The sequence below is a fragment of the Bacillus sp. S2(2024) genome (genome assembly GCF_050474045.1).
GTDB lineage: Bacteria > Bacillota > Bacilli > Bacillales > Bacillaceae_G > Bacillus_A > Bacillus_A yunxiaonensis.
The window spans coordinates 4032844-4263529 of sequence record NZ_JBFLUS010000003.1 but is presented as its reverse complement, the minus strand read 5'-3'; the positions used below and the strand labels follow the sequence as shown (position 1 = coordinate 4263529).

Below are 230686 nucleotides of genomic sequence, written 5' to 3'. Positions count from 1 at the left end.
CACAGTGCGCGTAGAGGGCGCAAAAAACGCTGTATTACCTATAATCGCTGCAGCCCTATTAGCGAGTGATGGAAAGAATGTACTATCTGAAGTACCAGAACTTTCAGATGTATACACAATTAATGAAGTATTACGTCATTTGAATGCAGAAGTATCTTTTGCAAACAATGAGGTAACAATTGATGCATCCAAAGAACTAAACATCGAGGCACCATTTGAATATGTACGTAAGATGCGCGCGTCCGTTCTTGTAATGGGACCGCTTTTAGCACGTAATGGTCGTGCACGCATTGCGCTTCCTGGTGGTTGTGCAATCGGTTCACGTCCAATTGACCAACATTTAAAAGGCTTTGAAGCTATGGGAGCAAAAGTAAAAGTTGGTAACGGGTTTGTTGAAGCGTATGTAGACGGTAGATTAACAGGTGCGAAAATTTACTTAGATTTCCCGAGCGTAGGGGCAACAGAAAACATTATGTCTGCTGCTGTATTAGCAGAAGGGACAACAGTGCTTGAAAACGCAGCAAAAGAGCCAGAAATCGTAGACTTAGCGAACTTCTTAAACGCAATGGGCGCAAAAGTACGCGGCGCTGGAACTGGCACAATTCGTATTGAAGGTGTCGATAAATTATATGGTGCAAACCATTCAATTATTCCTGACCGCGTTGAAGCAGGAACATTTATGGTGGCAGCAGCAATTACAGGTGGAAACGTGTTAATTGAAAATGCTGTACCAGAACATTTACGCTCTATTACAGCGAAAATGGAAGAAATGGGCGTTACAATTATTGAGGAAAACGAAGGTGTACGCGTTATTGGCCCAGAGGAGTTAAAAGCGGCTGATATTAAAACGATGCCACACCCAGGATTCCCGACAGATATGCAATCACAAATGATGGCACTATTATTAAAAGCGAACGGCACAAGCATGATTACGGAAACAGTATTCGAAAACCGCTTCATGCATGTGGAAGAATTCCGCCGTATGAATGCAGATATTAAAATCGAAGGCCGTTCTGTAATTATGAATGGACCAGGTAACCTGCAAGGTGCTGAAGTAGCAGCAACAGATTTACGTGCTGCAGCAGCATTAATCTTAGCTGGTTTAGTATCTGAAGGTCATACGCGCGTAACAGAATTAAAACATCTTGACCGCGGATATGTAAATTTCCATGGCAAGTTAGCTGCATTAGGTGCAGATATTGAACGTGTAACTGAACAAGTGCAAGAAGTAGCAGAACAACAAGTATCTGATCTTCACGCTTAATAGGGATAGCTTCTATGCTTTGGCATGGAAGCTATTTTTTTATGTATTGTTACTGTTATAGTCAGAAAACAGAATATTTATGCCTGTTTCATTGCAAATATTCTAAAAATTTAATTTTGCGTCATGTTAGGAAGAAGAAAAAGAACTTGTTCTAAATGCTTGTCTTACTCCATAAGAATGAAATGAGTCTAATTTCATAGTGGAGGAAAGCAATGAAAACTACGAAACCAATTATGGTCATCGTAACGCTATTAGTAGCGTTAGTGATTATCGTACCAAGCATGCTTGTTTTTCCGTTTGCAAAAGCGAAAGAGGAAAAGCATAATACGCCTTCTGCTCCTCCAGCAGCGCAAAGTGCGCAAGCTCCTTCTCCTACAAAAACAAATGTGCAAGTATCTGTGTATCGCAGCAAACAAAAGAAGGTTGAAACTGTTGGAATTGAAGACTATGTTGCCGGAGTTGTCGCTGCAGAAATGCCAGCAAGTTTTGAAATAGAAGCATTAAAAGCACAGGCATTAGCGGCACGTACATTCGTTGTGAAGCGGATGTTAAGCGGGCAAAAGCTTCAAAATAAAGCAGACGTAACAGATACAGTAGACAATCAAGTGTACAGAAATAAAGAAGAGCTAAAAGAACAATGGGGAAAAGAGTATGAAGGCAAAATGCAGCGTATTGAAGAAGCGGTATCGAAAACAGCCGGACAAGTTTTAACGTATGAAGGGAGTCCTATTACAGCGTCATTCTTCTCGACAAGTAATGGCTATACAGAAAATGCCGTAGATTATTGGGGCAGCGACTATCCATACTTAAAAAGTGTAAGTAGTCCGTGGGATCAACAAGCACCAAAAGAACAAACCTTTACTGTTGCTGACTTTCAAAAGCGCCTTGGCGTGAAAGTATTAGCAAATGGTAATGTTGGCAACATTAAAGAACGTACAGAAGGAAAGCGCGTAAAGGAAGTTGAATTTCAAGGGAAAATGTTAACGGGAAGAGACGTGCGAGATAAGTTAGGTTTACGTTCTTCTGACTTTACGTGGAAGCAGCAAGGAGACCAAGTTATTGTCACAACGAAAGGCTATGGTCACGGCGTTGGGATGAGTCAATATGGTGCCAATGGAATGGCAAAGGAAGGTAAGACATATACAGATATTGTCGAACATTATTATAAAGGCGTGGCAATTTCAGCATTGAATCAGTATGAGGGAAAATTAACGGCGAAGAAGTAAAAGCATAGCGCAGAAGCGTTATGCTTTTTTCGTGCGTGACTGAGGAGTTCTAATTTTGTTGAACGGTCTTTAGATGGTATCGAAGCGCCGATAAGTGATGTAAAATCCGCATAAAAGAATCATAATTTTCCAAATGATGTTTGATATAATGGAATAAAAAACCAAAGTAGAGGTGAGAGGATGGCGTTATTAGAACTGAACCAATTGGCAAAGACAAATGTTTTGCCATCTATTCAGTTAGAAATTGAGAATGGGCAGTGTGTTGTGCTGCAATGCAATAATCATATTGGTAAAACGCTGCACCGCATTATTATGGGAGAAGAAGAAGCGTCGACGGGGACAGTATTATTTGATGGACAGCCGCTTGGGAAACATTCTTTTTCTCGAATCGGTTTTTGTTTTTTAGATGATGAGGCGTACGAACGACTCACGGTAAAAGATTACTTTACTTTTTTGCGAGGATTGTATGGTAATGGCTTATCGGTAGATGAAGTTGTCCAGTTTGTGGGCCTTTTGGATAAAAAAGAGGTAAGAATAAGGGAGTTAACCTTTTCTGAAAAACGCCGCCTTCATATTGGGAGAAGTATGGTACATAATCCGGAGCTTGTTATTTTGGAAGAACCGGAACAAAACGTAGATATTGAAAGTACAATTATTATTCGAAATGTCATTACGAAGTTAAAAGAACAGGGAAAAGCTGTTTTTATTACTTCTGCCTTTCTTTCAGATGCTTTATCTTTAACGGAGGACGTGTACGTATTACATCCAGATGGCGTGAAAAAAGTGGAAATTGAACAAGAAGAACAGATAGAGGCTGAAGACGAAAGGGTAATCGAAATGATTCCGCAAATGAAATTAGAACGCGTCCCGGCAAAAGTAAACGATAAAATTATTTTATTAGATCCAATGGAAATGCAATTTATTGAAACACAAAATGGAATTACACATATTCATGTGCGTGATGGTGATTTTACTTGTGCACTTACGTTAAGTGAATTAGAGGAGCGACTAAAAGGCTTCGGATTCTTCAGGTGTCATCGCTCTTACCTTGTGAACTTACAACGTGTACGAGAAGTGATTACATGGACGCGAAACAGCTACAGTTTAATCCTTGATGATGAACGAAAAACATCAATTCCGCTGTCGAAAGGAAGAATGGATGAATTGAAAGATGTAATTGGATTGTAAATGTATGTTGCGTTAACCCCCGATATTACTTCACTCGCCTCTTATGGTGTTTCAATGAGCCGAAATTATGCGCCATTCGCCGGTAAAAATACTCCTTTTACCGGTATTTTACTGCAAGGCCCTTTTGTTTTTCATATGATTGACTCAAGAAAGGCGTAAACAAACAAGCGGAGGCGGCTAGCCAGTCGCCAAAGCGCATTTTATCTATAAATGAAAAGCAAAGGGGATGACGAAATGACGTTGGCAATTGAAATGAAAGATGTGATGAAAAACTTCGATAGCAAAACAGCGCTTCGGAATGTAAATATTGAAGTAAAGAAAGGAGAAATCTTCGGGTTTCTTGGTCCGAGTGGATCTGGAAAAACAACAACTGTAAAAATATTAACTGCACAGTTACTTCATAGTGTAGGGACGGTAAAAGTGCTAGGACAAGATATTACAGGGCCAGGCAGCATTGATTATAAACGAATTGGTATTTTAACAGATAACAGCGGTTTATATGAAAGACTTAGCATTTATGATAACTTACTATTATTTTGTGACTTATACGATTGTAAAAAAGAACGAATCGATGAAGTATTAGCACAAGTGAACTTATTAGATGATAAAAAGACGCAAGTGAAAAAGCTCTCAAAAGGAATGAAGCAGCGCGTGACGCTAGCGAGGGCCATTTTGCATAAACCGGATATTCTTTTCTTAGATGAACCAACATCAGCGCTTGATCCGGTGAATGTTCAAAACATTCATAATGTCTTAAGGGATTTAAATAAAGAAGGAACGACAATCTTCTTAACGACTCACAATATGGATGAAGCAGAAACACTTTGCGGCCGCATCGCGTTCTTATGCGGCGGGGAAATTGTCGCACTGGATACGCCAGAAAACTTACGACTGCAATATGCGAAAGATAAAATTGAAGTTGTGTTAAAAGATAAGAAAAAAGAAACAGTGCAAAAAGATGAATTAGGCGCAAAACGTATTTCAGAATGGATGAAAAAAGGTGAATTATTATCAATTCATTCTTATGAGCCGACGTTAGGGGACATTTTTATTGAAGTAACTGGGAGGGGATTATGATGACATTTTCCATGAAGAGGTTTTCGGCGATTGTTCGGAAGGAAATATATGATGCAGGGAAGAATTCACAAGTTTTAATTATGGCGCTGCTGCCAATTCTACTCTCTCTTTTCTATAGCAATATGGGTTCACAGAAAGAGTTTTTAGCTAGTTTTACGATTTCAATGACGCTTACAATGGTAGGGTGTTATGTGCAAGCTATTATTATTGCTGAAGAAAAGGAAAAGCATACATTACGTGTCTTGATGTTATCACCAGCAAATCCATTGGAAGTTATTTTAGGGAAAAGTATATTAACGATAGTATTCGTCATAGCAGCAAGCTTTGTTAGTTTATTAATTTTAGGAACTTTAAAAGGAAACATTGGAATGTTAGTTCTAATTATTCTATTTGGTACATTGTTATGTATTGTATTAGGTACAATTGTTGGGCTATTATCACAAAATATTGCACAGACATCCATTATAGGTCTGCCGGTATTCTTATTGTTTATGATGGGACCGATGTTACAAGGGTTTGTAAAAAATGAAGTTGTAATAAAAACGGTTAGGCTTCTTCCGACAAATCATATTACAGAGGGTCTCGATAAAGCAATGCGTGGAAAGGAATTCTTCGCTATTCAAGAACATTTAATTAATAACGCTATTTGGATGGCAGCGCTGATGGTGATTTGCTTCTTCGTCTACAAAAAGAAACAACTAGACTAAAAAACTGAGCATTTTGGCTCAGTTTTTTCTTTTTTTTATCATTTCCTCGGAAATTTTGTAATTCGGATGCATATTTTTACAAATTTTGTCGAAAAGTAATCAGTTATAGATTGTATAGGATGGATGAATCTTGTTCAGAATGATTGCTGAGGTGATGATAGAATGAGAGAGAGGGAAAACAATAAGTCTTCTCGAAAAGTAGTACATTTATTTCAAAAGCGTTGGGTATTCCCGACACTATACATTGTCTGTGCAGCGGTAATTTTAACAGTTGCATTATGGTATCAGGCAACGAATACGAAAAAGACGCCTGATAAAAATCAAGCAACGCCGCAAAACGTAAGCGAAATTCCTACAATGCCAGTTACAAAATCTTCAGAAGTCGTGAAAATGCCAGCTGCAAATGCAGCAGACGTTGTTGTAAAGAAGAAGTTTTACGAAGATAAAGCAGCAGCCGAAGAGCAAGAACAAGCACTTGTCTTTTATAACAACACATACTCTGCGAATAAAGGAATTGATATCGCAGCAAAAAATGGGAAAGAATTTGATGTCACAGCGGCATTAAGCGGTACGGTTACAAAAGCGGAAAAAGATCCACTTCTTGGCTATGTTGTAACAGTTGACAGCGGCAATGGCGTTACAACGTTTTATCAAAGCTTAGGCAGTGCAAAAGTGGAAAAAGGCGCGAAAATCAATCAAGGTGAAGTGTTAGGAAAAGCAGGGCAAAGTGAAATGAACAAAGAAGCAGGCTATCACGTTCATTTCGAAGTTCGTAAAGACAACATTGCAGTAAACCCAGAGAATTACTTCGACAAGTCTATTGCGGATATTAAAGTTGAAAAGCAAGAAAAGAAAAAAGAAGAAAAATCAACAAACGGCGCAACTGATGATAAGCAAAAAGAAGAGAAATCAACAAACGGCGCAACGAATGATAAGCAAAAAGACGAGAAGTCAACAAACGGCTCAGCTGATGACAAGCAAAAAGAAGAAAAATCAACAAACGGCTCAGCTAATGACAAGCAAAAAGAAGATAAGTCTACAAATAGCTCATCAAGTCAAGATGATAGCTCTTCTGCTGACCAAGGAGAGTAATATACGAAACCATCAGCCCTCTATACGAGGATTGATGGTTTTATTTTTATATAAAAATAATTAATATCTTTAAAAAACCTGTAACAGCAAGGAAATTGGACAGAATTCTCGAATATATATTACTAAAAGGAGGGGATTACTGTGTCATTGCTATTTGTTCTGTCGATTGCACTTATTTTATTGTTTGTTTTATTTTCATTATATTATTTAATTACGAGCAAAAGAGAAGTCCCCCGTCAAAGCCTTTGGGAAGAAAATATAGATCAAGAAGAATGATGCTTTCATAAGGCGTCATTTTTTTTGCCCCTTAAAGGGCCTATATAGGAAGAAAAACTTTCATTTTCACAGATTTCTCATGAAAAAATGTAATTTTTGTCAATGTAGTCCGCAAAAATACAGAACTTGTAGCATATAAATACAATGCGGGCAATAGAATGGTATAAACCAAAGCAAAGAGAGTGTTTGAGGTGAGAAATCGTGAATCATTTTATTATAAATCCCAGGAAGTATAACGCTTACAAACAGCATTCGAACGTACAGCCTAGTCATATGCAGCGAGTCTCATTTCACCCTTCTCACATCCAATTTAGGGAGGCGAGTGGTGTGCACGATTACATCAAAGAGAGAACAATCAAGATTGGGAAGTATATCGTGGAGACAAGAAAAACAGTTCGTGTGATTGCAAAGGAATTTGGTGTATCAAAAAGTACTGTGCATAAAGATTTAACAGAACGCTTACCAGAAATTAATCCAGAGCTCGCAAATGAAGTGAAGGAAATTCTTGATTATCATAAGTCAATTCGCCACCTCCGCGGCGGCGAAGCAACGAAGCAAAAGTATCAAAAAGAGGATACAGAAAAAATCGTGCGTCAATAATCTGACAATCAGCAAACATTCCTAATAAAAGGTGAAAAAATTCGGTAGAATTCATTTCTTCAATATTACGTTTCTACAAAGAGTATGCTAAAATTAGAAATTAGGTGTAAAGTATTCGGGTTTAGCCTGATTTATATATTGAGGAGGAAAACACAGGAATGTTTGCGAGAGATATCGGAATTGACCTTGGCACGGCCAACGTATTGATTCATGTAAAAGGTAAAGGGATTGTATTAAATGAACCGTCTGTTGTGGCAATTGACCGCAATACGGGAAAAGTATTAGCGGTAGGTGAAGAAGCAAGACGCATGGTAGGGCGTACACCTGGAAACATTGTAGCGATTCGTCCGCTAAAAGATGGTGTAATTGCTGATTTCGAAATTACAGAAGCGATGTTAAAACATTTCATTAACAAACTAGACGTAAAAGGCTTCTTGTCAAAACCTCGCATTTTAATTTGTTGTCCAACAAACATCACATCTGTAGAACAAAAAGCGATTCGTGAAGCTGCTGAGAGATCGGGCGGTAAGAAAGTATACTTAGAAGAAGAACCAAAAGTAGCTGCTGTTGGTGCTGGTATGGAAATCTTCCAACCAAGCGGAAATATGGTTGTGGATATTGGCGGAGGTACAACTGATATTGCAGTACTTTCTATGGGCGATATCGTTACCTCCTCTTCCATTAAAATGGCGGGCGATAAGTTTGATATGGAGATCCTAAACTATATTAAACGTAAGTATAAGCTATTAATTGGAGAACGTACAGCAGAAGATATTAAAATTAAAGTAGGTACAGTGTTCCCAGGTGCACGCAGTGAAGAACTTGAAATTCGCGGCCGTGACATGGTAACAGGTCTGCCTCGCACAATTACAGTATGCTCTGAAGAAATTACAGAGGCATTGAAAGAAAACGCAGCTGTTATTGTACAAGCTGCAAAAGGTGTATTAGAACGTACACCGCCTGAATTATCTGCTGATATTATCGACCGCGGCGTTATTTTAACGGGTGGCGGCGCACTACTGCACGGCATTGACATGCTTCTTGCAGAAGAATTAAAAGTACCTGTATTAATCGCGGAAAATCCAATGCACTGTGTAGCAGTTGGAACGGGTATCATGCTTGAGAACATCGACAAGTTACCACGCCGCGCTTTACTATAAGTAACAATGAACGTTAGGAAATACGCCTAACGTTTTTTATTTCGCCATTTACGGGAAGCAAGCCCTCCACCTCAAGATTCAAAGAGAAATGAAGAAGATAGGTGAAGAAAAAATCACTGATGAAGGTCCTACTGTATATTTATTTCTAAAAATATATAGTTTTTGCGAAAAATGTAGAAATATAAAGGAAATTGGAGAAAAATAAGGATTTACATATATATTTTGTCAAATTTGCCATTTTTCATATTGGAAGCGCTTATACTATAATGAAGCGGAATACGACACATGAGGTAATATGCCTCCCGGCATATTACCTTCCCCTAACTTGGGCATATGCTCTTTTCTGCCTCCATGTCAACCGTAGTTATTTCTGTTATACCAAAATTTGTAGGAAAGAAAGAGTATATGCATTTTTTTAAAACGACACGAAGCAGGAAAGACTGCTTCGTTTTTTTCATAATGACAAACAATAAATAAAGTGGGATAATAATATATAACCAAGTACTAAGACTAATTTCTAAAAAAGGAGCGATACATAATGTTGAACATAGAACAAATTAAAGAAATTATCCCGCATCGTTATCCATTTCTACTTGTTGATCAAGTTCTTGAAGTAGAAGAAGGAAAACGTGCGGTTGGTATTAAAAACGTATCTGCAAATGAAGAATACTTTAACGGCCATTTTCCTGACTATGCGGTAATGCCGGGGGTATTAATCGTTGAGGCACTAGCACAAGTCGGAGCAATTGCTGTTTTAAAGAAAGAAGAAAATCGCGGCCGCATTGCCTTCTTTGCTGGCATTGACAACTGCCGCTTCAAAAGACAAGTACGCCCAGGGGATCAGCTTCGCTTAGAAGTAGAAATGACGCGCGTACGCGGTCCGATTGGAAAAGGAAAAGCAGTCGCAACAGTAAATGGCGAGATTGCTTGTGAAGCGGAAATTACATTTGCGCTTGGAGATAAAAAGGAATAATTTGAAAAAGAACACTCGGCAGAGTGTTCTTTTTTATGAAAAAATTTCACTATGTGTATATTTTAAAGTGAGAATAGTTCGTGGAATAAAACCTGCTGTACATAACATCTTAATGCGTTTTCTTAAAAATATAAAGAATATACTGAAAATATAAAAACAAACGTGTTGATAAATAATTATATTTTATGTATGATTTGTATATCCGATTCATTATAAAGAACGATATTCTCATAAGAAAAAGAAAAACATGCTTTTTTAGTTATGAACGAGTAATGTGCAAGGACTTTTATAACACAATGTTCTTATATAAGAACATTAAGGGTGATAAATTTTAAAATGTAAATAATGTTCGAGAGGAAGAGAGGATGTTTATGTTCACGAAAAGAGGAAAAGCCGTTCGTCAGTTAATTACACATATAAAACCAAAATCGCAAATTGCTGAACAATATCGCAACATTCGAACTAATATTCATTTTTCTACAGTCGGAAGTGACATCCGTTCCATTCTTGTTACATCTCCAAGTGCAGGAGAGGGAAAAACAACGACAATTGCCAATTTAGCGGTTGTATTTGGACAACAAGGAAAAAAAGTACTCGTCATTGATGCAGATATGCGAAAACCAACGTTGCACGAGCTTTTTCAAGTAGATACTTATTATGGTTTAACAAGTGTCTTATCCGGACAAGCATCTTTAGAAAAATGTTTACAAGAGACGGATATGGAAAATGTCTCGTTTTTATCATCTGGTCCTCTTCCACCGAATCCAGCAGAGCTATTAGGATTTCGGATGATAGAAGATGTGCTGCAAAAGGCGTATCAACAATTTGATCTTATTTTAGTCGATACACCACCTGTTCTTGCTGTAACAGATGCACATATCCTTGCTAATCAATGTGATGGTATTATCCTTGTCGTGCGCAGCGAATCGACAGAGAAAGAGAAAGCTGTAAAAGCGAAACAAGTGCTTGAGCATGCATCTGGAAAGGTATTAGGCGTTATCTTAAATGCCAAAGAAGAATCGAAAAGTAAATATGGCTACTATTAATATCATATTTTCATAAAATGATTTCTTTTGTACGTAAAAAACTGAAAGATGGAGGAACTTATGGAGGAAACGATTAGTTTAAAAGAGTTATTTCAAATTTTACGAAAACGTTTAGTAATGATCCTTTCAATCACATTTAGTGCAGCCATCATTAGTGCAATTATAAGCTTTTTCTTTATGACGCCAATTTATCAATCTTCAACGCAAATTCTTGTGAACCAGAAGAAGCAAGAAGGAGCAACTCTGCAAATCAGTGACGTACAAACCAATGTTCAATTAACAAATACATATAAGGTAATCATTAAAAGTCCAGTTATTTTAGATCAAGTGAAAGACAAACTGAAGTTAAATACAGGAGCGCAAGATTTAACACAGAAGATTGACGTTGCAAATGAGAAAGATTCACAAGTCATTTCTGTTACAGCGCAAGATAAAGATCCGAAAGTAGCACGCGATATTGCGAACACAACAGCAGAAGTGTTTCAAACTGAAGTAGCAAAAATTATGAGTGTCGATAACATAACTGTATTATCGAAAGCAGAAGTAGTAGAGCATCAATCACCAATTAAGCCGCGCCCAACGTTAAACATTGCAATTGCCTTTGTTGTTGGATTCATGGCTTCTATCGGTCTTGCATTCTTACTAGAATACTTAGATAACACATTGAAAAAAGAAGAGGATATTGAGGATTTACTTGGCTTACCTGTATTAGGGATTGTAGCTCGTATGGATGAAGAAGAAAAAGAATCAAAAGCATATGGAGCAGCGAAGAAAGTGAGAGGACATTCCATTGGTTCTTAATGCTATCAACGCATCGCATATAGCCAGTCAGAGCAAAAAGAATGAAGGGGCTTCTTACTACAGTACAAACAAAAGAGGTGTGTGCTCTGTACACATCTCTTCCAAGCTGATTAAACATATTTACATATATGAATGTTAATATAATAATGTATAAATTTGGAAAGGAAGAAAAGCATGATTGATTTGCATTGTCACATTTTACCGGGTGTTGATGACGGACCACAGACCGTAACAGAAAGCATCGCAATGGCAAAGCAAGCTGTCGCAGAAGGAATTCATACCATCGTCGCCACTCCCCATCATCAAAATGGAGTATATGTCAACAAACGGACAGAGATTCTTAACCTAGTAAAACATTTTAATGTGATATTAAGAGAAAGTGATGTTAAATTGAAGGTTTTACCAGGCCAAGAAATTCGTTTATACGGTGATTTGCTAATAGACTACGAAACGCATCAAATTGTCACATTAAATGAAACGAATACATACATATTTATTGAATTTCCATCCAATCACGTACCACGCTATGCAGAACAAATGCTGTACGAATTACGAATGAAGGGATTAATCCCTATCATTGTTCACCCAGAGCGCAATGCACAGTTCATTGAGCGACCTGATCAGTTATACAATTTCGTCAGTAAGGGAGTACTCACTCAAGTAACGGCAGGAAGCTTACTTGGTAACTTCGGAAAGAAAATCAAAAAGTTTTCACTGCAACTCATCGAATATAACTTAACGCATATGATCGCATCTGATGCTCATAACACGACAACAAGGGCATTTCACCTCCAAGATGGCTATGATGTCATCGGAAAAGAATTTGGCACCAGTATACTCATGAACTTCAAAGAAAATCCATATTTGATTATCAGTGGTAATTCTATTTATAAAGAAAGTCCAGAACGCATTCGCCGAAAAAAACTATTCGGCATGTTTTAACGTATCGTTTGGTGATGTCTCCTAACCATTATCAACGGAGGCACTCAGTTGTGCTGTGAATAGAAATATCTTAATGATGACAGTAGAAGGTGAATTTCTAGTGAAAAAGGGTAATCATTTTATTTTTCTTGCTGAAAGGGGAGATTGCTATGGCAATACTTGTAACAGGCGGAGCGGGGTACATTGGTAGTCACACATGTGTAGAACTATTAAATGGTGGATATGAAATTGTAGTGGTGGACAATCTTTCTAATAGTTCAGTAGAGTCGTTAAAGCGGGTCAAAGAAATAACAGAACAACCATTTAAGGTTTATAATGAGAACCTGCTAAATCGTGAGGCCATTGATGAGATTTTTAAGGAGAATGATATTGAAGCAGTGATCCATTTTGCTGGTCTAAAAGCTGTAGGAGAGTCAGTCGCAATTCCGCTTACATATTATCATAACAACATAACAAGTACGTTAATTCTATGTGATGTGATGCAGAAGCATAATGTGAAAAACATGATTTTCAGTTCATCTGCAACGGTGTATGGTGTCCCGGAAACATCACCAATTACAGAAGATTTTCCTTTAAGCGCTACCAATCCATATGGTCAAACGAAAGTAATGATTGAACAAATATTGCGCGATGTTGCTGTATCTGATTCCGAGTGGAGCATTGCATTGCTTCGTTACTTTAATCCGTTTGGAGCACATGAAAGCGGCCGTATTGGAGAAAATCCAAATGGGATTCCAAACAATTTAATGCCGTATGTAACGCAAGTAGCTGTTGGGAAGTTAGAAGAGTTAAGTATATTTGGTAGTGACTATCCAACAAAAGATGGTACAGGTGTACGAGATTATATTCATGTTGTTGATCTTGCAAATGGACACGTAAAAGCTCTTGAAAAGGTTTTACGGACAACGGGAGTAGAGGCGTATAATCTTGGTACAGGTAATGGGTATAGTGTATTAGAAATGGTACAAGCATTTGAGAAAGTGTCAGGGAAAACAATTCCTTATAAGTTTACAGAGAGACGTCCTGGAGATGTTGCGGTATGTTTTGCGGATTCTTCAAAAGCAGAAAGAGAATTAGGCTGGAAAGCAAAGCGGGGGCTTGAAGAAATGTGTGCGGATTCATGGAGATGGCAGTCGAATAATGAGAACGGTTATAAAGAGGAGCTGTTTGTTAGGGGAAATATATGATCCAGCAAATTGTTCTTTTTTAATACGATCATTATTTATGGTGCTGCTATGTAAAAGACCAGACTCACCAAGTTTTATTTAATGAACTAAGAGAACACCTTAGACTATCTAAGAAGTAATATGAAAAGAAGCTGCTCAAAAGTTTTACTTTTAGGCAGCTTCTTTTTTGTATTACTATTTGTGATTTAGTTCATAAAATACTGTGAAACAACTTGGTTCAGTTGTCCTTTGTCTATTACCAATTCATCGTTATTATTCTTTAAAATATCATCATACATGGTCTTCCACTCTCCGCCAATTTGATGATATTGCAATTGTTTGGCTGGATCAAAGTCTTTTACAGCCAGTCCTAAGCTCAACATATCTGTTGTCGTCATGTTGGATGCGATTAAGAAGTTTGGAATTTGCTTTACAAGTGTTGGGATTTTTGTCACGTTTGATGGTTGCAGAACCTTCTTTGCGATTCCTACCAATGCTTCTTCTTGTAATCTTTGGCGGTCATATTCACCATTTTTAAGAGAGTAGCGTTCATGTACAAGCTCTGTTACCATTTTGCCATCCGCTGCTTGTGTGCCGGCATCTACCACTTTATTGAAATCTTCTGGGTACCAAGGGTGTGAGAGCTTTACATCAAACGGCACGTTCATTTCAATGCCACCAATAGCATCTACCATTCCTTGCAAGCCTTGGTAGTTTGTTTCTACGTAGTAATTAATGGGCACGTTTGTTAATTCGGTGATGGCTTTTATTGCAGCTTCTACCCCTTTTTGCGGACCTTCTGTTGCTTGCTTGATGTATTGAACGCTTGTTAATTTTGTATAGCCGTAGTTGTCAAGGTGCACGCGCGTATCACGCGGAATGCTCATTGCGTGGTATTCTTTTTTATTTAAATCAACATGGACGATCATCATGGAATCGGAATGACCGATAGTTTCACCTTCTCGTTCATCCGAACCCATTAATAAAATGTTAAAGGCAACGTTTTGTGCTTTTGTGTTTTGACTTGAATCTGCTTTTTTAGTAGGATTGGAATTTACTACAGGAACAGTTTTGAAATGGTTCTTAGGCTGCAATTGTTTGTAGGCATAAGCACCTGCTCCTACAGCAATGATGATTACTGCTAGTAAGCTGAATCCAATAATTTTGCCTAGTTTCTTTCCTGTTTTCATAGAATCCCCCATTATTTTTTCGTTATCTAGATATGTAAAAAAATTGCAGGATGTATATAAAATAATTTTACTATATAATGAAGGAATTTTTCTATATAATTTTCTGATTTTTTAAACTATTATCGATGTATGAGAGAATAGCCTGCCTTTTTATATAAAATCACGCATACATATTCTAGCAATAATAAATAGGTTGCGATGAGAATCTGAAACATTTTAGATGATTTTATGAAATTTAGAATTTGATACATGCTTGTTTACATATGCTGAATTACGGAGTCAAATAGCAGTATGCTTATGGTTATTTTAGTCAATTATACAAGAGAGGGAATAGCCTTGATACAGGGCACGTTGCTTGCTTGAAATAAATGAGTTGATTGTAAAGAACGTATTCATCAAACAACTCGTTAAGGAACATGATTGATAGGCTGAAGGCTTTATGTAGGAAATCAATAGTATTCAATTTATTGGTGCGAAAGTGGCGTAATAAAATACTAAAATGTGACATGTTATGACGAATGAGGATTTATAATAGCCTGTCAATTGAAAGGGGAGAAGGCACAAAAGATGAAAAAGAAAATTCTATTCTGGATTTTTGGTATCGTAGGTGTTCTAGTAGTTGCAGGCGGGGCATACGCTTATCATATTTATTCTTCTGTTTCTAGTACGTTAGAGCAAGTACATAAGCCACTAGATCGTGATAAGTCTGAAAAGCGTGAAGAAAAAGTAGATGTAGTAAATCACAAGCCTATTTCTATTCTATTACTGGGCAGTGACCAGCGAACAGATGAGGTTGGACGTTCAGATTCTTTAATGCTATTTACTTTAAACCCAAAGACAAAGTCGATGAAAATCGTAAGTATTCCACGTGACTCGTATACAGAAATCATTGGTAAGGGGAAGAAAGATAAGATTAACCATGCATATGCATTTGGCGGAGTTGACATGGCTTTGAAAACAGTAGAAAGTTTTCTTGATGTTCCGGTTGATTATTATATTGAAGTAAATATGGCTGGGTTTAAAGATATTGTTGATGCTGTTGATGGTGTAGATGTTTACAATGACCTAGAATTTACATCAGATGGTACACATTTTGCAAAAGGTGATATTCATCTAAATGGTGATATGGCTTTAAAATATACGCGTATGCGCTACGAAGACCCACGCGGTGATTTCGGTCGTCAAATGCGTCAACGTCAAGTCATTCAAGCTGTAATTAAAAAAGGTGCAAATGTTTCTTCCCTTGCAAACTATGGCAGTGTCTTACAAGCCATTCAAAAGAATATAAAGACAAGCTTAACGCAGGAGCAAATGTTTGATATTCAAAAGAATTATAAAGATGTTCGTCAAAATGTTGAAGAGGTCCAAATTCCTGGTGATGGCCATAAGGCTGAGGATGGAATCTGGTACTATTTTGTAACAGATCAAACACGCAAAGATATCTCTAATAAATTAAGAGAAAATCTTGAATTACCAAAGAAGTAATTTTTCAACCCAACTACTCACATAGTAGTTGGGCTTATTTTTGTACCAATATTATGTAGCATAAGATGAATAATGGGGTGAATACATGGATAAGAGAATTTGGTTTGTGTTTTTGATTTTTGTATTGTTTATTGCTTCTGTTGTGAGCGGTAAGATGTATTGGAATAAGAAGGTTGCAAAGGCGACGAAGCAAGAAACGAGTACAAAAGAGGAAGCTGCGAAGAAACCAGAGACAAAGGTGTCCTTTAATGAAGGGTATGCGAAGAATTTACCAACTGCGGTGAAAGAGAAGCTGAAGAAAGCAGTTAATGAGAAGAAAGTGGTGAATCTCGTGATTGTTGGAGATGAAGCGGCGTCTGCAAGCCCGGATGCTTGGCCAGAGAAGGTAAAGGCGAATTTAAATGCAAATTATGGTCAAGGCCTTTGGAATGTAATAGTTCAAGAGTATAAGGGAGAAAGTACAGAAGACCTCATTGCAAAGAGCAGAGCGAAAGAAATTGCTGATCTAAAGCCAGATATTGTATTATTTGAGCCGCCTTTTATCACAGATAATAAAAAGATTGGTAATGGTAATTCTGTCGCAAATGCACAAAATTTTATAGGGGCATTGCAAGCAAGTGCAAAGGATGCAACGATTATGATTCAACCGCCAAATCCAGTGTATAATGCGAAGGAGTATCCGACATTTGTTGCTGCTTTGAAACAGTTTGCGGAGCAAGGCGGTTATACATATATCAATCATTGGGAAGTATGGCCTGATCCAACGACAAAGGATATCTTACCATATTTACAAGATGAGTTTGGTTTCCCAAATGCGAAAGGTCAAGAGCTTTGGGCACAGTATGTGACGAATTATTTTGTAGCAAAATCATAGAAAGCAGGGAAAGTCATTTTAGTGTACCTAAAGTGACTTTTTTTGTTTCAAAAATCTAAAATTTAAGAGGGAATGCTAATTTATATTATAAATTTTAGGGAGAACCAATAGTGGATAGAGGGCTTTTCTGGAATTCCTCATTTTAATCAAACGTTTGTTTAAACTATATACCTTCTATATAATTTCCTCGCTATATTAAGTATTTTCAATGTTTTTACAATCCTAATATTTCCTTTACAAAAGATTTACATAGTAGCCCATCGGTGATAATATAATTAATGTATTCAAAAATTGAACGCATTTTTAATGTTGGAGGCTATCGGTATGCAACATGTGTTAAATATATTAGAGATTATTAATAAAGAGCCGCAGATGAGTCAGAAGAAGATCGCGGAGCGTTGTCATATTTCGGTTGGTAAAGTGAATTATATTATGAATGATTTAACGGAAAAAGAGATGATTTATAGCGAGAAGTCTGGTAAGCGTATGAGCTATTATTTGCATGAGAAAGGGATTGCGCTTTTACAGAAGGAGCTTGCAGCGTTTCAAGGAAAGAAGATTCGCATGCATCAGCAGCAAGGTCATAAGAAAGTGACGCAAGCGGTTATTTTGGCAGCTGGGAATCGAAAAGAAATCGGGAAACCATCTTGTTTGTTAGAGGTTGGGGAGCAAATCCTTCTTGATCGTCATTTAGATGTACTGCAAAATAACGGAATTGAAAAGGTTGTTATTGTGACAGGGTATCAGCCAGAAGCATTTGAGAACTGGGTGAATCATAGCGGTGTGCATTTCACAGAGAACCATAAGTATAAGTGGACGGGATCGATGGCATCGCTTGCTTGCGTGAGTGAATTGATTACAGATGATTTCTTATTAATTGAAGATGATATTGTTATTGAAGAGCGCGCGATTTCACAAGTGCTGCAATACCCAGAACGTGATTGCGTATTAATTACAAGTGAAAGCGGCTCTGGTGATGAGGCGTTCGTTGAGATTCAGAACGGACATTTGTATAAGATTTCAAAGGATATTCATCAGTTAAACCGTATTGATGGCGAGATGATTGGTGTTTCGAAAATTTCTTATGATGTGTTCGCGAAGATGTTAGAGACATTTCGTCATAATAAAAACTCGTATGTGAACTATGAGTATTTACTTCTTGATGTTGCGAGAACGTATGATATCGGATATGTGAAGCTGCAAAGTGTTGTGTGGGCAGAAATTGATACGAATGAGCAATATGAACATGTGCAAAATAAAGTGTACCATCAGTTGAAGCGAAAGGAAGCGGAGTTTAAGGAGAAACAAATTAAACGTCACGTTGCAGAAGCGCTTCAAATTTCACCAGAAGAGGTGTCGGATATTCAGCCGTTTGGCGGGATGACAAATACAAACTTTAAAGTGCGGGCATTGGAGAAGGAGTATGTACTTCGTATTCCAGGAAGCGGCACGGAAGAGATGATTAGTCGCCATGATGAGATGGTGAATTCGAATGTAGCAAGCGAACTTGGCATTGATGCGGCGCTTCTTTACTTTAATGAAGAAACAGGCGTAAAAGTAGCGGAGTTAATTCCGAATGCGGAAACGTTAAATCCGAAAACAGCGAAGCGCAGTGATAATATGCAGTTAACAGCGGCTGTGCTAAAACAGCTACATACATCTGGTGCTGTGATGCACAATACGTTTAATGTATTTGAGAAGATGGCACATTATGAAGGGTTATTACAGAAAGTAAATGGTCGTAATTTCGATGATTATGAAGAAGTAAAGCGCGCTGTGATGAAGCTAAAAGCGATGTATGAAGAGATGAATGTTACATTGACAGCTTGTCATAATGATACGGTTCCTGAGAACTTCGTGAAGAGCGGAGAAGAGAAGATTTATTTAATTGACTGGGAATACGGCGGTATGAACGATCCAATGTGGGATTTAGCAGCGCATAGCTTAGAGTGCGATTTCTCACCAGAAGAGGAAGAGTTATTTTTAGATTACTATTTTAATGGAAATGTAGAAGAAGAGCATAAGACGCGTATTTTAATGAATAAAATCTTCCAAGATTTCTTATGGAGCATTTGGACGAATATTAAAGAAGCGAAGGGCAGCGATTTCGGTACGTATGGTATCGACCGCTATAACCGTGCGAAGAAACATATACAAATCTTTTATGGAGCATAATGGAGGGGGAACATCATGGGGATAAAGCGAAGTAAAGGCGCATTTTATGGATTGTTTTCTGGGTTCGCTTGGGCTTTGGATACAGTTTTAATTGGAATTGTGTTATCATCACAATTGATGATGGCAACGGAGCAAGTGGTTTTTCTTGCACCGCTAGTAAGTACGTTTTTACATGATTTTATGTCCAGTCTTTGGATGATGCTGTATATGGCGATGAAAGGACAATTGAAGACAGCCCTTTCGAAGTTGAAAACGAGAAGCGGCCGCTTCGTTATACTTGGCGCACTTATGGGCGGACCGATTGGGATGACGTTTTATGTATTAGCTGTTAAATATATTGGTGCTTCCTATACGGCAGCGATTTCGGCTGTCTATCCAGCTATTGGTGCATTTTTAGCGTTTATTTTCTTGAAGGATCGCCTTCGTTTATCGAACTGGTTCGGATTGTTAATTAGTATCGTATTTATTATTATTCTTGGGTTTACTGGTGATGGCTTTACGTCAGACAATTATATGTTAGGATTTATCTTTGCATTAATTTGTACCGTTGGCTGGGGCCTTGAGTGTGTCATTTGTGCCTACGGTATGAAAGATGAAGAAGTATCACCGGAAGAAGCGCTGCAAATTCGTCAGCTTGTGTCAGCAACGACGTACGGTCTTGTGATTTTACCGGCATTTGGCGGTCATTTCTTAACAAAGGGAGTCATCATGAGTGCAGAGTTTATTTTAATTCTGTTCATTGCATTAGTCGGAACAGCATCATATGTGTTCTATTACAAAGCGATTCATGAAATTGGTCCAACAAGAGCGATGGCGCTGAATATTACGTATTCTGCCTGGGCAGTTGTCATTTCAATGGTAGCGCTTGGATCACCGTTTTCGTGGAAGCTTATTATTTGCTGCGTAGCGATTTTGATCGGATCAATCTTAACGGTAGCAAATCCAAATGAATTTATGAAATCAAAGAAATATCGAGGTGAAACAGCATGAGAGCCATTCTTTTAGCTGCTGGTATGGGGACGCGCCTGCGCCCATTAACATTAACAACGCCAAAGTCGCTAGTAGAGGTGAACGGAAAACCAATGCTAGAGAGACAAATTGAGTATTTACAAGAAAAAGGCGTAGAAGAAATTATTGTTGTAACAGGTTATTTAGCAGAGAAGTTCGATTATCTTGTGGAGAAATATAACGTCAAGCTTGTGCATAATGATAAGTACGATGTGTACAATAATATTTATACGATGTACTTAGTACGTGACTATTTAGCAGATGCATATGTGATGGATGCAGATGTGTATTTACATCGCAATATCTTTATTGAAAACCCAGAGTCATCCTTGTACTTTAGTGCGAAGAAGAGTGAATTCCATAATGAATGGATTATTAAGCACGATAAAGATCGCAAAGTATATGACATTGAAATTGGCGATGGTGATAATGACTACATCTTATGTGGTATTTCCTATTGGTCAGAAGAAGACGGCGCATATATTGTGAAGAAATTAGAAGAAGTAGTTGCGCACGGCGATTTCAGCGAGCTGTACTGGGATAATATCGTGAAAGATAATATTCAAAGCTTAAATGTTCATTTATACAAAATTGGCAGCAATGACAGCTTTGAAATTGATTCTGTGCAGGATTTAGAGAAAGTAGAAGAAGCGATTGCTTGTTTAGTATAGTATAGGAAAGAAAAGCCGGTTTCTCAGAAGGAGAAATCGGCTTATTTTGTATTTTCTTCTGTAAATTGCAGGTTCCCCATATGAATGCGGCGCTCGCTTTCTGCTGGCGGCTTCATATAATCACCATACAACAGTGTTAAGTATTGATGCGTATCGCTTGGCACTTGGAACCATTTTTCTTCAAAGATTCCTTTTTGAAGCGGGAAGATTTTATCAACCTCGAAATAGGCCCAGCCGAAGAATGGTGTCTCTACGCCGTATGTGACAATGTTGGATTTCTTGGTGAATTTCGCATATATTTTTTGAACCTGCATGTTGTTAATTGTGCGGCAAATGAAGTCTTTGACGCCGTTTATTTTCATTGGATATTCAAGTCGCGCTAAGCGATGAACAAACTTTTGAACTTTACTCGTTTCATGTACGTAATCAAACGGGAAAATATCAATGGAAAGTCCTTTTCGCTTCACGCCGTCCCAATCAATCCATTCAAATCCATCTAAATAAATAAGTTTCAGCCAGTTATGTTTTCCTTGCGTGTTTTCTTCTACGGTTTCTACTTTGAACGGCTCAGGTAAGTTTGCAGCAACAACGTTCATAAAGCGTTCATAGTCTTCGCGCAGCATAGCAATATCTGCATCATCGTCCCACGGGATAAATCCTTTATGTCTTGCTGATCCAAGCAGTGTGCCGTCTGTCAGCCAGTACGGAATTTGATGTGCTTCGCAAATATCGTGAAGCGCGACCATCATCTCGAGCATAAGACCTTGCGCTTGTTTCAGCGGATCTTTTTCAACTGTATACAACCTATGTCCCTCCATTATCCGAAAGCTCTCTATATATATGTTTCGACAAAAATCTAGTTTATATCTACAAGAAGTGTAACGCAAATGCAAATTCTTATGCAACAGAAAGAAGAAATTGCAGATTTTTGTGTTATTTTGTCATTAATCAAACGTTTGTTTAAGAAAATAAGAGAGGGAATGTAAGAAACTTTGGTGGGAGGCTTGTTTTATGTGAAAATATGGTAAAATAAAAATTTCAAAAAATAAAAGTATTTGTTACAATTATAATGGAAATGTCAAACTATGTAATAGAAATTTGCGAAATGTCAGATGTCTGTTGATAGTTTTTGGAAATATTTATATAATTTTATTATATAAATAAATTAAATAAAAGGAGAAAAAATATGTTACCAGATACCGTTCATACCCCGAACAAGAATAAGAAGAAAAAGTGGATTGTGATAGGAATTATTGCCCTTATTGTAATCGTTGCTGCTGCAAATATTTTCATTATACAGAATAAGAAAAAAGGCAGTGCAGCAGATATTAAGTTTGCAAAAGTAGCAGAACGTCAGCTGAATAATACAAAGTTAGTTTCCGGTCAAGTAAAACCAGGGAATATTGAAAGCTTCTATGCAGATATGACAAAAGGAAAAGTGAAAGATATTGCTGTAAAAGAAGGGCAAGAAGTGAAAAAAGGGGACAAGCTGTTCTCTTATGATAATGAAGAAATTAACCTGCAAATGAAACAAGCAGAAATTGATCAAAAAATGGCTTCTATGCGCTCTGATCAAGGAAAGAAAAAAATAGATTCATTGAAACAAGATATTAAAAAAGCGAAGGATAGCGGAGCAGGGAAAGCAGTACTTGAGCCGTTAGAATCGCAATTAAGTGAACTTGAAATGACGCAAAAAACAGCAGATCTTGAAAAGGAAAAAGGAAATCTTCACATGGACGAGCTGAAGAAAAAACAAGGTGAACTTACGATTTATAGTAATTTTGCTGGTGTTGTGCAAAAGCTTGATAAAGATGCAACGCAAGGTTCCGCGCAAGCAATGGGTGGCCAAGGAAAGCCATTTTTACAAATCGCCTCTAAAGATCCGTTCCAAGTCCAAGGAACATTAACTGAACTGCAAAAATCACAAATTCAAAAAGATCAAACTATTACAGTGACAGCAAAAGCAGCGCCAAAGAAAAAATGGACTGGAAAAATTACTGAAGTAAGCGAATATCCAACAAGTGCTGACGTCAATGCACAAGCTATGGCAGGCGGAGAAGCAGGACAAAATATGTCTTATTATACATATAAAGCAACGCTCGATACACAAGATGGATTATCACCAGGATATCATGTATCACTGCAAGTAAATTTAGAGAATAAGAAAATGGTTGCAGTTCCTAGTAAAAGTATCGTAGCGGAAAAAGAGGATGCATTTGTGTATGTAGAAGATAAAGGAAAGCTTCGCAAGCAAATGGTGAAGAAAGGTTCAAGTGACGGAGATTGGGTGGAAGTGCTTGAAGGCGTAACAGTAGGACAAAAGGTGGTTGAAAATCCTTCCGATAAAGTGTTTGACGGAATGGAAGTGAAGAAAAAATGATTACTTTAAACAATATTTCTAAAACGTATTATCAGGGGAGCTTAGCTGTACCTATTTTACATGATATTGGTTTGAAGATTGATAGCGGTGAGTTCGTTTCTATTATGGGTCCGTCTGGATCGGGGAAATCGACGCTTATGAATATTATCGGTTGTCTCGATCGTCCAACAGAAGGCGAATATATCCTGAATGACGTGAATATTTTAACAGCAGATGAGTCAAAGTTGGCACTCATTCGAAATGAATATATCGGCTTTGTGTTTCAGCATTTTAATTTATTGCCTCGTCTTTCGGCGGTGGAAAATGTGGAGTTGCCTCTTATATATGGTGGTGTGAAGAAAGCAGAGCGCCGCGAAAGAGCATTAGAGGCATTAGGAAAGGTTGGATTAGCAGATCGCGTGCATCACTTGCCAAATGAATTGTCAGGCGGACAAAAGCAGCGTGTGGCAATTGCACGTGCGATTGCCAATAGTCCAACATTTATTATGGCCGATGAACCAACAGGTGCGCTCGATACAAAATCGGGTGAACAAGTTATGAATATTTTCACCCAGCTAAACAAAGAAGGTACAACGATTGTAATGGTTACGCATGAAGAGGAAGTAGCAGCGTATTCATCCCGTCGCATTGTGCTTAGAGATGGAAGAATTACAGAAGATAGAAGGTGTGCCGTATGAGTTTACTAGATAGTATAAAAATTGCACTTTCTTCTATTCTAGCTCATAAGTTACGCTCGGCACTGACGATGCTTGGGATTATTATCGGTGTTGGTTCTATTATTACTGTCGTTGCCATCGGACAAGGCGGGGAAGCGATGCTGAAGTCGCAATTTGCCGGTATAGGTAATAATGTCATTCCGCTTCAATTTCATACGGATATCGATGATCCATTTGCAGCAGGAATGGGACAACGTCCTGAATTAACAGACGAAGATATTTTTGAACTGAAACAATTGCCAGAGATTGCTCATGTTGTTACGACAAATTCAGGTATGGAACCGCTTGATATTAATGATAAAAAGGATATGACAAATGTTATCGGACTTGATAGTGAATATTTTGCGGTGAATAAAATTAAGTTGATCGAAGGCCGCTCTTTAAATGAAGCAGATGTCGAGCATGGCAATAACGTTGCAATGATTAGTACGAAAGCAAAGGATACGTTTTATCCGAAAGAAAATCCTGTTGGGAAAATTATTGAAGTAAAGGGACAGCCGCTGCAAATTATCGGAGTGTATAAATCTGATAATGAATTTATGGGCATGGGAATGTCAGAAATGTTGATTCCGATTTCTCTTTGGCCAACGTTATATGGAAAAAGTGAAATTCAAAATATTGCGGTGCAAGCAAAAAATGTTGATCAATTAGAAGAAGCAGGGAAAAAAGCAATTGGCGTTTTAAACGACCGAAAACCAAATGATATTCCTGGTAAATATGAAGTAGTTGATCTTGAGAAAATGAAAGCAAGCATCTCGAAAGTAACAAGCATTATGACGATGATTATCGGCGGTATTGCGGGTATTTCCCTTGTCGTTGGCGGTATTGGCGTTATGAATATTATGCTCGTATCTGTTACAGAGCGTACGCGTGAAATTGGTGTTCGTAAAGCGCTCGGTGCAACGCGCGGGAAAATCTTGCTTCAATTCTTAATCGAGGCTGTGATGTTAACACTTCTTGGCGGTTTGATTGGAATTGGCCTTGGATACGGAGGCGCTTATATCGTTTCTACCTTTGCGAAATGGCCGCCGCTTGTGTCATGGGAAGTCGTGCTTGGCGGCGTTCTATTCTCGATGACGCTCGGTATTATTTTCGGATTAATTCCAGCAAACAAAGCAGCAAAACTCGATCCAATCGAAGCGCTGCGTTATGAATAACAGAAGACTCTTGGATATTTCTTTATAACCCCCAGTTCTGGTGGGTGGTTAATTCCTATTTATAAAGTGAAACTTCCGTCAGTGGGGGGGGCTTTATCTCCCACTGATGGTTAGTTGAACCAATCGGGCGCATGCCAGCAGTTATCCCCCGCCTATCTTCATTGCTGTTCTCAATCTTAGAGTGGGGGTCTTACTGCCCGTTAATGCGGGATAAAAGTAGGGATTACCCACCCGTTAGAACGGGTATGAAAATAAAGGAGGTTTTTTTATGGAACCAAATATAAATACGCAAAAGGTAAGCGGCGAGAAGCCATCATTATTTGGAATCATTACATCACCAGCACTGCAGTTTGAAAGAATGAAGAACAGCAATGCGGTTTGGGGTGTATTTTGGCTATTAGCTGTATTAGCTGGGATTGTTGCTGTACTTGGTGTGTATGCTTATTCTCAATCGCCAGAGGGAATTCAAGCGAATGCAAAGCTCGGTGCTGCAGCTCCGCCACTAGCTGTAAGTTTAGGTATAGGATTTGTTTTTGGCTTAATTGGTATGATAATTGGATTCTTTATTAGTGCAGCCGTGTATAAAGTATTGATGATGTTTATGGGCAATGATACATCTTATAAGAAATTATTAACAATTGTTGTGTATACAAGCTTTATTACATTGATTGGTTTACTTGTAAATTATATTTTAGCTATGGTGCTTGGCGGAACGGGTAAAGAAATGTATACAGGTTTAGGACCAATATTTTCTTCTACCGGTGGTATTGTGCATGGCATTGCAAAATCATTTGAAGTCTTCACAATTTGGGGATTGGTTGTAACAGGCTTAGGATTACAGGTTACAGCTGGTTTAAGCAAGAAACAAGCTACGATTCTTGTTATTATTTTCTTTATTCTATCATTGGGATTTGGAGCGCTTGGCGGTTTAGTTCCAACGATGAAGTAAATAAGTAATATTAGCGGAAACGGCTTGAGATATTAAATATATATAAGGGTAGTTAATTATCGAAAAATAAAGCTTGTATCTTTGATTACTAAGTAATCAAAGATACAAGCTATGTTTATTGTGTACTCCTTCTTAAAATAAAGTTCGATTATTTATAATAAAGATAGATAATTTGTAATGAAGATTGATAAAAGAACCTGTGTTGATATTATCTTAGGGCCATCCAAATTGCGTGACCTTATTGATAAAAATAAATGAGTTAATCATTAGATACTTTTATTGAAAGGAGAAAGAATTATGTTTCTAATAGCATATTTGCCTATTTTTCTGTACTTATTATTAGAATTTTATAGAAGTTCACCTGTTAAAGAAGAAAAACAAAATCGTGGTTCTAGTTTTTTTATCGGAGTAGTTTTAGCCTTGATGTTAACCATTCCAGAGATTATGTATTTCTTTACAATAAATAAGGTTAATTCATTTCTGTTTTTTGGTGTTATTGTCGAGCTAATTGGTGTATGGATTAGATTTTCTTCAATGAAAACATTCGGGCGATTTTACAGTAGGAACGTCGGAATGCAGGGGGAACATAAGTTAATTCAAGGCGGTCTGTATAAATATATTCGCCATCCTGGTTATTTAGGTTCTTTTCTGACCTTTTTAGGGTTTGCTATATCTTCATCTTCGTTCATTGCCATTATCATAAATATCTTTTTATTTTTCCTTGCGTATTCGTATCGTATAAAAATTGAAGAGAGAACTCTTGTTACACTATTTGGTGAAAAATATAAACAATATCAGTCCAAGGATTGGATAATCATTCCATTTATATACTAGAAATTATAGGAGAAAATTCAAGATTAGTTACTAAAGTCATTTTGCCTTATTCAGCTAACGGGTGCGTTAGTTCCAGAAAAAATAAGCTGATTCATATCTGTTGTTCTAATTTTCGTTATTCCACTAAGGGACCATTTAATTGAATCAATCTAACCATTTCTAGAGGAAACGGTTAGATTGATCAGAGAAAGTTTATTCACTCGTATTTCTTTAAAATAATAGCTGCATTATGACCTCCGAAACCAAATGAGTTAGATAGACCCGTATTTATTTTCACTTGGCGAGCAACAGATGGTACATAATCTAGATCACATAATGGATCAGGATTTTCTAAGTTAATTGTTGGAGGAACTATCCCTTCCTTTAAGCTCATTGCTAAAGCAATTGCTTCAACTCCACCAGCTGCTCCTAACATGTGACCAAGCATAGATTTATTAGCTGTTACTGGAATCTGATAAGCTTGTTTTCCAAACAGTTGCTTAATAGCCATCGTTTCAGAGATGTCCCCCACTTTTGTACTTGTTGCATGGGCACTAATAACATCAATTTCTTCAGGCGATATATTGGCATTTTTTACAGCTGATTTCATTGCAAGATAGGCACCTTTACCTTCCGGATGTGTAGCTACGATATGGTGTGCATCTGAACTTGCACCATATCCAATGACCTCTGCATAAATCTTTGCCTCTCTACGTAAAGCATGAGATAAAGATTCTAAGATTAGAATTCCAGCTCCTTCTGACATGACAAATCCATCTCGATTTTCATCAAATGGACGACTAGCTTTAGTGGGATCATCGTTTCTTGTTGATAATGCTGTAGCATTACCAAAGCTTGCTATTGATAAGTCTGTTATAGCTGCCTCTGTTCCACCCGCAAACACAACGTCAACTTCTCCAGAACGAATTAGTCTAAAGGCTTCTCCGATAGCTGTATTTCCAATTGCACAAGCAGAAACAGGCGACATAGAAGGTCCCATCGCGTTCCACTTGATACTAATTTGTGCTGCAGCAGCATTAGAAATCATGGCAGGTACTAGGGTCGGGCTGACTCTTCTTGGCCCCTTCTGCCTAAGCGCATCAATATTTTCAATTAAGGTTTCAATTCCCCCTATACCTGAACCTACGTATACGCCTAACCTTTCTACATCTATACGATCAAGGTCTAACTCAGAATCTGTCCAAGCTTGTTCAGCTGCAGCCAAAGCAAATTGAGAAAAGCGAGCTAAACGTCTTGCTTCGTTTTTTCCTAAAACTTTATCTGCATCAAAATCTTGGACGATACCTGCAATTTTTGTCTTATGATTAGTAATATCAAATGTATCAATAGTGGATATACCAGATTCCCCGTTAATCAGATTGTTCCAAAATGTTTTGATGTTGTTTCCTATAGGAGACACTACCCCCATACCGGTAATCACAACTCTTTCCATTTTTCATCCCTCCAAATCAATAATTTACTTGTATTTTACATTTCTTTTATCCTATTACAAGGGATAGTTTATCCTGGTATAATTACTACTAGGTTAAATGGATAAGATAAGGAGTTTAAAAATGAATAATAAAACTAGGCTTGAAGCTCTGTCGACATTCTTAAAAGCTAAGCGTGCCCAAATTAAGCCAGAGTCTATTGGTTTGCCTGCCGGAATCCGGAGAAGGACACCTGGGTTACGAAGAGAAGAAGTTGCACAATTAGCAGGTGTAAGTACCACTTGGTATACATGGCTAGAGCAAGGAAGAGATATAAAAGTTTCTTCAATCGTACTTGATTGTATTTCTACAGCTCTCCAATTAAATAATGATGAAAGAGACTACTTATATGACCTGGCATTAGAGGCAAAACCAGAAATTACCCATCAAAAAAAGGATCAATCAGAGCTTAGCCCTTCTTTAAAGCGAATACTAGCTGAATTAATATATTGTCCGACTATCATTACGGATCGACATTGCCATATTGTGGGCTGGAATGCTGCAGCTGCTCATGTTTTTTTAGATTTTGAACAAATACCGAATGATCAAAGAAATTTGATTCGTTTAGTGTTCACTAGAAAGGAATTAAAAGCATTGGCCGTCAATTGGGAACATTTTGCGAAAGGTTTTCTTGCTATTTTCCGTACCTATTATGGACACTATTTAGGCGATGAATGGTACAACCAATTTATTAAAGAAATGGGTCATTCACATTCAGAATTCCAAGATTTATGGCAAGAAAGTCAAGTGAGTAAGGCTCCAGAAGTGGTAATTGAATTTAGACATGCTAAAGCAGGCAAAATGTTGTTTAATTTAACTTCTCTTCAAGTTCAAGGTGATATGGATTTACGGTGCAGTATCTATACACCAGTAGAGGAAACAGATACAGAAAATAAGCTAAAGCGATTAATGAAGAAGGTTTCCGTTGGAAGTTAATAAAGTAATTTCATTACACTAGCGAAATGATACTGATTACTGAACGTAGTTAGTATTCCTTATGGGAAAAAGAGTTAACTTTACTGGTGCCCTCTTGTTCCACGGGCGGATGGCGTTAGTTGAAGAAAAATAAGCTAATTTGCATTCGTGTTTCTATTTTCGTTATTCCATTATAGGGCACGATTGTTGAACAACATAGGTAGAAATGATCAAACTTTTTTATAAAAACCAAACTTAAATCCGCTGGAGAAGAATCCATTTTGATCAATCTTTTTCAAAAAGGATAGTTTCCATCGATATATTGGTACCGAAGATAAAATTACTATGAATTTCAAATTTACCTAAGCAGAATTTCAAATACTGCTTAGGTAAATTTGAAATTCTATTTTTCTATCATGAAATGCAGTGCGGTGAAGGTTATACCATTTTCTTATAAGGTAAAGGTACCGCGGAATAACAAAGAGGCATGCCTTTTAGAAAAGGGCTGAACATGAAGCCAGTTACCTTTACAGAGGCAGTAGCATTGTATGAGAAGATGATTAGAAATCAAATGAAGAAGCTTTGTATTTACCGAGATTATGAAGAGTATTACCAATGCGGGCTTATTGCGCTTTGGCGGGCGTATGACAAATATGATGAAGAGAAGGGAAGTTTTCCAGCATATGCGCTTGTAACAGTGCGTGGTTATTTGCTAGAACGGTTAAAGAAGGAGCGCCGTTTTCAAGACCGGGAAACTTGCACGGAGCACAATATATTAGAAAATATAGGCGGTGAAGAGAAGCAAACGGAAGTGCTTGAATATATGAGTATGCTAGGGGCGAAAGAAAGATTTGTTTTGGTGGAACATTTCTACGGAGGAAAGAAGATGCATGAGATTGCAACTGAGCTGGGCATGACTTATCATCAAGCACGCTGGATATATCGGCAAGCGCTGAAAAAAATACGAGCGCATGCGGCAAAAGAATAAAATAAAAAGGAGGCAACATATGAGGTTGTCTCCTTTTTGTATATGTCCCGACTTTTGTCATCGTGTTTATCTCGCTACTCGTGGGCAGTAAGATATACTCATTACCATCAATGGAGAGGGGAGAAAGTTTCTACTGATGAAAATTTCATTTTATCTAGAAGGTTGAGCTTCGCTAAAATATGACCAGCTTTTATCCATTGAAGTTCCATTTGGCGGAAACTGATCGAGAACGTTTGTGTCGTGCCGTTACGGAAATAGACGTTTGTTTGCTGAAGCTCATGACGTTCAAGTTTTTCAATATGAGCGTAGAATAACCAGGAGCATGACCAAGATGAAGGTGATCTTGTAGGAATAGCGCAAATATAGTGCTGATGATCGATAGGGATTGGAATGTTCTGCTTAAATCGACAACAGTTTCGAATGGCTAATCGTTTTCCTTCATAAGTAGAGTAGTTTCTCATAAGACAACTTTCTTGAATGAGCTGTAGTGGTGTTTTTGCCGAGAAGAAGTTTCCTCGTGTGTCCAAAATTTTTGTCTGATAAAATGGATGAGCATATGGTTCCAGTGCCATTGTATGTGCTGAAATTTCATACCGATCAACTAATTCCAATGTGAATGCCTCCTCATATATCGTTATAATGGATTGTATTTCCAATTATAAAACTAAAATATAAAGATTAATTAAAATATTTGTAAATTTATGTTAAATATTGGATTGTAAATTTCTTTATCCCGCTATTTGTGGACAGTAAGCCTCTCGCTGATGGAAGTCTCACTTTCTAGCATTCAGGTTGTCTAATTTGCAATGAAATCTCATATAAATGAAAATAGAAGAGATAGGCGGTGAAGAAATATGAAATGGAAATATGTGTTTCTCGCTTTGGCTCTAGTGCTTCTCGTATATTTAGCTAATAGTAATCCGAATAAAGGAGAATATACGGACTGGGCAGCGAAGCAGCTTATGAGGCGCAATGATATTCATAAGAAATTGACGGAAGTAGAGAAAGAAAATGGAGAAGGGCTTTTTGGTGAGCTAGCTACACTTGGAAAGAAACTTGCGAAGAAATATGTAGAGCCGCAAGTTGGTTTACTCATCGATCATTATACGAAGCGTAATGACTATATTTTCTTTTCGACATATACAACAGAATTTACGCTAGGGAAAGAAAACTATAAATACGTTTCAGTTGGTATTTCCCATATCTTTATACCCATTGAAATGCCAAAAAAGAAAGAGGAGTCCGCAGTTCAGCGGTAACTCCTCTTTCTTTTTAACTATGCGTTGATCTTTACTTCAGAAATAGTCTTTTCGACAAGCCTTGCTCCTTTTTTACGAGCAGATTGGTCAAGCGTGAGGAAGATATTAGAGGATACAATTGTATCCATGATACTATTTACGGTTTGCTCGTTTACAGGTGTAAGTGGATTCTCAATAGAAAAGGTTACCGTTTTACCGTCTTCTTTTAAGAAAATGAGTTCTAGTACTTCCATCTGTTATAACCTCCTTTTGTTATCCGGCTATTTGCGGGCAATAAAAGCTGGAGATGAGCGGGGAAGCAAACTGCCCGTAAAAGCCTGATTGGTTTAACTAACAACCTTCCGGGGAAAAAACGCTCTCAGAAGGAAGTTTCACTTTATTGGTTGGATACGTCAGTTGTGCTGACAAGCTGAACTGCATCAAGCTTATGCTGCTGTAAAGATGCAATTGCAGCTGCGACTTCGTGCACCTTGTTTAAGTCTGCATTTGTTTTTACATTTTTAAATTGTTTGTTTTTCATGATGGCTTTACCGTTTTTGTCTGTGCCGCCGTTTAGGACAAGGCGTAAGCTCATATCAGATACAATTGTTTGAATCGCCATGTTTATCACCTCCTTTTCGTCTTATATATAGGAGGTAAGGTCACATTTTTGGCGTGAAATTTTTTCTATTTTTTGGTACGCTTAAAATAAAGTGAAACTTCCATCAGTGGAGGTCTTACTGTCCGCGAATAGCGGGACAAATAGGACAAGGAGTTTCAAATATGAATCGTAAGTGGTTATTCTGGATTCCCGTTTTATTATGGATGGGAGTTATTTTTTATTCTTCTTCTCAGCCGTATAAGAAGCAAGATATGCGTTCGGATATCACAAAACATGTGAATGTAGATTTTGTAAAAGAACATTTTTCATGGGTATCTATTGATTATGGAGGCGGTACACCTGTTAGCATTGTCAACAAAGGGGTAGGCGGTTTTATCGAATTTTTTATTCGTAAAGGTGCTCATTTTACTGTGTTTGGTATTCTTGGTGCGCTGTCGTATATTGCTTTATTGCAGTGTGGTTTCAAGCGAAAGCAAGCTTTCTTGTTGGCGCTGCTTCTCGTCGCTTCCTATGCGAGCATGGATGAAATTCATCAATACTTTACAGGTGACCGTACACCGATGTGGCAGGATTCTATATTAGATACGTGCGGTGGTTTCACGGGGATTGCAATAAGCAGTCTGTTCTTGAAAAGAAAAAGGAGCTGAAATAGCTCCTTTTTTTAATATATCGACCGCAACTTAGAATATGTCGGCGCTTCGACAACAGGCGAAACAACTCCTTATACTCCCAATAGTTCTTTCAGCTCGTCTGTTGATAGCTCTGTAATCCAATTTTCGCTTGTAATGATTGCATTATTAAGCGATTGTTTCCGCTCTAGCATTTCGTCAATTTTTTCCTCAAGTGTTCCTGTTGTAATGAGCTTATGCACATGAACAAACCGCTTTTGACCGATTCGATAAGCACGGTCTGTTGCTTGGTTTTCAACGGCAGGGTTCCACCAGCGGTCATAATGAATAACATGGTTGGCTGCGGTTAAGTTCAGACCCGTTCCTCCTGCTTTTAAAGAAAGAAGGAAAATGCCGTGTTGCCCGTTTTGGAACTGCTCAATCATTTTATCGCGTTCTTTCTTTGGTACACTGCCGTTTAAGAAGATGACGCGTTCTCCAAAATGTTCTTGTAACAATGTTTGTAGCATATTTCCCATTCGAATATATTGCGTGAAAATTAAACAGCTTTCATGCTGGTCGCGTATGTTTTCCACGAGTTGTAATAATGTTTCTGTTTTCATAGAACGCTCAATTAAGTTTGCTGGCGTGTCTTCTTTTAAATAGAGAGCCGGATGATTACAAATTTGTTTGAGTTTATTTAACATGAGCAAAATAAACCCGCGGCGCTCAATACCGGTTAATCCTTCTACGTTCTTTAATGTATCTTGAACGAGTTGTTCATAGAGTGATGCTTGCTCTGCCGTTAACGGGCAGTACGCTTTTTGCTCCTGTTTATCCGGTAAGTTCAAGGCAACTGCCTTATCTTGCTTCGTGCGGCGCAGTAAGAATGGCGCAATTAAACGCTGCACTTGCTGAATCTTCATCTCATCGCGATCTTTTTCAATTGGTGTCACGAAGCGGCGCTGAAACTGCGGCAAGCTGCCAAGATAGCCGTGGTTCAGAAAATCAAAAATAGACCATAGCTCTGATAAACGGTTTTCCATCGGTGTTCCTGTTAACGCGATTTTATGATTTGCTCGTAAATTCCGAACCGCACGCGATTGTTTTGTGTGCGGGTTTTTAATATTTTGCGCTTCGTCAAGAATAATCGCATCCCATAGCTGTGTGTTTAGTTCTTCTTCATCAAGCTGTGCAAGCGCATAGGATGTAAGAATCACATCGGCATCTTGCAGGAAAGCAGGCAAGTCTTCTCCTTTTGCTCGGTTGCCGCCGTAATGGAGCTTCACTTGTAAGCTCGGTGCAAAGCGCTCGAATTCTTTTTGCCAGTTACCAAGGACTGATGTAGGTGCCACAATAAGCGCAGGGCCTGTTTTTAGGTTGTTTTCTTTTGTGTATAGTAAGTAGGTAATGGTTTGGATACTTTTGCCGAGCCCCATATCATCGGCTAGCAGCGCACCGAATCCGAGTTCTCGTAAGTAGAGGAGCCACTCGACACCTTGCTGCTGGTATGGTCTTAATGTTGCTTGTAAGGAAGCCGGCACATTGGTAGAGGGAATCTCTCCGATGTGTAGCAATCTTTCAAACAGTTTGTCGTAATAATCATCGAATTCAAATTCCATATCTGCAAATGGGTTTTCTTCTTCGATTACTTCTGTGTCTGCACTTCGAAGTAGCCGCTGCTGCACGACATCTTTCATTTCAAGGCCGTACTTGTCTGCTTTCTTCATCAGCTTCTTCACTTCTTCGATAAATGCTGGATCAAGTCTCATCCATTGCCCGTTTATATGAATAAGACGTCTGTTTTGTTCAATGAGCGCAAGAAAATCGGCCTCTGATAGATTGATGCCATTTGTGGAAATGCGCCAGTCAAAATCTACGAGCGTATTCATTCCAAAGAATGCCTGACCTGTATTCGCATTATGTTTCACTTGGATACGCAGCTTTGGTTTATTTGCTTTTAAGTTTTGCCACCATGATGGCAGTAAAATATCAACGCCAGCTGCCAATAACTCATTGCTGGCTTCTGTTAAAAAGCGCCATGCTTCCGTTTCGTATAGCTCACTCCGAAATACATCTTCTTCCATTAGCCAAGGTACGAGTTTACCGAAACCTTCTTGCGTTTCGATAATACGTTCTTCATGGTTTATCCACCTTTTTGGCAGCGAATTGGTGCCTGTATATACGGATATTCGCTGCGTCCCGCGTTTTGGTGTTAGTATCGTTTCAAGCTTCCACATTTCAAAATCATTCTCTGGTTCTTGTAATCGGATCCCAATTGCAAATGGTAGATCATCCTCAATATAGCCAATTTTACGCAGCCAATCGTTTTCATGAATAGCCGTTTCAAGTTGTCGTTTCGTAAAGTCATAATGCTCATACAGGCGCTTGGCATCCTCCCATGCATCGCCAGAACGAGTATGGTGCCGAAGTGTTTCATTAATTGCTTCCGAAAACAGCTTTTGCACCATTTCATCCATTTCTTCTTCATGAGCGGTCTTCCAGGATGGATATTGCCCCCAATGTTTTATGTCTGGAAGGAAGTTTCCTGTTGTATAAGCCTCCCAAGCCTGCTGAGCAAATGGTGTGAGTTCGGTAACGCTTGCGCTAGTTTGCAGCTTCGTAAATGAATTTACCGGCCTTTTGGCGATATATTCAAATGCCTGGGCAGCGCTCAAAATGATACCGCTTCGCTGTTCATATGTTCCTTCTTGCAAAAATGTTCCGTAGAAAGAAGTGGAGTGCCATGTGAATGCATGTTGTTTCCAACTGCTTAGAGGCAAGCTGCTTCCTGTTTCATCTTCTGCCCAAAGAAACCAGTTTTCTTTCATTCGTTCGAGCCGAATGGTAATGTCAATTTGTGTCGTCATGGATCAACTTTCCTTTCCGCAGTTCTTCTTGCAATGCCCGTAGCCGTGAGTGAGAGGAGGCGATCATTATAATGAAGTAATCCCATTCGTCTGTTCTTTTGAGTCTTTTGTAAAGTGTTCTCAATTTTTTTAAGTAGCGAATCGCTTTGCGATATGATTTTCGATTCTTTTCTTCAATGGCTTGCATTGCAGCGTAATGATAGAGCGGAAGAGCAGCTTCTGGCGCTTCTTTTTCAATTTCTTTTAACGGTTCTTTTAACAATTCAATTGCTTCAAATCCATATAGTAAATGAAGCTCTGTCCATGTGTGATACTGTTTTTTAGCAAGCACATATTGCTCGTAGCTTACGAGACTATACGGCAATAATTCTTGAAGAATCATTTCATAGCCAGCTTGTTCGTTCGTATGCGTGGCATATGTTTCATACATCATCATAAATAAACGGACAACATCTTTCACAAAGTATGAATCGTGTTCGGTAGTTATCGTTTCTTTTACTCGCTTATAAGTGAATGATAGCCACTGTTCTGCCCGTTCCCATTGCATGGAACTTAATAAATCTTCAAGCCAGTCGAAGTAAAGTCCAACAACTTGCGGCGGCTGTGTTCTTAGTACATCCATTGCTTCTGCATCTTTTTGTTGTAGAAAGAGAAGGTGAGCGGATGCAAGTGTTTTTGATAAGGGATGAATTTTTGTATCAATCCGCTCTTGTTCCTCTTGTATTCTATCTTGTTCTGCGAACAGCTCTCCCCATATGTGACGATAAATAAAGAATCGCTCCTGTGTATAGGAAGGGGACGAAAAGAAAATGGTATGTAACATTTCCGCTGTGCTATGCAAAAGCGGCTTAAGCGCATCTGGGAGCGGTTCAGTTTTCAAATCCCGTACAATGCTTTCGATTTTATCAACAAAGAGCCTTACAATATTGATGGGTTGATGATAGGAATAGAGTTTATCCTCTTCAAATACTTGTATTTCCTCAAGCAGCTTTTGGAAAGAAAAGAGCGCTGCATTAAGTTTAAATAGTTCGTGAACCGCAACAATGCGCGGTGCTTTTCGTTCAATTTTCACATAAAACTCTGCAAAAATGTTCATCAGAAAATACATTTGTTTGTATGATAGGCGCTTATGTTCTTTTGCGAAAGTATCGTACTCGGATTCAAAATAAGCAAGCCAGCTTTGATCATCTGTATCTTTAAAATCTGTCGTTTGCAACATTTGCCGTGCTGTGCGAATAGGCGGGAGAGTAGGTTTACTTTTATTTTTAAATAAAGTTAGAATGTCCCCCACTTGCCCAAAGCTTGCGGCCGCATAGAGTAATACAGCGAGCATATGTTTACATTGTGTCGGTGAAAAGCAATCGCAATAACTGTCCGACACGTTTCGAATAGGAATGTTTACACTATAAATATCCCCATCGGTTTCGACTGTCCCCGATAATGTGTATCCATCAAAATCAACGTTATACACGAGGCCGCTACGGTAGAGCTGAAGCGCATTTGATACTTGTTCTTTATCAGATGCTTGCTGTGGGTCCAGTCCTTTCAAAAATTCATTGGCGATTTCCATGATCTCATCTTTCGTAATTGAATGTTGCAGCATAACGTTCCTCCGCGCAAAAGATTTCCTTCTTATACATTATAAACACAATGAGTATAAAAGTAGAAAAAATCAAGTTTTATATCAAATATATTTGAAAATTATGGTAAATTTATCGTTCTTCAAGCGCAAATAATACGCTAAAGAGTGAGCAAATATCAGGAACAACACAAAATTAACAGAAAAAGGACTACCTCTTTTACGAGGTAGTCCTTTGTTGTAGTACGCTTTGTACATAAGGATCTTGCAAAATTTTTTCGATTAAAGGGATGGTTTTATTTTTGAAGTGGTGGCCAGTATCAATTGGAAATGGCTTTTGTCCGCCAGGTTTGATGCCATATTGCATAATTTTATACTGCAAGTCCTCACCTTGTTGTAATACGATGAGTCTATAACGGTTATCGTCATGCTCTAATGAAAAATCAATTGCAGTCGCATCGTATGTGAAAGTGTCTTTATATATATACGGAGTTGGCGTGCCAATCCAGTCAACTTTTGCGTTTATATTCATACAAGTGCCTCCTTTTCTTCTATCCCGCTATTTACGGGCAATAATACCCCCGCTGATCTATTATAAGGAAAATAAAAGCCAGCTCTCAACTAATGAGAGCTGGCTTTGTCTTTTTTATAGCAATAGCAGTTAGTCTAAAATTTTCACTTTTACAGATTTGCGTCCCCATTTGTTTGCAGCTGAATCAGAGCCGACTAGGACGTCGATACGGTGTCCTTTAATTGCACCGCCAGTATCACCAGCAATTGCTTCTCCGTATCCTTCTACCCAGATCTTTGATCCAAGTGGAATTACTTTCGGGTCAACAGCAACCATTTTCATGTTTGGATTTGCTGTTAGGTCATGACCCATTGCAGTTAATACATGGCCGCCATGTGTGCCGCCATTTTCGCTTGGATCAGCTGTGTAAGCAGTTGCTTCAACTGTTAGTTCACGGCCGCTAGTAGGTGCAGCTTTTGTTTGTGTAGCAGTCTGCGTTGCTTGAGCTTGTGCTGCTTGTGCTTTTGCAGGAGCAGGTGCTTGTTCTTGTGCTGTCACAACAGGTGCAGTACCTGTTAAATAAGGAACATTCACATAAGCTGTTTTTCCGTTATATTCAAATTGTAACCAATCGTTTTGAACTTGATGTGTCGTTTCAATGACATCATCTTTCTTTAATGTCCCCAGAATTTCTGAGTTTGTGTTTGTATCAGAACGTACATTTAATACGTTTGCTGTTACATAATAGATGTTTTTCGTAAACTCGGAGCTTACGAATGCTTCCTTGCCATTTAGGTTCACTTTTAGCCAACCGTTTTCTGTATTTTTAACATCTAATGTATGACCATTTAATACTTTACCTACAACTTTTGATTCCATAGTTGGGTTCTCTCGTACGTTTAATACGTCAGCTGTAACAACTGTTTCTGCCTGTGCAGAAGAAGTGAAAATCCCAAGACCAAAAACTGCTGCTGTTGCTATACCAAGTAACTTTTTCATGAATAGCCTCCAATGCTTTTGTTTTCGTGTCCTCATTATAGCAACAGATTTTCAGAGGAAATGGGAAATCACACAATTACAAACCATTCGTAACACTTCATTAATACTTTGTAATATAAAAAACTACATGAAGAAACCGCTTTTTTATTGAGCTTTAAGGGATATTATTGCATGTTGCAGGATTTAGGAGAGGGGAGTAAATATGTTAAGAGAGTTAATCGTATTTCAGTATCATTACGATAGTGTTATGAAAGTATTACTTTCTTGGAGTATTTTATTAATTTATTTCCAAAATAGTTATTAAAACATAATAAATTTGAGATATTTTTCACAAATTATAGCTCTATTTTACGAAAAATCACCACATAATTGTTACAAACAGAAGAGGGTGTCATAGAACAAATTCGGTCTTTTGCATATCTGTAACATATCACAATGAATGAAATACGTATCCTATAGCCCCTATTTGTGGACAGTAAGACCTCTACCTCAAGATTCAGAGAAAGCATTGTCCAGTTCCAGTGGCTAGAATGTTCGGTGGCTTCACTTCTTCCTACGAGGTAAAAAACACCTCTACGTCAGAAGCTCCATCCCTCTCACATTTTGTACGAGCCACTTCCACGTTTCTTTGTTGTCCAGCTCTAGCGGAATCTCCGGTCGTTTCGTCCCCTCGGACGAGGCAAAAGGTGCCTCTCTATCAGGTGCGCGGGCGTCCTGCGATTCTGGGCAAGCCGCTTCCGCTTTTCTACAGAAGACAGGTGGGAGATAACTGTTGGCATGCGCCCGATTTGTTCAATTAACCTTCTGGGAAAAAAACGCTCCCAGAAGGAAGTTTTACTTTTAATGAAACAAGAGGGAAAAATGAACCCATCTAGTTAGGGGATTTTTTATTTTGTGTGATATTGACAAAAAATTGTCGAAAATGTGTTGTCACTTCTACTTGAATGTGTTATATTATTTCCTGTAAGCGATTTCAATTTAGGTTTTACGGCAACTAAGGGAGGACATCCAGAGTAATGAAACGTTACGAACGAAAGTGGAAGCATATTTGTTTAAAGCGTGCTACGCACAGAGCGGTACATGAGAACGAAGAGCGAAAGATAGAAAAAACTACAAAGGAACCAGAAAAGCAATTGGTTTCACAAAAGTAGAATCCACTTTTGTCGTATATATAGAAAGTGTTACGTTCGTTGGGGGATGGGCGTAAAGTAACTTTCAACTAAGGGGTATTAGTTCGATATATAAGTTTATGGCTAGAATAAGCGCAGAGCATACGGCAGCTCTGCGCTTATTTTTTTTCTTTATAATAGTAGAAATTCGTTTGAATCGTCGCTGGGCATGCTTCTCCGATTCTAAGCAAGCCGCTTCCGCTTTTTCATTTATCTTTTTTAAATCTCACTGTTTTGTCCCAGCCGATGATTTGTTTTTTGCTTTTTGCATGTAAATATAGGATGAGGCTTCGAATAAATAAGTATGTGAAGAGCTGGGCATATGTGAAATACATAATGACACTTATAAATATGTTTATGGGTGTGAATGTTTTTTCGACGCTTTGTGCACTGAATAGTTGAGATGTATATGTCACGTATGCGACATACCACATAAACAAGAGCGGAATCGTGTATTGGATATGAAAGATACCGAGTAAACCGATGATGAACCAAACGTTTGAAATGATGAGAAACAGCCAAAAGACGGCATAGACTAATACTTGCTGTAAGGAGTGGACAAGAAGTTTTCCTTTGAAGAAATCAAGGGAAGAGAGTATGTTCTCTAAAATATATAAATTCCCTTGTAGCCATCGTGTGCGCTGCTTGATCAGTACTTTCAAATGTTCTGGCTCTTGTTCCCATGTAATAGACTCAGGCACAATCGGTAAGAGATAACCTTTACGTGTAATTCGAAGTGTAAGTTCGGCATCTTCTGCAATTGCATAAGGATCATAGCCGCCGAGCTCTTCTAAAACAGAGCGCCGAAGAAGCATATTTGTCCCCGTTAAAGAACCTGTTCGGAATAAGAGCCAACGCCCGGATTGCATAAGCAGTTGGAAAACTTGAAACTCGAGTGAAATCATGCGGGTAAGCCAGTTACGTGTTTCATTCACTGTTCGTACATGCCCGACTGCTCCGACGGCATCTTCGACTGTTTCTGCATGTTCCACAAGCATGCGAAGGGCATGAGGTTCCGGCTGGTTATCTGCATCGTACACGCAGAAGTATTCACTATCTGAAATGCTTAATCCGTAGTTTAGAACGCGTGATTTCCCTTTCGGTTCTCCAGGCGGAACACGAATATGCCGAATATGTGTATAAGCTTGCTCAAAGCTATCGCCAATTTCTCCTGTTTCATCATGTGAGTTATCATTTAATAAGTAAATCGTTAGTTTACCTGGATATTCAATGTTTGCCATTGCTTCTAACGTATCTTTTATTACGACACCTTCATTATGGGCTGGAATTAAAATATCAACGCTAGGATAGTGTGAAAGTGTGCGGTCTTTTTTCTTCTGATTGCGATGAACTAATCCGGCAATGGTTAAGAAGGAATAATAAGCAAGTAAACCGGAAAATAAAAATGCTGTAAAAATAAGAACATATTTAATCGAAAAGACGATGCTAATCCAAAAAACAAGTATACAAAATAGAATAAATAAAATAAGGAGAATGAGCGCCATCATAGTGGAGGGAACTCCTGTTTTCCAATTTGTTCTTGTTTCATGTGAATTTGTTTGATTGCATCGTCGGTCAGCCACGCTTTCATCTTTTCTTGTAATCGGTTCATGACAATCTCTGCTCCTGCTGCATTTGTGTTTTGCAAGAGAATGACAAGTATTTCGCTATTATATTTCCCCACAAGATCAAAGTTATTGCGTACAGTTTCTAATAGAAGAGAGGCAACGCGATCCATCACGCTCCTGCGCGTATATTTACTGATAGATGAAAAGTCAAAGTAGATGATAACTCCTGTTTCATCTCGGCGCTTCATCGCAGCTTCAAGTAATATGCCGCGGTTTTCAAACTCTTGTCTTGTTAATAACTTTGTACCAGCTATATATTGTTCTAATTTTGTAAGTTGTTCTGTTAAGCGTTTATTTTCGTGAATAACTTGTTTGAATAAATAAGTTGAAATGTAAATAAAGAAGAAGTTAGAAGCTGCGAGAAAATGAAATACAATATAGCTGAGTTGTTCTGCTGTGGTCCATAAGTATAACCATGCTTCATTAAATAAATAGAAAACAGAAAGAATGGTTCCGATAATAAAGAGTACAAAAGCTTGTTTATCGGGAATAAATAGGAATAACAAATGAATAGCTACATACATAATTGTAAAGACAATGGCATATTTGTATTCGATTATCTGTACTGTAACGAAATAAAAAAGAACTTGTACAATCCATACGAATAATACTTTATGGGATGTACTTTTCATGGTAAACGCCCCCTAATGTAAATATCACAGGTTATTTGTAATATGTGTAATTAGAAGGAAGATGAGTCAAGCGATTTAATCACATTGTATGTCTGAAGTGTAAAGTTCGACTTTTCATTATGATGAAAAGTTTGTTATATGATGAGTGAGGGATAATGGGGAATTGTATATAAAAAAATCCCTCTTAAGTGAAAAACTTAAAAGGGATTTATATATATTAAAACATCATGCCTGCTACGGCAGCGTTTAAGAAGTTAGCTAATGTACCAGCAATTACTGCTTTAATTCCCAATTGTGCAATTTGTTGGCGGCGTGAAGGAGCAAGTGTACCTGTCACACCTAATTGAATTGCAATAGATGAGAAGTTTGCGAAGCCGCAAATTGCAAATGCTAAGATAATGTTTGTTTTTTCGGAAAGATCTCCCATATGCTTAGCTAAGTTTCCGTATGCAACGAATTCATTTACAGCAAGTTTTTGTCCGATATAACCAGCTGCTTGAATCGCTTCATGTGGTGGAACGCCAATTAATACAGCAAATGGAGAAAGAATGTAACCAAAAATTAAATCTAGACTTAGTTTGATGTGGAACCAAGAACCGACCCATCCTAGTAGGCCGTTTAATACAGCGATTAATGCGATAAATGCCATAAGCATTGCTGCAACGTTAATAACCAGCTGCATCCCTTCAGATGCACCGCGTGCTGCTGCATCAATAACGTTTGCATCTGTACGCTCTGTAGAAAGTTGTACATCGTTATTTACTTTTTCTGTTTCAGGCATCATTAATTTTGCAATTAATAAACTTGAAGGTGCAGCCATAATCGCAGCTGCAAGTAAGTGTTCAAGTGGAATTCCCATTGCCGCATAACCGACAAGAACGGAACCAGCAACAGACGTCATCCCACTTACCATAATAGCGAAGAATTCACTATTTGTTACGCGATCTAGATAAGGTTTAATTAAAATCGGTGCTTCCGATTGTCCTAAGAAAACAGTTGTAACAGCATTTAAGCTTTCTGTTTTTGAAGTTCCAAGAAGTTTGCTTAACCCGCCGCCAATAATCGTAATAAACCATTGCATGATACCAAAATAATATAATACGGCTACGAGTGCGCTAATAAATACAATTGGAAGTAATGCTTGAATAATAAAGACGAAGCCCCAAGGACCTTTCGGGTTTGCTAGATCGCCTACAACGAATTTAATTCCTTCGTATGAGAAATTAATAAGACTTTGTACGCCGTCGGCAGCATGTTTTAAACCAGCTTTTCCAGCATCCCATCTTAATACGATGAAGGAGAAAGTGATTTGAATAGCTAGCGCAATTAAAATTGTGCGCCATTTAATAGCTTTGCGGTTGGAAGACAGTAAAACTGCAATTACCAAAACTCCAAGCACGCCGCCAATTCCCCATAAAACATTCATGCTTGTAAAATCTCCTCTCTAAATTAACGAAACATTGCAAATAGTAGAATTGCTTGGTTTCTCTGAAAATATTATCTTATGTAACTTATCACACCAGACATCAGAGGTCAAACGTCTACGGAAAAGTCAGAATAGGAAAAAAATAAGTGTAGTAAACACATAAAAAGTGTAAAATGGATAATTTTGTCATGATGTTTCGTTCCATCCATAATGTGACATATGGAAGACGAATAAAGTTAGGATGATCACGAATGGAAGGCCTCATCAATCGGGCTTTTACGGGATAAGTTTACATAATAAAAAGAGCCTTCTAGTAATCTAGAAGGCTCTAAAACTATCAATTAATAAGGCTTAGAATATCCTAAGAAATGACTGCTCCAATATGAGTTGTTTAATGAAGCAACTTTAACACCATTGTCACCGGCTTGAATAAATGTGCCGCCGCCAAGGTAAATACCCATATGGGATGGACCAGATTTATATGTATTTTGGAAATAAATCAAGTCACCTGGTTGTGGGCTAGATGTATGTTGGAAGCTGCTCCAATATCCAGCTACACTTTGACGACCAATTGAATAACCGAATTTCTTATAAACGTGATAAATATAACCACTGCAGTCAACGCCGCTTGCAGAAGTACCGCCCCATACGTATGGAACACCTTCCATTGATTTTGCGTATGAAAGTAGTGAAGACATATCACCAGAGTTATTGCTTGTATTGTTGTTATTGCTATTGTTTCCATTATTCGGTTTTTCAGCTGGCTTATTTTCTTGTCCGCTGCTTACAGGTGTTTTAGATAAGTAGCGAGTGCCTACATATCCAGTACGACCATTATAGTTTATTTTGCTCCAGCCGTATTCGTCTGCAAGTACTTGTACTTTTTGCCCTTGTGGTAAGGCTCCGATTACACCGTAGTTTGTGCCAGCACCGCCGCGTACATTGAGTGCGCTTGCATTAACGTAATATTCTCCGCTTCCTTGTGATGGAGTTTCGTTACTTGTTGCTGGCGGATTGGATGTAGAAGGATTAGATGGAGTAGTACCACCTTTTACAAATTTCACAAATTCGCTGCTAACATAACCTGTTGTTCCATTATGTTTGACTTTGAACCAACCATTTTCAGCGCCAATTACGTTTAATGTTTGTCCATTTAATACGCCGCCAATTACACTGTGGTATGTAGCAGGGCCTGTACGAACGCGTAAAGATGTCGTGTTTACAACGTAAGTACCACCAGTTTGAACTGTAACATTATTGTTGTTGTTATTTTGCTGTTGGTTATCCTGCGGCGCATCTGCAATAGAGCCGCCTTTTGTTACATAGTCTTTGCTAATGTAAGCTGTTTGTCCGCTGTAGTTAATTTTGAACCAATCTTGTACTTCGCCAGTGACTTGAACAACTTGTCCTTTATGTAGAGAACCTAACTGCGTATGTGATGTGCTAGGGCCTGTACGAACACGAAGGGAAGATACATTTACTGTATAGTTTCCACTTGCTGCTTGAACAGTTGTGTTATTGTCTGGTTTAGAAGTAGTACTAGTAGAGCCCGCATTTACAAACTCACCGCTAACGTAGCCGACTTTTCCATGGTGGTTAATTTTGTACCAGCCATTTTCTTGTCCAATTACGTTTAGTGTGTCTCCTTCGTGTACGCGAGACATGATTTCATAAGAAGTGCCAGGACCTGTACGAACGCGTAATACGTCTGCGTTTACTGTGTACTTTGTTGTGTTTTGTGATGTTGTTTGAGCTGTTTGAGCTGCAGGTTGTTGTGCGGTTTGTTCAGTAGCTGCCTGAACCGTATCCATTGTTGGTGCTGCTGCACCTGCTACAGACACTGCCGCAAGACCGGCAAGATATTTTTTCATAGTTTGTCGATTCCTTTCTGTCTGTATTTTAATGTGATGAAAAATTTACCAACTATAAAAATTCTAAAATGGTTGTCGATTGATGTCAATGCTTATGAAGAAATCCGAATATCATAAAAAAGGTTAACAAAAAAAAGAAAGATGCAAATATGCATCTTATTTTGGAATTATATCCATATATTTGAAGTTTTTTGAGAGATAATTATCCGTTTTTAAGACCAAAAGACGCTAGAAGTAGAAAAACTTTGCATAAATGTTTTTTGTAACAATTTTGTGATAGGCCCGACTTGTCCATTTTGAATAGCGGTTCCATCGAGATGTGTCAGCGGCATTACTTCAAAGGTTGTTCCCGTAAAGAAGCATTCATCTGCTTTGTATACATCATGAACACGAAACGATTCTTCCTGCAGGGGAATATGTAATGTATGGGCAAGCGATATAATATATTGCCGGACAATACCGTTTAGAATGAGATGGTTGGCAGGGTGTGTATATAGTGTTCCATTTTTCACAAGAAAGAAGTTAGAGTGGCTTCCTTCAGTAACGATGCCGTTACGAACGAGAAGAGCCTCTTTGCAGCCTTTTCGCTCAGCTTTTGTACTAGCTAATACATTTGGTATTAAATTCAGTGACTTAATATCGCAGCGCAGCCAGCGGACATCAGGCTCTGTTATCGCGCGAATTCCATATTCAATCCATAAAGCAGGGCGTTCTTTTTTACGAATGTATGCATAAATAGTTGGAGTTGCATCAAAGGAAAAGGTATGAACACGTGGCTGAACACCTCGTGAAATTTGGAGATAAATGATGCCGTCTTCTTGGAATTGATTTTTTGCTAGCAGTTCATATAGAGATGCGATAAGCTCAGCTTTTGAGAGAAAAAGGGTGAGCTCCATTTCTTCCATTGAGCGATATAGTCTTGTTATATGCGGATCTAATAAGTGCAAGGTCCCTTTATAAACACGAATGACTTCATATACGCCATCACCAAACTGTAGACCGCGCTCTTCTAAATCGATATGAGGTTGTTCGTTTGTTGTATCAAGCATTTTCCCATTCCATAATATAAAGCGTTCATATTTCATGTTTTCTCCGTCCTTCCCCAAGTATTGTCTGCACATACAAATTCGAAGGCTAGAAGAAAGAATCCTGCTTTGCATAAAAAAAACAACGTTCGATTACAGAACGTTGCAAAAGGAGGGTAGCTTGTATAATAAATAGGGACAAAGCTTACATGTTTTATTATAGAGATGTTTCATGAATTTTATGTAAAAGTTTAGTGAAGGTTGTGTAATAATTAGTCGCCATGGTGTATTTTGTAGAATTGATGTTACAACTAGAAAAAAGCCGCTGATTACTCAGCGGCCTTTTCTTTATTGTTTTCTTTAATGATTGTTTTAATTGTACCTGTCTTTACTTTGTTACCTTCATAGAAACGAAGTAAGTCACCTTCAATGATTTTATCAGACATCCGCAGCTCATTTTGTGCGCGATCAACCATTGCTTGTGCTTCAGCTTTTGGTACTTCTACAACTTCACCTGTCGTGCGGTTATAGAATGTATTATTTGTGTGAATGTATTGATCTGTAACGAAGCTTCCATCACGTAATACAACAAATGGTTTTCGCTCTGGTGCGAATAAGTCGTGACCGAAATGAATGTCGTTCGTTGTATCAACGCCTAATAAATGAAGGATTGTTGGTTTTACATCAATTTCACCAGCAGGTGCTGTAATTGTTTTTCCTTCTTTTTGACCAGGAACGTGAATGAAGAACGGTGTACGTTGTAAGTTCATTTGATCAAATGTTGTAATTTCTTGTTTTCCTAAGAATTGTGCCATTGCACGGTTATGGTTTTCAGAAATGCCGTAATGGTCACCATAGAATACAATAATAGAGTTATCGTAAATTCCCTCTGCTTTTAAACGTTCAATAAAGTGTTTTAACGCTTCATCTAAATAACGAGCTGTTACTACGTAACGGTCAAATACACCATCACCTGAGTTATATGGCTCAATTAATTTCGTTGCTTCATCATAGTCAAATGGATAGTGGTTTGTTAACGTAAGGAAACGTGTATAGAACGGTTGCTTAATATTTTTTAACATATCCACTGATTGATCAAAGTACTCAATATCTTTTAAACCCCAACCTAGTTTTGTTTCAGGGGTAATCTTATAATCTAATTCATTAAAGTAACGATCGTAACCAAGTGCTGGATACACCATGTTACGGTTCCAGAATGTTGCGTTGTTTGCATGGAATACAGCCGTGTAATAGCCTTGTTCATGCAAGATTTCTGGTGTTGCAACAAATTCATTATTACCATGCGTAAAGAATACAGCGCCGCGATCTAATGGGTATAAAGAGTTATCTACAAGAAACTCTGCATCAGATGTTTTACCTTGACCTGTTTGGTGATAGAAGTTTTCAAAGTAATAGCTTTCTTTCGCGAACTGGTTTAAGAATGGTGTTACTTCTTGTCCGTTTACTTTTGCACCAATTAAGAATTGCTGCATAGATTCAAGAGATACAACAATTACGTTTTTCCCTTTTGCTGAGCCGAACATATTTGGATCTGGCTTTTCTTGCACTGTTTTCACATAGTTCTCTGCTTCTTGCAGCTTACTGCCATCTGCAAATGCTTTTTGTGAACTTGATTTTGCTTGTAAGCCAAGGTCGTACACTTGATGTACGTATAAACCTAAGTTTTTGACAAGCATTACACGGTCAAATGAGCGTGTTAATAATTCAGGACGCTCCGCTTCAGCAAGTCCTAAGTTTGCAAAGAAAATAGCAATTGTTGATATGAAATATAGTGATCGCATTGGACGTGAAATACGCTCTGTTTTTGCATAGTCTTTCTTTTTCTTTAAAAGGACTGCGAAGAAGATAATATCAGCAAAAGCTACAACAATTTTGTAGTTAAATAGCTCTTTCACACTAGAGCCAAGACTACCGAAGTTTGACGTTTGTCCAAGTACAGGTAATGTTACAAAGTCGTTATAGAAACCGTAGAACATTACGTTACCAACAAGAACAATGGTAAGGACAATGTCAATTCCAAGTGCAATATAGTTTCGTTTTTTCCCTTTTACAAATAATGCAAGGCCCACTAAAAGTAATGATGAGGCTAATGGGCTAATAAATAAAATGAATTCTTGCATGAAAGATTCTAGTTTTAAGTCAAAGCTAGTACGTGTAATAATGTACGTTTTTAGCCACAGTGTGATAGCAACAAATAATGTAAATCGCACGTTTTGAAATTGTGATTTCAAAGATTCCTTCATCCATTTTCACCCTTTCTCTATCAGGCTTGGTCGATTTTCGAGAGAAACATGCTAAAATAAAAAATACATAGTTTTCTTTGCCATGGATAGAGTTTTTCTTTATACATCTATTTATGACTTAAACTATGCATACCCTTTTGTTTTCCTGCCATTTTGTATTGTTCCATAAGAACAAAGCCATTTTGTATTATACAACAAAATTTGGTTATTAGGAACATGCTCATTTCTTACATTTTTTGTATTTTTTTATTATAGCTGACAGTGAAAACTTTAACATTGGTTTATATGCTCGTCAACTAAAAAATATGACAAATAGGGGAAAGCGGATGTAGAAAAGGGGACTTTTTATATTGAGAAAAATTTAAAAACCAACACCGAACACTTGTTCTTTTTAGGTTTGTTTGTTATAATGAAAGTACATGATAAGTAACGTGGCCAAGCCGGAACCTACATTATATTGTATGTATGTGAAGTTTGCTTATGTTGTAAATAAATTCGGCATAATAGAAATAAAGTGAAACTTCTAGCAGTAGGGGGTCTTACAGCCCGTGAATAAAGGGATAAAAGAATAACGAGGGGAGATTTCGTCATGATGAAGGAGAAATTTTCAGTCGAAGCGTTTTGGAATAAAGTAAAACATGCAGCGATTAAGGCGGGACATTCAGTTATTTATGCTAGTTTGTTGCTGTTTTATGTATTGCAGAAACCAGGTGTTCCAAAGCCAGTGAAGCTTACGATTATTGGTGCTCTTGCGTATTTTATTTCACCAATTGATGTTATTCCGGATTTTGTAGCTGGTCTTGGTTATACAGATGACTTAGGCGCATTAACAGCTGCGCTCGTACAAACTGCTATGTATGTAGATGAAGAAGTGAAAGAACAAGCGCGTACAAAGCTGGGAGAATGGTTTGGTTCTGATGTGGATACGTCACTTATCGATCAAAAATTAGATTAATGTAGTGCGACGTCTATTGGTGTTTCTTCATTAAATGGGCAGTCGAACAAGTTAGGATCGAACGGAAGGAATTAGATATGCCATCAGGAAAAACACATACGAAGATAAACTTAGTTTCTCTTCCCGTTGTATTATTTATGCTCGGCTCTTACGGGTTAACGAATTTTGATTTTCTTCTTACGTTTACCATTGGATTTATTATTGGGACGTACTTTTTAACACCGGATCTGGATATTCATAGCTCTGCCTACCGCAAATGGGGCTTACTTCGCATCTTTTGGTATCCATATCAAGTTGTGATGCCGCACCGGTCACCGCTTACGCATACGATTATTATTGGTGATTTGATTCGTATTCTTTATATGTTGCTTGTTTTCTCACCGTTTTTATATATTTTAAATAAGACGGTACTAGAGGGGAAACTCATAGAGATTGCAAAGGCACATGAAGTGGCAATTGTTATGTTTGTACTGGGCGTTATTGCTGCTAGTGCATTACATATTATCGCGGACGTTGTGAATACAAGGCGTAAAAAAATGATGCACCGCAAACGAAGAAAAAGAAGATGATAAAAAAGTACTCGCAGCGTGCGAGTACTTTTTTTAGGGGTACCGTCACACATCCATCAACTTAAGAAATTGGTTGTTTCCCAAAACGAAAAAAGTGAGCTGAATTCTTATAAATAACTGTAGAAATATAAATTTTTCGTTTTGGGGATATTTCAAAATCTTAGCTTGATGGATAGTGGCGGGACCCCTATATAAACAAAGGCGAAGTCTTCAAAGAGACTCCGCCTTTTCAACGTACAATGAACTTCAACAATTACTAGCTACTTCCTAAACATTGTTCTTCATTTACCAACCTGTTTATGCTTTTTTCAAACTTTGCAACAGAACCAGTTTAACCATCATCGTGTTCATGGAACTTTAGGTTATTTAAGTCCAGTTGAGTTCAGAAAACGAGCCCTTAAAAAAGCAGTCTGAATTTGTGTTGACAATCCACACCTCCATCAATACTACCAAAAGAACCTTTATACTGTTACAGCTTGAGAAATCCATTGAGCAGTTAGTTCAGGAGATTCAACAGGAAACTGATGACCGTACTGAATACGTGTAATATCCAAGTGTTCAAACTGCTTTGGGACATGATGATCTTTGTCCAAAGCTCCCCATAGTATCTTAATTTTCCTCTTATCCCATGTCTCGGGATTTAACTGAATGGATTTTGATATAGTTAAGCAAGACATGACCGTAGCGTTAGTTTTGCGTATACGGGGTGATTTTAAATCACGGACCACAGAATGAGCGTAATTACTCAATAACTGACTGGATGTTCTGAAGCTATTGGCTTGAAGTAGCTCTTTTTCCAAACGGGCGGGCTCCATATATTTTAGAACGAAACTTGTAATACGTCGAAATCTATATTTAGGTTGGATAGGATGCAGTACTGGCTGCAATAAAATGAGTTGTTTGATCAGTGAGGGCAGCCGTTCCATCACTTGAGCCGCAATCAATCCGCCAAATGAATGCCCCACTAATATAACGGGTCTGTTCAACTCAGTGATCATAGTGGAAATGCTCTCTACATAGCCTTCTAGCACAGAAGGATTATGGTGATAAGGGGTACGCCCAAATCCAGGTAAATCTACGAACCAAGTATTTAAACTGCTTAAAAATTGTGAGAGGGGCAAAAGGGCATCGGCATTGCTGAACGTCCCATGAAGAAAAATAATAGGCGTTTCATTCCTATCTTTCTCTAGCGAAACTAAGTTAGCCCTTCTTCGTTGACTAAAATCTTTCTGCTCATTTTGATTCAGACCTAAATGATTTAACCGATAATCCAAATCACTAATGATAAAAGGGAGCGTGGACGGAACTACGAATGAATTTCTGCCGCTCCTTTGTTCTATTTCTAATTTACTGTAAACAGGGAATTCCGACTTAACAAGAAAACTCATGGATTCTTTAGGAATACCAAGCATCTTACCAGCACCCATTCTAAGTACAGTTTTCAATAACGGAAGCGGTATAGTTCCTAACGGCTTTGTTGTCTGCAATTCGTGTGCCATGAGTTTGATGAAAGTTCGGATCGACGGACTCTCTTGCTTAGAATCTAAAAGATAGTAGGTATTGCTTGATAACCCTTCTGTATTAGCAAGTTTTGAAATAAACGAAGCCACATGATCAATATGAACCATTGGTAACCAATAATCGTCGCCGCCTGGAACAAGCGGCATAAGATTTCGCCTTACGGCATCGACTAAGATACTAAGGCCTCCAATCTGTTCTGTTTTCCCTGAGAAGGAGTCTCCGACGATTACACTAGGATTAACAGTAGATAAGGGAATGCTCATGTTATGAAGAGATTTTCGTATATAAGAATCGGCTAAAAACTTCATTTTTTCATAAGGCGGTTGATTGTCCAGCAAATGATCTAGATCCAACAATGCATTTTGTTCATGATAGGGACTCATAAAGCCTGCGACATGGATAAAATGCTTTAATTCTTTTGCAGCGTGGATATCCTGTGCTAGCCGAACAAGGGATTTTGCAGGGGTGAGGAAAGACTGCTCAGCTTCACTGAGGTTCAACTCAATATTCATTGGACCTCCTGCATGAATAATTAGATCAGTTGCAAGTAATTGCTTGTAGCTGTCATCACTTAAACCTAATCGAGGCTGCGTTAGATCACCGATAACAGGAACAATGTTGTTCTGTTGATCGGGTGCCAGTTGATTGATGATGGTAAGAAGACGATTTTTTTGACGTACAAGTGCATAAATCTGATGCTGAGAAGCTAACTCAGCGATTAAATGACGTCCAATATAACCAGTTCCGCCGGTCATGAAGATATTCATAATAAAAACACTCCTTTATTATTTTATAGTACTAACTAGTACTAATGCATCTAAAAATATTACTTTAGCATGGAAGCTAAAGCAGGAAATAAATTTTTGATCATATCTTGGTTGTTAGAAGCTTGAGCCAAGAAGAGAGCACCCTCAATAGAGGAGACAATCAACATAGCTGTTTGTTTAACGGGCAGCTCTTCCTTTAGTTCCTGTCGTGCAATCCCTTGGGCTAAAATCAATTCAACACCATGCAGCTGTTTTTCAAAAAAACTCTTGATTCTATCTCTAATTTCAACCGCGTCAATAGGCGTCTGTGTATACAGAGTCAGGAAAGGACAACCGCCAAGGTAGTTATTTTGTTCAATAGTATCGCTTAAAATGTGGAGTACCGCTTCTAATTTCTCCTGAACGGTGAGCTCAGTTTGAGACACAATATAATTAATTCGCTGCTCGTAATGTGCTATCAACTGATTAACAATAGCGAGCAGCAACTCCTCCTTGCTCTTAAAATAATAATAAATGTTCGTTTTTGAAACTTTGCTACGTGCGACTATGTCGTCCATGCTTGTTGCCAGAAAACCTTTAGTAAGAAACAATGTAAAAGCGGATTGCAGAGCAATATCTTTATTACTAAGTGTATTTTTTTTCATATTAGTACTATACAGTACTACAAATGGAGAGTCAAGTGAATAACGTTAATTCATTGACTTTGCGATTTCTAACATTTTTTCTTTCGGTAATCTTGAACTTTGCATTTCTACATATGTTCCAGCTTGTGTCCAACGAAGTAACCCACTCGTAATGAGTTCTCCGTTCTTATCCAATTTCCCACTATCCCCCCATTTTGAAAAATAACCCTTGTTTCCATTGATATCGACTTGTTCAGCATGAGGGAATTCTTCATCGGATAATAGAATTCTTCTGCTTATATGAATAGCAACCATCAGCTTTGTATCCTTGCTATCCATATAATGTAGCCTTATCCAAGGGGATGTTTTTGTATCTAATGTCCAATCATCTGGAATCTTTTTTGGAGATAAAATAGTGAAATCAACTTTTCTCTGTATTTCTGGAATAGTGGTGCTGTTGTGATTATACTTAATTTCTTTAGCTATGATTGTCATTGGATAACTAATTAAAAGTATAAAGGTAATGAATAAACGAAATGGAACTATCAATTTATTACCTCGATTCTAATTGGATTTTCTGACAGGTAGTATTTCCAAACTATCATTTTTCATTAAATAACCTGTCTCTTTTGTTTAACGAAGGATCATGTATGTTCCATACACATTCAGTTAACTTTTCTGTGTCTCACAATCATGTAGCATAATCTAAAAAATTGAAACCCGATAGGGTTTATTTGGTATGCAAATCTTTAAAGAACTTACACTGGATCTTTAGAAAGAAAAAATCTCACGTGAAATTAAACTTATATAATCTTAGCTTGATGGCGATGGGGTACCGTCAGGAAAGTGCGGATTTACAACGCTAAGACCATTTCCAAGACGATTCCCCAAATTTTAATAATGCTAAGGTCCTAAAAGGAGTAAATTTCGAGTGTTTTAAAATTAAAAATCTTATTCATCGAACAGTCGTACCTTTATGTATAAAATTCAATGAACAGTTATATTTGTATCCAAAAGGAAATAGATTAGATAGAGTAACAAAGGGCTTTTAAGCATGAATAGCAAAAGAGAATTTGTAGAACAAATAGAGTTGATAAAAAAGTAAAGGGAAGGAAACCAAATGAAAAAGATTACAACGGGACAAAGCAACAGCGGCTTCTCCGAAACAGGACTGCACAAAATGCGCGACGTGCTGGCACGACATGTCGATTCCGGGAAGATTCCTGGGGTCGTTGCTTTAGTCAGCCGGAACGGTGAGACGCACGTTGAAGCGATGGGCACGATGCGCCATGATGGTGGAGCGCCGATGCGCCGAGACACGATCTTTCGGATGGCCTCGACGTCCAAGCCGCTTGCGATTTCGGCGGCAATGATCCTGCTCGACGAGTGCAGGCTGCGGCTGGATGACCTGGTAGAGACGTGGTTACCGGAACTCGCCGACCGGCGGGTGCTGAAGCGGATCGACGGCCCGCTGGACGATACCGTGCCAGCGCGGCGTCCGATCACCGTACGGGATCTGCTGACTTCCACGTTCGGGCTCGGCATGGATATTACGTCGCTGGGCACTCCGATCATGAACGCGATTTTCGAGAAGGGGCTCACGCCCGATCTACCGGTGCCGATGCCCGAGCCGGATGAGTGGATGCGCCGTCTTGGCGAGCTTCCACTGATGCACCAGCCCGGAGAGCGATGGCAATACCACATCAGCAACGATTTACTCGGCGTGCTCGTCGCCAGGGTCACGGGCCAGTCGTTTGAGACGTTCCTGCGCGAACGCATCTTCGACCCCCTAGGCATGAAGGACACCGGTTTCCACGTGCCCGCCAACAAGATCGACCGGTTGCCGACCCTTTACGCCCCCGACCCGCAGACCGGAGAGTTCATCGTGTGGGACGAGGCCAAGGGGGGACGCTGGAGCCAGCCTCCAGCGTTCCAGGGCGGCGGTGGTGGGCTGGTCTCCACCGTCGACGACTACAACGCGTATTTACGGATGCTGCTGAATCACGGGATGCACGAAAGCGAACGGATCCTGTCCCGGCACGCCGTCCAGCTGATGACCACCAACCGCCTCACACCTGAGCAACAAGTAGCCCGAGACGCTTTGGCCAAAAACAATGTCCATGTGTCGTTCGGCCAAGGGCAGCACGGCGGCTGGGGCTTCGGGATGGCGGTGCGCACCTACCGCGGCGACTATGCGTCCATCGGCCAGTTCGGCTGGGACGGTGGAAGCGGCACAACGGCGTACGCCGACCCGGACAACCAGCTTACCGGAATCCTACTTACCCAGGTCGGGCTGTCAGTCCCGAATTCGGCACGGCTTATCCACGACTTCTGGACCATGGTCTACCAGGCAATCGAAGACTGAAATCGAGCTCGCGGTTCGTCGTTCGTTTAAAAAAGGGCCTGTGAATTTCATCAACCTTATTGGGGCGGAATCAGGACGTGGGTATGATAGGTTGGTTTGCCGACAGAAACAACTGCTTCAGCCTTTTAAGACCAATCATGCCCACGGAGGTTCCAAGTCAAGTCCTTAAACGCTTTTTTATGGTTACATGTAAACATAGATAAAAGGTGCACCATATCGGTGTTTTGAAACGGATACTACATATAAGAGCATGTTAGTTTAATAAGCCAAATTAAAAAATCGATTCCTAAACATAAGAGGAATCGATTTTTTTCTATGCTGTAATTTGTTTAATGTTGTAAATCCTCATTTTCCTGACGCTACCCTTTATATAAAAGATAGTGAGATTTTCCTATATCCCGTCAAAACAGTCGGTAAGAAGTTAGGTAAGGAAGAGAGACAAACCGTCTGTAAGGACTCGATTGGTTCAACTAGCCTTCTGGGAAAGAATGCTCTCAGAAGGAAGTTTCACTTTATTTTTCTTTGCTTAATGATTCCAACAAACACGCAAACAAATTATCTCGTATTAACGAGCTGTGACATCTTTAACTGCTTCAGAAATACGGTCAACTGTTGCTTTTCCAGCATCTTCAACAGCATCAACTGCATTTTGTACTGCATCGCTTGCTACTTTAATTCCGCGTTTTGTGTTATTACGCCCTGCATCAATGGCAGATTGAGTTCGATTTTGCTCAGTCAATTTTTATCCCTCCTAAATTTGTTTTTCGACCTTAGTATAAGAAAATGTCATTTTACTATTCGTATATTAGAGAAATTTCCAATAGTCCGAGTTATATGAGCAAAAAATTATGCTAGAATAAGTTCGTCATTTATCCGGCTATTCGCGGACGGTAATACCCCACCTCAAGATTCAGGGAAAAGTGTTGTCCAGCTCTAGCGGCTAGAATCTCCGGTCGTTTCGCTCCCTCGGACGAGACAAAAAGCACCTCTCTCTAGGGTGCGCGAGCGTCCTGCGATTCTGGGCGAGCCGCTTCCGCCTTTCTACAGAAGAGGGGGAGCCCGATTGGTTCAGCTAACCTTCTGGGGAAAAACGCTCCCAGAAGGAAGTTTCATGTTATTTAAAAAACTTATAATCATATCACATTTTGTGAAAGAATGAACAAATGAAATGTGAAAAAAATTCGAAAATAGGATTGTAAATATAGGGAAATATGATAAAGTAGAATTATCAAATATTTATGAAAACGTTTTCTTTGGACGTTTTATTTTTTAGACTTAAAGGTCTGATGACCCGATTGTCTATTTATAGGATTATAGGTTTATGAAAAAGGAAGATTAGAAGGGAAGGGAAACTATGAGCACATGGACACAAGTTTATGATCCGCTAGGTAATATTTGGCTTTCAGCAGCAGTTGCAATGATTCCAATTATATTTTTCTTTTTAGCGTTAACAGTTTTTCGTATGAAAGGCTATGTTGCAGGCTTTATTACAGTTGTATTAACAGTTATAATTGCACTTTTCGTTTATAAAATGCCATTTACGATGGCGATGGCAGCAACGGGTTATGGTTTTGCTTATGGATTATGGCCAATTGCGTGGATTATCATCATGTCAGTATTCTTATACAAAATCTCAGTGAAAACGGGACAGTTCGATATTATTCGTGCATCTGTTCTTTCTATTACAAATGATCATCGTTTACTTGTCATTTTAATTGGCTTCTCATTTGGTGCATTTTTAGAGGGAGCAGCAGGATTTGGAGCACCGGTAGCAATTACAGCAGCACTTCTTGCAGGACTTGGTTTAAACCCATTATACGCAGCGGGACTTTGCTTAATCGCAAATACAGCGCCGGTAGCATTTGGAGCTATGGGGATTCCAATTTTAGTAGCTGGTCAAGTAACAGGTATTGATCCTCATAAAGTAGGACAAATGGCTGGACATCAATTACCGCTTCTATCGTTATTTGTTCCATTCTTTATTGTATTCTTAATGGATGGATTAAAAGGTATCAAACAAACGTGGCCTGCATTATTTGTAGCAGGTGGTTCATTCGGGATTACGCAGTTTATTACAGCAACATATCTTGGACCTGAACTCCCAGATATTACATCGGCACTAGTGAGCTTAGTGAGTTTAGCACTATTCTTAAAAGTATGGCAGCCAAAAGAAATTTATCGTTCTGGAGAAGGACAAGTAGAGGCAGCGGCAACGGTAAATGCTGGTTCGACAATAGATTTAACAGCAGGAAAAGTTTTGAAAGCGTGGTCACCGTTTATTATCTTAACGATAATGGTTGTAATCTGGAGCCAAAAATTCTTTAAAGATCTATTTGCTCCAGGTGGTGCGCTTGCAAGCTTAGTGTTTAAATTTGAAGTTCCGGGTCTGCATAATTTAGTGATGAAGGCAGAGCCAATTGTTAATAAACCAACGCCATATGAAGCTATATTAAAGCTTGATATTTTATCGGCAACAGGAACAGCGATTTTGATTGCATGTATTATCACAATGTTTGTTTTGAAAATGAGTCCAAAACAAGCGGCTGTTACATTTAAAGAAACGTTACAAGAATTGAAAATGCCAATTCTGTCAATTGGATTAGTACTTGGCTTTGCGTTTATCGCAAATTACTCAGGGCTTTCATCAACATTGGCATTAGCATTAGCGGGAACTGGGAAGTTCTTCCCGTTCTTCTCACCATTCCTTGGATGGCTTGGGGTATTCTTAACAGGATCAGATACATCTGCAAACGCACTATTCTCAAATCTACAAGCAATTACAGCGTATCAAGTAGGCGTGAAGGAAGTATTGCTTGTTGCGGCGAATACAACGGGCGGTGTAACTGGTAAAATGATTTCACCGCAGTCCATTGCAATTGCATGTGCGGCAGTTGGACTTGCTGGAAAAGAATCTGACTTATTTCGTTTCACAGTGAAACATAGTTTATTCTTCGTAACAATCGTTGGTATTATCACATACATTCAAGCTTATTATTTAACTTGGATGATTCCTTAATGGAAAAAGGGGTGTCTCTTATGATGAGATACCCCTTTTTGTTATTTTTGAATTTAGGCTGGAAGATGTACGGTTTTAACGTGATGTAAATTGAAATGAAAACGCTGATTACGTGCTGTAATGAGTTCAATTTGATTGTCGGTTACTTCAGCTAATTTGCCAATTTTATAACTGTGTATGCCTAAATCAAGTAAAACGATACGTTGTTTTAGTTTTTTCATTTGTTCAGAAAATGTACGTGCAAGTGTAAGTTTTGAAGCTGGCGATAAAAGTTTTTCATTTTCGAGTCCGTAAGGCATTTCTGCTTCCTGATACGGAACGATATATTTTACGTGATGAAATGGGATGTATAACATTTGATAGACAGGTGAGAGGAAAACAAAATAGTCATTCATAATGTGGGTAACATATCCATGTAAGGCGTGTTCAGATGATAGCGCAAGTTCAATAAATTGTCCTTTTGCCACTTGCAATGTTTTACGCAGTGAAATAGTGGATTCACTTGATATGATGTCTTGCGGTAGTAAAGATTCTGGAATTACCAGGTTATCAAATAATGAAGGATTAATGCTTGGGGTTAAATGTTGAATGTGTAAACTAGAGATATACATGTATTTCTCTCCATCATACAATACAATAATATCTGAGCCTTTATCAATCATAATTCCTTCAAATGGAAGAAGCTCCCCAGATAGTGTCACTTGTATGGGTTGATTAATATATTTTTGTAAATGAAGCATGATAAATCACCTTTCTCGTAATCACCTCCTTCTAACGTAGTGAAGAAGAGAGATGTTTTAGGATGCGAAGATTAACTTAACCCAATAATATAGACAAAATAGTGTAAAAATGACGGTTGGCGGAATGACAAGAAATGTAGTTTTTATATAGGTATCCCAGCCGATATTTACTTTTCCTTTTCTCACAATATACATCCACATTAAACTTGCTAATGTACCGATTGGGAGTAATAGTGAGCCTATATCACTACCGATGATGTTTGCAAGATAAATGGTTTTCAATGTAATAGGATCTAGTCCCATCTGGGTGAGTTCCATTGTGCCAATCATTAAGGCAGGATGGTTATTCAAAAGATTTGAAAGGATAGAGATTAAGCCGCCCATAACAAAAGTGGCATGAAATAAACTATTAATGATGAGTGGATGAAATGTAGCTATGAGTAGTTTGGTTAAGCCGATGTTATTAAGTCCATATACAATCACGTACATAGAAAATGCGAAAATTAAGACGTACCAAGGGGTTTTTTTAATCATATCATGAGGTGGGATACGCAGTTTGTACCATCTCCACCCGAGTAAAATAACGGAGCCAATGACTGCTACAATGGCGATAGAAAACTGGAAGAAAGATGCGATAAATAAGCTGAGGCGAACGCAGAAAACAAATAATAGAATGCCAAGCATAAACCTTGTTCGCTTACGATTTTCATCAATTGCGGGACGTGGTTGCAGTGGGTGAAAGGGTTTTTTAACGAAATTTTCATCTAAGTATGTCGATAAGACCGGGAGTTTTTCAGGAATTTTTTTCCGAAAAACAAGGAGTAATAGAAACGACATAAAAAGGAGACCTAACGTAGCGGGAACAAACATCATGGCTGTATGCATGTATAAGTCCATATCAATAATTCTCAAGGCGATTAAATTCACAATATTGCTTACACCAATCGGCGCACTGGATGCAGTAGCGATGAGTGCACCACTTAGTAAGTAAGGTATTTTTTGATCATGTGTGAGTCGTAAATGATGTAACAAAAGCAGTAAAATGGGAGTTGTAATTAAGATGCCACCATCGTTATTGAAGAATAATGTCATGAGAAAACAAAGAAGATTTGTATACCAAAAGAGGCGAATACCAGAGCTTTTTGCTTTTTTAGCAAGTTGAACGGCGCACCAATAAAAAAAGCCGAAACTCTCTAATACGATTGCCATAACGATGGTAGCCATAATTGTTATGGCGGCGCCAATAATTTTTGAGCTAATATCACCCAAGTCGGTAAGAGAAACTGTACCGCTTAAAATGACAATCACTGCACCAACTGTTGCCGGAATTGCTTCATTCATCCCTTTTGGACGCCAAAAGATGATGAGCGTGGTTCCGAGAAAAACGAGTATGGTTATTGTAGATTGTAGGTTTATCAACTCTCTCACCCCTGTTCTTATAGTGAAAAGTTTGCATAAGACATACGTCCTGCACTGGCTTATATTCTATATGTATGTAGTGGGGAAGCAGCCTGTATTAAGTGAAATACCCATTTTTTGAATAAGGAAAAGAAATGATATAAATACCTTTGCATTTTTTAGACAATGATGTATGATAGGAGCGTAGTAAAAATTTAATCAGTGATAAACTGGGGGTGCCCAAGCGAGTTGGGCTGAGAGAGAAGTGCGTTGAAACTTTTTAACCCTTTGGACCTGATCTGGTTCGTACCAGCGGAGGGAAGTTAACGGCTTTACATAACAATGCCTTATGTTGCCAGGTCCTATTCTTTATTATGGACCTGGCTTTTTTATTTGAGCATACACTGGCCGCTAGTTCTCGTCCTGGTCAAAAGAAAAGCGGAGCCGACTGTTTAGACCCGTTGGCTAAGGTTCTTTCGCACAGAAAGCGCTTTTTGTTTTCTCGTGTGGAAGGTTCTTAGACGAGAGGGTTTAGGAGGCGAAGCTGGATCTAAGAAAAGCGGAGGTTACTTCGCTAAGACACAGGGGAGGAAACATATTATGAAACAATCTGTTTCAGCTGAACAAATTGAGTTGAAGTCAAGTTTACCGGGAAGTAAGAAGGTATATGTAGAAGGTACACGTGAAGATATGAAAGTACCGATGCGCGAGATTGCACAAAGCGATACAAACGGTGTACCGAATCCATCTATTCGTGTGTATGATACGAGTGGTCCTTATACGGATCCTGATTACAAAGTGGAATTAGAAAAGGGGATTCCAACGCCGCGCCGCTGCTGGATTGTGGAACGTGGAGATGTAGAAGAGTACGAGGGCCGTGAAGTGAAACCAGAAGATGATGGTGTGAAAACAGCAGCTAACCATACGCCTATATTCCCGCAAATGGGACGTAAGCCGCTTCGTGCAAAAGCTGGGGAAAATGTTACGCAAATGCATTATGCGCGTAAAGGCATCATCACATCAGAGATGGAATATGTGGCGATTCGTGAAGGTGTGGAAGCAGAATTTGTGCGTCAAGAAATTGCTGAAGGCCGTGCTATTTTACCAGCAAATATTAATCACCCGGAAGCAGAACCAATGATTATCGGACGTAACTTCCACGTGAAAGTAAATGCGAATATCGGGAACTCAGCTGTTTCATCGTCGATTGCGGAAGAAGTAGAGAAGATGACGTGGGCAACACGCTGGGGTGCAGATACAATTATGGACCTTTCTACTGGGAAAAACATTCATACGACACGTGAATGGATTATTCGTAATGCGCCTGTACCAGTTGGAACAGTGCCGATTTACCAAGCGCTTGAAAAAGTAAACGGAATCGCGGAAGATTTAACGTGGGAAGTATACCGTGATACGCTAATTGAGCAAGCGGAGCAAGGTGTAGATTACTTTACAATTCATGCTGGTGTGCTGCTTCGTTACATTCCGCTTACAGCAAAGCGTGTAACAGGAATTGTATCACGCGGCGGTTCGATTATGGCCCAGTGGTGTTTATATCATCATCAAGAAAACTTCTTATATACACATTTTGAAGAGATTTGTGAAATTATGAAAAAGTACGATGTTTCCTTCTCTCTTGGAGATGGATTACGCCCTGGTTCAATTGCGGATGCAAACGATGAAGCTCAATTTTCTGAGCTGGAAACATTAGGAGAACTTACGCAAATTGCTTGGAAGCATGACGTACAAGTGATGATCGAAGGCCCAGGACATGTACCGATGCATTTGATTAAAGAGAATATGGATAAAGAACTCGACATTTGTCATGGTGCACCGTTCTATACACTTGGACCGTTAACGACAGACATTGCGCCGGGTTATGACCATATTACCTCTGCGATCGGGGCAGCGATGATTGGTTGGTTCGGTACAGCAATGCTTTGCTACGTAACACCGAAAGAACATCTTGGCTTACCAAACAAAGATGATGTTCGAGAAGGTGTTATTACGTACAAAATTGCCGCGCATGCCGCTGACCTTGCAAAAGGTCATAAAACAGCACATCAGCGTGACGACGCTCTTTCTAAGGCGCGTTTTGAGTTCCGTTGGCGTGACCAATTTAATTTATCATTAGACCCTGAGCGTGCAATGGAATATCACGATGAAACATTACCAGCAGAAGGAGCAAAGACAGCGCATTTCTGCTCAATGTGTGGTCCGAAGTTTTGCAGTATGAGAATTTCACATGATATTCGTGAGTATGCAAAGGATAATGATTTAGAAACAACAGAAGCAATCTCAAAAGGTATGAAAGAAAAAGCAGAAGAGTTTAAAGAAACAGGCAGTCAATTATATCAATAATTAGAAAGTATCTTTTTGAACACCTCTTAATCTATGATCATGTGTACCCTAACCTAATATAGATAATGGTCCCCCTGCTGCGCGAGAGCAGGGGGATTTTGTTATTCTATCAAGAATACTCTACATGAAAAGTAAGACGAATCGGAAGGAGAAAAATGGAGCAGAAAATTGATCCTGCTACTGCATTTATATTACAGATTCTTTTTGTCGTTACATTTATTTTGTTATTGTCACCAAATTATGAGAAACAAATGGATATTATCATAACAGCTGTTGGCACGTTGTTTCTTGTGGTTGGTAGTTTTGGGCTTTCTGTATATTATTTTGCGAAGAAGTGGTATTCGAAATTACCGTTTTTCTTTATCGTTACATCATGTATGTTGCTGGTCTATTTTATATTGGCTTGTATTGAAATTCCGCATTACCTCTATCACCGATTTACGGAGCGTTAGTATGTATAGAAATAGGAACCTTCCGTATATATTTTGGAGGGTCCCTATCGGCTGTTGTATTTAATGGGCGAAGACGAGCTGTACCCAGTAGTATAGGAGGAAGAGTGTTAAGATTGTGGTGAGAGGAATGACAATTAAGGAGACGCTCAAGTAATCTTTCCATTTTACTTTGATTTTATTTTGTTTCAAGATATACATCCAAATAAGGGAAGCAAGTGTACCAATTGGTAGTAATAATGATCCCATATCGCTGCCAATGATGTTTGCGAGGTAGATTGTTTTGAGGGTAACAGGATCTAATCCCATTTCTGTTAAGGTAATGGTTCCGATCATTAAGGCAGGATGGTTGTTAAAGAAGTTTGATAGAATTGAAACGAGTCCACCCATCATAAAGCTTGCATGTAATAAGCTTTGATTTACGATTGGTTCACATACTTGCACAAGCCAAGCTGTTAGTCCAGCGTTATGAAGCCCATAAATAATAACATACATGGAAAAAGCAAAAATGAGGATGTGCCACGGTGTCTTCTTTAATATATCGACTGGATTTGTTCGTAAGTAATACCATCTCCAGATGAGTAGAACGAGAGAGCCAATTACGGCAACAATTTCAATCGGAATTGCAAAGAATGAGGCTACGAAAAGAAGACAGCGCATAAGGAAGACGAACAGTAACACTTTTAACATAAATTTTGTACGTTTGCTTTTTGTATCAACAGAATCTTTTCCTTTTAATGGATGAAAGTGTTTTGTGAAAAAGACTTCTTCAATGTCATAAGCGGATGTTGGTAGTTTTTTCGGTAATTTCTTTTTCACGACTATATACATGAGCCATGACATAAAGATAAGTCCTAACGTTGCAGGTACAAACATCATTGCAGTATGCATATAGAGTGTCATATGAACGATGTTTAATGCGATTAAATTTACGATATTACTAACACCAATTGGAGCGCTAGAAGCAGTTGCAATCAATGCACCGCTTAATAAATACGGAATTTGTTGCTGTGGTTTTAATTGAAGGTTTTTCAAAAGTAAAATTAAAATCGGAGTTGTAATTAAAATACTACCATCGTTATTAAACAGCAGTGTCATGAGAAAACAGAGTAATTGAATGTACCAATATAGGCGGTGCCCGGAGCCTTTTGCTAAGTTTGCAAGCCGAGCTGCTGCCCAGTGGAAGAAACCAAAACTTTCTAATATAACAGCCATAACAATTGTCGCGATGATGGTAATAGAGGCGCCGCCGATTTTACTAATGATATCGGCAATGTTACTGCGCGATACTAGTCCGGTAATAATGATAATCCCCGCTCCAATTGCAGCTGGCCATGCCTCGTTTATTCCTCTTGGCCGCCAAAATATAACAGTCATGGTAAGAAGAAAAACAACAACCGTAATCCAAATTTCAATACCCATAGCTAGCCTGCCCTTCTTAATTCTTTAGTTTGAACAAGTGTATTTCGACTTGTCCGAAGCTTATATTTAATCATATTCAAGCTCTTAAAAGAAGGTATGGGGATTACACTAGCTATTGTAAATATGTGCGTTTGGTACCTTGGGGAAAAGACATAGTATATAGGGGAAGTTGAATGGAAATAGGCACATATCCAGTATGTGCCTATTAGGTATTTATAATAGAAAAATTGCTACGTGCATATACCTAGTTTTATTTTGGTAGGTATATGTGGATGAAAATATGCTACTTATTTCATGATAGATGATATTTGACTAGAAATTTTATTACCCATACGGGTATTTGTAATGTTGTCTGTAAGAGCCCGATTGGTTCAACTAACCTATCGCGAGGAAAAGCGTCTCACGATAGGAAGTTTCACTTTACTTTAAAAAACTTCGATCTTTCAAGAATAAGTTCCAGAAGAAGATGAAGCCTGGTAATAGTATTGCGATACCGACTGCATAGAGAATGAGCAGTGCATAAAACGTTTCTTTCGTTGTAAAACTTGTAAACACAGTTACTTCTGGATAAATAATATATGGAAGGTGTGCAACGCCGTAAGCGTAGCTTGCAAATCCATATTGGGCAACGACAGAAAGAACAGCAATGCGCGGCCAGCCGAGTGTTTCGTATTTGTGATTCGTCCACCAAAGGGAGGAATAGCCAATGATAAAGAAGATAATCGAGACTGTAAACCATTTGAACTGTTTAATTAATCCTTCCATGAGCCAATGCGTTTCGGGATCCATTACGACAAGTGCAATGATGGCGGTAACAAGCGTTGCAGGACCGAGCACGATGGCGTTTCTCCGATAGACACGATATGTATCTTCGGAGCCTTGTTCTCTAGCGAAATCAGCGAGAAAGAGTGCTGATAAAAAGAGTTCGGATGTTAAACCGAAGAGCATGTACCAGTATACAACTGGACTTGATAATAACTTTCCATATAATAACGTTTCTTTGCCGCTAGCAGTGGTAATGAAGGCTCCCTCTGTTACAGGAAGTACTGTAATTAAGAGAGCTGGAATTAATAGACCAGTAATGCCTGAAATAACGCGCATGAGATGCTGGTATTTTGGCAAGGAATACGCAAACACCATAAAAGTACTACGAATTGCAACGAGTATGAGAATTAAGGTAACAGGTAAAAACATTGCAGTTGCGAGTGTAAATGCAGCTTTTGGAAAGAAGCCGAGAAACGCAACAACGACAAAGACTAGAAATGTATTTGTAACTTCCCATGTTGGTGATAAGTAGCGATTCGCGAGTTTTCCGGCAAGTGTCGGATGATTTGCATACACCATCCCCCAAAAGCCGGCACCGAAATCAATTGAGCCTAGAATACTGTATACAAAGACGACAGCCCAGAGAATGATAATAGCAATGCTTGCTTCAGGCATGTGAGTCCCCCCCGTTCGGTTGTAAGTCTTGCTTCAATGGATGGCGTCTAAAGAATGTTCGTAATACGAAGACAGTTAAGATGCCAAGTGCAATGTATAGTATGACAAATACGACAAATAATGGCCCAACAAAGTCAGCGCGCGTTGCAGCATCTGTTGTACGTTGAAAACCGTAAATCGTCCAAGGCTGTCTTCCACTACAGCTGAAAATCCAGCCAAATTCAATGCCAAGAAGCATAATCGGACCGCCTGCAGCGATTGCCCACAGCATCCATTTTGGCAATTTCCCGCCTTTTTTTCGGTAAATGAAGTACCAATATCCAAGTGAAATTGCAGCGACGGCGAATGAAAATGTAGCTGCTCCAACCATTAAGTCAAAGAATAAATGGGTGTAAAAAGGAGGCCACGTTTCTGATGGAAATTCATTTAATCCTTTTACAACCGTATTTGGAGAAAAACCAACTAACATACTTAACAGGTTTGGGAATTCAATGGCGTATTTTAATTCGTTTGTTTTTGGATCGAGAATGCCTCCAACGGCTAGCGGTGCATGTGATTGTGTATGAAATAATGCTTCGGCTGCTGCCAGTTTTTCTGGTGAGTGCTCATGAAGTCCAATCGCAGATTCATGTCCAGAAACCCACATAATCGCGCCTGTAATGAATGTGACCATAAGACCTAAGTATAATCCTTTTTTATGATAAGCAATCTCCCGTGCACTTTTATTTCGTTTTAATAATTTAAAGCCAGCGATAGAAGCAATGACAGCAGCTCCTGTTGCATAAGCGGTAATGACAACATGAACGGAGCTTGTGAAAAAGCTTGGATTAAAAAAGGCTTTCCAAGGATTGACGTTATAGACAGAGCCGTCCGGTGCCATTGAAAATCCGGCTGGTGTATTCATCCACGTATTTGCTGAGGTAATAAGTACAGCGGATGCAGTCGCGCCGAGCATAACAAAAAAGAGCGATACTAATCGCATGAATGGTGGTAATTTGTCTGCAGCATAGACGTAAATGGACATGAACAATGCTTCTAGGAAGAAGGCGAAAATTTCAATTTGAAATGGAACGGAGATGACTTGTCCAACAATTTTCGCAAAGCCAGGCCAAAGCAAGGAAATTTGGACGCCTACAATTGTTCCTGTTGGAATGGCAACACCAAGAAGAATCGCAAATGCTTTCGTCCATCTTTTTGCCATCACAGAGTAATCAGAGTCCTTTTTCCAGTGATATAACATTTCGCTTATAAAAATCATTAAGGAAAGTCCGATTCCAAGTGTTGCAAAAATAATATGGAAGGCTAACGATGATCCAAAGAAAGCGCGCGATAGTGTAACAGTATCCATGTTTCTACTCCTCTTCTTTTTTTTGCCATTATTTTCTTACTGATATGGAAATTTTATTCAAAAAAATGACAAAAAATATATATGTATTTTAGGAGAGATTATGATATTATAATGTTGAAATCTTCTGAAAATAAAAATTTCTATTTTAGAATTGTACTTTGAGGAAAAATATTTTATAATGCTTTATGCGAACGCAAGTTCTGTTTTTGCGGGATTCCTTTACAAACTGTAAGGAAAAAATGCGGATGTGCACTGGATTTAGTCGTATTCATGAAACGGAGGGGAAGTTTTCATGTATCCAGAAGTCATAAAAAAAATGGCATTTTCGAAAGAGCATAAAGATTTATTATTGAAGCTATACAATAAGGAAATTACAAGGCGTGAATATGATCGTCTTGTACAAGCACTATATCGACCAACAAAAGAAAGTGTGTAAATATCCATTCATGGTGAGTGGGTAACTGAATCTTATATTAGTGAAATAAAGTGAAACTTCCATCAGTGGGGGTCTTACTGCCAGCGAATAGTGGGATAAAAGAGGCAATCTGAAAAAGGTTGCCTTTTTTGTATGTTTTTTTCTTATAATGGTTAGCATCTTAACGAGGTGATATTGTGCGGAAACGTTTTTATCTATTTATTGCAATGGCCGTTTTGATTATTTTATGTGGAGCGGTGATGTGGAAGGTGTTACAAGGGAGCGGTACAGAGCAATTTATTATACGCCATATGACAAATGAAAATGGAACGTTGGCAACATATCGGCTTAAAAGTGACAAACAAGGAACAGATGTTGCAACTGGACGTGAAGCGTTGTCTGAGTCAGCAGGATTATGGCTCCGATATGCGCTAGATACTGATAATCAAGAGATATTTGATGCGCATATGAAAGTTATACAAAATTACTTTTTGGACTCATCTCATATTGTACTATGGAAAATTGCAGAATCGGGAAAAAGACAGGCAAGAACGAATGCACTTATTGATGATTTACGGATTGTACAGCAATTGTACCGGGCATATGAGAAATATGAAGAAGAGCGATATAAGCATCTTGCTGATCAAATTAGTGATGCCATATTACATTATAATAAGAAAGGGTCTTTTTACGTTGATTATTACGCTGCTGATGCACATGTATCAAATGATACGTTAACAATATCTTATGTGAATCCGAAAGCATTTTCTTATATGAAAAAGTATGGAAAAATTACGGATGCTGAGTATCAAAAAGTTGTTCAATTTCTAGCGGATTATCCGCGAAATGGATGGGCTTTTCCGAAAACGTATGAGAAAGATGGCACCTTTACATATGATAAAGAAGTAAATATTATTGACCAGTCATATGTTGCGTATTACCGAAGTTTAGTAGACCTTCCTTCCGCAGCATATTTAGATTTTCTTAAGAAAACATTTAAGAAAGACGGCAAGCTGTATGGAAGATATCATTTAGAAACAGGAGAACCTGCTGTTGCTTTTGAATCACCGGCTGCGTATGGTATAACGATTTTATATTTATTAGAAGCTGGAGAGAGGAAGTTAGCTGAAGCGATGTATGAGGAAGCAGCGACGTTCCGTAATAAAAATCCGTTTAGCCGCTATTACGGCGGCTATGTAACAGGAAAAGATAAGAATACACATATTTTTGATAATCTATTGCCGCTTTTAGCAGAAACCGCGTTAAAAAACAGCAAGTAATTATTACTTGCTGTTTTTTTCATAAATGTACTGTGTATATAACATTTGTTTTGTATATTGATTAATAAGGTGAAAGCCGACAATAAAAATAAATGCTGGAGCAGAAAATTTTGCTAGATTAAATAACATGCCGATAATAATAGATTGCTCAATTACTAAATTCCCTTGATTCATTGTATATAGTAATGAGCTTTGCAAAACAACAGCTAGAAAGGCAATGCTTTGCAATACTTTAAACTCAGGGGCATTTTGTGTCATTGTGAGCATCTCCTATTCCATACATGATTATAGTACAGGAGGGAGGTGTGTACTATAATCCCTTTGTGAAAAATATAACAATTTAGTAACAGCGCATACAACATAGATATGATAGGAAGAATCCTTCTAGTGAAAATCACGAGAATCGCTTCTATATGAAAGAAATTCGTGTTCAATTCCAGCCTTAAAGTTTAGTAGAAAGCAAGGGAATTTGAAGATCCTTCAATTGGTGGATTAGATTGACTCGCTCGTTGATAGAGAATAGTGTGAAGAGGGGATTTTTGTTGGCATGCTCGTCATACGAAAATTACCCTAGACATATACATAGGTTAACTTAGATTTATTCCGCTATTTGCGGACAGTAAGACCCCTCAGCCTAGGGTTGAGAGAGAAAATGTTGTCCATCTCTAGCGACTAGAATCTTCGGTCGTTTCGCCCCTCGGACGAGGCAAAAAGTGCCTCTCTGCCTTGGGTGCGGGCGTCCTGCGATTCTGCGCGAGCAACTTCCGCTTTTCTACAGAAGATAGGTAGGGGATAAATGTTCGTAAAAGCCCAAATGGGTAGTTGTAAAGAACATCTAAGAAAGGGGGCATTGTATGAATATTTTACTTTGCTGTGCTGCCGGAATGTCAACGAGCTTGCTTGTTACGAAGATGGAGAAAGCGGCACAGGTACAAGGTATAGAGGCGAAAATTTGGGCTGTTTCTGGAGCAGAAGTGCGTAATCATATCGATGAAGCTGATGTATTACTACTCGGTCCGCAAGTGCGCTATTTGCTGCCAAAAATGAAAGAACTATGTAAAGAGAAAGGAATACCTGTTGATGTCATTCAATCTGTACACTACGGACTTTGTAACGGGGAAGCGGTGTTACAAGCAGCATTGTCAATGAAGTCATAAGGAGAGTGGAGAAGATGACAGGGTTTTTAGAGAGATACGTTATGCCTGTAGCGGGAAGAATTGCAGAGCAGCGCCACTTACAAGCTATTCGAGACGGAATTATTTTAACGATGCCTTTTTTAATTATCGGATCATTCTTCTTAATTATTAGTGCTTTGCCGATCCCTGGATATAATGACTTTATGGCTAATCTGTTTGGTGATGGTTGGCAAAAAGCGTTAGGATATCCAGTTAGCGCAACATTTAGTATCATGTCTTTAATCGCTGCTTTTGGAATCGCTTACAGATTGGCGGAACGGTATAAAGTAGATGCATTAGCTGCAGGGGCGTTATCGCTTGTGTCTTTCTTGCTCGCAACGCCATTTCAAGTTTCTCATATTATAGAAGGAACAAAGGAAAGTATTATAGTAGAAGGGGTTATTCCAGTTGTGCTTATGGGGAGTCAAGGTTTGTTTGTAGCGATGATTTTAGCACTTATATCTACAGAAATATACCGCTTGATTATACAGAAGAATATTGTGGTTAAACTGCCAGAAACAGTACCGCCAGCTGTGTCCCGTTCGTTTACTGCACTTATTCCTGGGTTTATTGTCGTAACAGCTGTTTGGATTTTGCGATTAATGATGGAACATACTTCATTTGGGAGTATTCATAATATTGTTGGGCAATTATTACAAGCACCGCTTAGTAAGCTTGGTGCTAGTTTATTTGGAGCCGTGATTGCTATTCTTCTTGTTCAAGTATTATGGGCATGTGGGCTTCACGGAGCGGCAATTGTTGGCGGAGTGATGGATCCAATTTGGGTATCATTAATGGATCAAAACCGCGTCGCCTTTCAAGCTGGGCAGGATGTGCCAAATACAGTTACAAAGCAATTCTTTGATTTATGGATTTATATGGGGGGATCAGGTGCAACACTTGCACTTGTAGTAGCGATGTTATTATTCGCGCGAAGTCAGCAATTAAAAAGTTTAGGCAGGTTATCAATTGCACCAGGTATTTTTAATATTAATGAAATGGTGACATTTGGGATGCCGATTGTATTAAACCCGCTTCTTCTCATTCCGTTTATTCTAGTTCCTGTTGTCCTAACGATTGTGACGTACTTTGCGATGGAATGGGGCCTTGTCGCACGGCCAAGCGGAGCGTTTGTACCATGGACAACACCGATTATTTTTAGCGGCTATTTAGCAACAGGCGGCAAGATCTCAGGTGTTGTTATGCAATTAGTGAACTTCTGCTTAGCGTTTCTCATCTACTTCCCATTTTTAAAAATATGGGATAAGCAAAAGTTGGCAGAAGAAAAGGGGGAGTAATAAAGAAACATGGATACATTAGAGACAATAGCCTTTCATTTAATTTTACACGGGGGAAATGCCAGAAGCTCAGCGATGGAGGCAATTCAATTTGCGAAACAAGGGAAGATTTCCGAAGCGGACGAAAAGCTGCAAGAAGCAGGCAGCGAATTAAAGGAAGCACATCGCTTGCAAACAACATTAATTCAACAAGAAGCAGGCGGCGAAAAGGTCGAACTCAGCTTACTGTTCGTTCACGCCCAGGATCATCTGATGAATGCTATAACAATAAAGGATTTAGCGAGTGAGTTTGTTGATTTATATAGGAAGATGCTAGATGGGAAATAGGCCTTGCGTGTGTTAAATTTAGATAACAATTCATAGGATAGTTAGTCCATTATGAGGGCTGATTATCCTTTTTTATTTACAGGGTGTATTTATAGTGAAAAGGAAAAGAACATCTGGAATTGAAAGATCGGTTAAGGAACTGTTGAGTGACAATAAGTTGTTCCGTTAAAGGGCCATTTAATTGAGTAAGTCTTATTAAACGAACAGTGGCAGGATAATGAATTTCATGGAGTAAAATAAGAAATTAGAGTAGAGAATTATTTAGAAAACAAAAAGGGATATGCCTTTGTTAAAATAAAAGATTTATTTTTAGTAAAGAAAAATTAAGCTTGAAATAAAGGTTTGAAAAAACGGTATGGACATTGCCAACCGTTTTTTTTAGGGATTTATAAAACTTTTCAATGGAGTGCTTCGTCTAATAAATGGGAAGGAGGAACTGATGTGGATGAATTAACAGCAGAGGCGTTTGAAATGGAAGATAAGGAGGACCTTATAGATGAGATAATGAACAAGTATGGACAGGAAATTTTACAGCTTGTTTATTCATATGTGAATAATAAAGAGGTCGCTGAGGACTTAACGCAAGATATATTTGTTAAATGTTATAAATCTCTTCATACATACAAAGGGAAATCAAATGTAAAAACATGGTTATGGAGAATTGCCATTAATCATTGTAAGGACTATATAAAAAGTTGGTATAACAAAAAGGTAATTGTTACAGAGGATGAATCTACGTATATTGGGATTCAAAAAGAAAGTGTTGAACAAACTGTTATTCAAAATGCAGAGGAACGTAGGCTGGCTTCTGCAGTAATGAATTTACCGATAAAATATCGAGAAGTAATTTATCTCTTTTATTATGAAGAGTTGCCAATTAAAGATATTGCTATGGTAATAGAAGTGAAGGAAAATACGATAAAAACAAGACTGAAAAGAGCTAAGGAACTATTGAAGAAAGGTTTGGAGGAATAATCAAATGGAAGATCGATTAAAAGGCCTACGAAAATCAATGGAGAATACAACTTTTAAACATTTGAGTTTTTCTGATCAGCATCGAAAGCGGGTACACGAAAAAATTAATCAATCATACGAAAATGAAGAAGATATCCTTTTAGCAGTTTTGCAACTTCTCATGAATGAAAAAACAGGGTACGAATTGGCACAGCTATTGCGTGGGAGAGGGATTCAAAAATTCGAAGGAAATGAAGGTTTTTTATACACCTTATTACATCGTCTGGAACAGAATCGTTTTATCCAATCAAGTTGGGATCATTCAGGAGCTAAATATTATCAATTAAATGATAAGGGAAGAAAGATGCTACGAAAGGCAGAAAAAAATTCTACAAAGGCACGATTTATATTAAAAGGATTAGTACAGGGGTGAGACAAATTTGAATAAAAAAGGGGAGCGTTTTTTAAAAGAAGTTACCAATCATATTAAATCAAAAGAAGCAAAGAACCTTGTGGCAACTGAACTGGATTTTCACTTGAAACAGGCGAAGAATATGTGGATAGAGAAAGGGTTAAGTGAAGAAGTTGCTGAAGACAAGGCTGTTGAACAAATGGGAAGTCCAATCAAACTTGGTCAAGAACTTAACAAACTTCATAAACCAAAGGTCGATTGGTTCATTATTATTTTATTAGTGACTGCTATGGGGTTAGGCTTCTTGCCAGTTGTAGTTTTTGGACATACGAATGATTTACTAATAAATAAGGTGATATTTGTTATTCTCGGTGTTGCAACGGCTCTTGGGATGATGCTGATTGATTATCGGAAATTAGAGAGAATTGGAAGGCTGTTTTACACAATCGGAGTACTTATCCTGTTAATGATAAGCTATTTTCCAAACACTACAATCAATGGAGAACCTTTAATAAAAATTGGCCCCATTACAATTGAATGCTTAATGGCTGTGCCATTCTTTTTTCTAGCTTGGGCTTCTTTTTTCAATAACAGTAGGTTAAAGGTTTGGTATCTTGGGGTTTTATACCTATTTTCTTTGTATCTATTCTTAACTATACCAAATCTCTCCACAACCTTTATCTATATCATGATGGTATTCGTTATGCTTTGGTGGAGTAAGTTAGGTAAGAAAAAGGCACTGATAATTACAGTTGTACCAATTTGTTTATCTATCATCGGTGGATTATTTTTCTGGTCCTCAGTACAGAAACACCAGTTGGCTAGAATTTTAGGGTTTTTAAACCCAGGAAATTACGCAGATGGTCCGGGTTATATGTATTTACGTTTAAAAGAGTTAATGTCGTCAGCAGGATGGTTTGGTACATCTGGAAATATAGAGTTCATTCGGGCTGCACATACTGATTTTGTGTTTGCAAGTTTGACTTACTATTATGGGTATTTGTTTGCACTTATCCTTGTCTTGATTCTTTCCCTTTTTGTAGCAAGGATAATGGTCATATCTCATAAAATAAATGGTCATTATGGTAAATTGCTTCTTGTTGGTGGAATGACTCTTTTTGTAGTCCAGTTCATTTATAACGTTGGAATGATTCTAGGCTTATTACCGATCACTTCTATATCCTTGCCTTTTATTAGCTATGGATTGATGCCAACTCTGTTTAATGCATTTTTAATGGGTATCGTGTTAAGTGTGTATCGACGTAAAAATTTGATATCAAGTAGTTTCATTTAGAATTGAATCTAAAATTTTTTAAAATTAATTTCATAAAGAAGCTTTACACTGACATGGGTATTTAACTTATTCCAGAATAGGGCGCGATTGTGGAGCAACATAGTTAGGAAATGATCAAACTTTTTTATAAAAGAATGAACCAACTGAAAATATTAAGAGCGTGTTTTGATCAATCTTTTTTTCAAAACACGCTCTTTTCTATGATTGTTTATCAAGATTATTAGTATCAATTTGATCAAACTTTATTTTAAAGCAACACCACACATATTAGACATATCTAAAATGTGTGGTCCTTTTAATGTCAACTGTTTCACTTATCTAACCTAAATATAAATATGTCAAGGTCTTTTTTCATGCATAGAAAACGGCAAGTTAAACAAAGAACGAGACTACTTATGTACATATCCATTTCATTTTTCCACATTTATGTAAAAATGAAATAGAAAAGGGGGCATGGCATGAAGATTCAGATTGATTTGGACCCATCACATGAAGAATTAGAAATTATTATAAGAACGAAAGAAATGACAGAAGAGGTTCAGTACATTTTGAAAGTATTAGAAGGAGGACCGATAAAACAAATTGTTGGGATAGCAGATCAATAGTTTCATTTATTGGAGTTTAAGGAAATATATTGGTTTTATTCAGAAGGGAGAGCTGAAGGAGTCCGGGAAACGATGAATGAAGCGCATCATTTCCAACATGAGCTCATACAATCAGAAGCAAGAGAAGAAAAAACAGAAACTACAGTACTACACCCAATACATTCTATTACAGTAAAATTCACCAATTTGTATAAAAAAATTAATGCGAAAGGGGAACATGCAGCATGCGTGGAATAAAAATTACAACAATTGGCGGCGGCTCTAGTTATACGCCAGAATTAATTGAAGGTTTTATTAAGCGCTATCATGAACTTCCTGTTCGTGAAATTTGGTTAGTTGACGTGGAAGCAGGAAAAGAAAAGTTAGAGATCGTTGGCAATTTAGCGAAGCGTATGGTGAAAAAGGCAGGAGTACCAATTGATATTCAACTTACGCTTGATCGCCGCGAAGCGTTAAAAGATGCGGACTTTGTTACAACGCAATTTCGCGTTGGGTTATTAGCAGCGCGCGGAAAAGATGAAGCAATTCCATTGAAATATAATGTGATTGGTCAGGAAACAAATGGTCCGGGCGGTTTATTTAAAGCTTTAAGAACAATTCCTGTTATTTTAGATATTTGTAAAGACATAGAGGAGATTTGTCCAAATGCATGGTTAGTCAATTTTACAAATCCAGCAGGTATGGTAACAGAGGCTGTTCTTCGCTATACAAACATTCAAAAGGTTGTTGGGTTATGCAACGTTCCGATTGGGATTCGTATGGGATTAGCAAAGATTCTCGATGTAGATCCAAGCCGTGTACATGTTGATTTTGCGGGTTTAAACCACATGGTGTACGGATTGGATGTGTATGTAGATGGTGTGAGCGTCATGGACCGTATGCTGGAATTAGTGACAGACCCGGAAAAGCAAATTACGATGCAAAATATTGCAGGGCTTGATTGGGAGCCTGATTTTATTCGTGCGCTTCGTGCGATTCCATGTCCATATCATCGTTACTACTACAAAACACGCGAGATGTTAGAAGAGGAAAAACAAGCATCTATGGAAAACGGTACACGTGCAGAAGTCGTGAAAAAGTTAGAAAATGATTTATTTGAGCTTTATAAAGATCCAAACCTAGACATTAAACCACCGCAATTAGAAAAACGCGGCGGGGCATATTATAGCGATGCTGCATGTAGTTTAATTACTTCTATATATAACAATAAAGGTGACATTCAACCTGTAAATACAAGAAATAATGGCACAATTGCAAGTCTGCCGGCTGATTCTGCTGTTGAAGTAAACTGTGTTATTACAAAGGACGGTCCAAAACCGATTGCAGTTGGTGATTTACCAGTACCTGTTCGCGGTTTAGTACAGCAAATTAAATCGTTTGAACGCGTAACAATTGAAGCGGCAATAACAGGAGATTATCATAAGGCGCTGCTTGCGATGACGATTAACCCACTTGTACCATCCGATAAAGTGGCAAAACAAATTTTAGATGAAATGCTGGAAGCTCATAAAGAATATCTTCCGCAATTCTTCAAAAAGGTGGAGAACTAAAAGCGGCGCTATACGAGCCCGCTTTTTTCTTGTTAAGTAATGGGAGGGGACAGAATGATTCGATTAATCGTAAACGCAGATGATTTTGGCTTAACGCGAGGTGTAAACTACGGTATTGTTGACGCACATGTTAACGGACTTGTAAATTCTACAACGATGATGATGAATATGCCGGAAGTAGAACATGCAGTGCAATTAGCGAAGGAATATAAGACGTTAGGGGTTGGTGTGCATCTCGTATTAACCGCAGGAAAGCCACTTCTTCCTGACGTGCCTTCACTTGTAAAAGAAGATGGTTCATTTCATTCACAAAGTACCGTTTGGGAAGGGAATATAGATCCGCATGACGTTCAGCGAGAATGGACTGCACAAATTGAAAAGTTTCTATCATATGGGTTAACACCCACTCATTTTGATAGCCATCATCATGTACATGCACTGCCGATTTTACATGATGTATTAGAGAGATTAGCAGAGAAGTATCGTGTCCCAGTACGCCGCTGTAAGCAAGACTGTGCAGTCAGCCCATTTTCTGATGTGTTTTTCCACGATTTTTACGCAGATGGTATAATAGACGATTACTTTACAAATTTACAAGAGCGTGTAGAGGACGGGGTGACAGTTGAAATTATGGTGCATCCAGCTTATGTAGATGCGGAACTAGTGAAGCGTTCCTCGTATGTGATGAAGCGCGTTGAAGAACTACGGATTTTAACAGAGAGCAAGCTTCCGAGCGGGATAGAGCTTGTGAAGTTTTAATTGATAAGAAAAACGGCTATTTCTAGGAATAGCCGTCTTGCTTATAGTACTGATAAAATCATTCCGCCTATTGCACCCACTACAACAATTACCCACGGCGGCAGCTTCCAAAAGGCAAGCATTGCGAATAAGAGTAATGCAATAACGAAATCAGCAGGATTCCCAACTGAGCTTGTCCAAATTGGATGATAGAAAGCGGCAAGTAAAATACCGACAACAGCTGCATTTATACCAAACATAGCCCCTTGTACGTACGGCTTGCGGCGCAGCATATCCCAAAAAGGTAGTACGCCTACAACGAGTAAGAAGGCGGGAAGAAAAATGGCAATCGTCGCAATGGCTGCCCCAATAGTTCCGTTCATAATCGCACCGATATAAGCGGCAAACGTAAATAATGGTCCAGGAACTGCTTGCGTCATTCCATACCCAGCGAGAAACTGTTCTTTCGTTATACTGCCGTTTGACACAAACTCATTTTCTAAGAGCGGAAGAACGACATGACCACCGCCAAAGACGAGAGAGCCGGATCGATAGAAGCTATCAAACATGGCAATCCAGTGCGAGAGAGGGCGCAATATTGGTAATAGTACCAATAAGAGAAAGAACAGAGATAAGCATAACGCTGCGATTTTGCGTGAGACTGGAATGGGTATTTTTGATTCAGTTGCTACGACGTGCTCTTTGTATAAGAACCATCCCATTATACCAGCGAATAGAATAACGATGATTTGTATCCAAGCTGCTTGGAATAATAGAACGGCAGTCGCTGCAATCACTGCGATCGTTGCGCGGCTCCGGTCTGGTGTTAGCTTCTGCGCCATTCCCCATAATGCATGAGCGACTATCGCTACCGCTACTAGTTTTAAGCCATGAATCCATCCAGCATGGGGGATGTCTATTTGTTGTAATACTGAAGCGAACAATACGAGCGCAAGAACAGAAGGTAACGTAAAACCAAGCCAAGAAACAATCGCCCCAAGTATGCCGCCCCGAGATAATCCAATCCCCATGCCAACTTGGCTACTAGCAGGACCGGGAAGAAATTGACAAAGTGCTACTAAATCAGCATAGCTTCTTTCATCCATCCACTTTCGCTTTTGGACGTACTCGTAGTGAAAATAACCAAGGTGTGCAACAGGCCCCCCGAAGGAAGTGAGTCCAAGTTTCGTGGAAACGAGAAAGATTTCTATTAATACTCGTAAGTAATTTGGAATGATTCGTTTTTCTTTAGGCTTCACAATAATACGATTCTCCTTCTTCATAAATACAGGCTTTTCTTCTATCATATCGAATATATATTAATAAGAACATGGATAGAATGTAATGAATATGTAAAATTGCATACGCCAGGAGCATCTTTTCGTGTTACGGTGAGGAGGAAAGATAGCCTCCTAACTATCTTTTGTTTAACGGATAATTGTGTGTATTATTACTTGCTATCAGAAACAACAAAGGAACCTCGTAATTGAGGTTCCTATTGTCTTATTATCCATAAAAAACTGCTGTCTATTAGTGAAGCCCACTAATAGAAGTTTCAATTTATCGCCATTTCAAAGTTTACACAAAAATAGGAATTGAGGAAAGAGAAAACAGCTCTAGCAGAAGCTAAAGCTGTTACAATCTCGTATCCTTCCAAAAATTCACTTCTACATGAGAAGAAGGATTGTAAGGAAGGAGGGTATATCCTCTTGAACGAAGATAGTCAATTATTTTTGGTAAAACTTGCACGGTGACACTTGAGTCGTGCATTAAAATGACTTCAACTGGTTTATCACTTTGATTCATTACTCGTTCCAATACAGCAGAGGGATTGTGATAACTTTTCCAATCATATGTGTCGACTGTCCAATCCCACATTTTATAATGAGCTGCAACAAGAGCATCGCGATAATTTTTCTTTAAATAGGGCATACTGCCGTAAGGAACGCGAACGAGATGCGTGTCAAGTCCAGTGATGACTTGAACAATTGTCCGAGCTTGTTCCATTTCAGAAACTAAAATAGAGGGATCACCATTATAAAGGTGTTTTGCATTATGAGACATACTATGTAATCCTAGATAATGACCTTCTTGAATTAATCGCTTTGTTGTTTGGGGATAACGAGAGACACGTCCGCCAATAACGAAGAAGGTTGCTTTTTCATTTTTCTGCTTTAAGATATTTAAAATTTGTGATGTATATTTGTTTGGTCCATCATCGAATGTTAAATAAGCCACTTTTCTTTGCTGAGTAGCTGTAGGTTGCTGTGGCAGTTGTGTTTCAAGATGAGCGATAGAGCGATTCTCATGTGAAGATACAACTGCAGCCTGCTTAGGTGATAGAAAACATGAGATGATAGTATAAAACAAACAGATCAGTAGAAGCGTTCGCTTAATCATGATGCTCACCCTAATTTGAAGATTGTACATTTATCTTGCTCCAATAGTGGTATTCTCAAACGAACTATATTTTGGAAAACAAAAAACCGGATGATTTTTTTAAAAAAATCATCCGGTTTGTATATTTTTATATGGTATTGGTTATACTATTTGTTATTCTTCACGTTTTTTTACTTTTTTAAAGACTGAAATAATTGGTTTATAGCGATCGTGTACAAGACCGATAATCTCTGCGACAATTTCAGTAACTAAAATAAGAACAAATAGAAGAACAATGGATAACCATAATGTTGCGCTTGAGAAAATAATCGCGTTGACACTAAAGAAAATCCCGAACGCATAAATGATAAGCACCGTTGTTCGATGAGAGAATCCCAGTGCAAGTAAACGGTGATGTAAATGCGATTTATCTGGCGCTGAAATTGGTTTTTTATTTACAATCCGACGAATGATTGCAAATATTGTATCGAATATTGGTACCCCTAAAATAATGATTGGAACGATAAAGCTAAACAGTGTTACGCTTTTGTATAGTCCAAGTAGCGATAGTACAGAAATACAGTATCCTAAGAATAGTGCCCCTGTATCCCCCATAAAGATTTTCGCTGGATGGAAGTTATAGAACAGAAATCCAATTGTACTTGCCAGTGCGATTAGCGCAAGCGGTAAAATGAGAGCACTCCCAGCACCAGTAACGCTCGTAGCAGCCATGTAAGCTAACGTTGCAAGAACAATAGATGAAATCCCAGCTGATAATCCGTCAAGTCCATCAATTAAATTAATAGCATTTGTAATACCGACAATCCAAAATACTGTAATTGGATAAGAGAACCATCCGAGGTCGATATCCCCCAAAAATGGAATATAAAGAACCGGTATTTGTAAATTTTTCACGATTAACAATGCGACTACAAGTTGTCCACCAAATTTTACTTTTGCAGATAATTCATATACATCATCTAATATACCGATGATGATGATGATGACAGCACCTACACTAATTGATATGATACGCTGTTCATACAAGCCGCTAATCAAGCACCCTACAACAACTCCGATAAAAATTGCCAGTCCGCCAAGACGAGGCATAATTCGTTGGTGTACTTTACGAGCATTTGGCTTGTCTGTTGCCCCGATCTTAAAGGCTAATTTAATCACGAAAGGGGTAGCAATCAGTACGGTAATGAAAGATGCCAAAACTGCATAAATAATTCGTGAGTCCATTAATACCCCACCTTTTATATTTTAACGTAAACAAATCTTTCTTCTACTTAAAATTCCAATATGTGTTTTCTGACTCATAACATATGGTATCATAAAAAGAGTAGAATTCAATCTTTTTTTCTTTTTACTTTGGTTGGTGATAACTGAAATATGTGACAACTCTGCAACGAATTATAGATGCAAATTAGTTTTAATATGAGTGTTTTTCAATAAAATATGTATGCATTCTATTGCGAACTATGGTAAATGTTAGAGGAAAGCAATGGTAGAGTTCTGCCTTTTAAAAAACATTCGTTGAAGCATAGATTTTGATTATGTGTTGTCAAATAGAAGAGCTGAGAAAAATAACCATTCGTGTCACTAGTGGGAAGTTCTCATCAATCGGGCTGTTACGGACAGTTTGATTGTGCAGCGTAGAACTACTTTTATAAAGACTGAAATTATATGATGATAAATTTTTGTAGGGGGAGAAAGAATGATTTTAGTAGTTGGCGGAGCCGGATATATTGGAAGTCATACAGTAAAACAATTGTTAGACCAAAATTTTGAAGTGGTCGTATTAGATAATTTATCGACGGGTCATCGTGAGAGCGTTGATGAAAGAGCGCTTCTAGAAATAGGAGATTTAAGTAATGCAGCGGATTTAGATCGTGTATTTGGCAAATATTCTATTGATGCTGTTATGCATTTTGCGGCAAATAGCCTCGTTGGTGAATCTGTTTCGAATCCATTGAAATATTATAAAAATAACGTATCGGCAACGATTACGTTGCTTGAGAAAATGATGGAGCATGGTGTAACATCATTTATTTTCTCTTCAACAGCAGCAACGTATGGAATTCCAGATACAGATATCATTACAGAAGGCACTTTAACAAACCCAATCAATCCATACGGACGTTCTAAATTAATGATTGAACATATTTTACAAGATTTTCATGCAGCATATGGGATGAAATATGTTGTGCTTCGCTACTTTAATGCGGCAGGTGCTCACGTATCAGGAACTATTGGAGAAGATCATACACCAGAGACACATTTAATTCCGCTTGTGCTACAGCACTTATTGGGAAAACGTGAATCAATTTCTGTATTTGGTACAGATTATGATACAAATGATGGCACGTGTATTCGTGATTATATTCATGTAACAGACTTAGCGGAGGCGCACATTTTAGCACTGCAAAGTTTACAAAATGAACAAAAAACAAATGAAGTGTATAACTTAGGAAATGGAAAAGGTTTTTCTGTAAAAGAAGTGATTGAAACATGTGAGCGTGTAACTGGGAAGAAGGCGAATGTTATTCACACGGAACGCCGCGCTGGAGACCCAGCACAACTAATCGCTTCTTCTGAAAAGATTTATGAAGAATTAGGCTGGAAGGCAAAATATTCACTTGAGAAAATGATTCAAACAGCTTGGGAATGGCATACAGCTCATCCAAACGGATATAGTAAGTAAAAACAAGTCAGCTGCTGATAAAGCAGCTGACTTGTTTTTTACAAGATAAAAATGTATCCCGCATGAACGGACAGAAAAACCCCTACTGATGAAAGTTTCACTTTATAAAATTCGAAGATGTCTAGCTCCAGCGCTTTCTTTACAAAAGCTTAAAAAATGAAACGAAAGATGTCTCATATAATAAAGTTAGAGTGAAACGAACCATAAGTAGGGGGTGTGTTCATGAAAATTACAGTGGTAGGTACTGGGTATGTCGGATTGGTGACAGGTGTTGGTTTAGCGACACTCGGGCACTCTGTGACTTGTTTTGATATTGATGAACAAAAAATAAGGCTGTTAGAGAAAAATGAACTGCCGATTTATGAACCGGGCTTACAAGAATTATTGGAAAAGGCTGTTTTGGAACAGAGATTATCATTTACTTCGAAAAAAGAAGAAGCCTACGGAGCAGTTGATTTTATTTTTGTGGCGGTTGGTACACCTTCCTACTTAGATGGGTCTGCAAATTTAACACATATTGTAAATGTGTGCCGTGATATTGGCATGTATGCAAAACGAGATGTTATCGTTGTGACGAAAAGTACGGTTCCGGTTGGGACAAATGATGCTATGAAAGAATGGATTCGAGAATCATTGCAAACAGATATACGTATACATCTTGTATCAAATCCGGAGTTTTTACGAGAAGGCTGCGGTGTGCAAGATTTCTTTCATGGTGATCGTATTATCATTGGAGCAGAAACAGCAGCGAGTGCAAAGAGAGTTGCTGAGCTGTATGAATCGCTCCCAATTAAAATATTTACAACGGATGTGCGCAGTGCAGAAATGATTAAGTACGCATCGAATGCTTTTTTAGCGACGAAAATTAGCTTTATTAATGAAATTTCAAATATATGTGAAAAAGTACAAGCGGATGTGACAGAAGTGGCGGCTGGTATGGGAATCGATAAACGAATTGGTCCGCATTTTCTGCAAGCAGGTATTGGATACGGCGGTTCGTGTTTTCCGAAAGATACAAACGCACTTGTACAAATTGCGGGGAATGTGGCGCATGATTTTAGATTGTTAAAAGCAGTCATTGAAGTGAATAATAAGCAGCAAGCTTCACTTGTGGAGAAAGCAGAAAAGATGATGAGTTTGCGGGGAAAACGAGTCGCAGTTCTTGGCCTTTCGTTTAAGCCTAATACAGATGATATAAGGGAAGCGCCGTCTCTTATGATTATTGAACAGTTACTAGTTCTAGGAGCTAATATTATCGTGTATGATCCAAAGGCGATTTTACATGCGAAGCGTATATTGGCAAATCGAGTACAATATACGATAGATATAGATACAGCCCTTATGAAAGCAGATGCAGCATTTATTGTAACGGAGTGGGAAAGTATTCGAATGTATCCTATTGTGAAGTATGTACAGCTTATGAATAAACCGATTTTATTTGATGGAAGAAATTGTTATGGTTTAGAAGAGATGGATCAACAGGCCATTGATTACTATTCTATTGGCAGAAGAGCAGTTCGAAAGCGTGATGTTTCACATGTCCTTTAGGAAATATTTCCTTTTGCCATTTAGGATTCTCATATATAATAACAGGTGTTATCTCTTATGATGAATTGAAACACTGAAAGAAAAGAGGAACTGAATATGACAGAACGCATTAAAGTAATGACGATTTTTGGAACGCGTCCCGAAGCTATTAAAATGGCCCCTCTTGTGTTAGAACTGCAAAAACATTCAGAACAAATTGAGTCCATTGTGACAGTAACAGCACAACACCGTCAAATGCTGGATCAAGTGTTAGATATCTTTGGTATTACACCAAATTATGATTTAAATATCATGAAAGACCGTCAAACGTTAATTGATATTACAACGCGCGGCCTAGAAGGCTTAGATAAGGTCATGAAAGAAGCAAAGCCGGATATCGTTCTTGTACATGGTGATACAACGACAACATTTATCGCAAGCCTTGCAGCATTTTATAATCAAATTCCAATCGGTCATGTAGAAGCTGGTCTTCGTACGTGGGATAAATATTCTCCATACCCAGAAGAAATGAACCGACAATTAACAGGCGTGATGGCAGATCTTCATTTCGCACCGACAGCAAAATCAGCAACAAACTTACAACAAGAGAATAAAAAAGAAGCAAACATTTTTATTACAGGAAATACAGCAATTGACGCGTTAAAAACGACAGTAAAAGAATCATATACGCATCCTGTTTTAGAAAAGGTTGGAGATGACCGTCTGATCCTTATGACAGCACATCGCCGTGAAAACTTAGGTGAACCGATGCGCAATATGTTCCGTGCAATTAAGCGTCTTGTAGAAACACATGAAGATGTGCAAGTTGTATATCCAGTACATATGAATCCTGTTGTTCGTGAAATTGCAGGAGAAATTTTAGGAGATCATAATCGTATTCATTTAATTGAGCCGCTTGATGTAATTGATTTCCATAACTTTGCATCACGTTCATACTTAATGTTAACGGATTCTGGCGGGGTACAAGAAGAAGCGCCATCACTTGGTGTGCCAGTTCTTGTTCTTCGTGATACAACAGAGCGTCCAGAAGGTATCGAAGCGGGTACATTAAAGCTTGCTGGTACAGATGAAGAAACAATCTTCACTTTAGCGAATGAGTTATTATCAGATAAAGAAGCACACAGTACAATGGCAAAAGCATCGAATCCATATGGCGACGGGCATGCGTCAGAACGTATCGTGAAAGCAATTGTGGAGTATTTTAATAAGTAATGAAGTGAAACTTTCATCAGTGAATGATTTTTTCACTGATGGAAAGCTCTCACCAATCGGGTTCTTAAGGGCAGTTTGATTTTACAGCAATGAATGGCATCTTACTGCCCGTTAGAGCGGGATAAAGTGAAACTTCCATTTGGAGATGTTTTTTCTCCAAATGGTTAGTTGAACCAATCGGGTTCTTAAGGGCAGTTTGATTTTACAGCGATGAATAGCATCTTACTGCCCGTTAGAGCGGGATAAAAAAAACAGCTATCTCCATTAGGAGATAGCTGTTTTTAATGTGAAGACATTTGCCATTCTGTATCTGATTGATGATTGGTTGAACTTGTTTTGTGTTCATTCGATTTAGATGATGGTGTAGATTGTTCTTGTTTTTCAGTATGATTCTGTATATTTGAGTTATGAGATGGCTTAGCCGGCTCTTGCTTTTCAGGCTGATGCTGTATATTTGAGTTATGAGATGACTTAGCTGGCTCTTGCTTTTCAGGTTGATGTTCTATATTCGAGCTAGATGGTTTAGCCGGTTCTTGTGTTTCAGACTGCTGTTGTGTATCTGGTTCTTGTGTTCCAGATTGCTGCTCTGTATCCGACGCAGGAGCTGAATCTTCAAGTTGTAAGTTTTGCATAAAGGTATGGTGAACTTGTTGAACATTTGCTTCGTCTGGAATGAAATAGTAAATTCCGTCTATTTTTGCATCCTTGCCTTCCATTTTTACTGTTTGAATGCTAGATGTATCAAAGCCAGAGAATTCTTTATAGAGTGCAAGACCATCTGATACAGGTATATCTGTTTTGATATACGTTCCGATTGCTTTTGCAATGTCATTAATTTTAAATACAGTAGAAGGTGAGTTTAATTCCTTTAATACCGCCTCAAGTACTTGACGTTGACGCGTAGCACGGCCAAAGTCTCCATTCGGATCTTGCTTTCTCATCCGAACATAAGCTAAGGCTTCTTCCCCATTTAAATGCTGTGGTCCTTTTTTAAACTCAATCTTCTTGTAATAGTTAACATCAGAGCGTTCCCAGAAATCGAATGGAACATCGACTGTAACGCCGCCAACTGCATCGACTATGCCTTTAAATCCTTTAAAGTCTAACTTAATATAATGATCCACAGGTACTTTTAAAAAGTTTTCCACTGTATCTATTGTCATTTTTTCTCCGCCATAGGCATGAGCTGCATTTATCTTATCTTTTTTGTCACGCCCGACAATTGTTACGCGTGAATCACGTGGGATACTCATTAAAGATACCTTTTTGGATTTTGGATCAATAGTTGCAAACATTAAGGAATCCGTTCGCCCGTTTTTCCCGTCTGTGGCATAATCTTCAATTCCCATAATTAAAACACTAAATGGTTTTTTCGTAATTTCTACGTCCTCTGTGCGGAGTTTAGATTTATCATGCTTCAAGCCGCTGTAAACTCCCATTAAAGAAGAGTAAGAAGTATACGCATAAACTGCTCCGCCTCCGATAAGGAGAGCAAAAATAAGGAATATAAGCGATTTGCGTCTTCTTTTCTTTTTCGTTCTTCTATTTTGGAGATGATGATAACGATCTTCCATAAATAATCTCCTTTAAGTATAAATTAGTGTTGTACTATATCTTGCTCTAGATATAGCATCTCATCTTCATTAATTGTACATTTCCCATTTGTGATTTCAATCATCCATTCTATGAATGATTGTTTTTGATTTTCCTCTACATATGTGTCAAATGTGACATGCTCTAAGTAGTGTATATCTCTAATCGTATATATGGAATTGCGCAGTTCATTTTCAGCTTTTCCGAGCAATGTATAATCAATTTCAGTTTTCATGACGCGCATCAGCTTTCTTTCCACGATGCCGACATAATTTAGACCTTCACTTGTACATTTCCCGTATGCACGAATTAAACCGCCTGCTCCTAGTTTAATGCCGCCGAAATAACGTGTTACAACAACGACAGTATCCTTTAAGTGGCGCTTCTTTAATACTTCTAGGATCGGGACACCAGCTGTACCGCTAGGTTCTCCGTCGTCGTTTGCTTTTTGAATTTGGTCATGTTCGCCAATTAAGTAGGCAGAGCAGTTATGGGTTGCATTCCAATGTTGTTTTTTTATCTTTTGGATAAATTCCTGCGCTTCTTCTTCTGTTGTCGCGCGGCTTACATGACAAATAAAACGAGATTTTTGAATGACTATTTCATGTTCGCCGTCTTCTTTTACGGTGAAATATTGTAGTAGCAATGATATACGCCCCTATCTTTGTAAAGTGAAACTTCCATCAGTGAGTGATTTTTTCACTGATGGTTAGTTGAACTAATCGGGCTCTAACGTGCAGTTTGATTTGACATAGATGCACTACATGCTACTGCCCGTTAGAGCGGGGTAAAGTGAAACTTCCATCAGTGAGCAATTTTTTCGCGGATGGTTAGTTGAACCTATTGGGCTCTTTACAGGCAGTTTGATTTTACACCGATGTACTACATTCTACTGCCCGTTAGAGCGATAAATTATCAATACTTTTTATTCTAAAAGGGCTGGGGTGGAGTTTCAAATATTTTTTTGCAGAAATTTAGCTCTTTCTATTATAATTTGAAATTTTTTGTTGTAAATTGTTGAAATAGTGTTTATAATTTTAACCTCTCGTTTTTCCATCAGTTAATGCACCTTTTTCCATTTTCATGTACAATAAATAATAAATTTGTTTATAAGGTAGGTACGAAAATGAAAACAGCTATTGTAACCGATAGTACGGCATATTTACCAAAACATGTTCGTGAAGAGTTAAATATACATATAATCCCGTTGAATGTTATTTTTGGGAATGATTCTTATCAAGAAGAGATTGAGATTACAGCTGAAGATTTTTATGTGAAAGTTCGTGAACAGGAAGAGCTGCCAAAGACATCTCAACCAGCTATCGGAAAGTTTATTACGTTATTTGAAGAGCTGGGCAAAGAATATGATGCAGTGATTAGCGTTCACCTTTCTAGCGGTATTAGTGGTACATACCAGACAGCAACGACAGCTGGCCAAATGGTAGACGGAGTAAAGGTATATACATACGACTCAGAAATTAGCTGTGAAGTGCAAGGATTTTATGCACGTGAAGGCGCAAAAATGGCGAGTGAAGGGAAAACGCCGGAAGAGATTATCGCTCGTTTTGATGAAATGAAGAAAACAGTGGATGCGTATTTCGTTGTAGATGATTTACATCATTTGCAGCGTGGAGGTCGGTTAAATAGCGCTCAAGCATTCATTGGAAGTTTATTACAAGTAAAACCGGTACTATATTTCCGGGATAAAGTAATTATTCCATTTGAAAAAATTCGTACGCGTAAAAAAGCATTAAAGCGTATTGTTGAAATTTTTGATGAACAAGCAAGTAAAGGTATGCCAATGGAAGCAGTTATCATTCATGCCAATCGGGAAGAAGAAGCAAAAGAATGGCAGCAAGAATTGAAAGAAGCATACCCGCATGTAGAAATTCGAATCAGTTATTTCGGAGCAGTAATTGGTACACACTTAGGAGAAGGTGCTCTTGGATTTGGATGGTATACGAAATGAAGTGAAACTTCCATCAGTGAGCGATTTTTTCACTGATGGAAAGCTCTCACCAATCGGGCTCTAACGTGCAGTTTGATTTTACGACAATGAATAGCAACCTACTGCCTGTTAGAGCGGGATAATGAAAAAAAGCTCTCTTTCATGTAGAGAGCTTTTTTGGTAAAAATATAAATAATAAAATCAGCTTGATTACTTACTTTTTATAAGAAACTATTTTATAATAGAGGAGAGGTGAAACATATGGAACATAATCCGTGTTTATGTCCGAAGTTCGAGTCTGCTTTTACACTGCTTAGTAAAAAGTGGACAGGGTTAATTATTAAATCACTGTTAGAAGAACCGAAACGATTTCGAGAAATTGCTGATATTATTCCAAATATGAGCGATCGTATGCTATCAGAGCGCTTAAAGGAATTAGAAAGTGAAGGAATTGTTGTACGTGACGTGTATCCGGAAGTGCCAGTTCGTATTGAATATGGTTTGACAGATAAAGGAAAAGCGTTAGAAAGTGTAATGGATGAAGTACAAAAATGGGCAGAGAAGTGGGTTCACTAATTGGACTTTTACTGTCCGAGAATAGTGGGATAAAAAAGTACAGGGAGATATTACTGTACTTTTTTTATTTTATAAAAGAGGAAAAATATGATAAAAATATTTCTTTTATATAAAAAATATTACGTAATTGTTACAAAAAATATTGTGTGTGTATTCTGAATGTAATATAATTTCTCTTGTGGAAATAAAAACTAAAATTAATTATTATTTGGGAGAAATGTAAGATGAAGAAAGTTATTTTACCAGTTTTAATGTCTGCAATGTTCATAGTTCCTGCAATTTCTCACGCTGAAGAAACAGTCGTTTCAAAAAATGATACGAACAATGCAGAGCAAGTTATAAAACAAACAGGTTGGATAAAAGAAGGAAGTACATGGTATTACTATGACCAACATGGTGTAAAGAAGACAGGTTGGTTATGTGATGGTGGAAAATGGTATTACTTTGATGAAGAAGGGAAAATGCAAATAGATTGGGTTAGGATTTATGGGAAAGACCACTTTTTTGACTACTATTTTGGAAATGATGGTGTAATGCGAACAGGATGGGCGCAGGATACAGATGACAAAAGCCGTTGGTATTACTTAAATGCAGATGGAGCAACATATACAGGTTGGTTACAGTATAATAATAAATGGTATTACATCCATAGAGGATTAATGCTAACTTCCATGCAACACGGTGAGTATTACCTTGGCGCAGATGGAACGATGCAAGTAGGTTGGGTACAAGATGGAGGGAAATGGTATTATTTCAATCCAGATGGTAAAGCAAGAGTAGGTTGGCTGCAATATAACAATAAATGGTATTATCTTGCTGAAACGGGCTATATGGTAAAAGGCGATTATCAAATTAATGGTAAATGGAATAAGTTCAATGAAGATGGCGTTTGGTTAGGGGAAGTAAAAGCTTAATAGATTAGTAAACTCTCTTGTGTGATAGCAAGAGAGTTTTGTTATGTTATAACAGATGACGTAAATGGGTTTTGTTATGCATCACATAATTGTAAAGCAAATGAAAGCGTACGACAATAGAGAGAAAAATATCGTTTTCATCCCCTATTTCTCTACAAAAAAGCACAATATTAGAATATAAGTGCCAAGAAATTACAAGCGCAATATTACATTTATTTTACAAAAGCGTAACATTGCTAAAAAACATTGGTAATTATGGTATAAATTTTATTAGATAAATTCGGGAAACCAAGAAAAAGAAAGCGGTGTAAAACAGAATGAAAAAATTAAAAATCGCATCTTGCGCATTAGCAGCAGGATTTATGATGTTTTCAGTAGTAACACCAAATGCATTTGCTGAGAAAATTGACGATGTAAAAACACAAATTCAACAACAAAATGACACTTTACATAAACAACAACAAGAACGTGATGATCTTCAAAAACAAATGGACGAATTAAAGAATACAATCCAAGGATTGGATAAGTCTGTTCAAGAGAACGAAGCTAAACTTGCTGAAACGGTGAAGCAAGTAGATGATACGCAAAAATTAATTGACAAAAAAAACACAGAGATTGCAGACTTACAAACGAAAATTGCACAGCGTGAAGAACTGTTGAAGAAGCGTTTAGTTGCTCTTCAAGAGAAACCAAACACGAACGTTGTAACGGAAGTAGTTGTAAATTCTAAGAGCCTTGCTGATTTAATCGATCGTTTAACTTCTGTTTCACAAATTCTTAATTCTGACCAAGATATTATGAAAATGCAACAAGCGGACCAAGATAAAGTGAAAAAAGATGTGGAAACTGTAAAAGCAAAACAAAAAGAATTAAAAGATACACAAGCGAAAATTGAAACTGCGAAACAAGAACTTGATGCTGAAAAAGCGAAAAAGCAAGCGGCGGTAGATGAGTTAAGTGCGAAAATGCAAACAGTTGTAAATGGAATGACTAGCACACAAGATCAATTGAAAGATCTAGAAAAACAAGCTCTATACTTACAAAGCTTAGCTGAGCAAGAAGCAAAACAACCAGCGCAACCAGCTCAACAACCAGCTCAACAATCAACAAATAATGGCGGCGGACAAGCTAAAGCTTCTTCTAATTCGAAACCAGCTCCTGCAGCACCAGCACAAGAAGCGACAGGCAGCGCGGATTCAAGTGTAATTGCAAAGGCGCAAAAATACCTTGGTATGCCATATGTTTGGGGTAGTGATAATCCATCTAACGGCGGATTTGACTGCAGTGGTTTCATTTCTTACATTTACGGTGTAGGTCGTCAAGATGTAGCTGGATATTGGAATTCTGTTCAGCGTGTTAGCAGCCCACAACCTGGTGATTTAGTATTCTTCCAAGGTACGTATAAAGCAGGTCCATCTCATATCGGTATTTATGTTGGTAACGGACAAATGATTCATGCTGGTGATAAAGGAATCGGATATTCTAACCTTAGCAGCAGTTATAACCAAGCACATTTCTTAGGTTACGGTAGATTCTAAGATTTGTAATTATATAAAATACGTGAATAAAGTCGATAGCTTACTATTTTAAGAGTAGGTTATCGGCTTTTTTGATTTTTTACAAACTCTTTCAAAGTTTTTATAGTAAAAAATAGAAAGGGGAGAGCAGGATGCTAGAAGGCCGGCAATTACTATTAGAGGAAGTATTGGTTTCGGAGAAAGAGCTTCATCAGTTAGAGCGAGAAGGTAACATTCGTTATGAGTACGGAATTGTAAAGAAAAACGCTCGTTATATGTGCCAGCGTTGCGGGAATAAAAAGCAGCGACTATTCTTTTCGTTTTTTTGCTATCGGTGTAATCAGGTTTGTACGTATTGCCGCAAGTGTATCATGATGGGGAGAGTGAGTGAATGTACGCAGCTTGTTCGCTGGATTGGTCCGATACAAAATGAGATAATGACCGGTTGTCTAGAATGGGAAGGCCAGTTATCGCAAGGACAACAAATGGCGGCGAACGGAATTGTAGATGCGGTGCAAAGGAAAGAATCCTTTTTTATATGGGCGGTATGCGGTGCAGGGAAAACAGAAATGTTATTTCATGGTATACAAGAAGCTTTAAGTAAAGGAGAACGTGTTTGTATTGCGACGCCGCGAACGGATGTTGTTCTTGAACTTTATCCCCGTTTACGGAAAGTGTTCCCATCTGTTTCAATTTGCGCATTATATGGTGGAAGTGACGACTTATATAAAGAGGGACAGCTCGTTATTTCGACAACCCATCAACTACTTCGTTATTACAGAGCGTTTGATGTCATGATTGTTGATGAAATTGATGCTTTTCCTTATTCTATGGATGAAACGCTGCAGTACGCGGTCATCTCTGCTAGTAAAGAACATGCTGCGTTTATTTATTTAACAGCCACTCCGTCTAAGGATTGGCAGCGAAAGCTTCGTAATGGAAAACAAAAAGGCGTGATTATTCCTGCGCGCTACCATCGTTATCCCCTACCTGTTCCTATTTTTCGCTGGTGTGGGAATTGGCGAAAATCCATCCAAAAGAAAAACTTACCTCCAATTATTCTGCAGTGGCTTCATATATATCTTCAAAAACAATATCCTATGTTTTTATTTGTTCCTCATGTTTGTTATGTAGAAGAAATTGTTTCTATTTTAAAATGTATTGATAATCGTATAGAAGGTGTGCATGCGGAAGATCCAAAACGAAAAGAAAAGGTGGCCTCATTTCGAAAGGGAGAGATTCCGTTATTAGTAACGACGACAATTTTAGAAAGAGGTGTTACCGTTTCGAATTTACAGGTGGCAGTGTTAGGAGCAGAAGAGCATGTTTTTTCAGAAAGTGCACTCGTTCAAATTGCAGGACGAGCGGGACGTAGTAGTCATGCTCCTGATGGTGATGTAGTCTATTTTCATTATGGAAAGACAGAGGCGATGGTTGCGGCAAAAAAACAAATTCAATCAATGAATAAACGAGCAAAGCAAGAAGGGTTGGTGGACTAATGCATTGCCTTCTTTGTGATGACGTTATCTCCGTTTTGCCGAGCTGGTACTCTTTTTTTGTTGAACAAGAAAAGAGATACGTATGCACATACTGTGAACAAAAGTTTTCTTATATTATAGGAGATATTTGTGCAGATTGCGGAAGGTCTTTTCAGTATCTATCGGATGAATATAAACAAGATAAATATTGTAAGGATTGTTTACGCTGGAAGCAGGATCCGCGTTTTCAGTATGTATATGTAAAAAATCGATCTGTCTATGTATATAATGATTGGATGAAAGAAGTGCTAACGCGCTTTAAATTTCGCGGTGACACAGCTCTTGTTCAAGTGTTTGCTTCTTCTTTTGCGAATGCTTTTCGGCAGTATTTTTCCCATTGTGATTGCATTGTCCCAATTCCGCTTAGCTTACAGCGAAAACACGAACGAGGGTTTAATCAAGCGGAATTGTTAGCGGCATGCTTATCTATTCCAATTGTGAAAACATCACTTATGCGAAGTGGTGCAGAAAAGCAAAGTAAGAAAACAAGAACAGAGCGTTTGCAGCGCCCTCGGCCCTTTTATTTTACAGAGGAAGAATCTTTTCAAGGAAAGGATATTCTTATAATTGATGACGTATATACAACTGGGATTACGGTGCGTCAAGCAGCGCAATGTTTTTATGAAAGGGGCGCAAAGAACGTTTCATCTTTGACACTTTGCCGCTAATTTTTTTAATGTCCGCCTTGTTAATATAGTTCAGCTCAAGTATCCTTTCGCGGTGTTTCAGAGTTTTTTCAATTTTTGTCGCCTCTAACTACAATAGATTTTAAATGCATAGTAGAGAAAATGAATATAGAAACTATGAATTTCGTGATAAAGTGAAACTTCCATCAGTGGGGGGCTTCATCCCCCACTGATGGAAAGCTCTCACCAATCGGGCGCATGCCAGCAGTTATCCCCCGCCTATCTTCTGTAGAAAAGCGGAAGCGGATCGCCCAGAATCGCAGGACGTTTGAGCGCCCGACAGATGCCTCGTCCGAGGGAGCGAAACGAACGAAGATTCTAGCCGCTAGAGCTGGACAATGACTTTCTCTGAATCTTGAGGTGGGGGTCTTACTGCCCGCGCATAGCGCGATAAATTGTTTTTGTATATTTTCTCAACGTGGATTGTTCACTTTTAAGAAGGTTTTTAAGAAATTGAGAAAGAATAGGTCCATCACCATTAAGTGCAGTTGCCAAACTGATGGTCATGCAGTTAGATAAAACACTCTAAAGTCTGAAAATTCAGTTAAATAAAAGTGGATTTTCTAACACATGTTCATCATTCACTCAACTACAAATTATGGGATGCACTGTAGAATAATATATTTGCATGAAGATGGTAAATGAAAAATAAACAAGGGGGCTGCTGTGTTGCGTAAGTTCAAACGTTCTCTCGCGTTACTGACAGTTTTTATTTTTGCTTTTTGTTCTTTTCATATTTCATCCGTTTTCGCTAGTTCTGTGCAAATATCTGGAGGGATTTTTCCGCCATCAGAATCGTTTACCCCTGGGAGTTGGTTTTTAGGGGCAACTCCTGAGCATGCTGAGAATAAACCACCTATCGTTTTCGTTCAAGGTAAGAATGGAACTGCTAAGGACTGGTACGGTGAAACCGTTTATCACGGTATGAATGATATGTATAACTACGCTTACAATGCAGGGTATCAAACGGTTTTCATTCAGTTGTATGATGCGGCTGGGAAGGGTTCGGCAAGTGAGTGGGATAATGGGCGTTTGTTAGCTTCTATGTTAGAGCAAATCTATAATCGTGTTGGTAAGAAGGTCAATATTGTCGCACACAGCAAAGGCGGACCTGACACGCAAGCAGCGCTCATTCACTATGGTGCAAGTCGCTTTGTTGGAAACGTAGTGACGCTCGCTTCCCCGCATTATGGCTCTAACTTAGCAGATTTGGCGTACAGTTGGTGGGCGGGATGGCTTGCTTCCCTGTTAGGGCAACGGGATGACGGCACGTACTCTTTGCAGACAGGAGAAATGGCGCAGTTTCGTAATATAACGGATAGCAATCCAAATGCTAAGTTGAACCATTATTATACGGTTGCTGGAACAAGTTGGGGACCTGCTTTCTCCGCGCTATCTATGGGCGGATTTTACCTCTCTTGGTATGGACCTAACGATGGGCTAGTCAATGAATGGAGCTCGAAGCTTCCGTATGGAACACATCTGTTCACGGATTCAAGCTTGGATCACGACAGCGTTCGAAAAGGATCAGCTGTATTTTCGCGGATTGAGCCCTATTTACGTAATACTTCTGCGATTGCTTCTATTGCAAACGAAAATATATTTGAAGAGTCACAAAAAAATCTGGCTGTTAATGCGAATCAAACGGTGTTAGGAGGACCGCTCACACCAAACAATTGGGTGGAACAAACCTTTGCGGTGGATACTGTAACAGATGGAAATATTTCTGTGTTGACCGCCTCTCCAGATGTACAGCTACAGCTTATCGCTCCCTCTGGTAAGGTGTACACAAATCAAAGCAGCAAAGCAGCGACGGGAGAAGAATATGCGTATTTTAGCGGAGCGACAATTCGAACATTCCAGGTTGATCAAATGGAAGTAGGAGAGTGGCGCTTAAAAATGATGTCACAAGCACAAAAAGATGCATATCTCATGCTGGTTAATTACAAACAGGCTGCACCGTTTACGTTAGATATGCCGGGTAAGGTTAAGAAAAACAAAGCGGAATTTAAATTAAAGCAATCTACAAAACGCTCCCAACATCAGGGTAACCTTTCCTTTGATGTACGCGTTGTAGATCGGGATGGGAATTTAGTATCGCACTCCAATAAGCTGCAACAGACAGATACAATCACATTCACGGGGAATTTGCCGGATGTCGCAAAATCCGGTGTGTATAATATGACGATTGATATTAAAGGGAAGAATAAAGATGGAAAAGCATATAATCGGACGATTGTGCGTTCTGTGTATATTGAGAAATAAGATATGTCGAAAGGTAAAATAAAAAGGCGACAAGTCTTCTTTGACTTTGTACTTTTCCATTCGTTATATTCAAAGTACGGTGTAGGTACCGTTATTTTAAGATTGAAGGGAATGGAAAGAACATGCAAGGAAAAGTAAAATGGTTTAATGCAGAAAAAGGTTTTGGATTTATTGAGCACGATGGCGGTGATGATGTTTTTGTTCATTTTTCTGCGATTCAGCATGACGGGTATAAAACATTAGAAGAAGGACAAAAAGTTGAATTTGATATTGTAGAAGGTGCGCGTGGTCCACAGGCAGCAAATGTTGTGAAGTTATAATTATATAATTGAAATATGGTGCAGCCTCAAAGACCAGCGTTTCACATAGGGAAGCCTCCGTTACTTATGTAACGGAGGCTTTATCATAAGATAAAACTTCTGTCAGTTATCTTCTTCGGATTCCTCACAATCTTTACTGCTCGTTCATGGGGGATAAAGAAAGAGTTGTCAAAAAGTTGTAGCATTTTTGTAACTGATTTTTCACAATTATATACGATAACTACGATATAAATAGGATAAAATAAGAATAGAAAAAGAGATTCCATTTCTTTTTCTACAAAAATCGATAAAAAAATATCGATTTTGTCAAAAAATTTAAAAATGAAAGAAGGGTTTTTGATACCTTTGTCGAAAACCTATACATAGGCTTGAAAGGAGGAGTTCATCTTATGAAATTTAACATTCGCGGTGAAAATATTGAAGTAACTCCAGCATTAAAGGAATATGTAGAGAAAAAGCTAAGTAAATTAGAGCGCTATTTCGATACTTTTCCAGAAATTAAGGTAAACTTAAAAGTGTACTCTGACAAGCAAAGGGTGGAAGTAACAATTCCGTTTCCGGATTTCTTACTACGCGCTGAAGAAACAAATAACGATATGTATGCTGCTATTGATTTAGTCGTAGATAAACTTGAACGACAAATCCGTAAGCATAAAACAAAAGTGAATCGTAAGTTACGTGAAAAAGGGTCTACAAAAACAATATTGATTCTTCCAGATCAACCAGCTGTACAAGAAGAGGTTTTTGAAGATGAATTAGAGCTTGTTCGTACAAAACGATTTGACTTAAAACCAATGGATGTAGAAGAAGCAATTCTACAAATGGATATGTTAGGTCATAACTTTTTCGTCTTTACAAATTCAGAAACAAATGAAACAAATGTTGTTTATGGACGTAAGGATGGAAAATACGGTTTAATTGAAACTAAATAATAATAATATAAGGAAAACGCAGCTGTAATGGCTGCGTTTTTTTTCAGGTTATGGGAAATGTTTTGAGTCGTATACTGTAAATTCGCCAATAAATGAACCCCGCTATTCGCGGACAGCGAGACCCCGCCTCAAGATCCAGGGAGAATCTTTGTCCAGTTCCAGTGGCTAGAATGTTCGGTGGCTTCGCGCCTTCCTCCGAGGCAAAATACGCATCTCTGTCAGGAGCTACATCCCCCTCACATTCTGGACGAGCTGCTTCCGCTTTTCTACAGAAGATAGGTGAGAGGGTTTTCATGAGGATGCGTTTGGCCGATTGTTGTCATAGATATAAAACAAGTGTTACAATTGTCAGTAGGTTTACACTTTTTTAAGTAAAAGAACCCTATTTTTTAGTAAAGTAATCAGATTGAGTATTATAGCGACCAATCGGTGAAAAGAGCAGTAACGAATAACACTGATGGAAGTTTTATTTTGATAAAAGAGGAGCGTATTCCCATGATCGGTATTTTAAAAAAGGTGTTTGATGGAAATGAACGTCACGTAAAACGTATGCAAAAAACCGTGGATCAAATCGAAGCATTAGCACCTCAAATGTCACCACTGACAGATGAACAATTAAAAGGAAAAACAGTCGAGTTTAAAGAGCGATTAACAAAAGGTGAAACAGTAGACGATTTACTGCCAGAAGCTTTTGCAGTTGTACGTGAAGCGGCAACACGTGTACTTGGCATGCGTCCATATCCTGTTCAGTTAATGGGTGGTATTGCCCTGCATGAAGGGAATATCTCTGAGATGAAGACAGGGGAAGGTAAAACGTTAACTTCTACATTACCAGTATATTTAAATGCTCTTGCAGGAAAAGGTGTTCACGTTGTTACAGTGAATGAATACTTAGCGCAGCGTGATGCAAATGAGATGGGGCAATTACATGAGTTTCTTGGTTTAACAGTTGGTATCAATTTAAATCATATGTCACGAGAAGAGAAGCAAGCCGCGTATGCTGCTGATATTACGTACAGTACGAATAATGAACTTGGCTTTGACTATTTACGTGATAATATGGTGCTTTATAAAGAACAACGCGTACAACGTTCACTTCACTTTGCCATTATCGATGAAGTAGATTCAATTTTAATTGATGAAGCACGTACGCCGCTTATTATTTCTGGACAAGCGCAAAAGTCTACGGAATTATATTTATTTGCAAATGCATTTGTTCGTACATTAACGAATGAAAAAGAATATACATTTGATGTGAAAACGAAAAATGTTATGTTGACAGAAGAAGGGATCAACAAAGCAGAAAAATCATTCCACATTGAAAATTTATTTGATTTAAAACATGTAGCGCTTCTTCACCATATTAACCAAGCGTTACGTGCTCATGTTGTGATGCAGCGTGATACAGATTATGTTGTACAAGAAGGCGAAATCGTAATTGTTGACCAATTTACAGGTCGTCTTATGAAAGGTCGCCGTTACAGTGAAGGATTGCACCAAGCAATCGAGGCAAAAGAGGGCGTAGAAATTCAAAATGAAAGTATGACGCTTGCAACAATTACATTCCAAAACTACTTCCGTATGTATGCGAAGCTTTCTGGGATGACAGGAACAGCGAAAACAGAAGAAGAGGAATTCCGTAACATCTATAATATGCAAGTTATCGTTATTCCAACGAATAAACCGATTGTTCGTGATGACCGTGCAGATTTAATTTTCAAAACGATGGAAGGGAAATTTAATGCGGTTGTAAATGATATTGTTGATCGTCATAAAAAAGGGCAGCCAGTTCTTGTTGGTACAGTAGCAATTGAAACGTCCGAGTTAATTTCGAAGATGTTAACGAGAAAAGGTGTGCGCCATAATGTCTTAAATGCGAAAAACCATGCACGCGAAGCGGAAATTATCGCTGAAGCAGGTCATCCAGGTGCAGTGACAATTGCAACGAACATGGCTGGACGTGGTACGGATATTAAACTTGCAGAAGGCGTACGTGAAAACGGTGGTTTATCTGTTATTGGTACAGAGCGTCATGAAAGCCGACGCATTGATAATCAGCTGCGCGGTCGTTCAGGACGTCAAGGAGATCCTGGTGTGACGCAGTTCTACTTATCAATGGAAGATGAACTGATGCGCCGCTTCGGTTCTGATAATATGAAAGCGATGATGGATCGTCTCGGTATGGATGATTCACAGCCAATCGAAAGTAAAATGGTATCTCGCGCTGTTGAATCTGCACAAAAACGAGTAGAAGGTAATAACTACGATGCTCGTAAACAGCTTCTTCAATACGACGATGTACTTCGTCAGCAGCGTGAAGTTATTTATAAGCAGCGTCAAGATGTAATGGAATCAGATAATCTGCGCGGCATTATTGAAGGAATGATGCATTCTACAGTAGAACGTGTTGTAGCTCTTCATACGCAAGAGGAATTAGAAGAAGAATGGAACATTGCTGGTCTTGTTGAATACTTAAATACAAGTCTTCTGCAAGACGGTGATATGAAAGAAGAAGAATTACGCCGCTTAGCGCCAGAAGAAATGATCGATAGCATTTTTGCGAAAGTGAAAGAGCGCTACGACGAGAAGGAAGCACAAATGCCGGAAGAACAAATACGTGAATTTGAAAAAGTAGTTGTATTCCGCGTTGTAGACTCGAAATGGATGGATCATATTGACGCGATGGATCACTTACGTGAAGGTATTCATTTACGTGCATATGGTCAAATCGATCCGCTTCGTGAATATCAAATGGAAGGCTTTGCGATGTTTGAAGCGATGATTGCCTCTATTGAAGAAGAGATTTCTCGTTATATTATGAAAGCAGAAATCGAACAAAACTTAGAACGTCAAGAAGTAGCGCAAGGAGAAGCGATTCATCCAAAAGATGGAGATGAAGCTGCGAAAAAGAAACCAGTTGTAAAAGGCGAACAAACAGGCCGTAACGACTTATGCAAATGTGGCAGCGGGAAAAAATACAAAAACTGCTGTGGAATCGGGAAATAAAGAAAAGCGGAAGCGGCTCGTTTAGAATGTGAGGAGGAAGGCGCGAAGCACCGAACATTCTAGCCGCTAAAGCTAGAGAATAAAGAAAAGCAGAAGTAGCCTGTTTAGAATGTTTTACCTCATAGATGGAAAATTTTCATAATCATTCATATAATAACAAGAGATGAACTCTCTCTCGCAAAAGCAGAGAGAGTTTGCCTTGTTGTTCGTATAAAATGAAGTGGGGTCTTACTGCCCGCAAGCAGCAAGGTAATTGAGAAAAGTAATAGTAATTGCATAGAGGTGACCAAAATGGAATTAGTAGAAATTAGACAAGAACTAGAGAAAATGGCTAAGAGATTAGCGGCTTTTAGGGGGTCTCTTTGACCTCGCTGGAAAAGAAAAGCGAATTGCAGAACTAGAAGAAATTATGATGGGTGCAGGCTTTTGGGATGATCAAAAAAGTGCGCAAACAGTCATCAATGAAACAAATGCTTTAAAAGATATGGTTGGTAAGTTTAATACGCTTAATGAAACGTTTGAAAATCTAGAAGTAACGCATGAACTTGTGAAAGAAGAGTACGATGAAGAATTGCATGCGGAGCTTGAAGAAGAAGTAAAAACTTTATCTGCAGATATGAATGAATACGAACTTCAACTATTACTAAGTGAAGAATATGATAAGAATAATGCTATTTTAGAGTTACATCCAGGTGCGGGTGGAACAGAATCACAAGATTGGGGTTCTATGTTGCTTCGTATGTATACACGCTGGGCAGAAAAACGCGGCTTTAAAGTAGAAACGTTAGATTATCTTCCTGGTGATGAAGCGGGAATTAAAAGTGTTACGTTATTAATTAAAGGACATAATGCTTACGGTTATTTAAAAGCAGAAAAAGGCGTGCATCGTCTTGTGCGTATTTCGCCATTCGATTCATCAGGCCGTCGTCATACATCGTTCGTATCTTGTGAAGTTGTACCAGAGTTTAACGATGATATTGAAATTGAAGTGCGTACAGAAGATTTAAAAATAGATACGTACCGTGCGAGCGGTGCAGGTGGACAGCATATTAATACGACTGACTCAGCTGTACGTATCACACATATTCCAACAAACGTCGTGGTAACATGTCAATCTGAGCGTTCACAAATTAAAAACCGTGAACATGCAATGAAAATGTTGAAAGCGAAATTGTACCAACAAAAGTTAGAAGAACAACAAGCAGAACTTGATGAAATTCGCGGTGAGCAAAAAGAAATCGGATGGGGAAGCCAAATTCGTTCATATGTATTCCATCCATATTCCCTTGTAAAAGATCACCGTACAAATACAGAGATTGGGAATGTTCAAGCGGTTATGGACGGAGAAATTGACCCGTTTATTGATGCATATTTACGTTCTCGTATTTAATAAAGTGAAACTTCCATCAGTGGGAGGGTTTATCCCCGCAGATGGTTAGTTGAACCAATCGGGCTCTTATGGGCAGTTAACTCCCGCCTCTCTTCTTTGATTTCTCAGAATTATGAGGTGGGAGTTTTACTGCGCGTTAGTGCGGGATAAAGTGAAACTTCCATCAGTACGAAAAAAATGCCAACAGGTCGTTGGCACATACGTGAGGAAATGAGAAGTATGCCTTCTTTCTAGAGGGAGAGAAAGAGGAGAGAAGTTGCGAGGCAACTTCTCTTTTTGGTGGGTATAGTTGTAGCATACAAGCTTGTATATTGTTTTGTAAAAAGTAGAAAATAACAAAATGTTAGAAGTAATTGATTAAAAAAATAGGATGATTTTCATATCTTGTGTACGATGAAAACTCGTTATTTTGCATCATATCATTTGTTCACGAAATTGAAACAATTACTGAAAAGCATTATGCCTGTAAGCGTTTCTTCTCGTTTAGGGTAATATTGGTTATGCAGGGAAGTTTTGAAATTGCAGGGAAATCATTATAATGCTATTGAGGGGTTAATTAACAGCGAGGAGCGATATAGATGAAAAAGAAATTGTTGATGACTGTATTAGGTGCATCAGTAGCTCTTACATTAGGCGCATGCGGGACAAAGGAAGAAAGTAAACCTTCTAGTCCTAGTCAAGAAGCAAGCACAGATAGCGCTGAAAAAATATTCCAAAAAAGCTGTGCAGGATGCCATGGTAATGATCTAAAAGGATTATCCGGACCATCGCTAGAAAAAGTGGGCGGAAAATATTCAGAACAAGATATTGAAAAAATTATCGCTAAAGGCCGCGGTATTATGCCAGCTGGTGTAATCCAAGGTGAAGACGCGAAAAAAGTAGCAACATGGCTATCTGAGAAGAAATAAGAACGAAAAGCGGAGCCGATTGTTCAGCCCTGTTGGCTAAGGTTCTTGCACACAGAAGGTGTTTTTTACCTTCTCGTGTGCAAGGTTCTTAGACATGAGGGGCTAGGAGGCAGAGCTGGACAGAAAAGAAGGGCCATTCTTATGCGGCAGCCTTCAGCCATCGCTGTATGAAATTCAAACAAATAAGACCTTTTTGCTTGGTAATAGAAGGTCTTATTTGTTTGTGTCATGTCATATATTCTATGCTATGTAACACAACTGTAACAAACTTGTATCCGAATTGGAAACCGAATAATGGTACAATGTAGGGCGTAGTGTCTTTTGTAGAATTTTGAAGAAAAATTTTTACATACATAAGAAGCAGAAATAGCGATTATTTAGAGACGCAGCAAGAGCTTGAATACTGCGATTGCTATAGCTAAACAACCAAGAGTATAAAGTGTCGAAAAAAATCATTAATATTGGGTGATAAATAATGATAACAATGACGAATGTTTATAAGGAGTATCCAAATGGCATGAAAGCCGTTAATGGACTCACAGTTAAAATTAAGCAAGGTGAATTTGTATATGTAGTAGGACCGAGTGGAGCCGGGAAATCTACATTTATTAAAATGATGTATCGTGAAGAGAAACCAACTACAGGTTCTATTAATGTAAATGGTTTAGTAATTGAATCGTTAGCAGAGCGCGATGTACCGTATTTCCGTCGCCAGCTAGGCGTGATTTTCCAAGATTTTAAATTGCTTCCGAAGTTAACTGTATATGAAAATGTTGCGTTTGCTTTAGAAGTAATTGAAGAAGAGCGAGACGTGATTCGTGAGCGTGTTATGGAAGTGTTAGGTCTTGTAGGTCTTGAGGATCGTGCTGAGGCATTGCCAAGTGAGCTTTCTGGTGGTGAACAACAACGTATTGCAATTGCTAGAGCGATTGTAAATCGTCCGAAGGTTGTAATTGCCGATGAACCAACAGGTAACCTTGATATGGATACAGCGATGGATATTATGAATATTTTCAAACGCATTAATGATCGTGGTACAACAATTATTATGGCAACGCACAATGCGGATATTGTAAATACAATTCGCCATCGTGTAATTGCGATAGAAGATGGAAAGATTGTTCGAGACGAGATTGAGGGAGGATACGGATATGAAGACTAAAACCCTTAGTCGACATTTACGAGAAGGTGTCAAAAATTTATCCCGTAATGGATGGATGACATTTGCTTCTGTAAGTGCAGTAACAGTTACATTACTGCTTGTAGGTGTCTTTTTAACAGCAATTATGAATATGAACCATTTTGCAACGAACGTAGAGCAAGATGTAGAGATTCGTGTACACATTGATCCAGCGGCTACGAAAGAAGATCAAAAGAAATTAAAAGAAGGCATTTCAAAGATTTCGAAAGTCGATACTATTACATTTTCTTCTAAAGATGAAGAATTAAAAAGATTGATTAAAAGTTTAGGAGATAGCGGGAAATCATTTGAGCTATTTGAGCAAGATAATCCGTTAAAAGACGTATATGTTGTAAAAGCAAAAGAACCAACTGATACAGCAAGTATTGCAAAGCAAATTGGAAAAATGCAATTTGTAAATAAAGTACAATACGGACAAGGTGAAGTAGAAAAATTATTTGATACAGTAAAAGCTGGTCGTAATATTGGTATTGTATTAATTGCTGGTCTTTTATTTACAGCAATGTTCTTAATCTCTAATACAATTAAAATTACAATTTATGCACGAAGCACAGAAATTGAAATCATGAAACTTGTTGGAGCGACAAACTGGTTTATTCGTTGGCCATTCTTATTAGAAGGGTTATTCTTAGGTGTACTAGGGTCGATCATTCCAATTATTGTGATTTTAAGTTCATATAATTCACTTCAAGTTATGTTTAATGAGAAATTTAACGGAACAATTTTTGAGTTGCTTTCATATAGCCCGTTTGTTTTCGAGCTATCTGCATTATTAATGCTGATCGGTGCATTAATCGGTATGTGGGGAAGCGTTATGTCAATCCGTCGTTTCTTAAAAATATAAGCGTAAAAAGTTGCAAACATATTTCGTACAAGCTTATCATATAGTAGAAATAGATAAAGGCATCGCACAATGTGTGATGCCTTTTCATACACCATTGTGTGTTCGGAAAGGGGAATTCCGCATTGAAACGTAGAGTTGCGATTATTGGAATGATTGTTGCGTTTTTAGTTGGCGCCGGCGGAATGTTTGCAGGTATGTATTGGCTTGGAAATGGCTCTTACACAGTGCAATCAATTACAGGGAAAGATGCCAATGTAAAACAAGCGGATTTGGATAAAATTCGCGAAGCGTATGCACTAATTGATTCACGTTATGTTGAAGATGTGAAAGATGACAAGCTTGTTGAAGGGGCTATTCAAGGGATGCTTGCAACGCTGAAAGATCCATACTCTACATACATGGATAAGAAAACAGCAACGCAATTTGAGCAATCGCTTGATCCAGAGTTAGAAGGAATTGGTGCTGAAGTAAACAAAACGGATGATAAGTTAATGATTGTTTCACCGATTAAGGATTCTCCAGCAGAAAAAGCTGGTCTTAAACCGAATGATCAAATTTTATCAGTCGATGGAAACAGTGTAAAAGATTTATCCCGCGAAGAAGCAGTTATGAAAATTCGCGGAAAGCAAGGAACAACGGTTACGCTTGAGGTAAAACGTTCCGGAGTTAGTGATCCGTTAACATTTAAAATTAAGCGTGATAAAATTCCGATTTTCACTGTATTTAGCTCTGTGAAGAAAGAGAATGGGAAAGACATTGGGTATATGCAAATCACATCATTCTCTGAAAAAACAGCAAAAGAGTTTAAAGATCAATTGAAAGATCTTGAAAAGAAAAATATACAAGGGCTTGTTATTGATGTACGTGGAAATCCAGGTGGTTATTTAACGAGTGTCGAAGATATTTTAAAAGTGTTGATGACAGACAAAAAGCCAATGCTTCAAATAGAACAACGTAATGGCGAAAAACAAAAGTTCTACACATCATTAAAAGAGAAGAAACCATATCCTATTTCTGTATTAGTCGATAAAGGCAGCGCATCTGCTTCTGAAATTTTAGCAGGAGCTTTAAGTGAAGGAGGAGGTTATCCTCTTATTGGTGAGAAAACATTTGGTAAGGGAACTGTTCAGCAAGCTGTACCGTTTACGGATGGCAGTAACATTAAACTAACGATGTTTAAATGGTTAACACCGGACGGCAATTGGATTCATAAAAAAGGAATTAAACCGACGGTTGAAGTGAAGCAGCCTGATTATTATTATGCAACGCCAATTCAAATTGAAAAAACGTTGTCCTACAATGATAACGATGACCAAGTGAAGCATGCACAAGAGATGTTAAAGAGTCTTGGATATGAACCAGGGCGTGAAGATGGCTATTTTAGTAAAGAAACAGAAGCGGCTGTGAAAGCATTCCAACATGCAAGCGATATGGATGCAACGGGCCAGCTTGATAAAAAAACAGCAGAAACAATCCAAAACAAAATTGTTGAAAAAATTCGTTCTGGTGAAAACGATCTGCAGTTACAAACAGCTTTAAAATTAATGGCGAAATAAAGTTCAACTTAACCATCAGTGGGAGATGAAAAAACTCCACTGATGGAAGGTAAAAAAATATACAGGCTTACGCAGCCTGTATATTTTTTTATGTGTTAAACAAACGTTTGATTAATTGTGATAAGATAAAATAAAACTTCCATTTTTGGGGGGCATATCCTACATAATGGAAATCAAATTCTTGTAGGCAGGAAATCTCACTGCCCATTAAATACAGGAAGAAATGAATTATACTATAAATGGTGGTGAATCGTTTCGTGGAGGCTTGGTCGTTAGAAGTTGTGAAGGCAATTGTGCGTTTTTTTGCACATCCTGCTTTGTATATTTTCTTTATAAGTAGCTTTTTAGTTGGATATTTACGAGTATTACGAGAACGAAAAGATTTTTCTTTTAAAGTGTATGATGTTTTGTATGAAATACGTACATCTGCATTCGCAGGAATTGGCTTTGGACTCATTCTATCATTGATTACAGTTGGAATGGGGCTTGTTATCTCAGAAGCAAATATATTTATGATCGCAATTTGGACGGTATTATTTGCTCTTATTGTTCAATATAGATACTTATCTCCTGCATACACATTCGGCATTGCAATTGCAGCGACGTTATTATCTTCAAAATTACCATTCTCCTTCTTGCAGCTTCGCCAAGGAGAAGAGAGCAGTGTCGTGTCATTAGCGATTTTACTTGGACTTATGTTAGTTGTGGAAGGTTTGCTTATTTCTAAGAACGCAGCGAACTATTCGACGCCGAAATTACGAAAAGGAAAACGTGGTTTAAATATTGGACTGCATGAATCCAAAAGATTATGGTTAGTACCGCTATTTGTTCTTGTACCAGGTGACGCCATAACGCAATTTGTGTCTTGGTGGCCAGTTGTGTCTGTAGGGTCGCAAAAGTTTTCTTTATTCTTACTTCCATTTTTAATTGGATTTACGAGAACGATTAAAAGTTTTGAGCCAAAAGGAGCGTTGCTATTTACAGGTCGTCGTGTATTTGGACTAGCTGCAGTTGTTCTTCTATTAGGAATAGCAAGTTATTGGTGGCACACACTAGCAATTGTGGCCATGGGAGCAGCAATGCTTGGACGTTTGACGATTACTGTACAAGAACGTTTACAGGATGAAAAGCGTCCTGCATATTTTTCCTCTCGTGATCAGGGCTTAGTCGTATTAGACACAATTCCAGGTACAGCTGGAGCAACGATGGACTTGATACCTGGGGAAATGATTGTGAAAGTGAATGGAATCATTCCGACCAATGTAGACGAGTTTTACAATGCTCTGCAATCAAAAACAACAGGTGCTTTTTGTAAAATGGAAGTTGTTGATATGAATGGTGAACTTCGTCTTGTACAACATGCGATTTATGCAGGAGAGCATCATGAACTGGGTCTTATTTTTGTAGAACAAGAACATAAGTGGGATACGGAAGTTGTGTGATGCTGTGAGTTTTCATAATTAACCGGAATTGTTTCAAAACTAACCGAACCTTTTTCGCAATTGATTGATAAGGATGGAAATTATTGTGTAAGGGTTCTGGTGTGAACAATATAGAGATTAAAAATATAAGTGTAGATTACTAACGTGATCTCATACTATGCGGTGAAATTGAATAGTATGAAATCAGTGTATGTGTTTTTGGACAGACTTCTCATTTTGAAAGGTCTGTCCTTTTTTATTCTTTTTATCGCTTCCAGCCAGCATTCATTTCGCTGTTTAATTTAATAGATTTTTTACAAGGGTCTTGCGATTTTGCATCAGAACTAATATAGAGGTAGGGTATCGAAAATTATTGTTAGATTCATAATGTATCAATTTTTTCATCATTTCCGTTTCATTGTACGTTAAAGTTCATGTTTCAATCTAGTAATGAAGTTCTTACAGATTTGAGAATAATGTTTTCCCTCTGAATGCACCCATGCAAAATAGACATCTTGCTGTTTAGGAATTTCAAGTTCAATCATTACAATGTCTTTTTTTAGTAAAGTAGATTCACTAGCAAAAGAATAATCGGGACCAACAGTGATAGCTAATCCGTCTTTAATCGCTTTTTGGATGGCATCTGTATTGTTAGTGGTAAAAAGAATATCAGCAGGGCCATATGCGGCTGCAAATTGGCTCATAAACCATTCAACGTAATCATCTTTGTATAAAACTAGAGAATGGGTTAACAGTTCTTCGGGAGTAATGGATTTGTTAAATGCTAAGGGTGAATTACTGTTGACTCCAATAACCATTTTCCCTTTTAACAATGGTTCAAACAATAATCCATTATTTTTATGGATAATGTCTTCAAATAGAATAATTAGACCTATGTCAATCTTATGTTGACGAATATCATCTAGTATTTCCTGTGAACCTTTTTCAAATATCTCTATTTTTACATTTGGATAATCCTTTTTAAAATTTGTTACTGTATGAACCAATAAGGACATAGGACCTGGAATTGTTGCAATTCTTAGTTCACCACGTACAGTATTTGCGAACCCGTGAGCCTCATCTTTTAACTCTTGAAGTTTCTCTAGTGTTTCAGCGGCCTTTTTAATAATAATTTTTCCTTCAGCGGTAGGGATTGTACCTAATCGAGAACGTGTAAACAATGATATCCCTAGTTCTGCTTCCAATGCTGAGATAGATTGACTGATAGCAGATAATGTGACATGCATATTTTGTGCTGCAATGGTTAAAGAACCTGTATTTGTGACCTCAACAATATACTCTAATTGCTCAATGTTCATATAAACACGACCTCTTTTATTAAGTCTTACTTAAGTAATGGTAAGTATGTTTTAATAATATTTAATGTATAGAAGTGTTACAATTATTGCAACAAATCTTATAGTGTATAGGAGGGAAAGTTACGATGACAAGAAGAGTTGCTGTAATTACAGGTGGAGGAAGTGGAATTGGTCGACACACATGTATCAAATTTGCAAGAAAAGGGGATCAAGTGGTAGTCGCTGATGTGAATGAAGCAGGCGGAAAAGAAACTGTAGAAATCATTAAAGCTGAAGGTGGAACAGCTATTTTTGTTAAGACGGATGTTTCACAATACGAGGAAGTAGAAAATCTAGTTCATATTGCAGTAGAAACGTATGGCCGAATTGATATTATGTTTAACAATGCTGGAATTGGCGGGGCAGGTCCAGTGCTTAATCAAAATATGGATCGCTATGAGAAAGTAATTGGGGTTAATCAACATGGTGTTGCCTATGGAATTATAGCAGCAGGAAAGAAAATGAAAGAATTAAATATAAAAGGTGTCATTATAAATACAGCTTCTGTTTTTGGATTCTTAGCTTCTCCAGGTACATTTGCATATCACGCAACAAAAGGTGCTGTTATTATGATGACAAAATCTGCAGCTCTTGAATTAGCTGAATACGGAATTCGTGTAGTAGCGGTAGCACCAGGGGTTGTTGATACACCTATTCTTCATGGATATAACGATAGTATGATTGAATCTATGAAAACGAAGGTTATGGGCAATGAGTTAACGAATCCAGAAGCACTTGCTGATGTAGTCTACCTTCTTTCATTAGAAGAAGCAGATGCTATTAATGGGAGTGTAGTAATGGCTGACCATGGATATGCTTCATTTAAATAATGAACATAAATGTGATTTTTCTAGTTTTTAAATATAAATACACGTAATATTTTTTGAATATTACGTTAAATCATTTTGTTTATGATCCAAATGTCCACGATAGAACGTATAAATTTTTCGGGCTTTCATCAATGGACATAAAAAATTTCCACTGATGAAAGTTTCACTTTATTAAGGAAAGGATTTTTTTACATGAAAGGGACTAGCAATATTCCGCAGCCTAAAACTTTCGGGCCACTTGGCAATTTACCGTTGTTAAAGGGAGAGGAACCTATACAATCAATTTTAAAGCTTTCGTATGAGTATGGACCAATTTTTCAACTTGAATTGCCTGGAAGGACTCGTACCATTGTTTCTAATCATGAATTAGCGGCAGAGGTATGTGATGAATCTCGTTTTGAAAAGAGCGTTGGAACCGCTTTGCAAAATGTTCGTGCATTTACTGGAGACGGGTTATTTACGAGCTGGACAAACGAACCAAACTGGCATAAGGCACATAATATTCTCCTTCCTAGTTTTAGTCAACAAGCTATGAAGGGATATCACTCTATGATGGTTGATCTTGCTGTGCAATTGGTTCAAAAGTGGGAGCGTCTCAATCCTAATGAAAGTATTGATGTACCAGAAGACATGACACGTCTTACGCTAGATACGATTGGGTTATGTGGATTTAATTACCGTTTTAATAGCTTTTATCGTGATACTCCGCATCCTTTTATTACTAGCATGGTTCGTTCGCTTGAAGAGGCCATGAATCAATCTCAACGTTTAGGTATACAAGATAAATTAATGGTTATGAAGAAACGTCAATTTAAGCAAGATATTCAATCTATGTTTGATTTGGTAGATAATATTATTGCAGAGCGTAAAGAAAGTGATAATCGAGATGGGGATGACTTACTAGCTCATATGCTGAATGGGAAAGATCCGCAAACAGGTGAAATGTTGGATGATGAAAATATTCGTTTTCAAATCATTACTTTTTTAATAGCCGGACATGAGACGACTAGTGGTTTATTGTCATTTGCACTATATTTCCTTTTGAAAAATCCGGATAAGCTTAAGAAGGCATATGAAGAAGTAGATAGAGTTTTAACGGAGCCGATTCCTGCATATGGTCAGGTTCAAAAACTGAAATACATTCGTATGATTCTCAATGAGACATTGCGTTTATGGCCAACAGCGCCAGCCATTTCACTTTGTGCAAAAGAAGATACACTTCTTGGTGGAAAGTACCATATAGAAAAGGGAAGAGAGGTTACAGTTCTCATACCAAAGCTTCACCGTGATACGAGTGTATGGGGGGATGATGTTGAAGATTTCCGACCTGAGAGATTTGAGAATATTGAACAAATCGCTCCGCATGCATATAAGCCATTTGGGAATGGACAAAGAGCTTGTATTGGACAGCAATTTGCACTTCAGGAAGCTACCTTAGTATTAGGTATGATTCTTCAACATTTTGAAATTATCAACCATACAGACTATCAATTAAAAGTTAAGGAAACATTAACTTTGAAACCAGATGGATTTACTATGTGCGTCAAGCCGCGTAATAAAAAAGTTACCTTCGCTGTTTCTGATTCAAAAGTTACGGTGCCAACAGAACAAGAAGTAAAACATAACTTTAAAACTGTTGTCGATTCGCATGATACACCGCTACTCGTACTTTATGGATCAAACCTTGGAACAGCGGAAGGACTGGCACGAAAACTTGCTGACACTGCTCGCTTTCAAGGATTTGAGAGTGAAGTGGCGCCGCTTGATGAGTATACTGAAAAGCTTCCTAGAGATGGAGTCGTATGTATTATTACTGCTTCATACAATGGTAATCCACCTGATAACGCAAAGGAATTTGTCCATTGGATAAGCGAGTTAGAAGACGAAACTCTTAAAGGAGTAAATTATGCTGTTTTTGGATGCGGCGACCGTAATTGGGCTAGCACATATCAACGTATTCCAAGATTGATTGACGAACAATTGGTCTTAAAGGGTGCGACTCGTTTGACTATACGTGGCGAGGGTGACGTGAGTGAAGACTTTGAGTTCCAATTTGATGAATGGCAAAATCAGCTATGGGAAGATGTAGCAAAAGCTTTGAATTTAGAAGTTAATAAAAATGAAAAACGTTCAGAAAATAAACTGAAATTACAATTTGTTAGCGAATTGACAAGTACGCCTCTGGCGAAAACGTATAATGCACTTTCAGCGTATGTTATAGAAAACCGTGAACTTCAAACAGAGGAGAGTGCACACAGTACGCGCCATATTGAAATTACTTTACCGGAAGGTATTCAATACCAAGAGGGTGATCATTTAGGAGTCTTACCACAGAATAGAACAGATCTTGTAGAACGTGTTTTACAACGATATAGATTAAGTGGGAAAGATGTTCTTCTTCTGAGCGGAAATGATCACAGCATTGCACATCTTCCTTTAGAGCAGTCTGTGTGTGTTTATGAATTGCTTGCAAATTATGTTGAATTACAAGAGCCGGTGACACGGACGCAACTTCGTGAATTAGCAGCACATACTGTTTGTCCGCCTCATAAACGAGAGTTAGAAGATCTTTTAGAGGAAGATGCATACAAAACAAATATTCTTCAAAAACGTACGACTATGCTTGATTTACTTGAGAAATATCCTGCTTGTGAATTGCCATTTGAAAGGTTTGTAGAACTTCTTCCACCGCTAAAAGTACGATACTATTCAATTTCTAGTTCACCGCAAATTGTTTCGAATCGTGCGAGTATCACGGTCGGTGTTGTAAGAGGACTATCATGGAGCGGGCGTGGTGAATACTTGGGAGTTGCTTCAAACTATTTGGCCGAGCGCCAAGTAGGGGATACTATCGCATGTTTTATCCGTAATCCACAATCAGGGTTTCACTTGCCGGAAAATCCTGAGAAGCCAATTATTATGGTTGGACCTGGAACAGGAGTTGCTCCATTCTTAGGATTTTTGCAAGCACGTCGCGTTCAAAAGCAAGAGGGGCATAAATTGGGAGAAGCACATTTGTATTTTGGCTGTCGTCATCCTGAACAGGATTATCTGTACCGTGAAGAGCTAGAACGTGCTGGGGAGGATGGATTAGTCATGCTTCACACAGCATTCTCTCGTTTAGAGGGGCAACCTAAAACATACGTACAACATCTTATGAAGCAGGATGCAGAAAAATTAATTCGTTTGCTTGATGAGGGTGGTCAACTTTATGTATGTGGAGATGGAAGTCGAATGGCTCCAGATGTAGAGAGAACTTTATGTGAAAGCTATCAAGTTTATCACGGTGTTGATGAGCAGAAAGCAAAAGGTTGGCTAGATCATTTGCAACATGAGGGAAGATATGCAAAGGATGTTTGGGCAGGTATATAAATTTTATTTTTTTATTTGATGGTGATATGGCGGTAGCTCATTAATATAAATATCGTAAAAAACCTAGTTATTCATTTATGTGTTCTTCATATTGGATAGCTAGGTTTTTATTTATTTTCTTAGATTGATAGTCATACTCCCAAAAAAATCGCTGCCATATCCCTGTGATTTGGTTTTGCACACATCTCTGCTGAACTCCATGTTAAAATTAACAATGTGGATTACTTGATTATAGTTTTACTTTAGGTTTATATACTATAGTATAGACAAAGTAACATACATAGAAAGGAACGATGAAATATGCCAAAGCAACAAATTGGAGTTGTTGGTGTGGGCGTTATGGGAAAAAGCCTTGCACTTAACTTTGAAAGTAAAGGGTATTCTGTTGCCCTATATGATATTTCAGAGGAAAAAGTAAATGAAATCATTGAGGAAAACCGTGGTAAAAACTTAGTTGGTACTCATATGGTTGAAGAATTTGTTAACTCACTTGAGTCACCTAGAAAGATTTTATTAATGGTTAATGCAGGGGAAATTACAGATAAGGCCATTGATTCTCTGCTTCCTCACCTCGATAAAGGTGATATTTTAATTGACGGCGGTAATACATACTTTGTCGATACAATTCGCCGAAATAAACGTCTTGCCGAAAAAGGAATCAATTTCATCGGTGCAGGTGTGTCAGGCGGAGAAGAGGGCGCATTGAAAGGGCCGTCTATTATGCCGGGCGGACAGAAAGATGCATATGAAAAAGTGAAAGATATGCTTGAAAATATTTCTGCAAAAGTGAATGGTGAGTCTTGCTGTTCTTATATCGGGCCTAATGGTGCAGGTCACTATGTAAAGATGGTTCACAATGGTATCGAGTATGGAGATATGCAATTAATTTGTGAAGCATATTTCTTCTTGAAACAAACTCTTGATCTGACTGCAGAAGAGTTTCACGAAATATTTGCTGAATGGAATAAGGGTGAGCTTAACAGCTACTTGATCGAAATTACAGCAGATATTTTCACGAAGAAAGATGAAGAAACTGGAAAGCCATTAGTGGATGTTATTCTTGATACTGCGGGACAAAAGGGTACAGGGAAATGGACAAGCCAAAGCGCGCTTGATTTAGGTATCTCCCTTCCTATTATCACGGAATCTGTATTCGCACGTTGTATTTCTGCTTTAAAAGAAGAGCGTGTGAACGCAAGCAAAGTATTATCTGGTCCTAAAGACAAGCCAGCACTTGGAATGGAAAAAGCAGAATTAATCGAAGCAGTGCGCCAAGCTTTATATATGAGCAAAATTTGTTCTTATGCGCAAGGGTTTACGCAATTGAAGGCAGCTTCTGAGGAATACGATTGGAACCTTGATTTCGGCAGCATCTCTATGCTTTGGAGAGGCGGATGCATTATTCGTGCAGCCTTCTTACAAAACATTAAAGAGGCTTATGAGAATAACACTGACTTACCGAATCTTTTACTTGACCCATACTTTAAAGAAATTGTGGAGTCATACCAAGGCGGATTACGTCAAATTATCTCATTGGCTGTACAACAAGGTATAGCGGTGCCTGCATTTTCAGCGGCGATTTCTTATTACGACAGCTATCGTACTGCAACACTGCCTGCAAACTTGTTACAAGCGCAGCGCGATTACTTTGGAGCACATACGTATAAACGCGTGGATAAAGAAGGTACATTCCATACAAAATGGATATAAAGTGAAACTTCCGTAAGTGGGGAGGCTTCATCCCCCACTTACGGTTAGTTGAACCAATCGGGCTTTTACGGGCAGTTATCCCCCACCTATCTTCGTTGCTTTTCTCTCAATCTTGAGGTGGGGTTTTACTGCCCGTTAATGCGGGATAAAATAAAAAATGGACCAAGATTGACATCTTGGTCCACTTTTTTTATTGGAATAATAATACACGAGCTGGTGCTGCATCTGTACCCATTAGTTTTAATGGAGCTGCAACCATAAAGTATGTTCCCGCTTCTACTTCTTTAAATGTTAATCCTTCGATTACAATAATATCGTGTGCAAATAGTGTTTTATGGGTTGGATGCCCTTCTTGTGCACGTTCAACGCCTAATGCGTCAATACCGACACCGCGAATGCCTTTTTCAGCAAGCAGCTTTGCACCGCTTTCAGCTAAATAAATAAACTCAAAGTTAAATCCTTCATCAAAGGAGTTCTTTGTTTTAAATAAGACAAAGTCGCCTTTTTGAATATCGAAATCTTTTAGGTCTTCAGCAGTAATGCCGCCCTCAACATTTGTTAGGTCAAAAACCTTTGCTTCGCCTACTAATTTCTCAATATCAAGCGTTTCAAATGTATCTCCGTCATTTATCATGTGCAAAGGCGCATCAATATGCGTTCCTGTATGAGCATCCATTTTTAATGTGGATTCTGTTACATGACCGTTTGTAACTTTAGAAAGCTGAGGCTGTTTTTCCGGCTTATTTTTATATACAGGCATTCCTTCGTAAATAGGTACTGTAATATCATATACTTTTTTCATAAGAATTCCCCTTTGATTAGATTGAGTAGTCGCTATCATCTGAAATAGGCCACCACTGGAAGCCGTTTTCCGCAAGTAAATCATCAGAAGCTTGCGGTCCCATTGATCCTGATTCGTAAGTAAGTAACTCAGTTGATACATCCTGTTTCCATGCTTTAGAAATAACATCAACAAATTTCCATGATAACGCCACTTCATCCCAGTGAGTGAAGTTTGTTGCATCGCCTTGAATTGCATCATATAGCAGCTTCTCGTAAGCTTCTGGTGTATTTACTCCGTCTACGCAGTCATTGCAGTAATCAAGTTTAAATGGTGTCGTCTTGTCAGAAGTACCGATTTTCTTCCCATTTAAAACTAGAGAAATTCCCTCATCCGGCTGAATATGAATAATAAGCAGGTTCGGATGAACGCTGTTTTCTGATTTAGAATATAAATTCATTGGCAATTCTTTAAACTGAATAACGATTTTTGTTGATTTTTCTTGCATGCGTTTACCTGTACGAATGTAGATCGGCACACCAGCCCAGCGGAAATTGTCTATTAATAATTTGCCCGCTACAAATGTTTCCGTTCTTGAGTTTGGATCCACTTTATTTTCGCTTCTGTACCCAGGAACTTCTTTTCCGCTGATTGTTCCTGGACCATACTGACTTCGCACAAAATATTCATCCACTTCTTCTACTGTCATTGGTCGAAGTGCACGTAATGCTTTAATTTTTTCGCTTCGGATTTCTTCTGTTGTTAAACGAATTGGCGGTTCCATTGCCAGTAAAGCAACCATTTGTAACATATGATTTTGTACCATGTCCCTTAAGGCGCCGGAATTGTCATAGTAACCTCCGCGATCCTCTACACCTAAAGATTCACTAGATGTAATTTGAATATTAGAGATGTATCTATTATTCCACAATGATTCAAATATTGCGTTTGCAAAACGAATGACACCAATGTTTTGAACCATTTCTTTTCCTAGATAATGGTCAATACGATAAATTTCATCTTCCGCAAATGCGTGACGAAGTTCCTCGTTTAACTTTTGTGCGGATGGCAAGTCATGTCCAAAAGGCTTTTCAATAATCAATCGATTCCAGCCGCTTGCATCTGTTACACCTTCTGATTTCAAGTAAGAAGCGATTGTTCCGAAAAATTCAGGGGCCATTGCCATATAAAACATTCTGTTTCCTGGAATATTGAATTGTTCTTCTAGGTTAGTAAGTAATGCATTCAAATCCTGGTAGGAAGCAGTATTCGTAACATCAAACGCTAAGTATCGGAAATGAGTTAAAAATTCTTCTAAATCATCCCCTGGTTGAATTTTCGACTCTTGAATAGAGGAACGTACATTTTCACGAAATACATCATCACTCCATTCACGTCTTGCTACACCAACAACAGCGAAATTTTTAGAGAGCTGTCCTTTTTTATACAGACTGTATATAGAAGGGAATAATTTTCTCTTCGCTAAATCGCCTGTTGCTCCAAATATGACCATAGTGCAATATGTATTGTTGTTATTGTTCACTGGGAAACCTCACCTTTATTAATGTTATACTAAATAGTATCTCACAAAATTTTAACATAATTTAAAAAAAGTCTCCTGCTTTTAAGCATGTGGAGGAAAGTAATAAATCTTTAAATTATTTTAAGGCGAAGATTGTAGAAAATCAAAAGAAAAGCACGAAATTATTACTATAGTTATTTAAAATTTAGAGGAATAAGGGAAGAGGAATAATTAGGAAAAGTGTGGAGTTGCGAGAGTTAAGACGGAAAAGATAGCAATTTGAGCAGTGTTAATAGATTCTGGCACAGCAAAATAAATTGTGCTATGATGTGGAGAAATATAGAATAAAGCCATCTAACGGAGGGATTCACTTGCCGCATATTGTATTTCGTGGAATTACTACTGAACAATTAAAGAGTATAAGTAAACCATTAGTAGAAGAACTAGCAGAGATTTGTGAATGTGGTACGGATAATTTTACATTAGAACTACCAAACTCTACATTTGTATATGATGGAGAAGAAATAGAGGCTTTTCCTCTTATTGAAGTTAAATGGTTCGAACGTGGACAGGAAATTCGTGATCGATTTGCTCAGGCAATTACTACATATATAATGGATTTTGAGCTTCCAGAGGTAGAGGTTGTGTTTACGGTTTTCATAGAATCAGCGTATTATATTAACGGAAAGCATTGTGCAGATTAAAGTTAATTAGGTTCTGGTGTAAATCTTACATTTATCAAAATAAAAATATAAGGTTAATTATATAAGTAGGTAAGCACTCTGTATTTGAGCGTAAAGTTAATTCGTTTCATGTTTAGCATGGATGGTTAACGAAAATGCAAGAGTGTTTCTTTTTGTTAGTGGGATGTGTATAAAAAGTTAACGTGTATCGGAACCTGTATGAACTGAAGGTATAATTTGTTATAATACACTAGTTGTGTAAAATATTGTTTTGTGCAGGGGATGAAATTTTATTTTACTTCAGGAAGGAGAAATAAGGATGAAAAAGATCACTATTCTTGTTCCTGCTTATAATGAACAAGAAGTAATCGATCAACTTTATGATAGATTAAATAAAGTCATCGATACTGTTCCGAACTATGAGTTTGAAATCTTGTTTGTAAATGACGGAAGTCGTGATAATACAGTACAAATTATTAAATCATTACGAGCATTTGATAAGCGCATTTCCTATGTCGACTTATCAAGAAACTTTGGAAAAGAAACTGCTATGATAGCAGGGTTAGATTATGCAACAGGTGATGCAGTTATTATTCTAGATGCAGACTTGCAAGACCCGCCAGAATTGATTCCAGAGATGATTAAATACTGGGAGGAAGGATACGACGATATCTATGCAAAGCGTCGTAACCGAGCGGGAGAAACGTGGTTTAAAAAGTGGACTGCAAATACGTTTTATAAAGTGCTTCAAAAAACAACTAGAATTCCGATTCAACAAAATACGGGTGATTTTAGATTGTTAGATAGACGATGCGTAGAAGCTTTAAAGCAATTACGAGAGACACAAAGATATACAAAAGGAATGTTTAGTTGGATTGGTTATCAGAAAAAGGAAATTTTATTTGACAGGGATCCGCGTGCAGCAGGTGAAACGAAATGGAATTATTTGAAGTTGCTTGATTTAGCAATTGAAGGCGTCACTTCATTTACAACAGCTCCTTTACGAATTTCAGCATTCTTTGGATTTGCTATTTCATTCTTTTCGTTCATTTATATGATTTGGATTATTGCAAAAACATTAGTGTTTGGTGAATCTGTTCAAGGATATCCATCGCTTATGACCATTATTTTATTTATGGGGGGTATTCAATTAATTTCTTTAGGAATTATTGGTGAATACCTTGGAAGAATTTTTAATGAGACGAAAAGGCGGCCATTATATTTTGTGCATGAATATAATGATGAAAAAGTACAGAATGAAGTGAAACAAGCATCTCTACCAAAGCGAGGGGTGTAAGCTATGCAGAAAAAAGAGTTTATAAACTATGTCATTTTTGGTGTGTTAACAACACTTGTCAATATTGTATGTTATGCATTACTAACAAAAGTCTTTCAGATAGATTATAAATGGGCAACAACTATTGCGTGGATTGTTTCAGTCCTTTTCGCCTTTGTAACGAACAAGCTGTATGTATTTCAGAGTAAACAAAAGAGTACTGCGTCTATTTTGAAGGAATTTATATCCTTTATGTTTTTTCGAGGACTTTCATATGTGTTAGATATAGCAAGTATGATTGTTCTCGTTGAATGGTTAGGCTGGAATGATTTAATTGCGAAGGTAATTGCGAATGGTATCGTAATCATTGTGAATTATTTTGCAAGTAAGTACATCATTTTTCAAACAAATCATTCGAAAGAAGTATAGTGAAGCATGAAAAAAGTTGTAGCTGTCTGAAAGGGCAGCTTTTTTCGTTTTGAACTATTTTGGGACAGTAAGACCCCCACCTGAGGATAGGTGGGGGTCTTACTGCTGGCATGCGATCGATTGGTGAGAGCTTTCCATCAGCGGGAGATGAAAATACTCTCCATCAATGGAAGTTTTACTTCATAGTAAGCGCATGTTACATTCTTGAATTTGACGTAGCAATTGCTCATATTCACTTTCCAGAGCAATCACATCATCGTCACGTCCTGGCATCGAAATGCGCCCAATTACTTCTGTTAGTTTTGTTTGCAAGCGCAGCAGTTCCTGCTCTGCAGGATTGATAGAAGCTTGTTCTGTTCGCTTTGTATACTGTTCATAACTCCCTGGAAAGAGTCGTGGTGATTCTTCATCTAGATGTAAAATGTGATCAGCAATTTTATGAACAAAGGTGCGGTCGTGACTAATGAACAAAACAGTACCAGGATAATGCTGCAGCATTTGCTCAAGTTCTTCTTGAGTAGCGAGGTCTAGATAGTTTGTTGGTTCATCAAGAAGAAGCATATTGTAATCTCCTAGGAAAATTTTAGCCAGCGCGACTTTCACACGTTCGCCACCGCTTAATACATTCACTTGTTTATGAACATCTTCTCTTCGGAACAGCAGGCGTGCAAGAATCGTTCGTACAAACGATTCATCGTAACGTGTTTCCTCCATAGCATTTTGTAAAATGGTTTTGTCATTTTGCAGAATTGCTAATGTTTGTTCAAAGTAACCCATTTTACAGCTTTTCGAAAGCTGAATTCCTCGTTCATTTGCTTGAATCATCTGAAATAGTGTTGTTTTTCCGCTCCCGTTTTTTCCTAGAATAGCAAGCTTTGCACCTGGAGCCATACTTCCGTTGATATTGTGAAAGAGGGTGCGGCTCCCGATTTTTTTCGTAACCTTATTAAACTGCACAACCGTTTTACTATGAATCGGTGTGTGGTATTGTGCATCAAACTTTGTATGCACAATTTCCTTTGGTTTTTCTTTCTTTTCTAATTGCTCTAATCTCGTTTCTAGTGCTTTTGCGGCTTTTTCGACATTGCCTTGGCTGTAAGCTGCTCCCGATTTATATAGTCTAGATTCAGAAGAACTAAAGCTTGCTCGGATTTTTGTCATACCAGAAGCCCGCTGTTGTCTGTTGGCGATTGCGGTTTCTAAGCGTTGTTTTTCTTTCGTATATTTTTCATATTCCGCTTGCTGATGCTGCCTTTGTTGTTCTTTTTGCTCCCGATAGTTTGTGTAATTTCCTTTATATTCACGTACAGAACCATCCTCAATTTCGATAATCTTTGTGCAAATGGCGTCTAACAAGGCGCGGTCATGAGAAATTAAAAGGATTGCTCCTTTATAAGCCAGTAGTGCTTTTTCTAGCTGTTCTGTACCATACATATCGAGATGACTTGTTGGCTCATCAGCAAATAAGATAGATGCTTCTTGTTCAAGAGCATGAGCAATTTTTAAACGCCCGCGTTCACCGCCGCTCATATTTGTTGTAACATGAGAAATTCCCCATTGTCCTTTTGAAAGAGAAGAAGCTGTTTCTAATGTTTCTTCATGGAACTGCGGGATGATGGCGATAGAACCATAATGGGTGATCGTCCCGCAATCAGGCTTTACTTCTTTACTTAATATTTGTAATAGCGTTGATTTTCCCGCACCGTTTACACCAACGATTCCAATGCGGTCATGCGCATGAATATCAAGTGTTTGTAACGTAAATAAAGTACGGTCACCAAAGCTTTTTTCAATGTTTCGTGCTGTTAAAATGGTCATAAAAAAACCTCCCTAGTTTTACTAGAGAGGATATACGTCACCCATAGTATGTAAAAATATGTGCACAAAGAAACTATACACGTATTTTTACATGTTCCTGTCAAAAGAAAGTTATCGACAAAAGGGCATACTAATCCTCTTCTAGTTTTCATCATTTCGTTTCACTATTTGTGATGGATGAATAAAAAAGAGAATTAGAACTTCATTGGCCGATGTACCTTCCTTTCGTAAATTTACACTTATTGTATGCGTATGAGGATATATTTGTCAAATCATTCTGTTAATTATTTTTGCTTGAAAGTATGATTATATACTTTTACTTTTTCCATTGTTTCTTTATCATTCACGATTTCGCCTGGTGCGTTGGCAGCTCCGATCATATAACCTTCAAAAGAAGCTCCTACAAAGTCAAAAATATATTGGAACTGTGCAATAAGCGGGAGCGCCTTTAATTTTGGATTGTCGCCGCCGACAATGACAACATACATTTTCTTACCTTGCATACGTTCTTTGAAATGAAGTGATGTATCCCGCAAGCTTTGTGACCAGCGATCCACAAAATTTTTCATATGTCCGCTCATACCATACCAATAAAGTGGTGTTGCAAACACAATTGTATCATGCTCAAGCATACGTTTCGTTATACCTTCGTAATCATCATCGATTGATTGAAAGCCTTCTGCATCATGACGCTGATCTGTAATTGGTTGGATTGTATGATTGCGTAAATATACTTCTTCAGCATGTACTCCTTCTAGCATCATATGCGTTAATTGTTCCGTATTCCCATTTGAACGTGAACTTCCGTGTAAAACGAACATATTGTATCAATTCCTTTCTTTCTTTTGTTTTAATAGTGTGACATGTTTTTGTAGGTTCGTTTGGATATGTGAAAGTAACGAAATTTGCTTTGTTACTTCAGCGAGCTTTTCTTCGTAAAGCGTAATGATACTGCTGCATGGATTATCATAAAAGTGTGGCTCTATTTCTAAACAGCGCAGCATTCGCGCGGTTTCTTCTAAGTTTAGACCGAGCTGTAAATACATTTGAATGAGCTCTACTTTTTCAATCATCACTTCATCAAAATCACGATAGCCATTTGCAAGCCGTTTTGAAATAAGCAAGCCCTTTTCCTCGTAATGCCGTAGTGATCGTTCACTTACACCTGTACGTTTCGATAATTCTCCGATGCGCAAAACTATCACTCCTTCGTTCTCTATCCCGCATTAACGGGCAGTAAAGGCTCGAGAAGAGCGGGGAAGAAAACTGCCCGTAAAAGCCCGATTGGTGAGAGCTTTCCATCAGTGAGAAAAGCATCACTGATGGAAGCTTTACTTTATTGTAAACCTTCACATTAGTGTAAAAGTCAACTATGTTCATTCGCAAAGTTTTGCACATGGTCCAAAAATACTTGAATTGCTTTGGAAGGAATGAAATATTTTCCTCGTACGATTGAGAAAGGTCGCATTAGCTTTTCGTTTGGAACAGGTATATGACATACTTCACCAGCTTGCAGTTCTTTACGTACTGTCCAATCTGATAAAATCGCAATTCCGAGTCCGGCAGCAACTGCTTCCTTTACACTTTGAATGCTGCTAAATGTGAAGTAACGTTTCATTTTTAAGTGGTGGTCATGGATAAAGCGGTCGCTGTAAGCCCTGGTTCCGGAACCTGTTTCACGAAGTACCCATACTTGATCTTGCAACATGTCCGTCTGAATCGGACTTGTCATCGTAAGAGGGTGATTTGGCGGAACGACAAGTTTCATTTCATCCTCCATAAATGGCTCTGTGTCTACATCTGTGTATACGACTTGCCCCTCTACTAAGCCAATATCTAGTTGATTCGAGCGAACCCCCTGTAATACCTCCTCTGTATTTGAGATAAAGGTATGAACTTCAACGTGCGGATGTTCCTTCGCGTAGTTTGCCAATATTTTGGGAAGGAGATATTCTCCGATTGTAAAACTGGCGCCGATGCGCAGTGTCCCCGTAACGATATTATGAAGTTCATTAATTTCTTGTTTTGCTTCTTCGTACAGTGTAAGCATTTGTTTTGCATGTATGTATAAAATGTTTCCAGCTTCTGTGACTTGGACATGTTTTGGTGAGCGCTGAATGAGCGTTGTGCCGAATTCATTTTCTAAATTGCGAATGTGCATGCTTACCCCAGGCTGTGAAAGATTCAACATTTCGGCAGCTCTTGAAAAGTGTTTTTGCTCTACGACTGTTACAAAAATTTTTAAAATGTCGGTATTTATGAGACTCATTCCTTTCGCTTTTTTGTTTTATCTCACTATTGGTGAGTTCATTTTATTTTATCATAAGTTTTTTTGATGATTGATATAGCGTATTGGTATTAAACTTATGATTAAAATTCTCTTATAATGAAAGTAGAACGAACATGCATGTTCCAATATGATTATTGGAGTGGTACGAAATGGATCAAATGATAGCGTTACAAAAGGAGAAGCGTTTTGGATTTGCACAAGGTATTGGGATTACGTTACTTATTGCTATTGTTGCAAAATATTTGGCGCAGCTTCCATTTTTAAGTATTATGGGCCAATTAGTGATTGCTATTCTAATTGGAATGGTATGGAGAGCGGCAATTGGTGTACCCAATCAAGCGATCGCAGGAACGAACTTTGCGAGTAAAAAACTACTGCGTTTAGGGATTATATTACTTGGTATGCGGTTAAATTTAGTCGACATTGCGAAGGCAGGGCCGAAGGTATTGGTCATGGCGGCAATTGTTATTACGTTTACACTTATTGTTGTATATGCATTAACACGTGTTTGTAAAGTAGAGAAGAAGCTTGGTATGTTAACAGCATGCGGAACAGCGATTTGCGGAGCAGCAGCTGTTATTGCGATTGGACCGCAAGTAAAAGCAAAGGACGAAGAAGTTGCAGTTAGTGCGGCAATCGTTGCGATTTTAGGAACCATTTTCACATTAGCATATACATTATTATATCCTGTGCTTCATTTGACTCCGTATGAATATGGTGTTTTTTCGGGGGCAACATTGCATGAAATCGCTCATGTGATTGCAGCAGCAGCACCTGGTGGAAGTGAGTCTGTTGATATTGCTGTAATTATGAAGTTAACACGCGTTGCCTTTCTTGTACCTGTAGCAATATTAATTGGCATATGGTTTCAACGCGGAGAAGGAGCGGGGGAAAAGAAATCTTGGCGTGATGTTCCAATCCCATGGTTTATTTTTGGCTTCTTAGCAGTTAGTGCGTTTCATTCATTAGGAATTGTACCTGAAACAATCGCAAGCAATATTGTGGTTATTGCCTACATGCTCATGGCAATGGCAATGGCTGGTCTTGGATTAAATGTAGAATTTAAGACATTTCGTAAACTGGGAACAAAAGCATTTGTTGCAGGATTGATTGGATCGTTATTGCTTTCTGTTCTTGGGTATACGCTTGTATATGTATTGCATTTTGTGTAGAAGACCGGTGATTATGACATGATCAAATGGAATTTGGAATAGATAATAAAAACTGCTGAACGTTATGGTTCAGCAGTTTTTTTATCGAAAAATTGGCAAGAAAACTCCATCTTCAAAACGTGTAGGGCATAGCCTAGTTTAAGGTGGAGATGAATTGCCATCGCATTTGTAAAAATATTTTCGTAGCAAGGCGAATGTATGTTCTTTTTGACTGTTTTGTAGTATCATGAAGGAAAGAAGGAGGTGAACATGATGACAAAGGAAAAAGAATATGCAACCTATCAAATTTGGATCAAGAAAGGTCATAAGTTATACTCTTACTTCCTAGAGATGTGTCAAAACGCAAAAAATCTCTACAATACAACAAACTTCTATATTCGCCAAGTATATACGGCCTTACGTACTGATAAGCCATTACAGCCACTTCAACAAGAAGTCCTTCATACATTACAAAGGTACATCGAAACAATGAATGAAAATCAACGTCGTGCGTACCAAAAACGTGTGCAAAAACAGAAAGAAAAACTTGTTAAAGAACAAAAAGAAATGAAATGTAACTTGTTTACCTTCCCGACAAAAGAGAAATCGTTTCTATCCTATAACTTTCTAGATTGTTTGTTTAAAACAATGAAGCAACAAGATTATATGAACTTACCAGCGCAAACGAATCAAGCGGTTATGAAGAAGTTATATCAAAACTGGAAATCATTTTTTGCATCCATCAAGGCATACCAAAAACATCCTTCCACTTTTACGGGCAGACCTTGCATTCCAAAGTATATCAAATCTTCTATGACGGAAGTTGTATTTACCAATCAAGTGTGTAAACTCCAAGAGAAGTATATTCGTTTTCCAAAAACAAGCATAAAATTAAATATCGGTAAATTGTTCGAATATATCGAAAATATAAAAGAGGTACGTGTTTCTCCTGCTCACGGGAAGTTTAAAGTTGAAATTGTGACAGAACAATCTGAGCCAGCACCTGAGCATGTGGATAACCATCGCTATATGAGTATCGATTTAGGGATTGATAACATTGCAACTATCATAACGAATACAGGGGCTACTCCTGTGTTAGTAAAGGGCAATGTGCTCAAAAGCATTAACCAATACTATAACAAGCAAAAGGCTTATTTAACGGGTATTCTTCGTCATGGAAAAGAACCAAAAGAAGGACCACACACATCAAAGCGTTTAGAGAGGCTTCATGAGAAACGATTTCTCAAAATAAAAGATTTCTTCCACAAAATGAGTTATCATATTGTCAATTTCGCAGTTCAACATGAGATCTCTATGATTGTGATTGGGAAAAATACATCTTGGAAACAAAACAGTGAAATGGGAAAAAGACAGAATCAATCCTTTTGCCATATCCCGCATAATCTACTCATTGAAATGATTACCTATAAAGCAAAACGAAAAGGCATTATTGTACAAGTCGTGGAAGAATCGTATACAAGTAAAGCATCCTTTCTAGACAATGATGTGATCCCCACTTACGGTGAGGAAGACATTCCTGTATTCAGTGGAAAACGGATCACACGTGGCTTGTATCGCACGAAAGAAAACAAATTACTAAACGCAGATGTGAATGGTTCCTATAACATCTTAAAAAAAGCAGTTCCAAAGGCGTTTGCCGATGGAATAGAGGGGTTGTGCCATCAGGCAGCTGTGTCAACTCCACTCGTGTTAAGCATCTCTTGAAGGTGATACACGAGAAACCCCCACTTCAAAATCCGAAGGAGATAAGTGGCGGGAGTTTTCATAAACCCGTATTCTTAGAATATGTATCTAGTAATTGTTATGCTAATTATAAAGGAAAGTAATGAAATAAATAGGCTTGATAGGGCTTTTTCACATCGCCATCAAGTTAAGAAATAAAATGTAATAACGAATAGAAGCTCTGTAATTTTCAAGATGAAACTATCAAAATAAGTCCGTTTTTCTCACTCGTTTTGCTCAGATTCTTCTTCCTCAAATCGAACCAGTGCTGCTTTCGCACGGTCCCTGAGTGAGACTAAATCTTCTTCGACCTTTAAGAGGTTTTTCTTTTTTTGTTCGATGAAGTTCAGCTGCTCTTCGATAGTATGTACTACTTTTCTTAACTTTTCTGTTTGTTCACTTGTGCCTTTTACTTGCCTGTAATTCGCTTTGTGAAGCTCTAACGTGTCGCTGAGCGCGATGAATTGCTGAAGCTCCTGAAGAGAAAAGCCCATTACTTCTTTGGCATTTGTGATTTTTTTCAGGAAGTCAATATGTTCCTGGGAATATAATCTTATGCCCCCTTCACTTCGCGGGGGAGCAGGCAACAGTCCGATTTGTTCGTAATATCTGATGGTTCGTTTTGTTAAACCGCTTTGCTTCGCTACGTCATCTATTTTTATTCCGTCCATCATTTCGCTCCTATATTTCTTTATTTTTACTATTACACTTACAGGATGAAGCTTTTTAGCTCAAGAATATTATACTACAACCAGAGCTTTTTCAGAAAAAACAAGCGGTTTACGCTAACGATGGAGAGGGAATTATTCTTTTGTTTATTCTAGTTAACGTTGACGTTAAGGTTATAAAGTTTTATACTAATATTTGTAACGAAATTGCAATTATAGCTTTTTTCAATGTAAAGGGGATGGATAAGGGATATCAATCAGGGAACTGTAAACAGTAGGTTGAACTCGCCCCAAAAGCATATATAAAGGAGTTTGAAATGGATGAATTCAAATCAAACATATTCAATTAGTGCCCAAAACGAATCGGCCAAACAGCCGCTTGTCGTTTGGGTTATCTTTTTTGCCACAATCATTTCTTTCATGGGCTTAGGACTTGTCGATCCTATTTTACCTGCGATTGCAGAAAAACTTCATGCCACTCCAAGCCAGGTTTCCTTACTATTTTCAAGCTATAACTTAATTACTGGGGTTGCGATGCTGATCACCGGCGTTGTTTCCAGTAGGCTTGGCGTTAAATGGACTTTATTGACCGGCATTCTATTTATCATCGTCTTTTCGGCACTGGCGGGTTCTTCAAACGGAATATGGCAAATTGTCGCTTTCCGCGGTGGATGGGGGCTTGGTAACGCATTATTTATTGCTACAGCGTTGTCTGCGATAGTAAGTTTCTCTGTAGGCGGAACTGCCAAAGCAATCATTTTGTATGAAGCAGCCATCGGACTTGGTATTTCCGTAGGCCCGCTGCTTGGCGGAGAATTAGGCTCTATTTCTTGGCGCGGTCCGTTCTATGGGGTAAGCGTACTAATGATTATTGCTTTTTTTGCCCTTTTATTAAAAATGCCTCGGGTTGCAAAGCCTAAAGTAAAAAGCTCTATCCTTGATCCAATCAAAGCATTAAAATTTCCTGGATTATTAAGACTTGGGATTACAGCATTCCTTTATAACATCGGATTTTTCACGTTAATGGCATACGCTCCATTTGTCATGGGATTGGATGAACATGGATTGGGATATGTGTTCCTTGGATGGGGAATTTGTCTCGCTATTACATCCGTCTTTGTTGCTCCGAAGCTTCAAGCCAGATTTGGAACGATTAAATCAATGTGCGCGATGTTAATCTTGTTTGCATTAACTCTTTTGGCAATGGGAATTTGGACAGAATCAAGAACAGTTATTATTGTTTTCGTTATCATCGCAGGTCTATTCTTGGGAACGAATAATACTTTGATTACTACAGCGGTTATGCAGGTTGCGCCAGTAGAGCGCGCTACGGCCTCCGCAGCATACAGTTTCGTCCGTTTCATCGGCGGAGCGATTGGACCTTGGCTGGCTAATAAGCTTGCTGAAATGTATACTCCACATGTTCCTTTCATAATTGGCGCTGTATTTGTATTCGTGGCCATGCTGGTTGTTGCTTTTGGACGGAAACACATTGCACATGTAGATCAAGTTAGCGGCCACTAAAAAGGAGTGTGCTCCCAAGCTGTGCAGCGGAGCAAAAAATCTTGAAGATGATGAATAAAAATTATTTCTATAAGAGCTGTTTACATGAACTTAGATGTAAACAGCTCTTTATTTTTATAAAATCTCTTGAAACTAACGTTACGTCACCTTTTATAATGAAAATGAGAGGGTGAAGGAAATGATTTCCATTCAACAACTAACAAAGGAAACTGGTGTTACAGTAAGAACACTTCGGTATTATGATCAGATTAGTTTACTCGAGCCGAGCGGAAAGACGGAAGGAGGACATCGGTTATATAGTGAACATGATGTACTGAAATTACAGCAAATTTTGTTTTTAAAAGAAATGGGATTCCCGTTAAAAGAAATTACGAATATGTTAGAAACAGAGCATGTAAATTTGAAAGAGGTTTTGCAGAATCAGCTGTTGTTCGTACAAGAAGAACAGAAGAAGTTTTCTCGGATGGAAAAAATGTTGCAAGCTGTTTTATATTCCACTCAGCTGGAAGGGGCGCTCAATTGGGATATTATGTTCGAGCTTATTCAGCTTTCGCAGCAGTCGCCTCGTATGCGGCAATTATTTCAGCAACAAGTATTTTCACAGAAAGAAGAACAACTGCTTAAAAATTTACCAAACATGAGTGAGCAAAATGAGGAAGTGCAAGAGTGGATTATTTTATTGAAGAGAATGCGTCAGCTCATGCAAAAGAAAAAAGCACCAAACGATGCAGAAGTGCAAGGGATTACTGGCATTATTCTAGAGAAATGCAGGGAGATGGCAAATGGTGATGAAGCATTTTTAGATAAATTGTGGGAAGTACGTAAGTCAAAAGAGCAGTCGAAAAGGATGAATATGTATCCAATTGAAGAAGAACTTCTACAATATATGGATGCGGCTTTTGAAGTGAATATAGAAGGAGAGGAGAAATAATGAATATATTAATCGAGTATCGGTGGGCATTTTTAATTGGCGCTGAAATTGTGTTTTGGATGACCGCAATTAGTTTCTTTTTGCTCCGTTATGGATTTCGTTTGCATAAAGCAAGTTTTATAGTAGGGATTGTATTATTGCTAAATGAATTATTTATTTTAACGTTAGGTGTTGTTGATTATTATGAAACCGGGAAGTTTTCTCAATTTCAAATTATTATCGTAATCATCTTGTTGTATGCTGTTTTTTATGGAAAGAAAGATTTAAGAAAGCTGGATTTACGTATGCAGCGATTCGTTGCAAAGTGGCGGGGAGAAGCATTGCCAATGATGGAAGAACCGATAGAATTAACGGGCTGGGCACATACGAAGCAGGAACTCTTACATTGGGCAATTCATCTTATTTTATTTGCTAGTACGCACATTGTGTTTTTCTTTCTATATGGATTGGTACCCCTTGAACACATATCGAGCTGGGATGCAGATGTGTTTTTAAATGAAACCGCGAATCGTGTGAATAAAGTGTGGAGAATCGTTCTCGGTGTAGATACACTTATTACTCTCTCTTATGTTATTTTTCCAAAAAAGCAAAAGAAAGAGGTGTTGCCGCGCTAGGGTAACATCTCTTTCTTTTTCTGTTCTATTTATTCCTCGCAGAAAAAAAGGATCGTTTTTTGGATAAATACATTCAATCCACCTTGAGCAGGGTTAAGATTTGAGACATTCAAGCTTTTAAAGTTGTCCACGTGAAATATTCTTGTGCTTTCTGTAATTATAGCAGTAATAGGATTAAGAGGGCTTTTTGTTATGATGGTTACAGCCAAAGGTAAGGGATCTTCACCTTTTAATGAGACAGAAGTCAACTGAAGTAATGTTTTATTGGGAGTGTTAGTGAAATTTTGGAAAACAGGTTGGTGATTCGTGCCTCCTGGTACGGGAACTAGTACTGGTGAATTTGTTGATCCAATTGTATGATTTACAACAAAAGAATTATGAGTATTTGAGTTATCCTTTAGATTTTCTTCATCAGATTTGTCGTGATGATCAGGCATATTGGTGTGAAACCTCTTTTCTTTATTTTTGATACATTGTATTCCATTAGTAGAAAACACGTGTGGACAATGCGTGACGAGCTAGCTGTTAGTTTGAGTTGAAAAATTCTCGTTGAGCTATGTGAGCTTGTTGTATGTCAATATACAAAAAAACTGCTGCCCTTAATGGACAACAGCTTTTTTGTTACCCCGCATTATCGGATAGTAAGACCTCCACTGAAGGAAGTTTCACTTTATCCCGCTCTAACAAGCAGTAAGCAAAGATGAAGTGCAAGAAGAGGAACTGCTTGTAAGAGCCCGATTGGTTCAACTAACCTTCTGGGAAAACTGCTTCCAGAAGGAAGTTTCACTTTACCCCGCCCAAACAGCCGGTAAGAAGTAAGGCAAGGAAGAGAGACAAACCGTCTGTAAGGGCCCGATTGGTTCAACTAACCATTCGGAGGAAAAGCATCTCCAAATGGAAGTTTCACTTTATGCGACGTCTTCTTTTTGTTCATTTTTTAAAGTACTATTTTTATATCCGTAGCTGAAATATACAATTAAACCGATAACTAACCAAACGCCAAAGCCAATCCATGTTGTTACTGGAAGTTGTAATGTTAGGTATCCGCAGAACAGAACTGCTAATGCTGGAATCCATGGCACGAACGGTACTTTAAATGCACGCGGTAAGTCTGGTTGTTTTTTGCGTAAGATGATAACACCGATTGATACAACGATGAATGCAAATAATGTACCGATGTTTGTTAATTCTGCTAGCTTGTCTAATGGAACAAAGCCAGCAAAGATAGCAACCATAGCTGCTGTAATCCAGCTGTTCATAACAGGCGTTTGCGTTTTTGGGCTTACACGAGAAAGTGCTTTTGGCAGTAAGCCATCGCGGCTCATTGCATAAAATAAACGTGTTTGTCCATATAACATAACAAGTAATACTGTTGTAATCCCGGCGATTGCTCCTAAAGAGATAAGGCCGGCAGCCCAATCTTGATGAATATATTGCAGTGCAAATGCAACAGGATTCTTTACATCTAACTGATTGTAGGGAACGATTCCTGTTAATATTAATGAAACAACAATATATAAAATTGTGCAGATTGTTAAGGAAGCAATAATACCAATTGGCATGTTACGCTGTGGATTTTTTACTTCTTCAGCAGCTGTTGATACAGCATCAAATCCAATATAAGCAAAGAATACAGTTGCCGCTCCAGCTGTTACGCCAGAGAAGCCAAATGGCATAAATGGTGTCCAGTTTGCAGGTTTTACATAGAAAGCACCAACACCGATAAAGAGAAGAACAACAAATACTTTGATAGCTACCATAATAGCGTTAAAACGAGCTGATTTTTTTGCGCCTCTTGTTAATAAAAATGTAATGATGAAAATAATGCAAATTGCTGGTACGTCTACATATGTTCCAGCCACAGGGTTATAAGCGCTTGTTAAAGCGTGCGGTAGTTTAATGCCAAAGCCAGCTAATAATCCTTGGAAATATCCAGACCAACCAGATGCAACGGCTGAAGATGCCAATCCGTATTCTAGAATTAAATCCCATCCTAAAATCCAAGCGATTATTTCTCCAAATGTTGCGTAGCTGTAAGTGTATGCACTACCTGATACTGGTACAGTTGAAGAAAATTCAGAATAACATAGTGCCGCGAATACGCAGGCTAAACCAGATAAAATAAACGATAAAATAAGTGCTGGTCCAGCATGTTTAGCTGCGGCAACGCCTGTAAGAACGAAAATACCCGTTCCGATAATAGCGCCGACCCCTAACATTGTTAAATCAAATGCCCCTAAATCCTTTTTTAAAGAAGAACCTTTCTTCTGCGATTGTGCTAACAGTGCGGAAATCGATTTTTTTCGAAATAGATCCATATAGCTCCCTCACCCTCTTTGTTGTTAAAATATTCTGAACATTAAGTTCGATTTGTCGTATAATGTCGAATCTTTAAACATATTGTAATATGAAAAAAGGGCATTGTAAATATAAAATTTTTAGAAAATTCTACCTATAAAAATTTCTTTATGATGGAATCAATATAAACTACCTTTTTGATGATTCTAACGAAAAATTTGGAGGAAGCCATAAAGAAAAAAAGTGATGTGTGTAAAGAGATTATGAAAGAAAAAAGTGGTAAAGCTGTAATCTATACATTAAGTGAATGTAAAGAAAATCATGGGAAGATGCTTGGTAAATAAGCCTCTTTTTTGTTATTACATATTAGATTTGTAGAAACGCTGTCGAATTGTTTATCGAATACTTGTTCGTTTTTTTGGTTTTTTTATAAGCATTCGTGGTAAAATGGGAATACAGATTTTTTACGAGGAGGGCGGATTTATTTGGAACATCAATTTGAAATTGTCTCAGAATATTCCCCGCAAGGTGATCAGCCAAGAGCGATAGAGCAGCTGGTAGCAGGGATTAAAAATGGTAAGAAACATCAAGTGTTGCTTGGAGCGACAGGAACGGGGAAGACATTTACGATTTCAAATGTCATTAAAGAAGTGAAAAAGCCGACACTTGTAATGGCTCATAATAAAACGTTAGCAGGACAGCTATACAGTGAGTTGAAAGATTTCTTTCCGAACAATGCGGTTGAATATTTTGTTAGTTACTACGACTATTATCAACCAGAAGCGTATGTACCACAAACCGATACATTTATTGAAAAAGACGCACAAATTAATGATGAGATCGATAAATTGCGTCACTCAGCGACATCGGCTTTATTTGAACGAGATGATGTTATTGTTGTAGCGAGTGTATCTTGTATTTACGGTTTAGGTTCTCCAGAAGAATATAGTGAGCTTGTTGTCTCTTTACGCGTTGGTATGGAGAAGGATCGCAATCAATTGCTTCGTGAACTTGTTGATGTACAGTACGGCCGGAATGATATTGACTTTCAGCGTGGAACGTTTCGCGTGCGCGGGGATGTAGTTGAGATTTTTCCAGCATCCCTTGATGAACATTGTATTCGAATTGAGTTTTTTGGCGATGAGATTGATCGTATCAGGGAAGTGAACGCATTAACAGGTGAAGTATTAGCAGAACGTGAGCATGTGGCAATCTTCCCGGCATCTCACTTCGTTACACGCGAAGAAAAAATGAAAATTGCCATTGAAAATATTGAAAAAGAATTAGAAGAACGCTTAAAAGAATTAAATGATAACGGTAAATTGCTAGAAGCGCAGCGGATAGAGCAGCGGACGCGCTACGATTTAGAAATGATGCGTGAGATGGGCTTTTGTTCAGGGATCGAGAACTACTCCCGTCATTTGACACTTCGTCCAGCTGGTTCAACACCATATACATTACTAGATTATTTTCCTAAAGATTTTCTTATCGTGATGGATGAGTCGCATGTATCAGTGCCGCAAGTAAGAGCGATGTACAACGGAGATAAAGCGCGGAAGCAAGTGCTTGTTGATCACGGATTTCGTCTGCCATCAGCGCTAGATAACAGACCGCTTATGTTTGAAGAGTTTGAAGAGAAAACGAATCAAGTTGTGTATGTATCAGCGACACCGGGACCGTATGAACTAGAACATGCACCAGAAGTTGTGGAGCAAATTATTCGTCCAACTGGGCTTTTAGATCCGAAAATTGATATAAGGCCAATTGAAGGGCAAATTGATGACTTATTAGGAGAAATTCACGACCGAATTGCAAAAAATGAGCGTGTTTTAATTACGACATTAACAAAGAAAATGTCAGAGGATTTAACTGATTATTTGAAGGATGTTGGTATTAAAGTGAATTACTTGCATTCTGAAATTAAAACATTAGAGCGGATTGAGATTATTCGCGATCTTCGTCTAGGGAAGTTTGATGTGCTTATTGGTATTAACTTACTTCGTGAAGGACTCGACATTCCAGAAGTGTCGCTTGTAGCAATATTAGATGCAGATAAAGAAGGATTCCTTCGTTCAGAGCGCTCGCTTATTCAGACGATTGGCCGGGCAGCTCGTAATGCAAACGGTCATGTTGTGATGTATGCAGACCGAATTACAAAATCGATGGAAATCGCAATCAATGAAACGAAGCGTCGTCGTCAAATTCAAGAAGCATACAATGAAAAACATGGAATTACGCCAAAAACAATTCAAAAAGGAGTGCGCGATGTTATTCGTGCAACGATGGCTGCGGAAGATACAGAAACGTATGAGACAGCGCCACTAACTTCTAAGAAAATGACGAAAAAAGAACGAGAAAATGTCATTGCAAAAATGGAAGCGGAAATGAAAGAAGCTGCAAAAGCGCTTGATTTTGAACGAGCAGCTGAGCTTCGTGATTTATTACTAGAATTAAAAGCAGAAGGGTGAAGGCGATGAGTAAAGATTTTATCGTTGTAAAAGGTGCGAGAGCCCACAACTTAAAAAATATTGATGTCACCATTCCGAGAAATCAACTTGTTGTTGTAACAGGGTTATCTGGTTCAGGGAAATCGTCGTTAGCATTTGATACGATTTATGCGGAAGGACAGCGCCGTTATGTAGAGTCACTATCGGCGTATGCACGTCAATTTTTAGGACAAATGGATAAACCGGATGTGGATGCAATTGAGGGATTGTCTCCGGCTATTTCAATTGACCAAAAAACGACGAGTCGCAATCCGCGTTCAACAGTCGGAACAGTGACGGAGATTTATGATTATTTACGTTTATTATTTGCGCGTATCGGAACACCAATCTGTCCAAACCACGGCATTGAAATTACATCACAAACAGTTGAGCAAATGGTAGATCGTATTTTAGAATATCCAGAACGTACGAAGCTGCAAGTGCTCGCACCGATGGTCTCAGGACGTAAAGGTGCGCATGTAAAGTTGTTAGAAGATATTAAAAAGCAGGGGTACGTCCGCGTTCGCGTTGATGGAGAAATGCTTGATATATCGGAAGAAATTACGTTAGATAAAAATAAAAAGCATTCGATTGAAGTTGTAATTGACCGTATTGTTGTGAAAGAAGGAATCGCAGGCCGTCTTGCTGATTCATTAGAAACGGCTTTGAAGCTTGGAGAAGGCCGTGTTTTAATTGACGTAATCGGAGAAGAAGAGTTGTTGTTTAGCGAGCACCATGCTTGCCCGCATTGCGGATTTTCTATTGGTGAACTTGAGCCGCGCATGTTTTCTTTTAATAGTCCGTTCGGTGCTTGTCCGTCTTGTGACGGTCTTGGTGCAAAACTAGAAGTAGATCTTGAATTAGTGATACCAAACTGGGATTTATCATTAAATGATCATGCCATTGCACCTTGGGAGCCAACAAGCTCACAATATTATCCACAATTGCTGCAGTCTGTTTGCAACCATTATGGCATTGATATGGATGTACCGGTAAAAGATATTCCGAAGCACTTATTTGAGAAGGTGTTATACGGAAGCGGAGATGAAAAAGTGTATTTCCGTTATGTGAATGACTTTGGTCAAGTGAAGGAAAGCGATATTATTTTTGAAGGCGTGATTCCAAACATTGAGCGCCGTTATCGGGAAACGAGCTCCGATTATATTCGTGAGCAAATGGAAAAATATATGGCAGAGCAAGCCTGTCCAAAATGTAAAGGCGGTCGTTTAAAACCGGAAAGCCTCGCTGTTTTTGTAGGTGAAAAAACGATTGCGGAAGTAACGAAGTTTTCTGTTCAGGAAGCATATGATTTCTTTACTAATATTGAATTAACAGAAAAGCAACAAAGTATTGCCAATCTTATTTTGCGTGAAATTAAAGAGCGTCTTAGCTTCTTAATTAACGTAGGGCTCGATTATTTAACGCTTAGCCGTGCAGCTGGAACATTATCAGGCGGAGAAGCGCAGCGTATTCGCTTAGCAACGCAAATTGGATCGCGGTTAACAGGTGTATTATATATTCTTGATGAACCTTCTATTGGTTTGCATCAACGTGACAATGACCGCTTAATTCAAACACTGCAAAATATGCGTGATTTAGGAAATACGCTTATTGTTGTTGAACACGATGAAGATACGATGATGGCCGCAGACTATTTATTAGATATTGGTCCTGGTGCAGGTATTCACGGCGGGCAAGTCGTTTCAGCAGGTACGCCGCAAGAAGTGATGCATGATGACAATTCCTTAACAGGACAATATTTATCAGGCAAAAAGTTCATTCCGGTTCCGCTAGAGCGCCGCAAAGGTGATGGCCGTAAAATTGAGGTCATTGGAGCGAAGGAAAATAACTTAAAAAATGCGAAGATGTCATTCCCGCTTGGCACATTTGTTGCTGTGACGGGTGTGTCAGGTTCAGGGAAAAGTACATTAATTAATGAAGTGCTGTATAAAGCAGTTGCTCAAAAATTGTATAAAACGAAAAGTAAGCCTGGTTCACATAAAGAAATTAAGGGTCTTGACCATTTAGATAAGGTAATTGATATTGATCAGTCCCCAATTGGACGTACACCTCGTTCAAATCCAGCGACATATACAGGTGTGTTTGATGATATTCGTGATGTGTTTGCACAAACGAATGAAGCGAAGGTGCGCGGTTATCAAAAAGGACGCTTCAGTTTTAACGTGAAGGGTGGCCGCTGTGAAGCGTGCCGCGGTGATGGGATTATTAAAATTGAAATGCATTTCTTACCAGATGTATACGTTCCGTGTGAAGTTTGTCATGGAAAACGTTATAATCGTGAAACATTAGAAGTAAAATATAAAGATAAAAACATTTCTGAAGTGTTAGAGATGACAATCGAAGATGGAGTAGAATTCTTTGCGAATATCCCGAAAATTAAACGTAAGCTTCAAACGCTTGTGGATGTAGGACTCGATTACATGAAGCTCGGTCAGCCGGCAACGACGTTATCGGGCGGAGAAGCGCAGCGCGTGAAGTTAGCATCCGAGCTGCATCGCCGTTCAACAGGGCGAACGTTATACATTTTAGATGAACCGACAACTGGTCTTCATGCACATGACATTGCTCGTCTGTTAAAAGTGCTTCAGCGTCTTGTTGATAATGGTGAAACAGTGCTCGTTATTGAACATAATTTAGATGTTATTAAAACGGCAGACTATCTTATTGACCTTGGGCCTGAAGGCGGAGATAAAGGCGGACAAATCGTTGCAACAGGTACGCCGGAGCAGGTTGTGAAAGAAGAGCGTTCTTACACAGGGAAGTATTTAAAAGGTGTTTTAGATCGTGATAAGGCACGTATGAAAGAAAAAATGAAAGAAGTAGAATTAACACAGTAAAATAAACATCTAATAAAGAAGTAATACTTCTTTATTAGATGTTTTCTGTTATATCCATGAAAAAGGGAGTGAATTTTGTGGATTCTACGCAAAGAATTTTAGCCTCATGCTGTTATTTTAGTATTTTCGTGGCCCCTTTTTTATTCCCTATTGTTGTGTATTTTGTTGTTCCTCATGATGATGTGAAATTCCATGCAAAGAGAGCTTTTATATCACATTTACTACCGTTCCTTTGTTTATTTATTGCCTTCTTACTTGTATTTGTTATGAACATACGAGAGCAAAGTGGTGCAATTGTCCTCGCTGCTATGTTGTTATTTGGTCTTATGAATCTTGTTATTTTTATATGGAATATTGTGAAAGGTGTACAGATGCTTGTGAATGAGTAAATGACGCCGCTGCCTTTGGACAATTATATCCTAGCTTCAAGATTTGGAGAAATCGAAGAGCTTTAAGATGAGGGATAATGGCTTGTAAGAGCCCGATTGGTTCAACTAACCATTCGTGGGAAAAGCGTTTCTGAATGGAAGTTTCACTGTACCCCGCTCTAACAAGCAGTAAGCAAAGGTGGAAATTCGAGGAGAATGACTGCTTGTAAGAGCCCGATTGGTTCAACTAACCATTCGTAGGAAAGACACCTCCGAATGGAAGTTTCACTGTATCTCTACTTGGTATTTTTTTCTGTTTTGGAGTATTATTGTTGATATATGTAGTTTGGACTGTAATTGTCTCTAATGAAAAGGAAGTGTAAGGAATATGAGATGGATTCTATCACTTATTGTGAATAGTATTGTGTTAATCGCTGTATCAGGTCTTCTTAAAATATTTGCACCGGGTGCGTTTGAAATAGCGAATATACAAACAGCAATTATTGCAAGCGTCATTTTAGCAGTTTTAAATGTAATTGTGAAACCGTTCTTAATTTTAATTACGCTGCCAATTACGATATTAACATTTGGTTTCTTTTTAATTGTCATTAATGCGATTACGTTAGAAATTACAGATTGGGTGCTGGGCGATGCTTTTAATTTATCGGGGTTTGGAGCAGCGATTATTGCGGCAATCTTTATTTCGATTTTAAACATGTTAATTGATAAAGTGATTGTGGAACCATTGTCTGAGAAAAAATAAGTGGACAGTATAAGTATCCGACAAAACGTAAAACATTTTGCGCAAAGCGTGGAATGTTTTTTTCTTTTTCAAAAGAAACCGTATTTCTTGTTTTCAGAAAAAAATGGTACAATAGCGGATAGAGTGGTAGTACGCTGCCTAGATATATTCCGCAACGTGGAGGTTTATATATGCCAAAAGTTCGAACGAAAGATTTAATTGAACATTTTCATTTAGAACTAGTAAGCGGTGAAGAAGGAATTCATCGTCCGATTGATACAAGTGATTTATCACGACCTGGAATTGAAATGGCGGGATTTTTCACATATTATCCAGCGGATCGTGTGCAGCTTCTTGGGAAAACAGAGCTTACTTTTTTTGATACATTAACAGAAGAACAAAAACAAGCGCGTATGCAAGCACTTTGTACAGAAGAAACACCGTGTATTATCGTAACACGTGGTCAAGATGTACCTGAGGAATTAATGCAAGCATCTCGTCAGACTGGTGTGCCCCTGTTGCGTTCACCGTTAAAAACAACACGCTTATCAAGCCGCTTGACGAATTACTTAGAAAGTAAATTAGCACCAACAACAGCAATTCATGGTGTATTAGTTGATATTTATGGTGTTGGTGTAATGATTACAGGACAAAGTGGTGTCGGGAAAAGTGAAACAGCACTTGAGCTTGTGAAACGCGGACATCGACTTGTAGCTGATGATAGTGTAGAAATTCGTCAAGAAGATGATGATACACTAGTCGGAAGTTCACCGGAGTTAATTGAGCATTTACTTGAAATTCGCGGGCTTGGCATCATTAACGTTATGACGCTATTTGGTGCAGGTGCAGTGCGTAATCATAAACGTATTTCAATGGTAATTAATCTTGAGATTTGGGATCAAAAGAAAAACTACGATCGCCTTGGTTTAGATGAAGAGAAAATGAAAATCATTGATACAGATATTACAAAGATTACACTTCCGGTACGACCTGGTCGAAACTTAGCCGTTATTATTGAGGTGGCAGCGATGAATTTCCGTTTAAAACGAATGGGTGTCAATGCAGCGCAGCAATTTTCAGAGCGTCTTATGAGTGCAATTGAATTAGGAGATCAAAATTAATATAAGTGAAACTTCCATTAGTAGAGGGAGAGTTTCTCCTCGACTGATAGAAAGAGAAAGGGAGTGAAGAATATGCTATTAGGATCTGTACCACAGCTTGATCGTGTGGCGATTCATCTCGGGCCGTTTCCGATTTATTGGTACGGTGTAATTATCGGCTCTGGTGTCTTACTTGGATTATGGCTCGCAACTCGGGAAAGTGATCGCCTTGGTATTCCAAAAGACACATTTATTGATTTAGTATTGATTGCGGTGCCAATTGCAATCCTTTGTGCACGTGCATACTATGTTATTTTCGAATGGGGTTATTATTCACAACATCCAATCGAAATTGTTAGGATTCGTCAAGGTGGCTTAGCAATTCATGGCGGATTAATTGGAGCGGTTCTTACAGGAATTGTATTTGCGAAAAAACGCGGCCTTTCTTTTTGGAAGCTGGCGGATATCGCCGCGCCAAGTATTTTACTTGGACAAGCGATTGGACGCTGGGGAAACTTTATGAACCAAGAAGCACATGGCGGTGAAGTAACGCGGCAATTTCTCGAAAATTTACATTTACCACAGTTTATTATAAATCAAATGTATATTGATGGTGTATATTATCAGCCGACATTCTTATATGAATCATTATGGAATTTTGCTGGGGTTATTTTACTTTTACTCCTTCGTAAAGTAAATTTACGCCGCGGTGAACTATTCTTTACATATTTAATTTGGTATTCTGTCGGCCGCTGCTATATCGAAGGATTGCGTACGGACAGCTTAATGCTCGGCCCGCTTCGCGTTGCACAAGTTATATCAATTGCCATAATTATCGTCTCTATTATTTTCATTGTTGTGAGACGAAAAATGGGGTATGCGGATAAACGATATTTAGAACAATAATGATATAACTTTGTGATTCGGTACATGAGTCGGGTTAAATGAAAAAAAGTAGCGTCATATATGCGGCGCTGCTTCTTTTCTTATCCCCGCTCTAACAAGCAGTGAGCGAAGGTGGAAATGCGAGAAGGGGAACTGCTTGTAAGAGTCCGATTGGTTCAACTAACCATTCGAAGGAAAAGCGTCTTCGAATGGAAGTTTCACTTTATCATACAACAACTAAGGGTGGCGAAAAGATGAAAATTAATACAGTGTTATTTGATTTGGATGGAACATTGATTAATACAAACGAACTTATTATCTCTTCATTTTTGCATACATTAGAAAAATATTATCCAAATCAATATAAACGTGAAGATGTACTGCCATTTATTGGTCCATCATTGCACGATACATTTAGTAAAATCGACGAGAACCGAGTGGAAGAACTTATTCAATGTTATCGTGACTTCAACCACGAACATCATGATGAATTAGTAGAAGAGTATGAAACAGTGTATGAAACTGTACAGGAACTTCGTGAAAAAGGTTATAAAGTTGGGATTGTAACAACAAAGGCACGCAAAACTGTCGAAATGGGATTACAGCTATCGAAATTAAAACAATTTTTTGATGTTGTGGTAACGATTGATGATGTAGAACATGTGAAACCACATCCAGAGCCAATTCAAAGAGCACTTCAGTTATTAGAGGCAAAGCCGGAAGAAGCTTTGATGGTAGGCGATAACCATCACGATATTGTTGGTGGACAAAATGCCGGCGTGAAGACAGCTGCTGTTGCATGGACAATTAAAGGACGCGAATATTTAGAATCTTACAAGCCTGATTATGTGTTAGAAAAAATGAGTGACTTATTAACAATCTTGCCTCATTAATCGTTCTCTTACGAGCGGCTGAACATTAGGTAAAGCTCAGCAGTTAAGCGGGAGCACAAAAAGGGAGCGAGTAAAGTGCGACGGACAACGCGCTATCCGGTATCAGGAGCAAATTCATTATGGAATGTATATAAAACGGTCTCATTTTGGAAAGTGATGAAAAACTTCATTGTGATCCAAATCGCGCGTTATACCCCTTTTTTACGTATGAAAAATTGGTTATATCGCACATTTTTGCGAATGCAAATTGGGGAGAAAACTTCTTTTGCACTTATGGTTATGCCAGATATTATGTTCCCAGAGAAAATTACAGTTGGACGTAATTCCGTTATTGGCTATAATACAACGCTATTAGCTCATGAATATTTAATTACAGAATATCGCCTTGGTGAAATTATTATTGGAGACGAAGTAATGATTGGTGCAAATTCGACTATTTTACCTGGCGTTGTCATTGGAGACGGAGCAATTGTGTCAGCTGGGACACTTGTTCATCGTGATGTGCCGAGCGGTGCTTTCGTTGGTGGGAATCCGATGCGAATTATTTATACGAAAGAGGAAATGGCAGCGAGAGAAGGGAAATGTTAGGAATGTAACATTTCCCTTCTCTTTTCGGGAATAAAAAGGAAATATTTGTGCATAATATACTGTTTTGTTTTTTGAGGAATCGTTTATACTTAGAGATAGAAGAATGAAATAATGGAGGATCTATGGGGAAAAATCAAGAAATTCGTAAAGAAAACGGACAAGTTATTTCTTTTAATCAATTAGCTGACTTCTTTTATGATAAAGGTATGAAGGCTTACCGCAATCATCATTTAGAAGATGCAATTAAATATTTTAAGAGAGCGGCACAAGGTCGGAAAGAGCCGTTTATTTTATGTCAATTAGCAACCGCATTATCGGAAGCGGGAGAGTATCACGAATCAAATCAAATCTTATTACAAATTGTTCGTACGGGTGAAAAAATAGAAGAATGCTATTATTTTATGGCAAATAATTATGCGTACCTTGGGTTATTCCAGCAAGCGAAAAAGTACGCAGAGCGGTATTTAGAAATTGCAACGGATAAAGAATTTATTGCTGAAACAATGGAACTTCTAGAGATCATTGAAGAAGAAGAAATGGATGCGCCGGAATTAGAAGATGAAGATGGATTAATTGTGATGCAAGAGCAAGCGAATCATTATATTCGTAATGGTCAATTAGAAGAAGCGATTGCGACGCTTGAAGGTGTCATAACGGAATATCCTGAGTTTTGGTCAGCTCATAATAACTTAGCAATCGCACATTTTCAGCTTGGAAATGTTGATCAAGCGTTGAAAATGACAGAGCTGATTTTAGAGAAAAATCCAGGAAATATTCATGCGTTATGTAATACGCTTATTTTTCTATATTCTATTGGGGAATATAAGCAAGTAGAAAAGTTAGCAGAGCAATTGGAAACGGTGTACCCGATGTCGTTTGAACATCGAGTGAAACTAGGGACAACCTTTGCGACAATTGGTCGTTTTGAAAGTGCATATAAATGGTTAAAAGCGTTAAAGCGTCAAGGTTACGAAGGTGATGTTAGCTTTTATTATTGGTTTGCATATTCTGCCTATATGGTAAAGGATGAGCAAACAGCTGAGAAGATGTGGATGCATGTAGTGGAATTACATCCTGATAAAAAGGGAAAAGAACCTTGGAATGCTATTAATTTAGTAGATGAAGGTCAAAATATATTATTCCGGGAGCTTCAGCAATCGTTTCAGAAAAGCGAAACCTTGGAAGAACAAATGCTGGCTTTATATTTAATGAATGAACTGACAACACCAGAGAAGCTTGGCTTTTTCTTTGATGTAATGCAATCTCCTAATCGTGTTCCAATTGTATCGCAACTAGCGAACTATTTCTTTTTAATTAACAGTCATAAAAGTATTCCAGGAGAGCTGCAGCAGTTTGAACAATGTATTCGCATTGCAGACGCTTTATACAATTATACGAAAAAAGACGATGAGCTTATTGAAGAATGTCTACATCTTTGGTTTTGTACATTTATACGTTTATACACGAGCGGAACATCTTTTACAAATGTATATGGCTGGTCAGCAGCAGTTGAATATATTGTACGCGGCGAGTGCCAAGATAAGCTGACGCAGGCAGAGCTTGGGAATATATATAATGTATCGGTAGCGACTGTACGAAAATATGTGCAAGCAGTAAGACGTTTGCATGCATAAAGTGAAACTTCCATTCGAAGATACTTTTCCTTCGAATGGTTAGTTGAACCAATCGGGCGTATGCTCTCACCTATCTTCCTAATTTCGGGGGTCTTACTGCCCGTGAATAGCGGGATAAATGCAAGCAAATCATTGGGAAAAATCGATTGCGAACAGTATAATGAGGGTATTAAAAGAGCGATAAGAACAGGAGATGAACAATATGGCGGAAGAAAAAATTTATGATGTAATTATTATCGGAGCTGGTCCAGCAGGGATGACAGCAGCTGTGTATACATCTCGTGCGAACTTAAGCACGTTGATGCTTGAACGCGGTATCCCGGGCGGACAAATGGCGAATACAGAAGAAGTAGAAAACTATCCAGGATATGACCATATTTTAGGGCCGGACTTATCAAACAAAATGTTTGAACATGCGAAGAAATTTGGTGCAGAATACGCATATGGCGATGTGAAACAAGTTATTGATGGGAAAGAATATAAAACGGTTGTCGCTGGAAAGAAAGAATATAAAGCACGTGCAATTATTGTAGCGAGCGGTGCGGAATATAAGAAAATTGGCGTGCCAGGAGAGAAAGAGCTTGGTGGCCGCGGCGTATCATACTGTGCTGTATGTGACGGTGCATTCTTTAAAGGTAAAGAGCTTGTTGTTGTGGGCGGTGGTGACTCAGCTGTTGAAGAAGGTGTGTATTTAACACGCTTTGCAACGAAGGTAACGATTGTTCACCGTCGTGATCAATTACGTGCACAAAAGATTTTACAGGACCGTGCTTTCCAAAATGAAAAAATTGATTTCATTTGGAATCATACTGTAAAAGAAATTAACGAAGCAAACGGAAAAGTAGGCAGCGTAACACTTGTGGATGTAAACAGCGGTGAAGAGCAAGAGTTTAAAACAGATGGCGCATTTATCTATATCGGTATGTTACCACTTTCTAAACCATTTGCAGAGCTAGGTATTACAAATGAAAATGGTTATATTGAAACAAATGAACGTATGGAAACAAAAGTTCCTGGTATTTTCGCAGCTGGTGATATTCGTGAAAAAATGCTTCGTCAAATTGTAACAGCAACTGGTGACGGAAGTATTGCAGCGCAAAGTGCACAGCATTATGTGGAAGAACTATTAGAAGAATTAAAAGAAGCAAATAAATAAGACGCCCCGTAGAGGATGCGTGATAGGAAAGCTACCTTCTTTGTAAGGTGGCTTTTTTTGTGTTTATCCCGCTCTAACAAGCAGTAAGCAAAGGTGGAAATTCAAGGAGAATGACTGCTTGTAAGAGCCCGATTGGTTCAACTAACCATTCGTAGGAAAAGCGTTTCCGAATGGAAGTTTCACTGTATCCCGCTCTAACAAGCAGTAAGCAAAGGTGAAAGTTATGGGAGTAGAACTGCTTGTAAGAACCCGATTGGTTCAACTAACCATTCGAAGAAAAGCATCTTCGAGTGGAAGTTTCACTTTATTTCAATTACTTACCATTTTTATTCATATTTTTTATGTTTTTTACTAAAAATACAAAAAGGTAGATTGGTTGACAAGATTACTTGAACATACAGTGATTATCTTTGCTTTTCTACTTTATCTCGCTCTAACAAGCAGTAAGTGAAGGTGGAAATTCTGGGAGTAGAACTGCTTGTAAGAACCCGATTGATTCAACTAACCATTCAGAAGAAAGGCATTTCCGAATGGAAGTTTCACTGTATCCCGCTACTTTACCTTATTTGGAGGTGTCAATATGAAAGTATCCGTATTTATTACTTGTCTTGGAGATGTTTTTTATCCAGAGGTAGGAAAAGATGTTGTTGAAATTCTCGAAGATTTAGGTTGTGAAGTCGACTTCCCCAAAGACCAAACCTGCTGTGGTCAACCTGCTTATAATAGCGGTTATCAAAAAGAAACGAAAACAGCTGCAAAACATATGATTGAAGCATTTGCTGGTTCAGAATATGTTGTAGCGCCATCCGGGTCTTGTGTCATGATGGTTCACGAGTTTTCAAGTTTATTTTCTGAAAGTGAAACAGAATGGAAGCAAAAAGCTACTGAACTGGCAAATAAAACATATGAATTTACACAATTTCTTGTAGAAGTGTTAGGTAAAGAAGATTTAGGTGCGGAACTTCATAAAAAAGCAACTGTTCATACATCTTGTCATATGAGCCGGTTAATGGGTATTAAGGAACCTCCTCAAAAGTTATTAAAACATGTAAAAGGGTTGGAAGTTGTTCCATTATCACACAATTATGATTGCTGTGGATTCGGCGGTACATTCTCAGTGAAGATGGCAGAGATATCTGAGCAAATGGTTGATGAAAAAGTGAAACATATTATGGAAACAGGTGCGGAAGTGTTAATCGGGATGGATTGCAGCTGTTTAATGAATATAAAAGGTCGATTAACCCGTCATGGTTATCCAATTGAGATAAAGCATATTGCACAAGTATTAAATGAAGATAGAAAGGGGATATAAAAATGGGAATGAAGATTGGAAACGATCCCTTTCATAAACGTACTGAAACGGCCATTGGTGATCAATTCATGAGAAGGGCTGTTGCGAAAGCGCAAGACGGCCTTAGGGGTAAGAAACTAAAAGCAACTGAGAGTCTTGGGAATTGGGAAGAATGGCGATCTTTAGGAGAAGAGATTCGAAAGCATACATTAGAAAACCTTGATTATTATTTATATCAACTCAGTGAAAATGTTGAGAAAAACGGAGGCTTTGTTTATTTCGCAGAGACTGCTGAAGAGGCAAGGGAATATGTAAAGGGTATTATAAAAAAGAAAAACGCGAAAAAAATTGTAAAGTCAAAATCTATGGTAACGGAAGAAATCAGTCTAAATGAAGCAATTGAAGAAGTTGGCGGGGAAGTATTAGAAACGGACCTTGCAGAATTTATTTTACAAATTAATGACCATGATCCGCCATCACATATTGTTGTTCCTTGTCTTCATAAAGATAAAGAAAGTATTTGCGAGTTGTTTAAAGAAAAAATAGGGTATACCGGACCAGCTGATCCTGAAAAAATGGCGAGGTTTGTACGGAACTATTTGCGTAATGACTTTTTAACAGCGGATGTAGGAGTGACTGGATGTAATTTTGCTGTTGCAGAGTCCGGGTCTGTTTCGATTGTAGCAAATGAAGGGAATGCGAGGTTAGTTACGACCATTCCGAAAACGTTAATTACCGTTATGGGGATGGAACGGATTGTCCCAACATGGGAGGAGCTGGATGTGTTAGTAACACTCCTATGCCGAAGTTCTGTAGGGCAAAAGTTAACAAGTTATATTACAGGCTTAACGGAACCTGGAGGGACAGATGGACCTGAGGAATTTCATTTAGTAATTGTTGATAATGGGCGTTCCAATATTTTAGGAACAGAATTCCAAAGTGTCCTTCAATGTATTCGTTGCGCTGCATGTATTAATGTATGTCCAGTATATCGTCACATCGGAGGTCATGCATACGGTTCTATCTATCCAGGCCCGATCGGTGCTGTATTGACGCCGCTTTTAGGCGGGTATGATGAGTATAAGGACCTGCCTTATGCCTCTAGTCTTTGTGGTGCTTGTACGGAAGCATGTCCGGTAAAAATACCTTTACACGAATTGTTAATTCGACATCGCCGACAGATTGTGGAAGATGCGAAGAAGTCTCCTTTAGCTTGGGATATGGCTATGAAAGGTTTTGAAAAAGTGGCGAATAGCTCGAGGTCGTTCTCTCTTGCGGCGAGGACAGCTCCGTACGCATTAAAGCCTTTTATAAAAGGAGATAAAATTGAACGCGGGGTAGGGCCGTTAAAGGCTTGGACAAAAGCAAGAGACTTCCCGGCTCCGAAAAAACAACCGTTTAGAGATTGGTTTGAAAAACGGTCAAGGGAGGAGAAATAATGGCTATTCAAAATCGTGAGAAATTTTTATCTAAATTATCAGAAAAATTAGGGAGGAAACGTCCAGAAGCAGTAAAGAAGCCAAGCTGGTCACTTTCTCCGCAATGGAGTATTTTTGACGGATTAACACAAGATGAACTTATACTGAAGTTAATTGAACAATGCAAGGATATTCATACAGAAGTTCAGCGAACAACAAAGGCGAATCTTGCTGAAACATTACAATCCTTTATGAAAGAATGGAATATAAAATCAGTTATTTATTCTCATGATGAACGTTTCGATGCATATAATCTTAGTGATTCTTTTACAAATGACGATGCAACACGTTTTCATAAATGGGACTTAAATCATAAAGAAGAGAGTATTGAATTTGCAAAAACAGCTGATGTTGGAATTACGTTCAGTGATATTACTCTCGCTGAATCAGGAACCGTTGTTTTATTTAATGAGGGTACGAGAGGGAGGCCTGTTAGTCTTCTTCCTGAATCATATATCGCAATTGTCCCGAAAAGTACGATTGTGCCAAGGTTAACACAAGCTACAAAGATGATTCATAGTAAAAATATGGAAGATGGAGAAATCCCAGCCTGTTTGAACTTCATTTCTGGTCCATCTAACAGTGCTGACATTGAAATGAATCTTGTCGTAGGTGTGCATGGACCAATAAGAACAGCATATATTATTGTGGATGATCAATAATTGTACAAGATCTCTTCCTGGTATCTGCCATCTGCACATAAAAGCCAGCGTGGTTCAACTAACCTTTCATGAAAAAAGCGTTCATGAAAGGAAGTTACACTTTATCCCGCTCTAACAAGCAGTAAGCAAAGATGAGAGTACAAGAAGAGGAACTGCTTGTAAGAACCCGATTGGTTCAACTAACCTTTTGGAGAAGAACGCTCCAAAAGGAAGTTTCACTTTATTTTTCACTGAATGGTGATGGGAATAGTCTCCCATCATCCTTTTTATTTGTTATGGGCCGGGCGTTCCTTCATTGTGACAAACTGTATTTGATAGTATAATGAAGTGAGTATATAATAGGGATTTCCCTGTTATAAGTAGCTGAGGTGAGAAGCTTGCAAAGAGTGACAAACTGTGTGTTAATCAAGGATAATGAAGTTCTCCTATTACAAAAACCTCGTCGGAATTGGTGGGTTGCTCCAGGTGGAAAGATGGAGCGCGGCGAAACAGTAAGAGAGTCGGTTGTTCGTGAATATCGCGAAGAAACGGGTATTTATTTAAAAAATCCAACATTAAAAGGTGTCTTTACTTTCGTGATCCAAGAAGGGGATAAGGTTGTTTCTGAATGGATGATGTTTTCCTTCTTAGCTACAGATTTTGCAGGAGAAAATAAATTGCAAAGCGAAGAAGGGATAATAGGCTGGCATACAGTTGATAAGATTGATGAGCTGCCAATGGCGCCAGGAGATTATCATATTATTGATTATTTAATTAAAGGAAATGGTATTATTTACGGTACATTTGTATATACACCAAATTTTGAATTACTTTCGTATCGATTAGATCCGAGTTAAACCATAAGGGGGGATATGATGGACGCACATAATGATATTAAAATGGTCATTATTACAGGAATGTCCGGAGCAGGAAAGACAGTTGCCCTGCAAAGCTTTGAGGATTTAGGATATTTTTGTGTGGATAATTTACCGCCCATGTTGTTGCCGAAGTTTGTTGAATTAATGGCAGATTCGAAAGGGAAAATGAATAAAGTAGCGCTCGGTATCGATTTGCGTGGCCGAGAGTTCTTTGATCACTTATGGGGAGCGCTTGATGATTTAACGGAGCGCACATGGATTATTCCTCATATTTTATTTTTAGATGCAAAAGATAGCACGCTTGTAACTCGTTATAAAGAAACAAGGCGTTCACATCCACTTGCTCCAACAGGTCTTCCGTTGAAAGGAATAGAAGCAGAGCGTACGCTGTTAACAGATATGAAGGCGCGCGCGAATATTGTACTTGATACGTCAGACTTAAAACCGAAAGAGTTAAGAGAAAAGATTGTTCAATTATTCTCAACTGAGAGTGAGCAAGCATTTCGTGTGAACGTGATGTCATTTGGATTTAAATATGGTATTCCAATTGATGCTGATTTAGTATTTGATGTTCGTTTTTTACCGAATCCATACTATATTCCACACATGAAGCCGTTAACAGGTCTTGATGAGGAAGTATCGTCCTATGTGCTGAAGTTTAATGAAACGCATAAATTTCTTGAGAAGTTAACAGACCTTATTTCCTTTATGCTTCCACATTATAAGCGAGAAGGAAAAAGTCAACTTGTCATTGCAATTGGATGTACAGGAGGGCAACATCGATCCGTTACGCTTGCAGAATATTTGACGAAACATTTGAAGCAAGAGTGTCCAACTCATGTATCTCATCGTGATGTGGAGAAGAGAAAGGGACATTAAGCGATGGGAAAAGAGAGGAAACCGAAAATCGTTATTATGGGGGGCGGAACTGGTCTATCCGTTTTACTGCGTGGTTTAAAAAAGTATCCTGTTGATATTACAGCAATTGTAACAGTTGCTGATGATGGGGGAAGTTCTGGAAGACTTCGTGATCAGTTAGAAATCCCACCTCCTGGAGACATCCGCAACGTACTTGTTGCGTTGTCCGATGTGGAGCCTCTTGTCGAGGCGTTATTCCAACATCGTTTTACATCGGGGGAAGGGTTAACGGGGCATGCGCTTGGTAATTTATTGTTAGCTGGAATGACAGCTATTACAGGCGATTTCTTTCATGCTATTACGGAGACAAGTAAAGTGTTAAATGTAAGGGGACGTGTGCTTCCGGCTGCGAATCAAAGTGTTGTTTTGCATGCGGAATTGGAAGATGGACAAATTGTAAGCGGGGAATCTAAAATTCCGTATTCCGGCAAAAAAATTAACCGTGTCTTTTTAACACCAGGGGAAGTAGAACCGCTTCATGAAACATTAATGGAAATTCAAAGAGCTGATTTACTTGTATTTGGGCCAGGTAGTCTGTATACAAGCATTTTGCCGAATTTAATGGTGAAAAAAATTGGCGATGCAGTCCTTCGTGCGAAAGCGAAGAAAGTATATGTCTGTAATGTAATGACCCAAGCTGGTGAAACAATGGGATATACAGCGTTTGATCATGTGAAAGCATTGCATGATCATCTTGGAGAAGCGTTTATTGATATAACAATAGTAAACGATGAGCCAATTCCGGCTGCATTATTAGGACGTTATGCAGAAGAAATGTCGGAGCCAGTTGTAATTGATGAAGGGCATTTTAAAGCGCAAAATATTAATTTGATTAAAGATCGTTTAGTAAAGTATGATGATCAAGTTGTACGTCATGATACAGTAAAACTAGCTTCGATTTTACATTCGTTAATATAAATTGTAAGCTTGAAGGAATAGTGAATGAGCTTGCATGGTGAAGGCGTTACTTCTTTGGAGTAACGCTACAAATTCATTTAGGGCATGAAAATAATTATAATTTTATATTTTGTCAGGAGGTGAAATGGTTGTCATTTGCATCAGAAACAAAAAAAGAGCTGACAAAGCTTGAAATGAAGGGGTGCTGTGAGAGGACAGAGCTATCAGCATTACTTCGGATGAACGGTTCACTCTCCTTTTCAAATCGCCGTGTAATTATTGATATTCAAACGGAAAATGCAGCGATTGCTCGAAGAATTTATACATTATTGAAAAAAGGGTATAACGTTACAGTTGAGTTGCTTGTACGTAAGAAAATGCGCCTAAAGAAAAATAATGTGTATATCGTTCGTTTAGTTGAAAAAGCACGTGAGATTTTATCGGATTTGCATATTGTACGAGAGGACTTTTCGTTCATTCGTAATATTTCACAAGAATTAATTGAGAAAAAGTGTTGTAAACGTTCATACTTACGCGGTGCGTTTTTAGCTGGTGGTTCTGTTAATAATCCAGAAACATCATCATATCATTTAGAGATTTTCTCGTTATACAAAGAACATAATGATGCGATATGTGAACTTATGAACGAATTTGCATTAAATAGTAAAACGTTAGAAAGGCGAAAAGGGTATATTACGTATTTAAAGGAAGCGGAAAAGATTACCGAATTCTTAAATATTATTGGTGCTCATAATGCCCTTTTAAGGTTTGAAGATATTCGCATTGTGCGCGATATGCGTAATTCTGTAAATCGTCTTGTGAACTGCGAAACAGCAAACTTAAATAAAACGATTGGTGCAGCATTAAGGCAAATCGAAAATATTCGTTACATTGAAGAAACAGTTGGTCTAGATTTTTTACCAGATAAATTACGTGAAATCGCAGAACTGCGTATCAATTATCAAGATGTTACATTGAAAGAATTGGGGGAAATGGTATCCGGGGGGAACATTAGTAAATCGGGTATCAACCATCGTTTGCGTAAAATCGATGACATTGCTGATAAATTACGTGCTGGAGAAGCGGTTGTAAAAAAATAAAAGATAAAGGGGAATGGAGCTGTGGTTCAAAAACAGGTAGAGGTGTTGTTGAAAGCTGGATTGCAAGCACGTCCGGCAGCGTTGTTTGTACAAGAAGCAAATCGTTTTCAAGCCGATATTTTTATGGAGAAAGACGGAAAAACGGTCAATGCTAAGAGTATTATGGGGATTATGAGCTTAGCAATCGGAGCTGGATGCAAAGTTACAATTACTACAGAAGGATCAGATGAAACAGCAGCATTAGAAGCACTTGTGGCTTATGTGCAAAAGGAACAATAAAAAAGAGCTATCGCGAATGCGCGATAGCTCTTTTTGTAATCCGCTTTTATTAGCGATTTGTAAAGATTTTGTCGATTAAGCCGTATTCTAATGCTTTGTCTGCTGTCATGAAGTTGTCACGCTCTGTGTCGCGCTCGATTACTTCTAAATCTTGACCTGTACGTTCAGAAAGAATTTTGTTTAATTTATCACGCAAGAATAGGATGCGTTTTGCAGCGATTTCGATTTCTGTCGCTTGTCCTTGTGCACCGCCAAGTGGTTGGTGAATCATAACTTCACTGTTTGGAAGAGCGAAACGCTTTCCTTTTTCACCAGCAGCAAGTAGGAAAGCACCCATAGATGCAGCCATACCGATGCAAATTGTAGATACTTTTGGTTTAATGAATTGCATTGTATCGTAAATTGCCATACCTGCTGTAATAGAGCCACCAGGACTGTTGATATATATATGAATATCTTTTTCTGGGTCTTGTGATTCTAAGAATAAAAGCTGAGAAACGATTGAGTTTGCTACGTTGTCATCAATTGCGCTACCAAGCATAATGATGCGGTCTTTTAATAAACGAGAGTAAATGTCGTAAGCGCGTTCTCCGCGATTTGTTTGTTCAATAACTGTAGGGATTAAATTCATGTGTAACTTCCTCCTTTAACACATTTGTTAGTTTTATAATACAATTATGGTCAATAAAGGTCAAACGAAACCACTTCAGTTTAAAAAATATGTATGTGTATCATGTTAATTCGCTACTGATAAGGAATTCCCTTCTTCTATACCTTCATCATCATAACCGAATTGTATGAATTTAAACATATCAAACATGGAGAAAGACTGCTACAAAAAAGAACGCCGTTACATATATAAGCGTTCTTTTCTCTCTTATTCTTTAAGTAGATACGTTACTTTATTTAAAATTTCTTCTATCTTCTTTGCATTATTTGCATACATGCTGCTAGCGGCATTTGATTTCGTTTCTAAAGAAAATAGTTCGAGATCAGCATGACACTTTTTTAAGGAAGCAAGTAATAATGGCTTGTCTTGAGGGGAAGGCATTTGGATTTTATCGTTGTATATGTCGACAGTTAGTTGTCCGTAAGAATCGACTTGTCCGATGAAAACATTATCTAATGCAACCCCAATTTTTTCGAGCTCCGTGCGAAGCCAAGCGCGGTTATGGCCGCTAGCTGAAAGAGGTTCATCTAGTATGTTTCCATCCATAATGACTGTGTGCGTTTCTTTTTCATTTGGTACTTTTAAGCCGACGTCTTTTGCGGTTAGTGGTTGTCTGTCTTTCTTAAGTAAAACGTTTAATTCCCCGCTGGGTTCTAGTACAGCGTATTCAACATCATTTATGTTAAAGACATCTTTTTTTCGAAGAAGCTCTAGTAGTTCATCACTTGTATATTTTTCCTTTTTTAAATTATCTTCGAGTACTTTGCCATCTTTTATAAAAATAGTGGATTTACCTTCAAAAAAATCTCGTACCGTCTTATTTTTTAAGGAAATCAGTCCTGCGAAAAAAGGTATGACAGTAAAAACCATCATACTAGAAATACCGTGGAAGAAGTTTTGTTCCAATCCTGTCGATACTTCTGCAGCGATATCACCAATCGTCATACCGGCTATGTATTCAAAAAAGGAAAGTTGAGAGATTTGTCTTTTGCCAAGCCATTTCGTAATGGCGAATAAAACAACTAAGACACATAAAGAACGTATAATGACAAGCGGCCATTCTGGTATGTGAATGTTAGGCATATAAAGTCCCTCCAGTCTTCTTAAAATCCTTTATATTGTGGTTCTTCTAGTTCCAATGCTGAAACTCGTCTTTGTAAATCAGCGATGACACTATCCATTTCTATCATGCATTCATGAAAAACGCGTTTTGCTTCTTCGTCAGCAGCGTTTTGTGAAAGTGTACTTAAATTTGCCTGTGCGCCTTTTAAGCTGGCAAGGCATGTTTTTACACTAGCGACAACGGTCATAGGAACACCTCTTATCCTTTTGGTTTAAATAATAAAGCTCCGATAAAACCGAAGATAATCGCGGCAGATACACCGGCGCTTGTTACTGCAAACATTCCTGTTATAACTCCAATGATGCCATGCTTATCCGCTTCTGCCAGCGCACCGTGAACAAGGGCGTTACCGAAGCTTGTAATAGGAACTGTTGCACCGGCCCCGGCAAAATCAATTAATGGCTCATACAAATTGAGTCCGTCTAATATGGCACCAATGACAACAAGCGTTGACATTGTATGAGCGGGGGTAAGTTTAAAGACATCAAACATAATTTGACCAATCACACAAATGGCGCCGCCAATTACGAAAGCCCAAAAAAAGATCATTTATTGTACACCTCCAACTTCAATGGATACTGCATGGGCGATGCATGGAATTGTTTCTTGCTGCTGGAAAGTTAATGGGGAAAGTAAAGCGCCGGTAGCGACTACGAGCATTTTGCTGAATTCCCCTTTCTTCATGCGATTTAATAAATGCCCATACACGACAGTGGCTGAACAGCCTGGACCGCTCGCTCCTGCTAAAATCGGTTGATCGTCCCTATAAATGAGTAATCCGCAATCTTGAAACTGTTCGCTTGTTACAGATGTTCCTTGCTTACGCAGTAAATCAAAAGCAATTTCGCGTCCTACATGACCGAGATCACCTGTTACAATTAAGTCATAGTAGGATGCATCAATTTGTCGTTCTCTTAAATGTGCTTCTATTGTATCGACAGCAGCGGGCGCCATGGCACCTCCCATATTAAATGGATCTGATAAACCCATATCAATAACTCGTCCAATTGTTGCTGATGTAACGTAAGGTCCGTCTCCTTGATCACTTAATAAAGCAGCCCCTGCTCCAGTTACTGTCCACTGAGCGGTAGGGGGCTTTTGTCCTCCGTATTCAGTTGGATATCGGAATTGCTTTTCAACAGCGGTATTATGGCTAGAAGCTCCTGTTAATAAGTATTTTGCTCCTTTTCCATTTACAATACTTGCCCCTAAAGCTAGGCCTTCCATTGAAGTAGAACAAGCTCCAAACAATCCAAGATAAGGAGCGCCGAGTGTTCGGGAAGCAAAACTTGAGGGAGTGATTTGATTGATAAGATCTCCTGCTAGAATAAATTGAATATCTTCTTTACGCAGTTTTGCTTTTTCTGTTGCCCTGCTGCAAGCTTCTTCGAATAAAATTCGATGTGCTTTTTCATAGGAGTCTTGTCCTAACCATAAATTATCATGCAATGTATCGAAATCTTCAGGGATGTTTCCGTTTGCTTCGAATGGTCCGCCGATGACACCAGTTGATATAATTACCGGCTTATTTTCAAATACCCATGTTCGGTGACCTTGTAACATTTAAAACCCTCCCCATTGAACTAAAATGGTTTTAATAAGTGCGATGACAAAAGCGGAAAATACACCAAATAAAATAACGGATCCTGCTAACTTAAACATATTCCCGCCTACCCCAAGAACAAAGCCTTCTGTACGGTGTTCAATACAAGCTGCGATGACTGAATTTCCAAAGCCGGTAACAGGAACAGCTGTACCAGCCCCGGCAAATTGAGCTAGTCGATCGTACACACCAAAGCCTGTTAGGAGCATGGAAATAAAAATCATTGTAGCTACAGTCGGATTACCTGCTGACCTTTCAGTGAAATCGAAATACGTAATATAAAACGTAGAAATAAGTTGACCGATTAAGCAAATAAACCCGCCGACAAAAAAAGCTTTTATACAATTTTTCAGAACAGGCCGTTTCGGTTCACGCTGCTTTTCAAATTGTTTATACTCTTGCTGTGCTGGTGTTAAATCTTTATTTCTCTTTGACATATGAATCCTTCCTTTTCTGTTTTGAAAAGTATCATTACGTATCGGAATGCATTTCTTTTTTCACTATTTTTAGTTGTTTTTTTACTTCCTCCTTATCTAATTCTTTATTTTTAATCTTGGTATCTAACTTATCGAGTAACGTAAAAATTTTTTTATCCGTACTTACATAAATTTTTACATTAGGATACATCTTTTTTAATGTTTGTTTTATTTCTTTTCGTAGTTTCTTTAGCTGAAAGCGTTCACGATGCTTTGGTTTAACAGCTACATAAAGTTCGTTATTGAAATTAACAGCTTTTACTTCAAGTATTTCATCCATAGCAAGAATCTTATTTTTCGCTTCATTCGCTGCCGATTGATCAATGGATTCTATGTTTACCTTTGTTAGTTTCGCATCTGTTTTATTTCTTTTTTGTGTTGATTCTTGCTTTACTTGTTTATCTAATGGACTGTGACATCCGCATAGGAAACCGAATAAGAGAAGGAATAACAAGGAGATTGTTCCGAATTTTCGCATGGTATCATTCCATTTCTATTGCTTTATGTAATTGGATTTGAAAAAAGGATGATATTGTATCACCCTTTTTTCAGCTAATCAGAAAGTATACATATAATAATGAGCTAGCCTATGTGTGTAGGCATACATTGATAAGTATCATTCTGTTTTGTTGGTATACTGGCTTGTGGATGACCAATTTTTCTTATGTTGTTATTGCTGTGTATATTGAGGCTCTTCTTGTTCAACTTCTTGAACACGCGGAGATAAAGACTCAATAATTGATTGTGTTTGTTGAGCTGCACTTTGGAATAATTGCTTTGCTTGTTGGTTATCAGTATCAAGAGCAAATCCTTCTAAGCTTGCTTGTGCACTTTTTAATCCTGAAACAGTTTGTTTAAGTTTTGTAATTACAGTCATAACGTAATTCCTCCTCTGGTTGAATTTGATTTCAATCATTAGAGTTTGTGAATAGGCACTGAAATATAATTACCAATTTTAGGTTTATTTGAAGGCGTATCATTTTTAATTTTAAAAAATACAAGAAAGCTAACATGGATAATAATGGAGGAGATATTAAATAATAAGGAATAGAAGAATTTAGTTCTTCTATCCACCATTATGCAGCCCGTTAGCATGAAGCTAGCGGGTTTTTCGTATTATATATAATAAATTTCTAAATATAGATTGCAGATTTTTTATTGTGAATATTTTCGAAAACTACATAGTTTATATTTTGTTGTTCAAAATATTATGTATCAATTAAAATAAGGAGAATAAAAAAATAGCAATTAAAAGGAGAAAAAGTTATGGATCATCATACTTTAGTTAGATGGTTGGAAGCAGTATTAATCATACTAGCATTGGTTGCAATTTGGTTTTCTGCAAGTAACTTCAGTAGTGTGAAGCGGTTTTTAATTGGTCGCCCTATGCGAACATCGGAGCTTCATGCGCACCATAACAAGTTATTTTGGTTGATTGCACTGCCTATCCTTTCAGCAGATTTGTATTCATCCGTTGCATATGGACCTGAATCAGGGATAACAGAGCTTGTAGGGCTTGGTCCTGATGCGAAATGGTTGATTTTACCCATTACCATTTCTACTATCGTTCTTTTGACGATTTTGATTGTATCGTATATTATGGGGATTTTGGCATATCCGAACGGCGGGGGAGCGTATGCCATTGCAAAAGATAACTTTAAGCCGCGATGGGTTTCTCTCGTTGCTTCTAGTTCGTTGCTCGTTGACTATGTGTTGACCGTGGCTGTATCTGTATCTGCAGCTATAGAAGCTGTTTCATCTGCTTACCCTGTTGTTGCACCTTATGAAACGATTTTGGCCATTTTGTGTGTTGTTCTCTTAGTACTTGTGAACTTGCGAGGAGTAGCAGAATCAGCTCGAGTTTTTGCTTGGCCGACGTTTGGTTTTATGATTTGTATGTTAATTTTAATTTTTACCGGCTTTTTTGATGAGTTTCGTCACGGATTTGTACAATCAACTACACCACCCCTTGGAACGGTTCCAGAGGGATTAACAACATTATTGATTTTGAAAGCGTTCAGCTCAGCTTGTTCGGCGCTTACAGGAATTGAGACAATTTCAAATGCAGTTCCTATTTTTAGAGAACCACAGCAAAAAAACGCAATTAAAACTTATATTGCTTTAGGTAGTATCACAGCTGTGACATTGTTAGGATTTTCGTATCATTTATACGTGAAAGGGATTACGCCAGATCCGCATAACACGATGTTGTCTCAGTTGACTGGCATGTATTTTGGACACGGAATTTTATATCAACTCATTATATGGTTTACGTTTATTGTTTTGATTTTAGCGGCGAATTCTACATTTACAGGATTTTCTCAGCTTGCTGCAATTGTAGCAGCAGATGGATTTTTGCCCCGAAGTTTGACAAACCGCGGAGACCGTTTAGGGTATTCAAATGGAATTATTGTATTAGCATCATTGGCATGTATTTTGATTATCTCGTTTCATGCGCATACGAATGCTTTAATTCCATTGTATGCGATCGGTGTTTTCCTTTCATTTACAGTAGCGCAAATTGGTTTGATGCGCCGCTGGAAACGAATTAAAGGGCCGAATTGGAAAGTTAAGCTTACGATTAATACAGTTGGTGCGGTTATTACATCAATAGTCGCTGTTATTTTCGCTGTTACAAAGTTTACAGGCGGCGCTTGGGTTGTATTAGTTGTATTGCCTATTATTATTTTTATCTCAATGGCTATTCACAAGCATTATGAAGATGTTGCGAAAGAACTGCGCATTGATATGCAGAGCATACGTCCAGAAGCAAGCAATGTTGTTACTCTTGTTTTAGTTTCAGGCGTTCATCGTGTTGTGAACAATACGATTTCCTTTGCGAAAAGCTTAGATGTTGATCCGATTGCTGTATACGTTGGTTTCGATGAGCAATCTATAGATAAAATGGAGAAGAAGTGGGAAGACTGGGGAAATCCTTGTCGACTAGTAGTTCTTCGCAGTAAATATCGTTCTCTTCTTGAACCATTGAATCGTCTTATTAAAACAATAGAGGCGAAGCAAGAAAATGGGGGGCATATCCATATTGTTATCCCTCAGTTTATTCCGCACAAATGGTGGCATCATGTATTACATAACCAAAGTGCACTTCTTTTACGAATGTGGTTTATTCGTCATAAAGATATCGTGATTACAACGGTTCCATATCATTTGCATAAATAATTTATTTCGGTTATTTATGAATTTACTACTGATAATTTGAGTTATAGGCCTGCGTCTTCAATTGACGCGGGCGTTTCTTTATTGTATGAACGGATAAGGTTGAAGGAAGAGAAGTGTAGGATGTAAGAGTGGCTTTGTAAACTGCAACATAAGAAGTAATTGCTTCCAAAACGAAGATATCGTATAATAAACATTACGCAAAGCAGTGTGAAAGTGTCTCTTGCGGTTGTAAGTACATGATACTATTATATATTTCATGCGCCCATAGCTCAGCTGGATAGAGCGGTGGTTTCCGGTACCACGTCTGCCGGGGGTTCGAATCCCTCTGGGCGCGTAAAAAAACCCTAACTTCAATTTTGAAGTTAGGGTTTTTTATTAGTTTGTTTATAAAATTATTAGAATATACAGGGGAAAAAGAGTAATTTAAGTATAACGAAACTTCATTATACTTAAATTACTCTTTTTAATTGTTATTTCTTGAAATAGGAGTTACCATTAGTATGTGGTATAAAGTGTATGAGTATTTTAAAAATTTAGGTATTTTCTTTCGGTATTACCTATTTTTTGGTTGTAATATATAAACTTAATTAATACATATGAAGTAATAATATATGGATGTTGGTATTTTGTAAGGATTCTCCTTTTGAGAAACTTATTGTACAATAGAAGTGAGGGGGAGATTAGGTTGAAAGCAGGTCTTTTACAAGAACAAAGTTTACGTTTGGCAATGACGCAAGAGTTAAGACAAGCGATTACAATGCTCCAGTACAATGTGCAGGAATTAACGGAGTTTTTGTATGAGCAATCGTTGGAGAATCCCCTTATCGAGTTGAGTGGATTTGACAGGGAGAAGAAAAAGAGTACAACAACAAGTAAACAAACAGAGAATCAAATGGAAATTTATAGTGTAGATTCAACGACGATTCAACAGCATTTAGTTAGTCAATTGCAGTATTATAAAATAGATGAAGAACAAAGAAAAATTGCCTCATTCATTATTTTAAATGTGGATGAGAACGGATATTTACAAGAAACAAATGAGGAATTAGCAGCGTTATTATCGGTATGTGTAGAAGAAGTTAATAGATGTATGGAGCTCGTTCAATCGTTAGAGCCAGCAGGGGTAGCGGCAAGAAATATTCAGGAGTGTCTATCAATCCAATTAAAGCGCTTACAAAAGAAGAACGCATTAGCAGAAATGATTGTGGATGAACATTTTGCATATTTTGTAAAGAAAGATTGGCGCAAGTTAGTAAATGTTCTAAAATGTAGTACAGAAGAATTGCAAGAAGCTGTTCATGTGATTACATCACTGCAGCCGAAACCAGGTTTGGCTTTTTCTTCGGAAAAACCGATGTACATCGTGCCTGATATGGCGGTGAAAAAAGAAGATAATCGTTTGATAATTCAAATGAATGAACGTAATATGCCGAGGATTGAAATTCATACAGAATATAGTGAGCTCCTTCATAATAGTGAAAGAGACGTCGCTTCTTATGTATCTGAAAAATATCAGCATGTACAATGGATTATGCGCAGTTTAAAACAAAGAAAACAAACGCTTCTGAAAGTAATGGAAGTGATTATTGAAAAGCAGCGCGACTTTTTTATGAATGGTCCTCAATATTTAAAGCCGCTTGCATTAAAAGAGGTGGCTGAGATATTAGGTGTCCATGAGTCAACAATCAGCCGTGCAACGCGTAATAAATATGTGCAAACACCATATGGTTTACTTGAGATGAAATCATTCTTTAGTAATGCAGTAGCGACAACAGAAGATGAAGCAATTTCGACAAAGAGAGTGAAGCAGCTTATTCAAGAGTTTGTGGGAAAAGAAGATAAGAAAAAACCACTTTCAGATCAAAAGATTTCAAAAATGTTAGAGGAAGAACATGAAATTGTTGTTTCGCGCAGAACGGTAGCGAAATATCGAGAGCAGTTAAACATTCCGGCGTCTTCACTGCGAAAAACGATTGTATAGGTGATGAATATGGAGGTTATTCTATATACAAAAGAAGAATGTGGTCTTTGTCAGAAGGCGAAAAAGCTTCTGCAAGAGCTGAAAACTGAATATGGATTTGATCTAAAGGAAATAAATATTTATGAGGATGAACAGCTGTTAGAAAAATATCATCTTATGATTCCTGTCGTTGAAATTAAAGGGGAAGAGGTAGAATATGGAATCATTCACAAAGATGTCATAATAAACAGCATAATTCGTGCAATAAGAGTTGAATAACTTTGGATCTCCTGTTACAATAATAACCGTAGCAGGGATTATTTTTTTACTCTATGTGGGACACAAATTGTCACTACGGGACATATAATGACCATATAGGGGATGAACCAATGTGGTGAGGAGATACAATATGATGCGCTCATGGATTCAGTATACGAAAAAATTATTACCTGATCTGCTACCTGTTATGCAAAAAAGAATGCAAATTCTTCAGTACATTCGGTTAACACAACCTATTGGCAGAAGAAACTTATCTGCAAGTCTTGGTATGACAGAACGAGTATTACGAAGTGAAGTACAGGTTTTGAAAGAAGAGAACTTGGTTCACGTCGCCTCTTCTGGAATGACATTAACAGAAGAAGGAACAGCTGTTGTTCTTGCTTTGGAAGACTTTATGAAAGAAATTTCAGGTTTAAAGGTTTTGGAAAAACAGCTTAAGGAAACATTAGACTTGGATGAAGTTTTCGTTGTCCCTGGTGATAGTGATGAATCACCTTGGGTTAAGCTCGAGATGGGCCGCGCTTGTGTTGCTTGTATAAAAGATCGTCTGACAGCGAATAATATCGTTGCTGTGACCGGAGGAACAACAATAGCTGCCGTAGCTGATATGATGCAATTGGATTGCAGGGATTTACATACATTATTTGTCCCAGCACGCGGTGGAATAGGAGAGAGTGTTGAGCTAGAAGCGAACACAATCTGTGCGAAAATGGCACAAAATACGATGAGCAACTATCGTTTATTGTATGTTCCCGATCATGTGAGCAGCGAAGCATACGCATCCATTATAACGGAACCTTCTGTGAAAGAAATTCTTGAGTTGATTCGATCTTCCAATATTGTCATTCACGGAATCGGTGATGCCTTAACGATGGCGCGTAGACGAAGTACTTTAGAAGCAGATTGGATGAAAATTAAAGAAATGCAGGCAGTCGGTGAAGCGTTTGGGTATTACTTTAACGAGCAAGGTGAAGTCGTTCATAAAGTACAAACGGTCGGCATGCAACTTGAAGATTTACAACATGTATCTCATGTCGTTGCAGTTGCTGGAGGTTCATCAAAAGCAAAAGCAATTCAAGCGGTAATTAAACAAGGACACACTTCATTACTCATCACAGATGAAGGTGCAGCAAAACAGTTAGTAGAGGGTAAATAACCCTTAATATACATCCCCCAAGGAGGAAATTCAAATGACTAAAATTGGTATTAATGGATTTGGCCGTATCGGACGTGTAGTATTCCGCGCAGCTCTTAACAACCCTAACGTGGAAGTAGTAGCAATCAACGACTTAACAGATGCTAAAACATTAGCACATCTTTTAAAATATGACTCTGTTCATGGAGCAGTAAATGCAGAAGTATCTGCTAACGGCGACAGCATCGTTGTTAACGGTAAAGAAATCAAAGTTATCGCTGAGCGTGACCCAGCTCAATTACCATGGAGCGACTACGGCGTAGAAGTAGTAGTTGAATCTACGGGACGCTTCACTAAAAAAGCAGATGCTGAAAAACACTTAGGTGGAACAGTTAAAAAAGTTATCATCTCTGCACCAGCTTCTGACGAAGATATTACAATTGTTATGGGTGTTAACCACGAACAATACGATGCAGCTAATCATAACGTAATCTCTAACGCTTCTTGTACTACAAACTGCTTAGCTCCATTTGCTAAAGTATTAAACGAAAAATTCGGCGTGAAACGCGGTATGATGACTACAATCCACTCTTACACTAACGACCAACAAATCTTAGACTTACCACACAAAGATTTACGTCGTGCACGTGCAGCAGCAATGAGCATGATCCCAACTACAACTGGTGCAGCTAAAGCAGTAGCATTAGTATTACCAGAACTTAAAGGTAAATTAAACGGTGGTGCAGTTCGTGTTCCAACTGCTAACGTATCTCTTGTTGACTTAGTTGTTGAACTTGAGAAAGAAGTAACAGTTGAAGAAGTAAACGCAGCATTCAAAGCAGCTGCTGAAGGCGAATTAAAAGGTATCCTTGGATACAGCGAAGAGCCATTAGTATCTATCGACTATAACGGATGCACAAACTCTTCTACAATTGATGCATTATCTACAATGACTATGGAAGGTAACATGGTTAAAGTACTTTCTTGGTACGATAACGAAACTGGTTACTCTAACCGCGTAGTTGACTTAGTAGACTATATCGCTTCTAAAGGTCTTTAATTCATAAGTTTGTTTATGCGTAATTAATGACAAAACGAGGGAGAGGGTTTATTCCCTCTCTCTTCTTTCGTTTTATAAGCAAATGTGATAAGCTTTTGAATGGGTTTTGTCAATCCTAACTAGTCGGAGGGAAATCCAATGAACAAAAAATCAATTCGTGACGTAGATTTAAAGGGGAAACGAGTATTTTGCCGTGTTGATTTCAATGTACCTATGAAAGAAGGCAAAATTACAGACGAGACTCGTATTCGTGCAGCTCTTCCTACAATTCAATATTTAGTAGAGCAAGGTGCGAAAGTGATTTTAGCAAGCCATTTAGGTCGTCCAAAAGGACAAGTGGTAGAAGAAATGCGTCTAACTCCAGTAGCAGTACGTTTAGGCGAGCTTCTTGGTAAAGACGTGAAAAAAGCGGACGAAGCATTCGGACCTGCTGTACAAGAAATGGTTGCAGCAATGAACGAAGGCGACGTATTAGTTCTTGAAAACGTGCGTTTCTATGCGGGCGAAGAAAAGAACGATGCTGAACTTGCGAAAGAATTTGCAGCTCTTGCTGATATCTTCGTAAACGATGCATTCGGTGCAGCTCACCGTGCTCATGCTTCTACTGCAGGTATTGCAGATTACTTACCAGCAGTATCAGGTTTCTTAATGGAAAAAGAATTAGAAGTACTAGGTAAAGCACTTTCTAATCCAGATCGTCCATTTACAGCAATCATCGGTGGTGCGAAAGTAAAAGATAAAATCGGTGTAATACGTCATCTACTTGATAAAGTTGATAACTTAATCATTGGCGGCGGACTTGCTTATACATTTGTAAAAGCATCAGGTCATGAAATTGGAAAGTCTCTATGTGAAGATGACAAAATTGAACTAGCAAAAGAGTTTATGCAACTAGCAAAAGAAAAAGGTGTAAACTTCTACATGCCAGTTGATTGCGTCGTTGCAGATGACTTCTCTGAAACTGCAAACCGACAAGTTGTAGATATCGATTCTATTCCTGCTGATTGGGAAGGCTTGGATATTGGACCAAAAACAAGTGCAATTTATGCAGATGTAATTAAAAACTCTAAGCTTGTTGTATGGAACGGACCAATGGGCGTATTCGAAATGGCTCCATTTGCAGAAGGTACAAAAGCAGTAGGACAAGCATTAGCAGAGGCAGAAGGTACATACTCTGTTATCGGCGGTGGTGACTCTGCAGCAGCTGTTGAAAAATTCGGTATGGCTGATAAAATGAGCCACATTTCTACTGGCGGCGGTGCGTCATTAGAATTCATGGAAGGTAAAGAACTTCCTGGTGTAGTTTGTCTTAACGACAAATAATTAGCAGCCAAGAAAAAGGACGGTGCAAAGCATGCGTAAACCAATTATCGCAGGTAACTGGAAAATGAATAAAACTCTATCTGAAGCAGTTAGCTTCGTAGAGGAAGTAAAAGGTCAAATCCCGGCTAGGGCGGCTGTTGATGCAGTTGTTTGCTCTCCAGCTCTTTTCTTAGAGCGTCTTGTAGCGAAGGCAGAGGGAACTGACTTACAAGTAGGTGCACAAAACATGCACTTCGAGAAAAACGGTGCGTTTACTGGTGAGATTAGCCCAGTAGCACTTAGCGACTTAAAAGTAAGCTATGTAATTTTAGGTCACTCTGAGCGCCGTGAAATGTTTGCTGAAACAGACGAAACAGTAAACAAAAAGACGTTAGCAGCATTTGAGCATGGTTTAACACCAATCGTTTGCTGTGGTGAAACGTTAGAAGAGCGCGAAAGCGGCAAAACATTTGATCTTGTAGGGGATCAAGTGAAAAAAGCACTTGTAGGCTTAACAGAAGAGCAAGTAAAAGTAACTGTTATCGCATATGAGCCAATTTGGGCAATCGGTACAGGTAAATCTTCTTCTGCACAAGATGCAAACGAAGTATGTGCGCACATCCGTAAAGTTGTTGCTGAAGCTGTTTCTCCGGCAGCTGCAGAAGCAGTTCGTATTCAATACGGCGGCAGCGTAAAACCTGAAAACATTAAAGAATATATGGCACAATCTGATATCGATGGTGCTTTAGTTGGCGGTGCAAGCTTAGAGCCTGCGTCCTTCTTAGGTCTTTTGGAGGCGGTAAAATGAGAAAGCCAACAGCTTTAATCATTCTTGATGGTTTTGGACTACGTGAAGAAACTTACGGGAATGCTGTAGCACAAGCTAAGAAACCTAATTTCGACGGCTACTGGAACAAGTTTCCTCACACAACACTAACAGCGTGCGGTGAGGCGGTAGGTCTTCCAGAGGGTCAAATGGGTAACTCTGAGGTAGGTCACTTAAATATTGGTGCTGGCCGCGTTGTATACCAAAGCTTAACGCGTGTTAACGTTGCAATTCGTGAAGGTGAGTTCAATCAGAATGAAACATTCCAAAGTGCAATGAAACACGTGAAAGAAAAAGGTACAGCCCTTCATTTATTCGGCTTACTTTCTGATGGTGGTGTGCATAGTCACATTGACCATATGTTTGCTCTTCTTCGCTTAGCTGCAAAAGAAGGCGTGGAGAAAGTATACATCCATGCATTCTTAGATGGCCGCGATGTTGGTCCGCAAACAGCAAAAGGTTATATCGATGCAACAAATGAAGTGATGAAAGAAACAGGAGTAGGACAGTTCGCGACAATCTCCGGTCGTTACTACTCCATGGACCGTGACAAGCGTTGGGATCGCGTTGAAAAATGTTACCGTGCCATGGTGAACGGCGAAGGCCCTACTTACAAAACAGCATATGAGTGTGTGGATGACTCATACGCAAATGGTATCTACGATGAATTCGTATTGCCGTCTGTAATGGTAAATGAAGATGAAACGCCAGTTGCAACAATCAATGATGATGATGCAATCATCTTCTACAACTTCCGTCCAGACCGTGCAATTCAGATCGCTCGTGTATTTACAGACGAAGACTTCCGTGAGTTCGATCGTGGTGAAAAAGTACCTCACATTCCAGAATTCGTTTGTATGACACACTTTAGTGAAACAGTAAAAGGTTATGTAGCATTCAAGCCAATGAACTTGGACAATACGTTAGGTGAAGTTGTTTCACAAGCGGGATTAAAACAACTTCGCATTGCGGAAACCGAAAAGTATCCGCACGTTACATTCTTCTTTAGCGGTGGTCGTGAGGCTGAATTCCCAGGGGAAGAGCGTATCTTAATTAACTCACCAAAAGTCGCAACATATGACTTGAAACCAGAAATGAGCATTTATGAAGTAACAGATGCTCTTGTAAATGAAATTGAGAATGACAAACATGATGTTATCATTCTAAACTTTGCAAACTGTGATATGGTTGGCCATTCTGGGATGATGGAACCAACAATTAAAGCAGTAGAAGCAACTGACGAATGTTTAGGAAAAGTTGTAGAAGCAATTCTTGCAAAAGATGGTGTAGCACTTATTACTGCTGACCATGGTAATGCTGATGAGGAGTTAACTCCAGAAGGTCAGCCAATGACAGCTCATACAACGAACCCGGTTCCTTTCATCGTTACAAAAGAAGGTATTGAGCTTCGTGAAGGCGGTGTTTTGGGAGATATCGCACCAACAATGCTTACACTTCTTGGTGTTGAACAACCAAAAGAAATGACAGGTAAAACAATTATTAAATAATTACTTATATAAAAGGAGAGAAATAATATGCCAGCAATTTTAGATATTTATGCTCGTGAAGTTTTAGACTCTCGTGGTAACCCAACTGTAGAAGTAGAAGTATACACAGAAAGCGGCGCATTCGGACGCGCATTAGTACCAAGTGGTGCATCTACTGGTGAATACGAAGCAGTAGAATTACGTGACGGTGACAAATCTCGTTACCTTGGTAAAGGTGTTCTTAACGCAGTAAATAACGTAAACGAAGTTATCGCTCCAGAAATCATTGGTTTCGACGTAACTGACCAAGCTGGAATTGACCGTGCTATGATCGAATTAGACGGCACTCCAAACAAAGGTAAATTAGGCGCTAACGCTATCCTTGGTGTATCTATGGCAGTAGCTCATGCAGCAGCTGACTATGTAGGTCTTCCATTATACCGTTACCTTGGCGGATTCAATGCAAAACAATTACCAACTCCAATGATGAACATCATCAACGGTGGTTCTCACGCTGACAACAACGTAGACTTCCAAGAGTTCATGATCTTACCAGTTGGTGCTCCAACATTCAAAGAAGCAATCCGTATGGGTGCTGAAGTATTCCATGCATTAAAAGCTGTATTACATGACAAAGGTCTTAACACAGCAGTAGGTGACGAAGGTGGATTCGCTCCAAACCTTGGTTCTAACCGTGAAGCATTAGAAGTAATCATCGAGGCAATCGAAAAAGCTGGTTACAAAGCTGGCGAAAACGTATTCCTAGGAATGGACGTTGCTTCTTCTGAGTTCTACAACAAAGAAACTGGTAAATACGACCTTGCAGGCGAAGGCCGCACTGGCTTAACTTCTGCAGAAATGGTTGATTTCTATGAAGAGCTTTGCAAAGACTTCCCAATCATCTCTATTGAAGATGGTTTAGATGAAAACGACTGGGACGGCCACAAGTTATTAACTGAACGTCTTGGCGGCAAAGTTCAATTAGTTGGTGACGACTTATTCGTAACGAACACGCAAAAACTTGCTGAAGGTATCGAAAAAGGTATCGCTAACTCTATCCTAATTAAAGTTAACCAAATCGGTACTTTAACTGAAACTTTCGAAGCAATCGAAATGGCTAAACGTGCTGGTTATACAGCAGTTGTATCTCACCGTTCTGGTGAAACTGAAGATGCTACAATCGCTGACATCGCAGTTGCAACTAACGCTGGCCAAATCAAAACTGGTTCTATGAGCCGTACTGACCGTATTGCGAAATACAACCAATTATTACGCATCGAAGACGAACTAGGTGAAATCGCTGTTTACGATGGTTTAAAATCTTTCTACAACTTAAAGAAGTAATTTCTGTAAGGTAGTAAGTATTTGAACTTAGTCGTACAATCGATATTGCTTTTTAACCTCCTATTTTTATAGGAGGTTTTTTATATGTTTTTTGACTCATACACTATGTTTCATTTTAAATGGGGGAAAATTCCTTTTCAGTATCTAAAAGCCAACCTATAATGGAAAAAGAAGGGGAAAAGGAGTTGATGTGCGGTGAATCGCATTATGGTGATTGGAATTTCGGCAGGTGTAGGGAAATCAACATTTGCACGAAATTTAGCGGAAATCTTATATATACCTGTTTATCATTTAGATGCTTTCTATTGGAAGCCTGGTTGGGTAGAGGCTTCAATAGAAGAGTTTTCAACAGCACAGCAGGATATTGTAAATCAACATCAATGGATTATAGAAGGAAATTACAGCAATACTTTTGAGATTCGTGCAGAACATGCTGATACAATTATTTATTTAGAGCTTCCACTCTATATATGCCTGTACCGTGTTATAAAGCGCTGGTTAACGAACATTGGAAAAACAAGGCCTGATATGGGCGCAGGATGTAAGGAAAAAATCGATTGGGATTTCATTAAGTTCATATACACAACTTACTATCCTCGTAAGAGAAAAATGGCTGAACGATTACAGTTCTTTCAATCGTTAGGCTCTAAAAAGGTTATTATTACGTTGAAGAGTAAACAAGAGATTAACTCCTATTTAGAAAATATAAAAAAGCAGGAAGAAATTGCACGTGTTGACTTTAGTAATTTAAATAAAAATAATCCTTTTTAAAAAACGAGTACAATTGCTTTATAAGGCAATTTTTTTTGTATTAACAAAACAAGAAAAATGGAAAAAATATAAAAGGGCATGATCCAGTTTATAGACAGGTTTTTAATGTATATATGATCTTATAACTAAATCGATTTCCCGCGTTAAATTCTCAATAAAAAGTCTGAAAATATAAACTTTATACTGCGATAACTTTATTCCACCTCTGATTCTGTTTACAAATACAGTAAAAATGCCAATGTAAGCGCATACCTTAGTCAATTTTCCTGGTCAATTCGGGAAATTGCGGGTTTTTACAATTTATACTATGATAAATATAGAAAATATAAAGTAAAGCTTCCATCAGTGGAAGTTTTCTTCATCCCCCACCTATCTTCTTCGCTTTTTCTGGATCTTGAGGTGGGGGTCTTATTGCTGAAAAGTAGCGGGATAAAGAATCGTATAATGAAGGATGATAGACAGATGAAATTTACAAAAATTATTGTCCAAATAGCAGCACTTTACGTCTTCAATATGATTGGCACGTGGATTCAAGGAGCGCTGCATATCCCGATTCCAGGAAGTTTAATAGGGATGTTCTTGTTGCTCATATTGCTCGGTTTAAAAGTCCTTCCAGTAAAATGGTTTGAATTAGGAACAGAAACATTAATGGCTCTTATGCCATTTTTATTAATACCTCCGACCATTGGTTTAATGAATTATGGTTCTTTTTTTATGAATAAAGGTATTTCGCTGTGCATTACTGTTGTCGCGAGTACGTTTTTAATTATTGTTGTAGCAGGACATACAGGACAATATCTTGCGAATAGAAAGGAAAAGGAGACACAATGAGTATAGTAATCGGAATTGGTTGGATTATTGTAACAGCTTTACTGTATCAACTGTCAAAGAAGATTTATCAATGGATTCCAACACCGTTTACAGTTCCTATGCTTGTTGCAACAGCTTTAATGATCTTGTTGTTAGTTGTATTCCATATACCCTATCAACAATACATGCAAAGCGGCGGGGGCTGGATTTCGAAATTGCTTGGTCCAGGTGTGGTAGCATTTGCAATTCCTCTATATCAACAACGCAGTGTTTTGAAGAAGTATGTTGTACCAATTGCTGGCGGTGTATTAGTGGGAACAATCGTTGCAATTGCAAGTGATATGATAATTGCAACAATTATGGGAACGGATAAAAGCTTGATTTTATCTTCCTTACCGAAGTCAGTAACGATGCCGGTGGCCATGAGTGTGTCAGAAGAAGTTGGCGGTGTCCCATCTTTAACAGCAGCTTTCGTAGTAGTTGCAGGAGTATCTGGAACCATTACTGGTCCACTTTTATTAAAATGGAGCAGAGTGACAAATTCTGTTGGAAAAGGAATTGGATTTGGCTGTGCATCCCATATTATGGGCGTTATGCGTGCGATGAAAAATAATGAGCATGAAGGTGTAATTGGGTCAGTAACAATGACATTAACAGCAATCTTAACATGTTTACTTGGTCCGTTGTTTGCGGCGTTTTTTATTTAATCTGGTGAAGTATTCGGTGAGTGAGAGCCCATGAGACGCTCTCGCTTTTCCAATTATTTTATGATACATTTAAAGTAATTGAAACTTTAGGAGGCATGTAAAGTGCATACGTTTTTATCAGTTTTACTTATTATTGTATCACTGTTATTGATTGTACTTGTATTAATGCAATCTAGTAAGAGTGCTGGTTTATCCGGTGCAATTTCCGGCGGAGCGGAGCAATTATTCGGTAAGCAAAAAGCGCGCGGAATCGAAGCTGTATTAAACCGTATTACAGTTGTTCTTGCTGTATTATTCTTCGTATTAACATTTGCCGTTACGTATTTACAAGTATAAATAGAAAAGATTCGCCTTCTTGGGTTGAATCTTTTTTATTTTTTATCGAAAAAGTTTCTGATTAGATTATGGAAAAGAAACTATGATACACTATAAATAGATCATACATGAAGATTACATTATAGGAAGAGAAGGAGAACGTGAAATGAAGCTAGCATCCCCAAAACCGTTTACATTTGAGGCGGGAGAACGTGCAGTTTTACTATTACATGGATTTACAGGGAACTCTGCAGACGTTCGTATGCTCGGACGTTATTTAGAGACAAAAGGCTATACATGTCATGCGCCGATTTATAAAGGTCATGGTGTACCACCGGAGCAGCTTGTGCACACAGGTCCAGAAGACTGGTGGAAAGATGTTATGGCAGCATACCAACATTTAAAAGATAAAGGATATGAAAAGATTGCAGCTGTTGGTTTATCGCTTGGCGGCGTTTTTTCGTTAAAACTTGCTTATACAATGCCAATTATCGGAGTTGTACCAATGTGTGCACCGATGTACATTAAGAGTGAAGAAATCATGTATCAAGGTATACTGGCATACGCACGTGAATATAAAAAACGTGAGCGTAAATCACCAGAGCAAATTGAAGCAGAGATGTTTGAGTTTAAGCAAACACCGATGAATACATTAAAAGCACTGCAAGATTTAATTCGTGATGTACGCAATAACATTGACATGATTTATGCACCGACGTTTGTCGTTCAAGCACGCCATGATGAAATGATTAATACAGACAGCGCAAACATTATTTATAACGGTGTAGAGTCAAATTTAAAAGACATCAAATGGTACGAGGATTCCACGCATGTAATTACGCTGGATAAACAGCGTGATGAGCTGCACGAAGATGTATATAACTTCTTGGAGCAACTAGATTGGTAAGATCTAGTTGCCTCTTTTTTACATAAGCAAACATCATTTATACATGACTATATTTTCGGATAGACTATAAAATACGAGGATTTATAAGGAGGTTTTTGTACTTGGAAGAAATCATGCAAGAAAACATCGATAAATTGTTATCGTTTATGAAAGAAGAAGCATATAAGCCACTTACTGTGCAAGAGTTAGAAGAAGCGTTTGGTATTGAAGATGCGGCTGACTTTAAAGAGTTTGTGAAAGCACTTGTCATTATGGAGGAAAAAGGGCTTGTTGTTCGTACAAGAAGTAACCGCTACGGTCTTCCAGAAAAGATGAACTTAGTACGCGGTAAACTAATTGGACATGCTCGCGGGTTTGCGTTTGTCGTACCTGAAGAAAAAGGGTTAGATGATATTTTTATTCCGCCAACAGAATTAAAGGGTGCACTACACGGTGATACAGTATTAGCACGTATTAGTTCGGAATCAAGCGGTTCACGCAAGGAAGGGACAATTGTTCGAATTATTGAACGCGGAACAAAAGAATTAGTTGGTACATATACAGAATCGAAAAATTTTGGGTTTGTTATCCCTGACAATAAGCGATGGGCGAGCGATATTTTTGTTCCAAAAAGTGCTTCTATGGGTGCAGTAGAAGGACATAAAGTCGTTGTTAAAATTACAAGCTACCCACAAGATCGTTTAAGTGCAGAAGGAGAAGTTATTCAAATTCTTGGTCATAAAAATGATCCAGGCGTTGATATTTTATCAGTGATTCATAAGCATAACTTACCGCTTGCGTTTCCAGCAGATGCAATGGAGCATGCGAACAGTGTACCAGAAACAATTGATGAGAACGATTTACAAGGTCGTCGTGATTTGCGAGACCAAACAATTGTTACAATTGATGGCGCGGATGCGAAAGACTTAGATGATGCGGTTACAGTAACGAAACTTGAGAATGGTAATTACAAGCTTGGTGTACATATTGCGGATGTAAGCCATTATGTTACGGAAGGATCTGCAATTGACCGTGAAGCAGCTGAACGAGGAACGAGTATTTATCTTGTAGACCGTGTTATTCCAATGATTCCGCATCGTTTGTCTAACGGAATTTGTTCATTAAATCCAAAGGTAGATCGTTTAACATTATCTTGTGAAATGGAAATTAATGATCAAGGGGAAGTAGTGAGTCATGAGATTTTCCAAAGCGTTATTAAAACAACGGAACGCATGACGTACTCAGATGTGAAGCAGATTCTAGACGATGAAGATGAAGAATTAATGGCTCGTTATGAACCGTTAATACCAATGTTCCAAGAGATGGGGAAATTGGCTGCCATTTTACGTGAAAAGCGTATGCGCCGCGGGGCAATTGATTTTGACTTCAAAGAAGCAAAAGTACTAGTGGATGAAGAAGGAAAACCGACTGATGTAATTTTACGTGATCGTTCTGTAGCTGAGAAGTTAATCGAGGAATTTATGCTTGTAGCAAACGAAACAGTCGCTGAGCATTTTCACTGGATGAACGTACCGTTTATGTACCGTGTTCACGAAGATCCAAAAGAAGATAAATTAGAGCGTTTCTTTGAATTTATTACAAACTTTGGTTATGCGGTAAAGGGTCGCGGGAACGAAGTACATCCGCGTGCGCTCCAACAAATTCTTGAAATGGTACAAGGTCAGCCTGAAGAAGTTGTTATTTCGACAGTTATGCTTCGTTCCATGAAGCAAGCTCGTTATGATGCAGAGAGTATCGGTCATTTTGGTTTATCCACAGAGTTTTATACACATTTCACATCACCGATTCGCCGTTATCCAGATTTAATTGTGCACAGATTGATTCGCACGTATCTCATTAACGGAAAAGTCGATAGTGAAACACAGGCGAAGTGGCGTGAAAACTTACCTGATATTGCCGAGCATTCTTCCAACATGGAGCGCCGTGCTGTTGAAGCAGAGCGTGAAACGGATGAACTGAAAAAAGCAGAGTACATGCTTGATAAAATTGGTGAAGAATACGATGGAATCATTAGTTCTGTAACAAACTTCGGTTTGTTCGTAGAGCTTCCAAATACAATTGAAGGTCTTGTTCATGTCAGCTATTTAACAGATGATTATTATCGTTATGATGAACATCATTTTGCGATGATTGGCGAACGTACAGGAAACGTCTTCCGTATTGGTGATGAAATTACGATTCGCGTTGTGAATGTAAACAAAGATGAGCGTGCAATTGACTTTGAAATTGTCGGCATGAAAGGCAATGTGAAACGACAACGAAAAGATCGTCCTGTTGTAATTGAGCAGCCAAAAGGAAGTAGAAGAAAACGTAGCGACCGTGAAAACAATCGCGGCGGCCAAGGCAAAGAATCAAACCGAAATGGGAATGGCAAACGAAATGGTGCCAAAAAGAAAAAGCCATTCTTTGAAAATGCACCGAACTTTAAGAAGAAAAAGAAAAAACGTAAGTAAGAAAGAAGCCATATATGGCTTCTTTCTTCATATTTTGCTACAATGATAAAAATGAAGGGAGGCGTCAATCGAGATGCCAAAAGGTCAAGGAAAAGTCATCGCACAAAATAAAAAAGCATATCATGATTATTTTATTGAAGAAACATACGAAGCAGGTCTTGTCCTTCAAGGAACGGAAATTAAGGCGATTCGTGCAGGCCGTGTAAACTTAAAAGATGCCTTTGCACGTGTACAAAATGGTGAAGTATGGGTACATAATATGCATATTAGTCCATATGAACAAGGGAATCGTTTTAATCATGATCCGCTTCGTACAAGAAAGTTACTTCTTCATAGAAGAGAAATTTTAAAGCTTATTGGGTACACGAAAGAAACAGGGTATACGCTTGTGCCGCTTAAAATTTATTTGAAAAATGGATTTGCCAAAATGGAACTAGGTTTAGGTAAAGGGAAAAAGCAATATGATAAGCGCCATGATTTAAAAGAGAAAGAAGCAAAACGCGAAATTGCACGTGCATTCCGTGATCGTCAAAAAGCATAATACAGAAATTTACAATTGCAAAATGTCGAACGTATGCTATAATAACAAATGTAAGGCCAGTTGAACATTGAAAAACAGCTCAATAGCAGCTATCACGAATATACTTCGTATGCTCCATTTCTTATATGGGGACGTTACGGATTCGACAGGGGTAGTTCGAGCTTAGGTTGCGAGTCGAGGGGATCGGCCTCGTTAAAACGTCAAAGCCTATAACTGGCAAACAACAAAACAACTTCGCTTTAGCTGCTTAATAACAGCTTTTAGCGGTTCGCCCCTCCATTGCCCATGTGGTAGGGTAGCGGACTCACTCTAAGTGGGCTACGCCGGAGTTCACCGTCTGAGGACAAAGGAAGAGAACAACCAGACTAGCAATTCGGAAGCCTGTCGATAGGCCGAAGAATTTGCGAAATGCTAATATGTCGACTACACTCGTAGAAGCTTAAGTGCCGATACTTTTGGACGTGGGTTCGACTCCCACCGTCTCCACCAATACATATTTGGTGGTTTTTTTATTTTGTATATGATTTGAACCATAAGTTTGCCGAAACGGCAAGCTTATGGTTCTTTTTGTTTGCGGCAAGCTTATGCTTCTGGTAATTTTGATGTTTCTGAATTAAATCTAAGAAGGATTTGTTCAACATTAGTACCAAAAATTTTAGAATAAGTGAATAAGAGAAATAACCACCATTGATTATTTCTCTTTTCATATACATATTTATTTTTGGAAAAGTAACTTAACTCCAAATACTAATAATATTGTGCCAGTAATACCCTCTATTGTACGGTTCACTTTTTCTTTTCTGAAAAAAGTTCTTAATTGACGTATTAGTGAGATATACAGTAAATACCATATTGCTGTCAAAGTCGTAAATGTGAGTCCTAACAAAAGAAATTGGAAGAGATGATTTTGATTGCTCACAATAAATTGGGGTAGAAAACTAAGGAAAAATACAGCAGTTTTTGGGTTTAAGATTGCTGTGGTAAATCCTTGTCTAAAATTTTTAACCGTTCCAATATCCTTAGGGTTCATTTCCACTGAACCTGACATATGTTCTTTTTTGGAAAAAGAACTTTTAAGTGACTTTACAGCTAAATAAATTAAATAAAAAGCCCCAGCATATTTTATTAATGTAAATAGCATAGCAAATTTCATTAAGATAGCAGAGAGTCCTAGTGTAGCCATTATTGTATGAATCATCATTCCAGATACCGTTCCTAAGACGGTCTTTATCCCACCATTTCTACCATGAGAGATAGTGTTTTTTGTAACTAAAGCAAAACCGGGACCAGGCATTATTATGATTAGGAGTGCTGTAAGGATAAATAATAAATAATTTTCCATGTTTTAGTATTTCCTTTCCAATTTTTAGTTTTGCTTATAGTATAGCTTTTTTCCTTAAAACATTAAATATAAAAGACATGATGAGGATAGTATCATAAATTTTTAACATGCTTCCAAAAGAATTCCCCTTCCTCAAGGAATGAGAAGGGTGAAGCCCAATGAGTAGGGAGGGGATGAATTTTGGTTGGCGTAAGCCAAAGGAATGAAAAAGGAATTTCCTCAAATGAAACAGAAATGATAGTAAAGAATACTTTTGATCTCAAAGTTATTGTTTGCTGACTGTAGGCGGTACACCATTAGAAATTCTAAAACAATACCGAAACACAAGGACAAAACGAATGGGAGGTGATGACAATATTGTTGAATCAAAAATATGAAATCTTTCCAACAGAAGCACAAAAAGAAGTGTTAGACCGCTGGCTACAATATTGTCGTCAAACCTACAATTCTGCCTTACTAGACAAAGAACGAAAATATAAGCAAAACAAAGAAAATTACGATCGTTATGATATGCAAAGACAACTTACATTGGGCAAGAATACGTACCCTTTTCTAAAAGAAATGCCTTCTCAGCCTTTGCAAGAAGTTTTTGCACGTCTGAAAAAAGCATTTGATCATTTTTTTCGTAAAGATGCAAAATATCCAAAACAGAAAAAGTATAAAGACTACAATAGTATGACGTTTCCGCAATTTGGGTTCAAACGAAATGGAAAGCATCGCTATGCCATGTCTTTTTCTGATAACAGTAAGTTATACAATAAAAAATTGGGAGAAATAGATATCCTGCTTCATAGACCACTCGAAGGAACAATCAAGCAACTGATCCTAAAACGTCAAGGGAAAAGATGGTACGCTATTTTCTGTGTCGAAAGACAAGTGGTACCATCTGATATCGATACCAATCGTGCGATAGGAATTGACGTGGGATTATATAAGTATGCCGTTCTTTCTAATGGTTTAGAGTTTGAAAACCCTAGATTTCTCCATGAAAAAGAAAAACAACTAAAGAAAGCACAACGAAAACTTTCTAAGAAGAAAAAAGGTTCTGCTAACTTCATAAAACAAGTCGAGCGTGTTCGCAAGCTACATGAAAAAGTAGCAAACCAGCGCAGAGATTTTCTTCATAAACTCAGTTACAATATAGCAAAAGAGTATTCCGTTATCGTTGTAGAAAATTTGAGCATTCGAAACATGGTTAGAAACAGAAAATTATCGAAGTCTATTTCTGATGCAGGGTGGGGAATGTTTCGAAACATGCTTGCTTACAAATGCGAAAATCATGGCGGTGTACTTATCAAAGTAGAACCAAAGTATACTTCACAAGACTGTTCTTTTTGTGGGAATCGTGTGAAGAAGTCTCTCTCTATTCGTACTCACATTTGTACAAAGTGTGGAACGGTATTGGATAGAGACTATAACGCGAGCCGGAACATCTTACAAAAAGGATTAGAAGAATTGCTTATCACAAACTAAAGTCTACAAACTGTAGGGCAAGGTTATGTCCGAACAGTATAAACTACGCCTGTGGAGACTGTGTAGGACGCAGTGGGACCCCCCATTATGCAACGGTCTATGAAACAGGAAGCCCCTTCTTCAATCAGACCGGAAGGTGGATAAGGAGGGGTTATTCACGGTGCAGTAATTGAATTGTAGGGGGACTTCACTTGTATACCGTTCTTCTGCAAATGAGCGTTTTAATGGAATAATAATCGCAGAGATAAGCTTTTAATTTATAATAAATCCAGTAAAGACATAAGAGGCCTATACTAATGAACAACAAATTTCTAGATCTATTCGGTGAATTCATTGAAGTAGAAGGCGGCTTTTTACTTAAAAAAGTTAATGAGCAAGTAGTGAATAAGATAATCGAAAAATAATGGAGGAATAGAATTGCCATATTTACATGAACAGCTGCCGGATGGGAATAATAAGGGTGTAATCATTGTGAAAGAAGCATAGGAGGAAGTAAAAGCTCCATAAAGAAAATTGACTGTATCCAATGGGGATAGATGGTTTTAAAAATAGTTAGAAAATCCAGTTGACAGTTCATCTACTGCGTGATACGATATACCTGTAATAAGTCGCACTGAATAGTGAGGTTGCAAAAAAAGTTATAAAAATAGTTGACACCTTCTACTCAGTGATACAATATACATGTAATAAGTAATACTTAATAGCTTAATTTCCCAAAAGCTATTAAGTAAAAAATTTGCCTTAGTACTCTGTAATACTGAATATAAGTCAGACAGAATAGAGGAGGTAGAGGAGGATCTAAACATGGAAAATTTAACTGAAATGCTGAAGGGTTCGCTGGAAGGTTGTGTGCTGGAAATCATCAGCCGCCATGAAACCTATGGCTACGAGATTACCCGCCATCTGAACGAGCTTGGGTTTACCGAAGTCGTGGAAGGAACGGTCTATACCATCCTCGTGAGATTAGAAAAGAAAAAACTTGTGAATATAGAAAAGAAACCGTCAGATATGGGGCCGCCCCGCAAGTTTTACTCACTTAATGAGGCTGGCCGCCAGGAACTTGAATTGTTTTGGAAAAAATGGGATTTTGTATCATCAAAAATCAACGTCTTAAAGTCAATCTAGCTTCATAAGATATTCTGTCTAATATTTTTGGAGTGTCTTATTCAGTTTTATAAAAAAGGAGGAAAAATAACATGATGGAAATGTTCAAAAAAATGATTGGTGATAAAAAAGAGTACAAAATGATGATGGCGCGGGTTGGAGCTCTGCCAGAGGACTACCAGTTTGTATTTAAGAAAATTCAAAACTACATGTGGAATTTCTCAGCGGGCAACGGGATGGATATGCTGCACATACAGTATGAATTAATCGATTTGTTCGAAGCCGGTGCGGCGGAAGGTAGACAAGTGCTGGAAATCACCGGGGAAGACGTGGCGTCCTTTGCTGATGAACTAGTGGCAAATGCTAGAACCTATGTCGCCAAGTATCGTGAAGATTTGAATCAGAGTATCATGAAGCGATTGAGAAAAGAATAAATTTAATAAATAGTACCGACTGATTAGCTGGTTACAAATGTGAATTGCTGCCATCGCTATTCAGTTATATTTTTAACCCAGTACTAAGTAATACAGATTATCAGTCAGACTAAATAGCGGAGTATAGGTAATCTAGCTCCGCAAAGCGCTTTTTATCCCGCATTAACGGGCAGTAATACTTCCACCTCAAAATTCAGCGAAAGCATTGTCCAGCTCTAGCGGCTAGAATCTCCGGTCGTTTCGCCCCCTCGTACGAGGCAAAAAGCGCATCTCTGTCGGGGGCTCCAACGTCCTGCGATTCTGAGCGAGCCGCTTCCGCTTTTCTAAAGAAGTTAGGTGGGAGATAAACTGCCCGTAAAAGCCCGATTGGTTCAACTAATAATCAGTGGGGATGAAGAACCCCCCCACTGATTAAAGTTTCACTTTATAAGGAGGAAAAAAGTATGAGCAATGCAGCGATTTCTGTAAAAGGGTTAAAAAAATCTTTTAAAGACAAGGAAGTTTTAAAGGGGGTGGATTTTGAGGTGCGGCGTGGCGAAATTTTCGCACTGCTGGGCTCAAATGGAGCGGGCAAGACGACGACAGTCAACATCCTCTCGACGCTGATGAAGCTTGATGGCGGCGAAGTAGGTATTTGCGGCTTTGACGTCCAGCGTCAACCGGATCATGTTCGCCAGAGCATCAGCCTGACAGGGCAGTTCGCGGCTTTAGACGGCATGCTCACCGGGCGGGAAAACCTGATGATGATTGCCAAGTTGCGTGGAGTTTCCAATCCCGCTCAAGTCGCCGACAATCTGCTTGCGAGATTCAGCCTGACCGATGCGGCCAACCGCCGGGCAGACCAGTATTCCGGCGGGATGAAGCGCCGGCTTGACATCGCCATGAGCCTAATCGGGACGCCAGCAGTCATTTTTCTCGACGAACCGACGACAGGGCTTGACCCCGAAGCGCGGATTGAAGTCTGGGATACCGTCAAGGAGCTTGCCGGCGGCGGCACAACCATCTTGCTGACAACCCAGTACCTGGAGGAAGCTGAACAACTGGCAGACCGTATCGCCATCCTGCATGGCGGAAAAATCATCACGACCGGTACCCTTACCGAACTCAAAGAGATGTTCCCGCCAGCGAAAGTGGAGTACATCGAGAAGCAACCGACATTAGAGGAAATTTTCCTCGCGATCATCGGCAAAAAGGAGGGGATGTAAATGAAAAGCAAAACAGGGGTATTACTAGGGCGTTTAATGCGCAACATCATGCGCAGCCCGGATACGATTATCACAGTGGCGATTACGCCGATTATGATGATGCTGCTGTTTGTCTATGTATTTGGCGGCGCCATAAAGACAGGCACGGACAACTACGTCAATTATTTATTGCCGGGAATCTTGCTGATGGCTATCGCATCCGGCGTCGCTTACACTTCCGTGCGGCTGTTTACGGATGTAAAGAGCGGGCTGATGGCACGGTTCATTACCATGCCCATTAAGCGCTCGTCGGTATTATGGGCTCACGTATTGACCTCGCTTGTTTCCAATGCGCTTACAATCGTGGTGGTTATCCTCGTCGCGCTCTTGATGGGCTTCCGTTCCAGCGCTGATATCCTGGATTGGCTCGCGGTAGCTGGGATACTCGGGCTGTTTACGCTGGCGCTGACATGGCTGGCTGTCATTCCGGGATTGACAGCGAGATCTATGGAAGGGGCGACAGCCTACTCGTACCCGCTGATTTTCCTGCCGTTTATCAGTTCGGCCTTTGTCCCCACCGAAACTATGCCTAAAATTGTCCGTGCGTTCGCTGAGAACCAGCCCGTGACTTCAATTGTGAATGCGATTCGTGCCCTCTTATATAAAGGGTCTGTTGGCAACGATATCTGGATCGCGCTTGCTTGGTGCGTCGGTATCATGGTCCTCGCTTACTTCTTCGCCAGTAAAGCATTTAAACGCCAGTTAGGGTAAGTACACCATTGGTTCGATATCTCGTGGCAACTAAATCTTCCGAAATAAAATATATGTTTGGAAAAGCACGGGAAAATTTTCCGTGCTTTCATTATTTGTCGTGTTCTCAGGGTAATGATTGTTGAACAACATAGGTAGAAATGATCAAACTTTTTTATAAACATCTCATATTTTGTTGAAAAGAGTAATTCCATTTTGATCAATCTTTTTTAAGAAGGAATTTTTGTATTATCTGTTAAATAAAGGTTTTTAATTCACTTTAATCAAACTGTATTCTAAATCTACAATTTGGTACAACTGGATAGGGGCAAAACCTTTTTCTTGATTTAAAAAGTTAACTTCTTCTGTTTTATCTCCATTAAAATATAATAATCCAGCAAAGTTGGAATCAGGGGAATACCCAGGGACCACGATTTGTTTTTTCTTTTTGTCATAATTGAGACTTTGAAGGAATATTTTATTTTTTACTAATGATAAATCATCCTGGTTCAGATCTAGAATACCTAAATTGTGAGCATCACTAAAAAACAACTTATTTTTATCTAGAGTAATGTTTGTTACCTGCAAAGGTTTTGATTCCGAACAAGCTGTGAGAAAAGAGCATATTAGAAATATGGTTATCAAGTTACGCCATTGGTATTTCATCAGATCCCCCCTTTTTGCACTAAAGTACCCGTTAGTTTAAGCACATTTGACACTAAATTGTTCCTAAAGTTAACCGATAGTCCTTAATTTGACTGGACTTGGGATTATGAAATTAGCTCAATTGTAGTTATTTTATAAATGTATTGCGCATCCATTCATAAAATTTTTCCTTCTCTTCAAATTGTGGATAATGAGCTGATTTCTCAAAGGCTATAAATTCTTTTTTATCGGCTTCAATCATATCAAAATATTTTTTTGCTGCACTAGAGGAAGTCATATAGTCATATTTACCCATTACAAAATAACATGGCAATTTAAGTTTTGTTACTAAAGTAGGCAATGGATTTTTTAATACTTCTTTTAACAAAATCTGTTGAGAATAAGCTAACCCATAGTTATAACGGATTACATCTAATAAGTTATATTCACTACTGAATAACATATCTATGTTATTGCCATCGGGGTTATCAATAAGTCTTGAACTCCCACCATATTTCATAACATAATTTCGTGGGATAAATGTATCACCATTTTTGATTTTTTCAGTTAACCCTTGTAAAGATAAAACATCATCTTTATTGCCAGCATTTTGAGCTTGATTAATAGAGTAGTTCAAACTGTCAATCTCGCTTTCTACTGTATCACTCATTTGTCCAATACCAATATATGCTTCATATTTTTCAGGTGCTTTATAGGCAGCTTGCGTTGCAATATATGTACCATAAGAATGACCAATTAGTATTACCTTTTCTTTGCCAAGACGTTTTGATATATAATCCGTCATAGCCAGTAAGTCCTTCACTAATAAGTCTGATGAAAGATTAGAATAGTCCTCAAAAAAATGATACGATTTTCCACTAGCTCTTTGATCATAATTAACAACCGTAAAACTATTTTCTAATAAGTTTTGGTATTTCTGGGCATATGGTATTTCTGGACATCCAGGTCCTCCATGTACAAAAATAATAACTGGATTATCCTTATCTTTGCCACGTATCATAATTTCATGACTACTTCCATTTATCTCTACTTGTTCTAATGCACTTATACTGTTATGACCTTTTATATGCGAAGTCCATGTAGGGGAAAAAAGTGCAATAGTTAGCAATACTATAATAATTACTCCGATAAATGTTATTAATTTTTTTATATTTTTCATATGACTCCTTTCTGCTTCTCGTATGAAAAATTGGCTTAGTGAACCATCAGTGTTATCTGTTCTTGCAATCTGTTTTTTCTAAGTAAGGAAAGCCCTGTAAGAGAAGCCCCAAATGTAATCATCATTCCAACAGCAAGGATTCCCAAGGACACAATATTGTTAGGAATCAGCCTAGCACAAACAGATAAGAGTGCCCCGATAGTTCCTAACTAGATTAAACCAATCACATTAGTCCAACCTGTTTTTTATTCATGACACATCCACTCTTCTTTTTTACCTAATTATACCATTTAAGAAAAGTGGAATGTCAGTTGATTTCGAATATAATGATTTATAAAAACATATTCCGTATTTTAACCAATTTCCTATACTCCATATGTATAAAAGCTTGCATAAACTAACGGCAAGCTTATGAATTAATGATTAGCCCGCGGTAAACTTATACTTTCATTTTTCATAGGAAGTCATGGAAAATTGTTTAAAAACAAAAGGTTTCCGGCAGCTTTATGCTTAAAAAGTAAGCCGTTTTTTACTTACTATTTTATAGAGGTCACAATACCATTATGGGAAAGGATACAAGTTAATCGTTTCTTTGTATGTTAAGGAAGGATTTTCTGAATAGATGTTTGCTCAATTAGGAGATGTTATATTTATCCTTTTTATTCCTAATAGGTTATTTATTGATGTTTTTAACAAATATTAGGTAAATTCCTTTTTTGTTACATGTTAATATAAGTAAAAGGGGTGGATTATAACATGAATAATAAATGTAAAAATTGTGGTTCTACCAATTTAAAAGAAGGAAAAGTTGGATTTGGATACCATGCATATGTTTGTGAAAATATATCTAGTACCATTTTTAAAAGCGGAGTTCGTTCTAAGTTATTAACTACATTTTGTTTAGAATGTGGAGAAGTTCAATCTTTTAAAGTTGAAGAACCACAATTATTTAAAAAATAAATTCAATGTTTAAAACAAATCAAAATAAAACCTCTTTTTATAGCAAAATGAAAAATGGGGGATTGGATATGAGTGAATGTATTGGGAATGAACGGGGAAAAAGACTAGATATAGGTGGTATTGAATTATACTATGAATTGTTAGGGGAACATAATGAAGATCCAACTCTAGTTTTTGATTCTGGGTATGGAGCTACTTTAGAAAGCTGGAATCCGATTAGAGATGAGGTTTCAAAGTTCTCAAAACTATTTATTTATGATAGAGCTGGTGTTGGAAAAAGTGGAATGGATGACAGACCTCGTCATAGTCAACAAAGTGTTGAGAATTTACGTGTATTACTAAAAAAAGCAGGTGTAAAACCTCCATATGTATTAGTAGGACACTCATTTGGAGGGTTAAACATAAGATTATTTGCAAGTACATATCCAGAGGAAGTTGCAGGAGTAATCCTCTTAGACTCAACTCACGAGGATCAAAATAAAATATTGCCTTATTTATTTACAAAAGAAGTTCAGGAAGCGTATTTTAATCAATTTACTTTAGAAGGTTCTCTTCATGAGGTTGAAGAAAGTTTAGAACAAGTTCGTACTTCTAAATCTTTTGGGAACATTCCACTTATTGTTGTAACGGGTGGTTTGCAGCCTTTTCATACAGTGGAATCTATGGCTGCTTGGATGAGATTCCAAAGAGAGCTTGCTAACTTATCAACTAATAACAAACATATTGTTGTTGAAGATGCTGGGCATGTCATACATGCTGATCAACCACAAGTTGTTGTTGGTGTAATAAGAGATATGTTAAGTATGGTAAAGGATAACAATAAATATTCAGTTCTTTAATAACTTGTTATAACTCTTATTCATGCTGCTGAAAGATTATTACATGCATGAATAAGAGTTTGTACCTCCTTATACTTGATAGGTGGCTTATATAATAGCGAAATATCGAATATTACAGGAAGTACTGTTCATTTACATAATCAGCGTTATTGGTATTAACAAACTTCATTTAGCCCTAAAGGAAGTATAACTTTGCATAAAATGCAGGTTTATGCTTCCTTTTTTGTTGTGCAAGGATATGCTTCCTTAAAGTTTTGGAAATGAATCATTATCAGCTAATGTAAAGTGACATCATTTATTATAAATATAAACAACAAAAAAATTTAAAAGAGGTACTTGAACCTAACACTATGTCAGGTTGTATAGTAATGTTGCCGGCTAAAATAATTCGTACGAAATGAGGGGTTGATTCTGAATAAAAACACTTGGAAAATTGGAGAGTTAGCCAAGCAAACCAGGCTTACGGTACGGATGCTCCATTATTATGACAAAATTGGGTTGTTTTCTCCTTCGCATTCTTCTGATAAGGGACATAGAATCTACACTGAAACGGATATTGCCAAGCTGCAACAAATTATGTCACTTAAGCAGTTAGGTTTTGCTTTAGGTGAAATTAAAGAGATGATGGAAAATCCAAATTTGAATCCGGCCGAAGTTATAAAAGTACAACTAGAAAGTGTAAAAGAGTCGATTCGGATACAAGATCAATTGTGCAGTCGGTTGGAAAGAATATACGAGCTGCTTAACAGTCAACAAGAAGTGAGCGCAGAACAATTTATAAATTTAATTGAGGTGATTCATATGAGTAAAGATAAATATTTTACCCAAGAACAACAGGAAAAGATATTCAAACAGATGGGATTAGAGAAAAGAAAGCAATATGTAAGTGAATGGTCTGAAATAACTGCAAAGATACGCGCGGAATATGAGAAAGGGACACCACCTGAAAACCTAGATGTAACACAATTGGCAAAGCGATGGAATGAATACCTCAATAAGTTGACTTTTAAGGATCCTGAGATATCTAAAGCAGCTGAACGTTATTATAGAGAGAATCCTGAAATAGGAGAGAAATTTGGGATAGATAGCCAGCTTTCTGACTACATCAAGAAGGCTATATCACACAGTTAAATTCATCTTTATCCCGCTATTCGTGGGCAGTAAGACCCCCACCTCAAGGTTCAGAGGGAGGGGGTTATTCACGTAGTTGTTAATTTAGCATAGATGATAAAGAACAGGGTTAATTCTCCCATTATGACAATGTTCGGAACCATTACTATTAAATCAATAATAAAAAAGATGGCTAAAATACCTAAAAATAGCCCTAAGTGATAATATTTCAAACGATGTTTTTCATATCTGTATTGATGAAAAACAATAGAAGTTGCAATGAAATAGAGTAATACAGAACCGAATACAAAATACAAGATAAACAAATAACGAACCTCTTGTAAAAACAGCAACTTAATAGATGCAGCAATCATGCTTAAAGACATTAAAATAAACAAATGACCGTAAATAATGATTTGGCCGGTTGTTTGGATTGATTTATCCACTTTCTTCTCTACATTATCAAAATACTGCCACCACATAGAAATAATAAGAATAAATGAAATAAACGAAAATGAGATTGAATGCCAATCCCCTTTTTGCGGCTGCAGCACAGAAATGGTGCTGACGACCGATTCTCCAAAAAGGATTAATGTTAATAAAGCAAACCGTTCTAATAAATGAGTTGTATTTGGCGGAGCTTTCACCAAATACTTGCGTCCGAAAATAGGTACAATAATATCCACAATAATTCCTGCATATAACAAGGCGTATCGAATCCATGAATCAAAAAAGAGGGAAAAAAATGAGATTATGATTCCAAGCCAAAACCCTCTTCCTAAAAAGCGAGCCACCTTTTTTCGATTACCTTCTTCTAACTTTTGAACAACAAGATATTGGATAGCTGTTAGTGCTCTTAATCCAATATAACCAATCAGAAAGGAGAGATAGTATTGATCAAAATCTACCGATAAGCTGGATGTCATAATAAGAACAAACAACATTTGAAGAATCATAAACATACGTTGATGTAAAAAATCTTGGCCATACCGGTTTGTAAACATTGTTTGTCCAGTCCAAGACCACCATATCGGAATAAACATGAGAGCGAACTTTAATAAATATTCTGGGTGAATATATCCCTTTTCAACATGAACGAGAACTTGAGTGGTAGTTGCAACTGCTGCTACAAATAGCAGGTCATAAAAAAGTTCTAACCATGTAACTTTTTTTCTTCCATTTTTAGCACTCCTTTCCATGTTTGATAGAGTATAGTATCATGAAAGGTAACTTTGAACAAGGAGGGGAATTGAAATGACTAAAACGATTGGCCTTATGTGCGGCAGTTTAAGAAAAAATTCTTATAATCGAATCATAGCTCAATCATTGACAGATATGAGTGATTCTGTTCAGTTTCGTTGGATCGAGATAAAAGAGCTTCCTCTATTTAACGAAGATTTAGAAGTAGGCGGAGATCCAGAAGCAGTAACATCATTTAAGTCATCTATTCAAGAAGTTGACGGTATTATTATCGTTAGTCCAGAATACAATTCTGGCATTCCGGGTGCGTTAAAAAATGCATTGGACTGGGCGTCAAGACCTTCGAAATCCTCTGTTCTTAGTAGAAAACCAGTTGGCTTAATCGGAGCAACTCCCGGCGGATTAGGTACCGCCTTTGCTCAAATGCAAATCAGACAAATACTAGAAGCCATGCAAGTTCATGTTCTTCCATTTCAAAAAATGCTGATTTCGCAAGTACATGAAAAAATCGATTCCGATCAAAAAGTGCTTACTGACGAAAAAACAAAACAATATCTTCAGCGTTATTTACAACAATTTATTCATTGGATTGATCACACTCCTGTTCTAGATTAACAAAAGGGGCAAAATTTTAATGCCCCTATTCTCCTTCTTCATGGAACGCGAGGAACAGAATACAATTTATCTCGCTATTCGCGAGCGGTAATATTGATAGTATGATTTCGAACGATTCTTGGCTGTTAAGAGTATGAAGAAATGTATTAGGCCATGGGATGGCTCGTTTTTTTTGCCGCATTGCTGAAGGGGTTTTTGATGAAGAAAATCTGATTTTTCGCACGAAAGAATTGAATTAATTTTTAATGGAAATGTATCAGGAATCGATGATTTTTGTTATTTCTTTTTTAATACACTTAAATATGCATCCCATGGGCCAACGTCTTCTCTGTACCTTTCAGACATAACACGAACGATTTGAGAAATATGCGTTAAATCATGAACAACCCATGTTGAAATTAATTCTCTTACCTTCACTACACCAAATGCAGGATGGTATCCCGTCAATTCAAGTTGTAGTTCAGAATCAATAAGTGATGTAAGTTTGTTTATGTTGTATTTTCTAATGGTTTTAAACTCAAATAATTTTTCTTCAATAGATCCTTGAGATTTATTGTTTAAGTGGGAAAAACGATCAAAATGAGGAAAAGGTTTACTTTCACCTTCCTGGAGAATAAACTCTAGTCTCGGTATCCAATTGTTTTTCTCTCCCTCAATGAGGTGTTCAATCACTTCAGAGACATTCCATGTTTCTTTTCCTTCATTGCAGTGCAACCATCCATCAGATAAACCAGATAAAAAATACTCCAATGTTTGTGGTGTGCGATCAAGAACCTCAACAGCTTCATTTACATTAAAGTTCACATAATTTCCTCCTCTCGCTCATGATACAAAAGTATATTCCAAAAATTACCTTCATAAAATCCTTTAAAAAAGTTGTAAATCATTTATATTATTATACATTAGTTTTTGGTGAACATTTATTATAACAATTACTTTCATTTCTTTTTTGATATGGATAGAAAAAGAATAATGAAGTTGTAACTCAAATAATCCTACTAGGGATAGCATCAACAACACGAAATAGCTCTGTTACATGTAATACAGCTAAAAAGGCACCTCAAAAAAGAGGTGCCTTTGACGAAAAACTTCTTATTGTCTTGTGATACCGCGATTACGAGCGGCACGTGATTGTAGTAACCTCCATCCTGTTAAACAGGCACAAACTAAACAGATGGAAGCTGAACCGATAAAAACAATATGCATCCCTTCAAGAAAAATATCTGGACGATTAGGGATGAGCCCTGTAACTCGGTATCCAGCTTTTGCGCTCATGACACTGAACAAGGTAGTAGTGGCAACGGAAATCCCCACTACCATTCCGATATTTCGAACAAGTGAGTTGACACTTCCTACTACACCGAGCATAGATCTTGGTGCGGTTGACATGACCAATGAATTATTAGGTGATTGGAAAAGCCCGCTTCCAAGTCCAAGCATGGCGACAAGAACTCCTACCAGGGTAATCGAACTTCCGTCATGAAGTGTAGCTAGTCCAAATTGTGCTAGGACCATCACGAGTAAACCAATAAAGGTTAGTAATTCCTGCCCAATTTTATCTGATAATGCTCCGCTTATTGGTGCAACGATTGACATGGTAATCGGGAACAGCATGAGCAAAAATCCAGCACTTAGCGGTGATAGGCCTAAAATACTTTGCGTATAAAATGGAGCGATAATATTAAAACAAAAATTTGCTACGAACACGAGAAAACCAACCAAAATACTTAACGAAAATAAAGAGTTTTTAAATAATGAAAGATGCAGCATAGGCTCAGATACTTTGGATTCCACCCATAAAAATATGATAAAGCTAATGAGCCCTACGGCAAAAGTGGTAATAATCCGGATATCAGTGTAACCAATTTGTTGTCCTAACAAAAGCCCTGAAAAAAATGAAACAACAAAAATTGAGAACAATAAACTTCCTGCAATGTCGAGTTTTACATGTGAAAAGTTAAGATCATTCGGGAAAATTATCCATCCAAAAATAATAGCAATCAGCCCAATGGGAACATTAACCCAGAAAATATAGTTCCAACCAAAAGTAGAAACTAGTAGTCCTCCAAGACTCGGTCCTGCAATAGCTCCGAGAGAAACAAACGTCCCGACAAGACCAAGAGCTTTTCCGCGCTCATTAGCAGGGAAAATATCAGTAACAATTCCTTGGCTGTTGGCCATGGTCATGGAAGCACCAAGGGCCTGAACAATTCGAAAAAGAACAAGCCATGACAAGGAAATGCTAAATCCACATAAAAGAGAACCGATTACAAAAATGACTGTTCCAATTTTAAATATTTTAATTTTACCAAACATATCTCCTAATTTGCCAAAGAACAAAATAAGCGTACAAATAGCAATTAAATAGCTGCTAACCACCCATTCCGCTTTGGCAATCGACAATTGAAAGTATTTAGAAATATCCGGAAGAGCAATATTCACAATACTTGAATCAAGCGTGGCCATAAAAACAAACAAATTGAGAATGACCAAAATAGTCCAGCGTTTTTGCTGAACATGGGGATCTTCTTGGAAAGTTTTTGTTTGAGAGTTCAAGGGTAACACCTCATTAAATAGTAATAGTTGCGCAACTATTACTGGTTAAAATTTTTTAAAGAATGCTAAAAAGGAACCATGAATATGGATAGGAAACCGATTGGCAAGGAAACATAGCTTACAACCATTTTAATAAAATTTGTTAAAGACTTTTGAATAGAACAACCTCTCATTCAGTGATATAGAATGATTACTATATGGGATCCCGCCAACATTTCGTTGTTATCTTAACTAGAATTAGATTTTCTCAACATAACTTCTGTTACCTATATGATAAAATAAATTATACAGTTCCCTTTAAGCTGTTTTTTCAATAACCAAGTACGCGATGGAAAACTCTCTGATATGAGAGTTTATTTTTTTGCTTATTAATAATAACTCCATATATATTTTTTCTATGTCAGTACATCAATATACGCTCGAAAAAGTGTGGTGCTATATGTTTAGCTGTTAATTTGTCCATTATAATGTATTAGTGGAAATTATAGGATTCTTTTTATTTGTAGAAAATTTATGCTTTTGAAAATTGCACCACTTAAAAAAGCGTACAACTCATATTTTGTTAATTATGTATAGTAATTAATAAATTGGAATCTTTTGTGTAGTAAAGCGGTTTTGCTATAATGTATTAGCATAATTTATATATATAGAGGGGTGCTAGATGAAATGCAAAGATCTAAAATCGATTATCATATCGCTAATATTTTACAGTGGATATTAAATATAGCTCTTATTATATTATCCCTTGTTCTATCTATCTTTTTAATCAATGAAACATTCACATTTATACAATACGTGTTTTCATCAAAAAAATACACACCGTATAAACTAGTTGAAAGCATTATTGTTTACTTTTTATATTTTGAGTTTATTGCATTGATTATTAAATATTTCAAATCGAATTATCACTTTCCGCTGCGTTATTTTATCTACATAGGAATTACGGCCCTAATTCGATTAATTATTGTTTCTCATGAAGAACCATTTGAAACATTATTGTATGCAGGCTCTATTCTCATTTTAGTTGTGGCTTTATATCTCTCTAAATAAGGGATTTGAAGAAAGATTAATTTATCCCGCTATTCGCGGGCAGTAAGATCCTCATCTCAAGATTCAGAGAGAATCGAGATGGGGGTCTTTTCGTTAGGTGTGATAACATTAAATAAAGCGAAGAGTCCTATTATAAATAGGACTCTTCGCTTTACGTATAGTTGGTTGGTTTTTCTAGAAACCGAATCCGCCTCCAAAACAGCTACATCCAATTATAATTAACAGAATGAATAACACAATTAATAAGGCGAACCCGCCACCGAAACCACCACAACCAGCAAAACCCATATGAACTCCTCCTTCATGAATAAGGGGATAAAACAGTGGGAACATACTTGCTTACGGCAGATTCAAATTCAGTATATGTTATAAGCATATGTACAGTGCAAGTCCTCAAGGTGAAGTTATTTTTCTTTTCGGTTATTGCTGAAGTTCTTTCGAAGCAAGCTGATATCCCCTATTGCGTGAATAATCAATAGGAGGAAAGACTTTCATAATTTCTATCTTGAACTAAGCGGCTGGATCGAACTAAGAACCCGGTGACAATTCAGATTCCTGAATTTGAGTTTGGTAATGTTTTCCTTGTTTAAATGGTAGCTCAACACGTATGAAAAATATCCTATTTTAGGGAATGCTAATACAAGCTTTGTTAGCAACTATCTGGGTTCCATATATAATTTACAAATTAGAGAAAAACAGGAGGAAGGTAACATGCATGAAATCTTTATGTCAACTTTAGCAGGATTAATTGTAGGAGTAATATTTACTTTATTAAAACTTCCGATTCCTGCACCCCCAGTTTTCTCAGCAATTATGGGAATCATTGGTGTATGGGGCGGGATGAAGTTAGTTCAATTATTTTGGGGTTAGCATAAAAGGAAGCGGGTTTATGCTTCCTTTTTTTGTTATGTCCGGGTAGGGTTGTCAATAAAAGAAGACTATGGCAGTATATAAAAGTATATATAGCGAGTGGAGGAAATAAACTTATGTCAACTTTACCAAATTGCCCAAAATGTAATTCAGAATACACTTACGAAGATGGAGTCCTTTTTGTTTGTCCAGAATGTGCGCATGAGTGGAGTTCAGAAACGGAAAGTAATGAAGATGAAAAAGTTATTAAAGATGCAAACGGAAATGTGTTAAACGATGGTGATTCTGTAACAGTAATCAAAGACCTTAAAGTAAAAGGAACTTCACTAGTCGTAAAGATCGGTACAAAAGTAAAAAATATTCGTTTAGTTGATGGCGACCATGACATTGATTGCAAAATTGATGGTTTTGGACCTATGAAATTAAAATCAGAATTTGTTAAAAAGGCATAAATAAAGTATTTTTAGAAATTAAAAAGGATTACCTTGTATGTTTATAAGAGGTAATCCTTTTTAATCTGTTTTCTTTTTTATCATGTTGTTGAAATGAATGAATATCGAAGAATAAAAGTTTGTAAACATCGCAGTGTCTAACTCCTTTAAGCGGTTGTTAAAAATAAGTGCTATTACATGAAAACTTGCTGAACGACTTTTATAAAAGCAGCAATACTAGATAATAACACAAAGCCGCCTAAACAAGAACCAGTAACAATTTGGGTGAATAATAAATCTTTATTTTCGTTCATAAGAATCCGCTCCTTTATCATATTCTCTAGGTTTAATGTTAGCTTACATGAATTTAAGAAGCGGAAACATCGAATTGCCTAACAAAAATCTTACATTATTGTAAGAATTCTTGCATTTAGAAAAAGCGCTATTTTATTGAGAGAATAACTTTTTTGTTCAATAGCTTGATGGTCAAATAAAAACGTACTTGTAAGAAATTCAACGTTCTTGATTCATCATATAATGTAATTGTACTGGAATGCATCGTCTAGATGGAGGAGGTCAAATATATGAAATCAAAGGCCGTTTTATGGATTTTAGCGGCTGTTATGGTCTTCACGTTTGGTTTGTTAGTTAGATATATACATACAGGAGTCATCACAAATGATCACATTTTAGGATCCCTAGGGTATACTATAGCTTTTAGTCTTGCTTATTTTATCGGTTTCAAATTAAAGAAAAAGTAAAAAACTATAATTCCTTCAAAAACAAAATAAACTTCTCCAAACTTTGTGACCTTCGTTTGCCGCGTTTAATAATAAAATTGATCTTAATTTTGTCTGGTAGTTTCTCGTGATGAATAGTCTTCATTTCTGCAACATCTGCTGGTAGGATGCTTATACCAAGTCCTGCATGAACAGCTTGGAGAATGGATTCAAGGGAATCAAATTCTATAATATTTGGTTGTTTCCAATTCTGTTTCTCTGCAAAATCTAACAGTTTATTTCTATATATACAGCTGGGATCACTATTGATAAGTAGCGTTGGATGTTGGTGCTGTTCAATTGGAGAAGTGAGTATAATGTTTTCGCAATAACTGTAAACATTTTCGAACTGTGAATCGTTATATGTACCGTTTATAAAAATTCCATCAACCTCTCCGTAAGAAAGCATTTCTTGTAATTTTAGCTTACTGTTTGTTTTTATTTTTAAATCAATGTTTGTATTTGCCCGCAAAAAAGAAGAGAAGAGCCACGGAACTTTCACGGCAGAAATTGTTTGGGGTGCTCCGATGATTAAAGATTCCCTCCACTTTTTTGGGTTTATTTTTGTTTTTGCTTCATCCATTAACAGCATAATTTGATTTGTATAATCTAATAAAACTTTTCCGTCTTCAGTTAATGTTACTCCTCTGTTATTACGTATGAATAATTGAACGCCTAGTTCCTCTTCTAAACTTTTTATGCGCTGGCTTATATTTGGCTGCACATATCCGAGTTTTTCAGCAGTTCTAGATATAGATTGCAATTCGGCAACGTGTTTAAAAATCCATAAATCGTGACTTTCCAAAAATATATCCCTCCACTGATATCATTTTAAATGATATCACCTTCATTATTCCGTATTATACCTTTCGTATGAGCGAAGATACAATTATAACAAATAGGAAAAGAAGAGGAGAAGGAGCAATGGAGATAAAAGATAAGGTGGTTATTATAACAGGCGGCGGTACTGGTATCGGAAAGGCTACGGCTTTGAAATTGGCAGGTGCAGGAGCGAAGGTTGTAATTAATTACAGCCGTTCGGAAAAAGAAGCAGTAGAAACAAGGGATGAAATTGTACAACGCGGAGGTACAGCGCTCGTTTTGAAAGCTAATGTAGCGGTAGAAAAAGAAGTTGAGGACATGGTACTGCAAACTGTGAAATCTTTTGGGACAGTAGATTGTTTAGTGAATAATGCAAGTATAACAGCGCAAATATCGATGGATGATTTACAGTCTGTAACGGATGAAGTGTGGAATTCTCTTTTTAACGTAAATGTGAAAGGGATGTTTCATTGTGTAAAGGCTGTTGTTCCTTATATGAAGAAACAAGGATGGGGTGCTATCGTGAACGTAGGCAGTGTTGCCGGAATAACGGGACTAGGTTCATCTGTACCTTATGCAGCAACAAAAGGAGCTATTCACACGATGACGAAATCGTTAGCAATTGCACTTGCACCTGAGATTAGGATAAATAGTATCGCTCCTGGTGCAGTTCATACGAGATGGTGGGCTGACAATGAAGAGAAGATGCATCAACTTGCGGGAAACATACCCCTGAAAAGAATTTCAACACCTGATGAGATTGCAGAGGCAATCCTGTTTCAATTGACTCAAGAGTCTATTACAGGACAGATATTTACAATTGATAACGGACAGACGCTTTGAAGTTGTAGTTTATAATGAAAAACATCCTCTTACTTTATGTATAAGAGGATGTTTTTCATTATAGATGTTCCTAACATTCACGTTACAAAGCGGAACAGTGAAATTCGTATGTGTATTTTCAATTTTGTTGTTTCAGTTTCTCGTTTAAAATATTGTCCTCTAAGACAGCAAATTTATCACCATATACTTTCGTAATATGTCTTTCTCCCCATGTGCATAGAGAGTCTAAAATACCTTGTAAGCTCCATCCATATTCGCTTAGTTCATATTCCACCTTTGGCGGCACTTGATTGTAAACGATGCGATTGATGACGCCATCTTCTTCTAACTCACGTAATTGCTGCGTTAACATTTTCTGTGTAATGTTTGGCATAAGACGTTTCAATTCACTTGTGCGTTTTTTACCATGAGTAAGATGACAAAGAATCACACATTTCCACTTTCCTCCTATTACTTCGAGTGTTGCTTCTACGGAAATATTGTACTTTTTTTTCTCCATGTTCTGCCTCCTAATTAATAGGTACTTTTTAGTACCTATATAACCTCTTAGTACCTATATTACTTAAAAGTACGTACTTTTCTTTATTTCTCCTATATCCCATAATAACATTTGTCAGCGGATTCTTACCATATGGTTTTTATATAGTTTGTTTAGAAGCGCTAGAACGATACAACAAGAAGATGAGGAGGAGGAAGAATGAATTTAGATAAAAAACGAAGTACATTGGCACTATTGGCATTAGCTGTAAGTGCTTTTGCAATCGGAACAACAGAATTTATTAGTGTAGGGTTACTACCACTGATTGCTCAAGATTTAAACATTACTGTTACAACAGCTGGATTAACTGTTTCTTTATATGCTTTAGGGGTGACATTTGGAGCGCCTATCTTAACTTCTTTAACATCCGGTATGTCACGTAAATTCTTATTACTTTGGATTATGATTGTGTTTATTGTTGGAAATAGTATTGCCGCGAGTGCAACAAGTATCAGTTTGTTGTTAGTTGCTCGTGTTGTCTCTGCGTTTTCACATGGTTTATTTATGTCTATAGGCTCTACGATTGCTGCTGATTTAGTTCCAGAAAATCGCCGAGCAAGCGCCATCGCGATGATGTTCACAGGGCTCACAGTAGCAACTGTTACAGGTGTTCCGATTGGTACATTTGTTGGACAACAATTTGGCTGGAGAGCTTCTTTTGTAGCGATCGTTGTAGTAGGTATCATTGCTTTCGTTGCAAACAGTATTCTTGTTCCATCTAATTTGCGAAAAGGTAATCGAATAACGTTTCGTGATCAAATTACTTTGATTACAAACGGTCGGTTACTTCTTTTGTTCATTATTACAGCTTTAGGTTATGGAGGTACATTCGTTGTCTTTACGTATTTATCTCCATTACTACAAGAGATAACTGGATTTAAGGCAGGAGCTGTTACTATTATTTTACTCGTTTATGGGGTAGCAATTGCGATCGGTAACGTCATTGGCGGTAAAGCAGCGAACCGGAATCCGATTCATGCGTTATTCTATATGTTTATTGCACAAGCGGCTGTGCTCTTTATTTTAACGTTCACAGCTCCGTTTAAGATAGCTGGTCTTATTACAATCATCTTAATGGGATTATTAGCGTTTATGAATGTACCAGGATTACAAGTATATGTCGTGATGTTAGCTGAACGTTTTGTGCCGAGTGCAGTAGATGTGGCATCTGCAATTAATATTGCTGCATTTAATGCTGGAATTGCTATTGGTTCTTATTTAGGTGGTGTAATTACAGATTCGATTGGGCTCATTTATACGCCTTGGATTGGAGCATTAATGGTTTTAGGAGCTGTGATTTTAACAGGGTGGAGCAAAACGCTGGAACAAAACGATCAAAAACGTGCAGCATAGAAAATTTTCTTTCATAATTAGGAGGCTTATTTATAATGATGAAACATTTACAAGATAAAACAACTTTGCATAACGGTGTACAAATGCCTTGGTTTGGCATTGGAGTATTTAAAGTAGAAGAAGGTCCTGAGTTAGTGAATGCTGTAAAAACAGCGATTACACATGGCTACCGCAGTATTGATACAGCAGCGATTTATGGAAATGAAGAAGGAGTTGGACAAGGGATTCGTGAAGGAATACAACAAGCGAATATTTCTAGAGAAGATATATTCGTGACATCAAAAGTTTGGAATGCAGATTTAGGATATGAGTCCACAATTGCTGCTTATGAGACAAGTTTAGATAAACTTGGACTAGAGTATTTAGATTTATACTTGATTCATTGGCCTGTGGAAGGGAAATATAAAGAGGCGTGGAGAGCATTAGAGACCCTTTATAAGGAAGGACGAGTAAAAGCGATTGGAGTAAGTAATTTTCAAATCCATCATCTTGAAGACTTAATGAAAGATGCAGAGATTAAACCAATGGTGAACCAAGTAGAATACCATCCGCGCTTAACGCAAAAAGAGCTGCAAGCATTTTGTCAGGAACATAACATTCAGTTAGAGGCCTGGTCTCCGTTAATGCAAGGGCAATTACTAAATCATGAAGTACTTCAAGAAATTGCTAACAACTATAACAAGTCTGTTGCACAAGTCATTTTACGCTGGGATTTACAAAATGGTGTTATTACCATCCCGAAATCTACAAAAGAACATCGAATTGTTGAAAATGCAGATGTATTTGACTTTGAGTTAAAGGAAGAAGATATGAAACGCATTGATGATTTGAATGAGGATCATCGTGTTGGTCCAGATCCTGATAATTTTGATTTTTAATGTAATGAACTATTAGGAGTTATCTGTGTCACTTTTGCTCATGTTAAGCATCTAAGGGGATATATGAAGAACCCGCACTTCAAGATCGCAAAGAGATAAGTGCGGGGGGGTTCATAATATGATAATTGAGTTATTGTCTAGTTCTCATTTACATCATCAGCTATAATATGGTTTAGAAAGGATGATTTCTATGGAACAGCGCTCGCTCGTCCTGCTTGGTTTGCTTATGAGCCAAAGTCAGCATGGATATCAAATTAATGAATTTATTGAAAGAAATTTAAGTACAGTTACAGATATGAAAAAGCCTACTGCTTATGCGACTTTAGATAAACTTCATAAAAAGGGATACATTGATGTTCAATTGGAGCAAGAAGGAAACAGACCATCGCGCAAGGTGTATTCTATTAATGAAAATGGTAAGCAATATTTTTACAAATTGTTATTGGACAACTTATCATCAGCCGAGAGTGTTAACTATCAAGGTGATATAGGATTAATGTTTATTGACTTTCTTCCATTAGAAAAATCGTTGCCGGCTCTAGAGGAACGATTAAATAAAAATAAGAAGTTCATTCATATGTTTAAACAAACTCCAGCTCATGAGATGAGGATTGGAGTCAATCTGGCAATAGAACATAAAATAACAATGTTAGAAGCAGAAATTGCATTTCTTGAAAAAACGATTGAAACGCTTAGCTCTAAAATTTAAATGCTCTAAAGGCAATGGAACCGCTGTATAGCAGGTTCTTTTTTGCTATTTATGTGAGTGTTTTTGCTGCATATCCCGTTGCTAAATATGACGATATAATTTATAGTCATGTTTTTATTAGTCACGGTTGACTAATAAGAATGTTGTGTATATAATAACCTTAATTAGTCACACGTGACTAGTTATTTTAAAACTAAAGGGGTGACTTACATTATTTCTCGTACTGTCATGGACAGTCATTCTATTATTCTAGTAGATAAATTGAAAGTAAGCCTTGATATTCAGAGAGTCTATGAAGTCGTCCAACTATCGTAAAAGAAGTAAATTTTAGAAATCAAGTAACCATTATGGTAACGCATGCTTGAATACTGTGACAAAGTCTACCGAATGAAAGACGGTAAACTAGAGTAAGCTAAGTGTTATTTACCAAGAAAGTAGAAACAGAGATCATTCTAGCATTAGGATGAATGAAAAAAGTATATATGTAATGCAGATATTCAATTCGAAGAAGTTTTCAAACATTAAGGAGGTTTTTGAAGATGATCGTTGTTACAAACAGAATTAAAACAAAAGTAGGATTTGCAGAAAAGATGGCTCCAGCATTTACTCGTCCAGGTGCACTGCAAAAAATGGAAGGCTTTGTGAAAGTTGAAGTTTTAATTACACAAAACTTACCTGAGCATGATGAAATCAGTGTAAACACGTATTGGGAAAGCATGGACAGCTTTACGAACTGGAGAAATAGTGATGCTTTTAAAGAATCACATAAAAGACCAGAGTCAGGTTCTCACGAAGCACAGCAAGAATCACCGATTTTAGGTAACCAAATTATTGTTGCAGAAGTTGCAGGTGTAATGGAGGCAATTTCTGAGTAAATATGTTTTTTTATAGGAATGGATGTATCCGTTCCTATTCTATTATTTAAATGTGTGTCCCAAAACGAAAAAGTAGTATCTTTTTCGTTTTGGGACATTTTCATTTTCTTAAGAAAATCTTAAGAAACCTCCTCGCTATTTGTTAAGAAACAATATTTATACTTAGAGTCATCTTACACAATAGTGATTAAGCGAGGAGATATTTTATGCAATTCATTACATTCTTAACTGAGTTTATTAAGCACCCGAAAAATACTGGGGCGATTGCTCCGAGCTCGAAAATATTAGCAAAAAAAATGGTGGATGCTATCAATTTTGAAGAAGCGAAATATATTGTGGAATTAGGACCTGGAACAGGATCTTTTACAAAAGAAATAATGAAGAGAAAAAAGAAACATACTACATTGATTCTTATTGAAATTAATGAAGTGTTTTTCAAAGACCTACAGAAACAGTTTGAGAATGATCCAAGCGTTTTTGTTGTACATGGATCAGCTGAAAATATTCAAACGTACATCAAAGAGTTAAATATAGATAAAATTGACTATGTATTATCTGGATTACCGTTTACTTCATTACCGGCTGAAGTGTCGTCCAGTATTTTAAGTAGTGTTATGGAAGCATTACAAGGAAATGGTGAATTCATCACATTTCAATATTCGCTCGTGAAGAAAGCATTTATCCAGAAGTTCTTTCCAGCGATATCACTTAAAAAGGTGTGGTTCAATTTCCCGCCAGCGTATGTGTTTTGTTGTGGAAAAGAACAAGGGAGGACTGTAGCGAATGGGATTACATGAATTGTTATTATACATTCAACATTACGGTTACGGTGCTTTGTTTTTTTGTTTATGGTTAGGGATTATTGGGATGCCAATTCCTGATGAAATGGTTGTGATGAGCGGTGGATTTGTTTCATCGATGGGTATATTAAAACCAATTCCAGCTTTTATGCTAACATATTTGGGTGTTGTGTCAGGGCTATCTTTAGGATATATACTTGGGAAAATGTTTGGTTCGAAAATTCTTGATAGGATTATGAAAAAGAAGAAGATGAAGTATCTTTTAAAATCACAAGAACTACTGAATAGATACGGACGTTATGCATTGGTAACAAGCTATTTCATACCAGTAGTGAGACATATTGTTCCTTATTTAGTTGGAATCAATAATATGCCATTTAAAACGTATGCCAAGTACTCGTATGTTACAGGATTTGTTTGGACATTGTTATACTTTATAATTGGATTTATCTTTGGAGGAAACATAGAGCGTATTGTAGAACTCACAACTAAGTATGGCGTGTTTTTTGGAGTAGTTATTGCGATTGCATTTGGTACTTCTTATTTATATAGACAGCGAAAAGAACAGATAGTTGTAGGTAAAGAATCGAAGGGATCTAAAGATTTGATAGGCTGAAAATGTTGGAGGGGCTATTGTGGGCAAAGAAACAATACTTGTCGTAGATGATGAAAAAGAAATTAGGGACCTCATTACCATTTACTTAAAAAATGAAGGGTATGAAGTATTACAGGCCGGGGATGGTGCAGAGGGATTAGAGTTAGTAAAGAAACATGAAGTGCATTTAGTCGTATTAGATATTATGATGCCGAAAGTAGATGGTATTCATATGTGTATGAAAGTGCGGGAAATAGCTGAGATGCCGATTATTATGTTATCTGCAAAAACACAAGACATGGACAAGATTTTAGGATTAACAACTGGTGCAGATGATTATGTAACAAAGCCTTTTAATCCATTAGAATTAATTGCACGAATTAAATCGCAGCTTCGCAGATATATGAAAATGAGCGGAGGCTTTATACAAAACGAAAATGAAATTGAAATCGGTGATATGAAAATGAATGTTGCAACACATGAGGTGATTGTTGCAGAGGAAGAAGTGAAATTGACACCGAGGGAATTTTCGATTTTAGAGTTACTTGCCAGAAATCGCGGGATGGTATTTAGTGCGGATCAAATTTATGAGCGAATATGGAATGAACAGTCCTTTCAATCTGATAATACTGTGATGGTACATATTCGAAAAATACGTGAGAAGACGGAAGAAAATCCAAGGAAACCTCGTTATATAAAAACGGTGTGGGGAGTGGGTTATAAGATTGAGAAAGATATTTAAACCATTTTATTATATGAATAAAAAAATAATAGAGTTAACAAACAAAGTTTTAAATCATCACATTCGCCGAAGTATTAGAATTCAATTAATTACTACGTTTATTTTTTGCGCATTGTTAGGTTTTTTTGTAACAAGATTATCAGCTCCATTTTTTGAAAAAGCAAATCAACATGCAGTAATTGATTATCGTAATGGTATGGAGGAAATTAATGAGGAAGCAAAGCGCACAGCAGAGACCATAGCGAGAGAAAATACTGTAGATGCGTTGCAAAGCATGATTGACATGGAAAATCAAAAGGCTGAAAATAGTCAGCATGCTTTAAAAGTACTAGTTACAGATGAAACAGGTAAGGTTTTGTATAAAACAAAACAAGCGCAGGAAGAACAAATCAACCTGCATGATACCATTCGCAATGTGATGTCTTTTGCTATTAATCGTCCAATTGATAATAGTGGTTCAAGAGAAATTGAGGACTTGCATAAGGAATTTATTACTTTTTATCCAGTTACAATTGAAGGTAAGAATTTATATATGTTCGTGAGCGGCATTCCAAGAGGGGATGTTATATATAACACGACAGAAGGGCCTTTTCCATTTCTTATTGGCGTTATCGTATTCATTTTTTCTTTCTTCTATATAACGAAGCGAAAGATGAAACAGATTGAAGCGATGGCGCAAGGGGTGAAAGAAATCGCGAAGGGAAACTTAGCATATCGAATTGAGGAAAAGGGACAAGATGAACTGGCTTTATTAACTGAAAATATTAATCATATGGCAGAAGAGATTAGGATGAATATTGAAAAAGAACGGAAAATTGAAAAGCAAAAAAATGAATTGATTACAAATGTATCACACGATTTGCGAACACCACTTACTTCTATTATGGGATATTTACGTTTACTTAGCGATGCCAAATATGAAAATAAAGAACAATATGATGAGTATGTAAGAATCGCATTTTCAAAGTCAGAGCAGTTAAAGAATTTAATAGAAGATTTATTTGAGTACACAAAGCTAACAAATGAGAAAATCACATTAGAAAAGCAAGAAGTATGTGTAAACGAACTTCTTGATCAATTAATCGAAGAGCTTGTACCACAAGCAGAAGAACATAATCTTTCGTTTGTGAAAGAATTTCCGGAAGAGCGTCTATATGCTGCCTTGGATTCGGAAAAAATTGTCCGTGTGTTTGATAATTTATTGATGAATGCAATTAAATATAGTAAAGATGAGGGAGAAATTACAGTCTCACTTCAAAAGCAACGGCGTAACATTTGCATTTTTGTTGCGAATCATAGTGAAGAATTTACAAAAGAAGAGCTTGAGAACGTATTTGAACGCTTTTATAAAAAAGATCAATCGAGAAGTAGGGTCTCAGAAGGGTCGGGGCTTGGTCTTGCAATCGCGAAAAGTATTGTGGAGATGCAGGGGGGAGAAATTCGGGCAGAATATGAGGATGGGATAGTTCGATTTATTATTGTATTACCAGTTGTAGCGAAAATGTAGTCATTGTTTGTATCAATTGTTTTTGATACAAATATGGAATGCTGTCAAAGCAGGTACTAAATAGAACTATATCGATAGATTTTTTACATTTTATATAAAAAGAAAAAGCGCCTCAACTTGAACTGCACCCCAATTGTTAGACACAGTCTAACAATTGGAGGTGCAGTTTTTTTATGACAAGATACTCTTTAGAAACCAAGTTATCTGCCGTTACCGATTATCTTAACAGCGTAGAATCCTTTAAAGATATAGCTCAAAAACATTGTGTAGATATGACGATGTTAAAAAAATGGGTAGCTAAGTTTAAAAAACATGGATTGGCAGGTCTTCAAAAGACATATACAAATTACTCTGTTGAGTTTAAAATGGACGTACTTAAATTTATAAGCGAGATGGGAGCGTCCATCGCAGAAGCTACTACGGTATTTAATATTCCTACTTCTAGCACTGTGTGGAAGTGGAAACATTTATTTGAAACACAAGGGATTGACGCTCTTCAACCAAAGGAAAAGGGGCGTCCACCTATGAAAAAGAAGCCAGAGAACAATCAACAAGTAGAAGGATCAGAAGAAGCATTAAAAGCGGAAATTGAGAGATTACGTATGGAGAATGCGTATTTAAAAAAGTTACATGCCTTAATTCAAGAAAAGGAAAAGTCACAGAACAAGACAAAGCGCAAATAATTTATGAGTTGAGGCACGAATTTAAAATCATTGACTTAGTAAAAGTCGCTGATATTCCGCGCAGTACCTATTATTACTGGGTGAAACGAATGGATTGCCCAGATAAATATCACGAAGTGAAAGAAATGATCCAACAGATTTTTCATAAGCACCAAGGTCGATATGGCTATCGTCGTATTACATGGACATTACGCAATCAAGGTATCATATTAAATCACAAAACAGTTCGTCGCTTAATGAGCGAAATGAATTTAAAATCTCTTGTCCGTATGAAGAAGTATCGCTCATATCGTGGGAAAGTTGGTAATATTGCACCAAACATACTAAAACGTGATTTTGGAGCAACGAAACCAAATGAGAAATGGGTTACAGATGTGACAGAATTCCACATACATGGTGAGAAGTTGTATTTATCCCCGATACTTGATTTATATAATGGTGAAATTATTGCGTATAACATAGAGAAACGTCCTGTTTACCCATTAGTCTCAAAGATGTTGAATAAGGCTTTTCAACAATTAAAAAATGGTGAATTTCCTATCCTCCACTCGGATCAAGGATGGCACTATCAAATGAAGGAATACCAACATGTATTGAAAGAAAAAGGAATTACACAAAGTATGTCTCGTAAAGGGAATTGTTTAAATAACGCAGTCATCGAAAATTTCTTTGGCTTATTAAAGTCTGAATTACTCTACTTACAAGAGTTCGAAAGTATGGAACATTTTAAATTAGAATTAGAAAAATATATTCACTACTACAATCATGACCGAATTAAAACAAAATTAAAAGGAATGAGTCCTGTACAATACAGAACGCATTCCTCATTAGTTGCTTAAAATATGTGTCTAACTTTTTGGGTTCACTTCAACTTCCAATGAGGTGCTTTTTCCTACATATATTTACACACGTACAGCCGTACCGCTTACGGCAACCATTAACATTCCATCACGAACAACTTCGTAGTCTACATCAATACCAACAATTGCATTTGCTCCTTTTTGCTTCGCAAGACTTTTGATTTCCTCCATCGCAATATCACGTGCTTCTTTTAATTTACTTTCATATGCACCGGAACGGCCACCGACAACGTCACGAACAGAAGCGAATATGTCACGTACAATATTTGCGCCCATAATTGCTTCGCCGTTTACGATATCAATATACTCAATAATTTCTTTTCCTTGAATAACAGAAGTTGTTGTTACGATCATTTTCGACACTCTCCTATAATCTTTAAAAATATATGACTGTTTCTTATGCTTTTATTATTACATTGAAACAGTAAAGTAACTATTTAATAACCTTACATAAAGGTGACAGTTTCGTAAGGTTTTATAAGTGGGATTTTATGTATTTTACTTTTAATCTAATTAACCTTTTTGTGTTAAAATTGGAAATATAAAATCAACAAAACAGAAAAATTTATTTACGAAATACCATAAAAGTTTGGTCTTCTTATAAAACTTCGCTTCACCTTAATATTGTTTAAAAACAAGTGAAATATCAATTCATGGCAGTAGAGAAAGGGGTTAACAATGAAAATAGAAAAGGAATTTTTAAAAAGATTTTTTAAAAAGGGATTTTTTATTGAATTGGATGAAACACTGACCTATCCGTCTGCTCAAACTATTTGTGAAAGCATAGAAAAATACGCTGCTGAATCCAAAGAAAAAGTTGAATTTACAAACAAAGTAAAACCAGTTACTTTTTATTTAGACGACACACTCTATCAAGCTAATATACGTATAGTCCGCGGAGGATATGAAATATTTTGCAAGGAAGTATAGTTGAAAAATGACCGATTTAAGGTCATTTTTTTATGTTTCGAAATCCCACTTTATTTTAATGAAAAAAACGTCTCAAGTTTTCTCGAGGCGTTTTCTTGTATAGTAATGTTGAAGTATTAAGAAATATAAATTTTTGAAACCAAAACATTCCATATTCTATCTAATAAGTGGAAGGAGGGATAAGATGGATGAAATAAAATTAGTGAAAAAAGCGAAAAAAGGTGATGATGCAGCGTTTGAGAAGCTCATTAGCCTCCATCAAGACCAGTTATATCGCACAGCTTATATGTATGTGCAAAATAAAGAAGATGCCTTAGATATTGTACAAGAAACGGTTTATAAAGCGTACGTATCTTTAGAGCAATTACAAAAACTAAACTTTTTTCTGACGTGGTTGACGCGTATTTTAATACATAATGCTTATCAGCTGTTGAATGAGAAGAAGAAGGTGCAAAAATTAGAAGATAGCAAGAAATTAGCTGTTTATGAGGACGTAAGAAACACAGCAAACCGAATTGAACAAAACATTGACTTGCAAGTAGCAATTGGACAATTGGATGAAAATTATCAAACGGTCATCATCTTACATTATTATTACGATCTTCCGATAAATCAAATTGCTTGGCATATGCATGTACCTGAAGGAACCGTCAAAACGTATTTGTATAGAGCGAGAAAATCATTAAAGAAACTACTAGGAGGGAGTGATGAGAATTGGATAAACAGTGGTTTAATGATGAAATAAACAAAATCGAAGTGCCGCGGGAAGAATTACAGATTGCCATAACAAAAGGTATTACTAGAGCACAACAAGAAAAACCAGTAAAACGAAAAGATAAACGAAGAAAGATTGCATGGTTAGCTGCTGCATCAGTATGTATGTGTGTACTAGGTTCAGGGTTTGTTTTTCCGCAAATGAATCGTGTACTTGCAGAAGTTCCGCTTATAGGGAAAGTATATGATTATTTTCATGATACGGTGGGGCAAGATCTTACAGAGAGTAAACTTGTAACAGAGTTGAATCAACAAGCAGTAAGCAACGGAATTCATGTCACAATGAACAGCGTGTATTACGATGGTGGTAGAATTAGTGTAACATTTAAAGTTGATAATCCAGAAAAAGTAGCGATAAAAAATACTTTTGGTAATAGTTTTGATTATGAGTTTAAACTTGTTGATGGAAGCCGAAAATGGGGAAGTTCTGCTTCTTGGATGGGAAAGATAACGGAAAATGGTTGGCTTGGTAATATCCATATTAATTATCCAGAAAAAGAATTACCTCCGAACACAACACTGCCAATTACCATTACATCTATTGGTGAAACGAAAGGATTCTGGAAATTTGATATTCCAGTAAAGCAATTAGAAAATAAAAAAATTAACCCGCAGCAGTCAGTTAGTAGTGAGGATCAGGAGCATAGACTTAATTTTGAAACAATTACAGTCGGTAAAGGATCAACGACGATTGACTACAAAGCGATTTATCCGCTTGCAGGAGAGAACGACTTAGCACAAATTCGCAAAATAACAGATGACAAAGGAAAAGAAATTCATTTGTCTAGTTCAGGAATTAAATTTGGCAGAGAAAAAGTAGGTGATCATGTAGAATCTGAAGAACGTTCTATTTTCGGAAAAATTCCTGATGGTGCAGAATTTATTACATTATATCCTCTTGTTCTTTTATCTGAAAAACCAGCAATTGTGAAATTGGATGAAAAAACACCATTTGAAATTAAGAGTACACGTAGTGATTTCAAAATTATTGTGAATAAAATTCAACATAAGAACAGCCGATTAATCGTGCAGTACACACTTCAAAATGTGGATATAAAGCGTATATCTATGGATGAGTTAATGAATCGTGGTGAAGTTATGAATGTAATGGATTCTGCGTATATAGATAAGGAATTTGCACCGATTGGTCATGTTATAAAGGGAAGTACCGTGAAAGTGTTAGATAAGGAAAAACTGCAATTTCAAGCAACGTTCCAATTGGACGGAAAATATGGCGTGAAAAATTTCAGCTTAAAGGATTATGTATTAGAAGTGGATATGTCATCGTATCACCCTGAGAAAACATTGCCGCCAGTTCAGATTAAATTAAAGTAAAACGATCCTTCATGATTTTACGTGCAATTGGTTATAGTAACAAAGGAACGATAATCAAGGAGGCTACATTAGTGGACAACAGTAGTAACTTTTTAGAGAAATTGCACGATACACAGGAGAAAGCTGAAAGAAATAAAAAGCGCCAAGGTAACGGGAATCCAGGCAAAAAAAAGCCGAATAAAACACATAAATAATTACGAAAAGTTTATGAAAAACACCTCCGTATTGAGGAGGTGTTTTTTCTTTGTTTTTAATTTCTTTTTTCTTTCTGAATTTTATCCCGCTACTTTAGGGCAGTAAGACTCCCACCTTAAGGTTTCGAGAAAACAAAGAAGATAGGTGGGAGACAACTGCTGGCATGCGCCCGATTGGTGAGAGCTTTCCATCAGTGGGGGATGAAGAAAAATCCCCACTGATGGAAGTTTCACTTTATGTGCAGCGCTTAGTGTTTGTTTTTCTACTGCGAATATATAGCAAAACGAAAAGTGCGAGAACGAGTAATACAACTACTAAGATAAAAGCGTAACGGTGAATAGAATGACCGATCAGATGCCAATCTTTCCCGAATACCATTCCTAATTTAATAAAAGTGAAACTCCATATGAGTGCTCCCGTATAAGCGTAAAGGCAAAATTTTTGAAAGCTTAAACGGGAGATACCAGTTAAATAGGCAGTAACATGCCGAACTCCCGGAATAAAGTAACCAAAAACTAATAAAGGTGGACCAATTTTTTGAAAGAGCTTTTGTGTCCGGGCAATTTTATTTTCTGTAATGTGCAGTTTAGGACCAAATTTCCTTAAGAAGGGAAGTCCAAGTGTTTTTCCTAATATGTAACTAAGTGTAATCCCAACTGCAGAGCCAAACCAGGCAGTTAGTAAGGCAAGAGAAAATATCATCTTTTTTTGAAATATATAATACCCTACAAAAGTTAACAAAGTTTCATCGGGTATCGGTAATCCGATAATTCCTCCAACTAAAGCGATAATCAGTCCAAAATATCCATAATGGGAAATGAAATAAGTTAAGTGCTGTTCTATTTGTAATCACCGTCCGTCTCATATGCATTAAGAATTACTATGTATTCTTCTTAGTTTCACCTAATTACATGCAATCATTACTATACGGATCATTTAATTTATAAGAAATAGCATGTATAAAAACGCCCCGCAATTAAATACTAACCATATTAAATTTGCTATTTTTTATTATAATCTAAAAAGGGGCTGTAAACATGATTTTAAAACAACCGTATAAGTTGTGGATTGCCTTAGTGAGTGTGTTAATTATCGTTTCAAGTTTTGTTTTTCCACTTGGAAAGGCATTTGCACTAGTAATGGATCATACGAAGTATCAAATGGATTGGAGTTATAGTAAGTCTTTAAAGAAACCAATTCGAACTGAGCTTATTAAAACAGCAGATGGAAAAATTGCCTACTGTTTAAATGTACATTTAAAATCACCAAGCGGTCAGGATTTACCTGAAATAGGAAAAGCAGATATTGGGGTATACCGTGTATTACTCAATGGATATCCGGTAAAAAGTCCGCAAGAGCTCGGTGTATCAACTTGGGAAGAAGCACATTATGCAACGCAGCTAGCTGTATGGAATGCGCTGAAGCAAATCGATATCAATGATTTAGATCATCGCAATAAAAATGTAGGAAAAGCAATGAGAGAAATTGTTACAAATGCGGAGAACAGCACAGAAGTGCAAGAGATTACGATGAATGTGACTCCAACAGAAAAGCAAACAGCAACGTTAAAAAATGATTTCTTTGAAACTGATTTGTATACAGTGGAAACAAATGCAACAAAAGGCACGTATCAAGTGCAAGCAACGAACGCCCCTGAAGGCGTAAAGTTTGTGAATGAAAATGGCGAAGCAAAAACACAGTTTAACGTAGGTGAAAAATTCCGTGTTCTAATTCCAAAAGCAACAAAAGCAGGGGAATTTAGCTTTAAAGTTGTTGCAAACCTTTCGAGGTTACAAGCTATTAAATATAAAGGGACTCCTGCAATCCAAGATGCAACAGTTCTTGTAGAACGAGGAGAAGAGAAAACGAGTCCTGACTTGTTAGTAAATTGGAAAGCACCAGCACCTTCTAAAAATAAAAGATAATAACAAATCCCAACGCTTCGAGTTAGTGTGAACGTTGGGATTTTTAATTTCTAAAATTTTTTAAAAAACGACGGACATAAAATCGTATGTTCTTTCGAATAATATAGAGGAAAGCTATAAACAAAATATTTATATATAAAGAGGAGATAAGGAAAATGATAGAAAAATATGAAGATATTGCTGAAGTATTAAAGGTATTAGCACACCCTGTGCGTTTATGCTTAGTAGAAACAATGCTTACAAAAGGCCCTACGAATGTAACAACAATGTATGAAAAATTAGGAATGCCTCAAAGTACAATTAGTCAACATTTATCTAAGTTGAAAGCTGCTAAAGTCGTTGCAGGTACTCGAAAGGGATTAGAAATTTATTATGAAGTAGTGGATGATCGTACAAAAACGATAGTAGCAAACCTTATTTAAGTAAAATAGTATTTTTTTGACTCCGTGGAACTCACTACTTTTGTAAAAGACGTAAAGCCCCTAAAATAATTTTTTGAAGGTTCCAGATACAACACATTCCGATTGTTTTTTCATTCTAACGCTATTTTTTAACATTCTAATAGTTTATTGTAGATCCTAAAATATTTCGTAATAAAATATTAGGCTGTTAACCGAATAATAGAGAAAAGAAAAGAAAAAAACCATAAAAAAGCGCAATTCTTTCAAGAAAGAATTGCGCTTTTTTATGTGAATTATATTTCCATGTCAGAAAATGTAACATGGATTATTTTTATGCAAGTGATAGTATTATTGAGTATTTATAAGAAAAACAAAGAATTAGCGAGGTAAAAATGTGTAGTTGTTATGTTTTGTCGAAAATTGTTGTTTTTTAAGCGATTTCAAATTATAATTTAACTTATGTGAGGAAAAAAGGGAGGGTGAAACATGATAGATATTTTACAAAAGTTTATTGGAATAACGAATGATTTTATGTGGTCTAAATTGTTAATTATTATGCTTATTGCTTGCGGAATTTATTTCACATTTAAATCGAAATTTGTACAGTTTCGAATGTTAAAGGAAATGGTCCGTGTGTTAATGGAAGGGAAAGCTGGTTCTAAAGATGAAATTTCCCCATTTCAAGCGTTCTGTGTTGGTATGGCCGCTCGTGTTGGAACGGGAAATATCACAGGAATTGCGATTGCAATTGCATTAGGTGGTCCTGGAGCGGTATTCTGGATGTGGATTATTTCTATTATTAGCTCAGCATCCAGCTTTGTTGAAAGTACATTAGCTCAAATATATAAGGTAAAAGATAAAAATGGTTTCCGTGGCGGTCCATCCTATTATATGGAAAAAGGATTGAACAAACGTTGGATGGGAGTATTATTCTCCATTTTAATTACGATTACTTTCGGTCTTGTATTCAATTCTGTCCAATCAAATACCGTTACACTTGCTTTTCAGAACTCATTCGGTACAGATCGTTTAACTTTAGGGATTATCATGGCAATTGCTTTCGCTGTGATTATCTTTGGCGGTGTGCAGCGTATTGCCAAAATGGCTGAATATAAAGTAATGTTCCTAGCGGTGTTATACATTGGTGTTGCATTATTTGTTGTAATTACGAACATAACAAAAATGCCGGAAGTTCTTTCTCTTATTGTTCAAAACGCATTTGGTTTTAAACAAATAGCGGGCGGTTCAATCGGTGCAGCGCTCATGAATGGAGTTAAACGTGGTTTATTCTCAAATGAAGCTGGTATGGGGAGTGCGCCAAACGTTGCCGCAACGGCAACAACAAGCCATCCAGTGAAACAAGGACTTATTCAAGCATTTGGCGTATTAACGGATACACTGATTATCTGTACAAGCACAGCCTTTATTATTTTACTTTCTGATGCATACAAACAACCAGATCTAACTGGTATTGCACTTACACAAGCAGCATTAAGTGAACACATCGGTTCTTGGGCATCAGGCTGTCTAGCTATCTTTGTTTTCCTATTTGGATTCGGTGCGTTAATTGGTAACTATTATTACGGAGAAACAAATATTCGATTCTTAAACAATAGTAAAGTATGGTTGATGGTGTACCGAATAAGCGTGTTAGCCATGATTGTATTCGGTTCTGTAGCAAAGGTCCAATTTGTATGGGATTTAGCGGATTTATTTATGGGCTTTATGGTTATTATAAATTTAATTGCTATTGCATTCCTATCAAAAACAGCCTTTGCTGCACTTACAGACTATTTAAAACAGAAGAAGCAAGGAAAAGATCCTGTATTCCATGCAAGCTCTATCCCAGGATTAAAGAATGCGGAATGCTGGGAAGATTCAGTTGCTGGAAAAGAAAAACAAGTAGGTTAGTGATCCGAAAAGAACATAGAAGGGATAGCTTCTATGTTCTTTTTTTGGCTATTTTTCCCTTTAAAAAATATATTGCATTTCTGAAAGATAACGCTTACAATTTGCTTATGGATAGAACAAAATGATATCATTCTCATATTCCGCATGAACTATGTAGTATATAAATTCGCGCAATACAAACGCTTACTGATGTAAGTGTTAAATGGTTTTTAGAGGGACTTATTTTTTTAATCTGAATTGTCAGACGTCTATCGTTCAACGACTAATAGGGAATGATAGGTGAAACGAAAAAAATGGAGGATTCACATATGAAATTTGTCATGTTTCTTGTAGGATTAATTGCTGTATTTATATTAGCGTTTATCGTAAGTACTGATCGAAAAAAGATTAAATACAAGCCAATTGCTATAATGCTTGTTATTCAATTAGCATTATCATATTTCTTACTAAATACACAGATTGGATACTATTTAGTTAAAGGGATTTCTGACGGTTTTACTGCAATTTTAAAATTTGCGGACGCTGGAATTAGCTTTGTATTTGGCGGACTTGTAAATAAAGGGGAATATACGTTTTTCCTTTCTGTATTACTTCCAATTATTTTCTTAGCGGTGTTAATTGGAATTATGCAACATCTTAGAATTTTACCAGTTATTATTAAAGCAGTTGGATTTTTATTAAGTAAAGTAAATGGTTTAGGAAAATTAGAATCTTATAATGCAGTAGCAGCAGCAATTGTTGGTCAAGGAGAAGTTTTCATTACAGTAAAAGATCAACTAAGTAAGTTACCAAAAAATCGTTTATACACACTATGTGCTTCTTCGATGTCAACAGTATCTATGTCAATCGTTGGTTCTTATATGAAAATGATTGACCCTAAGTATGTTGTAACAGCACTTGTATTAAACTTATTTAGCGGATTTATTATCATTCATATTTTAAATCCTTACGATGTAAGTGAAGAGGAAGATATTTTAGAGTTACAAGAGGACAAGCACCAAACGTTTTTCGAAATGTTAGGTGAGTACATTATGTTAGGATTTACAATTGCGGTTACAGTAGCAGCAATGTTAATCGGATTCATTGCATTAATGGCGGCAATTAACGGTCTATTTGATTCTATTTTCGGTATTACATTCCAAACAATCTTAGGATATGTGTTCTCACCATTAGCGTTCATTATGGGTATTCCAGCATCTGAGATGGTAACAGCTGGACAAATTATGGCAACAAAATTAGTAACAAACGAATTCGTTGCGATGCTTGATTTAGGAAAAGTAGCAGGTCATTTAACACCTCGTACAGTTGGTATTTTATCTGTATTCCTTGTATCATTTGCGAACTTCTCATCTATCGGAATTATCGCAGGTGCAACGAAGAGTATCGACGCAAAACAAGCAAACGTTGTATCTTCTTTTGGATTAAAACTTGTATACGGTGCAACATTAGTAAGTGTGTTATCAGCAATTATCGTTGGGGTAATGCTATAAAAAAGAAAAAAAGCAATGAGCAGTGGGCTCATTGCTTTTTTTGTTGCGTGTTCAGCTAAGCTGAACACTGCTCACTAGTGAAAGTTCGGTCTAGGTAAGAAGCAAGTTTCCTAGTAACTGACAGGCAATCGGGGGGGAATTCTAAGATTGAAGCCCTGTGACAAAGTAACTTTTTACTAGAAGTGCGAGCTTATACTGTTCGGACATAACCTTGCCCTACAGTTTGTGGCAAACAATTCTTCTAATCCTTTTTATAAGATGCTCCGGCTCGCGTTATAGTCTCTATCCAATACCGTTCCGCACTTTGTACAAATGTGAGTACGAATGGAGAGACTTCTTCGCACGATTTTTGCAAAAAGAACAGTCTTGTGAGAAAGAGGAGTACATAGAGTATTTACAATACACAAAATCGTAACAAATTAAACAGTATATTCAGAAATTTTGAAAGGTGTATGTTACTTTCTTAGCGAATAAGTTAGATAGAGAATTTTAATCAAATAAAAACCCGAATCATAGATAAACATGATTCGGGCTATCATTCAGATTAATAAGCTAAACTGAATAGACCTTTAATGTGTGATAAGTAACGAACGTTACTTGCTTCTTTCATTAGAGATGCTGGTAAGCCTTTAAGTGGAGTTGAGCTTGCTCCGATTGTAGCAACCGCATCTTTACGTCCTAGACTTGCAAGTGTTCCAGAGTTTACTGGTGCGAACTCTTCGAATGCTTTGCCTTCTAGTGCTGCGTATAAGTTGTATCCAATTAACTCACCCATTTGCCAAGCGATTTGTGCAGTTGGTGGGTATGGACGACCGTCTGGAGCAAAGACAACAGCGCTGTCTCCAGCAACGAATACGTTTTTGTGAGAAGTAGATTGTAGGTATGCATCAACTGTTGCACGACCACGGTTTACTTCAAGACCTGATTCACCGATTAATGGGTTACCTTGTACGCCACCTGTCCAAACGAATGTGTTAGCTACGATTTTTTGACCGTCTTTTAAGTCGATTTCATTGCCAGCAACGTTTGTTACAGGAAGACCTGTTAAGAATTGAACGCCGCGTGCTTCTAAGCTAGTAGTTGCACGTTCAATTAAATGATCAGGTAATACTGGAAGGATTTTTGGACCTGCTTCAACAAGAAGAAGTTTAACTTCTTTTGGATTTACGCCGTGGCTTTTTGCAAGTTTAGGCATAATGTCAGCAAGTTCACCAACTAGCTCAACGCCAGTTAATCCGCCGCCGCCGATTAAGATTGTAGCATCAGCTTCGTTTTTCGTTTTAGCGTATTCACGAATACGGTCTTCAACGTGTTTGTAGATTTTGTTTGCATCAGCAGCAGATTTTAATACCATGCTGTTTTCTTCTAGTCCTGGAATACCGAAGTAAGCAGTTTTACTTCCTAAAGCAACTACAAGTGCATCGTAAGATAAAGTAGTGCCATCAGCTAGTTTAATTTCTTTGCTATCAACTGAGAATGACTCAACTGTTGCGATTTTAAGATCGATATCTTTGCCTTTGAAAAGTTTTTCTAATGGCATAGCAATTGCCTGTTCAGAAATATTTCCTGCTGCAAGGCGGTGTAGTTCCGTAATAATTTGATGTGTTGGATATTGGTTGATAACTGTAACTTGTGCTTCTGATTTGCTGTAATGTTTACGTACATTTAAAGCTGCAAGAAGTCCGCCATAACCAGCACCTAAGATGACAATTTGTTTTGACATAGTATGATATCCCCCGTCTTTACTAATTGTTGTGTAAGAAAGAATTATTTATGATTGCGTTCTCCAGTAATTTGAAGATAAGCGTTTACAAAGCGAAACATTTTTTGTGCTTGCGGATCTTTTAGCATTTTTAAAAGGCCAAAAAGACCGATAACTTCGTTGCTTTCTTCAGCGCGATCTTTCGCTTCGATAGCAGTTGCAGCAATGGTTTTCACTGTATCTTTTACAGGTTCTGCAAGTTCTTGGATTGCTCCAACAGTATCATTTTTTAATACTTCATCAGTAGCGACTGCTTGAGCGAAATCATAAGACTTTGTTAAAATGTTAACGAGCTCAGTTAATTTTGGAAGTTGTTCTACTAATGTAGTTAAAGATTCTTGAACTTCAGGCTTTAATAGCTGATCAAGTACATCAAGCTGTGCTTGACTAGCAGAAATTTGTAATGATTCTTGTTCAGGCTTTGTTTGAGTGATTGTTTCTGGCATCTCCAATTCTCCTTTACGATAGCAATACGTCTTAAATTTTTGGGAATCAAAGAAGATTCCCCATTATAGGTAAGATTTCTTCGTCCGTAACAACTCGAGGAAATTTGTAAAACTTTACACAAAGATTTAGGGCAAGATGCTCTTAAAGTTACTATTGCGGGTGAATACGTCTTTTCAAACCGTTGCAACATTCGAATGAACTATACGTAATCACCGAATCTGAAATAGTAAATTTTAAAAGGCTAGTTGCGTCCTCTAGCTTATGGACTTGTCCAGTAAAAGACTTTGTCTACCAACTGAGTATATTATATACTACAATACACCTATGTTAACATAAAAATGATTATTAAGCATTCGATTTTAATGACTATGATCTACGAACTTACAGGGCGTTATATCTGTTGTTTTATTTCAATTTTACAATGTAAGAAGCATAAATTGACGAAAGCAGTTGATTTATGCTTTTTTTGTTTGCGTGCCCAGCTAAGCTGGAACAGAAAAGAGATGGCAAAGCCATCTCTAAGACATCTGTTTCAGTTTTCTACTCTATTACTCAGCTGGTGGTGTAAACGTGCGTTTTTCTAATTCAGCATCTAACATAAATAATGCATTTGAATCGTTTGTAATACGCTTTAATTTTTGAATGATGCTATCGAAAGATGCTTCTTCTTCTACTTGCTCGTCAACGAACCATTTTAAGAAGGTGATGGTAGCATGTTCGCGCTCATCCCAAGCGATATCAGATAGGTTATAAATACGTTTTGTAACCTCACGTTCATGCTCAAGGGCGATTTCAAAAGCAGATAAAATCGATTCATATTCGTTATTTGGATGATCAAATCCAGTAATGATTGCACGCTCACCGCGATTATTAATATAATTGTACAGCTTCATAGCATGGAAACGCTCTTCCTCTGCTTGTACAAGAAAGAAATTAGCAAATCCATCGTAGCTTTCTGATGTACAATATGCCGCCATTGCCATATACACATGGGCGGAGTAAAACTCAAAGTTCATTTGATCATTTAGTGCGTCGCGTAATTTTGGAGATAACATAAAAAAAAGCCCCCTTTCATATTATTACGATATAATCATATCATAATTGAAAATAATTCTCACTCATTATTCAAATCGCTTGGAGAGTTTCTTAACATGCGTTTCCATAATATCTTGTAAATCTAAATTATATTTTTGCGCTAAAATAATAAGATTCCCTAATACATCTCCAATTTCTTCTTTTAATTCAATTGTTAATTCTTCTTCGCTCTTTTTTTGTTCATCTGGACGATCACGGCCAATTTCAATAGCACGCACGACGCGAGAAACTTCGCCAACTTCCTCCGCTAAAAAATTAACGCGAATAAAGGAATTATATTGTGCCCATCCTCGCTCATAATAAAATTGTTCCACCCAGCTTTGAAATTCATTCGTATTCATCCTTTTCCCATCCTCCCAATATGTAGTATGATTACATTGTAGCATAACAATATGTAGTCTTGGGGTGGAGTAATGAAACGTATTTGTGTATTTGCAGGATCGAATGTTGGAGAGCGTCCAGAGTTTCAAGCAGAAGCTCGGCAGCTTGGAGAAATACTAGTTCAAAATAACATAGAGCTTGTATACGGAGGCTCTTGTGTTGGATTAATGGGAGAGGTAGCAAATCAAGTATTAGAGCTAGGCGGCCGTGTAACAGGTGTCATGCCTCGCGGATTATTTAGAGGTGAAATTGTTCACCAAGGCTTAACAGAGCTAATCGAAGTGGAAACGATGCATGAGAGAAAAGCAAAGATGAGTGAACTTGCTGATGCATTTATTGCACTTCCAGGCGGTTATGGAACATTTGAAGAGCTGTTTGAAGTGGTATGTTGGTCGCAAATTGGGATTCATGAAAAGCCTGTTGGATTGCTGAACATTGCAGACTTCTACACACCGTTATTACAAATGGTGGATCGTGCGGCAGAGGAAGGCTTTATGAACCCATCGAATAAAGAATTACTTGTATCTGCAAAAACGGCTAATGAGTTGGTTCCTAAAATGAAAGAGTACAAACGACCAGTGATGGGAAATAAATGGAAGCAGTTAACATAAAGTGAAACTTCCATCAGTGAGTGATTTTTTTACTGATGGTTAGTTGAACCAATCGGGCTTTTACGGACAGTGATCCCCCACCTATCTTCTTCGTTTCTCTCTAAATCTTGAGGTGGGAATCTTACTGCCCGTTAATGCGGGATAAAGTGAAACTTCCATCAGTGCTTACTGCCTGCGAATAGCGGGATAAATAAAAAAACGAGCGGAATTGTCCCGCTCGATTTTTTAGCGTAATAATTGTCGAATGTCGTCGAGATATCGTGTCGAATCGTCGATATATAGCTGAGCCACTTCCGCTTTTCTTATTGATTTAAGAATGCACGTAACATCCATGCGTGTTTTTCAAGTTCTGTGTAGATGCCAAGTAGTAGGTCAGATGTCGTTTCATCGTCTGCATCTTGCGCGATTGTCATGCCTTTTTTCAGTTCACCAAGCATCACTTCATAGTCTTTCATAATTGCTTCAACCATCCCTTCGGCATTTTCTCCGTAAGCTGCTTCTTGAACAGAAGATAGTTCTAAGTATTCTTTCATTGTTGCTACTGGTTTGCCGCCGATTGCTAAAATACGTTCTGCAATTTCATCGATGTGCGTAGCTGCTTCTGTATAAAGTTGTTCGAATTTCTCATGTAATGTAAAGAATTGAGGTCCTGTTACGTACCAGTGGTAGTTGTGTAATTTTGTAAATAAAACGTTCCAGTTTGCTACTTGTTTGTTTAATACTTCAATAACTTGTGTATTCATACTATCAATCTCCTTCACGTTTTTATTTTGTATCAATTACTAATTTATAATTATTATAATCTAATAACGGGTATGAAATCAACCCTTTTTGCATATATAATTTTTAAACATTTTGTGACGAAGCGGTATGTTTAAAACAGAGGATAATGTGACATATAGATAAAAGAGAATAAATAGAAAGGGGAATGAAGATGCAGCTCCTATTTCAAAAGGTATATCAACAAGCTGGGAACTGGTATGTACTTGATGACGATTTTCCATGGGATATAAATCAAGTAAAGAGGGATGTGTTCTCATTAATTGAACGGCGTGAGGTACCTGTATTTTTCTGTGATACGTGTGAAACAAATGATGTGTTAGTACAATTAGGAGAAGAGGAAGAAGAATTTTTATTTCCGTTGAACGGATTTTATCATAAAGAAAAACGTTTAATTTTCGTTTGTATGTGGGAGAAGTATGAGCAATTATTAGAAACGCTGTTGCATGAGTTTCGGCATGATATGCAGCATGAACGAAAGTTATTGTATGTCGGTAATGAAATGTATGAACAGCGGTGGATTGAGAAGGATGCAAGAGTGTTTGCGAAGAGAAAGATGAGAGAATTTATGAGAAGGCGTGCAAACTAAAACATATTGAGCACGGCTCTATGTTTTAGTTTGCACTTATAAAAAGAAAGTAATTGACTTTTTATAAGTTTAGTTCTAAACTGTTGTTACAGAGCTTAGTGAGGTGATGGAATGAAAACAGATGAACGACTTGGTTTATTAGTATGGTTTCGTTTATCACGCTTTTACAACCAGAGTATTAGAGAAACGAATCAACATTTAAAAAAGTGGGATTTGTCTGCTGCGCAATTTGATGTATTAGTACAAGTTGGGGCAGGGGATCGTTTGACGCAACAAGAATTAGGACGAAAGCTTTTCGTTACAAAAGGAAATGTTACGCAGCTTTTAAGTAAAATGGAGCAACTTGGTTTGATTCAAAGAGAGCAAGAAGGAAAAACGAAGTATCTTTCTTTAACAGAGAAAGGTAAAGCACTGTATGAAGAAGTTGTTCCGCCTCAAGAAAGGTTTCAAGCATCGCAATTTTGCAAGTTGGACCGAGAGGAACAGAAACAGCTGTTAGCGTTACTTCGTAAATTACAATCATAAAAAATTTTAATAAATATCTCGAATTCGAGATAATATGAGGTGAAGGATATGTTTAAAAAAATCGATCATAAACAAATGGGAAGAGCAAATCACGGTTGGTTAAATACACATTTTCATTTTTCATTTGCAGATTACTACAATCCAAATAATATGAGATTTGGTGCGCTTCGCGTAATTAATGATGATTTAGTAGCGGCACAAACAGGATTCGATATGCATCCACACCGCGATATGGAGATTATTTCTTATGTAGTGGACGGAGAATTAACGCATCAAGATAGTATGGGAAACCGCGGGACAATTGAGCGTGGTCATGTGCAATATATGAGCGCTGGAACAGGTGTCTTCCATAGTGAGCACAACTTAGGAGATGAAACATTACGTCTTCTGCAAATTTGGATTTTACCAGACCGCGCTGGCCATACGCCAAATTACGGTGAATTTAAATTTGATTGGAATAAACGTGAGAATACATGGTTCCATATGGTTTCACCAATTGATGGCGGTGCACCGATTGAAATTCATCAAGATGCAAATTTGTACTCTCTTGCTTTAGAAAAAGGAAAAGAGATTACATTCTCAGTTGGTGAAGGACGTCAAGCTTATTTGGTTCAAATTGAAGGAAGCGGTATTGTGAATGGTGAAACGTTAGTGATGAGAGATGCAGCAGAAGTAATTGAAGAAGATATCCGCATTCAAGCAGCAGAAACAGCTCATTACTTAGTAATTGAGATGAAGAAACAATAATGAAAAATATAACACGAGTAGCGTCTAAAGATAGCGCTACTCTTTTTTTTGTATGAATTTTCTGTCGAAATTTTATAAAGATTTCACGAGAGGTTATTACTATTTTCTCTAGAATTGTATAAAAGTGTAAAAAAATTAGGGGATGGGGAGTGTTGTTTTTGAAAAAGAAGGTTTTATCTTCAACGTTAGCTTTATCTCTAGCTATAGGGGCATTTGCGACATTAGGTACGTCACGTACATATGCAGCAGAGCAAAAGGTTCAATACAATCAAGAATTCCAGACACCATCTTATATTGGGGAAGAGTGGAAAGCACCGGAAGGATTAGATAAAAAAGAAACGGTGTTTGAGTATTTAAAGAGTAAGAAAGACATGTTTAAATTAGCAGGAAATATTGAGAAACATTTTGAAATCGTTGGAGAAGAAAAAGACGCAGCGGCAGACACAACACATGTGAAGCTTATTGAAAAATATAATGGTATTCCTGTATATGGCTCTGATCAAACAGTAGCACTTGATAAAGATAATAATGTGAAAGCATTTTTCGGACAAGTTATCCCAAATTTAGAAAATAAAAATATCCCAGCAACTGCAAGTATTTCAGAAGATGAGGCTGTAAATATTGCAAAGGCTGGTATTGAGAAAGAAATTGGAAAAGTAGACAACTATGATGGTATTAAGAAAGATTTATATGTATATGAAAAAGATGGGCAATATTATCTTTCCTATCTTGTAAAAGCATCTATTTCAAAGCCGGCACCAGGCTACTGGCATTATTTCGTTGATGCGACAAACGGTAATGTGATTGAAAAATATAATGCAGTTGATCATATGGCTGGATTTGGATATGGTGTGTTAGGAAATCGAACAATGTTTGAAATGGCACAGGACTCAAAAACTGGAGCTTTTTATTTATTCGATGGAACACGTGGAAAAGGTGTTCATACATTTGATGCACAAAATATGGATGAAAATTGGTTCAACTTATTCTCACAATGGCTTGGATATACCGGTGAGGAAGTAGAAAGTAAAAATAAATTCTTCGAGGATAAAGCAGCTGTTGATGCGCACGCTAATGCTGAGAAAGTATACGATTACTATCAGAAAACATTCAATCGTAATTCCTTTGATAACAACGGAGCGAAGTTAATTTCTACTGTTCACGTAGGGGATAAATGGAATAATGCAGCGTGGAACGGTGTCCAAATGATGTATGGAGACGGTGATGGAAAAACATTTATTCCGTTCTCAGCAGGACTTGATGTTATTGCGCATGAGCTGACTCATGCAGTAACGGAATACTCCGCAGATCTAGTGTATAAGAACGAACCTGGTGCATTAAATGAATCGTTATCTGATATTATGGGCGCAATGGTCGACCGTGATGATTGGAATATGGGAGAAGATATTTATGCACCAGATAAGCGAGGAAGTGTACTGCGTTCTTTGAGTGATCCGGCTTCTATTCCAAATCCATTAAAGCCAACTGAAGGCTATCCAGATCATTATAGCAAGCGCTACACAGGAACGGTTGATAACGGCGGTGTTCATATTAACAGCAGTATTAATAACAAAGCTGCATATCTAGTGTCTGAGGGCGGTACGCATTACGGTGTTACTGTAAAAGGTGTAGGACGCGCAGCAACAGAGAAAATTTATTACCGTGCTCTTACAAAATATTTAACTGCAAACTCAAACTTTAGCATGATGCGCCAAGCTGCTATTCAAGCGGCTACGGATTTATATGGTAAAAACTCTGATGCGGTATATGCTGTAACAAAAGCGTATGATGCAGTAGGTGTAAAATAAGAAAAAAAAGCATGATCGTATTACGATCATGCTTTTTTTAATCGCGAATCCCTAGTGCAATTTTTGCCATACGTGACATCCGTTCTTTGGACCAAGGTGGATTCCAAACAACATTTACTTCTATTTCGTTTACTTCTGGAACATTTGTCGATAATACCTTTTTGACATCAGATACAATTTGACCAGCCATTGGACACCCGATAGAAGTCATTGTCATTGTAATGACGGCATTATTTTGTTCGTCAGTTGTAACATCATATACTAATCCAAGGTTTATAATATCTACGCCAAGCTCAGGGTCAATTACAGCTTCTAAATTGGCATATACTTTATCCTCTAAAGGTTGAGACATACTAACACCTCTATTTATGATTGATATTTATTCTCATTATACAAGATGAGGAGAGAAAATGCAGTGATTGAGCTCACAGAATTTTTCTAGATTAAAAAGCATTCCTTATAAAAGGAATGCCTTTCTTATTACTCTGTTTTAAAGCGAGAAACGAGTGTTTCCAGCTCTTCTACAGTATGCTTCATTTGTTTAGACATTACAGACATATCTTTCATTACATTTACTTGCTTACCAGCAGAGCTTGCAGTCTGCGTTGTTTCAGCTGCTACTTCATTAGAGATGGAAGCGATATTATTGAGGGAGAAATTCATTTCTTCTGCACTTGCAGCCATTTCTTCAGCAGTCGCTGACACCTCTTGCATTTGTGAGGCTACTGCATTAATTTTTTCTACAATAGTTGAAAAAGAAGAACCAGCTTCCTGTATAACTGTAATTCCTTGAGAAGCTTCTTGTTGACCTTGTGTCATCATATTGTTTGCAGCTTTTGTATCATCTTGAATATGTTGAAGCAATTGGTTAATGCCTATTGCAGCTGTTTTAGACTGTTCTGCGAGCTTTCGCACTTCATCAGCAACAACAGCAAATCCTTTTCCATGTTCCCCGGCGCGTGCAGCTTCAATGGAAGCATTTAAGGCAAGAAGATTTGTTTGTTCTGCAATATTAGAGATTGCTTGTACAGCATGATCAATAGAGTTCGTATGTGTAATAAGACGCTCAACAACTTCAGATGTTGCATGAACAGCTTTGTGTATGGTACCCATTTGCGTAATAGATTTTTCAATGACGTGACCACCATCATCCGCTTGCTCAGAAGCTGCTATAGCAAGTTCCGCAACAGTAGAAGCGGATTCAGCAATGCGCTGTACACTAACAGCCATATCATCCATAGCAGTAGAGCTTTCTTCAATGCTGGCAATTTGAGAGTGAATACTATGCTCTAATGTTGACATCGTTGTTTGAATATGAGTTGTTACATTCATAGAATGTGTTGTTTCCGTTAACATATTTTCAGAAGCTGCCTGTACGTCTGCAGATGTTTTTTTAACCTGATTAATAATGTTTTGTAAGTTTGAAAGCATTTGATTAAATGATGCTGCAATCTCTCCAACCTCATCTTTGCTACGTATAGGAAAACGAGCTGTGAGGTCACCATCCTGAGATGCTAGTTCTTTTAGTTTAGAATCAATTTCTTGAATAGGCTTCACAAGTTTACCAGAGAACCACCATGCTAGTATAAGAGCTACTATTGTACATGTGATAAGTGAGATGAAAATAATCAATTGTATTAGTGTTGATGAATGCTTAATTTGATCGATTAATTCATCACGTTTTGTGTTTTCCTGCGCTGTATATTTCGCGAAATTTCCTAAAATGGTATCTACAATTTCATTTTGCTCTAATGCAATTTTGGTTGCTTCATCCCATTTGCCTTCTCGTGTAAGAGGAATGACTTGATTATCCATTACGCCACGCCATTTTGCGCCCATGTTAATGGTGTCTTTCATTTCTTGTGGAAGACTCTTATCGCTTGTTACTTGTTCGCGTGTATCGGCTAATTGTTTCCCAGCTTTATTAAACCGCTCTAGCTCTTTTTCATCGTGCAGTAATAAATAGCCTTGTAAGCCAGCAACTTGAGCCTGAAACAAATCTCCGCGCTCTTTTAAGATAGTTGCTTTGCGAGAAACATCAGCTTGTAATGTTTCTGCCTGTTGCGCTTGACTTGTAGCGAAGAATAAAATCACTGCTAAAGCGATGCCAAATAATGAACAAACGCTTAGTAGCATAAAGATGAGTTTCTTCCGAATACTAACATACTTCATTTGGAACCATTCCTTTTTATCTTTTTATTATGATTTATATATATTAAATGAAAAGAGAACGCTTTGTTTCCTAATGTATGTTCACTGGAATTATAACAAACGGCATATAGGAGAGAAATAGATGAAGGCTTTTGTTCAAGAAATGTATACATTTATATATAAGGTAATAAAATTATATTATGAAAGTAAAAATATGTATTGTATGAACGAATTTGTTGCTGTATAATCCTAAAATAATGATAGTGAAGCTTGTTTGGATACTGCTTTTGACTATTTAGTAATCTCCAGCTTTGACTTGTATGCGCTATACATAGAAGAAAAACTCTCTTCACTTTGAAGAGGGTTTTTCTATGTGTTTTTGGAAATTAGTGTATAGAGTCCAGGGATGCGATGTTCAATTCCTTCCGGAGCGTGAGGTGGGAAGACCCATTTTTGCTTTGCGCCGTATTCTTCTGTGAGTTCTTCGATATGGAGTCCTGCTTGCGCAATTTTTGTTACAATTTCTCCCAACGTCCATCTGCGAATTGTATTTTTAGGTAAACAGGAGCGCTCTGATACTGATAAGAGCATACTGTAGGCCACATCTACTTCGATTACATTTTCATCAAAGTAATTACCATTTGCGATTGCGCGGTTATTTTCTATTTGCAGAAGCTTTGTATACATTGGGTGATAGTCGCGTAAAAGGAATGTTCCACCTTGTTTTAGTAATTGAGAAATCAGTGTAAATAAAGGCTCTAAATCTATGAAATAGTGGAGTACACCAAGCTCAAGTAATACTACATCAAATGAGCCTATTGTTTTTGGTATATCGATCACATCAGACACGATGTATTCAATATGTGTTTCAGCGGCTGCGGCAAGTTCTCTAGCATATGTTGCATTACTCTCTGAAATATCGACAACTGTTACTTCTGCTCCTAATAATGAAAGGGCAACTGCCTTACTTCCTTTTGATCCCATTAAATTTATAATACGTTTACCTTTCAATTCACCGAGATAAGGCAAATAATAAGCAACCTCGGCGGTAGGATTTTCCCGTATTCGTTTGCCAAAAGAATGCGGCGTTCCGTGGCGATTCGTCCAAGCTTTGTAAGCGGCTTTGCTCCAGCCGGCTTTATTTTTTGCACTTAATTGCTGTTGATTCAAACATATCGCTCCTTTCCGTGAAGGTATATAGTTTCCTTATGAAAGTGAAAAATCCTGCTTGTTATTTATAAAATAGTTTGATTTTTCTGTATAATATCTATACAATGTAGATTACATACGAAAAGCGTTGAAGAGGAAAAGTAGAATGAAATCATTCTTTCCAGAGAGCTTCGGTAGCTGAAAAGAAGCAAGAATGCGCATTCGAACAATGGCCTCTGAGCTTCGTCCTGAACTTATCAGTTGATAATAGTAGGCGGCGACGAGTGTTGGCTCTCGTTATCAAAGTCACAGTATACGAGCAATAGTAGCTCCGTACTTGCAGAGGTCAATCGTGTGAGCGATTGATGAAATAAGGTGGTACCACGACTGTATATACAGCCTCGTCCTTATCTTTTTAGAAGATAAGGGCGGGGCTTTTTTATTTTTAAAGGGGGAATGTAGGATGAATATTTTTATTGGAGGCGCTTGGCCGTATGCAAATGGTTCATTGCACCTTGGCCATATTGCTAGCTTACTGCCAGGAGATATTTTAGCACGTTATTATCGGTTAAAAGGGGACAATGTGTTATATGTATCGGGAAGTGATTGTAACGGTACACCGATTACGATTCGTGCTAAGCAGGAAGAAGTAAGTGTAAAAGAAATTGCGAATCGCTATCATGAGGAATTTGAGCGATGTTTTCAGGAGCTGGGTTTTTCCTATGATTGCTATACACGTACTGACAGTGTTCATCATCATCAAGTAGTTCAGAACATTTTCTTAGAGCTTCTAGAAAAAGGGCTTATTTATAAAAAGAAGGTGGAGCAAACGTACTGCGAGACTTGCGTGCAATTTTTGCCGGATCGTTATGTGGAAGGGATTTGTCCGCACTGCAGTGCTGGAGCGCGTGGTGATCAATGCGATGCATGTTCTGCTATTTTGGATCCGATAGATTTATTGGAGAAAACATGTAAGTTGTGCGGAAGTAGGCCGGCAATTAAGGAGACAGAGCATTTTTATTTTGCATTAACGTCATTACAGAAGCAGTTAGAAGAGTATGTAGAAATGGTAAAGCAGAATGGCACGTGGCGTGAGAACGCCGTGCAGCTGACGCAGCGATATTTACAAGAAGGATTACAAGACCGTGCTGCTTCGAGGGATTTACCAATTGGAGTAAGCGTTCCGGTTGCTGGGTACGAAGATAAGAAGGTGTATGTTTGGATTGAGGCTGTGTCTGGTTATTATTCAGCAAGTAAACAATGGGCACAAGAAACAAACTGTGATGACGCACCATTTTGGCAAGAGGATACACGAACGTATTATGTTCACGGCAAAGATAATATTCCTTTTCATACAATCATTTGGCCAGCTATTTTGCAGGGGATACAAGCAAAAGCATTACCAGAATATATTGTTTCAAATGAATATTTAACGGTGGAAAAAAGGAAGTTATCTACGAGTAGGAACTGGGCTGTTTGGGTTCCAGACATGTTAAAGGAATATAATCCTGATTCGATCCGTTATTTTTTAACTGTAAACGCACCAGAAAATCGAGATACAGATTTTTCATGGCGAGAGTTCATTTATAGTCATAATAGTGAATTGTTAGGAGCATATGGAAACTTTGTTAATAGAACGCTAAAGTTTCTTGAAAAATATTACGAGAATACTGTACCAACTGGACACATCAATCAAGAAATTGAAGAAAGACTAAAAGAATTATATGTGGAAGTAGGCCGATTAATTGAAGAAGCCCATTTTAAACAAGCGCTAGAAATAATTTTTGAAACAATTCGCTATGCGAATAAATATTTCGATGAGAGACAACCATGGAAACAAATTAAAGAAGAGAGGATAGAATGTGATGCGACAATGCGAAATTGTATGCATCTTATAGTGAATTTTGCGCAGCTATTAGCGCCGTTTCTTCCGTTTTCATCCGCACAAGTGCAACAAATGTTAGATGTTTCTCAGAGCAAATGGGATTACATTGCTGAATGCCCGGATTCTATTTCGAATGTGTCACCATTATTTGAACGTATTGATGTGAAGAAAATTGAGGAGGAAGTAGAAAAGCTGTACGGGTCTTTCGTATAAAGTAAATATCTTATTAGATTAAACAGCGTGAAGTTCGTAGGTGTTTGAGAGAATGTTAAGATTTTATATATTTGTCCAAGCAGTTTTTTTAAATTTTCATTTTATAGTAAGGGGAGCTATTCATATTCTAGTGAAAAAGTTAAGGAATCAGGGCATATAAAAACGTTAAAATATGAAAGTCCCTTCTATTATCTCTATAAAAAGGAGGGAAATTTGAAAATGGATTTTGGTAAAAAACATGATAACGATGAACGGCCGACTGTCATTTTTGAAAGAGACGGAGAAAGATTTGTTGTTATGCCTTCTCCATCTGGAAAAAAGAAGAATGTGATTGTCATCAACAACCAGTTTACTAGTGCACCAAATACTACACAAATCGCGAGCGGGGCTGGACGAAACAGCGCTGCAGGGAATAATGCTGCTCTTGATTCATCGAATACTGAACAACAACAGAGTGTGGGAGCTGACGGAACAGCGAGAAATACAGGTATAGAAGGTACTCAGACTGAACCGCACAATGAACATGGACATGGCCACGATGAGCAAGAAAATGTGATTGTTATCAATAATCAAATCGATATGGGTCAGGAACAATCTTCTGCTACTCAGGTTGCAAGCGGGGCTGGAAAAGACAGTACAGCTGGAACAAACGCGGCAATTGAAAGTTCCAATACGAAACAGCAACACGCTGTTGGTGGCGGTGGTACGGCAGAAAACGATGGTGAGATAGGCGACCAAGTAGAAGCCTAACTTAACTATCTGAAACAAGTCTAAAGAAAATTAACTTCTTATTAATTTACGTTATCGTGATGATATCCCAAGCTTGCTACAAAGTACGAATCAAGATATTATTTCTTCCCTTCTGGAATACATGGCAAGTAAGGTATTAAGCTAATGAGTACTTTAGTAACTATCGATAACATTAATTATGTGAATGAAAAGTCCCTTCAAATCTTAAAATGTGCCTTTTGTAAAGGACATTAAAAAGTCTAGGCGGCTTTAAAAAGATGATCTCTGTATTGACAGGGATCATCTTTTTTTATCTCGTAAAAGCCCGATTCTTTCAACTAACTATCAGTGGGGGATGAAAAGATCCCACTGATGGAAGTTTCATTTTATGGTTTCATACATTTTTTATGAAACAGCATGCTGAACTCTTTTCTGTTTTTCTTTTCTCATTGTGAGATATTGCGGCGCAGCGATGCCAAGTAAAATACAAATAACTCCACACCATTGCAGCGGTGATACAACTTCATGTACAAGGGTAATAGAAGCAATGATAGCGGTTGGTAATTCAGCAGCTCCCAAAATGGTGCCAAGTCCTGTACCTACTTTCGGTACACCGATTGAGAAGCAAATAACGGGAACGACAACGCCAAATAAACCTAGAAAGAGCCCGTATTGCCAAAGCCCAGCTTGCAGCGCTCCATTTGTTAGAAAGGTTGGCGGAAATATAAGGCAC

The 230686-nt window shown here is 37.8% G+C and carries 218 protein-coding genes, 1 tRNA gene, 1 other RNA gene, 4 pseudogenes, 1 riboswitch and 1 other annotated feature (2 of these 226 running past the window's edge); of the genes and pseudogenes, 154 read left to right on the top strand and 70 right to left on the bottom strand.

Features of this window, described 5'->3' with window-relative positions:
* The 14 genes from murA to galE (AB1284_RS21585) all read left to right on the top strand — a co-directional run.
* On the top strand, window positions 1–1264 hold the 3' portion of the coding sequence (murA, locus tag AB1284_RS21650; RefSeq protein WP_429753041.1) for a UDP-N-acetylglucosamine 1-carboxyvinyltransferase. It extends 41 nt beyond the left edge of the window; 1264 of the gene's 1305 nt are visible here — the last part of the coding sequence; the start codon falls outside the window, past its left edge; its stop codon occupies window positions 1262–1264.
* Between the two features lie 212 nt (window positions 1265–1476).
* Window positions 1477–2490, top strand: coding sequence for a stage II sporulation protein D (gene spoIID / locus AB1284_RS21645; protein WP_429753042.1), 1014 nt, complete (start codon window positions 1477–1479; stop codon window positions 2488–2490).
* Window positions 2491–2670: 180 nt separating this feature from the next.
* Window positions 2671–3678: a LytTR family transcriptional regulator DNA-binding domain-containing protein gene (locus AB1284_RS21640; RefSeq protein WP_429753043.1), complete on the top strand. Its 1008-nt coding sequence runs from the start codon at window positions 2671–2673 to the stop codon at window positions 3676–3678.
* A 234-nt stretch (window positions 3679–3912) separates the two neighbouring features.
* Window positions 3913–4755, top strand: a complete 843-nt coding sequence (locus tag AB1284_RS21635) for an ATP-binding cassette domain-containing protein (RefSeq protein WP_429753044.1) — start codon at window positions 3913–3915, stop codon at window positions 4753–4755.
* Complete coding sequence (locus AB1284_RS21630) at window positions 4755–5462, top strand: ABC transporter permease (RefSeq protein ID WP_429754399.1); 708 nt, start codon at window positions 4755–4757, stop codon at window positions 5460–5462. The genes AB1284_RS21635 and AB1284_RS21630 overlap by 1 nt, the downstream gene beginning before the upstream one ends.
* Window positions 5463–5624: 162 nt before the next feature.
* Window positions 5625–6554, top strand: coding sequence for a peptidoglycan DD-metalloendopeptidase family protein (locus AB1284_RS21625; protein WP_429753045.1), 930 nt, complete (start codon window positions 5625–5627; stop codon window positions 6552–6554).
* Between the two features lie 141 nt (window positions 6555–6695).
* The gene (locus AB1284_RS21620) at window positions 6696–6830 is read left to right on the top strand and encodes an ABC transporter ATP-binding protein (protein WP_195933967.1); all 135 of its coding nucleotides are present in this window, start codon (window positions 6696–6698) and stop codon (window positions 6828–6830) included.
* A gap of 327 nt (window positions 6831–7157) precedes the next feature.
* A complete protein-coding gene (spoIIID, locus tag AB1284_RS21615; protein ID WP_020061467.1) occupies window positions 7158–7430 on the top strand; it encodes a sporulation transcriptional regulator SpoIIID in 273 nt (90 codons plus the stop codon).
* A 158-nt stretch (window positions 7431–7588) separates the two neighbouring features.
* Complete coding sequence (locus AB1284_RS21610) at window positions 7589–8590, top strand: rod shape-determining protein (protein WP_336482203.1); 1002 nt, start codon at window positions 7589–7591, stop codon at window positions 8588–8590.
* A gap of 538 nt (window positions 8591–9128) precedes the next feature.
* Window positions 9129–9563: a 3-hydroxyacyl-ACP dehydratase FabZ gene (gene fabZ, locus AB1284_RS21605; protein ID WP_429753046.1), complete on the top strand. Its 435-nt coding sequence runs from the start codon at window positions 9129–9131 to the stop codon at window positions 9561–9563.
* A gap of 371 nt (window positions 9564–9934) precedes the next feature.
* A complete protein-coding gene (locus tag AB1284_RS21600) occupies window positions 9935–10609 on the top strand; it encodes a CpsD/CapB family tyrosine-protein kinase (RefSeq protein WP_429753047.1) in 675 nt (224 codons plus the stop codon).
* A gap of 60 nt (window positions 10610–10669) precedes the next feature.
* The gene (locus AB1284_RS21595) at window positions 10670–11410 is read left to right on the top strand and encodes a YveK family protein (protein ID WP_429753048.1); all 741 of its coding nucleotides are present in this window, start codon (window positions 10670–10672) and stop codon (window positions 11408–11410) included.
* 174 nt (window positions 11411–11584) lie between these two features.
* Complete coding sequence (locus AB1284_RS21590; protein WP_429753049.1) at window positions 11585–12352, top strand: tyrosine-protein phosphatase; 768 nt, start codon at window positions 11585–11587, stop codon at window positions 12350–12352.
* 149 nt (window positions 12353–12501) lie between these two features.
* Window positions 12502–13539 carry a UDP-glucose 4-epimerase GalE gene (galE, locus tag AB1284_RS21585; RefSeq protein ID WP_429753050.1) on the top strand — a complete coding sequence of 346 codons (1038 nt, stop codon included), beginning with the start codon at window positions 12502–12504 and terminating at the stop codon, window positions 13537–13539.
* A gap of 185 nt (window positions 13540–13724) precedes the next feature.
* Here the strand turns inward: galE (AB1284_RS21585) and AB1284_RS21580 are convergent, their stop codons facing one another.
* Window positions 13725–14708: an LCP family protein gene (locus tag AB1284_RS21580; RefSeq protein WP_429753051.1), complete on the bottom strand. Its 984-nt coding sequence runs from the start codon at window positions 14706–14708 to the stop codon at window positions 13725–13727.
* Between the two features lie 567 nt (window positions 14709–15275).
* On the opposite strand from AB1284_RS21580, the gene AB1284_RS21575 reads away from it, so the two are divergent.
* The 5 genes from AB1284_RS21575 (at window position 15276) to AB1284_RS21555 (ending at window position 20921) form a co-directional block, all read left to right on the top strand.
* The gene (locus AB1284_RS21575; protein ID WP_429753052.1) at window positions 15276–16193 is read left to right on the top strand and encodes a LytR family transcriptional regulator; all 918 of its coding nucleotides are present in this window, start codon (window positions 15276–15278) and stop codon (window positions 16191–16193) included.
* Between the two features lie 85 nt (window positions 16194–16278).
* Window positions 16279–17067 (top strand): SGNH/GDSL hydrolase family protein, encoded by a 789-nt coding sequence (locus tag AB1284_RS21570; protein ID WP_429753053.1) that lies wholly within the window; start codon window positions 16279–16281, stop codon window positions 17065–17067.
* 324 nt (window positions 17068–17391) lie between these two features.
* Window positions 17392–19242, top strand: a complete 1851-nt coding sequence (locus AB1284_RS21565; protein ID WP_429753054.1) for an NTP transferase domain-containing protein — start codon at window positions 17392–17394, stop codon at window positions 19240–19242.
* A 15-nt stretch (window positions 19243–19257) separates the two neighbouring features.
* Window positions 19258–20232, top strand: a complete 975-nt coding sequence (locus AB1284_RS21560) for a DMT family transporter (protein WP_429753055.1) — start codon at window positions 19258–19260, stop codon at window positions 20230–20232.
* A complete protein-coding gene (locus AB1284_RS21555) occupies window positions 20229–20921 on the top strand; it encodes a sugar phosphate nucleotidyltransferase (protein WP_429753056.1) in 693 nt (230 codons plus the stop codon). The genes AB1284_RS21560 and AB1284_RS21555 overlap by 4 nt, the downstream gene beginning before the upstream one ends.
* 41 nt (window positions 20922–20962) lie before the next feature.
* Here AB1284_RS21555 and AB1284_RS21550 read toward each other — a convergent pair whose 3' ends face one another.
* The gene (locus AB1284_RS21550; protein WP_429753057.1) at window positions 20963–21724 is read right to left on the bottom strand and encodes a LicD family protein; all 762 of its coding nucleotides are present in this window, start codon (window positions 21722–21724) and stop codon (window positions 20963–20965) included.
* Window positions 21725–22107: 383 nt separating this feature from the next.
* Between AB1284_RS21550 and AB1284_RS21545 the strand changes: the two genes are divergently transcribed.
* The 5 genes from AB1284_RS21545 to AB1284_RS21525 all read left to right on the top strand — a co-directional run bounded on the left by AB1284_RS21545 (window position 22108) and on the right by AB1284_RS21525 (window position 26957).
* Window positions 22108–23301: an efflux RND transporter periplasmic adaptor subunit gene (locus tag AB1284_RS21545; protein WP_429753058.1), complete on the top strand. Its 1194-nt coding sequence runs from the start codon at window positions 22108–22110 to the stop codon at window positions 23299–23301.
* Window positions 23298–23978 (top strand): ABC transporter ATP-binding protein, encoded by a 681-nt coding sequence (locus AB1284_RS21540; protein ID WP_429753059.1) that lies wholly within the window; start codon window positions 23298–23300, stop codon window positions 23976–23978. Before AB1284_RS21545 ends, AB1284_RS21540 begins: the two co-directional genes overlap by 4 nt.
* A complete protein-coding gene (locus tag AB1284_RS21535; protein ID WP_429753060.1) occupies window positions 23975–25174 on the top strand; it encodes an ABC transporter permease in 1200 nt (399 codons plus the stop codon). Before AB1284_RS21540 ends, AB1284_RS21535 begins: the two co-directional genes overlap by 4 nt.
* Before the next feature lie 268 nt (window positions 25175–25442).
* The gene (locus tag AB1284_RS21530) at window positions 25443–26123 is read left to right on the top strand and encodes a Yip1 family protein (RefSeq protein WP_429753061.1); all 681 of its coding nucleotides are present in this window, start codon (window positions 25443–25445) and stop codon (window positions 26121–26123) included.
* A gap of 297 nt (window positions 26124–26420) precedes the next feature.
* Window positions 26421–26957, top strand: coding sequence for a methyltransferase family protein (locus AB1284_RS21525; protein WP_429753062.1), 537 nt, complete (start codon window positions 26421–26423; stop codon window positions 26955–26957).
* Window positions 26958–27153: 196 nt separating this feature from the next.
* On the opposite strand, the gene fabF is transcribed toward AB1284_RS21525, so the two are convergent.
* The gene (gene fabF / locus AB1284_RS21520) at window positions 27154–28389 is read right to left on the bottom strand and encodes a beta-ketoacyl-ACP synthase II (protein ID WP_429753063.1); all 1236 of its coding nucleotides are present in this window, start codon (window positions 28387–28389) and stop codon (window positions 27154–27156) included.
* A gap of 121 nt (window positions 28390–28510) precedes the next feature.
* On the opposite strand from fabF, the gene AB1284_RS21515 reads away from it, so the two are divergent.
* A complete protein-coding gene (locus tag AB1284_RS21515; RefSeq protein ID WP_429753064.1) occupies window positions 28511–29362 on the top strand; it encodes a helix-turn-helix transcriptional regulator in 852 nt (283 codons plus the stop codon).
* A gap of 490 nt (window positions 29363–29852) precedes the next feature.
* A complete protein-coding gene (locus AB1284_RS21510) occupies window positions 29853–30329 on the top strand; it encodes a sigma-70 family RNA polymerase sigma factor (protein WP_429753065.1) in 477 nt (158 codons plus the stop codon).
* Window positions 30330–30436: 107 nt separating this feature from the next.
* Here the strand turns inward: AB1284_RS21510 and AB1284_RS21505 are convergent, their stop codons facing one another.
* A complete protein-coding gene (locus AB1284_RS21505; protein ID WP_429753066.1) occupies window positions 30437–30940 on the bottom strand; it encodes a competence protein ComK in 504 nt (167 codons plus the stop codon).
* 243 nt (window positions 30941–31183) lie between these two features.
* Between AB1284_RS21505 and AB1284_RS21500 the strand changes: the two genes are divergently transcribed.
* Window positions 31184–31588 (top strand): DUF4359 domain-containing protein, encoded by a 405-nt coding sequence (locus tag AB1284_RS21500; RefSeq protein WP_429753067.1) that lies wholly within the window; start codon window positions 31184–31186, stop codon window positions 31586–31588.
* A 17-nt stretch (window positions 31589–31605) separates the two neighbouring features.
* Here AB1284_RS21500 and AB1284_RS21495 read toward each other — a convergent pair whose 3' ends face one another.
* Entirely contained in the window at window positions 31606–31821 is a 216-nt protein-coding gene (locus AB1284_RS21495) for a DUF2922 domain-containing protein (protein WP_429753068.1), read from the bottom strand.
* Between the two features lie 143 nt (window positions 31822–31964).
* Window positions 31965–32189, bottom strand: coding sequence for a DUF1659 domain-containing protein (locus tag AB1284_RS21490; RefSeq protein ID WP_336482235.1), 225 nt, complete (start codon window positions 32187–32189; stop codon window positions 31965–31967).
* A gap of 161 nt (window positions 32190–32350) precedes the next feature.
* Between AB1284_RS21490 and AB1284_RS21485 the strand changes: the two genes are divergently transcribed.
* Entirely contained in the window at window positions 32351–32836 is a 486-nt protein-coding gene (locus tag AB1284_RS21485; RefSeq protein ID WP_429753069.1) for a VanZ family protein, read from the top strand.
* Between the two features lie 74 nt (window positions 32837–32910).
* Here the strand turns inward: AB1284_RS21485 and AB1284_RS21480 are convergent, their stop codons facing one another.
* From AB1284_RS21480 to AB1284_RS21465, 4 genes are all read right to left on the bottom strand, one after another.
* Window positions 32911–35667, bottom strand: a complete 2757-nt coding sequence (locus tag AB1284_RS21480; RefSeq protein WP_429753070.1) for a DEAD/DEAH box helicase — start codon at window positions 35665–35667, stop codon at window positions 32911–32913.
* Entirely contained in the window at window positions 35651–37270 is a 1620-nt protein-coding gene (locus AB1284_RS21475) for an SWIM zinc finger family protein (protein WP_429753071.1), read from the bottom strand. Before AB1284_RS21475 ends, AB1284_RS21480 begins: the two co-directional genes overlap by 17 nt.
* Before the next feature lie 196 nt (window positions 37271–37466).
* Window positions 37467–37778, bottom strand: coding sequence for a DUF3910 family protein (locus AB1284_RS21470; RefSeq protein ID WP_429753072.1), 312 nt, complete (start codon window positions 37776–37778; stop codon window positions 37467–37469).
* A 129-nt stretch (window positions 37779–37907) separates the two neighbouring features.
* Window positions 37908–38756 carry an SH3 domain-containing protein gene (locus AB1284_RS21465; protein WP_429753073.1) on the bottom strand — a complete coding sequence of 283 codons (849 nt, stop codon included), beginning with the start codon at window positions 38754–38756 and terminating at the stop codon, window positions 37908–37910.
* Window positions 38757–39772: 1016 nt separating this feature from the next.
* Between AB1284_RS21465 and AB1284_RS21460 the strand changes: the two genes are divergently transcribed.
* On the top strand, window positions 39773–39907 hold the full coding sequence (locus tag AB1284_RS21460; RefSeq protein WP_429753074.1) for a hypothetical protein: 135 nt from the start codon (window positions 39773–39775) through the stop codon (window positions 39905–39907).
* 224 nt (window positions 39908–40131) lie between these two features.
* Here the strand turns inward: AB1284_RS21460 and AB1284_RS21455 are convergent, their stop codons facing one another.
* The 6 genes from AB1284_RS21455 to AB1284_RS21430 form a co-directional block, all read right to left on the bottom strand.
* Window positions 40132–41433: a glycosyltransferase family 2 protein gene (locus tag AB1284_RS21455; RefSeq protein ID WP_429753075.1), complete on the bottom strand. Its 1302-nt coding sequence runs from the start codon at window positions 41431–41433 to the stop codon at window positions 40132–40134.
* Window positions 41430–42185 carry a GGDEF domain-containing protein gene (locus AB1284_RS21450; RefSeq protein WP_429753076.1) on the bottom strand — a complete coding sequence of 252 codons (756 nt, stop codon included), beginning with the start codon at window positions 42183–42185 and terminating at the stop codon, window positions 41430–41432. Before AB1284_RS21450 ends, AB1284_RS21455 begins: the two co-directional genes overlap by 4 nt.
* A 217-nt stretch (window positions 42186–42402) precedes the next feature.
* Complete coding sequence (locus tag AB1284_RS21445; protein ID WP_429753077.1) at window positions 42403–43611, bottom strand: NupC/NupG family nucleoside CNT transporter; 1209 nt, start codon at window positions 43609–43611, stop codon at window positions 42403–42405.
* Window positions 43612–43952: 341 nt separating this feature from the next.
* Window positions 43953–45482 carry an SH3 domain-containing protein gene (locus tag AB1284_RS21440; RefSeq protein ID WP_429753078.1) on the bottom strand — a complete coding sequence of 510 codons (1530 nt, stop codon included), beginning with the start codon at window positions 45480–45482 and terminating at the stop codon, window positions 43953–43955.
* Between the two features lie 212 nt (window positions 45483–45694).
* A complete protein-coding gene (locus AB1284_RS21435) occupies window positions 45695–46567 on the bottom strand; it encodes a D-amino-acid transaminase (RefSeq protein ID WP_429753079.1) in 873 nt (290 codons plus the stop codon).
* Between the two features lie 269 nt (window positions 46568–46836).
* Window positions 46837–48771, bottom strand: a complete 1935-nt coding sequence (locus AB1284_RS21430; protein ID WP_429753080.1) for an LTA synthase family protein — start codon at window positions 48769–48771, stop codon at window positions 46837–46839.
* Between the two features lie 592 nt (window positions 48772–49363).
* Between AB1284_RS21430 and AB1284_RS21425 the strand changes: the two genes are divergently transcribed.
* The 4 genes and pseudogenes from AB1284_RS21425 (at window position 49364) to AB1284_RS21410 (ending at window position 50709) form a co-directional block, all read left to right on the top strand.
* Window positions 49364–49726 (top strand): YkvA family protein, encoded by a 363-nt coding sequence (locus AB1284_RS21425; protein ID WP_429754400.1) that lies wholly within the window; start codon window positions 49364–49366, stop codon window positions 49724–49726.
* A gap of 77 nt (window positions 49727–49803) precedes the next feature.
* Window positions 49804–50295, top strand: a complete 492-nt coding sequence (locus AB1284_RS21420; RefSeq protein ID WP_429753081.1) for a metal-binding protein — start codon at window positions 49804–49806, stop codon at window positions 50293–50295.
* A gap of 187 nt (window positions 50296–50482) precedes the next feature.
* Window positions 50483–50566: pseudogene (locus tag AB1284_RS21415) on the top strand (IS6 family transposase); the annotation flags it as partial.
* 44 nt (window positions 50567–50610) lie between these two features.
* Window positions 50611–50709 (top strand): IS3 family transposase, encoded by a 99-nt coding sequence (locus tag AB1284_RS21410; RefSeq protein WP_350495082.1) that lies wholly within the window; start codon window positions 50611–50613, stop codon window positions 50707–50709.
* A gap of 47 nt (window positions 50710–50756) precedes the next feature.
* On the opposite strand, the gene AB1284_RS21405 is transcribed toward AB1284_RS21410, so the two are convergent.
* From AB1284_RS21405 to AB1284_RS21395, 3 genes are read right to left on the bottom strand one after another with little or no spacing between them, the layout of a single operon-like run.
* Window positions 50757–52583, bottom strand: a complete 1827-nt coding sequence (locus tag AB1284_RS21405; protein ID WP_429753082.1) for an alpha/beta fold hydrolase — start codon at window positions 52581–52583, stop codon at window positions 50757–50759.
* 59 nt (window positions 52584–52642) lie between these two features.
* On the bottom strand, window positions 52643–53227 hold the full coding sequence (locus AB1284_RS21400) for a TetR/AcrR family transcriptional regulator (RefSeq protein WP_028402269.1): 585 nt from the start codon (window positions 53225–53227) through the stop codon (window positions 52643–52645).
* Window positions 53228–53272: 45 nt separating this feature from the next.
* The gene (locus AB1284_RS21395) at window positions 53273–53755 is read right to left on the bottom strand and encodes a DUF4367 domain-containing protein (protein ID WP_429753083.1); all 483 of its coding nucleotides are present in this window, start codon (window positions 53753–53755) and stop codon (window positions 53273–53275) included.
* Between the two features lie 571 nt (window positions 53756–54326).
* Between AB1284_RS21395 and AB1284_RS21390 the strand changes: the two genes are divergently transcribed.
* Window positions 54327–55571, top strand: a complete 1245-nt coding sequence (locus tag AB1284_RS21390) for a serine hydrolase domain-containing protein (protein WP_429753084.1) — start codon at window positions 54327–54329, stop codon at window positions 55569–55571.
* A gap of 565 nt (window positions 55572–56136) precedes the next feature.
* Here the strand turns inward: AB1284_RS21390 and AB1284_RS21385 are convergent.
* Window positions 56137–56310, bottom strand: a complete 174-nt coding sequence (locus AB1284_RS21385; RefSeq protein WP_429753085.1) for a hypothetical protein — start codon at window positions 56308–56310, stop codon at window positions 56137–56139.
* 615 nt (window positions 56311–56925) lie between these two features.
* On the opposite strand from AB1284_RS21385, the gene AB1284_RS21380 reads away from it, so the two are divergent.
* Complete coding sequence (locus AB1284_RS21380; RefSeq protein ID WP_429753086.1) at window positions 56926–58587, top strand: lactate permease LctP family transporter; 1662 nt, start codon at window positions 56926–56928, stop codon at window positions 58585–58587.
* A 53-nt stretch (window positions 58588–58640) separates the two neighbouring features.
* Here the strand turns inward: AB1284_RS21380 and AB1284_RS21375 are convergent, their stop codons facing one another.
* Both AB1284_RS21375 and AB1284_RS21370 read right to left on the bottom strand, forming a co-directional pair.
* Complete coding sequence (locus tag AB1284_RS21375; RefSeq protein WP_429753087.1) at window positions 58641–59327, bottom strand: DUF2642 domain-containing protein; 687 nt, start codon at window positions 59325–59327, stop codon at window positions 58641–58643.
* 57 nt (window positions 59328–59384) lie between these two features.
* Complete coding sequence (locus AB1284_RS21370; RefSeq protein WP_429754401.1) at window positions 59385–60743, bottom strand: arsenic transporter; 1359 nt, start codon at window positions 60741–60743, stop codon at window positions 59385–59387.
* Window positions 60744–60947: 204 nt separating this feature from the next.
* Window positions 60948–61063, top strand: a riboswitch (TPP riboswitch).
* Window positions 61064–61325: 262 nt separating this feature from the next.
* On the opposite strand from AB1284_RS21370, the gene thiC reads away from it, so the two are divergent.
* Window positions 61326–63086: a phosphomethylpyrimidine synthase ThiC gene (gene thiC / locus AB1284_RS21365; protein ID WP_429753088.1), complete on the top strand. Its 1761-nt coding sequence runs from the start codon at window positions 61326–61328 to the stop codon at window positions 63084–63086.
* A 155-nt stretch (window positions 63087–63241) separates the two neighbouring features.
* Entirely contained in the window at window positions 63242–63538 is a 297-nt protein-coding gene (locus tag AB1284_RS21360; protein ID WP_429753089.1) for a hypothetical protein, read from the top strand.
* A 60-nt stretch (window positions 63539–63598) separates the two neighbouring features.
* On the opposite strand, the gene AB1284_RS21355 is transcribed toward AB1284_RS21360, so the two are convergent.
* The 3 genes from AB1284_RS21355 to AB1284_RS21345 all read right to left on the bottom strand — a co-directional run bounded on the left by AB1284_RS21355 (window position 63599) and on the right by AB1284_RS21345 (window position 67745).
* Window positions 63599–64957 carry an arsenic transporter gene (locus AB1284_RS21355; protein WP_429753090.1) on the bottom strand — a complete coding sequence of 453 codons (1359 nt, stop codon included), beginning with the start codon at window positions 64955–64957 and terminating at the stop codon, window positions 63599–63601.
* A 420-nt stretch (window positions 64958–65377) separates the two neighbouring features.
* Window positions 65378–66397 carry a cytochrome d ubiquinol oxidase subunit II gene (locus tag AB1284_RS21350; RefSeq protein ID WP_429753091.1) on the bottom strand — a complete coding sequence of 340 codons (1020 nt, stop codon included), beginning with the start codon at window positions 66395–66397 and terminating at the stop codon, window positions 65378–65380.
* The gene (locus AB1284_RS21345) at window positions 66390–67745 is read right to left on the bottom strand and encodes a cytochrome ubiquinol oxidase subunit I (protein ID WP_429753092.1); all 1356 of its coding nucleotides are present in this window, start codon (window positions 67743–67745) and stop codon (window positions 66390–66392) included. Before AB1284_RS21345 ends, AB1284_RS21350 begins: the two co-directional genes overlap by 8 nt.
* 292 nt (window positions 67746–68037) lie before the next feature.
* Between AB1284_RS21345 and AB1284_RS21340 the strand changes: the two genes are divergently transcribed.
* Together AB1284_RS21340 and AB1284_RS21335 are read left to right on the top strand one after the other, a co-directional pair.
* On the top strand, window positions 68038–68181 hold the full coding sequence (locus tag AB1284_RS21340; RefSeq protein ID WP_429753093.1) for a hypothetical protein: 144 nt from the start codon (window positions 68038–68040) through the stop codon (window positions 68179–68181).
* Between the two features lie 176 nt (window positions 68182–68357).
* Window positions 68358–69440, top strand: a complete 1083-nt coding sequence (locus AB1284_RS21335; protein WP_429753094.1) for a glycosyl hydrolase family 8 — start codon at window positions 68358–68360, stop codon at window positions 69438–69440.
* Window positions 69441–69455: 15 nt separating this feature from the next.
* Here AB1284_RS21335 and AB1284_RS21330 read toward each other — a convergent pair.
* Window positions 69456–69698 (bottom strand): annotated as a pseudogene (locus AB1284_RS21330) (acyltransferase); the annotation flags it as partial.
* A gap of 596 nt (window positions 69699–70294) precedes the next feature.
* On the opposite strand from AB1284_RS21330, the gene AB1284_RS21325 reads away from it, so the two are divergent.
* From AB1284_RS21325 to chbG, 10 genes are all read left to right on the top strand, one after another.
* On the top strand, window positions 70295–70597 hold the full coding sequence (locus tag AB1284_RS21325; RefSeq protein WP_429753095.1) for a PTS sugar transporter subunit IIB: 303 nt from the start codon (window positions 70295–70297) through the stop codon (window positions 70595–70597).
* A 14-nt stretch (window positions 70598–70611) separates the two neighbouring features.
* Window positions 70612–71913 carry a PTS cellobiose transporter subunit IIC gene (gene celB, locus AB1284_RS21320; RefSeq protein ID WP_429753096.1) on the top strand — a complete coding sequence of 434 codons (1302 nt, stop codon included), beginning with the start codon at window positions 70612–70614 and terminating at the stop codon, window positions 71911–71913.
* A 9-nt stretch (window positions 71914–71922) separates the two neighbouring features.
* On the top strand, window positions 71923–72240 hold the full coding sequence (locus AB1284_RS21315; RefSeq protein ID WP_429753097.1) for a PTS lactose/cellobiose transporter subunit IIA: 318 nt from the start codon (window positions 71923–71925) through the stop codon (window positions 72238–72240).
* A 441-nt stretch (window positions 72241–72681) separates the two neighbouring features.
* Window positions 72682–73215: a sigma-70 family RNA polymerase sigma factor gene (locus AB1284_RS21310; protein ID WP_429753098.1), complete on the top strand. Its 534-nt coding sequence runs from the start codon at window positions 72682–72684 to the stop codon at window positions 73213–73215.
* Between the two features lie 4 nt (window positions 73216–73219).
* A complete protein-coding gene (locus tag AB1284_RS21305; protein WP_429753099.1) occupies window positions 73220–73627 on the top strand; it encodes a PadR family transcriptional regulator in 408 nt (135 codons plus the stop codon).
* A gap of 7 nt (window positions 73628–73634) precedes the next feature.
* Complete coding sequence (locus AB1284_RS21300; protein WP_429753100.1) at window positions 73635–74900, top strand: FtsW/RodA/SpoVE family cell cycle protein; 1266 nt, start codon at window positions 73635–73637, stop codon at window positions 74898–74900.
* 458 nt (window positions 74901–75358) lie between these two features.
* Entirely contained in the window at window positions 75359–75505 is a 147-nt protein-coding gene (locus AB1284_RS21295) for a hypothetical protein (protein WP_429753101.1), read from the top strand.
* A gap of 72 nt (window positions 75506–75577) precedes the next feature.
* The gene (locus AB1284_RS21290; protein ID WP_429754457.1) at window positions 75578–75742 is read left to right on the top strand and encodes a hypothetical protein; all 165 of its coding nucleotides are present in this window, start codon (window positions 75578–75580) and stop codon (window positions 75740–75742) included.
* Window positions 75730–77055 (top strand): 6-phospho-beta-glucosidase, encoded by a 1326-nt coding sequence (locus tag AB1284_RS21285; RefSeq protein WP_429753102.1) that lies wholly within the window; start codon window positions 75730–75732, stop codon window positions 77053–77055. Before AB1284_RS21290 ends, AB1284_RS21285 begins: the two co-directional genes overlap by 13 nt.
* A gap of 54 nt (window positions 77056–77109) precedes the next feature.
* Complete coding sequence (gene chbG / locus AB1284_RS21280) at window positions 77110–77814, top strand: chitin disaccharide deacetylase (RefSeq protein WP_429753103.1); 705 nt, start codon at window positions 77110–77112, stop codon at window positions 77812–77814.
* A 41-nt stretch (window positions 77815–77855) separates the two neighbouring features.
* Here chbG and AB1284_RS21275 read toward each other — a convergent pair whose 3' ends face one another.
* The 3 genes from AB1284_RS21275 to AB1284_RS21265 all read right to left on the bottom strand — a co-directional run bounded on the left by AB1284_RS21275 (window position 77856) and on the right by AB1284_RS21265 (window position 81417).
* On the bottom strand, window positions 77856–79076 hold the full coding sequence (locus AB1284_RS21275) for a chromate transporter (RefSeq protein WP_429761859.1): 1221 nt from the start codon (window positions 79074–79076) through the stop codon (window positions 77856–77858).
* A 352-nt stretch (window positions 79077–79428) separates the two neighbouring features.
* On the bottom strand, window positions 79429–80193 hold the full coding sequence (locus AB1284_RS21270) for a polysaccharide deacetylase family protein (protein WP_429753104.1): 765 nt from the start codon (window positions 80191–80193) through the stop codon (window positions 79429–79431).
* 153 nt (window positions 80194–80346) lie between these two features.
* Window positions 80347–81417: a glycosyltransferase family 4 protein gene (locus tag AB1284_RS21265; protein ID WP_429753105.1), complete on the bottom strand. Its 1071-nt coding sequence runs from the start codon at window positions 81415–81417 to the stop codon at window positions 80347–80349.
* A gap of 475 nt (window positions 81418–81892) precedes the next feature.
* Here AB1284_RS21265 and galE (AB1284_RS21260) point away from each other — a divergent pair, with 475 nt between their 5' ends.
* The 3 genes from galE (AB1284_RS21260) (at window position 81893) to wecB (ending at window position 85639) form a co-directional block, all read left to right on the top strand.
* Window positions 81893–82879: a UDP-glucose 4-epimerase GalE gene (gene galE, locus AB1284_RS21260; protein WP_429753106.1), complete on the top strand. Its 987-nt coding sequence runs from the start codon at window positions 81893–81895 to the stop codon at window positions 82877–82879.
* Window positions 82880–83101: 222 nt separating this feature from the next.
* Complete coding sequence (locus AB1284_RS21255) at window positions 83102–84427, top strand: UDP-glucose dehydrogenase family protein (protein ID WP_429753107.1); 1326 nt, start codon at window positions 83102–83104, stop codon at window positions 84425–84427.
* 96 nt (window positions 84428–84523) lie between these two features.
* Complete coding sequence (gene wecB, locus AB1284_RS21250) at window positions 84524–85639, top strand: non-hydrolyzing UDP-N-acetylglucosamine 2-epimerase (protein ID WP_336482272.1); 1116 nt, start codon at window positions 84524–84526, stop codon at window positions 85637–85639.
* A gap of 281 nt (window positions 85640–85920) precedes the next feature.
* On the opposite strand, the gene AB1284_RS21245 is transcribed toward wecB, so the two are convergent.
* Complete coding sequence (locus tag AB1284_RS21245; RefSeq protein WP_429753108.1) at window positions 85921–87213, bottom strand: LCP family protein; 1293 nt, start codon at window positions 87211–87213, stop codon at window positions 85921–85923.
* Between the two features lie 23 nt (window positions 87214–87236).
* A complete protein-coding gene (locus AB1284_RS21240) occupies window positions 87237–87878 on the bottom strand; it encodes a YigZ family protein (protein ID WP_429753109.1) in 642 nt (213 codons plus the stop codon).
* A gap of 480 nt (window positions 87879–88358) precedes the next feature.
* Between AB1284_RS21240 and AB1284_RS21235 the strand changes: the two genes are divergently transcribed.
* From AB1284_RS21235 to AB1284_RS21160, 16 genes are all read left to right on the top strand, one after another.
* On the top strand, window positions 88359–89201 hold the full coding sequence (locus AB1284_RS21235; RefSeq protein WP_429753110.1) for a DegV family protein: 843 nt from the start codon (window positions 88359–88361) through the stop codon (window positions 89199–89201).
* A gap of 240 nt (window positions 89202–89441) precedes the next feature.
* Complete coding sequence (locus tag AB1284_RS21230) at window positions 89442–89756, top strand: winged helix-turn-helix transcriptional regulator (RefSeq protein ID WP_336482275.1); 315 nt, start codon at window positions 89442–89444, stop codon at window positions 89754–89756.
* A 224-nt stretch (window positions 89757–89980) separates the two neighbouring features.
* Window positions 89981–90670 carry a hypothetical protein gene (locus AB1284_RS21225; RefSeq protein ID WP_429753111.1) on the top strand — a complete coding sequence of 230 codons (690 nt, stop codon included), beginning with the start codon at window positions 89981–89983 and terminating at the stop codon, window positions 90668–90670.
* Window positions 90671–90987: 317 nt separating this feature from the next.
* On the top strand, window positions 90988–92208 hold the full coding sequence (locus AB1284_RS21220; RefSeq protein ID WP_429753112.1) for an NlpC/P60 family protein: 1221 nt from the start codon (window positions 90988–90990) through the stop codon (window positions 92206–92208).
* 131 nt (window positions 92209–92339) lie between these two features.
* On the top strand, window positions 92340–93686 hold the full coding sequence (locus AB1284_RS21215; protein ID WP_429753113.1) for a DEAD/DEAH box helicase: 1347 nt from the start codon (window positions 92340–92342) through the stop codon (window positions 93684–93686).
* Window positions 93686–94393 carry a ComF family protein gene (locus AB1284_RS21210; protein ID WP_429753114.1) on the top strand — a complete coding sequence of 236 codons (708 nt, stop codon included), beginning with the start codon at window positions 93686–93688 and terminating at the stop codon, window positions 94391–94393. The genes AB1284_RS21215 and AB1284_RS21210 overlap by 1 nt, the downstream gene beginning before the upstream one ends.
* A 753-nt stretch (window positions 94394–95146) precedes the next feature.
* A complete protein-coding gene (locus AB1284_RS21205; RefSeq protein WP_429754403.1) occupies window positions 95147–96676 on the top strand; it encodes a lipase family alpha/beta hydrolase in 1530 nt (509 codons plus the stop codon).
* A 122-nt stretch (window positions 96677–96798) separates the two neighbouring features.
* Window positions 96799–96996 carry a cold-shock protein CspD gene (cspD, locus tag AB1284_RS21200; RefSeq protein ID WP_429753115.1) on the top strand — a complete coding sequence of 66 codons (198 nt, stop codon included), beginning with the start codon at window positions 96799–96801 and terminating at the stop codon, window positions 96994–96996.
* 389 nt (window positions 96997–97385) lie between these two features.
* Complete coding sequence (gene hpf, locus AB1284_RS21195; protein ID WP_429753116.1) at window positions 97386–97928, top strand: ribosome hibernation-promoting factor, HPF/YfiA family; 543 nt, start codon at window positions 97386–97388, stop codon at window positions 97926–97928.
* 495 nt (window positions 97929–98423) lie between these two features.
* The gene (secA, locus tag AB1284_RS21190; RefSeq protein WP_429753117.1) at window positions 98424–100934 is read left to right on the top strand and encodes a preprotein translocase subunit SecA; all 2511 of its coding nucleotides are present in this window, start codon (window positions 98424–98426) and stop codon (window positions 100932–100934) included.
* Between the two features lie 291 nt (window positions 100935–101225).
* A protein-coding gene (gene prfB, locus AB1284_RS21185) for a peptide chain release factor 2 (protein WP_429753118.1) occupies window positions 101226–102324 on the top strand; the annotation gives its coding sequence in 2 pieces (ribosomal slippage) (window positions 101226–101297 and window positions 101299–102324; 1098 coding nt in all).
* 578 nt (window positions 102325–102902) lie between these two features.
* Complete coding sequence (gene cccB / locus AB1284_RS21180) at window positions 102903–103232, top strand: cytochrome c551 (protein ID WP_429753119.1); 330 nt, start codon at window positions 102903–102905, stop codon at window positions 103230–103232.
* A 475-nt stretch (window positions 103233–103707) separates the two neighbouring features.
* Window positions 103708–104394 carry a cell division ATP-binding protein FtsE gene (ftsE, locus tag AB1284_RS21175; protein WP_429753120.1) on the top strand — a complete coding sequence of 229 codons (687 nt, stop codon included), beginning with the start codon at window positions 103708–103710 and terminating at the stop codon, window positions 104392–104394.
* The gene (gene ftsX, locus AB1284_RS21170) at window positions 104384–105277 is read left to right on the top strand and encodes a permease-like cell division protein FtsX (protein ID WP_429753121.1); all 894 of its coding nucleotides are present in this window, start codon (window positions 104384–104386) and stop codon (window positions 105275–105277) included. The genes ftsE and ftsX overlap by 11 nt, the downstream gene beginning before the upstream one ends.
* 122 nt (window positions 105278–105399) lie before the next feature.
* The gene (locus tag AB1284_RS21165) at window positions 105400–106833 is read left to right on the top strand and encodes a S41 family peptidase (RefSeq protein WP_429753122.1); all 1434 of its coding nucleotides are present in this window, start codon (window positions 105400–105402) and stop codon (window positions 106831–106833) included.
* A 239-nt stretch (window positions 106834–107072) separates the two neighbouring features.
* The gene (locus tag AB1284_RS21160) at window positions 107073–108275 is read left to right on the top strand and encodes a PDZ domain-containing protein (protein ID WP_429753123.1); all 1203 of its coding nucleotides are present in this window, start codon (window positions 107073–107075) and stop codon (window positions 108273–108275) included.
* Between the two features lie 404 nt (window positions 108276–108679).
* On the opposite strand, the gene AB1284_RS21155 is transcribed toward AB1284_RS21160, so the two are convergent.
* A complete protein-coding gene (locus AB1284_RS21155) occupies window positions 108680–109573 on the bottom strand; it encodes a LysR family transcriptional regulator (RefSeq protein WP_429753124.1) in 894 nt (297 codons plus the stop codon).
* Window positions 109574–109698: 125 nt separating this feature from the next.
* Between AB1284_RS21155 and AB1284_RS21150 the strand changes: the two genes are divergently transcribed.
* The 3 genes from AB1284_RS21150 to gndA all read left to right on the top strand — a co-directional run bounded on the left by AB1284_RS21150 (window position 109699) and on the right by gndA (window position 115524).
* A complete protein-coding gene (locus AB1284_RS21150) occupies window positions 109699–110442 on the top strand; it encodes an SDR family NAD(P)-dependent oxidoreductase (RefSeq protein ID WP_429753125.1) in 744 nt (247 codons plus the stop codon).
* Window positions 110443–110634: 192 nt separating this feature from the next.
* Entirely contained in the window at window positions 110635–113814 is a 3180-nt protein-coding gene (locus tag AB1284_RS21145; RefSeq protein WP_429753126.1) for a bifunctional cytochrome P450/NADPH--P450 reductase, read from the top strand.
* A 300-nt stretch (window positions 113815–114114) separates the two neighbouring features.
* Window positions 114115–115524: an NADP-dependent phosphogluconate dehydrogenase gene (gene gndA, locus AB1284_RS21140; protein WP_429753127.1), complete on the top strand. Its 1410-nt coding sequence runs from the start codon at window positions 114115–114117 to the stop codon at window positions 115522–115524.
* 190 nt (window positions 115525–115714) lie between these two features.
* On the opposite strand, the gene AB1284_RS21135 is transcribed toward gndA, so the two are convergent.
* Both AB1284_RS21135 and zwf read right to left on the bottom strand, forming a co-directional pair.
* Window positions 115715–116326, bottom strand: coding sequence for a cyclase family protein (locus AB1284_RS21135; RefSeq protein ID WP_253630866.1), 612 nt, complete (start codon window positions 116324–116326; stop codon window positions 115715–115717).
* A gap of 16 nt (window positions 116327–116342) precedes the next feature.
* Complete coding sequence (gene zwf, locus AB1284_RS21130; protein ID WP_429754404.1) at window positions 116343–117818, bottom strand: glucose-6-phosphate dehydrogenase; 1476 nt, start codon at window positions 117816–117818, stop codon at window positions 116343–116345.
* A gap of 380 nt (window positions 117819–118198) precedes the next feature.
* Between zwf and AB1284_RS21125 the strand changes: the two genes are divergently transcribed.
* From AB1284_RS21125 to AB1284_RS21115, 3 genes are all read left to right on the top strand, one after another.
* Entirely contained in the window at window positions 118199–118531 is a 333-nt protein-coding gene (locus tag AB1284_RS21125; RefSeq protein ID WP_429753128.1) for a DUF1904 family protein, read from the top strand.
* 298 nt (window positions 118532–118829) lie between these two features.
* A complete protein-coding gene (locus AB1284_RS21120) occupies window positions 118830–119807 on the top strand; it encodes a glycosyltransferase family 2 protein (RefSeq protein ID WP_429753129.1) in 978 nt (325 codons plus the stop codon).
* A 3-nt stretch (window positions 119808–119810) separates the two neighbouring features.
* A complete protein-coding gene (locus AB1284_RS21115; RefSeq protein WP_429753130.1) occupies window positions 119811–120215 on the top strand; it encodes a GtrA family protein in 405 nt (134 codons plus the stop codon).
* A 180-nt stretch (window positions 120216–120395) separates the two neighbouring features.
* Here the strand turns inward: AB1284_RS21115 and abc-f are convergent, their stop codons facing one another.
* The 4 genes from abc-f to AB1284_RS21095 form a co-directional block, all read right to left on the bottom strand.
* Window positions 120396–122033 carry a ribosomal protection-like ABC-F family protein gene (abc-f, locus tag AB1284_RS21110; RefSeq protein ID WP_429753131.1) on the bottom strand — a complete coding sequence of 546 codons (1638 nt, stop codon included), beginning with the start codon at window positions 122031–122033 and terminating at the stop codon, window positions 120396–120398.
* A 284-nt stretch (window positions 122034–122317) separates the two neighbouring features.
* Window positions 122318–122854, bottom strand: coding sequence for a flavodoxin family protein (locus tag AB1284_RS21105; protein ID WP_429753132.1), 537 nt, complete (start codon window positions 122852–122854; stop codon window positions 122318–122320).
* Between the two features lie 6 nt (window positions 122855–122860).
* Window positions 122861–123229, bottom strand: a complete 369-nt coding sequence (locus tag AB1284_RS21100) for a MerR family transcriptional regulator (protein ID WP_429753133.1) — start codon at window positions 123227–123229, stop codon at window positions 122861–122863.
* Window positions 123230–123399: 170 nt separating this feature from the next.
* Window positions 123400–124293: a LysR family transcriptional regulator gene (locus tag AB1284_RS21095; RefSeq protein ID WP_429754405.1), complete on the bottom strand. Its 894-nt coding sequence runs from the start codon at window positions 124291–124293 to the stop codon at window positions 123400–123402.
* Between the two features lie 179 nt (window positions 124294–124472).
* Here AB1284_RS21095 and AB1284_RS21090 point away from each other — a divergent pair, with 179 nt between their 5' ends.
* Entirely contained in the window at window positions 124473–125495 is a 1023-nt protein-coding gene (locus AB1284_RS21090; protein ID WP_429753134.1) for a YeiH family protein, read from the top strand.
* A gap of 252 nt (window positions 125496–125747) precedes the next feature.
* Entirely contained in the window at window positions 125748–127199 is a 1452-nt protein-coding gene (locus tag AB1284_RS21085; RefSeq protein WP_429753135.1) for an RNA-guided endonuclease InsQ/TnpB family protein, read from the top strand.
* A 242-nt stretch (window positions 127200–127441) separates the two neighbouring features.
* Here the strand turns inward: AB1284_RS21085 and AB1284_RS21080 are convergent, their stop codons facing one another.
* Entirely contained in the window at window positions 127442–127888 is a 447-nt protein-coding gene (locus tag AB1284_RS21080) for a MerR family transcriptional regulator (protein WP_429753136.1), read from the bottom strand.
* Between the two features lie 318 nt (window positions 127889–128206).
* Here AB1284_RS21080 and AB1284_RS21075 point away from each other — a divergent pair, with 318 nt between their 5' ends.
* The 3 genes from AB1284_RS21075 (at window position 128207) to AB1284_RS21065 (ending at window position 130954) form a co-directional block, all read left to right on the top strand.
* Window positions 128207–129409, top strand: a complete 1203-nt coding sequence (locus AB1284_RS21075; protein ID WP_429753137.1) for an MFS transporter — start codon at window positions 128207–128209, stop codon at window positions 129407–129409.
* A 178-nt stretch (window positions 129410–129587) separates the two neighbouring features.
* Window positions 129588–130340, top strand: a complete 753-nt coding sequence (locus tag AB1284_RS21070) for a MerR family transcriptional regulator (protein ID WP_429753138.1) — start codon at window positions 129588–129590, stop codon at window positions 130338–130340.
* Window positions 130340–130954 (top strand): hypothetical protein, encoded by a 615-nt coding sequence (locus tag AB1284_RS21065; protein WP_429753139.1) that lies wholly within the window; start codon window positions 130340–130342, stop codon window positions 130952–130954. Before AB1284_RS21070 ends, AB1284_RS21065 begins: the two co-directional genes overlap by 1 nt.
* A 29-nt stretch (window positions 130955–130983) precedes the next feature.
* Here AB1284_RS21065 and AB1284_RS21060 read toward each other — a convergent pair whose 3' ends face one another.
* Both AB1284_RS21060 and AB1284_RS21055 read right to left on the bottom strand, forming a co-directional pair.
* A complete protein-coding gene (locus tag AB1284_RS21060; protein WP_429753140.1) occupies window positions 130984–131391 on the bottom strand; it encodes a hypothetical protein in 408 nt (135 codons plus the stop codon).
* 471 nt (window positions 131392–131862) lie between these two features.
* Window positions 131863–133272: an amino acid permease gene (locus AB1284_RS21055; RefSeq protein ID WP_429753141.1), complete on the bottom strand. Its 1410-nt coding sequence runs from the start codon at window positions 133270–133272 to the stop codon at window positions 131863–131865.
* Between the two features lie 465 nt (window positions 133273–133737).
* On the opposite strand from AB1284_RS21055, the gene uvrB reads away from it, so the two are divergent.
* From uvrB to AB1284_RS20965, 18 genes are all read left to right on the top strand, one after another.
* Window positions 133738–135720 carry an excinuclease ABC subunit UvrB gene (uvrB, locus tag AB1284_RS21050; protein WP_429753142.1) on the top strand — a complete coding sequence of 661 codons (1983 nt, stop codon included), beginning with the start codon at window positions 133738–133740 and terminating at the stop codon, window positions 135718–135720.
* Window positions 135721–135725: 5 nt separating this feature from the next.
* Complete coding sequence (uvrA, locus tag AB1284_RS21045) at window positions 135726–138596, top strand: excinuclease ABC subunit UvrA (protein WP_429753143.1); 2871 nt, start codon at window positions 135726–135728, stop codon at window positions 138594–138596.
* 56 nt (window positions 138597–138652) lie between these two features.
* The gene (locus AB1284_RS21040) at window positions 138653–138985 is read left to right on the top strand and encodes a hypothetical protein (RefSeq protein ID WP_429753144.1); all 333 of its coding nucleotides are present in this window, start codon (window positions 138653–138655) and stop codon (window positions 138983–138985) included.
* A 367-nt stretch (window positions 138986–139352) separates the two neighbouring features.
* Window positions 139353–139727: a phage holin family protein gene (locus AB1284_RS21035; protein WP_336482312.1), complete on the top strand. Its 375-nt coding sequence runs from the start codon at window positions 139353–139355 to the stop codon at window positions 139725–139727.
* A 170-nt stretch (window positions 139728–139897) separates the two neighbouring features.
* A complete protein-coding gene (gene hprK / locus AB1284_RS21030) occupies window positions 139898–140827 on the top strand; it encodes an HPr(Ser) kinase/phosphatase (RefSeq protein ID WP_429753145.1) in 930 nt (309 codons plus the stop codon).
* Between the two features lie 72 nt (window positions 140828–140899).
* Window positions 140900–141712, top strand: coding sequence for a prolipoprotein diacylglyceryl transferase (lgt, locus tag AB1284_RS21025; protein ID WP_429753146.1), 813 nt, complete (start codon window positions 140900–140902; stop codon window positions 141710–141712).
* Window positions 141713–141945: 233 nt separating this feature from the next.
* On the top strand, window positions 141946–142584 hold the full coding sequence (ppaX, locus tag AB1284_RS21020; protein ID WP_429753147.1) for a pyrophosphatase PpaX: 639 nt from the start codon (window positions 141946–141948) through the stop codon (window positions 142582–142584).
* A 75-nt stretch (window positions 142585–142659) separates the two neighbouring features.
* Window positions 142660–143172 (top strand): acyltransferase, encoded by a 513-nt coding sequence (locus AB1284_RS21015; RefSeq protein WP_336482315.1) that lies wholly within the window; start codon window positions 142660–142662, stop codon window positions 143170–143172.
* A gap of 122 nt (window positions 143173–143294) precedes the next feature.
* A complete protein-coding gene (locus AB1284_RS21010) occupies window positions 143295–144806 on the top strand; it encodes a tetratricopeptide repeat protein (RefSeq protein WP_429753148.1) in 1512 nt (503 codons plus the stop codon).
* Window positions 144807–145008: 202 nt separating this feature from the next.
* Window positions 145009–145962, top strand: coding sequence for a thioredoxin-disulfide reductase (trxB, locus tag AB1284_RS21005; RefSeq protein ID WP_429753149.1), 954 nt, complete (start codon window positions 145009–145011; stop codon window positions 145960–145962).
* Window positions 145963–146542: 580 nt separating this feature from the next.
* Window positions 146543–147274 (top strand): (Fe-S)-binding protein, encoded by a 732-nt coding sequence (locus tag AB1284_RS21000; protein WP_429753150.1) that lies wholly within the window; start codon window positions 146543–146545, stop codon window positions 147272–147274.
* A 2-nt stretch (window positions 147275–147276) separates the two neighbouring features.
* A complete protein-coding gene (locus AB1284_RS20995; protein ID WP_429753151.1) occupies window positions 147277–148692 on the top strand; it encodes a LutB/LldF family L-lactate oxidation iron-sulfur protein in 1416 nt (471 codons plus the stop codon).
* Window positions 148692–149393: a LutC/YkgG family protein gene (locus tag AB1284_RS20990; protein ID WP_429753152.1), complete on the top strand. Its 702-nt coding sequence runs from the start codon at window positions 148692–148694 to the stop codon at window positions 149391–149393. The genes AB1284_RS20995 and AB1284_RS20990 overlap by 1 nt, the downstream gene beginning before the upstream one ends.
* A 377-nt stretch (window positions 149394–149770) precedes the next feature.
* Entirely contained in the window at window positions 149771–150229 is a 459-nt protein-coding gene (locus AB1284_RS20985) for an NUDIX hydrolase (RefSeq protein WP_098308417.1), read from the top strand.
* Window positions 150230–150247: 18 nt separating this feature from the next.
* Complete coding sequence (rapZ, locus tag AB1284_RS20980; RefSeq protein ID WP_429753153.1) at window positions 150248–151129, top strand: RNase adapter RapZ; 882 nt, start codon at window positions 150248–150250, stop codon at window positions 151127–151129.
* A 3-nt stretch (window positions 151130–151132) separates the two neighbouring features.
* Entirely contained in the window at window positions 151133–152086 is a 954-nt protein-coding gene (locus AB1284_RS20975) for a gluconeogenesis factor YvcK family protein (RefSeq protein ID WP_429753154.1), read from the top strand.
* 128 nt (window positions 152087–152214) lie between these two features.
* Window positions 152215–153165 (top strand): DNA-binding protein WhiA, encoded by a 951-nt coding sequence (whiA, locus tag AB1284_RS20970; RefSeq protein ID WP_429753155.1) that lies wholly within the window; start codon window positions 152215–152217, stop codon window positions 153163–153165.
* Window positions 153166–153186: 21 nt separating this feature from the next.
* Window positions 153187–153444, top strand: coding sequence for an HPr family phosphocarrier protein (locus AB1284_RS20965; protein WP_377880264.1), 258 nt, complete (start codon window positions 153187–153189; stop codon window positions 153442–153444).
* A 49-nt stretch (window positions 153445–153493) separates the two neighbouring features.
* Here AB1284_RS20965 and clpP read toward each other — a convergent pair whose 3' ends face one another.
* The 8 genes from clpP to AB1284_RS20925 all read right to left on the bottom strand — a co-directional run bounded on the left by clpP (window position 153494) and on the right by AB1284_RS20925 (window position 158193).
* Window positions 153494–154075 (bottom strand): ATP-dependent Clp endopeptidase proteolytic subunit ClpP, encoded by a 582-nt coding sequence (clpP, locus tag AB1284_RS20960; protein ID WP_098308426.1) that lies wholly within the window; start codon window positions 154073–154075, stop codon window positions 153494–153496.
* 246 nt (window positions 154076–154321) lie between these two features.
* Complete coding sequence (locus AB1284_RS20955; protein ID WP_429753156.1) at window positions 154322–155197, bottom strand: DUF421 domain-containing protein; 876 nt, start codon at window positions 155195–155197, stop codon at window positions 154322–154324.
* A 20-nt stretch (window positions 155198–155217) separates the two neighbouring features.
* A complete protein-coding gene (locus tag AB1284_RS20950) occupies window positions 155218–155424 on the bottom strand; it encodes a DUF1657 domain-containing protein (RefSeq protein ID WP_429753157.1) in 207 nt (68 codons plus the stop codon).
* An 11-nt stretch (window positions 155425–155435) separates the two neighbouring features.
* On the bottom strand, window positions 155436–155786 hold the full coding sequence (gene spoVAE / locus AB1284_RS20945) for a stage V sporulation protein AE (protein ID WP_429753158.1): 351 nt from the start codon (window positions 155784–155786) through the stop codon (window positions 155436–155438).
* The gene (spoVAD, locus tag AB1284_RS20940; protein WP_429753159.1) at window positions 155787–156800 is read right to left on the bottom strand and encodes a stage V sporulation protein AD; all 1014 of its coding nucleotides are present in this window, start codon (window positions 156798–156800) and stop codon (window positions 155787–155789) included.
* Entirely contained in the window at window positions 156801–157277 is a 477-nt protein-coding gene (gene spoVAC, locus AB1284_RS20935) for a stage V sporulation protein AC (protein ID WP_429753160.1), read from the bottom strand.
* Window positions 157278–157311: 34 nt separating this feature from the next.
* Window positions 157312–157794, bottom strand: coding sequence for a YhcN/YlaJ family sporulation lipoprotein (locus AB1284_RS20930; RefSeq protein WP_429753161.1), 483 nt, complete (start codon window positions 157792–157794; stop codon window positions 157312–157314).
* A gap of 192 nt (window positions 157795–157986) precedes the next feature.
* Window positions 157987–158193 (bottom strand): DUF1657 domain-containing protein, encoded by a 207-nt coding sequence (locus AB1284_RS20925; RefSeq protein ID WP_336482332.1) that lies wholly within the window; start codon window positions 158191–158193, stop codon window positions 157987–157989.
* A 389-nt stretch (window positions 158194–158582) separates the two neighbouring features.
* Here AB1284_RS20925 and AB1284_RS20920 point away from each other — a divergent pair, with 389 nt between their 5' ends.
* From AB1284_RS20920 to ssrA, 18 genes are all read left to right on the top strand, one after another.
* Window positions 158583–160496 (top strand): amino acid permease, encoded by a 1914-nt coding sequence (locus AB1284_RS20920; RefSeq protein WP_429753162.1) that lies wholly within the window; start codon window positions 158583–158585, stop codon window positions 160494–160496.
* Window positions 160497–160754: 258 nt separating this feature from the next.
* Window positions 160755–160830 (top strand) — tRNA-Arg (locus AB1284_RS20915).
* Between the two features lie 351 nt (window positions 160831–161181).
* A complete protein-coding gene (gene rpoN, locus AB1284_RS20910; RefSeq protein ID WP_429753163.1) occupies window positions 161182–162477 on the top strand; it encodes an RNA polymerase factor sigma-54 in 1296 nt (431 codons plus the stop codon).
* Between the two features lie 9 nt (window positions 162478–162486).
* Complete coding sequence (locus AB1284_RS20905) at window positions 162487–162735, top strand: glutaredoxin family protein (RefSeq protein ID WP_429753164.1); 249 nt, start codon at window positions 162487–162489, stop codon at window positions 162733–162735.
* A gap of 133 nt (window positions 162736–162868) precedes the next feature.
* Window positions 162869–163891 carry a sugar-binding transcriptional regulator gene (locus AB1284_RS20900; protein WP_429754406.1) on the top strand — a complete coding sequence of 341 codons (1023 nt, stop codon included), beginning with the start codon at window positions 162869–162871 and terminating at the stop codon, window positions 163889–163891.
* A 34-nt stretch (window positions 163892–163925) separates the two neighbouring features.
* On the top strand, window positions 163926–164930 hold the full coding sequence (gene gap, locus AB1284_RS20895; RefSeq protein WP_429753165.1) for a type I glyceraldehyde-3-phosphate dehydrogenase: 1005 nt from the start codon (window positions 163926–163928) through the stop codon (window positions 164928–164930).
* A gap of 138 nt (window positions 164931–165068) precedes the next feature.
* Window positions 165069–166253, top strand: a complete 1185-nt coding sequence (locus AB1284_RS20890) for a phosphoglycerate kinase (RefSeq protein ID WP_429753166.1) — start codon at window positions 165069–165071, stop codon at window positions 166251–166253.
* 31 nt (window positions 166254–166284) lie between these two features.
* Window positions 166285–167040 carry a triose-phosphate isomerase gene (gene tpiA, locus AB1284_RS20885; protein ID WP_429753167.1) on the top strand — a complete coding sequence of 252 codons (756 nt, stop codon included), beginning with the start codon at window positions 166285–166287 and terminating at the stop codon, window positions 167038–167040.
* Window positions 167037–168566 (top strand): 2,3-bisphosphoglycerate-independent phosphoglycerate mutase, encoded by a 1530-nt coding sequence (gene gpmI, locus AB1284_RS20880; RefSeq protein ID WP_429753168.1) that lies wholly within the window; start codon window positions 167037–167039, stop codon window positions 168564–168566. Before tpiA ends, gpmI begins: the two co-directional genes overlap by 4 nt.
* A 27-nt stretch (window positions 168567–168593) precedes the next feature.
* A complete protein-coding gene (gene eno / locus AB1284_RS20875) occupies window positions 168594–169889 on the top strand; it encodes a phosphopyruvate hydratase (protein WP_429753169.1) in 1296 nt (431 codons plus the stop codon).
* Between the two features lie 195 nt (window positions 169890–170084).
* Complete coding sequence (locus AB1284_RS20870) at window positions 170085–170660, top strand: topology modulation protein (RefSeq protein ID WP_429753170.1); 576 nt, start codon at window positions 170085–170087, stop codon at window positions 170658–170660.
* 462 nt (window positions 170661–171122) lie between these two features.
* Window positions 171123–171491 carry a CidA/LrgA family holin-like protein gene (locus tag AB1284_RS20865; RefSeq protein ID WP_429753171.1) on the top strand — a complete coding sequence of 123 codons (369 nt, stop codon included), beginning with the start codon at window positions 171123–171125 and terminating at the stop codon, window positions 171489–171491.
* Complete coding sequence (locus AB1284_RS20860; protein ID WP_429753172.1) at window positions 171488–172177, top strand: LrgB family protein; 690 nt, start codon at window positions 171488–171490, stop codon at window positions 172175–172177. The genes AB1284_RS20865 and AB1284_RS20860 overlap by 4 nt, the downstream gene beginning before the upstream one ends.
* A gap of 102 nt (window positions 172178–172279) precedes the next feature.
* On the top strand, window positions 172280–172513 hold the full coding sequence (gene secG, locus AB1284_RS20855) for a preprotein translocase subunit SecG (protein WP_336482343.1): 234 nt from the start codon (window positions 172280–172282) through the stop codon (window positions 172511–172513).
* Between the two features lie 145 nt (window positions 172514–172658).
* The gene (locus AB1284_RS20850; protein WP_429753173.1) at window positions 172659–173399 is read left to right on the top strand and encodes an alpha/beta hydrolase; all 741 of its coding nucleotides are present in this window, start codon (window positions 172659–172661) and stop codon (window positions 173397–173399) included.
* Window positions 173400–173512: 113 nt separating this feature from the next.
* On the top strand, window positions 173513–175852 hold the full coding sequence (rnr, locus tag AB1284_RS20845) for a ribonuclease R (RefSeq protein ID WP_429754407.1): 2340 nt from the start codon (window positions 173513–173515) through the stop codon (window positions 175850–175852).
* Window positions 175853–175925: 73 nt separating this feature from the next.
* Window positions 175926–176393, top strand: coding sequence for an SsrA-binding protein SmpB (gene smpB, locus AB1284_RS20840; RefSeq protein WP_377880243.1), 468 nt, complete (start codon window positions 175926–175928; stop codon window positions 176391–176393).
* 127 nt (window positions 176394–176520) lie between these two features.
* Window positions 176521–176882, top strand: a transfer-messenger RNA (tmRNA) gene (gene ssrA, locus AB1284_RS20835).
* Between the two features lie 226 nt (window positions 176883–177108).
* On the opposite strand, the gene AB1284_RS20830 is transcribed toward ssrA, so the two are convergent.
* The gene (locus AB1284_RS20830; protein ID WP_429753174.1) at window positions 177109–177735 is read right to left on the bottom strand and encodes a LysE family translocator; all 627 of its coding nucleotides are present in this window, start codon (window positions 177733–177735) and stop codon (window positions 177109–177111) included.
* Between the two features lie 348 nt (window positions 177736–178083).
* Here AB1284_RS20830 and AB1284_RS20825 point away from each other — a divergent pair, with 348 nt between their 5' ends.
* The 5 genes from AB1284_RS20825 to AB1284_RS20805 all read left to right on the top strand — a co-directional run bounded on the left by AB1284_RS20825 (window position 178084) and on the right by AB1284_RS20805 (window position 182701).
* A complete protein-coding gene (locus AB1284_RS20825; RefSeq protein ID WP_429753175.1) occupies window positions 178084–179208 on the top strand; it encodes an RNA-guided endonuclease InsQ/TnpB family protein in 1125 nt (374 codons plus the stop codon).
* Between the two features lie 804 nt (window positions 179209–180012).
* Window positions 180013–180333 (top strand): PadR family transcriptional regulator, encoded by a 321-nt coding sequence (locus tag AB1284_RS20820; protein ID WP_017151750.1) that lies wholly within the window; start codon window positions 180013–180015, stop codon window positions 180331–180333.
* A 71-nt stretch (window positions 180334–180404) separates the two neighbouring features.
* Window positions 180405–180746, top strand: coding sequence for a DUF1048 domain-containing protein (locus tag AB1284_RS20815; protein WP_429753176.1), 342 nt, complete (start codon window positions 180405–180407; stop codon window positions 180744–180746).
* A gap of 443 nt (window positions 180747–181189) precedes the next feature.
* Window positions 181190–181951 carry an ABC transporter ATP-binding protein gene (locus AB1284_RS20810; RefSeq protein ID WP_429753177.1) on the top strand — a complete coding sequence of 254 codons (762 nt, stop codon included), beginning with the start codon at window positions 181190–181192 and terminating at the stop codon, window positions 181949–181951.
* On the top strand, window positions 181952–182701 hold the full coding sequence (locus AB1284_RS20805) for an ABC transporter permease (RefSeq protein WP_429753178.1): 750 nt from the start codon (window positions 181952–181954) through the stop codon (window positions 182699–182701).
* 249 nt (window positions 182702–182950) lie between these two features.
* Here the strand turns inward: AB1284_RS20805 and AB1284_RS20800 are convergent, their stop codons facing one another.
* Both AB1284_RS20800 and AB1284_RS20795 read right to left on the bottom strand, forming a co-directional pair.
* The gene (locus tag AB1284_RS20800) at window positions 182951–183346 is read right to left on the bottom strand and encodes a hypothetical protein (RefSeq protein WP_429753179.1); all 396 of its coding nucleotides are present in this window, start codon (window positions 183344–183346) and stop codon (window positions 182951–182953) included.
* 127 nt (window positions 183347–183473) lie between these two features.
* Window positions 183474–184505 carry an alpha/beta hydrolase gene (locus AB1284_RS20795; protein WP_429753180.1) on the bottom strand — a complete coding sequence of 344 codons (1032 nt, stop codon included), beginning with the start codon at window positions 184503–184505 and terminating at the stop codon, window positions 183474–183476.
* Window positions 184506–185261: 756 nt separating this feature from the next.
* On the opposite strand from AB1284_RS20795, the gene AB1284_RS20790 reads away from it, so the two are divergent.
* The 3 genes from AB1284_RS20790 to AB1284_RS20780 all read left to right on the top strand — a co-directional run bounded on the left by AB1284_RS20790 (window position 185262) and on the right by AB1284_RS20780 (window position 187435).
* Entirely contained in the window at window positions 185262–185465 is a 204-nt protein-coding gene (locus AB1284_RS20790; protein ID WP_429753181.1) for a hypothetical protein, read from the top strand.
* A gap of 68 nt (window positions 185466–185533) precedes the next feature.
* The gene (locus AB1284_RS20785; protein ID WP_429753182.1) at window positions 185534–186304 is read left to right on the top strand and encodes an alpha/beta fold hydrolase; all 771 of its coding nucleotides are present in this window, start codon (window positions 185534–185536) and stop codon (window positions 186302–186304) included.
* A 405-nt stretch (window positions 186305–186709) separates the two neighbouring features.
* Window positions 186710–187435, top strand: coding sequence for a MerR family transcriptional regulator (locus AB1284_RS20780; RefSeq protein WP_429753183.1), 726 nt, complete (start codon window positions 186710–186712; stop codon window positions 187433–187435).
* 68 nt (window positions 187436–187503) lie between these two features.
* Here AB1284_RS20780 and AB1284_RS20775 read toward each other — a convergent pair whose 3' ends face one another.
* Window positions 187504–188613 (bottom strand): low temperature requirement protein A, encoded by a 1110-nt coding sequence (locus AB1284_RS20775; RefSeq protein WP_429753184.1) that lies wholly within the window; start codon window positions 188611–188613, stop codon window positions 187504–187506.
* Window positions 188614–188668: 55 nt separating this feature from the next.
* Between AB1284_RS20775 and AB1284_RS20770 the strand changes: the two genes are divergently transcribed.
* Together AB1284_RS20770 and AB1284_RS20765 are read left to right on the top strand one after the other, a co-directional pair.
* Complete coding sequence (locus tag AB1284_RS20770) at window positions 188669–189229, top strand: NADPH-dependent FMN reductase (protein WP_429753185.1); 561 nt, start codon at window positions 188669–188671, stop codon at window positions 189227–189229.
* A 131-nt stretch (window positions 189230–189360) separates the two neighbouring features.
* Window positions 189361–189465: pseudogene (locus tag AB1284_RS20765) on the top strand (carboxylesterase); the annotation flags it as partial.
* 40 nt (window positions 189466–189505) lie between these two features.
* Here the strand turns inward: AB1284_RS20765 and AB1284_RS20760 are convergent.
* On the bottom strand, window positions 189506–190033 hold the full coding sequence (locus tag AB1284_RS20760) for a DinB family protein (RefSeq protein ID WP_429753186.1): 528 nt from the start codon (window positions 190031–190033) through the stop codon (window positions 189506–189508).
* 288 nt (window positions 190034–190321) lie between these two features.
* Window positions 190322–191794, bottom strand: coding sequence for an MFS transporter (locus tag AB1284_RS20755; RefSeq protein WP_429753187.1), 1473 nt, complete (start codon window positions 191792–191794; stop codon window positions 190322–190324).
* A gap of 657 nt (window positions 191795–192451) precedes the next feature.
* Between AB1284_RS20755 and psiE the strand changes: the two are divergent.
* A pseudogene (gene psiE, locus AB1284_RS20750) lies at window positions 192452–192855 on the top strand (phosphate-starvation-inducible protein PsiE).
* A 154-nt stretch (window positions 192856–193009) separates the two neighbouring features.
* Here the strand turns inward: psiE and AB1284_RS20745 are convergent.
* Window positions 193010–193123, bottom strand: coding sequence for a YjcZ family sporulation protein (locus AB1284_RS20745; RefSeq protein WP_429753188.1), 114 nt, complete (start codon window positions 193121–193123; stop codon window positions 193010–193012).
* Window positions 193124–193546: 423 nt separating this feature from the next.
* On the opposite strand from AB1284_RS20745, the gene AB1284_RS20740 reads away from it, so the two are divergent.
* The 3 genes from AB1284_RS20740 to AB1284_RS20730 all read left to right on the top strand — a co-directional run bounded on the left by AB1284_RS20740 (window position 193547) and on the right by AB1284_RS20730 (window position 194897).
* Window positions 193547–193705: a XapX domain-containing protein gene (locus tag AB1284_RS20740; RefSeq protein WP_429713855.1), complete on the top strand. Its 159-nt coding sequence runs from the start codon at window positions 193547–193549 to the stop codon at window positions 193703–193705.
* A gap of 116 nt (window positions 193706–193821) precedes the next feature.
* Window positions 193822–194157, top strand: coding sequence for a zinc ribbon domain-containing protein YjdM (locus tag AB1284_RS20735; protein ID WP_336482358.1), 336 nt, complete (start codon window positions 193822–193824; stop codon window positions 194155–194157).
* Window positions 194158–194720: 563 nt separating this feature from the next.
* Window positions 194721–194897, top strand: coding sequence for a hypothetical protein (locus AB1284_RS20730; protein ID WP_429753189.1), 177 nt, complete (start codon window positions 194721–194723; stop codon window positions 194895–194897).
* A gap of 4 nt (window positions 194898–194901) precedes the next feature.
* Here AB1284_RS20730 and AB1284_RS20725 read toward each other — a convergent pair whose 3' ends face one another.
* The gene (locus AB1284_RS20725; RefSeq protein WP_429753190.1) at window positions 194902–195720 is read right to left on the bottom strand and encodes a LysR family transcriptional regulator; all 819 of its coding nucleotides are present in this window, start codon (window positions 195718–195720) and stop codon (window positions 194902–194904) included.
* A gap of 119 nt (window positions 195721–195839) precedes the next feature.
* Here AB1284_RS20725 and AB1284_RS20720 point away from each other — a divergent pair, with 119 nt between their 5' ends.
* On the top strand, window positions 195840–196580 hold the full coding sequence (locus AB1284_RS20720) for an SDR family NAD(P)-dependent oxidoreductase (protein WP_429753191.1): 741 nt from the start codon (window positions 195840–195842) through the stop codon (window positions 196578–196580).
* A 118-nt stretch (window positions 196581–196698) separates the two neighbouring features.
* Here AB1284_RS20720 and AB1284_RS20715 read toward each other — a convergent pair whose 3' ends face one another.
* Window positions 196699–197079, bottom strand: coding sequence for a winged helix-turn-helix transcriptional regulator (locus tag AB1284_RS20715; protein WP_429753192.1), 381 nt, complete (start codon window positions 197077–197079; stop codon window positions 196699–196701).
* 198 nt (window positions 197080–197277) lie between these two features.
* Between AB1284_RS20715 and AB1284_RS20710 the strand changes: the two genes are divergently transcribed.
* The 9 genes from AB1284_RS20710 (at window position 197278) to AB1284_RS20670 (ending at window position 206099) form a co-directional block, all read left to right on the top strand.
* Window positions 197278–198471, top strand: a complete 1194-nt coding sequence (locus AB1284_RS20710; protein WP_429753193.1) for an MFS transporter — start codon at window positions 197278–197280, stop codon at window positions 198469–198471.
* Window positions 198472–198506: 35 nt separating this feature from the next.
* Window positions 198507–199349, top strand: coding sequence for an aldo/keto reductase (locus tag AB1284_RS20705; protein WP_429753194.1), 843 nt, complete (start codon window positions 198507–198509; stop codon window positions 199347–199349).
* Window positions 199350–199539: 190 nt separating this feature from the next.
* On the top strand, window positions 199540–200058 hold the full coding sequence (locus AB1284_RS20700; RefSeq protein ID WP_429753195.1) for a PadR family transcriptional regulator: 519 nt from the start codon (window positions 199540–199542) through the stop codon (window positions 200056–200058).
* Between the two features lie 539 nt (window positions 200059–200597).
* Window positions 200598–200933 carry a heme oxygenase gene (locus AB1284_RS20695; RefSeq protein WP_429753196.1) on the top strand — a complete coding sequence of 112 codons (336 nt, stop codon included), beginning with the start codon at window positions 200598–200600 and terminating at the stop codon, window positions 200931–200933.
* Between the two features lie 206 nt (window positions 200934–201139).
* Window positions 201140–201730: a class I SAM-dependent methyltransferase gene (locus tag AB1284_RS20690; protein WP_429753197.1), complete on the top strand. Its 591-nt coding sequence runs from the start codon at window positions 201140–201142 to the stop codon at window positions 201728–201730.
* Window positions 201717–202349 (top strand): DedA family protein, encoded by a 633-nt coding sequence (locus AB1284_RS20685; protein WP_429753198.1) that lies wholly within the window; start codon window positions 201717–201719, stop codon window positions 202347–202349. The genes AB1284_RS20690 and AB1284_RS20685 overlap by 14 nt, the downstream gene beginning before the upstream one ends.
* 19 nt (window positions 202350–202368) lie before the next feature.
* Window positions 202369–203070, top strand: a complete 702-nt coding sequence (locus AB1284_RS20680) for a response regulator transcription factor (RefSeq protein ID WP_429753199.1) — start codon at window positions 202369–202371, stop codon at window positions 203068–203070.
* Window positions 203054–204577: a HAMP domain-containing sensor histidine kinase gene (locus AB1284_RS20675; RefSeq protein ID WP_429753200.1), complete on the top strand. Its 1524-nt coding sequence runs from the start codon at window positions 203054–203056 to the stop codon at window positions 204575–204577. The genes AB1284_RS20680 and AB1284_RS20675 overlap by 17 nt, the downstream gene beginning before the upstream one ends.
* 173 nt (window positions 204578–204750) lie before the next feature.
* Window positions 204751–206099 (top strand): IS3 family transposase gene (locus AB1284_RS20670; protein WP_429753201.1). Its coding sequence is split into 2 segments (ribosomal slippage): window positions 204751–205207 and window positions 205207–206099, totalling 1350 coding nucleotides; the frame shifts between segments, so codons are not numbered across the junction.
* A gap of 63 nt (window positions 206100–206162) precedes the next feature.
* Here the strand turns inward: AB1284_RS20670 and AB1284_RS20665 are convergent.
* Window positions 206163–206474 (bottom strand): heavy metal-binding domain-containing protein, encoded by a 312-nt coding sequence (locus AB1284_RS20665; RefSeq protein WP_429753202.1) that lies wholly within the window; start codon window positions 206472–206474, stop codon window positions 206163–206165.
* Between the two features lie 324 nt (window positions 206475–206798).
* Between AB1284_RS20665 and AB1284_RS20660 the strand changes: the two genes are divergently transcribed.
* The 4 genes from AB1284_RS20660 to AB1284_RS20645 all read left to right on the top strand — a co-directional run bounded on the left by AB1284_RS20660 (window position 206799) and on the right by AB1284_RS20645 (window position 209353).
* Window positions 206799–207050, top strand: coding sequence for a DUF4318 domain-containing protein (locus tag AB1284_RS20660; RefSeq protein ID WP_429753203.1), 252 nt, complete (start codon window positions 206799–206801; stop codon window positions 207048–207050).
* 184 nt (window positions 207051–207234) lie between these two features.
* Complete coding sequence (locus AB1284_RS20655; RefSeq protein ID WP_429753204.1) at window positions 207235–207795, top strand: sigma-70 family RNA polymerase sigma factor; 561 nt, start codon at window positions 207235–207237, stop codon at window positions 207793–207795.
* A complete protein-coding gene (locus AB1284_RS20650; protein ID WP_429753205.1) occupies window positions 207765–209159 on the top strand; it encodes a DUF4179 domain-containing protein in 1395 nt (464 codons plus the stop codon). Before AB1284_RS20655 ends, AB1284_RS20650 begins: the two co-directional genes overlap by 31 nt.
* Before the next feature lie 71 nt (window positions 209160–209230).
* The gene (locus tag AB1284_RS20645) at window positions 209231–209353 is read left to right on the top strand and encodes a DUF4023 domain-containing protein (RefSeq protein ID WP_230574650.1); all 123 of its coding nucleotides are present in this window, start codon (window positions 209231–209233) and stop codon (window positions 209351–209353) included.
* Window positions 209354–209588: 235 nt separating this feature from the next.
* Here the strand turns inward: AB1284_RS20645 and AB1284_RS20640 are convergent, their stop codons facing one another.
* Window positions 209589–210197, bottom strand: coding sequence for a DedA family protein (locus AB1284_RS20640; RefSeq protein WP_429754408.1), 609 nt, complete (start codon window positions 210195–210197; stop codon window positions 209589–209591).
* Between the two features lie 194 nt (window positions 210198–210391).
* Here AB1284_RS20640 and AB1284_RS20635 point away from each other — a divergent pair, with 194 nt between their 5' ends.
* From AB1284_RS20635 to AB1284_RS20620, 4 genes are all read left to right on the top strand, one after another.
* A complete protein-coding gene (locus AB1284_RS20635; protein ID WP_429753206.1) occupies window positions 210392–211279 on the top strand; it encodes a thioester domain-containing protein in 888 nt (295 codons plus the stop codon).
* A 155-nt stretch (window positions 211280–211434) separates the two neighbouring features.
* The gene (locus AB1284_RS20630; protein ID WP_429753207.1) at window positions 211435–211701 is read left to right on the top strand and encodes an ArsR/SmtB family transcription factor; all 267 of its coding nucleotides are present in this window, start codon (window positions 211435–211437) and stop codon (window positions 211699–211701) included.
* A 465-nt stretch (window positions 211702–212166) separates the two neighbouring features.
* Window positions 212167–213591 (top strand): alanine/glycine:cation symporter family protein, encoded by a 1425-nt coding sequence (locus AB1284_RS20625; RefSeq protein WP_429753208.1) that lies wholly within the window; start codon window positions 212167–212169, stop codon window positions 213589–213591.
* Window positions 213592–213899: 308 nt separating this feature from the next.
* A complete protein-coding gene (locus tag AB1284_RS20620; protein WP_429753209.1) occupies window positions 213900–215081 on the top strand; it encodes a NupC/NupG family nucleoside CNT transporter in 1182 nt (393 codons plus the stop codon).
* A 251-nt stretch (window positions 215082–215332) separates the two neighbouring features.
* Here AB1284_RS20620 and AB1284_RS20615 read toward each other — a convergent pair whose 3' ends face one another.
* The 5 genes from AB1284_RS20615 to AB1284_RS20595 all read right to left on the bottom strand — a co-directional run bounded on the left by AB1284_RS20615 (window position 215333) and on the right by AB1284_RS20595 (window position 218726).
* The gene (locus AB1284_RS20615; protein ID WP_429753210.1) at window positions 215333–215425 is read right to left on the bottom strand and encodes a zinc ribbon domain-containing protein; all 93 of its coding nucleotides are present in this window, start codon (window positions 215423–215425) and stop codon (window positions 215333–215335) included.
* 200 nt (window positions 215426–215625) lie between these two features.
* A complete protein-coding gene (locus AB1284_RS20610; protein ID WP_429753211.1) occupies window positions 215626–216804 on the bottom strand; it encodes an NAD(P)/FAD-dependent oxidoreductase in 1179 nt (392 codons plus the stop codon).
* 44 nt (window positions 216805–216848) lie between these two features.
* The gene (locus AB1284_RS20605; protein ID WP_429753212.1) at window positions 216849–217289 is read right to left on the bottom strand and encodes a DUF1641 domain-containing protein; all 441 of its coding nucleotides are present in this window, start codon (window positions 217287–217289) and stop codon (window positions 216849–216851) included.
* A 549-nt stretch (window positions 217290–217838) separates the two neighbouring features.
* Window positions 217839–218345 carry a ferritin gene (locus tag AB1284_RS20600; protein WP_429753213.1) on the bottom strand — a complete coding sequence of 169 codons (507 nt, stop codon included), beginning with the start codon at window positions 218343–218345 and terminating at the stop codon, window positions 217839–217841.
* A 66-nt stretch (window positions 218346–218411) separates the two neighbouring features.
* A complete protein-coding gene (locus AB1284_RS20595; protein WP_429753214.1) occupies window positions 218412–218726 on the bottom strand; it encodes a MazG nucleotide pyrophosphohydrolase domain-containing protein in 315 nt (104 codons plus the stop codon).
* A 72-nt stretch (window positions 218727–218798) separates the two neighbouring features.
* Between AB1284_RS20595 and AB1284_RS20590 the strand changes: the two genes are divergently transcribed.
* Entirely contained in the window at window positions 218799–219377 is a 579-nt protein-coding gene (locus AB1284_RS20590) for a TIGR00730 family Rossman fold protein (protein WP_429753215.1), read from the top strand.
* A 302-nt stretch (window positions 219378–219679) separates the two neighbouring features.
* Here the strand turns inward: AB1284_RS20590 and AB1284_RS20585 are convergent, their stop codons facing one another.
* Window positions 219680–220120, bottom strand: a complete 441-nt coding sequence (locus AB1284_RS20585; RefSeq protein ID WP_429753216.1) for a Dps family protein — start codon at window positions 220118–220120, stop codon at window positions 219680–219682.
* A 191-nt stretch (window positions 220121–220311) separates the two neighbouring features.
* Here AB1284_RS20585 and AB1284_RS20580 point away from each other — a divergent pair, with 191 nt between their 5' ends.
* The 4 genes from AB1284_RS20580 to AB1284_RS20565 all read left to right on the top strand — a co-directional run bounded on the left by AB1284_RS20580 (window position 220312) and on the right by AB1284_RS20565 (window position 223826).
* The gene (locus AB1284_RS20580) at window positions 220312–220746 is read left to right on the top strand and encodes a DUF3920 family protein (RefSeq protein ID WP_429753217.1); all 435 of its coding nucleotides are present in this window, start codon (window positions 220312–220314) and stop codon (window positions 220744–220746) included.
* 111 nt (window positions 220747–220857) lie between these two features.
* Complete coding sequence (locus tag AB1284_RS20575; protein ID WP_429753218.1) at window positions 220858–221271, top strand: MarR family winged helix-turn-helix transcriptional regulator; 414 nt, start codon at window positions 220858–220860, stop codon at window positions 221269–221271.
* A 48-nt stretch (window positions 221272–221319) separates the two neighbouring features.
* Entirely contained in the window at window positions 221320–222018 is a 699-nt protein-coding gene (locus tag AB1284_RS20570) for a pirin family protein (protein ID WP_429753219.1), read from the top strand.
* 158 nt (window positions 222019–222176) lie between these two features.
* On the top strand, window positions 222177–223826 hold the full coding sequence (locus tag AB1284_RS20565; protein ID WP_429753220.1) for a M4 family metallopeptidase: 1650 nt from the start codon (window positions 222177–222179) through the stop codon (window positions 223824–223826).
* Between the two features lie 37 nt (window positions 223827–223863).
* Here the strand turns inward: AB1284_RS20565 and AB1284_RS20560 are convergent, their stop codons facing one another.
* The 3 genes from AB1284_RS20560 to AB1284_RS20550 all read right to left on the bottom strand — a co-directional run bounded on the left by AB1284_RS20560 (window position 223864) and on the right by AB1284_RS20550 (window position 227147).
* Complete coding sequence (locus AB1284_RS20560) at window positions 223864–224178, bottom strand: metal-sulfur cluster assembly factor (protein WP_429753221.1); 315 nt, start codon at window positions 224176–224178, stop codon at window positions 223864–223866.
* A gap of 128 nt (window positions 224179–224306) precedes the next feature.
* Entirely contained in the window at window positions 224307–225998 is a 1692-nt protein-coding gene (locus AB1284_RS20555) for a methyl-accepting chemotaxis protein (RefSeq protein WP_429753222.1), read from the bottom strand.
* A 348-nt stretch (window positions 225999–226346) separates the two neighbouring features.
* Window positions 226347–227147, bottom strand: a complete 801-nt coding sequence (locus tag AB1284_RS20550) for a class I SAM-dependent methyltransferase (protein ID WP_429753223.1) — start codon at window positions 227145–227147, stop codon at window positions 226347–226349.
* A gap of 118 nt (window positions 227148–227265) precedes the next feature.
* Window positions 227266–227538, top strand: a binding site (T-box leader).
* 51 nt (window positions 227539–227589) lie between these two features.
* Between AB1284_RS20550 and metG the strand changes: the two genes are divergently transcribed.
* Entirely contained in the window at window positions 227590–229224 is a 1635-nt protein-coding gene (gene metG / locus AB1284_RS20545) for a methionine--tRNA ligase (RefSeq protein ID WP_429753224.1), read from the top strand.
* A 219-nt stretch (window positions 229225–229443) separates the two neighbouring features.
* A complete protein-coding gene (locus AB1284_RS20540; RefSeq protein ID WP_429753225.1) occupies window positions 229444–229974 on the top strand; it encodes a hypothetical protein in 531 nt (176 codons plus the stop codon).
* Window positions 229975–230358: 384 nt separating this feature from the next.
* On the opposite strand, the gene AB1284_RS20535 is transcribed toward AB1284_RS20540, so the two are convergent.
* Window positions 230359–230686, bottom strand: partial view of an EamA family transporter gene (locus tag AB1284_RS20535; protein WP_429753226.1) — the end only. It continues 578 nt past the right edge of the window; only the last 328 of its 906 coding nucleotides appear in the window; the start codon falls outside the window, past its right edge — the gene reads right to left on this strand; it ends in the stop codon at window positions 230359–230361.

Excerpts from the sequence above, each read along its gene's own strand:
- AB1284_RS21245 (WP_429753108.1), bottom strand. The coding sequence starts at position 87,213 with ATGGAAGATCGTTATCATCATCTCCAAAATAGAAGAACGAAAAAGAAA.
- AB1284_RS21285 (WP_429753102.1), top strand. The coding sequence starts at position 75,730 with ATGCGTGGAATAAAAATTACAACAATTGGCGGCGGCTCTAGTTATACG.
- AB1284_RS21230 (WP_336482275.1), top strand. The coding sequence starts at position 89,442 with ATGGAACATAATCCGTGTTTATGTCCGAAGTTCGAGTCTGCTTTTACA.
- AB1284_RS20665 (WP_429753202.1), bottom strand. The coding sequence starts at position 206,474 with ATGATCGTAACAACAACTTCTGTTATTCAAGGAAAAGAAATTATTGAG.
- AB1284_RS21035 (WP_336482312.1), top strand. The coding sequence starts at position 139,353 with ATGAGATGGATTCTATCACTTATTGTGAATAGTATTGTGTTAATCGCT.
- AB1284_RS21375 (WP_429753087.1), bottom strand. The coding sequence starts at position 59,327 with ATGCTTCATTTACAAAAATATATTAATCAACCCATACAAGTGACACTA.
- AB1284_RS21040 (WP_429753144.1), top strand. The coding sequence starts at position 138,653 with ATGAAAAAGGGAGTGAATTTTGTGGATTCTACGCAAAGAATTTTAGCC.
- AB1284_RS21160 (WP_429753123.1), top strand. The coding sequence starts at position 107,073 with ATGGTGGTGAATCGTTTCGTGGAGGCTTGGTCGTTAGAAGTTGTGAAG.
- AB1284_RS21600 (WP_429753047.1), top strand. The coding sequence starts at position 9,935 with ATGTTCACGAAAAGAGGAAAAGCCGTTCGTCAGTTAATTACACATATA.
- AB1284_RS21500 (WP_429753067.1), top strand. The coding sequence starts at position 31,184 with ATGAAATGGAAATATGTGTTTCTCGCTTTGGCTCTAGTGCTTCTCGTA.
- AB1284_RS20620 (WP_429753209.1), top strand. The coding sequence starts at position 213,900 with ATGAAATTTGTCATGTTTCTTGTAGGATTAATTGCTGTATTTATATTA.
- AB1284_RS21355 (WP_429753090.1), bottom strand. The coding sequence starts at position 64,957 with ATGGGTATTGAAATTTGGATTACGGTTGTTGTTTTTCTTCTTACCATG.
- lgt (WP_429753146.1), top strand. The coding sequence starts at position 140,900 with ATGCTATTAGGATCTGTACCACAGCTTGATCGTGTGGCGATTCATCTC.
- fabZ (WP_429753046.1), top strand. The coding sequence starts at position 9,129 with ATGTTGAACATAGAACAAATTAAAGAAATTATCCCGCATCGTTATCCA.
- AB1284_RS20920 (WP_429753162.1), top strand. The coding sequence starts at position 158,583 with ATGGATCATCATACTTTAGTTAGATGGTTGGAAGCAGTATTAATCATA.
- AB1284_RS20585 (WP_429753216.1), bottom strand. The coding sequence starts at position 220,120 with ATGAATACACAAGTTATTGAAGTATTAAACAAACAAGTAGCAAACTGG.
- AB1284_RS21265 (WP_429753105.1), bottom strand. The coding sequence starts at position 81,417 with ATGGACTCACGAATTATTTATGCAGTTTTGGCATCTTTCATTACCGTA.
- AB1284_RS21390 (WP_429753084.1), top strand. The coding sequence starts at position 54,327 with ATGAAAAAGATTACAACGGGACAAAGCAACAGCGGCTTCTCCGAAACA.
- AB1284_RS21305 (WP_429753099.1), top strand. The coding sequence starts at position 73,220 with ATGGAAGATCGATTAAAAGGCCTACGAAAATCAATGGAGAATACAACT.
- AB1284_RS20770 (WP_429753185.1), top strand. The coding sequence starts at position 188,669 with ATGACTAAAACGATTGGCCTTATGTGCGGCAGTTTAAGAAAAAATTCT.
- AB1284_RS20850 (WP_429753173.1), top strand. The coding sequence starts at position 172,659 with ATGAAGCTAGCATCCCCAAAACCGTTTACATTTGAGGCGGGAGAACGT.
- AB1284_RS21640 (WP_429753043.1), top strand. The coding sequence starts at position 2,671 with ATGGCGTTATTAGAACTGAACCAATTGGCAAAGACAAATGTTTTGCCA.
- hpf (WP_429753116.1), top strand. The coding sequence starts at position 97,386 with ATGAAATTTAACATTCGCGGTGAAAATATTGAAGTAACTCCAGCATTA.
- AB1284_RS21485 (WP_429753069.1), top strand. The coding sequence starts at position 32,351 with ATGAATCGTAAGTGGTTATTCTGGATTCCCGTTTTATTATGGATGGGA.
- AB1284_RS20635 (WP_429753206.1), top strand. The coding sequence starts at position 210,392 with ATGATTTTAAAACAACCGTATAAGTTGTGGATTGCCTTAGTGAGTGTG.
- wecB (WP_336482272.1), top strand. The coding sequence starts at position 84,524 with ATGACAGAACGCATTAAAGTAATGACGATTTTTGGAACGCGTCCCGAA.
- AB1284_RS21010 (WP_429753148.1), top strand. The coding sequence starts at position 143,295 with ATGGGGAAAAATCAAGAAATTCGTAAAGAAAACGGACAAGTTATTTCT.
- AB1284_RS21345 (WP_429753092.1), bottom strand. The coding sequence starts at position 67,745 with ATGGATACTGTTACACTATCGCGCGCTTTCTTTGGATCATCGTTAGCC.
- AB1284_RS21400 (WP_028402269.1), bottom strand. The coding sequence starts at position 53,227 with ATGAAAAAAAATACACTTAGTAATAAAGATATTGCTCTGCAATCCGCT.
- AB1284_RS20705 (WP_429753194.1), top strand. The coding sequence starts at position 198,507 with ATGATGAAACATTTACAAGATAAAACAACTTTGCATAACGGTGTACAA.
- ppaX (WP_429753147.1), top strand. The coding sequence starts at position 141,946 with ATGAAAATTAATACAGTGTTATTTGATTTGGATGGAACATTGATTAAT.
- AB1284_RS20735 (WP_336482358.1), top strand. The coding sequence starts at position 193,822 with ATGTCAACTTTACCAAATTGCCCAAAATGTAATTCAGAATACACTTAC.
- AB1284_RS20700 (WP_429753195.1), top strand. The coding sequence starts at position 199,540 with ATGGAACAGCGCTCGCTCGTCCTGCTTGGTTTGCTTATGAGCCAAAGT.
- AB1284_RS20990 (WP_429753152.1), top strand. The coding sequence starts at position 148,692 with ATGGCTATTCAAAATCGTGAGAAATTTTTATCTAAATTATCAGAAAAA.
- AB1284_RS21635 (WP_429753044.1), top strand. The coding sequence starts at position 3,913 with ATGACGTTGGCAATTGAAATGAAAGATGTGATGAAAAACTTCGATAGC.
- AB1284_RS21460 (WP_429753074.1), top strand. The coding sequence starts at position 39,773 with ATGAAACGTTACGAACGAAAGTGGAAGCATATTTGTTTAAAGCGTGCT.
- AB1284_RS20890 (WP_429753166.1), top strand. The coding sequence starts at position 165,069 with ATGAACAAAAAATCAATTCGTGACGTAGATTTAAAGGGGAAACGAGTA.
- gpmI (WP_429753168.1), top strand. The coding sequence starts at position 167,037 with ATGAGAAAGCCAACAGCTTTAATCATTCTTGATGGTTTTGGACTACGT.
- chbG (WP_429753103.1), top strand. The coding sequence starts at position 77,110 with ATGATTCGATTAATCGTAAACGCAGATGATTTTGGCTTAACGCGAGGT.
- AB1284_RS21565 (WP_429753054.1), top strand. The coding sequence starts at position 17,392 with ATGCAACATGTGTTAAATATATTAGAGATTATTAATAAAGAGCCGCAG.
- AB1284_RS21120 (WP_429753129.1), top strand. The coding sequence starts at position 118,830 with ATGAAAAAGATCACTATTCTTGTTCCTGCTTATAATGAACAAGAAGTA.
- AB1284_RS20660 (WP_429753203.1), top strand. The coding sequence starts at position 206,799 with ATGAAAATAGAAAAGGAATTTTTAAAAAGATTTTTTAAAAAGGGATTT.
- AB1284_RS21590 (WP_429753049.1), top strand. The coding sequence starts at position 11,585 with ATGATTGATTTGCATTGTCACATTTTACCGGGTGTTGATGACGGACCA.
- AB1284_RS21450 (WP_429753076.1), bottom strand. The coding sequence starts at position 42,185 with ATGAAAAGTACATCCCATAAAGTATTATTCGTATGGATTGTACAAGTT.
- spoVAC (WP_429753160.1), bottom strand. The coding sequence starts at position 157,277 with ATGTCAAAGAGAAATAAAGATTTAACACCAGCACAGCAAGAGTATAAA.
- ftsE (WP_429753120.1), top strand. The coding sequence starts at position 103,708 with ATGATAACAATGACGAATGTTTATAAGGAGTATCCAAATGGCATGAAA.
- AB1284_RS21075 (WP_429753137.1), top strand. The coding sequence starts at position 128,207 with ATGAATTCAAATCAAACATATTCAATTAGTGCCCAAAACGAATCGGCC.
- AB1284_RS21060 (WP_429753140.1), bottom strand. The coding sequence starts at position 131,391 with ATGCCTGATCATCACGACAAATCTGATGAAGAAAATCTAAAGGATAAC.
- AB1284_RS20600 (WP_429753213.1), bottom strand. The coding sequence starts at position 218,345 with ATGTTATCTCCAAAATTACGCGACGCACTAAATGATCAAATGAACTTT.
- AB1284_RS21535 (WP_429753060.1), top strand. The coding sequence starts at position 23,975 with ATGAGTTTACTAGATAGTATAAAAATTGCACTTTCTTCTATTCTAGCT.
- AB1284_RS21145 (WP_429753126.1), top strand. The coding sequence starts at position 110,635 with ATGAAAGGGACTAGCAATATTCCGCAGCCTAAAACTTTCGGGCCACTT.
- AB1284_RS20605 (WP_429753212.1), bottom strand. The coding sequence starts at position 217,289 with ATGCCAGAAACAATCACTCAAACAAAGCCTGAACAAGAATCATTACAA.
- AB1284_RS20590 (WP_429753215.1), top strand. The coding sequence starts at position 218,799 with ATGAAACGTATTTGTGTATTTGCAGGATCGAATGTTGGAGAGCGTCCA.
- AB1284_RS21070 (WP_429753138.1), top strand. The coding sequence starts at position 129,588 with ATGATTTCCATTCAACAACTAACAAAGGAAACTGGTGTTACAGTAAGA.
- AB1284_RS20925 (WP_336482332.1), bottom strand. The coding sequence starts at position 158,193 with ATGACTGTAATTACAAAACTTAAACAAACTGTTTCAGGATTAAAAAGT.
- AB1284_RS21470 (WP_429753072.1), bottom strand. The coding sequence starts at position 37,778 with ATGAATATAAACGCAAAAGTTGACTGGATTGGCACGCCAACTCCGTAT.
- AB1284_RS21540 (WP_429753059.1), top strand. The coding sequence starts at position 23,298 with ATGATTACTTTAAACAATATTTCTAAAACGTATTATCAGGGGAGCTTA.
- AB1284_RS21625 (WP_429753045.1), top strand. The coding sequence starts at position 5,625 with ATGAGAGAGAGGGAAAACAATAAGTCTTCTCGAAAAGTAGTACATTTA.
- AB1284_RS20610 (WP_429753211.1), bottom strand. The coding sequence starts at position 216,804 with ATGTCAAAACAAATTGTCATCTTAGGTGCTGGTTATGGCGGACTTCTT.
- AB1284_RS21425 (WP_429754400.1), top strand. The coding sequence starts at position 49,364 with ATGAAGGAGAAATTTTCAGTCGAAGCGTTTTGGAATAAAGTAAAACAT.
- AB1284_RS21420 (WP_429753081.1), top strand. The coding sequence starts at position 49,804 with ATGCCATCAGGAAAAACACATACGAAGATAAACTTAGTTTCTCTTCCC.
- AB1284_RS20685 (WP_429753198.1), top strand. The coding sequence starts at position 201,717 with ATGGGATTACATGAATTGTTATTATACATTCAACATTACGGTTACGGT.
- AB1284_RS20570 (WP_429753219.1), top strand. The coding sequence starts at position 221,320 with ATGTTTAAAAAAATCGATCATAAACAAATGGGAAGAGCAAATCACGGT.
- AB1284_RS20630 (WP_429753207.1), top strand. The coding sequence starts at position 211,435 with ATGATAGAAAAATATGAAGATATTGCTGAAGTATTAAAGGTATTAGCA.
- AB1284_RS20975 (WP_429753154.1), top strand. The coding sequence starts at position 151,133 with ATGGGAAAAGAGAGGAAACCGAAAATCGTTATTATGGGGGGCGGAACT.
- AB1284_RS20560 (WP_429753221.1), bottom strand. The coding sequence starts at position 224,178 with ATGTCTCAACCTTTAGAGGATAAAGTATATGCCAATTTAGAAGCTGTA.
- AB1284_RS20625 (WP_429753208.1), top strand. The coding sequence starts at position 212,167 with ATGATAGATATTTTACAAAAGTTTATTGGAATAACGAATGATTTTATG.
- AB1284_RS21135 (WP_253630866.1), bottom strand. The coding sequence starts at position 116,326 with ATGAAAAAAGTATATGATATTACAGTACCTATTTACGAAGGAATGCCT.
- AB1284_RS20775 (WP_429753184.1), bottom strand. The coding sequence starts at position 188,613 with ATGGAAAGGAGTGCTAAAAATGGAAGAAAAAAAGTTACATGGTTAGAA.
- AB1284_RS20860 (WP_429753172.1), top strand. The coding sequence starts at position 171,488 with ATGAGTATAGTAATCGGAATTGGTTGGATTATTGTAACAGCTTTACTG.
- AB1284_RS21465 (WP_429753073.1), bottom strand. The coding sequence starts at position 38,756 with ATGAAAAAGTTACTTGGTATAGCAACAGCAGCAGTTTTTGGTCTTGGG.
- AB1284_RS20555 (WP_429753222.1), bottom strand. The coding sequence starts at position 225,998 with ATGAAGTATGTTAGTATTCGGAAGAAACTCATCTTTATGCTACTAAGC.
- AB1284_RS21155 (WP_429753124.1), bottom strand. The coding sequence starts at position 109,573 with ATGAACATTGAGCAATTAGAGTATATTGTTGAGGTCACAAATACAGGT.
- AB1284_RS21055 (WP_429753141.1), bottom strand. The coding sequence starts at position 133,272 with ATGGATCTATTTCGAAAAAAATCGATTTCCGCACTGTTAGCACAATCG.
- AB1284_RS21560 (WP_429753055.1), top strand. The coding sequence starts at position 19,258 with ATGGGGATAAAGCGAAGTAAAGGCGCATTTTATGGATTGTTTTCTGGG.
- AB1284_RS21290 (WP_429754457.1), top strand. The coding sequence starts at position 75,578 with ATGAATGAAGCGCATCATTTCCAACATGAGCTCATACAATCAGAAGCA.
- galE (WP_429753106.1), top strand. The coding sequence starts at position 81,893 with ATGATTTTAGTAGTTGGCGGAGCCGGATATATTGGAAGTCATACAGTA.
- AB1284_RS21270 (WP_429753104.1), bottom strand. The coding sequence starts at position 80,193 with ATGATTAAGCGAACGCTTCTACTGATCTGTTTGTTTTATACTATCATC.
- AB1284_RS21210 (WP_429753114.1), top strand. The coding sequence starts at position 93,686 with ATGCATTGCCTTCTTTGTGATGACGTTATCTCCGTTTTGCCGAGCTGG.
- abc-f (WP_429753131.1), bottom strand. The coding sequence starts at position 122,033 with ATGACCATTTTAACAGCACGAAACATTGAAAAAAGCTTTGGTGACCGT.
- AB1284_RS21350 (WP_429753091.1), bottom strand. The coding sequence starts at position 66,397 with ATGCCTGAAGCAAGCATTGCTATTATCATTCTCTGGGCTGTCGTCTTT.
- rnr (WP_429754407.1), top strand. The coding sequence starts at position 173,513 with ATGCAAGAAAACATCGATAAATTGTTATCGTTTATGAAAGAAGAAGCA.
- AB1284_RS21090 (WP_429753134.1), top strand. The coding sequence starts at position 124,473 with ATGGATCAAATGATAGCGTTACAAAAGGAGAAGCGTTTTGGATTTGCA.
- AB1284_RS20695 (WP_429753196.1), top strand. The coding sequence starts at position 200,598 with ATGATCGTTGTTACAAACAGAATTAAAACAAAAGTAGGATTTGCAGAA.
- AB1284_RS21570 (WP_429753053.1), top strand. The coding sequence starts at position 16,279 with ATGGATAAGAGAATTTGGTTTGTGTTTTTGATTTTTGTATTGTTTATT.
- AB1284_RS20955 (WP_429753156.1), bottom strand. The coding sequence starts at position 155,197 with ATGCCTAACATTCACATACCAGAATGGCCGCTTGTCATTATACGTTCT.
- AB1284_RS21495 (WP_429753068.1), bottom strand. The coding sequence starts at position 31,821 with ATGGAAGTACTAGAACTCATTTTCTTAAAAGAAGACGGTAAAACGGTA.
- AB1284_RS20950 (WP_429753157.1), bottom strand. The coding sequence starts at position 155,424 with ATGACCGTTGTCGCTAGTGTAAAAACATGCCTTGCCAGCTTAAAAGGC.
- AB1284_RS20730 (WP_429753189.1), top strand. The coding sequence starts at position 194,721 with ATGAAATCAAAGGCCGTTTTATGGATTTTAGCGGCTGTTATGGTCTTC.
- spoIID (WP_429753042.1), top strand. The coding sequence starts at position 1,477 with ATGAAAACTACGAAACCAATTATGGTCATCGTAACGCTATTAGTAGCG.
- AB1284_RS20690 (WP_429753197.1), top strand. The coding sequence starts at position 201,140 with ATGCAATTCATTACATTCTTAACTGAGTTTATTAAGCACCCGAAAAAT.
- AB1284_RS21235 (WP_429753110.1), top strand. The coding sequence starts at position 88,359 with ATGAAAACAGCTATTGTAACCGATAGTACGGCATATTTACCAAAACAT.
- hprK (WP_429753145.1), top strand. The coding sequence starts at position 139,898 with ATGCCAAAAGTTCGAACGAAAGATTTAATTGAACATTTTCATTTAGAA.
- AB1284_RS20745 (WP_429753188.1), bottom strand. The coding sequence starts at position 193,123 with ATGGGTTTTGCTGGTTGTGGTGGTTTCGGTGGCGGGTTCGCCTTATTA.
- trxB (WP_429753149.1), top strand. The coding sequence starts at position 145,009 with ATGGCGGAAGAAAAAATTTATGATGTAATTATTATCGGAGCTGGTCCA.
- AB1284_RS21315 (WP_429753097.1), top strand. The coding sequence starts at position 71,923 with ATGGATACATTAGAGACAATAGCCTTTCATTTAATTTTACACGGGGGA.
- AB1284_RS21445 (WP_429753077.1), bottom strand. The coding sequence starts at position 43,611 with ATGAATGTTTTATGGGGAATTGGCGGCGTGCTTGGAGTTTTGGTAATT.
- AB1284_RS20595 (WP_429753214.1), bottom strand. The coding sequence starts at position 218,726 with ATGAATACGAATGAATTTCAAAGCTGGGTGGAACAATTTTATTATGAG.
- smpB (WP_377880243.1), top strand. The coding sequence starts at position 175,926 with ATGCCAAAAGGTCAAGGAAAAGTCATCGCACAAAATAAAAAAGCATAT.
- metG (WP_429753224.1), top strand. The coding sequence starts at position 227,590 with ATGAATATTTTTATTGGAGGCGCTTGGCCGTATGCAAATGGTTCATTG.
- AB1284_RS20825 (WP_429753175.1), top strand. The coding sequence starts at position 178,084 with ATGACAATATTGTTGAATCAAAAATATGAAATCTTTCCAACAGAAGCA.
- rapZ (WP_429753153.1), top strand. The coding sequence starts at position 150,248 with ATGGACGCACATAATGATATTAAAATGGTCATTATTACAGGAATGTCC.
- AB1284_RS20995 (WP_429753151.1), top strand. The coding sequence starts at position 147,277 with ATGGGAATGAAGATTGGAAACGATCCCTTTCATAAACGTACTGAAACG.
- AB1284_RS21085 (WP_429753135.1), top strand. The coding sequence starts at position 125,748 with ATGACAAAGGAAAAAGAATATGCAACCTATCAAATTTGGATCAAGAAA.
- AB1284_RS21275 (WP_429761859.1), bottom strand. The coding sequence starts at position 79,076 with ATGAAGAAGGAGAATCGTATTATTGTGAAGCCTAAAGAAAAACGAATC.
- AB1284_RS20795 (WP_429753180.1), bottom strand. The coding sequence starts at position 184,505 with ATGAAAAATATAAAAAAATTAATAACATTTATCGGAGTAATTATTATA.
- AB1284_RS21440 (WP_429753078.1), bottom strand. The coding sequence starts at position 45,482 with ATGAAAAAATATCTTGCCGGTCTTGCGGCAGTGTCTGTAGCAGGTGCA.
- AB1284_RS21515 (WP_429753064.1), top strand. The coding sequence starts at position 28,511 with ATGAATAATAAAACTAGGCTTGAAGCTCTGTCGACATTCTTAAAAGCT.
- AB1284_RS20830 (WP_429753174.1), bottom strand. The coding sequence starts at position 177,735 with ATGGAAAATTATTTATTATTTATCCTTACAGCACTCCTAATCATAATA.
- AB1284_RS21215 (WP_429753113.1), top strand. The coding sequence starts at position 92,340 with ATGCTAGAAGGCCGGCAATTACTATTAGAGGAAGTATTGGTTTCGGAG.
- AB1284_RS21295 (WP_429753101.1), top strand. The coding sequence starts at position 75,359 with ATGAAGATTCAGATTGATTTGGACCCATCACATGAAGAATTAGAAATT.
- celB (WP_429753096.1), top strand. The coding sequence starts at position 70,612 with ATGACAGGGTTTTTAGAGAGATACGTTATGCCTGTAGCGGGAAGAATT.
- AB1284_RS20820 (WP_017151750.1), top strand. The coding sequence starts at position 180,013 with ATGGAAAATTTAACTGAAATGCTGAAGGGTTCGCTGGAAGGTTGTGTG.
- AB1284_RS20865 (WP_429753171.1), top strand. The coding sequence starts at position 171,123 with ATGAAATTTACAAAAATTATTGTCCAAATAGCAGCACTTTACGTCTTC.
- thiC (WP_429753088.1), top strand. The coding sequence starts at position 61,326 with ATGAAACAATCTGTTTCAGCTGAACAAATTGAGTTGAAGTCAAGTTTA.
- AB1284_RS21555 (WP_429753056.1), top strand. The coding sequence starts at position 20,229 with ATGAGAGCCATTCTTTTAGCTGCTGGTATGGGGACGCGCCTGCGCCCA.
- AB1284_RS20575 (WP_429753218.1), top strand. The coding sequence starts at position 220,858 with ATGAAAACAGATGAACGACTTGGTTTATTAGTATGGTTTCGTTTATCA.
- eno (WP_429753169.1), top strand. The coding sequence starts at position 168,594 with ATGCCAGCAATTTTAGATATTTATGCTCGTGAAGTTTTAGACTCTCGT.
- AB1284_RS21255 (WP_429753107.1), top strand. The coding sequence starts at position 83,102 with ATGAAAATTACAGTGGTAGGTACTGGGTATGTCGGATTGGTGACAGGT.
- AB1284_RS21630 (WP_429754399.1), top strand. The coding sequence starts at position 4,755 with ATGACATTTTCCATGAAGAGGTTTTCGGCGATTGTTCGGAAGGAAATA.
- AB1284_RS20805 (WP_429753178.1), top strand. The coding sequence starts at position 181,952 with ATGAAAAGCAAAACAGGGGTATTACTAGGGCGTTTAATGCGCAACATC.
- AB1284_RS21380 (WP_429753086.1), top strand. The coding sequence starts at position 56,926 with ATGAGCACATGGACACAAGTTTATGATCCGCTAGGTAATATTTGGCTT.
- AB1284_RS21325 (WP_429753095.1), top strand. The coding sequence starts at position 70,295 with ATGAATATTTTACTTTGCTGTGCTGCCGGAATGTCAACGAGCTTGCTT.
- AB1284_RS21150 (WP_429753125.1), top strand. The coding sequence starts at position 109,699 with ATGACAAGAAGAGTTGCTGTAATTACAGGTGGAGGAAGTGGAATTGGT.
- AB1284_RS20905 (WP_429753164.1), top strand. The coding sequence starts at position 162,487 with ATGGAGGTTATTCTATATACAAAAGAAGAATGTGGTCTTTGTCAGAAG.
- AB1284_RS21115 (WP_429753130.1), top strand. The coding sequence starts at position 119,811 with ATGCAGAAAAAAGAGTTTATAAACTATGTCATTTTTGGTGTGTTAACA.
- galE (WP_429753050.1), top strand. The coding sequence starts at position 12,502 with ATGGCAATACTTGTAACAGGCGGAGCGGGGTACATTGGTAGTCACACA.
- AB1284_RS21080 (WP_429753136.1), bottom strand. The coding sequence starts at position 127,888 with ATGGACGGAATAAAAATAGATGACGTAGCGAAGCAAAGCGGTTTAACA.
- AB1284_RS20800 (WP_429753179.1), bottom strand. The coding sequence starts at position 183,346 with ATGAAATACCAATGGCGTAACTTGATAACCATATTTCTAATATGCTCT.
- cccB (WP_429753119.1), top strand. The coding sequence starts at position 102,903 with ATGAAAAAGAAATTGTTGATGACTGTATTAGGTGCATCAGTAGCTCTT.
- AB1284_RS21610 (WP_336482203.1), top strand. The coding sequence starts at position 7,589 with ATGTTTGCGAGAGATATCGGAATTGACCTTGGCACGGCCAACGTATTG.
- gndA (WP_429753127.1), top strand. The coding sequence starts at position 114,115 with ATGCCAAAGCAACAAATTGGAGTTGTTGGTGTGGGCGTTATGGGAAAA.
- AB1284_RS21105 (WP_429753132.1), bottom strand. The coding sequence starts at position 122,854 with ATGTTCGTTTTACACGGAAGTTCACGTTCAAATGGGAATACGGAACAA.
- AB1284_RS21360 (WP_429753089.1), top strand. The coding sequence starts at position 63,242 with ATGGAGCAGAAAATTGATCCTGCTACTGCATTTATATTACAGATTCTT.
- AB1284_RS21480 (WP_429753070.1), bottom strand. The coding sequence starts at position 35,667 with ATGACGACACAAATTGACATTACCATTCGGCTCGAACGAATGAAAGAA.
- cspD (WP_429753115.1), top strand. The coding sequence starts at position 96,799 with ATGCAAGGAAAAGTAAAATGGTTTAATGCAGAAAAAGGTTTTGGATTT.
- AB1284_RS21065 (WP_429753139.1), top strand. The coding sequence starts at position 130,340 with ATGAATATATTAATCGAGTATCGGTGGGCATTTTTAATTGGCGCTGAA.
- AB1284_RS21340 (WP_429753093.1), top strand. The coding sequence starts at position 68,038 with ATGTATCCAGAAGTCATAAAAAAAATGGCATTTTCGAAAGAGCATAAA.
- AB1284_RS21575 (WP_429753052.1), top strand. The coding sequence starts at position 15,276 with ATGAAAAAGAAAATTCTATTCTGGATTTTTGGTATCGTAGGTGTTCTA.
- AB1284_RS20710 (WP_429753193.1), top strand. The coding sequence starts at position 197,278 with ATGAATTTAGATAAAAAACGAAGTACATTGGCACTATTGGCATTAGCT.
- AB1284_RS21595 (WP_429753048.1), top strand. The coding sequence starts at position 10,670 with ATGGAGGAAACGATTAGTTTAAAAGAGTTATTTCAAATTTTACGAAAA.
- tpiA (WP_429753167.1), top strand. The coding sequence starts at position 166,285 with ATGCGTAAACCAATTATCGCAGGTAACTGGAAAATGAATAAAACTCTA.
- clpP (WP_098308426.1), bottom strand. The coding sequence starts at position 154,075 with ATGAATTTAATCCCTACAGTTATTGAACAAACAAATCGCGGAGAACGC.
- AB1284_RS21525 (WP_429753062.1), top strand. The coding sequence starts at position 26,421 with ATGTTTCTAATAGCATATTTGCCTATTTTTCTGTACTTATTATTAGAA.
- AB1284_RS21455 (WP_429753075.1), bottom strand. The coding sequence starts at position 41,433 with ATGATGGCGCTCATTCTCCTTATTTTATTTATTCTATTTTGTATACTT.
- AB1284_RS21225 (WP_429753111.1), top strand. The coding sequence starts at position 89,981 with ATGAAGAAAGTTATTTTACCAGTTTTAATGTCTGCAATGTTCATAGTT.
- AB1284_RS21430 (WP_429753080.1), bottom strand. The coding sequence starts at position 48,771 with ATGAAGGAATCTTTGAAATCACAATTTCAAAACGTGCGATTTACATTA.
- AB1284_RS20930 (WP_429753161.1), bottom strand. The coding sequence starts at position 157,794 with ATGCGAAAATTCGGAACAATCTCCTTGTTATTCCTTCTCTTATTCGGT.
- AB1284_RS20720 (WP_429753191.1), top strand. The coding sequence starts at position 195,840 with ATGGAGATAAAAGATAAGGTGGTTATTATAACAGGCGGCGGTACTGGT.
- AB1284_RS21490 (WP_336482235.1), bottom strand. The coding sequence starts at position 32,189 with ATGGCGATTCAAACAATTGTATCTGATATGAGCTTACGCCTTGTCCTA.
- gap (WP_429753165.1), top strand. The coding sequence starts at position 163,926 with ATGACTAAAATTGGTATTAATGGATTTGGCCGTATCGGACGTGTAGTA.
- fabF (WP_429753063.1), bottom strand. The coding sequence starts at position 28,389 with ATGGAAAGAGTTGTGATTACCGGTATGGGGGTAGTGTCTCCTATAGGA.
- AB1284_RS20900 (WP_429754406.1), top strand. The coding sequence starts at position 162,869 with ATGCGCTCATGGATTCAGTATACGAAAAAATTATTACCTGATCTGCTA.
- AB1284_RS20815 (WP_429753176.1), top strand. The coding sequence starts at position 180,405 with ATGATGGAAATGTTCAAAAAAATGATTGGTGATAAAAAAGAGTACAAA.
- spoVAD (WP_429753159.1), bottom strand. The coding sequence starts at position 156,800 with ATGTTACAAGGTCACCGAACATGGGTATTTGAAAATAAGCCGGTAATT.
- AB1284_RS21405 (WP_429753082.1), bottom strand. The coding sequence starts at position 52,583 with ATGAATATCTTCATGACCGGCGGAACTGGTTATATTGGACGTCATTTA.
- AB1284_RS21220 (WP_429753112.1), top strand. The coding sequence starts at position 90,988 with ATGAAAAAATTAAAAATCGCATCTTGCGCATTAGCAGCAGGATTTATG.
- AB1284_RS20790 (WP_429753181.1), top strand. The coding sequence starts at position 185,262 with ATGAATAATAAATGTAAAAATTGTGGTTCTACCAATTTAAAAGAAGGA.
- AB1284_RS21530 (WP_429753061.1), top strand. The coding sequence starts at position 25,443 with ATGGAACCAAATATAAATACGCAAAAGGTAAGCGGCGAGAAGCCATCA.
- AB1284_RS20715 (WP_429753192.1), bottom strand. The coding sequence starts at position 197,079 with ATGGAGAAAAAAAAGTACAATATTTCCGTAGAAGCAACACTCGAAGTA.
- AB1284_RS20810 (WP_429753177.1), top strand. The coding sequence starts at position 181,190 with ATGAGCAATGCAGCGATTTCTGTAAAAGGGTTAAAAAAATCTTTTAAA.
- AB1284_RS20655 (WP_429753204.1), top strand. The coding sequence starts at position 207,235 with ATGGATGAAATAAAATTAGTGAAAAAAGCGAAAAAAGGTGATGATGCA.
- ftsX (WP_429753121.1), top strand. The coding sequence starts at position 104,384 with ATGAAGACTAAAACCCTTAGTCGACATTTACGAGAAGGTGTCAAAAAT.
- AB1284_RS20580 (WP_429753217.1), top strand. The coding sequence starts at position 220,312 with ATGCAGCTCCTATTTCAAAAGGTATATCAACAAGCTGGGAACTGGTAT.
- AB1284_RS21580 (WP_429753051.1), bottom strand. The coding sequence starts at position 14,708 with ATGAAAACAGGAAAGAAACTAGGCAAAATTATTGGATTCAGCTTACTA.
- zwf (WP_429754404.1), bottom strand. The coding sequence starts at position 117,818 with ATGGTCATATTTGGAGCAACAGGCGATTTAGCGAAGAGAAAATTATTC.
- AB1284_RS21475 (WP_429753071.1), bottom strand. The coding sequence starts at position 37,270 with ATGCTGCAACATTCAATTACGAAAGATGAGATCATGGAAATCGCCAAT.
- AB1284_RS20540 (WP_429753225.1), top strand. The coding sequence starts at position 229,444 with ATGGATTTTGGTAAAAAACATGATAACGATGAACGGCCGACTGTCATT.
- uvrA (WP_429753143.1), top strand. The coding sequence starts at position 135,726 with ATGAGTAAAGATTTTATCGTTGTAAAAGGTGCGAGAGCCCACAACTTA.
- AB1284_RS21545 (WP_429753058.1), top strand. The coding sequence starts at position 22,108 with ATGTTACCAGATACCGTTCATACCCCGAACAAGAATAAGAAGAAAAAG.
- AB1284_RS20740 (WP_429713855.1), top strand. The coding sequence starts at position 193,547 with ATGCATGAAATCTTTATGTCAACTTTAGCAGGATTAATTGTAGGAGTA.
- AB1284_RS21000 (WP_429753150.1), top strand. The coding sequence starts at position 146,543 with ATGAAAGTATCCGTATTTATTACTTGTCTTGGAGATGTTTTTTATCCA.
- AB1284_RS21510 (WP_429753065.1), top strand. The coding sequence starts at position 29,853 with ATGAAGCCAGTTACCTTTACAGAGGCAGTAGCATTGTATGAGAAGATG.
- secA (WP_429753117.1), top strand. The coding sequence starts at position 98,424 with ATGATCGGTATTTTAAAAAAGGTGTTTGATGGAAATGAACGTCACGTA.
- AB1284_RS20785 (WP_429753182.1), top strand. The coding sequence starts at position 185,534 with ATGAGTGAATGTATTGGGAATGAACGGGGAAAAAGACTAGATATAGGT.
- spoVAE (WP_429753158.1), bottom strand. The coding sequence starts at position 155,786 with ATGATCTTTTTTTGGGCTTTCGTAATTGGCGGCGCCATTTGTGTGATT.
- AB1284_RS21435 (WP_429753079.1), bottom strand. The coding sequence starts at position 46,567 with ATGAAATATGAACGCTTTATATTATGGAATGGGAAAATGCTTGATACA.